This is a genomic window from Pseudacidovorax sp. NFM-22, from assembly GCF_021401245.1.
GTDB lineage: Bacteria > Pseudomonadota > Gammaproteobacteria > Burkholderiales > Burkholderiaceae_C > Xenophilus.
In genome coordinates this window covers 1-207792 of the sequence record NZ_JACBFY010000009.1, presented here as the reverse complement: position 1 = coordinate 207792, position 207792 = coordinate 1, and the positions used below count along the sequence as shown (strand labels likewise).

General features: G+C 70.2%; 192 protein-coding genes and 1 pseudogene. 109 read left to right on the top strand and 84 right to left on the bottom strand.

The annotated features are described in order from the left end of the window. Positions 1-160 precede the first annotated feature (160 nt). Entirely contained in the window at positions 161-2302 is a 2142-nt protein-coding gene (gene glgX / locus L0984_RS26665; RefSeq protein WP_234197404.1) for a glycogen debranching protein GlgX, read from the bottom strand. 204 nt (positions 2303-2506) lie between these two features. On the opposite strand from glgX, the gene L0984_RS26660 reads away from it, so the two are divergent. Continuing rightward, on the top strand, positions 2507-3406 hold the full coding sequence (locus tag L0984_RS26660) for an NUDIX hydrolase (protein WP_234197403.1): 900 nt from the start codon (positions 2507-2509) through the stop codon (positions 3404-3406). A 155-nt stretch (positions 3407-3561) separates the two neighbouring features. Here L0984_RS26660 and ssb read toward each other — a convergent pair whose 3' ends face one another. Continuing rightward, complete coding sequence (gene ssb, locus L0984_RS26655; RefSeq protein ID WP_234197402.1) at positions 3562-4131, bottom strand: single-stranded DNA-binding protein; 570 nt, start codon at positions 4129-4131, stop codon at positions 3562-3564. A gap of 181 nt (positions 4132-4312) precedes the next feature. Between ssb and L0984_RS26650 the strand changes: the two genes are divergently transcribed. Further along, a complete protein-coding gene (locus tag L0984_RS26650) occupies positions 4313-5749 on the top strand; it encodes a chloride channel protein (protein WP_234197401.1) in 1437 nt (478 codons plus the stop codon). A 51-nt stretch (positions 5750-5800) separates the two neighbouring features. Beyond that, on the top strand, positions 5801-8863 hold the full coding sequence (gene uvrA / locus L0984_RS26645; RefSeq protein WP_234197400.1) for an excinuclease ABC subunit UvrA: 3063 nt from the start codon (positions 5801-5803) through the stop codon (positions 8861-8863). Positions 8864-8985: 122 nt separating this feature from the next. Here the strand turns inward: uvrA and L0984_RS26640 are convergent, their stop codons facing one another. Continuing rightward, positions 8986-9276, bottom strand: coding sequence for a nucleotidyltransferase family protein (locus L0984_RS26640; RefSeq protein ID WP_234197398.1), 291 nt, complete (start codon positions 9274-9276; stop codon positions 8986-8988). Between the two features lie 396 nt (positions 9277-9672). Here L0984_RS26640 and L0984_RS26630 point away from each other — a divergent pair, with 396 nt between their 5' ends. Further along, positions 9673-9879 carry a type II toxin-antitoxin system VapB family antitoxin gene (locus L0984_RS26630; RefSeq protein ID WP_234197412.1) on the top strand — a complete coding sequence of 69 codons (207 nt, stop codon included), beginning with the start codon at positions 9673-9675 and terminating at the stop codon, positions 9877-9879. Positions 9880-9943: 64 nt separating this feature from the next. On the opposite strand, the gene L0984_RS26625 is transcribed toward L0984_RS26630, so the two are convergent. The 7 genes from L0984_RS26625 to pdxR form a co-directional block, all read right to left on the bottom strand. Continuing rightward, positions 9944-10855, bottom strand: a complete 912-nt coding sequence (locus tag L0984_RS26625) for an ABC transporter permease subunit (protein ID WP_234197396.1) — start codon at positions 10853-10855, stop codon at positions 9944-9946. 169 nt (positions 10856-11024) lie between these two features. Then, a complete protein-coding gene (locus tag L0984_RS26620; RefSeq protein WP_234197394.1) occupies positions 11025-11810 on the bottom strand; it encodes a taurine ABC transporter ATP-binding protein in 786 nt (261 codons plus the stop codon). Positions 11811-11838: 28 nt separating this feature from the next. Beyond that, the gene (gene tauA, locus L0984_RS26615; protein ID WP_234197392.1) at positions 11839-12861 is read right to left on the bottom strand and encodes a taurine ABC transporter substrate-binding protein; all 1023 of its coding nucleotides are present in this window, start codon (positions 12859-12861) and stop codon (positions 11839-11841) included. A 250-nt stretch (positions 12862-13111) separates the two neighbouring features. Next, positions 13112-14089: a tripartite tricarboxylate transporter substrate binding protein gene (locus L0984_RS26610; protein ID WP_234197391.1), complete on the bottom strand. Its 978-nt coding sequence runs from the start codon at positions 14087-14089 to the stop codon at positions 13112-13114. Positions 14090-14171: 82 nt separating this feature from the next. Continuing rightward, positions 14172-15794, bottom strand: coding sequence for a hydantoinase B/oxoprolinase family protein (locus tag L0984_RS26605; RefSeq protein ID WP_234197390.1), 1623 nt, complete (start codon positions 15792-15794; stop codon positions 14172-14174). Beyond that, positions 15791-17899, bottom strand: coding sequence for a hydantoinase/oxoprolinase family protein (locus L0984_RS26600; RefSeq protein WP_234197389.1), 2109 nt, complete (start codon positions 17897-17899; stop codon positions 15791-15793). The genes L0984_RS26605 and L0984_RS26600 overlap by 4 nt, the downstream gene beginning before the upstream one ends. A gap of 413 nt (positions 17900-18312) precedes the next feature. Continuing rightward, entirely contained in the window at positions 18313-19863 is a 1551-nt protein-coding gene (gene pdxR / locus L0984_RS26595; protein WP_234197388.1) for a MocR-like pyridoxine biosynthesis transcription factor PdxR, read from the bottom strand. A gap of 178 nt (positions 19864-20041) precedes the next feature. On the opposite strand from pdxR, the gene L0984_RS26590 reads away from it, so the two are divergent. The 11 genes from L0984_RS26590 (at position 20042) to L0984_RS26540 (ending at position 32355) form a co-directional block, all read left to right on the top strand. Further along, on the top strand, positions 20042-20443 hold the full coding sequence (locus tag L0984_RS26590) for a nuclear transport factor 2 family protein (RefSeq protein WP_234197387.1): 402 nt from the start codon (positions 20042-20044) through the stop codon (positions 20441-20443). A gap of 22 nt (positions 20444-20465) precedes the next feature. Beyond that, positions 20466-21866, top strand: a complete 1401-nt coding sequence (locus L0984_RS26585) for an NAD(P)/FAD-dependent oxidoreductase (RefSeq protein ID WP_234197386.1) — start codon at positions 20466-20468, stop codon at positions 21864-21866. A gap of 45 nt (positions 21867-21911) precedes the next feature. Further along, positions 21912-23510: an ABC transporter substrate-binding protein gene (locus tag L0984_RS26580; protein ID WP_234197384.1), complete on the top strand. Its 1599-nt coding sequence runs from the start codon at positions 21912-21914 to the stop codon at positions 23508-23510. Between the two features lie 7 nt (positions 23511-23517). Beyond that, complete coding sequence (locus L0984_RS26575) at positions 23518-24492, top strand: ABC transporter permease (protein ID WP_234197382.1); 975 nt, start codon at positions 23518-23520, stop codon at positions 24490-24492. 3 nt (positions 24493-24495) lie between these two features. After that, the gene (locus L0984_RS26570) at positions 24496-25398 is read left to right on the top strand and encodes an ABC transporter permease (RefSeq protein ID WP_234197381.1); all 903 of its coding nucleotides are present in this window, start codon (positions 24496-24498) and stop codon (positions 25396-25398) included. Between the two features lies 1 nt (position 25399). Then, on the top strand, positions 25400-26443 hold the full coding sequence (locus L0984_RS26565) for an ABC transporter ATP-binding protein (RefSeq protein WP_234197380.1): 1044 nt from the start codon (positions 25400-25402) through the stop codon (positions 26441-26443). 20 nt (positions 26444-26463) lie between these two features. Beyond that, entirely contained in the window at positions 26464-27513 is a 1050-nt protein-coding gene (locus L0984_RS26560; RefSeq protein WP_234197379.1) for an ABC transporter ATP-binding protein, read from the top strand. Positions 27514-27594: 81 nt separating this feature from the next. After that, a complete protein-coding gene (locus L0984_RS26555; protein WP_234197378.1) occupies positions 27595-29244 on the top strand; it encodes an amidohydrolase in 1650 nt (549 codons plus the stop codon). A gap of 40 nt (positions 29245-29284) precedes the next feature. Further along, a complete protein-coding gene (locus tag L0984_RS26550; RefSeq protein WP_234197377.1) occupies positions 29285-30328 on the top strand; it encodes a CobW family GTP-binding protein in 1044 nt (347 codons plus the stop codon). Then, entirely contained in the window at positions 30325-31248 is a 924-nt protein-coding gene (locus L0984_RS26545; protein WP_234197376.1) for an EamA family transporter, read from the top strand. The genes L0984_RS26550 and L0984_RS26545 overlap by 4 nt, the downstream gene beginning before the upstream one ends. Before the next feature lie 222 nt (positions 31249-31470). Beyond that, a complete protein-coding gene (locus L0984_RS26540) occupies positions 31471-32355 on the top strand; it encodes a DMT family transporter (RefSeq protein WP_234197375.1) in 885 nt (294 codons plus the stop codon). Between the two features lie 31 nt (positions 32356-32386). On the opposite strand, the gene andR is transcribed toward L0984_RS26540, so the two are convergent. After that, positions 32387-33415 carry an anthranilate 1,2-dioxygenase regulatory protein AndR gene (gene andR, locus L0984_RS26535; protein WP_234197373.1) on the bottom strand — a complete coding sequence of 343 codons (1029 nt, stop codon included), beginning with the start codon at positions 33413-33415 and terminating at the stop codon, positions 32387-32389. Positions 33416-33625: 210 nt separating this feature from the next. Here andR and andAc point away from each other — a divergent pair, with 210 nt between their 5' ends. From andAc to L0984_RS26500, 7 genes are all read left to right on the top strand, one after another. After that, positions 33626-34912: an anthranilate 1,2-dioxygenase large subunit AndAc gene (gene andAc / locus L0984_RS26530; RefSeq protein ID WP_234197372.1), complete on the top strand. Its 1287-nt coding sequence runs from the start codon at positions 33626-33628 to the stop codon at positions 34910-34912. 13 nt (positions 34913-34925) lie between these two features. Further along, positions 34926-35438, top strand: coding sequence for an anthranilate 1,2-dioxygenase small subunit AndAd (gene andAd, locus L0984_RS26525; protein WP_234197371.1), 513 nt, complete (start codon positions 34926-34928; stop codon positions 35436-35438). Between the two features lie 96 nt (positions 35439-35534). Beyond that, the gene (locus tag L0984_RS26520) at positions 35535-36713 is read left to right on the top strand and encodes an ABC transporter substrate-binding protein (RefSeq protein WP_234197370.1); all 1179 of its coding nucleotides are present in this window, start codon (positions 35535-35537) and stop codon (positions 36711-36713) included. Positions 36714-36726: 13 nt separating this feature from the next. After that, entirely contained in the window at positions 36727-37647 is a 921-nt protein-coding gene (locus L0984_RS26515; protein WP_234197369.1) for a branched-chain amino acid ABC transporter permease, read from the top strand. A gap of 5 nt (positions 37648-37652) precedes the next feature. Beyond that, positions 37653-38630: a branched-chain amino acid ABC transporter permease gene (locus L0984_RS26510; RefSeq protein ID WP_234197368.1), complete on the top strand. Its 978-nt coding sequence runs from the start codon at positions 37653-37655 to the stop codon at positions 38628-38630. Continuing rightward, on the top strand, positions 38627-39418 hold the full coding sequence (locus L0984_RS26505; RefSeq protein WP_234197367.1) for an ABC transporter ATP-binding protein: 792 nt from the start codon (positions 38627-38629) through the stop codon (positions 39416-39418). Before L0984_RS26510 ends, L0984_RS26505 begins: the two co-directional genes overlap by 4 nt. Continuing rightward, entirely contained in the window at positions 39415-40137 is a 723-nt protein-coding gene (locus tag L0984_RS26500; RefSeq protein WP_234197366.1) for an ABC transporter ATP-binding protein, read from the top strand. The genes L0984_RS26505 and L0984_RS26500 overlap by 4 nt, the downstream gene beginning before the upstream one ends. 6 nt (positions 40138-40143) lie before the next feature. On the opposite strand, the gene L0984_RS26495 is transcribed toward L0984_RS26500, so the two are convergent. Then, positions 40144-41028: an acyl-CoA thioesterase gene (locus L0984_RS26495; protein WP_234197365.1), complete on the bottom strand. Its 885-nt coding sequence runs from the start codon at positions 41026-41028 to the stop codon at positions 40144-40146. A gap of 194 nt (positions 41029-41222) precedes the next feature. On the opposite strand from L0984_RS26495, the gene L0984_RS26490 reads away from it, so the two are divergent. Continuing rightward, positions 41223-41723, top strand: a complete 501-nt coding sequence (locus L0984_RS26490; RefSeq protein ID WP_234197363.1) for a GNAT family N-acetyltransferase — start codon at positions 41223-41225, stop codon at positions 41721-41723. Here the strand turns inward: L0984_RS26490 and L0984_RS26485 are convergent. Beyond that, on the bottom strand, positions 41666-42100 hold the full coding sequence (locus tag L0984_RS26485) for a VOC family protein (RefSeq protein ID WP_234197361.1): 435 nt from the start codon (positions 42098-42100) through the stop codon (positions 41666-41668). The genes L0984_RS26490 and L0984_RS26485 overlap by 58 nt on opposite strands. Before the next feature lie 126 nt (positions 42101-42226). On the opposite strand from L0984_RS26485, the gene L0984_RS26480 reads away from it, so the two are divergent. After that, a complete protein-coding gene (locus L0984_RS26480) occupies positions 42227-43213 on the top strand; it encodes a hypothetical protein (RefSeq protein WP_234197359.1) in 987 nt (328 codons plus the stop codon). A 331-nt stretch (positions 43214-43544) separates the two neighbouring features. Here the strand turns inward: L0984_RS26480 and L0984_RS26475 are convergent, their stop codons facing one another. The 14 genes and pseudogenes from L0984_RS26475 to L0984_RS26420 form a co-directional block, all read right to left on the bottom strand. Then, positions 43545-44897, bottom strand: a complete 1353-nt coding sequence (locus tag L0984_RS26475; protein ID WP_234197357.1) for an FAD-dependent oxidoreductase — start codon at positions 44895-44897, stop codon at positions 43545-43547. 91 nt (positions 44898-44988) lie between these two features. Continuing rightward, the gene (locus L0984_RS29855; protein WP_255697631.1) at positions 44989-45114 is read right to left on the bottom strand and encodes a hypothetical protein; all 126 of its coding nucleotides are present in this window, start codon (positions 45112-45114) and stop codon (positions 44989-44991) included. Beyond that, positions 45111-45356 carry a ribbon-helix-helix domain-containing protein gene (locus L0984_RS26470; RefSeq protein WP_370646202.1) on the bottom strand — a complete coding sequence of 82 codons (246 nt, stop codon included), beginning with the start codon at positions 45354-45356 and terminating at the stop codon, positions 45111-45113. The genes L0984_RS29855 and L0984_RS26470 overlap by 4 nt, the downstream gene beginning before the upstream one ends. A gap of 72 nt (positions 45357-45428) precedes the next feature. Then, on the bottom strand, positions 45429-45878 hold the full coding sequence (locus L0984_RS26465; protein WP_234197354.1) for a DNA-binding protein: 450 nt from the start codon (positions 45876-45878) through the stop codon (positions 45429-45431). Further along, entirely contained in the window at positions 45826-46452 is a 627-nt protein-coding gene (locus L0984_RS26460; protein ID WP_234197353.1) for a nucleotidyltransferase domain-containing protein, read from the bottom strand. Before L0984_RS26460 ends, L0984_RS26465 begins: the two co-directional genes overlap by 53 nt. Positions 46453-46568: 116 nt before the next feature. Further along, positions 46569-46934 (bottom strand): DUF4411 family protein, encoded by a 366-nt coding sequence (locus L0984_RS26455; protein ID WP_255697630.1) that lies wholly within the window; start codon positions 46932-46934, stop codon positions 46569-46571. 13 nt (positions 46935-46947) lie between these two features. Further along, positions 46948-47073, bottom strand: a pseudogene (locus tag L0984_RS29850) (DUF4411 family protein); the annotation flags it as partial. Continuing rightward, positions 47073-48221, bottom strand: a complete 1149-nt coding sequence (locus L0984_RS26450) for an ImmA/IrrE family metallo-endopeptidase (RefSeq protein WP_234197351.1) — start codon at positions 48219-48221, stop codon at positions 47073-47075. The gene L0984_RS26450 and the pseudogene L0984_RS29850, both read right to left, overlap by 1 nt. 48 nt (positions 48222-48269) lie before the next feature. Further along, positions 48270-49376: a DUF4268 domain-containing protein gene (locus L0984_RS26445; protein WP_234197350.1), complete on the bottom strand. Its 1107-nt coding sequence runs from the start codon at positions 49374-49376 to the stop codon at positions 48270-48272. A gap of 75 nt (positions 49377-49451) precedes the next feature. Next, complete coding sequence (locus L0984_RS26440) at positions 49452-50423, bottom strand: Bug family tripartite tricarboxylate transporter substrate binding protein (RefSeq protein WP_234197349.1); 972 nt, start codon at positions 50421-50423, stop codon at positions 49452-49454. Between the two features lie 73 nt (positions 50424-50496). Further along, the gene (locus L0984_RS26435) at positions 50497-51468 is read right to left on the bottom strand and encodes a Bug family tripartite tricarboxylate transporter substrate binding protein (RefSeq protein ID WP_234197347.1); all 972 of its coding nucleotides are present in this window, start codon (positions 51466-51468) and stop codon (positions 50497-50499) included. Positions 51469-51693: 225 nt separating this feature from the next. Then, complete coding sequence (locus L0984_RS26430; RefSeq protein ID WP_234197346.1) at positions 51694-52824, bottom strand: cupin domain-containing protein; 1131 nt, start codon at positions 52822-52824, stop codon at positions 51694-51696. Between the two features lie 151 nt (positions 52825-52975). Further along, complete coding sequence (locus tag L0984_RS26425) at positions 52976-53677, bottom strand: fumarylacetoacetate hydrolase family protein (protein WP_234197345.1); 702 nt, start codon at positions 53675-53677, stop codon at positions 52976-52978. Positions 53678-53899: 222 nt separating this feature from the next. Continuing rightward, entirely contained in the window at positions 53900-55126 is a 1227-nt protein-coding gene (locus tag L0984_RS26420) for a 3-hydroxybenzoate 6-monooxygenase (protein ID WP_234197344.1), read from the bottom strand. Between the two features lie 123 nt (positions 55127-55249). Here L0984_RS26420 and L0984_RS26415 point away from each other — a divergent pair, with 123 nt between their 5' ends. From L0984_RS26415 to L0984_RS26395, 5 genes are all read left to right on the top strand, one after another. Further along, positions 55250-56158, top strand: a complete 909-nt coding sequence (locus L0984_RS26415) for a LysR family transcriptional regulator (RefSeq protein WP_234197343.1) — start codon at positions 55250-55252, stop codon at positions 56156-56158. A gap of 41 nt (positions 56159-56199) precedes the next feature. After that, positions 56200-56676, top strand: a complete 477-nt coding sequence (locus L0984_RS26410; RefSeq protein WP_234197342.1) for an acyl-CoA thioesterase — start codon at positions 56200-56202, stop codon at positions 56674-56676. A gap of 477 nt (positions 56677-57153) precedes the next feature. Then, complete coding sequence (locus L0984_RS26405) at positions 57154-58491, top strand: dicarboxylate/amino acid:cation symporter (RefSeq protein ID WP_234197341.1); 1338 nt, start codon at positions 57154-57156, stop codon at positions 58489-58491. 191 nt (positions 58492-58682) lie between these two features. After that, positions 58683-60653, top strand: coding sequence for a sensor histidine kinase (locus tag L0984_RS30060; protein WP_234197340.1), 1971 nt, complete (start codon positions 58683-58685; stop codon positions 60651-60653). Continuing rightward, a complete protein-coding gene (locus tag L0984_RS26395; RefSeq protein WP_234197339.1) occupies positions 60650-62011 on the top strand; it encodes a sigma-54-dependent transcriptional regulator in 1362 nt (453 codons plus the stop codon). Before L0984_RS30060 ends, L0984_RS26395 begins: the two co-directional genes overlap by 4 nt. Before the next feature lie 167 nt (positions 62012-62178). On the opposite strand, the gene paoC is transcribed toward L0984_RS26395, so the two are convergent. From paoC to paoA, 3 genes are read right to left on the bottom strand one after another with little or no spacing between them, the layout of a single operon-like run. After that, entirely contained in the window at positions 62179-64392 is a 2214-nt protein-coding gene (paoC, locus tag L0984_RS26390) for an aldehyde oxidoreductase molybdenum-binding subunit PaoC (RefSeq protein ID WP_234197338.1), read from the bottom strand. Continuing rightward, a complete protein-coding gene (locus tag L0984_RS26385; protein WP_234197337.1) occupies positions 64389-65348 on the bottom strand; it encodes an FAD binding domain-containing protein in 960 nt (319 codons plus the stop codon). The genes paoC and L0984_RS26385 overlap by 4 nt, the downstream gene beginning before the upstream one ends. Then, positions 65345-65938: an aldehyde dehydrogenase iron-sulfur subunit PaoA gene (paoA, locus tag L0984_RS26380; protein ID WP_234197336.1), complete on the bottom strand. Its 594-nt coding sequence runs from the start codon at positions 65936-65938 to the stop codon at positions 65345-65347. Before paoA ends, L0984_RS26385 begins: the two co-directional genes overlap by 4 nt. Positions 65939-66252: 314 nt before the next feature. On the opposite strand from paoA, the gene L0984_RS26375 reads away from it, so the two are divergent. From L0984_RS26375 to L0984_RS26330, 10 genes are all read left to right on the top strand, one after another. Continuing rightward, the gene (locus L0984_RS26375; RefSeq protein ID WP_234197335.1) at positions 66253-67224 is read left to right on the top strand and encodes an amidohydrolase family protein; all 972 of its coding nucleotides are present in this window, start codon (positions 66253-66255) and stop codon (positions 67222-67224) included. Continuing rightward, positions 67221-68207 (top strand): Bug family tripartite tricarboxylate transporter substrate binding protein, encoded by a 987-nt coding sequence (locus L0984_RS26370; protein WP_234197334.1) that lies wholly within the window; start codon positions 67221-67223, stop codon positions 68205-68207. Before L0984_RS26375 ends, L0984_RS26370 begins: the two co-directional genes overlap by 4 nt. 47 nt (positions 68208-68254) lie before the next feature. After that, complete coding sequence (locus tag L0984_RS26365; protein ID WP_234197333.1) at positions 68255-68941, top strand: RraA family protein; 687 nt, start codon at positions 68255-68257, stop codon at positions 68939-68941. Further along, positions 68938-69852, top strand: a complete 915-nt coding sequence (locus L0984_RS26360; protein ID WP_234197331.1) for a hydroxyacid dehydrogenase — start codon at positions 68938-68940, stop codon at positions 69850-69852. Before L0984_RS26365 ends, L0984_RS26360 begins: the two co-directional genes overlap by 4 nt. Positions 69853-69976: 124 nt before the next feature. Then, positions 69977-70993 carry an MBL fold metallo-hydrolase gene (locus L0984_RS26355; protein WP_234197330.1) on the top strand — a complete coding sequence of 339 codons (1017 nt, stop codon included), beginning with the start codon at positions 69977-69979 and terminating at the stop codon, positions 70991-70993. A 4-nt stretch (positions 70994-70997) separates the two neighbouring features. Next, positions 70998-71990: a tripartite tricarboxylate transporter substrate binding protein gene (locus L0984_RS26350; protein ID WP_234197329.1), complete on the top strand. Its 993-nt coding sequence runs from the start codon at positions 70998-71000 to the stop codon at positions 71988-71990. 170 nt (positions 71991-72160) lie between these two features. Continuing rightward, positions 72161-73111, top strand: coding sequence for a tripartite tricarboxylate transporter substrate binding protein (locus L0984_RS26345; RefSeq protein WP_234197411.1), 951 nt, complete (start codon positions 72161-72163; stop codon positions 73109-73111). A 195-nt stretch (positions 73112-73306) separates the two neighbouring features. Continuing rightward, a complete protein-coding gene (locus L0984_RS26340; RefSeq protein WP_234197328.1) occupies positions 73307-74209 on the top strand; it encodes an amidohydrolase family protein in 903 nt (300 codons plus the stop codon). 14 nt (positions 74210-74223) lie between these two features. After that, entirely contained in the window at positions 74224-75141 is a 918-nt protein-coding gene (locus L0984_RS26335) for an SMP-30/gluconolactonase/LRE family protein (RefSeq protein ID WP_234197327.1), read from the top strand. A 55-nt stretch (positions 75142-75196) separates the two neighbouring features. Continuing rightward, complete coding sequence (locus L0984_RS26330) at positions 75197-76174, top strand: Bug family tripartite tricarboxylate transporter substrate binding protein (protein ID WP_234197326.1); 978 nt, start codon at positions 75197-75199, stop codon at positions 76172-76174. Positions 76175-76196: 22 nt separating this feature from the next. On the opposite strand, the gene L0984_RS26325 is transcribed toward L0984_RS26330, so the two are convergent. Further along, positions 76197-76970: an IclR family transcriptional regulator gene (locus L0984_RS26325; RefSeq protein WP_234197325.1), complete on the bottom strand. Its 774-nt coding sequence runs from the start codon at positions 76968-76970 to the stop codon at positions 76197-76199. Between the two features lie 110 nt (positions 76971-77080). On the opposite strand from L0984_RS26325, the gene L0984_RS26320 reads away from it, so the two are divergent. Continuing rightward, a complete protein-coding gene (locus L0984_RS26320) occupies positions 77081-78055 on the top strand; it encodes a Bug family tripartite tricarboxylate transporter substrate binding protein (RefSeq protein ID WP_234197324.1) in 975 nt (324 codons plus the stop codon). Positions 78056-78143: 88 nt separating this feature from the next. On the opposite strand, the gene fahA is transcribed toward L0984_RS26320, so the two are convergent. Genes fahA through hmgA form a run of 3 tightly spaced genes read right to left on the bottom strand, consistent with a single transcriptional unit; the run spans position 78144 to position 81739 of the window. Beyond that, positions 78144-79415, bottom strand: coding sequence for a fumarylacetoacetase (gene fahA / locus L0984_RS26315; RefSeq protein WP_234197322.1), 1272 nt, complete (start codon positions 79413-79415; stop codon positions 78144-78146). Positions 79416-79439: 24 nt separating this feature from the next. Next, positions 79440-80417, bottom strand: a complete 978-nt coding sequence (locus tag L0984_RS26310; protein WP_234197321.1) for a Bug family tripartite tricarboxylate transporter substrate binding protein — start codon at positions 80415-80417, stop codon at positions 79440-79442. Continuing rightward, complete coding sequence (hmgA, locus tag L0984_RS26305; RefSeq protein WP_234197320.1) at positions 80414-81739, bottom strand: homogentisate 1,2-dioxygenase; 1326 nt, start codon at positions 81737-81739, stop codon at positions 80414-80416. The genes L0984_RS26310 and hmgA overlap by 4 nt, the downstream gene beginning before the upstream one ends. 166 nt (positions 81740-81905) lie before the next feature. Here hmgA and L0984_RS26300 point away from each other — a divergent pair, with 166 nt between their 5' ends. Together L0984_RS26300 and L0984_RS26295 are read left to right on the top strand one after the other, a co-directional pair. Next, positions 81906-82718 (top strand): IclR family transcriptional regulator, encoded by an 813-nt coding sequence (locus L0984_RS26300; protein ID WP_255697629.1) that lies wholly within the window; start codon positions 81906-81908, stop codon positions 82716-82718. Positions 82719-82865: 147 nt separating this feature from the next. After that, a complete protein-coding gene (locus L0984_RS26295) occupies positions 82866-84398 on the top strand; it encodes an EAL domain-containing protein (protein WP_234197317.1) in 1533 nt (510 codons plus the stop codon). A gap of 108 nt (positions 84399-84506) precedes the next feature. On the opposite strand, the gene pyrF is transcribed toward L0984_RS26295, so the two are convergent. The 5 genes from pyrF to L0984_RS26270 form a co-directional block, all read right to left on the bottom strand. Next, on the bottom strand, positions 84507-85334 hold the full coding sequence (gene pyrF / locus L0984_RS26290) for an orotidine-5'-phosphate decarboxylase (protein ID WP_234197316.1): 828 nt from the start codon (positions 85332-85334) through the stop codon (positions 84507-84509). 11 nt (positions 85335-85345) lie between these two features. Next, positions 85346-86332, bottom strand: a complete 987-nt coding sequence (locus tag L0984_RS26285) for a uracil-DNA glycosylase family protein (RefSeq protein WP_234197315.1) — start codon at positions 86330-86332, stop codon at positions 85346-85348. Between the two features lie 70 nt (positions 86333-86402). Next, positions 86403-86942 carry a ribosomal protein S18-alanine N-acetyltransferase gene (rimI, locus tag L0984_RS26280; RefSeq protein ID WP_234197314.1) on the bottom strand — a complete coding sequence of 180 codons (540 nt, stop codon included), beginning with the start codon at positions 86940-86942 and terminating at the stop codon, positions 86403-86405. After that, the gene (tsaB, locus tag L0984_RS26275) at positions 86939-87637 is read right to left on the bottom strand and encodes a tRNA (adenosine(37)-N6)-threonylcarbamoyltransferase complex dimerization subunit type 1 TsaB (protein ID WP_234197313.1); all 699 of its coding nucleotides are present in this window, start codon (positions 87635-87637) and stop codon (positions 86939-86941) included. The genes rimI and tsaB overlap by 4 nt, the downstream gene beginning before the upstream one ends. After that, positions 87630-88670: a DMT family transporter gene (locus L0984_RS26270; protein ID WP_234197312.1), complete on the bottom strand. Its 1041-nt coding sequence runs from the start codon at positions 88668-88670 to the stop codon at positions 87630-87632. Before L0984_RS26270 ends, tsaB begins: the two co-directional genes overlap by 8 nt. A 57-nt stretch (positions 88671-88727) precedes the next feature. On the opposite strand from L0984_RS26270, the gene dacB reads away from it, so the two are divergent. Both dacB and L0984_RS26260 read left to right on the top strand, forming a co-directional pair. Beyond that, positions 88728-90218 (top strand): D-alanyl-D-alanine carboxypeptidase/D-alanyl-D-alanine endopeptidase, encoded by a 1491-nt coding sequence (gene dacB / locus L0984_RS26265; RefSeq protein ID WP_234197311.1) that lies wholly within the window; start codon positions 88728-88730, stop codon positions 90216-90218. Positions 90219-90264: 46 nt separating this feature from the next. Then, positions 90265-91044: a toll/interleukin-1 receptor domain-containing protein gene (locus L0984_RS26260; RefSeq protein WP_234197309.1), complete on the top strand. Its 780-nt coding sequence runs from the start codon at positions 90265-90267 to the stop codon at positions 91042-91044. Between the two features lie 31 nt (positions 91045-91075). On the opposite strand, the gene L0984_RS26255 is transcribed toward L0984_RS26260, so the two are convergent. From L0984_RS26255 to purE, 3 genes are all read right to left on the bottom strand, one after another. Continuing rightward, entirely contained in the window at positions 91076-92074 is a 999-nt protein-coding gene (locus tag L0984_RS26255; RefSeq protein WP_234197308.1) for an L-threonylcarbamoyladenylate synthase, read from the bottom strand. A gap of 7 nt (positions 92075-92081) precedes the next feature. Beyond that, on the bottom strand, positions 92082-93227 hold the full coding sequence (locus tag L0984_RS26250) for a 5-(carboxyamino)imidazole ribonucleotide synthase (RefSeq protein WP_234197409.1): 1146 nt from the start codon (positions 93225-93227) through the stop codon (positions 92082-92084). A 65-nt stretch (positions 93228-93292) separates the two neighbouring features. Then, positions 93293-93853 (bottom strand): 5-(carboxyamino)imidazole ribonucleotide mutase, encoded by a 561-nt coding sequence (purE, locus tag L0984_RS26245; RefSeq protein WP_234197307.1) that lies wholly within the window; start codon positions 93851-93853, stop codon positions 93293-93295. 87 nt (positions 93854-93940) lie between these two features. Between purE and L0984_RS26240 the strand changes: the two genes are divergently transcribed. Further along, the gene (locus L0984_RS26240) at positions 93941-94846 is read left to right on the top strand and encodes a tetratricopeptide repeat protein (protein ID WP_234197306.1); all 906 of its coding nucleotides are present in this window, start codon (positions 93941-93943) and stop codon (positions 94844-94846) included. 84 nt (positions 94847-94930) lie between these two features. Here the strand turns inward: L0984_RS26240 and L0984_RS26235 are convergent, their stop codons facing one another. The 8 genes from L0984_RS26235 to L0984_RS26200 all read right to left on the bottom strand — a co-directional run bounded on the left by L0984_RS26235 (position 94931) and on the right by L0984_RS26200 (position 102058). Continuing rightward, entirely contained in the window at positions 94931-95950 is a 1020-nt protein-coding gene (locus L0984_RS26235) for an alpha/beta hydrolase (RefSeq protein WP_234197305.1), read from the bottom strand. Positions 95951-96230: 280 nt separating this feature from the next. Next, positions 96231-96869, bottom strand: a complete 639-nt coding sequence (locus tag L0984_RS26230; protein WP_234197304.1) for an MBL fold metallo-hydrolase — start codon at positions 96867-96869, stop codon at positions 96231-96233. An 82-nt stretch (positions 96870-96951) separates the two neighbouring features. Continuing rightward, complete coding sequence (locus L0984_RS26225) at positions 96952-97350, bottom strand: PaaI family thioesterase (protein ID WP_234197303.1); 399 nt, start codon at positions 97348-97350, stop codon at positions 96952-96954. An 11-nt stretch (positions 97351-97361) separates the two neighbouring features. Further along, complete coding sequence (locus L0984_RS26220) at positions 97362-98333, bottom strand: tripartite tricarboxylate transporter substrate binding protein (RefSeq protein ID WP_234197302.1); 972 nt, start codon at positions 98331-98333, stop codon at positions 97362-97364. A gap of 13 nt (positions 98334-98346) precedes the next feature. Then, on the bottom strand, positions 98347-99195 hold the full coding sequence (locus tag L0984_RS26215) for a fumarylacetoacetate hydrolase family protein (RefSeq protein WP_234197301.1): 849 nt from the start codon (positions 99193-99195) through the stop codon (positions 98347-98349). A 33-nt stretch (positions 99196-99228) separates the two neighbouring features. Next, complete coding sequence (locus L0984_RS26210) at positions 99229-99984, bottom strand: IclR family transcriptional regulator (RefSeq protein ID WP_234197299.1); 756 nt, start codon at positions 99982-99984, stop codon at positions 99229-99231. Positions 99985-100008: 24 nt separating this feature from the next. Further along, the gene (gene mhpA / locus L0984_RS26205; protein ID WP_234197298.1) at positions 100009-101508 is read right to left on the bottom strand and encodes a bifunctional 3-(3-hydroxy-phenyl)propionate/3-hydroxycinnamic acid hydroxylase MhpA; all 1500 of its coding nucleotides are present in this window, start codon (positions 101506-101508) and stop codon (positions 100009-100011) included. Further along, entirely contained in the window at positions 101501-102058 is a 558-nt protein-coding gene (locus L0984_RS26200) for a VOC family protein (RefSeq protein ID WP_234197296.1), read from the bottom strand. The genes mhpA and L0984_RS26200 overlap by 8 nt, the downstream gene beginning before the upstream one ends. A 144-nt stretch (positions 102059-102202) precedes the next feature. On the opposite strand from L0984_RS26200, the gene L0984_RS26195 reads away from it, so the two are divergent. From L0984_RS26195 to L0984_RS26180, 4 genes are read left to right on the top strand one after another with little or no spacing between them, the layout of a single operon-like run. Then, on the top strand, positions 102203-103192 hold the full coding sequence (locus L0984_RS26195) for a Bug family tripartite tricarboxylate transporter substrate binding protein (protein WP_234197295.1): 990 nt from the start codon (positions 102203-102205) through the stop codon (positions 103190-103192). An 11-nt stretch (positions 103193-103203) separates the two neighbouring features. Further along, complete coding sequence (locus tag L0984_RS26190; protein ID WP_234197294.1) at positions 103204-104217, top strand: Bug family tripartite tricarboxylate transporter substrate binding protein; 1014 nt, start codon at positions 103204-103206, stop codon at positions 104215-104217. A gap of 5 nt (positions 104218-104222) precedes the next feature. Then, a complete protein-coding gene (locus tag L0984_RS26185) occupies positions 104223-105788 on the top strand; it encodes a sulfatase-like hydrolase/transferase (protein ID WP_234197293.1) in 1566 nt (521 codons plus the stop codon). 2 nt (positions 105789-105790) lie between these two features. Further along, positions 105791-106816: an NAD(P)H-quinone oxidoreductase gene (locus L0984_RS26180; protein WP_234197292.1), complete on the top strand. Its 1026-nt coding sequence runs from the start codon at positions 105791-105793 to the stop codon at positions 106814-106816. A gap of 49 nt (positions 106817-106865) precedes the next feature. Here the strand turns inward: L0984_RS26180 and L0984_RS26175 are convergent, their stop codons facing one another. Both L0984_RS26175 and L0984_RS26170 read right to left on the bottom strand, forming a co-directional pair. Beyond that, complete coding sequence (locus L0984_RS26175) at positions 106866-107762, bottom strand: NAD(P)/FAD-dependent oxidoreductase (RefSeq protein ID WP_234197291.1); 897 nt, start codon at positions 107760-107762, stop codon at positions 106866-106868. A 2-nt stretch (positions 107763-107764) separates the two neighbouring features. Beyond that, entirely contained in the window at positions 107765-108208 is a 444-nt protein-coding gene (locus tag L0984_RS26170) for an Rrf2 family transcriptional regulator (RefSeq protein ID WP_234197290.1), read from the bottom strand. Between the two features lie 194 nt (positions 108209-108402). Between L0984_RS26170 and atzF the strand changes: the two genes are divergently transcribed. The 14 genes from atzF (at position 108403) to L0984_RS26100 (ending at position 122699) form a co-directional block, all read left to right on the top strand. Further along, the gene (gene atzF / locus L0984_RS26165) at positions 108403-110160 is read left to right on the top strand and encodes an allophanate hydrolase (protein WP_234197288.1); all 1758 of its coding nucleotides are present in this window, start codon (positions 108403-108405) and stop codon (positions 110158-110160) included. 69 nt (positions 110161-110229) lie between these two features. Further along, positions 110230-111228, top strand: a complete 999-nt coding sequence (locus L0984_RS26160) for an ABC transporter substrate-binding protein (protein ID WP_234197287.1) — start codon at positions 110230-110232, stop codon at positions 111226-111228. A 5-nt stretch (positions 111229-111233) separates the two neighbouring features. Continuing rightward, complete coding sequence (locus tag L0984_RS26155) at positions 111234-112073, top strand: ABC transporter permease (protein WP_234197286.1); 840 nt, start codon at positions 111234-111236, stop codon at positions 112071-112073. Continuing rightward, positions 112070-112891 carry an ABC transporter ATP-binding protein gene (locus L0984_RS26150; RefSeq protein ID WP_234197285.1) on the top strand — a complete coding sequence of 274 codons (822 nt, stop codon included), beginning with the start codon at positions 112070-112072 and terminating at the stop codon, positions 112889-112891. The genes L0984_RS26155 and L0984_RS26150 overlap by 4 nt, the downstream gene beginning before the upstream one ends. Positions 112892-112912: 21 nt before the next feature. Continuing rightward, positions 112913-113116 carry an AtzG-like protein gene (locus tag L0984_RS26145; protein ID WP_234197284.1) on the top strand — a complete coding sequence of 68 codons (204 nt, stop codon included), beginning with the start codon at positions 112913-112915 and terminating at the stop codon, positions 113114-113116. After that, positions 113113-114531 (top strand): AtzE family amidohydrolase, encoded by a 1419-nt coding sequence (locus tag L0984_RS26140; RefSeq protein ID WP_234197283.1) that lies wholly within the window; start codon positions 113113-113115, stop codon positions 114529-114531. Before L0984_RS26145 ends, L0984_RS26140 begins: the two co-directional genes overlap by 4 nt. Before the next feature lie 48 nt (positions 114532-114579). Continuing rightward, on the top strand, positions 114580-115680 hold the full coding sequence (locus tag L0984_RS26135; RefSeq protein WP_234197282.1) for a BMP family ABC transporter substrate-binding protein: 1101 nt from the start codon (positions 114580-114582) through the stop codon (positions 115678-115680). Between the two features lie 31 nt (positions 115681-115711). Further along, the gene (locus L0984_RS26130; RefSeq protein WP_234197281.1) at positions 115712-116794 is read left to right on the top strand and encodes an ABC transporter permease; all 1083 of its coding nucleotides are present in this window, start codon (positions 115712-115714) and stop codon (positions 116792-116794) included. Then, entirely contained in the window at positions 116791-117708 is a 918-nt protein-coding gene (locus tag L0984_RS26125; protein ID WP_234197279.1) for an ABC transporter permease, read from the top strand. Before L0984_RS26130 ends, L0984_RS26125 begins: the two co-directional genes overlap by 4 nt. Positions 117709-117736: 28 nt before the next feature. Continuing rightward, on the top strand, positions 117737-118801 hold the full coding sequence (locus tag L0984_RS26120; protein WP_234197277.1) for a formamidase: 1065 nt from the start codon (positions 117737-117739) through the stop codon (positions 118799-118801). A 4-nt stretch (positions 118802-118805) separates the two neighbouring features. Beyond that, the gene (biuH, locus tag L0984_RS26115) at positions 118806-119528 is read left to right on the top strand and encodes a biuret amidohydrolase (RefSeq protein WP_234197275.1); all 723 of its coding nucleotides are present in this window, start codon (positions 118806-118808) and stop codon (positions 119526-119528) included. Then, positions 119525-121093 carry an ABC transporter ATP-binding protein gene (locus L0984_RS26110; RefSeq protein WP_234197274.1) on the top strand — a complete coding sequence of 523 codons (1569 nt, stop codon included), beginning with the start codon at positions 119525-119527 and terminating at the stop codon, positions 121091-121093. The genes biuH and L0984_RS26110 overlap by 4 nt, the downstream gene beginning before the upstream one ends. A 16-nt stretch (positions 121094-121109) precedes the next feature. Then, positions 121110-121784 carry a cysteine hydrolase family protein gene (locus L0984_RS26105; protein ID WP_234197273.1) on the top strand — a complete coding sequence of 225 codons (675 nt, stop codon included), beginning with the start codon at positions 121110-121112 and terminating at the stop codon, positions 121782-121784. 180 nt (positions 121785-121964) lie between these two features. Further along, complete coding sequence (locus L0984_RS26100; protein WP_234197272.1) at positions 121965-122699, top strand: GntR family transcriptional regulator; 735 nt, start codon at positions 121965-121967, stop codon at positions 122697-122699. Between the two features lie 63 nt (positions 122700-122762). Here the strand turns inward: L0984_RS26100 and L0984_RS26095 are convergent, their stop codons facing one another. The 3 genes from L0984_RS26095 to L0984_RS26085 are packed head-to-tail and all read right to left on the bottom strand — an operon-like array spanning position 122763 to position 125765. Beyond that, positions 122763-123896, bottom strand: coding sequence for a thiolase family protein (locus tag L0984_RS26095; RefSeq protein WP_234197271.1), 1134 nt, complete (start codon positions 123894-123896; stop codon positions 122763-122765). Positions 123897-123939: 43 nt separating this feature from the next. Further along, a complete protein-coding gene (locus tag L0984_RS26090; protein ID WP_234197407.1) occupies positions 123940-124944 on the bottom strand; it encodes an aldo/keto reductase in 1005 nt (334 codons plus the stop codon). A 20-nt stretch (positions 124945-124964) separates the two neighbouring features. After that, positions 124965-125765 carry an SDR family NAD(P)-dependent oxidoreductase gene (locus tag L0984_RS26085; RefSeq protein WP_234197270.1) on the bottom strand — a complete coding sequence of 267 codons (801 nt, stop codon included), beginning with the start codon at positions 125763-125765 and terminating at the stop codon, positions 124965-124967. 119 nt (positions 125766-125884) lie between these two features. Between L0984_RS26085 and L0984_RS26080 the strand changes: the two genes are divergently transcribed. The 4 genes from L0984_RS26080 (at position 125885) to L0984_RS26065 (ending at position 129335) form a co-directional block, all read left to right on the top strand. Then, positions 125885-126832 (top strand): GlxA family transcriptional regulator, encoded by a 948-nt coding sequence (locus L0984_RS26080; protein ID WP_234197269.1) that lies wholly within the window; start codon positions 125885-125887, stop codon positions 126830-126832. Between the two features lie 144 nt (positions 126833-126976). Then, positions 126977-128131, top strand: a complete 1155-nt coding sequence (locus L0984_RS26075) for a zinc-dependent alcohol dehydrogenase (protein ID WP_076505579.1) — start codon at positions 126977-126979, stop codon at positions 128129-128131. Between the two features lie 23 nt (positions 128132-128154). Then, a complete protein-coding gene (locus L0984_RS26070) occupies positions 128155-128691 on the top strand; it encodes a hypothetical protein (RefSeq protein ID WP_234197268.1) in 537 nt (178 codons plus the stop codon). 62 nt (positions 128692-128753) lie between these two features. Beyond that, the gene (locus L0984_RS26065; protein WP_370646197.1) at positions 128754-129335 is read left to right on the top strand and encodes a hemerythrin domain-containing protein; all 582 of its coding nucleotides are present in this window, start codon (positions 128754-128756) and stop codon (positions 129333-129335) included. Between the two features lie 58 nt (positions 129336-129393). Here L0984_RS26065 and L0984_RS26060 read toward each other — a convergent pair whose 3' ends face one another. Then, entirely contained in the window at positions 129394-130302 is a 909-nt protein-coding gene (locus L0984_RS26060) for a LysR family transcriptional regulator (RefSeq protein ID WP_234197267.1), read from the bottom strand. Positions 130303-130445: 143 nt separating this feature from the next. Here L0984_RS26060 and L0984_RS26055 point away from each other — a divergent pair, with 143 nt between their 5' ends. From L0984_RS26055 to L0984_RS26010, 10 genes are all read left to right on the top strand, one after another. Continuing rightward, on the top strand, positions 130446-131288 hold the full coding sequence (locus L0984_RS26055; RefSeq protein ID WP_234197266.1) for a cysteine hydrolase family protein: 843 nt from the start codon (positions 130446-130448) through the stop codon (positions 131286-131288). Positions 131289-131300: 12 nt separating this feature from the next. After that, positions 131301-132350 carry an ABC transporter substrate-binding protein gene (locus L0984_RS26050; protein ID WP_234197265.1) on the top strand — a complete coding sequence of 350 codons (1050 nt, stop codon included), beginning with the start codon at positions 131301-131303 and terminating at the stop codon, positions 132348-132350. A 38-nt stretch (positions 132351-132388) separates the two neighbouring features. Next, positions 132389-133180 (top strand): SDR family NAD(P)-dependent oxidoreductase, encoded by a 792-nt coding sequence (locus L0984_RS26045; protein WP_017759292.1) that lies wholly within the window; start codon positions 132389-132391, stop codon positions 133178-133180. A 17-nt stretch (positions 133181-133197) separates the two neighbouring features. Then, positions 133198-134670, top strand: coding sequence for a dihydroorotase (locus L0984_RS26040; RefSeq protein WP_234197264.1), 1473 nt, complete (start codon positions 133198-133200; stop codon positions 134668-134670). Then, positions 134667-135794, top strand: a complete 1128-nt coding sequence (locus L0984_RS26035) for a ring-opening amidohydrolase (RefSeq protein ID WP_234197263.1) — start codon at positions 134667-134669, stop codon at positions 135792-135794. The genes L0984_RS26040 and L0984_RS26035 overlap by 4 nt, the downstream gene beginning before the upstream one ends. Positions 135795-135816: 22 nt before the next feature. Beyond that, entirely contained in the window at positions 135817-136692 is an 876-nt protein-coding gene (locus L0984_RS26030) for an ABC transporter ATP-binding protein (RefSeq protein ID WP_234197262.1), read from the top strand. Continuing rightward, on the top strand, positions 136689-137606 hold the full coding sequence (locus L0984_RS26025) for an ABC transporter permease (protein ID WP_234197261.1): 918 nt from the start codon (positions 136689-136691) through the stop codon (positions 137604-137606). The genes L0984_RS26030 and L0984_RS26025 overlap by 4 nt, the downstream gene beginning before the upstream one ends. A 155-nt stretch (positions 137607-137761) precedes the next feature. Next, entirely contained in the window at positions 137762-138823 is a 1062-nt protein-coding gene (locus L0984_RS26020) for an ABC transporter substrate-binding protein (RefSeq protein ID WP_234197260.1), read from the top strand. After that, the gene (locus tag L0984_RS26015) at positions 138820-140277 is read left to right on the top strand and encodes an amidohydrolase family protein (protein ID WP_234197258.1); all 1458 of its coding nucleotides are present in this window, start codon (positions 138820-138822) and stop codon (positions 140275-140277) included. Before L0984_RS26020 ends, L0984_RS26015 begins: the two co-directional genes overlap by 4 nt. Positions 140278-140305: 28 nt before the next feature. Then, positions 140306-140731, top strand: a complete 426-nt coding sequence (locus L0984_RS26010) for a DUF3830 family protein (protein WP_234197256.1) — start codon at positions 140306-140308, stop codon at positions 140729-140731. A gap of 26 nt (positions 140732-140757) precedes the next feature. Here the strand turns inward: L0984_RS26010 and L0984_RS30055 are convergent, their stop codons facing one another. Then, on the bottom strand, positions 140758-142335 hold the full coding sequence (locus L0984_RS30055; protein WP_234197255.1) for a Fic family protein: 1578 nt from the start codon (positions 142333-142335) through the stop codon (positions 140758-140760). Positions 142336-142457: 122 nt separating this feature from the next. Beyond that, positions 142458-143261 (bottom strand): exodeoxyribonuclease III, encoded by an 804-nt coding sequence (locus L0984_RS26000; protein WP_234197253.1) that lies wholly within the window; start codon positions 143259-143261, stop codon positions 142458-142460. Positions 143262-143277: 16 nt separating this feature from the next. Between L0984_RS26000 and pyrE the strand changes: the two genes are divergently transcribed. Both pyrE and L0984_RS25990 read left to right on the top strand, forming a co-directional pair. Next, positions 143278-143967, top strand: coding sequence for an orotate phosphoribosyltransferase (pyrE, locus tag L0984_RS25995; RefSeq protein ID WP_234197252.1), 690 nt, complete (start codon positions 143278-143280; stop codon positions 143965-143967). Then, positions 143960-144664, top strand: coding sequence for a DUF4124 domain-containing protein (locus L0984_RS25990; RefSeq protein WP_234197251.1), 705 nt, complete (start codon positions 143960-143962; stop codon positions 144662-144664). The genes pyrE and L0984_RS25990 overlap by 8 nt, the downstream gene beginning before the upstream one ends. Here the strand turns inward: L0984_RS25990 and gatB are convergent. From gatB to gatC, 3 genes are read right to left on the bottom strand one after another with little or no spacing between them, the layout of a single operon-like run. Continuing rightward, positions 144630-146123, bottom strand: a complete 1494-nt coding sequence (gene gatB, locus L0984_RS25985; RefSeq protein ID WP_234197250.1) for an Asp-tRNA(Asn)/Glu-tRNA(Gln) amidotransferase subunit GatB — start codon at positions 146121-146123, stop codon at positions 144630-144632. The two genes, L0984_RS25990 and gatB, sit on opposite strands and share 35 nt — an antisense overlap. A gap of 1 nt (position 146124) precedes the next feature. Further along, a complete protein-coding gene (gatA, locus tag L0984_RS25980; RefSeq protein WP_234197249.1) occupies positions 146125-147615 on the bottom strand; it encodes an Asp-tRNA(Asn)/Glu-tRNA(Gln) amidotransferase subunit GatA in 1491 nt (496 codons plus the stop codon). Beyond that, positions 147612-147911: an Asp-tRNA(Asn)/Glu-tRNA(Gln) amidotransferase subunit GatC gene (gene gatC / locus L0984_RS25975; RefSeq protein ID WP_234197248.1), complete on the bottom strand. Its 300-nt coding sequence runs from the start codon at positions 147909-147911 to the stop codon at positions 147612-147614. Before gatC ends, gatA begins: the two co-directional genes overlap by 4 nt. 231 nt (positions 147912-148142) lie before the next feature. Here gatC and L0984_RS25970 point away from each other — a divergent pair, with 231 nt between their 5' ends. From L0984_RS25970 to mrdA, 4 genes are all read left to right on the top strand, one after another. Then, on the top strand, positions 148143-149186 hold the full coding sequence (locus L0984_RS25970; RefSeq protein ID WP_017757081.1) for a rod shape-determining protein: 1044 nt from the start codon (positions 148143-148145) through the stop codon (positions 149184-149186). A gap of 88 nt (positions 149187-149274) precedes the next feature. Then, the gene (mreC, locus tag L0984_RS25965; RefSeq protein ID WP_370646194.1) at positions 149275-150390 is read left to right on the top strand and encodes a rod shape-determining protein MreC; all 1116 of its coding nucleotides are present in this window, start codon (positions 149275-149277) and stop codon (positions 150388-150390) included. After that, entirely contained in the window at positions 150387-150908 is a 522-nt protein-coding gene (gene mreD, locus L0984_RS25960; RefSeq protein WP_234197247.1) for a rod shape-determining protein MreD, read from the top strand. Before mreC ends, mreD begins: the two co-directional genes overlap by 4 nt. A gap of 70 nt (positions 150909-150978) precedes the next feature. Then, positions 150979-152949 carry a penicillin-binding protein 2 gene (mrdA, locus tag L0984_RS25955; protein ID WP_234197245.1) on the top strand — a complete coding sequence of 657 codons (1971 nt, stop codon included), beginning with the start codon at positions 150979-150981 and terminating at the stop codon, positions 152947-152949. A gap of 120 nt (positions 152950-153069) precedes the next feature. On the opposite strand, the gene L0984_RS25950 is transcribed toward mrdA, so the two are convergent. The 9 genes from L0984_RS25950 to L0984_RS25910 all read right to left on the bottom strand — a co-directional run bounded on the left by L0984_RS25950 (position 153070) and on the right by L0984_RS25910 (position 166392). After that, positions 153070-153828 (bottom strand): TSUP family transporter, encoded by a 759-nt coding sequence (locus tag L0984_RS25950; protein ID WP_234197244.1) that lies wholly within the window; start codon positions 153826-153828, stop codon positions 153070-153072. 383 nt (positions 153829-154211) lie between these two features. Further along, positions 154212-156080, bottom strand: a complete 1869-nt coding sequence (locus L0984_RS25945; protein ID WP_234197243.1) for a potassium transporter Kup — start codon at positions 156078-156080, stop codon at positions 154212-154214. A 164-nt stretch (positions 156081-156244) separates the two neighbouring features. Continuing rightward, entirely contained in the window at positions 156245-157546 is a 1302-nt protein-coding gene (gene gshA / locus L0984_RS25940; RefSeq protein ID WP_234197242.1) for a glutamate--cysteine ligase, read from the bottom strand. A 110-nt stretch (positions 157547-157656) separates the two neighbouring features. Then, on the bottom strand, positions 157657-158940 hold the full coding sequence (locus tag L0984_RS25935; RefSeq protein WP_370646205.1) for a glutamate-5-semialdehyde dehydrogenase: 1284 nt from the start codon (positions 158938-158940) through the stop codon (positions 157657-157659). Positions 158941-159112: 172 nt separating this feature from the next. Then, complete coding sequence (locus L0984_RS25930; protein ID WP_234197240.1) at positions 159113-161461, bottom strand: xanthine dehydrogenase family protein molybdopterin-binding subunit; 2349 nt, start codon at positions 161459-161461, stop codon at positions 159113-159115. Positions 161462-161608: 147 nt separating this feature from the next. After that, positions 161609-163288 carry a long-chain-fatty-acid--CoA ligase gene (locus L0984_RS25925; RefSeq protein ID WP_234197239.1) on the bottom strand — a complete coding sequence of 560 codons (1680 nt, stop codon included), beginning with the start codon at positions 163286-163288 and terminating at the stop codon, positions 161609-161611. A gap of 120 nt (positions 163289-163408) precedes the next feature. Then, positions 163409-164893, bottom strand: a complete 1485-nt coding sequence (locus L0984_RS25920) for an NAD(P)(+) transhydrogenase (Re/Si-specific) subunit beta (RefSeq protein ID WP_234197237.1) — start codon at positions 164891-164893, stop codon at positions 163409-163411. 4 nt (positions 164894-164897) lie between these two features. Then, positions 164898-165227 carry an NAD(P) transhydrogenase subunit alpha gene (locus L0984_RS25915; protein ID WP_234197236.1) on the bottom strand — a complete coding sequence of 110 codons (330 nt, stop codon included), beginning with the start codon at positions 165225-165227 and terminating at the stop codon, positions 164898-164900. 19 nt (positions 165228-165246) lie between these two features. Next, positions 165247-166392, bottom strand: a complete 1146-nt coding sequence (locus tag L0984_RS25910; RefSeq protein WP_234197235.1) for a Re/Si-specific NAD(P)(+) transhydrogenase subunit alpha — start codon at positions 166390-166392, stop codon at positions 165247-165249. 183 nt (positions 166393-166575) lie between these two features. Between L0984_RS25910 and L0984_RS25905 the strand changes: the two genes are divergently transcribed. Both L0984_RS25905 and L0984_RS25900 read left to right on the top strand, forming a co-directional pair. Beyond that, on the top strand, positions 166576-167364 hold the full coding sequence (locus L0984_RS25905) for a response regulator transcription factor (protein ID WP_370646193.1): 789 nt from the start codon (positions 166576-166578) through the stop codon (positions 167362-167364). 212 nt (positions 167365-167576) lie between these two features. Continuing rightward, the gene (locus L0984_RS25900; protein ID WP_234197234.1) at positions 167577-168071 is read left to right on the top strand and encodes an NUDIX hydrolase; all 495 of its coding nucleotides are present in this window, start codon (positions 167577-167579) and stop codon (positions 168069-168071) included. Positions 168072-168125: 54 nt separating this feature from the next. Here L0984_RS25900 and L0984_RS25895 read toward each other — a convergent pair whose 3' ends face one another. Beyond that, the gene (locus L0984_RS25895) at positions 168126-169208 is read right to left on the bottom strand and encodes an aminoglycoside phosphotransferase family protein (protein ID WP_234197233.1); all 1083 of its coding nucleotides are present in this window, start codon (positions 169206-169208) and stop codon (positions 168126-168128) included. A gap of 99 nt (positions 169209-169307) precedes the next feature. Between L0984_RS25895 and L0984_RS25890 the strand changes: the two genes are divergently transcribed. The 3 genes from L0984_RS25890 (at position 169308) to rsmA (ending at position 174069) form a co-directional block, all read left to right on the top strand. Then, positions 169308-171707, top strand: a complete 2400-nt coding sequence (locus tag L0984_RS25890) for an LPS-assembly protein LptD (RefSeq protein ID WP_234197232.1) — start codon at positions 169308-169310, stop codon at positions 171705-171707. Positions 171708-171797: 90 nt separating this feature from the next. After that, the gene (locus L0984_RS25885; RefSeq protein ID WP_234197231.1) at positions 171798-173267 is read left to right on the top strand and encodes a peptidylprolyl isomerase; all 1470 of its coding nucleotides are present in this window, start codon (positions 171798-171800) and stop codon (positions 173265-173267) included. Between the two features lie 31 nt (positions 173268-173298). Beyond that, on the top strand, positions 173299-174069 hold the full coding sequence (rsmA, locus tag L0984_RS25880) for a 16S rRNA (adenine(1518)-N(6)/adenine(1519)-N(6))-dimethyltransferase RsmA (RefSeq protein WP_234197230.1): 771 nt from the start codon (positions 173299-173301) through the stop codon (positions 174067-174069). A 113-nt stretch (positions 174070-174182) separates the two neighbouring features. On the opposite strand, the gene L0984_RS25875 is transcribed toward rsmA, so the two are convergent. The 4 genes from L0984_RS25875 to L0984_RS25860 all read right to left on the bottom strand — a co-directional run bounded on the left by L0984_RS25875 (position 174183) and on the right by L0984_RS25860 (position 177791). Continuing rightward, positions 174183-174323, bottom strand: a complete 141-nt coding sequence (locus L0984_RS25875) for a hypothetical protein (protein WP_017759369.1) — start codon at positions 174321-174323, stop codon at positions 174183-174185. 47 nt (positions 174324-174370) lie between these two features. Continuing rightward, entirely contained in the window at positions 174371-174793 is a 423-nt protein-coding gene (locus L0984_RS25870; protein WP_043112550.1) for a barstar family protein, read from the bottom strand. Positions 174794-174846: 53 nt separating this feature from the next. Continuing rightward, positions 174847-175173 carry a ribonuclease domain-containing protein gene (locus L0984_RS25865; RefSeq protein WP_017759371.1) on the bottom strand — a complete coding sequence of 109 codons (327 nt, stop codon included), beginning with the start codon at positions 175171-175173 and terminating at the stop codon, positions 174847-174849. Between the two features lie 308 nt (positions 175174-175481). Then, positions 175482-177791: an NADP-dependent malic enzyme gene (locus tag L0984_RS25860; RefSeq protein ID WP_017759372.1), complete on the bottom strand. Its 2310-nt coding sequence runs from the start codon at positions 177789-177791 to the stop codon at positions 175482-175484. A 202-nt stretch (positions 177792-177993) separates the two neighbouring features. Between L0984_RS25860 and L0984_RS25855 the strand changes: the two genes are divergently transcribed. Genes L0984_RS25855 through L0984_RS25835 form a run of 5 tightly spaced genes read left to right on the top strand, consistent with a single transcriptional unit; the run spans position 177994 to position 184027 of the window. After that, positions 177994-179034, top strand: a complete 1041-nt coding sequence (locus L0984_RS25855; RefSeq protein ID WP_234197229.1) for an SPFH domain-containing protein — start codon at positions 177994-177996, stop codon at positions 179032-179034. A gap of 21 nt (positions 179035-179055) precedes the next feature. After that, the gene (locus L0984_RS25850) at positions 179056-180549 is read left to right on the top strand and encodes a DUF4178 domain-containing protein (RefSeq protein WP_234197228.1); all 1494 of its coding nucleotides are present in this window, start codon (positions 179056-179058) and stop codon (positions 180547-180549) included. 40 nt (positions 180550-180589) lie between these two features. Beyond that, the gene (locus L0984_RS25845; protein WP_017757264.1) at positions 180590-180811 is read left to right on the top strand and encodes a DUF350 domain-containing protein; all 222 of its coding nucleotides are present in this window, start codon (positions 180590-180592) and stop codon (positions 180809-180811) included. Between the two features lie 43 nt (positions 180812-180854). Further along, positions 180855-182402 (top strand): polyamine aminopropyltransferase, encoded by a 1548-nt coding sequence (locus tag L0984_RS25840; protein WP_234197227.1) that lies wholly within the window; start codon positions 180855-180857, stop codon positions 182400-182402. Beyond that, positions 182378-184027: an FAD-dependent oxidoreductase gene (locus L0984_RS25835; RefSeq protein ID WP_234197226.1), complete on the top strand. Its 1650-nt coding sequence runs from the start codon at positions 182378-182380 to the stop codon at positions 184025-184027. Before L0984_RS25840 ends, L0984_RS25835 begins: the two co-directional genes overlap by 25 nt. A gap of 14 nt (positions 184028-184041) precedes the next feature. Here the strand turns inward: L0984_RS25835 and L0984_RS25830 are convergent, their stop codons facing one another. The 4 genes from L0984_RS25830 to L0984_RS25815 form a co-directional block, all read right to left on the bottom strand. Next, positions 184042-185721, bottom strand: coding sequence for a GMC family oxidoreductase (locus tag L0984_RS25830; protein WP_234197224.1), 1680 nt, complete (start codon positions 185719-185721; stop codon positions 184042-184044). A gap of 62 nt (positions 185722-185783) precedes the next feature. Further along, complete coding sequence (locus tag L0984_RS25825; protein ID WP_234197223.1) at positions 185784-186086, bottom strand: type II toxin-antitoxin system RelE/ParE family toxin; 303 nt, start codon at positions 186084-186086, stop codon at positions 185784-185786. Further along, on the bottom strand, positions 186083-186415 hold the full coding sequence (locus L0984_RS25820) for a hypothetical protein (protein ID WP_234197222.1): 333 nt from the start codon (positions 186413-186415) through the stop codon (positions 186083-186085). The genes L0984_RS25825 and L0984_RS25820 overlap by 4 nt, the downstream gene beginning before the upstream one ends. 59 nt (positions 186416-186474) lie before the next feature. Further along, positions 186475-187992 carry a CoA-acylating methylmalonate-semialdehyde dehydrogenase gene (locus tag L0984_RS25815; protein WP_234197221.1) on the bottom strand — a complete coding sequence of 506 codons (1518 nt, stop codon included), beginning with the start codon at positions 187990-187992 and terminating at the stop codon, positions 186475-186477. A gap of 111 nt (positions 187993-188103) precedes the next feature. Here L0984_RS25815 and L0984_RS25810 point away from each other — a divergent pair, with 111 nt between their 5' ends. The 5 genes from L0984_RS25810 (at position 188104) to L0984_RS25790 (ending at position 192931) form a co-directional block, all read left to right on the top strand. Further along, entirely contained in the window at positions 188104-189066 is a 963-nt protein-coding gene (locus tag L0984_RS25810; RefSeq protein WP_234197219.1) for a LysR family transcriptional regulator, read from the top strand. A gap of 178 nt (positions 189067-189244) precedes the next feature. Then, a complete protein-coding gene (locus tag L0984_RS25805; protein ID WP_234197218.1) occupies positions 189245-190396 on the top strand; it encodes an MlaE family ABC transporter permease in 1152 nt (383 codons plus the stop codon). Continuing rightward, positions 190393-191184 carry an ABC transporter ATP-binding protein gene (locus L0984_RS25800; protein ID WP_234197217.1) on the top strand — a complete coding sequence of 264 codons (792 nt, stop codon included), beginning with the start codon at positions 190393-190395 and terminating at the stop codon, positions 191182-191184. The genes L0984_RS25805 and L0984_RS25800 overlap by 4 nt, the downstream gene beginning before the upstream one ends. 17 nt (positions 191185-191201) lie before the next feature. Next, positions 191202-192167 carry an MlaD family protein gene (locus L0984_RS25795; protein WP_234197216.1) on the top strand — a complete coding sequence of 322 codons (966 nt, stop codon included), beginning with the start codon at positions 191202-191204 and terminating at the stop codon, positions 192165-192167. Between the two features lie 167 nt (positions 192168-192334). Next, complete coding sequence (locus L0984_RS25790) at positions 192335-192931, top strand: ABC-type transport auxiliary lipoprotein family protein (RefSeq protein WP_234197215.1); 597 nt, start codon at positions 192335-192337, stop codon at positions 192929-192931. Here L0984_RS25790 and L0984_RS25785 read toward each other — a convergent pair whose 3' ends face one another. Next, a complete protein-coding gene (locus tag L0984_RS25785) occupies positions 192932-193588 on the bottom strand; it encodes a MarC family protein (RefSeq protein WP_370646204.1) in 657 nt (218 codons plus the stop codon). It lies immediately after the preceding gene. Positions 193589-193600: 12 nt separating this feature from the next. Further along, positions 193601-194350: an SDR family oxidoreductase gene (locus L0984_RS25780; protein ID WP_234197213.1), complete on the bottom strand. Its 750-nt coding sequence runs from the start codon at positions 194348-194350 to the stop codon at positions 193601-193603. Between the two features lie 155 nt (positions 194351-194505). On the opposite strand from L0984_RS25780, the gene L0984_RS25775 reads away from it, so the two are divergent. Further along, positions 194506-195189, top strand: coding sequence for a dienelactone hydrolase family protein (locus L0984_RS25775; protein ID WP_234197212.1), 684 nt, complete (start codon positions 194506-194508; stop codon positions 195187-195189). 69 nt (positions 195190-195258) lie between these two features. Here L0984_RS25775 and L0984_RS25770 read toward each other — a convergent pair whose 3' ends face one another. Beyond that, positions 195259-196254, bottom strand: a complete 996-nt coding sequence (locus L0984_RS25770) for a LysR family transcriptional regulator (RefSeq protein WP_234197211.1) — start codon at positions 196252-196254, stop codon at positions 195259-195261. Between the two features lie 222 nt (positions 196255-196476). Here L0984_RS25770 and L0984_RS25765 point away from each other — a divergent pair, with 222 nt between their 5' ends. Further along, positions 196477-196836, top strand: a complete 360-nt coding sequence (locus tag L0984_RS25765; RefSeq protein ID WP_234197210.1) for a DUF4148 domain-containing protein — start codon at positions 196477-196479, stop codon at positions 196834-196836. A gap of 107 nt (positions 196837-196943) precedes the next feature. On the opposite strand, the gene L0984_RS25760 is transcribed toward L0984_RS25765, so the two are convergent. Beyond that, a complete protein-coding gene (locus tag L0984_RS25760; RefSeq protein ID WP_234197209.1) occupies positions 196944-198062 on the bottom strand; it encodes a magnesium transporter CorA family protein in 1119 nt (372 codons plus the stop codon). Positions 198063-198084: 22 nt separating this feature from the next. Then, positions 198085-199086, bottom strand: coding sequence for a porphobilinogen synthase (hemB, locus tag L0984_RS25755; RefSeq protein WP_234197208.1), 1002 nt, complete (start codon positions 199084-199086; stop codon positions 198085-198087). Between the two features lie 290 nt (positions 199087-199376). Here hemB and L0984_RS25750 point away from each other — a divergent pair, with 290 nt between their 5' ends. From L0984_RS25750 to L0984_RS25710, 9 genes are all read left to right on the top strand, one after another. Then, positions 199377-199793: a CopD family protein gene (locus L0984_RS25750; RefSeq protein ID WP_017759699.1), complete on the top strand. Its 417-nt coding sequence runs from the start codon at positions 199377-199379 to the stop codon at positions 199791-199793. A gap of 12 nt (positions 199794-199805) precedes the next feature. Further along, the gene (locus tag L0984_RS25745; protein ID WP_234197207.1) at positions 199806-200918 is read left to right on the top strand and encodes a VanZ family protein; all 1113 of its coding nucleotides are present in this window, start codon (positions 199806-199808) and stop codon (positions 200916-200918) included. A gap of 12 nt (positions 200919-200930) precedes the next feature. Beyond that, a complete protein-coding gene (locus L0984_RS25740) occupies positions 200931-201260 on the top strand; it encodes a (2Fe-2S) ferredoxin domain-containing protein (RefSeq protein ID WP_234197206.1) in 330 nt (109 codons plus the stop codon). A gap of 74 nt (positions 201261-201334) precedes the next feature. Continuing rightward, positions 201335-201970 (top strand): alpha/beta hydrolase, encoded by a 636-nt coding sequence (locus tag L0984_RS25735; protein WP_234197204.1) that lies wholly within the window; start codon positions 201335-201337, stop codon positions 201968-201970. Positions 201971-202150: 180 nt separating this feature from the next. Beyond that, positions 202151-203311, top strand: coding sequence for a D-alanyl-D-alanine carboxypeptidase family protein (locus L0984_RS25730; RefSeq protein ID WP_234197203.1), 1161 nt, complete (start codon positions 202151-202153; stop codon positions 203309-203311). Between the two features lie 302 nt (positions 203312-203613). Next, the gene (gene rpsL, locus L0984_RS25725) at positions 203614-203991 is read left to right on the top strand and encodes a 30S ribosomal protein S12 (RefSeq protein ID WP_017759704.1); all 378 of its coding nucleotides are present in this window, start codon (positions 203614-203616) and stop codon (positions 203989-203991) included. Between the two features lie 167 nt (positions 203992-204158). Then, a complete protein-coding gene (gene rpsG, locus L0984_RS25720) occupies positions 204159-204629 on the top strand; it encodes a 30S ribosomal protein S7 (RefSeq protein WP_017759705.1) in 471 nt (156 codons plus the stop codon). 83 nt (positions 204630-204712) lie between these two features. Next, positions 204713-206815: an elongation factor G gene (gene fusA, locus L0984_RS25715; protein WP_234197202.1), complete on the top strand. Its 2103-nt coding sequence runs from the start codon at positions 204713-204715 to the stop codon at positions 206813-206815. Positions 206816-207080: 265 nt separating this feature from the next. After that, on the top strand, positions 207081-207792 hold a 712-nt coding region (locus L0984_RS25710; protein ID WP_234197201.1), incomplete at its 3' end, for an elongation factor Tu.

Genomic DNA, 207792 nt, shown 5'->3' with positions numbered 1-207792 from the left:
ACTCGCGGCGTTTGTCTGAGCGCAGCGCGAAGCGCGTAGCGAGTTATGCCGCGTGCCCGTCCATCCGAGCACCGCAGCGGAGTCGGCCCGCAGGGCCGACCGACCCCGTATGAGCCCGCGCACCCTGGGCCCGGCACCGGCGCGCGCCCCAGACCTGAAATCAGGCCGCCACCATCACGATCATCGACCGCGCCGTCACCGTGTACGTCTGCCCCGCCTCGAACGCAGCGCCGGCCTGATCCACCGGCGCCTGCGGATCGACGTCATGCGCCGTGTCGATGGCCAGCGTCCACTGCGTGCCCTCGCCATGCTCGGGCAGCTTGAAGTCCAGTGCATCCTCCCACGCGTTGAAGACCAGCAGCACGCTGCGGTCCAGGCTGCGGCGCGCGATGGCGGTGGCGCGGGCATGGCCTTCCAACAGCATGCCGAAGCAGCGCGTGCGCGAATCGTCCCAGTGGCTGGAATCCATCTCGGAGCCGTCGCAGGACAGCCAGGTCACGTCCTTGACCTGCAGCTCCTCGTCGAAGGCGCCCGTCAGGAAGCGGTTGCGCCGCAGCACCGGCAGCGTCTGGCGCAGGTGCGTGAGCCGCTTGAAGAAGGCGATGAGCGAACGGCCCCGGTCGTCGATGCCCTCCCAGTCGAACCAGGAGATCTCGTTGTCCTGGCAGTAGGCGTTGTTGTTGCCCTGCTGCGTGCGGCCGAACTCGTCGCCGGCCAGCACCATCGGCGTGCCCTGCGACAGCAGCAGCGTGGCCAGCATGTTGCGCTGTTGCCTGGCCCGCAGCGTCAACACGGCCTCGTCGTCGGTCGACCCTTCGGCACCGCAGTTCCAGCTGCGGTTGTCCGAATGGCCGTCGCGGTTGCCCTCGCCGTTGGCGTCGTTGTGCTTGTCGTTGTAGCTGACCAGGTCGGCCAGCGTGAAGCCATCGTGGGCCGTCAGGAAGTTGACGCTCGCCCAGGGCCGGCGCCCACGCCGGTTGAAGCGGTCGGCGCTGGCCGTGATGCAGCCGGCCAGGTCGGCCACCATGCCCTCGTCGCCCTTCCAGAAGGCACGCACGGTGTCGCGGAAGCGGTCGTTCCACTCGGCCCAGCCGGGCGGGAAGCCGCCCACCTGGTAGCCGCCCGGGCCGCAGTCCCAGGGCTCGGCGATCAGCTTCACGCTGCTGAGCACCGGGTCCTGCCGGCAGCTGTCCAGAAAGCCGTGGCCCTCGTCGAAGCCATACGGCTCGCGTGCCAGGATGGTCGCCAGGTCGAAGCGGAAGCCGTCGACATGCATCTCCGTCACCCAGTAGCGCAGGCTGTCCGTCACCATCTGCAGCACGCGCGGATGACTGAGGTTGAGCGTGTTGCCGGTGCCGGTATCGTTGATGTAGTAGCGGGCACCCGGCCCGTCGTCGCCGCCGGGCATCAGTCGGTAGTAGCTCGCGTTGTCGATGCCCTTGAAGCTCAGCGTCGGGCCCAGCTCGTTGCCTTCGGGCGTGTGGTTGTAGACCACGTCCATGATCACTTCCAGGCCCTGGCCGTGCAGCAGGTCGACCATGCCCTTGAACTCGTCGATGGAGGGCTCGCTCAGGTAGCGCGGCTCCAGCGCGAAGAAGCCGATGGTGTCGTAGCCCCAGTAGTTGCGCAGGTCCTTCTCCTCGAGGAAGGACTGGGTGATGAAGCGCTGCACCGGCAGCAGCTCCACGCTGGTCACGCCCAGCTCGCGCATGTGGCGCATCACCTCGTCGTTGGCCAGGCCGGCGAAGGTGCCGCGCAGGTGCTCGGGCACCGCGGGGTGGCGCATGGTGTGGCCACGCACATGGGTCTCGTAGACGATGGTGCGTTCCCACGGCACGCGCGGTGCACGCGGCTGCTTCCATTCGAAGCGCGAGTCCACCACCACGCACTTGGGCACGAAGGGCGCGCTGTCGCGCTCGTCGAAGCTCAGGTCGCCGTCCTCGTGGCCGACGGTGTAGCCGAAGATCTCGGGCGCCCACTTGAGCTCGCCCATGTGCGCCTTGGCATAGGGGTCGAGCAGCAGCTTGTTGGGGTTGAAGCGGTGGCCGTTCTCGGGCTCGTAGGGGCCGTGCACGCGCAGGCCGTAGCGGGCGCCGGGCAGCAGGCCGGGCACGAAGCCATGCCAGACTTCGTCGGTGTATTCGGGCAGGGTGACGCGGCCGGTCTCGTTCTGGCCGGCCTCGTCGTAGATGCACACCTCCACGCGCGTGGCGTGGGCGGAGAAGACGGCGAAGTTGACGCCGTCGCCGGTGAATGTGGCGCCCAGGGGATGGGGCAGGCCTTCCCGGACTTCGAGAGACATGGTGGGGGCTCCTTGGAGGATGGCAGCATGCCCGGGCGTGTGCCCCCACGGGGGAAGGCTGGCGACCGCCAGCCGGTGCGCTCCTGGGCGAGGCGGTCAGCCTAGCTGCGGTGCAGCATGTCGCCTGTAGGACGCCACAGGCAGGCCCGGCCGGCACAATGGCTGCTGCCGCTCCGCCGACGGGGCGGGTTCAGGAACCCTCCGATGACGCCGCCCTCCACGCCGCCTGTCCTGCCCATCGAAGCCGCTTCCAGCGTGCTGCTGCTGCGGGACGGCCCGGGCGGGCTGGAAGTGTTCATGGTGCGGCGGCACGACCGCTCCTCGGTGCTGGGCGGCGCCTGGGTTTTTCCGGGCGGCAAGGTGGACCTGGCCGACGCCCATCCCGAGATCGCTCCCGACGCCGACCCGCAGGCGCTGCCTTTCCGCCTGGCCGAGCCGGACCTGCCGGCCTCGGTCGCGCTGGCGCTGCACATGGCGGCGCTGCGCGAGGTGTTCGAGGAATGCGGCGTGCTCTTCGCGCATGGTGCCAGCGGCGCCACGCCGGCGGCCTGGGTGGCGCGGGTGCATGCACTGTGCGACGACGGCCTGCGCCTGGACGCCGCCATGGCCGAGGCCGGGCTGCAGCCGCAGTTGCTGTCGCTGCATCCCTTCTCGCGCTGGATCACGCCGGAGCGCTCGGTCTCCTTCCAGGGCCGGCGCTTCGACACCCGTTTCTTCATCGCCGCGCTGCCCCTGGGCCAGACCGCCGAGCACGACGACCACGAGGCCGTCGCCAGCGCCTGGCTGTCGCCGCGCGAAGCGCTGCAGCAGTACTGGGACGGACGCATGGCCCTGGCGCCGCCGCAGATCATGAGCCTGGTGCACCTGGCGCATGCGAATGCCCAAGGCGACCTGGCGAACCTGATGGAAGCCACGCGCGAGCGCGGCCCCTACTGCGTGCGGCCGCATGTGATGGACATGCCCGGCGGCGGCAAGGCCATGGCCTATCCCGGGGACCCGGCGCACGACGTGCCCGAGCGCGCCATGCCCGGGCCGCTGCGGCTGTTCGTCAAGGGGCCGGGGCGCTTCGAGCCCGAGGGCGGCCTTGATGGCTTCTGGCCCTGAGCGGCACGCCCCGCCGCCGCGATGGCGGCTCGGCATCCGGCTCTCCGGGCGCCCTGAAATGCGACAAGGCCCGCGTCTCCAATGAAGGAGCCGCGGGCCTTGTCTTAGGTGGGCTTCGATGCGCCAGCCTGCCGGCCGGCGTCGTCCCTGGGCGATCAGAAGGGGATGTCGTCGTCCATGTCGTCGAAGCCCGTGGGCGCGCGCGAGGGCGCGGGCGCCGGGGCCGGACGGGGTGCGGGGGCGCGGGGTGCTGCGGCCGCGCGCGGGGCATAGCCGCCACCGCCACCACCCCCATTGCCGCCGCCGTAGCCACCACCACCGCCGCCGCCGCCACCGCCCATGCCGTACTCGTCGTCGCCACCGCCGCCGCCACCGGGGCCGCCCATGCCCTGGCGGCTGCCCAGCATCTGCATCTGGTCGACGCGGATGTCGGTGGCGTACTTCTCGACGCCGTCCTTGTCGGTGTACTTGCGGGTGCGGATGGCGCCTTCGACGTAGATCTGCGAGCCCTTGCGCAGGTACTGCGCGGCGATCTCGGCCAGGCGGCCGTTGAACACCAGGCGGTGCCACTCGGTGGCTTCGCGCATCTCACCGGATTGCTTGTCCTTCCAGCGGTCGGTGGTGGCCAGCGTCACGTTGCAGACCTGGTCGCCACTGGGGAAGGTGCGGGTTTCGGGATCGCGGCCGAGGTTGCCGACGAGGATGACTTTGTTGACCGATGCCATGGTGTGTTCGCTGCCCCTGCTGAGTGGAAAAAGAGGAAGGTTGCGGAAAAAAACGAGCCGGCCATTGTGCCCGATGTGCCTTGTCCGGACGCCGCTGCGGACAGGCCGCATGCCCGCGGCCCGTGAACTTCTGCGCCGAATCGGCCGGCCCGGGCCAAGGGCGGAGAATCGGCCGCTTCCTATGAACCGCGAACCCGACTTCCTCCAGAACCTGCGCACCGAGTTCTCCAGCATCCGCATGTGGCTGGATCGCGCCATCGTCCTGGGCTATGCGGTGCTGGCCGGCCTCTTCGTGGTGGGCTTCACGCTGGCGGCCGAATGGGCCTTCGGCCTGTTCGAGCGGCTCTACCACGCGCAGCCCTGGGCGGTGCTGGTCTGGACGCCACTCGCCACGGCCGGCATCGTGGCCGCCACACGGCGCTGGTTCCCGGCGGCCTCGGGCTCGGGCATTCCGCAGGTCAAGGCCGCGCTCGACGACGAACTGCCGTCGCCCGAGCGCAGCCGCTTCGTCTCGCTGCGGCTCACGCTGGGCAAGATCATGCTGGGCACGGCCAGCTTCGCGGCCGGGCTGTCGGTCGGGCGCGAGGGCCCGTCGGTGCAGGTGGCGGCCGGCGTCATGCAGCACGCCCGGCGCTGGCTGTCGCCGCGCACCACCATCGACGCGCGGGCGCTGCTGGTGGCCGGTGGCGCGGCCGGCATCGCGGGCGCCTTCAACGCGCCGCTGGCGGGTGTGGTCTTCGCCATCGAGGAACTGGTCGGCCGGCTGGAGGCACGCGCCAGCGGCGTGGTGATCGCCGCCATCGTGCTGGCCGGCCTGGTGGCCGTGTCGGCCTTCGGCAACTTCAGCTACTTCGGCCGCATCCAGGTGCCGCGGCTCGGGTGGGACATCGCCGGCCCCGGCCTGGGCGTGGCCCTGGCCTGCGGCGTGGCGGGCGGCGTGTTCTCGCGGCTGATGATCGCGTCGCTGACCAACGCGCCCCAGCGGCTCACGCGGCTGCGGGCGCGGGCCCCGGTGCGCTTTGCCGCGGTCTGCGGCCTGCTGGTGGCGGCGATGGGCCTGGCCTCGGGCGGTGCCACCTTCGGCGCCGGTTCCGAGGCGGTCAAGCAGATGCTGGCGGGCCATGACGAGCTGACGCCGGTCTACACCCTGCTCAAGTTCATCGCCACCTGGGTCACGGCCTGGAGCGGCGTGCCGGGCGGCATCTTCGCGCCGTCGCTGTCCATCGGCGCCGGCATCGGCGATGCGGTGGCTGCGGCCTCCACGCCAGGGCTGGGGCCGGCGCTCATCGCCATGGGCATGGCCGGCTTCCTGGCCGCCGTGACGCAGGCGCCGCTCACGGCCTTCATCATCGTGATGGAGATGGTCGACGGCCATGCCATGGTGCTGAGCCTGATGGCCAGCGCCATGCTGGCCAGCCTGGTGTCGCGCATGATCAGCCGGCCGCTGTACGAAGCCCTGGCGGAGCACATGGTGGCGGCGGTGGTGCGGCCCGAGCCGGTGCCGCCCCCGGTCGCCGCCGTCGCCACCGAGCCACCCGCCGCTGCTGGCGAATCGGCGCCAGCGCCAAGCCCGGAGCCCCCGCCGCCAGCCGGGCCGCATTCCGCGCCGGAGCGCTGAAGCCCCCGCGCGGTCTATCATGCCCGGTTGCCCTGCACGAACCGCCCGCCTGTGACCGCCCCCCACGACGACGCCTTCGACGACTCCGCCCCGGCTGCGGCCGACAGCGCCTACCTGGGCCGCCTGCTGGCCCAGCAGCGCATCAGCATCCGCGGCGCGCGCACCCACAACCTCAAGAACGTCGACCTCGACATCCCGCGCAACCAGCTGGTGGTGATCACCGGGCTGTCGGGCTCGGGCAAGTCCAGCCTGGCCTTCGACACGCTCTACGCCGAGGGCCAGCGCCGCTATGTGGAAAGCCTGTCGGCCTATGCGCGGCAGTTCCTGCAGCTCATGGACAAGCCCGACGTCGACCTGATCGAGGGCCTGTCGCCCGCCATCAGCATCGAGCAGAAGGCCACCAGCCACAACCCGCGCTCCACCGTGGGCACGGTGACCGAGATCCACGACTACCTGCGCCTGCTGTTCGCCCGAGCCGGCACGCCCTACTGCCCCGAGCACCACCTGCCGCTGCAGGCGCAGACGGTGTCGCAGATGGTGGATGCGGTGCTCGCCATTCCCGACGAACCGCGCCTGATGATCCTGGCGCCGGTCGCGCGCGAGAAGAAGGGCGAGTTCCTGGAGCTCTTCGCCGAGATGCAGGCCCAGGGCTACGTGCGCTTCCGCGTCGACGGCCAGGTCTACGAATACAGCGAGCTGCCCGCGCTCAAGAAGACCGAGAAGCACGACATCGACGTGGTGATCGACCGCCTGCGCGCGCGGCCCGACATGCAGCAGCGCCTGGCCGAGAGCTTCGAGGCCGCGCTGCGCCTGGCCGAGGGCCGGGCCATCGCGCTGGAGCTGGGCGGCGAGGGCAAGGAAGAGAAGGAACACCTCTTCAACGCCAAGTTCGCCTGTCCCCTCTGCCACTACTCGATCACCGAGCTGGAGCCGCGCCTCTTCTCCTTCAACTCGCCGGTGGGCGCCTGCCCGAGCTGCGACGGCCTGGGCCACCGCGAGTTCTTCGATCCGGCGCGGGTGGTGGCCTTTCCGTCGCTCAGCCTGGCCAGCGGCGCCATCAAGGGCTGGGACCGCCGCAACGGCTACTACTTCAGCATGCTGGAGAGCGCGGCCAAGCATTACAAGTTCGACCTGGACACGGCCTTCGAGTCGCTGCCGGCCTCGGTCCAGCAGGTGCTGCTCCACGGCTCGGCCGGCGAGGAGATCAAGTTCAGCTACACCATGGAGTCGGGCAACTTCGCGGGCAAGAAGGTCACGAAGAAGCATCCCTTCGAAGGGATCATCCCGAACATGGCGCGGCGCTACCGCGAAACCGATTCGGCCATGGTGCGCGACGACCTGGCGCGCTTTCGCAGCCTGCAGCCCTGCCCCGACTGCGGCGGCTCGCGCCTGCGGGTGGAGGCGCGCAACGTCTTCCTGGTGGACCAATCGGCCGAGCCGCCCACCGAGCGCTCCATCCATGCGCTGAGCCACCTCACGCTGCGCGACAGCCTGGCCTACTTCGAGCAGCTCAAACTGCAGGGCAGCAAGGCCGACATCGCCGACAAGGTCGTGCGCGAAATCGGCCTGCGGCTCAAATTCCTCAACGACGTGGGCCTCAACTACCTGAGCCTGGACCGCAGCGCCGAGACGCTCTCGGGCGGCGAGGCCCAGCGCATCCGCCTGGCCAGCCAGATCGGCTCGGGCCTGACGGGCGTGATGTACGTGCTGGACGAGCCCAGCATCGGCCTGCACCAGCGCGACAACGACCGCCTGATCGGCACGCTGCAGCACCTGCGCGACATCGGCAACAGCGTGATCGTGGTCGAGCACGACGAGGACATGATCCGTGCCGCCGACCACGTGATCGACATGGGCCCCGGCGCCGGCATCCATGGCGGCGAGGTCATGGCGCAGGGCACGCACCAGCAGGTCGCGGACAACCCGAAGTCGCTCACCGGCCAGTACCTGAGCGGCGTGCGTCGCATCGAGGTGCCGGCCCGCCGCACACCGCGCCTGCCCGTGGTGGCCGCCGCGCCCGCGCCGGCCGAGACCAAGAAGAAGCCCTCGCGCTTCCCCATGAGCCCGGCCGCCGAACGCCGCGCCGAGCGCGAGGCGCAGCACCTGCTCACGCAGGGCGCGCTGCAGGAGATCCGCGTGCTGAACGCGACCGGCAACAGCCTCAAGAACGTGAGCGCGGCCTTCCCGGTGGGCCTGCTCACCTGCGTGACGGGCGTGTCGGGCTCGGGCAAGTCCACGCTGGTCAACGACACGCTCTATGCGGCCGTGGCGCGCACGCTGTACCGCTCGCACGACGAGCCGGCGCCGCACGAGGCCATCGAGGGCATCGAGTACTTCGACAAGGTCATCAACGTCGACCAGTCGCCCATCGGCCGCACGCCGCGCAGCAACCCGGCCACCTACACGGGCCTGTTCACGCCCATCCGCGAGCTGATGGCCGAGACCAACACCGCCAAGGAGCGCGGCTACGGCCCGGGCCGCTTCAGCTTCAACGTGGCGGGTGGCCGCTGCGAGGCCTGCCAGGGCGACGGCGTCGTCAAGGTGGAGATGCACTTCCTGCCCGACGTGTACGTGCCCTGCGAGGTCTGCCACGGCCAGCGCTACAACCGCGAGACGCTGGAGGTGCAGTACAAGGGCCGCAACATCGCGCAGATCCTCGAGATGACGGTGGAGGACGCGCACGCGTTCCTCCAGGCCGTGCCCACCATCGAGCGCAAGCTGCGCACGCTGCTGGACGTGGGCCTCTCCTACATCAAGCTGGGCCAGAGCGCGACCACGCTCTCGGGCGGCGAGGCCCAGCGCGTCAAGCTGGCGCTGGAGCTGTCCAAGCGCGACACCGGCCGCACGCTCTACATCCTGGACGAGCCCACCACCGGCCTGCACTTCGCCGACATCGAGCTGCTGCTCAAGGTGCTGCACCAGCTGCGCGACGCGGGCAACACCATCGTCGTCATCGAGCACAACCTCGACGTCATCAAGACCGCCGACTGGGTCATCGACATGGGCCCCGAAGGCGGCGCAGGCGGCGGCCAGGTGGTCGTGGCCGGCACGCCGGAGGAGGTGGCGGCCTGCGAGGCGAGCCACACGGGGCGGTATTTGAAGCGGTTGTTGTAAGGCGGGGCTTCCGGCACCAAGCAAGTTCGCGCTGGCTGGCGGGCCATGGCGCGATGGCTTCCGTGCTCAGCAGCTGCGCCAAATGGCGCGCGGACGGATGTCTCTGAACCGCTGTGCTTGCCTCATACCGGCTGCGCCTCGGCCAGCACAGCGGCGCGAAATTTGTCCGGGAGGGCGTCCGGCGTAAGCACATCGACCTTGATTCCGAGCAGTTCTTCGAGATCGCCCCTCAGTCCGCCTATATCGAACATGGTGGTGTCCGGAAGCGGATCGACCAGCAGGTCGAGATCGCTGCCCTCTTGATCATCCCCATGCAGCACGGAGCCGAACACGCGAGGATTGGCGACGCGGTGCCTGCCCATCACGGCGCGGATGGCTGATCGCTTCTGTTGAAACAGCGTCGAGGGTTTCATGGCGGGTGGGGCGGGGCGCTCAACCTGGTCGCGAATTGTGCCCCGGTGACGAGGGCGCTTCGATGCTGCTCTTTGACAAACGGAGGTGACTGGACATATGCCGGCGGGTCCAGAATCTTTTTTGTCCCAACCAGCCGCGGCTCCATGGATGACATCAGCCCCTCCGACGTCAAGGCGATCCTGCACTCCAAGCAGGCCAACCTGTATTACCTGGAGCATTGCCGGGTGCTGGTGAACGGGGGGCGCATCGAGTATGGGGCGGAGGAGTGCAAGCGCCAGCTCTATTGGAACATCCCCATCGCCAACACCGCGACGCTGCTGCTCGGGACGGGCACGTCGGTCACGGCAACTCACGACCTTTTCGCTGCTTGCAGCTTTTGCACATGGGGGAGCGTCATGCGCGCTACGGTCACCATCGACGACGAGCTCTACGAACAGGCGCTGGAGATGGCAGAGCCCGGCATGGATAAGTCCGAGCTGTTCCGCGTAGCGGTCGAGACTTTCGTTCGGGTGCAAGCAGCGAAGCGTCTGGCTGCCTTGGGTACCGCGCAGCCCGACATGCAGGAGGTGCCCCGACAGCGGTCGCGGCCCGTGGGCAAATGAACACCAGCCCGCCCTGCAGGACGTAGATATGTCGCCCGGGTCGCCGCCGCCGGCCCTTGCTCGCCTACATCCGCCCCTTCCACGGCACCGCCCACCCCTCGATCCGCCGCATCAGCAGGTCGAACAGCAGCGCCACGACGCCGATCACCAGGATGCCCATCACCACCACGTCGGTGCGCAGAAAGTTGGACGCGTTGAGCACCAGTTGCCCCAGGCCGGCGGTGGCGGCCACCATCTCGGCGGCGACCAGGGTGGTCCAGCCGAAGCCGATGGCGATGCGCATGCCGGTCAGGATGTCGGGCAGGGCCGCGGGCAGCACAACATGGCGGATCACCTGCCAGCGGTTGGCGCCCAGCGAGAGGATGGCGTCGATCTGTTCGCTGCCCACCGAGCGCACGCCGGCCCGCGCGGCCACGGCCAGCGGAGCAAAGCAGGCCAGGTAGATCAGCACCACCTTCGAGGTCTCCTCGATGCCGAACCAGATGATCACCAGCGGCAGGTAGGCCAGCGGCGGCAGCGGGCGGTAGAACTCGATGATGGGGTCGAAGATGCCGCGCAGCGTGCGCGACACGCCCATCAGGATGCCAACGGGCACGGCCGTGATGCACGCCAGCGCGAAGGCGCCGAACACGCGGCCCAGGCTCCACAGGAAGTGCTCCAGCAGCGGCTTTCCGCCCTGGCCCTGGCCTTTGACGGCGGCGACGAAGGCGTCCCATACCGAGGCGGGGGAGGGCAGCACCAGCGGGGGCAGCCAGGCGAGCGCGGCGGCGGCCCACCAGAGCAGGAAGAGCACGGCCACGGTGGCGATGCTGATGGCCGTGGTGCGGCCTTCGCCGGGGCGGCGGTGGCCCTGGGTGGGGCGGCTGCGGGCGGTGGTGGGTGCAGGGCGCGCAGTGGCGGGCGGGGCGGTATCGGAAGCGGGGCGCACAGGAGACGGTGTGGCGGCCATCTTCATCGGTGGGGCGGTGGGCGTCATCGTGGGGTCCTCAAGGAAAGGCCGGGGGCGGCGCTTCGACAGGCTCAGCGCGAACGGAGGGGGCTCAGCGCGAACGGGAACGGGTTGGCGCGACGTGAACGGAGAGCGCCTGGTGCGAACGCGGCGGGCATGGTGCGAACGGGGAGGGCTCGGCACGAACCGGTGCGGCTCAGTGCACCGCCACGCCCGCATGGATCGCGTCGATCACCTCTTCGCGCAGGCGGATGAACTCCGGCTGCGACTTGATGGCGCGGGCGCTGCCGCCGGCGATGTACTGGCGGCCGAAGTCCAGTTGGTAGCGGCGCGACACGCGGCCGGGCGAGGGCGTCATCACGATCAGCTCGGTGGCCAGGAACAGCGCCTCTTCCACGTCGTGCGTGATGAAGAAGCACAGCTTGCCCTCGCGTGCCCAGATCTGCAGCACCAGCTCCTGCACCTGCTCGCGCGTGAGCGAATCGAGCGCGCCGAAGGGCTCGTCCATCAGCAGCATGGCCGGGTTGGCGGCCAGCGCCCGGGCGATGCCCACGCGCTGCTGCTGCCCGCCGGAGAGCTGGTAGACCGGGTGCGTGGCGTAGCGCTCCAGCCCCACCGCGCGGATCTGCTTCAGCGCCGCCTCGTGCCGCTCGGCGCGGCCCAGGCCGCGCAGGCGCAGTCCCAGCGCCACGTTGTCGATCACGTTGAGCCAGGGCATCAGCGCATGCTTCTGGAACACCACGCCGCGGTCCGCGCCGGGGCCTTCCACATGGCGGCCGTTGACGAAGATGTGGCCTTCGCTGGGCGCCATGAAGCCGGCGATGCACGACAGCAGCGTGGTCTTGCCGCAGCCCGAGGCGCCGACGGCCACCACGAATTCGCCGGGCGCGAAGCCCAGGTCCACCTGCGACAGGGCCGTGACCTCGGTGCCGCCGCGGCCGGCGTAGGTCACGCCCACGTTCTCGATGCGCAATCCGTCCATGGTGTGCGTCTCCGGTGCGGGGCGACGCTCAGGGCTTGGCCTTGGCCGCGTAGCTGGCGTTCACGCCCACGCTGTAGTCGGGCAGCACCTGGGCGATGGTGCCCTGTGCCTTCAGGAAGGCCGCGGTGGCCGCCAGCGACTGGGCCGCGCCGCCCTTGGCCCCGCCGCCCAGCCAGGTGGCCGAGGCCTGCTCGGCCGGCGGCACGAAGCGGTACAGCGCCATGGCCGCGGGCACGTCGGCCTCGGTGGCGCCGGTGACCTGGGCCACGGCCTTCACCTGCGGCGAGCCGGCCACCCACTGCGCCTTGTTGGCCGCGTAGGCCGCATCGGCCTTGGCGATGGCCGACAGGAACTTGACCATGAAGTCGGCATTGGCCGCCGCCCACGGCTTGTTGGCGATGATGCCGTCGAAGGTGGCCTTGCCGGTCTGCTTGGAGATCTGGCCGCTGCTGGTGATCTGCTTGCCGCTGGCCTTGACCTTGGAGAGCACCGGGTCCCACACGAAGGTGGCGTCGATGTCACCGCGCTCCCAGGCGGCGGCGATCTCGGGCGGGCGCATGTTGAGGATCTTGACCTGCGACGGATCGACCTTGGCCGCCTCCAGCGCCACCAGCGTGTGGAAGTGCGTGGTGGAGGTGAAAGGCACGCCGATCTTCTTGCCCTTGAGGTCGGCCACGCTGTTCACGCCCGAGCCGTTGCGCGCCACCAGGGCCTCGGCATCGGCGATGTCGTCGAGGATCCACACCAGCTCCACCGGCAGGCCCTGCGACAGCGCCGAGGCCACGGGCGCCGAGCCCGCCTCGCCGATCTGCACCTGGCCCGAGGCCATGGCGCGGATCACGTCGCCCCCGCCCGCGAACTTGCGGAAGTTGATCTTGTAGCCGGTGGCCTTCTCGATCTCGCCCGTGACCTGCGCATAGCGCCAGGGCACCACCATGTCCTGGTGGGCGATGGTGACTTCCTTGGCGGCCTGGGCCTGCGCGCCGGCGGCGAGCGTCGACAGGGCGAGCAGCGCCAGGCTGCGGCGGGTGAAGCGGATCGGGGTGGTCATGGAGGTCCTCCGGCGGGGTGGGTGTGGGAACGAACTGTGGGGCCCCACGCCGTGCCGCCCAAGTGCCAGAGACCGGCGACCGAAAGAGCCAGACCGCCTGAGCGGGCACCCGGCTGGTGCCTGGTGCCGTGGACACTGCACTGCTTCGGCGCAGAGCCAGCGATTCTGGGAAGCGGGCGGACCGTTCGGCAACGAAGAAAAGCGCGCAAGCTCATGCGCCCGGCGCGCAAGTCGCCCCCGCAGGTGCCCGTCAGCGCGCGAGGATGCGTTTGTCGTTGCGCACCACCGTCTGCCAGCGTTCCACGTCCTTGGCGATGAAGCCCTGGAACTCGCTGGCGCTGCCCGGCCGCAGCACGATGCCGCTGCGCGTGGTCAGCGCATCCACCAGCGAGGGCATGGCGAGGACTTCGTTCACCGTCTTGTTCAGCTTGGCGACGATGTCGTCGGGCAGGCCGGACGGTCCCATCAGGCCGTAGTACACGTTCATGTCGTAGCTCGGGTAGCCCAGCTCGGCGAAGGTGGGCACATCGGGCGCCTGTGGCGAGCGGGCGCTGCCGCTCACGGCCAGCGACTTGACCTTGTCCGAGCTGACGTCGCCCAGCAGCGGATTGATGAGCACGTCGATCTCGCCCGCCATGAGCGCTGTCAGCGCGTCCGAGCCGCCCTTGTAGGGGATGTGGGTCATCCGGATGCCGGCGACCTGATCGAACAGTTCCGCGGCCATGTGCGGCGTGCCGCCGACGCCGGACGATCCGAAATTGAGCTTGCCCGGATGCGCCTTGGCCTCGCGCACGAGGGCTGGCAGCGAGTCGATGCCCTTGCCGGCGTTGACCTTCAGGATCACCGGCCCGGCGCCGATGTAGGCGATGCCCCGCAGATCCTTCTTGACGTCGAACTTGAGGTCGTCGTAGATCGCCGGGCCGATGGCGATGCTGTTGGCCACCACCAGCAGGCGGTAGCCGTCCGGCGTGGCCTGCGCCACCTGCTGGGCGGCCACGTTGCCGCCCGCGCCCGCGCGGTTTTCCACCACCACGGCCTGCCCGAGCTTCTCGCCCAGCCGCTGGGCGACGGCGCGCGCCACCATGTCGATGCTGCTGCCGGCGGAGAAGCCGACGACCAGCGTGATGGGCCGGCTGGGATACACGGTGTCGGCCCGGCTGCTGCCGATGCCCGCCCCCGCGAGCGCGGCGGCGAACAAGGCAGCGTGGAAATGTCTTCTGGAAGGCATGGCGTTGAGTCCTTTTCGATGGCGAAATGCGTGAACCTGCGGATGCAAGCGAGGTGCCCGGTGCGGCCGTTCGGGCCGGTGCCTACAGGTAGCCCAGGCGCCGGTCGCGCTCGATGGCCTCCGGCACTCTTTCGGCTGCGGGCCCGTAGCCGCCGCCGCCGGGCGTGCGCAGGGTGACCTCGTCGCCAGGCTGGAGCACCTGGGGGACACGCGAATCGACCGGCCGCCCGTTGATGAGCACTGCCCCGAGTTGCCCGCTTGCGCCGCCATGCAGCCCGGGCGCTGGCACGTGGATGCGCTCGGTGAGGAACACCGCGGTCAGCGGCGTCGGGTTCTGGTTGACGAAGCTGACCTCTTCGCCCAGGCCGCCGCGGTGCTGCCCGGCGCCGCCCGAGCCGGCCACGAAGGTCTTGCGCTTGAAGTGCAGCGGCGAATCCCGCTCGGCCACCTCGATCGGCGTCGGCGAGATGTTGCTGGGCCAGGACATGACCGACGCGCCGTCCTTGATCTGCGTGCCGCCCATGCCCCCGTTGAAGAAGAGCACGGTGGCGAAGGGCTTGCCATTGGCGCGGCGCCCGCTCAGGTTGGTGATCCACACCGGCGAGCCCACGCCCGCCATGACCCGTCCGGGCAGGATGTCCGCGAGCGCGCCGAAGACCAGCATGGGCACGTAGTGGCCGGTGCAGGAGCGCCCGCCGACGGGCGCCGGGGACACCGGGTTGAGCAACGACCGCTGCGGTGCCAACGTGGTGATGGGCAGCAGCAGTCCGTGGTTGTTCGGCAGGTCCGGCACGAGCATGCATTTGATGGCGTAGGCCGTCATCGCATGGGTGTACGGGAGCACGCAATTGACCGCCCGGGGCTGCTCGCCGGAGGTGCCCGCGTAGTCGCAGACGATGTCGCCGTCGCCCACCACGACCTTGACCTGGAACTCGAAACGCTGGTCGAAGCCATCCGTCTCCATGCGGTAGGCGTATTCGCCGGCCGGCAGCTGGCGGATGGCCTGGCGCATGGCCTGCTCGCTGCGCTCGAAGAGCGCGGCGGCCAGGCTGTCCACTTCGGTGAGCCCGTACTCGGCCAGCAGATCACCCACGCGCTGGGCGATCAGCTCCGTCGCCCCGGCATGGCACCAGATGTCGCCCACCGTCTGCTCCGGGGTGCGGACATTGCTGCGCAGCAGGCCCAGCAGCGTGGCGTCGGGCTCCCCCTGCCGCAGGAAGTGCATCGGTGGAATGTGGAAGCCTTCCTCGAACAGCTCGCGTGCGTCCACCGAGCGGATCTTCCCGCCGATGTCGGGCACATGCCCCGCCGTGGCGGCGAAGCCGATCAGGCGCTGCGCATGGAACAGCGGCTTGACCAGGCACACGTCGTTGAGGTGGCCCGTCCCGATCCAGGGGTTGTTCGTGATGTAGATGTCGTCCGGGCGCATGCTGGCGGCACCGATCGCTTCCAGCATCGCCCGGACCGTGTTGCCCAGCGTGCCGATGAAGGAGGGAATGGCGCCCGCGTTCTCCGCGATCGTGCGGCCCTGCGAGTCGGTCATGACGACGGCGAAGTCGTTGGCCTCCGACGAGAGGGTCGAGAACGACGTGCGCACGATGAGCTTGGCCGCCTCGCTGACCGCCGAGCGCAGCCGGGTCCAGAAGATCTCCAGGAAGATGGGGTCCACGTCCTGGGCGGGCGAAGAGGGAGTCTGCGTCGTCATGCCTGGCGCTCCTGAATGTCGATCACGAGATTGGCGTTGCTGCTCACGCGCAGGGTGCCCAAGGGCCCCACCACCGTGGTGGTGCCCGCCTCTTCCACCAGCACCGGCCCCGCGATGCGCTGGCCCGGGCGAAGGTCTTCCCGGGCATACACCGGCGTGTCCACGAAGCCCTGGCGCTCATGGAAATAGACCGGCCGTGTGGCCTTGGGCCGCGCGGGCTCGCCCGGCGGCAGCGGCCTGGGCTCGAAGCGCTGCCTCGGCGGCGCGCTGCCGGCCACGCGCAGGTTGACCAGTTCCACCGGCACGTCCGGCGGCACCCGCCCGAACTTCTGCCGGTACTCGGCCCGGAAGGCCTGATCCAGGCCATCGCGCCAGCGCTGCTCGCCCGGCGCGTCGTCGAAGGCGTAGGGACCATCGGGCAGCGCCACGGTCAGGTTGAAGCCCTGGCCGACGAAGCGCCCATCGGCCCGGCGCTGCAGATGCCGGGGGCCGAAATCCGCCTCCAGCGCGGCCAGGGGCTGCGCGACCTCGGCCTCCAGTTCGGCGAAGGCCTGTTCCAGCTGCCGCAGGTCGTCGCTGACGGGCTTGAAGCTCACCGTGCGGGACCGGTCGGCCCTGGCCGCCGACACCAGCAGGCCGAAGGCCGAGGCGACGCCTGCTTCCGGCGGGCAGACGATGGTCGAGATGCCGATCTTGCGGGCCACGTAGTAGGCGTGCAGCGGCCCGCCACCGCCCGTGGCCACCAGGATGTACCGGCGCGGGTCCTGGCCCTTCTCCGCCACGTGGACGCGCGCTGCCGCCGCCATGTTCTCGGCCACGATGTTGTGCACGCCCCAGGCTGCCGCCGTGGCGTCGTGGCCCAGCGCCTGCCCCAGCGCCGAGAAGGCCGCGCGGGCCGGTGCGGCCGCGATGGCGATCGATCCGCCAGCGAAGAAGTCGGCATTCAGATAGCCCAGCAGCAGGTTGGCGTCCGTCACGGTGGGCTCCTGGCCGCCGCGGCCGTAGCACACCGGTCCGGGCTCGGAGCCGGCGCTTCGGGGCCCCACCTTGAGCAGGCCCAGCGGGTCGCGCTGCGCGATGCTGCCGCCGCCGGCGCCGATCTCGATCAGGTCCACCGTGGTGATGTTGATCGGCATGCCGCTGCCCTCGGCGAAGCGCTTGCGCCGGGCCGCCTCGAAGCCGAAGGCGATCGATGGCGTGCCCTCGTTGACCAGGCAGAGCTTGGCCGTCGTTCCGCCCATGTCGAAGGCCAGCAGGTTCGCCATCTGCTCGCGCAGGCTGTGGTACGTGGCCGAGATGGCGCCCGCCGCGGGTCCCGATTCGAGCAGGGCGATGGGGTGCTCGCGCGCATATTCGATGCGCGCCAGGCCGCCGTTGGACAGCATCATCAGGATGTCTTCGGGCAGGCCGATGCGGCCCAGCTGCTGCGCGAGGACGTCCAGGTAACGCCGGGCCATGGGCTTGATGTAGGCGCAGGCCAGCGTCGTGCTCATGCGTTCGTATTCGCGGATCACCGGCGCCGTCGCGCTGGACAGCGTCAGCGTGAGCTGCGGAAACGCCTGCGCGATGGCCTGCGCGAGCTGGCGCTCGTGCAGATCCGAGCGATAGGCGTGCAGCAGGCAGATGGCCAGCGATTCCACGCCTGCGTCCACCAGGCGGGCCACCTCGGCCAGCGCCTGCTCGATGGCCAGGGCCTCGATCTCCTGCCCCTGCGCGTCCATCCGCCCCGCCACCTCGGCGCGCAGATGGCGAGGTGCCAGCGGCGGCGCGCGGTCGATGTGCAGGTCGTACAGGTCGTACTTGCGCTCGTTGCCCATTTCGACGATGTCGCCGAAGCCGCGGGTCGCGAGCATGCCCGTGCAGGCCCCGCGCCGCTCGATCAGCGCGTTGGTGAACAGCGTGGTGGCGTGCACGACCTGCCGCACGTCCGCGGCCGCGATGCCGTTGCGCGCCAGCAGGTGGGCAATGCCCTCGGCCACCGCCAGCGTGGGGTCGGCGTAGGTCGTCAGGACCTTCAGACTGCGCTGTTCCCCGCTCGCGTGGTTCAACGCGACCAGGTCGGTGAACGTGCCACCGATGTCGATGCCAATGGCCCAATGAGGCAAAGCAATACTCCTATGGATCTGGTGTGTGGCCTTGGCGGCCGGGGTTCACGCGGTGCCTGCGCGGGCATGCCGCTGCATGGCGTCGCGCTGCGGAGGGGCCATGGGCAGCACCAGGCGCTCGAGACCGCCCAACGACAACCCGATGCCGAAGAGCTGCAGCGCCGAAAAAGACGGACGGCGATTGTTGCGCGACGGGCTGCCACTCGACGGCGACCAGCCCGGATGCCCCCGTGAAGTCACGGCGCCACAAGGCATGCCCCGCGTCGCCAGGCAAGGCGGGCTGCATGACGCGGCGCATGGCTTGCCCCGCCCAGGTTCAAGGTGGATGTCGCCGTCTTCTCGGGTCGGCGTGGCCAGCACGACGGCGCGTGGATGCGCAAGCGCTGCGAGAGGGTCGCCACCATTCCCCGCCCTCAATGCACCGGCGCCGCCCGCCGCACCCCCCGCGCCGCCGCCAGCTCGTGCACCGCCAGCGCCAGCGCCCGCACGCCCGCATCGATCTGCGCCCCCGAGATGGACGACAGCCGCAGCCGGAACTGCGGGCACGGGTACGGCGGCTGGTCGTAGAACACGCGCCCCGCTTCGATCAGCACCCCATGGCCGCGGGCCACGTCGGCCAGCTCGGCCGAGTCCAGCCACTCCGGCCCTTCCACCCACACCGAGGCGCCGCCCTGCGGCGGCGTGAAGCGGAAGTCCGGCAGGTACTGCCGCAACGCCTGCGCCACCCGCGCCAGGCGCTCCTGCATGATCTGGTTGACCCGCCGCGCATGCGACTCGTGGTGCCCGAGCGAGAGGAAGAGCGCATAGGCATGCTGCAGGAAGGCGCTGGGGTGGCGCACCATGGCATGGCGCAGCACCCGCAGCTCGGCGATCAGCTCGCGCGAGGCCACGATGTAGCCCAGCCGCAGCGCCGGCGACAGGCTCTTGGAGAGCGAGCCGATGTAGATCACCCGCCCGCCCGTGTCCAGGCTCTTGAGCGCGGGCATGGGCATGCCCGCGTACAGGTTCTCGGCCTCGTAGTCGTCCTCGACGATGACGAAGTCCTGCAGCTCGGCCTTGCGCAGCAGCCACTGGCGCCGCTCCAGGCTCAGCGTGCGGGTGGTGGGGCTCTGGTGGCTGGGCGTGACGAAGACGTAGTCCACCTGCGGCATCGCGTCCACCACCAGGCCGTCGTCGTCCACCGCGATGTTGACGAACTGCGGGTCGCGCACGCGGAAGGAGTTGCGGGCATGCGGATGGCCCGGCTCCTCGCAGCCCACGCGCGTGCGGGCATCGAACAGCGCCTCGGCCAGCAGGTAGAAGGCATGCTGCGAGCCCACGGTGATGAGGATCTCGTCGGCCAGCGCATACACGCCGCGCTTGGGCAGCAGGCGCTGGCGGATCTGCGTGACCAGGTCGTCCACGTCCACCTGCTCGAAGTCGGGCGTCCAGTGCGGCAGCTGCACGCGCGCCAGGCTGCGCAGGCAGCATTCGCGGAAGTCGTCGGTGGGAAAGAGCTCCGGGTCGTAGGTGCCGTAGACGAACTGGTAGGGGTAGTCGTGCCAGCGCTCGGGCTTGGCCAGCGTGGGCCGGTCGCGCTGCGAGCGCAGCACGCGGGCGCGCCAGTCGGGCGGGCGCGGCGTGCTGCCGGCCGCCGCCTCGGGCGCGAAAGGATTGGCCTCGGCCGGCGCCGCCTGCAGCGGCGAGGCATCGGCCGCCACGAACACGCCGCGCCGCGGGCGCGCCTCCAGAAAGCCTTCCTCCACCAGCTGCTCGTACGCGGCCGTGACCGTGTTGCGGCTGAGCGAGAGGGCCTGGGCCAAGTCGCGCGAGGAGGGCAGGGGCGTGCCCGGGCCCAGGCGTCCATCGAGGATGGCCTGCACGATCACCGCGCGCAGCCGCACCTGGATCGGCAGGCCGGGCTGCTCCGGCAGGCGGAAGAGGCGGGCCCACAAGGGGCGGTTCGGGTCGTCGGTGGCGGGCATGGCGGAGGGGTCCAGGGATTCGTGCGCATGCACACAAGCGGGGCGCGATCACGCTGTTGGTGCGTCGCTGGCGCCCCGTGGCTTGGCCGATGGGCCGGCACTGGCTCTATGGCGTTGCGTGCGTGCTTCCTAGACTGGATTGCATCTTTCGCGCCACGCCTTGCCCGCTGCCCCTGCCATGACTTCTGCCTCTTCTTCCCCCGTCACCGTGGAGATGCTCGCCGCCTTCTCCGATGCCTGGAACCGCCATGACCTGCCCGCACTGATGGGCTTCATGCATGCCGACTGCGTCTTCGAGACGGCCGCCGGCCCCGAGGCTTGCGGCGCGCGCCACAGCGGCACCGAGGCCGTGGCCGCGGCTTTCGAGGCGGCGTGGAAGAACTTTCCCGATGCGCAGTGGCGCAACGGCCGGCACTTCGTGGCCGGCGAACGCGGCGTCTCGGAATGGACCTTCACCGGCACCGCCGCCGACGGCTCGCGCGTCGAGGCGGATGGGGTGGACGTGTTCACCTTCCAGGACGGAAAGATCCTGGTGAAGAACGCCTTCCGCAAGATGCGCCCCGCGCTGCCCAAGGCCTGACTTCCGCGAAGGCGAACCCACCATGGCCATCACCACCCCGCGCGAAGTCTTCGCGCCCTACGACCCGGCCTACGACCCGCTGGTCTCGGCCGGCCCCGGCCACAACCGCGACTACGCGCCCACCTACTGGGCCGCCACGGCAGGCACGCCGCCGGACGACGACGGTCCCATCACCGCCGACGTGGATGCGGACGTGGTCATCATCGGCTCGGGCTTCACCGGCCTGGCCGCGGCGCTGTTCCTGGCCAAGGAGCACGGCATCAAGGCCACGGTGCTCGAAGCCAACCGGGTGGCCTGGGGCTGCACCAGCCGCAATGGCGGCCAGGGGCAGAACGCCAGCGGCCGGCTCTACCGCTCGCAGTGGATCGAGCGCTGGGGCCTGGACGTGGCGAAGAAGCTCGACGCCGAGATCCGCTTCGGATTCCAGACCTTCGCCGACCTGGTGGCGCAGATCGACTGCGACGCGCAGCCGGGCGGTCACCTCTTCGTGGCGCACCGCGACAAGAAGATGGACTTCCTGCGCCGCGAGACCGAGGTGATGCGCCAGCACTTCGGATACGACGCCCGCATGCTGTCGGCCGAGGAAGTGCGCCGCGACTGGTGCGGCGACCAGGACGCCAAGGGCGCGCAGTACGAGTCCGAAGGCATCTCGGTGCATCCGCTCAAGCTGGCGCACGGCTACCTGAAGATGGCGCGCGAGCTGGGCGCCCGCGTGCACCCGGCCAGCCCCGTCATCGGCTGGGAGACGAAGAACGGCGTGCACCACCTGCGCACGCCCGGCGGTACGGTGCGTGCACGCGCGGTGGGCATCGCCACGGGCGCGTACACGGCGCCGGGGCTCTACCCGGGGCTGAAGAACCGCTACTTCCCGGTGCTGTCCAACTCCATCGTCACGCGCCCGCTCACGCCGGCCGAGCTGGAGGCCACGGGCTTCAAGACGCGCATCGCCATCACCGACACGCGCACGCTGCGCTTCTATTACCGCCTGCTGCCCGACAACCGCGTGCAGATCGGCAGCCGCAGCGCCATCACCGGCGCCGACGCACACCGCGACGCGCACTACCGCCTGCTCACCGAGGGCCTGGCGCGCAAGTTCCCGGCGCTCAAGGACATCGAGATCGCCCACTCCTGGTGGGGCTGGGTGGACGTGAGCCACGACATGATGCCCCGCGTGGTGCAGCCCGATGCCGCGCAGCAGGTCTTCTATGCGCTGGGCTACGGCGGCAACGGCGTCTCCTTCTCGGCCCATGCGGGCCGCCGCATGGCGCAACGCATCGCCGGCCAGGCCGACGCCGCCTTCGGCCTGCCCATCTACCAGGGTGCGCTGCCCTTCCCGGCGCAGGGCGAATGGGCGGCGCCCTTCCGCCGCCTGGGCCAGAGCTTGCTCTACCGCTGGTACTGGCTGCGCGACGAAGTGATCTGAGCCGCGGCGTCCCCTCTCTTTCCATTCGATCCAGGAGTGCATTCCATGACCACCCCGTTCCTCACCCGCCGCGCCCTGTCGCTGGCCGCGGCCGCGCTGCTGGCCGGCAGCAGCCTGCTCGGCACCGCTGCCCAGGCCCAGGAAATCAAGAAGGGCGGCACGCTGGTGATCGGCACCACGCAGGCGCCGCGGCACCTCAATGGTGCCGTGCAGTCGGGCATCGCCACGGCCGTGCCCTCCACCCAGCTCTTCGCCAGCCCGCTGCGCTTCGACGACAAGTGGAACCCGCAGCCCTACCTCGCCGAGAGCTGGAAGCTGTCGGAGGACGGCAAGTCGCTCACGCTCAACCTGCGCAAGGACGCCGTCTTCCACGACGGCAAGCCCATCACCTCGGAGGACGTGGCCTTCTCCATCATGGCCATCAAGGCCAACCATCCGTTCTCGACCATGCTCGCGCCGGTGGAGAAGGTGGAGACGCCCAACCCCACCACCGCCATCATCCGCATGAGCACGCCGCACCCGGCCATCGTGCTGGCGATGTCGCCGGCGCTGTGCCCGATCATGCCCAAGCACATCTACGGCGACGGCACCGACCTCAAGAACAACCCGCGCAACAGCCAGAACCTGGTGGGCTCCGGGCCCTTCAAGCTGGTGGAGTTCAAGGCCGGCCAGCGCGTGGTGATGGAGAAGTTCGACAAGTTCTTCCTGCCCGGCAAGCCCTACCTCGACAAGATCATCCTGAACATCGTGCCCGACGGTCAGAGCCTGGTGCTGGGCATGGAGCGCGGCGACCTGCAGATGCTGCCCTACGCCGCCAGCGCGGTGGACCTCAAGCGCCTGAAGGCCAACCCCAACCTGGTGATGACCGACAAGGGCTTCGAGGGCATCGGCCCCATCAACTGGCTGGCCTTCAACACCGCCAAGAAGCCGCTGAACGACGTCAACGTGCGCAAGGCCATCGCCTACGCCATCGACAAGAACTTCATCACCAAGGCGCTGATGGGCGGCTTCGCCACCGTGGACGACGGCCCCATCGTGCCGGGCAGCCCCTTCGCCGTGCCCGACCTGGTGAAGTACCCGCTGGACCTGAAGAAGTCGGCCGAGCTGCTGGACGCGGCGGGCCTCAAGCCGGGCGCGGGCGGCGAGCGCTTCAAGCTCACCATCGACTACATCCCCGGCAACGACGAGCAGCAGAAGAACGTGGCCGAGTACCTGCGCTCGCAGCTCAAGAAGGTGGGCATCGCCGTGGAGGTGCGCGCCTCGGCCGACTTCCCGGCCTGGGCCAAGCGCGTCGCCAGCCGCGACTTCGACATGACCATGGACACCGTCTTCAACTGGGGCGACCCGGTCATCGGCGTGCACCGCACCTACCTGTCGACCAACATCAAGCCCATCGTCTGGACCAACACGCAGGACTATGCCAACCCCAAGGTGGACGAGCTGCTGAATGCGGCCGGCGGCATCATGGACCCGGTCAAGCGCAAGGCCTACTACGCCACCTTCCAGAAGATCGTGACGGACGAGGTGCCCATCGTCTACATCAACCTGGCGCCCTACCACACGGTGGCCAGCAAGCGTGTGGGCAACCTGCCGACCACCATCTGGGGTCCCGCGTCGCCCATGGATGACGTCTTCCTGAAGTGAGCCGGCGATGAAGCTGCTCAAGCCCCTGGCCTCACGTCTGCTGCAGGCCCTGGGCCTGGTGCTGGCCGTGGTGGTGCTCAACTTCGCGCTGGTGCATGCCGCGCCCGGCGATCCGGTGGAGACCATCGCCGGCATGAGCGGTGGCATGTCCGAGGAGCTGAAGGCCGAGCTGCGCCAGAGCTACGGCCTGGACAGGCCGCTGCCGGTGCAGCTGGGCATCTACCTCGGGCGCGTGGCCCGGCTGGACCTGGGCCAGTCCTACATCTTCAACCTGCCGGTGGTCGACCTGATCGCCGAACGCATTCCGGCCACGCTGCTGCTGGTGCTGAGTTCGGTGGTGTGCGCCTTCCTGCTCGGCACCGCGCTGGGCGTGCTGGCCGCGCGCAAGCCCAACGGCTGGTTGTCGCAGGCCATCACCGTCTTCTCGCTGGTGGGCTTCGCGGCGCCGGTGTTCTGGAGCGGGATGATGCTGATGATCCTGTTCGCCTCGGTGTGGCCGATCCTGCCGGTATCGGATATGCGCTCGATCGACAGCGACGGCCGCGGCCTGGCCGGCGTGGTGGACGTGCTGTGGCACCTGGTGCTGCCGATGTTCACGCTGTCGATGGTGTACCTGGCCCAGTACAGCCGGCTGGCGCGCGCGAGCATGCTGGAGGTGCTGGGCGCCGACTTCATCCGCACGGCGCGGGCCAAGGGCCTGGCCGAGGGCGTGGTGCTCTACAAGCATGCGCTGCGCAATGCGGTGCTGCCGGTGGTGACGGTGCTGGGCCTGCAGTTCGGCAACGTGCTGGCGGGCGCCATCCTGGTCGAGACGGTCTTCAACTGGCCGGGCCTGGGCCGCCTGGCCTACGAGTCGGTGCTGCGCCGCGACTACCCGACCATCCTGGGCGTGCTGCTGCTGTCGGCGGTGGTCGTGCTGGTGATGAACCTGCTCACCGATCTTTGCTACCGCCTGATCGATCCTCGAATCAAGAGCAAGTAAGCGATGTCCGCCCTTCCCATCTCCCCTGGCGAGCCCGCACCGGCCGCCATGCCGCTGCCGGCCGCGCCCTCGCCCGCGCGCGAGGCGCTGACCATGTTCATGCGCAACCCGGCGGCGGTGGCCGGGCTGGTGCTGCTCGCGCTCATCGTGCTGGTCGCGGTGGTCGGGCCTTGGCTGGTGCAGGCCGATCCCTTCGAGATCCGCGGCGCGCCGCTCAGCCCGCCGGGCACCGAGGATGTGTGGCTGGGCACCGACCAGCTCGGCCGCGACGTCGGCATCGCGCTGCTCTACGGCGGCCGGGCCACGCTGCTGGTGGGCGCGGTGGCGGCGCTGCTGTCGGTCACCATCGGCGTCACGCTGGGCGCGCTGGCCGGCTTCTACGGCGGCCGGGTCGATGCGCTGCTGATGCGCGTCACCGAGTTCTTCCAGGTGCTGCCGGCGCTGCTCTTCGCCATGGTGGTGGTCACGCTGTTCTCGCCCAGCCTGGTGACGGTGGTGCTGTCCATCGGCCTGGTGAGCTGGCCCGGCACGGCGCGGCTGGCGCGGGCCGAGTTCATGAAGGTGCGCGACCTGGAGTTCGTGCGGGCCGAGCGCGCCATCGGCGCGGGCAATGCACGGCTGATCTGGAAGGTGATCCTGCCCAACGCCATCGCGCCGCTGGTGGTCTCGGCCACGCTGGCCGTGGGCTCGGCCATCCTGTTCGAGGCGGGCCTGTCCTTCCTGGGCCTGGGCGACCCCAACCTGATGAGCTGGGGAATGATGATCGGCAGCAGCCGCCAGTACGTGCTCTCGGCCTGGTGGGCGGTGGCGATCCCGGGCGCGGCCATCTTCCTGACCGTGCTGGCCGTGAGCCTGATCGGCGACGGGCTCAACGATGCCCTCAACCCCAAACTTCGCGAGCGTTGAGATGACCGAAGCCCTTCTCCAGGTCGACGACCTGCGTGTCGAGTTCGCCACCCGCCGCGGCAAGGCGCTGGTGCTCAACGGCGTGAGCTTCGAGGTGCACGCGGGCGAGACGCTGTGCGTGGTCGGCGAATCGGGCTGCGGCAAGAGCATGACGGCGCTGGCCATCCTGGGTCTGGTGCCGCAGCCGCCGGGCCGCGTGGCGGGCGGCGCGGTGCGCTTCCAGGGCGAGGACCTGGTGCACGCCACGCCCGAGCGGCTGCGCGCGGTGCGGGGCAACCGCATCTCCATGATTTTCCAGGAGCCGATGACCTCGCTCAACCCGGTCTACACCGTGGGCGAGCAGATCGCCGAATCGCTGCGCCTGCATGCGCGGCTGGACCGCAAGGCCGCCCATGCCCGCGCCGTCGAGATGCTGCGCCAGGTGGGCATTCCCGCGCCCGAGCGGCGCGTGGACGAGTACCCGCACCAGCTCTCCGGCGGCATGCGCCAGCGCGTGATGATCGCCATGGCGCTGGCCTGCCGGCCCGACATCCTGATCGCCGACGAGCCCACCACCGCGCTGGACGTGACGGTGCAGGCGCAGATCTTCGACCTGCTGCGCGATCTGCAGCGCGAGCGCGGCACCGCCATCGTGCTCATCACGCACGACATGGGCGCGGTGGCCGAGATGGCCGACCGCGTGATGGTGATGTACGCCGGCCGCGTGATCGAGCAGGGCCGCGCGGACGACGTGCTGGGCGCGCCGCAGCATCCGTACACGCAGGGCCTGATCGCCTGCCTGCCCGAGCTGGGCAGCAGCCAGGCCGGCGAGCGCGCCGAGCTGGCGGAGATCCCGGGCGTGGTGCCCTCGCTGTGGGAGCTGGGCCATGGCTGCGCCTTCCGCGAGCGTTGCCCCCAGGCCCATGCGCGCTGCGCGGCCGAGGTGCCACCCATGTTCGCGGCCGAGGGCGCGCCCGGCCATGGCGCGGCCTGCTGGCTGCTGGCGGAGACCGCGGCATCGACGCCGGCCACCGCATCGCCCGCCGCCGAAGCGGTGCGCGCCTGAACCCCAGCGCCGTCGCCGCCATGAGCCAACTCATTCCCTTCCCCAACATGCCCGCTCCCGTCACGCCACCGCCGCCGGTGCTGCTCTCCGTCACCGACCTCAAGGTGCACTTCCCCAGCGCCGGTGGGCGCGTGGTGCGGGCGGTGGATGGCGTGAGCTTCGAGCTGCGCCGCGGCACCACGCTGGCCGTGGTGGGCGAATCGGGCTCGGGCAAGACCACCACCGCCCTGGCCGTGATGCGGCTCGCGCCCATCACCGAGGGCGGCATCCGCCTGGGCACCACCGAGCTGAGCCTGGTCAACGGCGAGAACCTGCGCCGCGCGCGCAGCCGGCTGCAGATGGTCTTCCAGGACCCGTATTCCTCGCTCAACCCGCGCCAGCGTGTGGGCGAGGCGGTGCGTGCGCCGCTGGACCTGATGAAGATCGGCACGCCCGACGAGCGCGCCGCGCGGGTGGACGAGCTCTTCCATGCCGTCGGCCTGCGGCCCGAGCAGCAGCACCTGTTCCCGCACCAGTTCTCGGGCGGGCAGCGCCAGCGCATCAACATCGCGCGCGCCCTGGCCACCAACCCGGAGCTGGTGGTCTGCGATGAGCCGGTGTCGGCGCTGGACATCGCCATCCGCGCGCAGATCCTCAACCTGCTCGCGCGGCTGCAGCGCGAGCTGGGGCTGACCTACCTGTTCATCTCGCACGACATGGCGGTGGTGGAGCACATCTGCGACGAGATCGCCGTCATGTACCTGGGCCAGATCGTGGAGCGCGCACCGCGCCGCACCTTCTTCTCCCGGCCGCTGCATCCCTACAGCGTGGCGCTGATGTCGGCCGTGCCCACGGTGCGCGGTGGCCGTGCGCGGGCGGCGCAGCGCATCCGGCTGGTGGGCGATCCGCCCAGCCCGCTCGATCCGCCCCCGGGCTGCCGCTTCGCCGGCCGCTGCCCGGTCGCCGAGCCGGCCTGCAGCCAGCCGCAGCAGCTGCGCGAGGTGCAGCCGGGCCACTGGGTGGCCTGCCACAAGGTCACGCTGCAGGCGGGCCGGCCCGTGCCGCCGCTGGCGTTGCCCGACGCGGCGTGATGCGGCCTGACCTGGCCTGAACATCTGCCATCGGCACGGCCGCCGCAACCAGGCCGTGCGCCTTCAACCAATCCCCACACCATGTCCCCCATCACCGTCTTCCAGGCCCGCCAGATCCTCACCATGAACCCGCGCCAGCCGCAGGCCACCCACGTGGCCGTGCGCGAGGGCCGCATCCTGGGCGTGGGCGACCTGGCGCGCATGCAGGCCTTCGGCGACTTCACGCTCGACACCCGCTATGCCGACCAGGTGCTGATGCCCGGCCTGGTCGAAGGCCATTCGCACCTCATGGCCGGCGGGCTGTGGAAGTTCAGCTTCGTCGGCTTCCATGCGCGCACCTCGCCCGACGGCCGCGTGTGGGAGGGCTGCCGCAACTTCGACGAGGTGATCGCCCGCCTGCGCGCCGCCGACGCCGCGCTCACCGACCCCAAGGCACCGCTGCTGGCCTGGGGCTTCGATCCGCTCTTCTTCGGCACCGAGCGCATGACGGTGGAGCACCTGGACCAGGTCTCCACCACGCGGCCGGTGGTCATCCTGCATGCCAGCCAGCACCTGATGAACGTCAACCGCGCCGCGCTGGCCGCGGCCGGCATCGACCGCGACACCGACATCGAGGGCATCGCCCGCTTCGCCGATGGCGAGCCCAGCGGCGAGCTGCAGGAGTTCGCGGCCATGTTCCCCATCACGCGGCTGGTGGGCAACATCTTCCGCATCACCGGCTCCTCGCCCGAGAGCCTGCGCCTGTTCGGCCAGATGGCGCGGCTGGCGGGCGTGACCACCGCCACCGACCTGGTCAACGACCTGGCCGAGTCCAACCATGTGGCCATGATGCAGGTCACCGGCGAGCCCGGCTTCCCGGTGCGGCTGGTGCCGGCCTACCTGTGCCTGGACGGCAGCCTCAACCGCGCGCAGGGCGCGGCGCGCATCCGCGAGCGGCAGGCGCAGGCCGAGGGCAACGCCAAGCTGCACTACGGGCTGGTCAAGATCGTGGCCGACGGCTCCATCCAGGGCTTCACGGCCCGTGTGCGCTGGCCGGGGTACCACAACGGCGCGCCCAACGGCATCTGGATCCTGCCGCCGGCGGAGCTCAAGGCCGCCATCCGCGACTTCCATGCGCAGGGCTTCCAGCTGCACATCCACACCAACGGCGACGAGGCCACCGAGCTGGCGCTGGACGGCATCGAAGAGGCGCTGGCCGCGCACCCGCGCGCCGACCACCGCCATACGCTGCAGCACTGCCAGATGGCCGATGCGGCGCAGTTCCGCCGCATGGCCACGCTGGGCGTGTGCGCCAACCTGTTCGCCAACCACATCTACTACTGGGGCGAGGCGCACCTGTCGCAGACCATGGGCCCCGACCGCGCCTTCCGCATGGACGCCTGCGCCACCGCGCTCGCGCACGGCGTGCCGCTGGCCATCCATTCCGATGCGCCCATCACGCCGCTGGCGCCGCTGTTCACCGCCTGGTGCGCCGTCAACCGGCTCACGTCCAGTGGCCGCGTGCTGGGCGAGGCCGAGCGCATCGGCGTGCCCGAGGCGCTGTGGGCCATCACCCAGGGCGCCGCCTATACCCTGGGCCTGGACGACCGCATCGGCTCCATCGAGGTGGGCAAGTGGGCCGACTTCTGCGTGCTGGACGAAAGCCCGCTGGCCGTCGCGCCCGAAGCGCTGAAGGACCTGCGCGTGGCCGGCACGGTGATCGGCGGCGTGCCGACCGAGGCGGCGGCGTGAGGGGCGCGATGCGCTTCGCACGCGCAGGCGGGCTGCCGGCATGAGGCCGCGCATCCCCCTCACCGTCATCGGCGGCTTCCTGGGCGCGGGCAAGACCACGCTGCTCAACCACCTGCTCGCGCAGTCGGGCGACCGGCGCATCGCCGTGCTGGTCAACGACTTCGGCGCCATCAACATCGACCGCGCGCTCATCGCCAGCGAAGAAGCCGGCGCCATCGAACTGACCAACGGCTGCGTCTGCTGCGCCATCGGCGACGACCTGACGACGGCGCTCATCGGCCTGATCGAGCGCGATCGACCGCCCGAGGCCATCGTGATCGAGGCCAGCGGCGTCTCCGACCCCTGGCGCATCGCGCAGGTGGGGCTGGCCGACCCCGCCCTGGCGCTGGACGCCGTGCTGGTGCTGGCCGACGCCACCATGCTGCGCGAACAGGCGGCCGACCCGCTGCTGGCCGACAGCGTGCGGCGGCAGCTGGACGCGGCCGACCTGCTGGTGCTGAACAAGACCGACCTGGTCGACGACGCCACGCTGTCCGGCCTGCGTGCATGGCTCGATGCCGACTGGCCCGCCACGCCGCGCATCGAGACCGTGCAGGCCCGCGTGCCGGCGGCGCTGCTGCAGGCACCGCGCCTGCCGCGGGCGGACGACGGCCCTACGCGTTGCGCAGCCTGCGGGGGCGAGCACGGCCACATGCATGCGGACCACCACCGGCCCGCGCACGACGCGCGGCACGCCGACGCGCTGCACGCTCACCACGACCACGGCGACGTGGACCATGCCCAGCTCTTCGAGACCTGGGCCCTGCGCGATGCGCCGGTCTTCCACGCGCCCGCCCTGCGTGCGCTGCTCAAGGCCATGCCGCCCGGCGTGCTGCGCCTCAAGGGCCTGGTGCGCACCGACGCGCATCCGGGCCTGGTCGAGCTGCAGTTCGCCGGCCGCCACGGCGCGCTGCGTGCGGCACCGACCGCCGCCATGCCGGAAGCCGCCGACACCCTGGTCGCCATCGGCCTGCGCGGCCGCCTGCCGGCGCACGAACTGGCGCAGCGCCTGCAGGCCGCCGCCGCCGTCAAGGAGGCCGCATGACCCGCCCTGCCCACAGCTTCGCTGGCCTGGACCTGCTCGCCGCCCTCGGCGTGGTGGTCATCTGGGGCCTCAACTTCGTCGCGATGAAGTACTCGCTGCGCGACTTCACGCCCTTCCAGCTGGGCTTCTTCCGCTATGTGTTCGCGGTGCTGCCGCTGATCTTCTTCGTGCGCAAGCCGCGCCTGTCCTGGCGCTGGCTGGTGCCCGCGGGCCTGGCACAGCTGGGGCAGTTCGGCCTGCTCTTCGTCGCGCTGAAGGTGGGCATGACGGCGGCCCTGGCCTCGGTGCTGATGCAGACGCAGGTCTTCTTCACCACGCTGCTGGGCGTGGCCCTGCTGGGCGAGCGCCTGTCCGGGCCGCTGCGCGCGGGCCTGGCGCTGGCCGCGGTGGGCCTGCTGTGCTTCGGCCTCAACTTCGCGGGCGGCTCGGCCACGGCCGGCATCACCGTGCTGGGCCTGGTGCTGAACCTGGGCGGTGCCTTCATGTGGGCCGCCTCCAACATCGTGGCGCGCCGGGCGCAGGCCGCGCAGCCGGGCTACGACCCGCTGCAGTTCGTGGTGTGGATGTCGCTGGTGCCCATCCTGCCCTTCGGCGCGATGGCGCTGTTCTTCGAGCCCGCGGCGACGCACGACCAGTGGCGCCACGCCAGCCTGGGCGGCTGGCTGGGCGTGGCCTACCTGGGCTGGTTTGCGACCATCGCCGCCTATGCGATGTGGACCGGCCTGCTCAAGCGCCATCCCGCCAACCGCGTGGCGCCCTTCAGTCTGGGCGTGCCGGTGATCGGCCTGGCCGCCGGCATGCTCACGCTGGGCGAGCGTGTGACGGCCTGGCAGTGGGCCGGCAGCGCCTGCGTGGTGGCGGCGCTGGGGGTGGTGATGTTCGGGGGCCGGTGGATGACGCGGAAGCAGGCGATGGCCTGAGAAGAGTCCTTTCCGACCGGCGCTGTCTGAGCCCCTCTCCCCTCGCGGGAGAGGGGTTGGGGAGAGGGGGCATCCTCGCCCCGGACGGTTGGCCTTGCCACCGCCGCCCCCTCTCCCCAGCCCTCTCCCGCGAGGGGAGAGGGAGCAAGGGCTCGCCTCTGGCGTGCCGACCTTTGTCCCGCTGCCGGCAAGCCGCGCCCTGCCTGCGCACAATCCCCCGCCATGGAGACCCTCACCCGCCGCCAATGGGCGCTGCTCATTCCGCTGACCATCGCCTGGGGCATCAACTGGCCGATCATGAAGGTGGGAGTGAGCGACCTGCCGCCGCTGGCCTTCCGCGCCATGTCGCTGTGGCTGGGGGTGCCCGTGCTGGCGGTGGTGCTGCTGACGATGCGCCTGCCCTTCCGCGTGCCGCGCCGCCACTGGCCCGAGCTGCTGTGGCTGTCGGCCACCAACATGTTCGTCTGGCATGTGTGCATCATCATCGCGCTGCGCCACCTGTCGGGCGGGCGCGCGGCCATCCTGGGCTACACCATGCCGGTGTTCTCGGCCATCCTGGGCGCGTGGCTCTTCAACACCCGGCTGTCGGCCCGGGCCTGGATGGGCGTGGCAGCGGCTGCGCTGGGGGTGGCCTTCCTGCTGTGGCACGAGTTCACCGGCCTGGCCGGCAGCCCGGGCTTCGTGGCCCTGGCGCTGGTGGCGGCCGCCACCTGGGCGCTGGGCACACAGCTGCTGCGGCGCACCCAGCTGCCGGTGCCCACGCTCACGCTGTCTTTCTGGATGACCACGCTCACCGCCCTCGTGATGGGCGCGCTCTCGGCCCTGGCCGAACGCAGCGAATGGCACATGCCGGGCCCGGCGGCCTGGGGCGCCATCGTCTACAACGCGGTGGTGATCTTCGGCTTCGCCCACGTCGCCTGGTTCGTGCTGGCGCGCGGGTTGCCGCCGGTGGCCTCGACCATCAGCGTGATGATGATCCCGGTGCTGGGCGTGCTCAGCAGTGCGTTGTGGCTGGGCGAAGCCGTCTACTGGCAGGACTGGCTGGCCATGACCCTATTGATGGTGGCCATCGCCGCGGTGCTGCTGCCGACGCGCGCCAGGGCCTGAGGGCGCCCCGCCGCCTTTCCGCGTCGCGTGTTCAGCCTGCGGCGCGCAGCGTGTCCGAGGGCGACTCGCCGAAGCGCGCGCGGTAGGCCTGCGCAAAGCGGCCCAGGTGCGCGAAGCCGCAGTCCAGCGCCGCGATGGCGACGGTGATGCCGTCCTCGCCGGCGCGCAGGCGCTGGCGGGCGCGCTCCAGCCGCAGCTCGCGCAGGGTCTGCATGGGGCTTTCGTCGCGCACGCGGCGGAAGGCGTCGAGCAGCGTGCGCACCGACACGCCCGCGGCCGCGGCGATGTCGGCCAGGCGCAGGGGCTCGTCGGCATGCGATTCCATGTGGGCCATCGCGCGCCGCACGCAGGCCGCCTGGCTCGCCCCTGCGCCCGTACCGGCGGGCCGGGTGGCGATGCGCAGCGGCACGTCGTCGGTCCAGGGCTGGCCGGCCAGCAGCAGGTGCACCAGCAGCCGCTCCATCTCGGCCGCGACGATCGGGCTGGCCTGCACGGCCTGCATCAGCGCCTCGGAACTCAGCAGCAGGTGCAACTGTGCGCGCCAGGCCTGCAGGGCCGGGCGCCGCAGGTCCAGCGCGGCGTCGAAGCGCAGCGGCCGGCCGGTGTGCGACTCCAGCATGCGGCGGTCCAGCCGCAGCACGAACTGCTCGCAGTCGGGCGACAGGTCGGCCAGGAAGCGGCTGCCGGGTGCGCACACCATGCCGTGGCGCCCATCGGCCTGCAGCGGCCGGTCGTCGGCCAGCACCTCGGCATGGCCCTGCAGGCAGAACATGAGCAGGTGGTAGTCCTCCACCGGCGACACGTCCACGCGCGTGGTTTCGCCGAAGCGGATGGTGCCCACGCCGATGCCGCCCACACGCACGAAGTCCATGTGCGAGCGCCCGCCGCGCGGACGCTCCAGCGCCTGCAGCCGGTGCGGCTGCATGACGCGCGAGATGCGCTCGCGCGCGTCGTCCAGGTCCGAGGATTCGAACAGGCGGTGCGCGCGCAGCAGCCCCGGCACGAAGGCGGAACCGGAGCCGTGCGGGTCGGCGAAAGAGGAGGCGGCGGCTGGACGCATGGTCTGGCGGGGCTTCCGAACAGGGCCTGACGCAGCGCAAGAAGCGCGCCAGCCTTTTGTGGCATCGGCGGACCTGCAAGTCCTGCGCGATCCGGACAGCCGCGCCACCGAATCCGCGCGATTCGGATAGCCGCCGCGCGCCGCGCCTTCGACCATGCGGCCCATGACGCCCGGCCCTTGCCGGGCCCGCACAAGGAAGGAGTTCTTGCCATGAATCAACCGGTCGATCCTGGTGCACTGCAGGCGGCTGCCGCCGAGCGCGAGCAGCGCGTGGTGCACTTTCCGCAGGCCGACGGCTCGCGCGTGCCCTATGCCGTGTTCAGCTCGCAGGAGGTCTTCGAGCGCGAGCAGGAGCGCATCTACCGCGGCCCCACGTGGAGCTTCGTCGCGCTGGAGGCGGAGATCCCCAACCCCGGCGACTACAAGAGCACCTTCGTCGGCGACACGCCGGTGGTGGTCACCCGCGCGCCCGACGGCGAGCTGGCCTGCTGGGTCAACCGCTGCGCGCACCGCGGCGCCATGGTCTGCCGCAATGCCCGCGGCAATGCCAAGGTGCACACCTGCGTCTACCACCAGTGGGGCTTCAGCGCCAAGGGCGACCTGCAGGGCATTCCCTTCAAGCGCGGCCGCGACGGCGCGCCCGGCATGCCGCCGGACTTCGACAACAAGGCGCACGGCCTGCGCAAGCTGCGCGTGGACAGCTACAAGGGCCTGGTCTTCGCCAGCTTCAGCGACGAGGCGCCCACGCTCTCTGACTACATCGGCGAGCAGATGCGGCCCTGGGTGGACCGCGTGATGCACAAGAAGGTGGTGTACCTGGGCTGCACCCGCCAGTACGCGCGCAGCAACTGGAAGCTCTACTACGAGAACGTGAAGGACCCGTACCACGCGAGCCTGCTGCACCTCTTCCACACCACCTTCAACATCTTCCGCGTGGGCATGAAGGCGCGCTCGCTGGCCGACAAGACGCACGGCCTGCACAGCATCATCACCGCCACCAACATCGAGGAAGAGGGCGACACCGCCACCGCCTACAAGCAGCAGGCGATCCGCTCGATGGACGACGGCTTCCACCTGGAGGACGCGTCGGTGCTGGGCTTCATCTCGGAGTACGAGGAGGACTGCACCAACCACATCCAGACCATCTTTCCGCAGCTGGTGCTGCAGCAGATCCACAACACGCTGGTGGCGCGCCAGGTGCTGCCCAAGGCGCCGGGCGAGTTCGAGCTGGTCTTCCACTTCTTCGGCTACGAGGACGACACGCCCGAGCTGCGCGCGCTGCGCATCAAGCAGGCCAACCTGGTAGGGCCGGCGGGCTACATCTCGATGGAGGACACCGAGGCCACCGAGCTGGTGCAGCGCGGCACCGCCCGCGATGCGGACGCCACCTCGGTGCTGGACCTGGGCCGCACCGACCCGAACCGCGAGGACACCATGATCACGGAGAACCTGATCCGGAAGTTCTGGACCGGTTATCAGAAGCTGATGGGATATTGAGATGAGCACCGTGATGGAAGCCCCCCAGGCCGCCGCAGCAAGCGCTGCGCCCGACGTCGACATCGCCCTCTGGTTCCAGATCCACCAGCTGAACGAGCGCTACTGCGCCCTGCTGGACAACGACCGGCTGGAGGACTGGACGGCCCTGTTCACCGAAGACTGCCTGTACGAGATCGTGCCCAAGGAGAACGCCGACATGGGCCTGCCCATCGGCCTCGTGCACTGCACCAACGCGGGCATGCTGCGCGACCGCGTGGTGGCGCTGCGGCACGCCAACATCTACGAGTCGCACAGCTACCGCCACATGACCAGCGGCCTCACGATCACGCCGGTCGATGCGCAGACATTGACGGCCGAGTCCTCGTACGTGGTGGTGCAGACGCGCACGAACGGCGAGTCCTTCATCTTCCAGGCCGGGCGCTACCTGGACCGACTCGTGCGCACGCCCGCGGGCTGGCGCTTTGCGCAGCGGCGCGTGGTGTACGACACCTCGCGCGTGCTCACGCTGCTGGCCACGCCCATCTGAGAAGCCATTGCCGCATGCCATGGGGCACAAGCCCGATGGCATGCCGATTGCTGACTGCCGTCCATCCCATTCACGCATTCCCCGGAGAGGAAGCCCATGACCCCCGTTCGCACCCGGCCGCTGCTCGCTGCCGCCCTGGCCCTGGCCTTCGCCGCGCCCGTCTTCGCCGCCGACCCCATCAAGGTGGGCCTGGCGCTGGACATCTCCGGCCCCTTCGCGGCCGGCGGTGCCGAGACGCGCGATGCCATCAACCTGGCGATCAGGCTGCTCGACAACAAGCTGGGCGGCTACCCGGCCGAGTTCATCCAGGCCGACACCGCGGGCAGCCCCGACCAGGCCAAGCAGATCGTCGACCGCTTCGTGCAGCAGAACAAGATCGACTTCTTCACCGGCCCCACGCCCTCCAACGTGGCGCTGGCCGTGGGCCCGGCCCTGTTCGCGGCCAAGGTGCCCTTCATCACCAGCAACCCCGGCCCCAGCCAGTACGCCGGTGCCCAGTGCAACCCCTATTTCTTCGGCCAGAGCTACCAGAACGACACCTGGGACGAGGCCGCCGGCCAATGGGCCAGCGACCAGGGCCTGAAGAGCGCCTTCATCCTCGCGCCCAACTACCCGGCGGGCCGCGACCACCTCACCGGCTTCAAGCGCCTGTACAAGGGCCAGGTGGTGGCCGAGGTCTACGGCAAGGTCGGCCAGCTCGACTACGCGGCCGAGCTGGCGCAGATCCGCGCGGCCAAGCCCGAGGCGGTGTTCTTCTTCCTGCCCGGCGCCATGGGCATCAACTTCATCAAGCAGTTCGTGGCCTCGGGCCTGTCGAAGGACGTGCGGCTGGTGACCAACCCGGCCTCGGCCGACGAGGACACCATCGCCGCCGTGGGCGAGCCCATGCTGGGCCTGTTCTCCACCTCGCAGTGGTCGCACGACCTGCCCAATGCCGCCAACCAGAAGTTCGTGAGCGAGTTCCGCAAGGCCTACAAGCGCTACCCCACCTTCTATGCCGCGCAGGCCTACGACGCCATCCTAGCCATGGACGCCGCGGCCCGCGACGTGAAGGGCGACGTGAAGAACAAGGAGGCCGTGCTCAAGGCCCTGAAGGCCGCCAACTTCCAGTCCATCCGCGGGCCCTTCAAGTACGGCAACAACAACTTCCCGATCCAGGACTACTACCTGCGCGTGATCGGCAAGGACGCCGAGGGCAAGATCACCAACAAGACGCTGTCGACGCCGCTCAAGGGCTACCGCGACGCCTATCACCAACTCTGCAAATTGAAGTGACGGCGCGCCCGCGATGACGCCCATCCTTTTCATCGAGCAGATGCTCAACGGCCTGGGCTACGGGCTGATGCTCTTCCTGCTGGCCGCGGGGCTCACGCTGGTGTTCGGCATCATGGACGTGATGAACCTGGCCCATGGCTCGCTCTTCATGGGCGGCGCCTACGTGGCGGCCACGGTGCACACGGCCAGCGGCTCCTTCGTGATGGCGGTGGCGTCGGCGGTGCTGCTGGTCGTGGTGCTGGCGGTGCTACTCGAATGGCTGCTGGTGCGGCACCTGTACGGGCGCGACCACCTGTCGCAGGTGCTGGCCACCTTCGGCGTGATCCTGGTGGCCGACGACGTGGCCAAGATGATCTGGGGCCCGGCGCCGGTCATGGCCTCGGCGCCGCAGGCGCTGTCGGGCGCCGTCGAGCTGATGCCGGGCCTGCCCTACCCGGCCTACCGCCTCGTCATCCTGGCGGCGGGTGTGCTGGTGGCGCTGGGCCTGTATGCGCTGGTCAACCACACGCGCATGGGCATGCTGGTGCGCGCCGGTGCCTCCAACCGCGCCATGGCCGAGTTCATGGGCGTGCGGGTGGACCGGGTGTTCTCGCTGGTCTTCCTCCTTGGCGCCGCGCTCGCGGCCCTGGCCGGCGCGCTGATGGGCCCGCTCACCGCGGTGCAGGTGGGCATGGGCGAGGAGATCCTCATCCCCTCGCTGGTGGTGCTGGTCATCGGCGGCATCGGCTCGGTGCGCGGCGCCTTCGTGGCGGCCATGCTGGTGGGCCTGGTGGACACCATCGGCCGCGCCTTCGTGCCCATGGCGCTGCGCGGCCTGCTGCCGCCCACGCTGGTGTCGGACCTGGGGCCGCTGATCGCGGGCCTGGCCACCTATGCGCTGATGGCGGTGGTGCTGGCCGTCAAGCCGGCCGGGCTGTTCCCGGCCCGGGGGTGAGCGGCATGGCACGCGCATTCCCCTGGATCGCCCTGGCGCTGCTGGCGGCCTTTCCGCTGCTGGCGCCCATCGTGGGGCTGGACTACTACGTGAGCTTCGTGCGCCGGGTGCTGATCTTCGCGCTGGCCGCGGCCAGCCTGAACTTCATCCTGGGCTTCGGCGGCCTGGTGGCGCTGGGCCACATGGGCTTCGTGGGCGTGGGGGCCTACACGATGGTGGCGCTGGCCGATGCGGGCCAGGTCTCGGCCTGGTTGCTGTGGCCGGCCGCGGCGGTGGTGGCGGGCGGGGTCGCTGCGCTGGTGGGGCTGGTGGCGCTGCGCACGCGGGGCGTCTACTTCATCATGATCACGCTGGCCTTCGCGCAGATGCTGTACTTCGCGGCCGTGTCGCTGCGCGCCTATGGCGGCGACGACGGCTACAACCTCATGCAGCGGCCCGAACTCGGCCTGGGGCTGGACCTGGCGGACGAGCCCACCTTCTACTGGGTGGTTCTGGCGCTGTTCGCGGCGGTGATGACGCTGCTCACCCGGGCCACGCGCGCGCGCTTCGGCCAGGCGCTGATGGGCATCCGCGACAACGAGGTGCGCATGCAGGCCATGGGCTATCCGGTGGTGCGCCTCAAGCTGGTGGCCTTCGCGCTGGCGGGGGCGGTGGCGGGCCTGGCGGGCGCGCTGCTGGTCACGCACAACAACTTCGTCAGCCCCTCGGTCATGCACTGGACGCAATCGGCCACGCTGATCGTGATGGTAGTGATCGGCGGCGTCGGCCACCGCTGGGGCGGCCCGGTGGGCGCGGCGGTGTGGATCGGGCTCGAAGAAGTGGTGCGCCGCTTCACCGAATACTGGCACCTGCCGCTGGGGCTGCTGCTGATCGCCATCGTCTTCCTGGCGCCGCGCGGGCTGGCGGGACTGCGCTGGCCGGCGCGGCAACCTTCTTCATCGCCGGCTGCGGCGGGCGCGGTGGCCGAAGGGAGGGCGTCATGAACGCGCCGATCACGGCCGATGCCGCGGGTGCGCCAACTCACCTGTTCCAGGTCGAAGGCCTGCGCAAGAACTTCGGCGCCCTGCGCGCCACCGACGACGTGTCGCTGGCCGTCGATGCCGGCGAGGTCCATGCGCTGATCGGCCCCAATGGCGCCGGCAAGTCCACGTTGGTCAACCTGATCTCGGGACTGATCGCACCCGATGCCGGCCGCGTGCGGCTGGCGGGCGTGGACCTGACGCCGCTGCCCACGCATGCGCGGGTGCGGGCGGGCCTGTCGCGCTGCTTCCAGATCACCAGCATCTTTCGCCAGTCCACGGTGATGGAGAACCTGCTGCTGGCCGCCCAGGCCCATGCCGGCAGCAGCCTGCGCTTCCTGGGCGAGCGCAACCGCGAGGCCGCCCTGCGCGCCACCGCCGACGAACTGGCGGCGCGCGTGGGCCTGTCGCACGCGCTGGACCGCATCGCCGGCACGCTGCCGCATGGCGCACAGCGCCAGCTCGACGTGGCGCTGGCCCTGGCCGCGCGCCCGAAGCTGCTGCTGCTGGACGAGCCCATGGCCGGCATGGGCCCGGAGGACTCGCAGCAGATGACCGCCCTCATCCACGAACTCAAGCGCGACATGGCGATCCTGCTGATCGAGCACGACATGAAGGCCGTCTTCGAGCTGGCCGACCGCATCTCGGTGCTGGTCTACGGCCGCGTGCTGGTGGCCGGCAGCGTCGACGAGGTCCGCGGCAATCCGCAGGTGCAGGCCGTGTACCTGGGCACCGAGGAGGTGGCGGCATGAGCGGACCTTCGACCCTGCTGCTCGAAGCCCGCGGCCTGGAGGCCGGCTACGGCGCCAGCCAGGTGCTGTTCGGCATCGACCTCGACATCCGTCACGGCCAGGTGCTCACGCTGCTGGGCCGCAACGGCATGGGCAAGAGCACCACGCTCAAGACGCTGATCGGCGCGCTGGCGCTGCGCCGCGGCAGCATCCGCTTCGGGGGCGAGCCGGTGCATGGCCGCCGGCCCGACGCCATCGCGCGCATGGGCGTGGCCATCGTGCCCGAGGGCCGCCAGTGCTTTCCCAACCTGACGGTGCGCGAGCACCTGGTGGCCTTCGCCGACCAGCGCAACGGCCTGCGCGACGGCTGGACGCTCGACAAGCTCTATGCGCTCTTCCCGCGCCTGGCCGAGCGCGCGGACAACCTGGGCCACCAGCTCTCGGGCGGCGAGCAGCAGATGCTGGCCATCGCCCGTGCGCTGTCGACCAACCCGCGCCTGCTGATCCTGGACGAGGCCACCGAGGGCCTGGCGCCGGTGATCCGCGAGGAGATCTGGCGCTGCCTGCGCCGCCTCAAGGAGGCCGGGCAGACCACGCTGGTGGTCGACAAGTACATCGACCGCCTGCTCGGCCTGGCCGACCGGCATGTGGTGCTGGAGCGCGGTCGCGTGGTGTGGCAGGGCGACTCGGCGGCGCTGGATGCCGACCGCAGCGTCTGGTCGCGCTACCTGGGGGTGTAGCGCGCCTCAGCCGCGCGGCTCGCGCACCCGCAGCATGCCTTCCTGCGCGGTGGAGGCCACCAGCCGCCCGTCGCGCGCGAACACGCTGCCGCGGCACAGCCCGCGCGCGCCGCCTGCGCTGGGCGAGTCGATGACGTACAGCAGCCAGTCGTCGAAGCGGAAGTCGCGGTGGAACCACATGGCATGGTCCAGGCTGGCGGCGCGCACCTGGCCGGTGAGAAAGCTCAGGCCGTGCGGAATCATGGCGGCGCGCAGCAGGCCGTGGTCCGAGGCATAGGCCAGCAGGGCGCGGTGGATGTGGGGATCGTCGGGCAGCGGGGCCACGGCGCGCATCCAGACGGCGCTGCCGCCTTCGCGCGGCAGGGGCGCGAGCAGGTCGTCCTGCTCGACGGTGCGGAACTCGATGCCGTGCGGCGCGGTGCCCTTCACGCGGAAGGGCTCGGGCAATTGATCGCCCAGCGCGCGGCGGCGTTCGCGGTCGCTGGGCAGCGTGTCGGGCGATGCCACCTCGGGCATGGCCAGCTGGTGCTCGACGCCGCGGTCGCGTGTCTGGAACGAGGCCGCCATCTCGAAGATGATGCGGCCCGACTGCCGCGCCAGCACGTGGCGTGTGGTGAAGCTGCGGCCGTCGCGCACCCGGTCCACGCTGTAGTCGATGGGCGCATGCTCGCCCGGCAGCAGGAAGTAGGCATGCATGGAATGCACCGGCCGGTCAGGCTCGACCGTCAGGCAGGCCGCCATCAGCGATTGGCCCAGCACTTGGCCGCCGAAGACGGCAGGCGTGCCGATGTCCTCGCTCTGCGCGCGGAAGCGGTCGTCGCCCAGCGGCTCCATGCGCATGAGGGCGACGAGGTCCTCGACGAGGCAGGCGGTGGTGGGGGCATCGGTCATGGCGTGGGGGCGGAAGCAGAGCAGCCCCTCACGTTAGCAAAGCCCGGGCCGGGAGGCAGCCACGGGGGCGACGCCGCTCGGATCGGTGCCCCGGCTTCGACAGGCTCAACCCGAACGGTCTTCGGTCGACTGCCTGTGTCGCCCGCATCGCCCGCCACACGCATGCATGGATGCGGGCCGCCCACAATGCCGTCATGCGCCGACCTGCCACACCCGCCGACCTTGCCGCCGTCCATGAGATCTACATGCATCCCGAGGTGGTGCCCTTCCTCACGCACGAGCCGATGCCGCTGGAGGACTTCCGCCCGGTGTTCGACGAACTGCTCGCCTCGGGCTGCTTCTTCGTGTGGGAGGTGACGGGCCAGGTGGCCGGCTTCTACCGCGCCATGCGCTACCCCGGGCGGGCCCGCCATGTGGCGCTGCTCGGCACGCTGGCGGTGGACCCGCGCCATCATGGCCGCGGCGTGGGCCGGGCCATGATCGAGGACGCCCTGGCCCGTCTGCGCGGCGAGGGCGCGCTGCGCGTCGAGCTCTTCGCCGAAAGCGACAACCGGCGCGCGCTGCGCTTCTACCAGTCGCTGGGCTTCGTGCACGAGGGCACGTTGCGTGGCTTCTACAAGCGCGCCGCGCAGGATCACTATGTGGACGAGTGGGTGCTGGGGCTCTGGATGGGGCCGCCCTCTTCGGGCGCGTGACACGCCAGGCCCAGCTTGTTGCCGTCCAGATCGCGGAAGTAGGCGCCGTAGTAGTTCGCGTGGTAGTGCGGCCGCAGGCCGGGCGGGCCTTCGCAGCGGCCGCCCAGCTGCAGGGCGAGGGCATGCACCTCGTCCACCTGGCGGCGGCTGTCCGCCAGCAGGGCCAGCATGGCGCCGTTGCCCGCGCTGGCCGCCTGGCCGTCGTAGGGACGGCCCAGCAGCAGCAGGGGCCGCGCCACGCCGGGCTGCTGCCAGCCCGCCCAGGGATGGTCGCGGTCGATGAAGCGCTGCTGCAGGCCCAGCGCGGCCAGCAGCGGCTGGTAGAAGGCCAGCGCGCGCTCGAAGTCGCGGGTGCCCAGGAAGACGTGCGAGATCATGCGCCAGCATAGGCGTCGCGCGCGTGCGCCGTCCAGCCATGGGCGGTTGGCACAATGCCTCGCATCTCGGCACCCACTGCGCATGTGGCGGGTGACCTCCCATCACCACCAGAGAGGGAACTCTTGATGACTTCGACACTTCGCCTGTCCCTGATCGCGGCGGCTGCGGCCTCTGCGCTGCTGGCGGGCTGCGCTTCGAGCGGCAACAGCGCCGGTGGCACCGGCACCGTGGGTGGCGCTGCCACGGGTGCTGCGGCGCCCGCACCTGCCGCTGCCGCACCCGTTGCGGCACCAGCGCCCGTGGCGCCACCCAGGCTGCCCGGCCTGGACTACGCCGCCATCCGCGATGCCGCGGACGACACCAGCGCCGTCAAGATCCGCAAGGCCCTGGTCGGCGAGACCGTGTCGGTGGAACTCGCCCGTGCCAGCGGCCGTGGCGTGCCGGCCGGTGCCTATGCCGTCGATGCGGAGGACGGCATCTTCTTCCGCTGCGCCACGTCCGAGCGCGGCTTCAAGGGCGGCACCGTGACAGCCAAGGTGCGGGCCGTGCGTGTCACGGCCAAGCCCAAGCACCGCGTGTTGGAACTGGACCGCTGCGCCGAGGTCGCCGTCGCCGCACCCGTGTCGGCACCGCCCCCTGCCCGGACTGCGGCGCCGGCGGCCGCCCCCGTCACCGCGGCGCCCGCGCCGGCGGCCAGCTCGTCCGCCAAGGGCTCGGGCACGCGCGGGGCCGGCAAGCCGGGCATGGATGCCAACGGCAACGTGGTCGACTCCACCAAGGTCGAATCGGGCAGCGGCATCACCGTCAAGGGCATCAACGACTACGAAGGCGAGATCACCGGCAACCCGGCTGCCAACAGCAAGTTCACCAAGCTGCAGATCGGCATGCCGGTGCGCCAGGTCACCGACCTGATCGGCCCGCCCACCGACCAGGGCGCCTACATGACCGGCAAGGCCTGGATCCCCTTCTACTTCGGCGGCGACCGCCACCGCTTCGAGATGACCTACAAGGGCCAGGGCCGCCTGATCTTCGCGGGTGGCGGCATGGGCGACTTCACCAGTGGCTACCTGATCTGGATCATTCACAACGCCAGCGAGCCTGGATACCGGTAAGCACCCCCCAGGCCGCTGACGCGGCCTGAGGTGCCGCCCCAAGGCGACGCGCAACATGCGTGCCGGACCCCTGAGACGTCCGAGGCTCGCCCAAGGGCGGCCTTGAGCCCCTCTCCCCTCGCGGGAGAGGGGTTGGGGAGAGGGGGCGCGCGTCTCGAAGCCGCCGTGGGCCTTGCGATCGCTGCTGCCCCTCTCCCCCGCCCTCTCCCGCGAGGGGAGAGGGAGCGACGTCTTTCTCTGAGGCTGCAGCAACGCGCTTGCAGCCGGTGCTGGCCAGGGGGCATGGGCCGCGCACCGCGCGGCGGAACCGCCGAAAGAAGTCGAGCCGGCCTCAGCCGCGCGGCGCGTCCAGGTCCGCCCCGTCCGCCCGCAGCCTCTGCTGCAGCGCGGGCACATCGACCTCCGCGAAGCGGCCCGCGCCCAGGTGCGCGGCGGCGGTGCCGGCGGCCTGGCCCATCGCGAAGCAGCCGCCGCTGGCGCGGGCGGCCGACTGTCCCTCATGGGTCATGCTGGCGCAGCGGCCGGCCACCAGCAGGTTGTCCACGCCCTGCGGCACCAGCATGCGCCAGGGCAGGTGGTGGTAGGCGTTGTCGGCGTCGCGTGGAAAGCCCCATTCGATGCGGCCGTCGGCATGCAGCTCCATGGGCCAGGCGCTGAGGCCGATCACGTCGTCGAACTGGGCCGAGCCCAGGATGTCTTCCGCCGCCAGTGCATAGAGGCCGCGGATGCGCCGGGTCTCGCGGATGCCCACCTGGGGTGCGATCTCCACGATGGCCGACTGCGCGAAGCCCGGGATCTCGGCCTTGAGGAAGCGGTGGAACTCGGCGATCTGCCGCCGGCCCTCCAGCTCGCCCGCGCTCAGCTCGCGCGCATCCACGCCGTTCATCGCCCGGCCTTCGGCATTGCGGATCTGCGTGACGTTGACCCGCCATTCGCGCGGATCGATGTTGGGCCGCAGGATCGCGCCTTCGCGCGCGAAGCGGTACTCGCCCGGCTTGGCGGCCTTGACGCGCTCGATCCAGTCGTTGATGGCCTTGAACTCGCCCACCGCCGCCAGCGCCGGCCCGGCATCGACCTGGCCGACGCGGAACATGGTGGTGGGAAAGAGCCCGCTGCCATGGCCGTCACCCACCTCGAAGGGCACGCCGGCGAAGGCCGCCACGTCGGCATCGCCGCTGGCATCGACGAAGGCCGCGGCGCGGATCGCCTGCCGGCCCGACTTGGTCTCGACCACCAGCGCAGCGATGCGGGCACCGTCCATCACCACGGCCGCGGCCCAGGCATGGAAGAGCAGGTCCACGCCCACATCGGCCAGCAGCTGGTCGGCGGCGCACTTGTACGCCGAGGTGTCGTAGGAGCGCACACGGATGCGGCCTTGCATGCCGTCCTGCGGCTGGTTGAGGCCGCCCAGTGCGTCGATGCGCGCCAGCAGCTCGTCGGCCACGCCGCGCACCAGCCGCTGCATCTCGCCGCTGCGCCGGCCGTAGAGGCCCGCGAAGTTGGTCACGCCGCCGGCCGTGCCCATGCCGCCGAGGAAGCCGTAGCGTTCCACCAGCAGCGTGCGGGCGCCATGGCGCGCCGCGCTCACCGCCGCCGCGATGCCCGCCGGTCCGCCGCCGACGACCACGACGTCCCATTCGCCGAAGAGGGGGAGGGTGCGGGCGGGTTCCTGAAGAGTTGTCATGTGTTCCATGTGTTTGGGCACGCGGCCTGGAGGAGAAGGCCGAATGCACTTCCGCGGTTCAGCCGGTGGTGGGGCCGGCGTCTCCGCGCCATCAGGTGGGAAGAGCACGTTTGCTGGCCGGCATCCGCCATTCGTCGATGCGGTTGGCCTGCTCCATGTAGAAGACCGGATAGGGAAAGCGCTTGGCCTTGCACGGAACGACGGGTTCTGCCTTCATCGGGCGGTGCGGGCCGCCTTGCCCTTGGCGCCGACCTTCGCGCGTAGCTTGTCGAAGTAGTTGGGCGTGACCGCCTCACCCGAGAGCGAGGCCGCGCCCGCCAGCAGCATGGCGCGTAAGCGCACGCGATCCTGGTCGCGCTGGATCAGTTCGCGCACGTACTCGCTGCTGATGCCGAAGCCGTGCTCTCCCAACGGGGTATCCACGAAGGCCTTGAGGCTGTCGGTCAGGGAGATGTTCATCGTGCTCATGGGACTACTTTGACGGCTTTGGCAAAAGTGGCGAAGAGGGCCGGTGGCCACCTCGCTGCAGGTTCATGGCGGGCTCAGCAGATCGGGCCGATGGGTACGCAGCCAGCGCTGCGCGTGCGCGAGCAGGCGTGTGGCCTGTTCGACGCAGGCCTGCAGCGTGGGGGCGGAGACGGGGTCGCCCTCGTAGTCGCTGACGTTGCGCTGCCGTCGCAAGGCGTCGAGGACGATGATGTCCGGCTGGGGCACGGCCATCGTGAGCCCCAGGCTCTGGATCGCGGTCTGGTGGTGGCCAGGCTTGCTGGTCACGGTGCGGTAGCCATTGGCCCACAGGGCCAGCATGGCGCACTGCATGATGCACTTGTAGGCGGCATCGAAGCGGTTGTCCGTGCTCACCTGGCTGACGCCAGCGTCGTCCAGATTGCGGCGTGCCGCCTGCAGCAGCTTGGCGATGCTTCCCGCATCAGGCTGGTGGGCTTGCAGCTGCCCGATCGCCTGCAAGTTCTGCAAGCTCATGCGCGCCTCCCTTCACGAACAATTTGGGCTTGGCCATGATGTCCCGCGCGAACGCGTCCCCGGCGTTCAGCCTGGCCGCGAACTCATCGGGCCGGTACAGCACCGTGTTGACCTCCCGCCCCAGCGTCGCATGCAGGGGAAAGACGGCCTGGGCCAGCTCCATGAAGCCGACCGTGCCCAGCACCAGCACGTCCACGTCGCTGCCCGCTGACGCCGTACCGCTGGCCATTGAGCCGAACACCAGCGCCAGCAGGATCTGCTCGTCCAGCGGCGCCAATGCCTCCTGCAGGGCGGGCACCACACCATGGGTCTTGCGGAACATGGCCGCCAGGTCGCCGAAGAGGGGATGGTCCGTGTTGGCTTGGTAGCGCACCTGGTTGCCCTGCTCGCTGCGCACCAGCAGACCTGTCTGGCCCAGCTTGTCCAGCTCGCGCGCCAGCGTGCCGGCATGGCTGTCCGTCAGCCGCGCCAGTTCACGCAGATGGAAGCCTGCCTGTGGCTGCAGCAGCAGCGTGGCCAGCACCCGCTGCCGGGCGCTTGGGAAAAGCACGTCCATCAAGGGGGTGTTGCTCATTGGGCGACGATTGTTGCCAAAAAGGCGACAGGGGGCAAGCCACGGCGGACGCCGGCGTACGGGAGCCGATCCGGACGCACAGCCCTTCGACGCTCACGCATGACCAGCATGTCTCCTCAGCTGCCGAGGACGAAGCGCGCCTGCTCCCGGCGCAGCATCTGGTAAGGGTTCACAAAGTCGATGCCCAAGCCGACGCACACATTGGGAATCTTGATTCGCTTGAGCGTCGGCGACGGAACTTCGTGCGTCACCACGGTGTGATGGCCGGCCAAGGCCGCAGCGATGAGCCAGAAATCTGCGACCTGCAGGAAGGTGCTGATGGCCGCCGGCTCGAACCCCTGTTGCACGACCCAGGCACTGACGGCTGGCGCCGCAGCCAGCACGGAGGCATCGGTCGGAACAAAGAATGCAGCGCCCCGAGAATGCATCGCCCCGCCCATCGGCCCATTCAGCCAGTTCGTCGGCCCCGGCCAGCAGCTCATCGCCTACTTGCCGGATGCTATGCAAGGTGCCGGTTGCATGCGAACGTGTCAGCCAGTCCCAGAACGCCGGGCAGAAGTCGAACCCGTACTGCAGGTTCTTGGCCTGGATGAACACGTTGGCGTCCAGCAGGTAGGCCATCAGGTCGGGAACCCCAGGGTCCGCCCCAGTTCGTTGAAGGTGCCGGGCTTGACGATGCCCAGCATGCGGAAGGCGTCCCGGTAGAGCGTCCGGCCTTCCAGCGTGCTGGCCACCAGGGTCTGCGCGAACCGTCGGCCCACACGGGCAACAGTGGTGCGATAGAAGTCGCCGCCGCCCGTACTGCGGATGGCCAACGCCTGGAGCCGCGCCTCTTCGGCCCGGTAGGCGGCCCAGAAAGTGGCGCGGTCCAGCCATCCCACGTCGTGCATACGGCGCAGCAACACCAGGGTGCTGACCTTGAAGTGCTTGGCCAACCGTTTCATTGCGGTCTCCAACGCCTCCCCGGGCAGCAGGGCTGCCTGGAAGTCCTCGTCCGGCACCAGCAGTTGGGCGGCCACCTGGTTGCACCACCTCTCCACGGCATGCGGTGGCGTCTCGGCCAGCGGTGCGTCCGACACGGCCGTCTGTCCCAGCCAGAGATGCGCCAGTTCGTGCGCCAACGTGAACATCTGGGCCGACTTGCTGTCTGTGCCATTGATGAACACCAGTGGCGCAATCGCGTCGGCCAGTGCAAAGCCGCGGAACTCCTGTGGGTCGAGCGGACGGTTGTTGTTGTTCATCACCACGCCGCTGACCATCACCATCACGCCGGCTTGCTCGGCCTGGGCAATGAACAGGCGCAAGGCTTCGGTCCAGGTGGGGCACTCGCGGCGCGCCTGAATGCTGAAGCCCAGTTGGTGACGGATGGCACTGGCGGCCTCTGCGGGCTGGGTGGCGATGGTCAGGCTGCCCACGAAAGGCAGCGGCGCTTCGCCGTTGACCATGGCTTCGTCGCGGTACCAGGTCTGCCGGGCCTGGCAGGCGTAGATCACATCCAGCAGGTCGGCGCTGAGGCGCGGTGCGCCAGTGCCCAACGTCCGGAAGTCCGGAATGGGCAGGGTCTCTTGCGGGGGCACCGGAAGAAAGAAGAAGCCGAGCGGCGCATGGGTGGCCTGCGCGTACTGCTCCAGCTGGCGCAAGGTGGGCTGCAGCTGGCCCGCTTCCCAGCGGGCCAGCTGAGGAAAGCGCGCGTCCAACGTTGCCGCATCCAACCGGGCGCGCTGGCGCGCCCAGGCAAAGAGTGGGGGTTGGACGGGGACGCGGAGCATGGATTAAAGCTTAGCGTGGTATCTCAGCTGAGCAGCTGCGATGGGGGCTCAAAGTGGCAGAGACCGAATCGGCCCACTCAAAGCTTTTTCGAGCCGGTCCGCTGTTTGTGCCAGCCACCGCTGGATGTCCGGCCACTCTGACTCCGGCGAGCGCCAGCCGCCCCCGTCAGGCATGTCCACGTGGATGCGGCTGCTGATTTTCTCGGGCAACTCGTCCCACACCAGCGCATTTCCGAAGGCCGCTTCGATCGCTGCCTTTTGCTGCAGCAGCGCGTGGAACGCCATCTTGTTGGCCTGCGCGTTGTCCCTCCCAAGTCGAATCCCGCATTCGACGCGTGCACGGTCTTCCGTGAGGGAGACCGTGAGCGCGAACCCAGAGCGGCCAACGCCTCCCGAAAGCCAATGGTCGGTCGTAGCAGTGCGCTGCGCGAACAACTGAGTGTGCGCTGTCGATGTCTGAATGAACTGAGTCCAGAAGCGCTTGATCAGCTCCTGTCGCTTTGTCTTGACCTTTCGGGTCTCCTCGGCCTGCTCGCGAATCTTGATCTCGTAGTCCGCCGCTTCTGGAAGCGGAATGATCTGAGCGGCATCCACCAGCAACTGCTCCCCGAGCTTGTAAGGCCTCAGCCGGATGCAGCGGATGTCCAAGCCCTGACGGTTGAGCCATATGACGGATGTGGTGATCTCCTGCGAAAAGTCGGCCGCCGCCAGGATGATGCGAACCTCCCCCGTCAATTCGGCTTCGTCCACCGAGTCCAGTCCCAGGAACTCGAGCACACTCGTACGTGCTTCTTCGACAGTTTCTTCCGTCCCGAGCGTCTCGTGGCGAGCCGCGATGGCTTGGTCCAAGGTCATGCTGGAAACCATGGCCGCATACCGTATGGCTTGCAGATCCATGTGCCCGCCGTCTGACGTCCGCTTGAGTTCCACCACGACCAGGGTGCCGGTCTTGTCCAAGCACAGCAGATCAATGCGGCGCTGGCTGTCCTGCCATTGGCCGAACTCCTCGCGCAGCACCAGCAGATCCTCGCCCAGCGGGGAGGTGTCCCGATGCAGCATTGCTTGAAGGTGCTTGCGTTCCAGCATGCCCTCTTGCGCGAAGGTCGTAAGGGGAACGGCTTTGAGTTGTTGATCGTGAACGACGAAGAGAGTCATTGATGCGGCGCCCCAAATAGACATGGACGAACGCAGAGGCCGAGCACTCGCGGCCCCTGCGTCGCGGCTGGCTTCTTACTGCAGCTTGATCCCGCGCGCCTGAATGATCTTGGTCATGATCGCCGCCTCTTCCTGCACGCGCAGGCGCATGCCTTCGGGCGAGGTGCCGACCGGTTGCCAGCCCTTGTCGAAGAGCTGCTGGCGCACCTCGGGGTTCTTCATGATGACCGCGATCTCCTTCGTGATGCGGGCCTTGGCCTCGGGCGACAGGCCGGCGGGGCCGAGCAGGGCGGTCCACACCTCCAGGTTGAAGTCGCGCACCCCGATGTCGGCCAGGGGCGGGTACTCCGGCGCCAGGGTGCTGCGGCCACTGGTCAGGCCGATGGCCTTGAGCTTGCCGGCCTTGACCTGCGGAATGGCGATGGCCGGCGGCACCAGGGCCAGTTGCAGCTGGCCGCCGATCATGGCGGTCACCACCTGCGGGTTGCCGGCGTAGGGCACGTGCGTGGCGTCCATGCCGGGGATGCGGTTCTTGAGCAGCTCCATGCCTAGGTGGCCCACCGAGCCCACGCCCACCGAGCCGTAGTTCCACTGGGTGCCCGAGGCGCGCGCCGCGGCCAGGAAGTTCTTGCCGGTGGGGATGTCGTTGCTGGCCACCAGCACCAGCGGCGCGGTGGCGATCAGCGAGAGGTAGCTGAAGTCCTTGGCCGGGTCGTACGGCAGCTTGGAATACAGCATCTTCGACGACGTGAGGTTGCCGTTGATGACGATGCCCAGCGTGTGGTCGTCGGTGGCCTTGGCCACGGTGTCGGCCGCGATGTTGCCGGAGGCGCCGGGCTTGTTGTCCACCACCACCGGCTGGCCCAGGGCCTTGGCCAGCGGCTCGGCCAGCACGCGGGCAGCGATGTCGGGCGTGGAGCCGCCCGGAAAGCCCACCACCAGGCGGATCGGCTTGGTGGGCCAGGCGGCAGCGGTCTGGGCCTGCGCACCGCCAGCGGCCAGCAGGGCACAGGCGGTGGCGAGAAGGGTTCTGCGTGCAATCGACATGGGGATCGGTCAGGTGCCGGAAAGCTGAAGAGGCGCCGAGTCTAGGGGGCTTGGGGGGCGCCTGCTTGTCACCTCAATCCAGGCTGATGTTCCCGCGCCGCACCAGCTCGCCGTAGACCTTGGACTTGATCTCGGCCTGGCGCGCGATCTCTTCCGGCGACCAGTCCAGCGGCTCGAAGGCGAAGGTGTCGAAGCGGGCGCGGATCTCGGGGTCGGCAATCACCTTGGCCACGTCGGCATTGATCTTCTTCTTGACCGCGTCCGGCACACCCTTGGGTGCCAGCAGCGACACGAAGGAGTTGACCTCCAGCTCGGCCGGTCCGCCCGACTCGGCCATGGTGGGCACGTCGGGCATCTGCGGCACGCGCTTCTTGGCGGCCACGGCGAGGTACTTGAGCTTGCCGGCCTTGTAGATGCCCTGGCTCGACGGAATGCTGGCGAAGGCCCACGGCACCTCGCCCGTGCCCACGTTGGCGTACAGCTGCGACACCTCGCGGTAGGGCGCATGGTTCATCTGCGTGCCGGTGAGCGCATCGAGCTGCTGGCCGCCCAGGTGGCCCGGGCTGCCCACGCCCCAGGAGCCGTAGGTGATCTGGCCCGGCTTGGCCTTGGCTTCAGCGATCAGGTCGCTCATCGACTTCCACTTCGACTCGCTGCTCACCGCCACGAAGAAGGGCGTGCGAAAGAGGGCGGCCACGGGGTCGAAATGCTGCAGCGTCACGAAGTTGCGCGACTTGTACAGGTGCGGCAGGGCGGCCAGGTGCTCACTGTCGAACTGGATCAGCGTGTAGCCATCGGGCTGGGCGCGGCGTGCCGCGTCGATGGCGATGAAGCCGCCGCCGCCGGGCTTGTTGTCGATGGTCACGCGCTGGTTCCAGAGCTTGCCCAGCTTGTCGCTGACCAGGCGCAGCACGGCGTCGGGGCCGCTGCCGGCGGCGAAGGGCGTGACGATGGTCACCGGCTTCGTGGGGTAGTCGGTGGCGGCCTGGGCGAAGGCCAGGGGTGCGGCCAGCAGGGTGGCGAGGGCGGGAACAAGGTACTTCAAGGATGTCTCCGGGCTGTTGTTGTGGAGGAAGAAAAAGACGCGAGGGTGCCTAAATGGGTGACAGCAAAAATGGGACGGCATGCCCAATGCAGGTTGGTGAACCAGGGGCCGTTCGGGCTGAGCCTGTCGAAGCCAGGGCGTGCGCGGGGTAAAGCCCCTCGACCCTCGGGACAGGCCAAGCCCAGGACGCACGGGTCACGGACGGGCATTGGCGGCAGGCGCGCTTCAGTCCACCTGCATGCGGTACTGGTTCAGCGCCTCGAAGATCGGTGCATCGCCGAAGCGGAACAGGTCCAGCGAGGCCGCCTGCGCATCGCAGCTGGCCGAGAAGGGTTGCCAGGAGGGCACGACGAACAGGTCGCCGCGCTGCACGTGCCAGGTCCTGTCGCCCACCGTCACGCTGCCGGTGCCATCGAAGACCTGCCAGACCGAGCCGCCCACCTCGCGCCAGGTGCGGGTGCGGCCACCGGCGCGCACGCGGTGCATCTCGCAGCGCATGGTCGGCAGCACGTCGCGGCCCGTACCCGGGTGGGTGAAGCGCACGGCGGCATGGCCTGCGCTCAGCACGCCGGGGTGGCCTTCGTCCTCCAGCGCCAACTGGTCGGCCAGGGCGCGGTCGGTGTCGGCCCAGCGGTAGGCCAGGAGCGGCGTGGCGGGCGTGTCGGCCGGCTGCGAGAGCGGGCGCAGGCCCGGATGGCCCCACAGCCGCTCGGAGCGGGAGCGCTCGGGCGTGCCGCATTCGGCCTCGCTCAGCTGGTCGCGGCCATGCTCGAAGAACTGCGACTCGGTGTAGTACGCGAAGGGGATGTCCAGCCCGTCGATCCAGGCCATGGGCTCGGTGGCGGCGTTGTGGTGGGCATGGAAGTTCCACGCCGCCTGCGGCAGGAAGTCGCCGCGCGCCATGCGCACCGCATCGCCGTTGACCACGGTCCACACGCCTTCGCCTTCGACCACGAAGCGGAAGGCGTTCTGCGTGTGGCGGTGCTCGGGCGCATGTTCGCCGGGCATCAGGTACTGGATGGCGGCCCACAGCGTGGGCGTGGCGTAGGGCTGGCCGCCCAGCGCCGGGTTGGCCAGGGCGATGGCCCGGCGCTCGCCGCCGCGGCCCACCGGCACCAGCTGGCCGGCCTCGGCCGCCAGCTGCTTGAGCCGCTCCCAGCGCCACAGGTGCGGCGCGGCCTTGCTGCGCGGATGCGGCGGCATCAGGCTGCCGATCTGGGTCCACAGGGGCACCAGCAGCTCTTCCTCGAAGCCGCGGTAGAGCTGGCTCAGGGCGGGCGTGGGCTCGGGCTGGCCGGGGGCGGCCACGGCCTGCAGCCGCACGGGGGAGGGAAGGGTGTCGATCACGGCAGCCATGTGAGGGGTCTCCTGGGAGTTTCACCCTCTCCCGCTGGGAGAGGGCAGGGGTGAGGGCCGGCGGCGGTGGCACGGCTGCAGCGGGTAAGAGGCCCGGGGCCCCTCACCCAGCCTCTCCCCAGCGGGGAGAGGAGCAGGTCCGCGCCCTGCATCATGCCGCGGGGCCGATGGCCAGGGCGATCTCGCCCACGCCCTGTACGTGGCCGGTGATGCGGTCGCCGGTCTTGACCGGGCCCACGCCTTCGGGCGTGCCGGTGTAGATCAGGTCGCCGGGCTGCAGGTGGTAGTACTTCGACAGGTCCTCGATCAGCTCGGGGATGTTCCAGATCAGCTTGTCGAGGTCGGACTTCTGCTTGGTCTCGCCGTTGACCTGCAGCGCGATCTCGCCCTGCGACAGCACGGTGCCGGCCAGGGGCACGACCTCGGAGCAGACGGAGGACTGCTCCACGTCCTTGCCCAGGTCCCAGGGACGGCCTTTGTCGCGGGCCACCAGCTGCAGGTCGCGGCGGGTCATGTCCAGGCCGCAGGCATAGCCGTAGATCAGGCGGCCGGCGTCTTCGCGTGCCACGCGAAAGCCCGCGGCGCCGATGACCACCACCAGTTCCATCTCGAAGTGGAAGTTCTGCGTGCCGGGCGGGTAGGCGACGGTGGCGCCGGATCCGACCAGCGTCGAGGGCGCCTTGGTGAAGTAGAAGGGCTGCTCCACCGACTTGTCGACGGGGCGGCCCATCTCCACCGCATGGGCGTGGTAGTTGCGGCCGACGAAGAAGAGGCGGTTCACCGGCAGGCGGCGGCTGTCGCCGCGCACGGGCAGGGAGGCGACGGGTGGTGGGGTCCAGAGGTAGTCGGTCATGGGGTGACGAGGGGGAGGATGAACAGGTGGGGGCGGCGCTTCGACAGGCTCAGCGCGAACGGTGTTGGGTTGGTTCGGCGCGAACTGGCGGGTTGGCTCGGCGCGTGAGGTGTTTATTGGGCTCAGCGTGGACGTTTGGGGTCGGCTCCCTCTCCCGCGAGGGAAGAGGGGCTTGGGCACGGGCGTGACCGACGTTGATTCATGTCTTCGGGTCGACGTGCGTCATGCGTCGAGGCACGTGGATTCGGTCCACCCATACAGCCACTCCATCGCGTCATAGAAGCGCTCTGGCGTGCGGCCCTTCCACAGGTCGTTGCGCACCAGCCGCTCCACGCCCTTGGCGTGGAAGATGCGGCCCATCTCGCGCGCCGACAGCACCACGCGGGCGGTGCGAGCCACGCGCGAGCGCTGGTAGAGCGCAAAGGCCTTGTCCCACTGGTTGTCGTTCGCGCGCAGGGCTTCGCCCAGCGTCACGGCGTCTTCCATGGCCATGCAGGCGCCCTGCGCCAGGTACTGCAGCGTGGGATGGGCGGCGTCGCCCAGCAGCGCGGCCCGGCCGAAGACCCACTGCCCGATGGGCTCGCGGTCGGCCGTGGCCCAGCGCTTCCAGTCCTTCGGCAGGTCGATCAGCTGGCGGGCGCGGGCGCAGATGCCCTCGAAGTAGCTCTGCACCTCTTCGCGGCTGCCTTCGCGCACGCTCCACTCCTCCTGCTCGCGGCTGTGGAAGGTGACGACCACGTTGTACTGCTCGCCGCCGCGCAGCGGGTAGTGCACCAGATGGCAGTTGGGCCCCACCCAGATGCTGGCGGCGTTCCACTGCAGGTCGGGCGGAAAGTCGGCGCGGTCCACCACGGCGCGGTAGACCACATGGCCCGACACGCGGGCATCGTCGCCCACGTACTGCCGCCGCACCGCCGACTTGACGCCGTCCGCGCCGATCAGTGCGCAACCGCGGAAAGTGCGGCCGTCGCTGCTGACCACCGTCACGCCCTCGTCGTCCTGCGCGATGCGCTGCACCTGCGTGGCGGTGGCGATCTCCACCCGGCCGGTGGCATGGGCGCCTTCGAGCAGCGAGCCGTGCACGTCGGCGCGGTGGATGACGGCATAGGGGTTGCCGAAGCGCTGGCGGAAGGCCTCGCCCGTGGGGATGCGGCCCACCAGCGTCTCGTCCAGCGCGTCGTGCATCACCATCTCGTCGGTGTAGACGGCGCGGCCGCGGGCGATCTCGCCGATGCCCAGCGCGTCGAAGGCCGCGAAGGCATTGGGCCCGAGCTGAATGCCGGCGCCGATCTCGCCCAACTGGGCGGCCTGCTCCAGCACCATCACGTCGAAGCCGCGGCGCACCAGTGCCAGCGCGGCGGCGATGCCGCCGATGCCGCCGCCGGCCACCAGGACCGGCAGGGAAGAGGAAGAAGTGGATGCGCGTGGGGATGCTGCGAGGGATGCCATGCCTGTCTCCGGCTGTTCTGGATTGATGCCTGTCAATGCCGCGGATTGTTCGCAGACCCCACTATTGCCTCAAGCACTGTGGCCGATACTCGGCATCGCGTTTTTCGATAGTGGGGTGCGCGCATGTCCAAGCTGGACCTGGAATGGCTCAAGGTGTTCGACGAGGTCTGGCAGACCGCCAGCGTCTCCAAGGCGGCCGAGCGCCTGGGCATCGCACAGGCGGCGGCCAGCACGGCGCTCAACAAGCTGCGCGCGCATTTCGACGACCGCCTGTTCGAGCGCACGGCCCTGGGCATGCAGCCCACACCGCATGCGCAGAAGATCCAGCCCGCCCTGCGCGAGGCGCTGGCGCAGATCGAGCGCGCCCGCGCCAGCCGCGAGGTGTTCGACCCCGCCACGGCGAAGCGGCGCTTTCGCGTCTGCCTCACGGACATCAGCGAGGTGGTGCTGCTGCCCCGCCTGCTGGATCACCTGGGCCGCGAGGCGCCTGGCGTGCAGGTGGAGACCGAGATCGTCTCCGCCGCCAGCGCGCGCCGGCTGGAGGATGGCGAGGTGGACCTGGCCGTGGGCTTCATGCCGCAGCTGGAGGCCGGCTTCTACGGCCAGACCCTGTTCCGCCAGAACTTCGTCTGCCTGGTGGCCAAGCACCATCCACGCATCGGTGCCAAGCTCACCCGCAAGGCCTTCGCGGACGAGTCGCATGCGGTCATCGCTTCGTCGGGCACGGGCCATGCCATCGTGGACAAGACCATCGCCCGGGCGGGCATCGAGCGCAAGGTGGCGGTGCGGCTGTCCAGCTTCCTGGGCGTGGCGCGCATCGTGGCGCAGACCGAGCTGGTGGTGATCGTGCCGCGCGTGCTGGGCCAGATCCTGGCCACGCAGGAGCCGGTGCGCATCATCGAGCCGCCCTTCGCGCTGCCGGCCTATGCGGTCAAGCAGCACTGGCACGCGCGCTTCCACGCCGACGATGGCAACGCCTGGCTGCGGCGCACGCTGGCGCAGCTGTTCGGCGGCGGGGCGGCGCCCGGATAATCCGCGGCTCCACCCCACTGTCACCTGCGAGACTCGCCGTCATGTCCTCCATCGTCCTGCGCTTCCTGGCCGAACCCAGCACCGTCAACTTCGGCGGCAAGGTCCACGGCGGCACCGTCATGAAGTGGATCGACGAGGCGGGCTATGCCTGCGCCACGGGCTGGTCGCACAACTACTGCGTCACGGTGTTCATCGGCAGCATCCGCTTCCACCGGCCGATCATGATCGGCGACCTGGTCGAGGTGGAGGCCCGCATGGCCTACACCGGCACCACCAGCATGAACATCTCGGTCGAGGTGCGCAGCGGCGACCTGAAGGGCGGCAAGATGGTCCGCACCACCGAATGCCTGATCGTCTTCGTGGCGGTCGACTCGCACGGCCGGCCGCTGCCCATTGACGCCTACCAGCCCAACACCCCCGGCGAGATCGCCCTGGCCGAGCGCGCCCGCGCCCACCTCGACGCCGCCCGCAAGGTGGCCGACGCGCCGCCGCCCAGCCTGAGCGGATCGGTGGACTGAACCGCCTCCAGGGCCGCAGCGCTTCGACAAGCTCAGCGCGAACGGTGGAAAACCCGGCGAAGGGCCAATGCAAGTCAGTTAGCCCGTTCGCCCTGAGCTTGTCGAAGGGTCGAAGGGCTTGCGCCAGGCTTCGACAAGCTCAGCCCGAACGGACTTTGGTTGACTGAGTGGCATGGGGCGAAGGGCGAAGGGCGAAGAACCCGCTCACCCCCACCCGTTCGGGCTGAGCCTGTCGAAGCCGGGGCGCGCCCCTTGTCCCTAGGGTTTTCCCGGGAGATCGCGTCCGGCGCGCCGGACGCGCCCGCCGCCCCGAGTCCGGCAGCGACCCGGTCGTGCGCCGGGGAGTCCAGAAAAGATCTTTAAGAACAACGACTTGCATCGCCTCCGCCGCCCGTCCGGGCTGGCACCCTCCTTGCGCTAAGCAGCGGCCGCCATCGATGGCGCCCTTTCCGCCACGGAGACACCCCAGGAGCCCGCATGCAAGACCCCACACCCACCCGCCGCCAGCCGCTTTACCGGTCCCTCTATTTCCAGGTCATCGTCGCCATCGTCATCGGCGTGCTCCTGGGCCACTTCTATCCCGCCCTCGGCACCGACATGAAGCCGCTGGGCGACGGCTTCATCAAGCTCATCAAGATGATCATCGCGCCGATCATCTTCTGCACCGTGGTGGTCGGCATCGCGGGCATGGAGGACATGAAGAAGGTCGGCAAGACCGGCGGCTACGCCCTGCTGTACTTCGAGATCATGAGCACCGTGGCGCTGATCATCGGCCTGATCATCGTCAACGTGGTCAAGCCCGGCGCGGGCATGAACGTGGACCCGGCCTCGCTCGACACCAAGGCCATCGCGGCTTACACCGCCCCGGGCAAGATGCAGAGCACGACCGACTTCCTGCTCGCCATCATCCCCAACACGGTGGTGGACGCTTTTGCCAAAGGCGAGATGCTGCAGGTGCTGCTGGTGGCCGTGCTCTTCGGCTTCGCGCTGCACCGCTTCGGCGGCCGCGGCACGCTGGTGTTCGACATGATCGAGAAGTCCTCGCACGTGCTCTTCGTCATCGTCGGCTACATCATGAAGGTCGCCCCCATCGGTGCCTTCGGCGCCATGGCCTTCACCATCGGCAAGTACGGCGTGGGCTCGCTCAAGCAGCTGGCCTTCCTGATGGGCACCTTCTATGCCACCTGCTTCGTCTTCGTGTTCCTGGTGCTGGGCATCGTGGCGCGGGTGCACGGCTTCAGCATCTGGAAGCTGGTCAAGTACATCAAGGAAGAACTGCTGATCGTGCTGGGCACCAGCAGCTCCGAGGCCGCGCTGCCGCGCATCATGGCCAAGCTGGAGAACCTGGGCGTGCGCAAGTCCACCGTCGGCCTGGTGGTGCCCACGGGCTACTCCTTCAACCTGGACGGCACCTCGATCTACCTGACCATGGCCGCAGTCTTCATCGCCCAGGCCACCAACACCCAGCTGGACATCACGCACCAGATCACGCTGCTGCTGGTGCTGCTGCTCACCTCCAAGGGCGCTGCCGGCGTCACGGGCAGCGGCTTCATCGTGCTGGCGGCCACGCTGTCGGCCGTGGGCCACGTGCCGGTGGCCGGCCTGGCGCTGATCCTGGGCATCGACCGCTTCATGAGCGAGGCCCGCGCCCTGACCAACCTCGTGGGCAACACCGTCGCCTCGGTGGTGGTCGGCAAGTGGACCGGCGACCTCGACGAAAGCCGCATGCACGAGGTGCTGAACAACGAGAGCACGCTCGAAGCCGACGCACCCGAGCAGGTGCTCGACGCCACCACCGCGCGCTTTCCCACTTGATGGTCCACCCCCAGGCTGCGCGCTGCGCGCTCCGCCACCCCCCTTCGAGGGGGCACATCCAGCGGCCCGGCAAAGCCGGTTCCGCGGATGTTCCCGCATGGCCTGCTCCGCGGCCGGCCGATGGTTGCGGCGAACGCTGAAACCAAGCCCAGTCGGCGCCAGCCGCCGGCCGCCACGGCCATACTCGCGCCGTGGCATCCAACTCCCCAGGGGCGCGACGCGCCCCTTTTTCTTTTGCGCCGGCGGCGACCGCGCGCGCCCGCCTCGGTCCGGCGCTGGCCGTGCTCGCCCTGGTGGCGCTGGCCGCCTGGGGCGCCTACGCCCTGGCGCTGCGCATCGGCCTGGACCGTCTGGGCGAGGCGGCCGACCACCGGCTGGACATGGAGGTCGGTCGCATCGAGGCCGAGCTGGCCCGCTTCGACTACCTGCCCGCACTGCTGGAGACCTCGCCCCAGGTGCAGCAGCTGCTGGCCAGCCCCTTCGATCCCGCGCTGCGCGCGCAGGCCAGCCACTACCTGCATGCGCTCAACGCCATCGCCGGGGCCGAGACGCTGTACGTGCTGGAGCCCGGCGGCGTGGCGGCCGCCGCCAGCGACGATGGCCAGCTCGGCACGCCCGCCGGCCAGAACCTGTCGTACCGGCCCTACCTGCGTGAAGCCCTGGCCGGTGGGCGCGGGCGCTTCTACGGCATCGGCGTGACCAGCCGCGTGCCCGGCTACTACCTGGCCTATGCGCTGCCGCGGGGCGGCCCCGTGCGCGGCGTGGCCACGGTCAAGATCGACCTGCGTCCCGCGGCGCTGGCCTGGCGCCAGTTGCCCGGCGAGATGCTGCTGCTGGACGAGCACCAGGTCGCCATCCTGGCCTCGCGCGAGGACTGGAAGTACCGCCCCATCGTGCCGCTGCCCGAGGCCGAGCGGGCCGAGGCCGCCACCTCGCGCCGCTACGGCGATGCCCCGCTCACGCCCCTGTCGTGGCGCATGGCCGGCGACGGCCCGCTGGAGCCCGGCCCGGTGCGCGAGGTGCGCCTGGACGGCCGCAGCTACGCCGCCACGGTGCACCGCCTGGATGCCGGCCGCTGGCGCCTGGTGCTGCTGAGCGACCAGGGGCCCGTGCGGGCCGTCGCCGCGGCGGCGGCGGGCGGTGCCGCGCTGGCCGCCGCCGCCCTGCTGCTGGGTCTGCTCGTGCTGCGCCAGCGCCGCCGGCTGGTGCGCCAGCAGCTGGCCAGCCGCGCCGCGCTGCAGGCCGCCAACGATTCGCTGGAACGCCGCGTGCAGGAGCGCACCGCCGAGCTGCGGGCCACGCAGGCCGAGCTGGTCCACGCCGGCCAGCTCGCGGTGCTCGGGCAGATGTCGGCTGGCATGGTGCACGAGCTCAACCAGCCGCTGGCGGCGCTGCACACCCTGTCGGACAACGCGGTGCTGCTGCTGGAGCGCGGCCGCAGTGACGACGCCCGCGCCAACCTCACGCGCATCGCGCAGCTGGTGCACCGGCTCGGCCGCCTCACGGCGCAGCTCAAGGTCTTCGCCCACAAGCGCACCGAGCCGCCAGTGCCAGTGCTGCTGGAGCGTGCGCTGCGCGAGGCCGCGCTGCCGCATGCGCCCCGCCTGCGCGAGCTGGGCGTGGACCTGCGCACCGAAACCCTGCCCGCCGACCTCACGGTGATGGCCGAGGAGACGCGCCTGGTGCAGGTGCTGGCCAACCTGGTCGGCAATGCGGCCGACGCGCTGGCCGAGGTGCCCGCCGGCACGCGCTGGATCGCCGTGGCGGCGCAGTGTGAACCCGGGCCGGGGGCGGCCGTGGCTGCGCCCCCGGGCAACCCGGCGGCCGACGGCGTGCCTCGTCGCGATGGAGATGGGATGGACGTCCAGGACGTCGGCACGGCGCTCTGCCGCATCGTCGTGGCCAACAGCGGCCCGCCCATCCCGCCCGCCGCGCAGGCGCGGCTGTTCGAGCCCTTCTTCACCACCAAGCCGGCCGGCCGCGGGCTGGGCCTGGGGCTGATGATGTCGGCCCATATCATCCAGGCCTTCGGCGGCAGCCTGCGCCTGGCCCGGTCTGGCGAGATGCCCGAGGGCGCTGGCGCCGCCTTCGTCATCGAGCTGCCTACCCGCCCAGACGTGCCCGCCAGCGCCCTCGCCCCCGCCCTCCGCGAACCACCATGAACGCCCCCACCCATCCCATCCGCGTGCTGCTGGTCGAGGACGACGAGGACGTGCGCCTGGGCGCCGCCCAGGCGCTGGACCTGGCCGGCTTCGAGGTTCAGGCCTTCGGCGCCGTCGAGCCCGCCCGCGCCGCCATCACCGAGGGCGTGCCCGCCGTGGTGGTCTGCGATGTGCAACTGCCCGGCCAGAGCGGCCTGGGCTGGCAGGCCGAGCTGCGCCGCGCCGATCCGCAACTGCCCGTGATTCTGGTCACCGGCCACGGCGACATCGCCATGGCGGTGCAGGCCATGCGCGACGGCGCCTACGACTTCATCGAGAAGCCCTATGCCTCCGACCGGCTGGTGGCTGTGGTGCGCCGCGCCGCCGAACAGCGCCGGCTGGCGCTGGAGGTCGAATCGCTGCGCCGCGCGCTGGACGACTGGAGCGGCATCAAGGCCACGCTCATCGGCCGTTCCGCCGCCATGGAGCGCGTGCGCCAGACCGTGCGCACGCTCGCAGCCACGCCGGCCGACGTGGTCATCTACGGCGAGACCGGCACCGGCAAGGACCTGGTCGCGCGTTGCCTGCACGAGCGCAGCAGCCGGCGCGGCGGCCACTTCGTGCCGGTCAACTGCGGCGGCCTGCCCGAGAACCTGGTTGACAGCGAACTCTTCGGCCACGAGGCCGGCGCCTTCACCGGCGCCGTCAAGCGCCGCATCGGCAAGTTCGAGCATGCCCACGGCGGCACGCTGTTCCTCGACGAGATCGAGAGCATGCCGATGGCGGTGCAGGTCAAGCTGCTGCGCGCGCTGCAGGAGCGCACCATCGAGCGCGTGGGCTCCAACCAGCAGGTGGCGGTGGACTGCCGCGTCATCGCCGCCAGCAAGGTGGACCTGCGCGAGGCCAGCGAGCAGGGCCGCTTTCGCGCCGACCTGTACTACCGCCTGGGGGTGGCCTTCATCGAGCTGCCGCCGCTGCGCGAGCGGCGCGAGGACATCCCGCTGCTCTTCGAGCACTTCACGCTGCAGGCCGCCAAGCGCTACGGCCAGCCTGCGCCCGTGCCCGACACCCAGGCCCTGTCGGCGCTGCTCGGCCATGCCTGGCCGGGCAATGTGCGCGAGCTGCGCAATGTGGCCGACCGCTATGTGCTGGGCCTGCTGGGCGACAGCTTTTCCGACGCCCTGGGCGGCGGCCAGCGCGGCGTCTCGCTGCCCGAGCACATGGAGCAGATCGAGCGCACCCTGCTCAGCGAGGCCCTGCGGCGCCTGCAGGGTGACGTGCCCCAGGCCGCCAAGGAGCTGGGCATCGCCAAGGCTACCCTGTACGACAAGCTCAAGCGGCTGGGGATCGATGCGGCGGGGTATCGGCGGGAGGAATGAAAACGGCGCCCACGGATGCGACGCCATTCAGCGAGCCTGTTCGCCTTGAGCTCGGCGAAGGGGTGAGGGGCTTTTCGGCCCCGGCTTCGACAAGCTCAGCCCGAACGGTCTTCGGTTCACCGACTCGTATGCGCTGGTGATGGGCCGCTTCTAGCGGCTTGGCGGACTCAGGCCGCCGCCGGCCACTGCGCAATCAGCTTGTCCAGCGTGACCGGATAGTCCCGCACCCGCACGCCCGTGGCGTTGTAGACCGCATTGGCCACGGCCGCCGCCGCGCCGCACAGGCCCAGTTCCGCGATGCCCTTGGCGGCCAGGGGCGAGGCCATGCCGTCCGGCTCGTCGAGAAACACCACCTCCTGCTCAGGGATGTCGGCATGCACCGGCACCTCGTAGCCCGCCAGATCGTGGTTGACGAAGAGGCCCAGCCGGGTGTCCACCGCCAGTTCCTCCATCAGCGCGGCGCCGACACCCATGGTCATGGCGCCGATCACCTGGCTGCGGGCCGTCACGGGGTTCAGGATGCGGCCGGCGGCGCAGACGGCCAGCATGCGGCGCACGCGGATCTCGGCCGTGTCCACATGCACGGCCACTTCGACGAAATGCGCGCCGAAGGTGGAGTGCTGCCATTGCTTGGAGAGCGACTCGTCGTACTCGATGCCGTCCTCGGCGGTCAGCGGCTCGCCGTCCTTCACCGCGTCGGTCAGGGCGATGCGGCGACCGCCGCTGCGGACCTCGCCCTCCGCGAATTCGGCGCCTTGCGGCTCCAGCCCCAGCTTGCGGGCGATGGCGTCGCGCAGCTTCACGCAGGCGGCGTAGACGCCGCCTGTGGCGTTGGCCGCGCCGAACTGGCCGCCCGAGCCGGCCGACACGGGCCAGTCCGAATCGCCCAGCTTCACCTCCACGCGCTCCAGCGGCACCCCCAGCAGGTCGGCGGCGGTCTGGGCCAGGATGGTGTAGCTGCCGGTGCCGATGTCGGTCATGTCGGTCTCGACCGTCACGCCGCCATCGGGCGTGAGCCGCACGCGCGCGGCGGACTTCATCAGCATGTGGTTGCGGAAGGCTGCCGCCATGCCCACGCCGATGGCCCAGCGGCCTTCGCGCTTCATGCCGGGCTTGGCGGGGCGCTTGTCCCAGCCGAAGCGCTGGGCGCCGTCGCGCAGGCAGTGGGCCAGGCGGCGCTGGGTGAAACGGCGCTCGGGATGTTCGGGGTCGACGTCGGTGTCGTTGCGCAGGCGCAGTTCGACCGGGTCCAGCCCCAAGCGCTCGGCCAGCTCGTCCATGGCGATTTCCAGCGCGGCCATGCCGGGCGCTTCACCCGGCGCGCGCATGGAGTTGCCTTCGGGCAGGTCCATCTCGGCCAGGTACATGGCGGTGCGGCGGTTGGCGCCGGCATAGAGCAGCCGGGTCTGGTTGACGGCCGTCTCCGGCTGGCCCTCGGGCTGGTCGCCGGACCAGCTTTCGTGCGCGATGGCGGTCAGGAGCCCATCCTTTTCGGCGCCCAGACGGATGCGCTGGATCGTGGCCGGACGGTGCGTGGTGTTGTTGGCGATCAGCGGCCGGTGCAGCCCCACGCGCACGGGGCGCTTCACGGCGCGCGCCGCCAGCGCCGCCAGCAGCGCGTCTGAACGCAGGAAGAGCTTGCCGCCGAAGCCGCCGCCGATGAAGGGCGAGCGCACCTGCACCTTGGCCTTGTCCATCTTCAGCGTGGCGGCGAGGTCGGTGCGGCACCAGTCGACCATCTGCGTCGAGGTCCACACGGTGAGGCTGTCGCCCTCCCACGATGCGAGCGTGGCATGCGGCTCCATCATGGCGTGCGACTCGTCGGGCGTGGTGTAGGTGGCGTCCAGTTGCACGGGCGCGGCGCCGAAGGCCGTGTCGAAGTCGCCCACCTCGGTCTTGGCGTCGTCACCGGCGAGCTCGGCGTTGTCGCGCTCGGCTTCCAGGTCGAAGCGGCCGGGCGCGGCGTCGTAACGCACACGGATCAAGGCGGTGGCGGCGCGGGCCTGTTCCAGCGTCTCGGCGACGACCACGGCGATGGCCTGGTGGTAGTGGTCGATGGCCGGGCCACCGAGCAGCTTGGCCGTATTGCGTTGCGACTTGTCGAGTGCGCCCGCATCTTCGGCGGTGACGATGGCCAGCACGCCGGGGGCGGCACGGGCCGCCTCCAGGTCCATGCTGGCGATGCGGCCCTTGCCGATGCCGGCGCCAAGCACCCAGCCATAGGCGGCATCGCGCACATGGACGTCGAAGTCCGGATGCCATTCACCGGCATAGGGCGCGGTGCCGGTGGTCTTGCGCGGGCCGTCGACGCGGTGCGTGGGCTGGCCGACATGGCGCAACTGCTCGCCGGGCACTGAGGTGGTGGAGGGATCGAATTTCACGGCTGCATCTCCTTCGCGTCGGCCAGGGCGGCCGCCAGCGTGCGCTGCGCCAGGGGCAGCTTGAAGGCGTTGTCGGGGCGGGGATCGGCGTCGGCGAACAGCCGCTCGGTCACGGCATAGGGACCATTCGGCAGCTCGGCCTCGGCCGCTTCCATGCGCCAGGGCTTGGGTGCGACGCCGCCGAAGGCCACGTGGCCGGTGCCGTCGGGCTGCACGATGGCCGCCACCGACACCAGGGCGAAGGCATACGAAGCGCGGTCGCGCACCTTGCGGTACACGTGCGTGCCGCCGACCGGGGCCGGCAGCGTCACGGACGTGATGAGTTCGGCGGGCGCCAGCACGGTGTCGCGTTCGGGCGTGTTGCCGGGCAGGCGATGGAAGTCGGCGATGGGGATCGTGCGCCGGCCGCCGCCGGCCTGCACGGTCTCCACCGTGGCGTCCAGCACGCGCAGTGCGACCGACATGTCGCCCGGGTGGGTGGCGATGCAGTGTTCGCTGCCGCCCACCACCGCCAGCTGGCGGCTGTAGCCCTGCAGCGCGCCGCAGCCGCTGCCGGGCTCGCGCTTGTTGCAGGGCAGGGCGGTGTCGTAGAAGTAGGGGCAGCGCGTGCGCTGCAGCAGGTTGCCGGCGGTCGTCGCCTTGTTGCGCAGCTGGCCCGAGGCGCCCGCCAGCAGCGCGCGCGAAAGCACGCCGTAGTCGCGCCGCACGCGGGCGTCGGCCGCCAGGTCGGTGTTGCGCACCAGGGCGCCGATGCGCAGGCCGCCGCCCTCGGTGGGCTCGATGCGGTCCAGGCCCAGGCCGTTGATATCGATCAGGTGCGCGGGCGTTTCCACCTGCAGCTTCATCAGGTCCAGCAGGTTGGTGCCGCCGGCGATGAAGCGGGCGTCCGGCGTGCGGGCCCGGGCGGCCGCAGCCGCTTCGGGCGTGGCGGCGCGTTCGTAGCTGAAGGCTTTCATCGTGTGGCCTCCGCAGCTTCGGCGATGGCCTGCTGGATGTTGCTGTAGGCGCCGCAGCGGCAGATGTTGCCGCTCATGCGCTCGCGCATCTCGTCGGGCGAGAGCAGCGGCTTCGCCTGGATGTCCTCGCTCACATGGCTGGGCACGCCGTCGCGCAGTTCGCGCAGGGCGCCCACGGCCGAGCAGATCTGGCCCGGCGTGCAGTAGCCGCACTGAAAGCCGTCGTGCCGCACGAAGGCCTCCTGCATGGGATGCATGGCCTCGGGCGTGCCCAGGCCTTCGATGGTGGTGACCTCGCTGCCCTCGTGCATCACCGCCAGGCTCAGGCAGGTGTTGATGCGCCGGCCATCGACCAGCGCCGTGCAGGCGCCGCACTGGCCGTGGTCGCAGCCCTTCTTGGTGCCGCACAGGTGCAGGTGTTCGCGCAGCGCGTCGAGCAGTGTGGTGCGGTTGTCGAGGGTGAGGCTGCGCGCCTCGCCGTTGACCGTCAGCTGGACGGTGGAATGCAGCGAGTCGGTGGTGCTGCTGCCGCCGGATGGCGATTCCGGGGCGCGGTCGCGCAGCGGCGGGGACTTCGAGCTGGGGGCCATGGGGTACTCCGTAGGTTCCGTGGGGATTGGCCGCCTTTGGGTGATCGCGAGGCGTGGCAGGGCATGCGGCGGCAGTCGACCAACTGTGGGGGCAGGCCCCGGCATGGCGGGCTCGGTGCAGGGACCAGCCGGGCGACGGCGCAGCGCCTGAGCGCCTGTGGGACGTGCCGGACACGCGGCGCCTGGCGCGCACGCGCGGCGTTTCACCCACCACAACGCGTTTCGCTGAACGAACCCGCATTGTGAATAGCGCAACGCGCTCCTAGAGTCCGCTCCCATCGCGGTGCCAAGACGCCGCCTTCGGAGACGACCGGATGCCATCGACCTTGCCACCCCCGCCTGCAGAACGGCCGCCCCTCTCGGGCCCGGTCGACTGCGCCGGTGTGCAGCCGACGGTCGTTCCCTTCAGCGCGGGCACCGCGCCGCCGGCCACCGCGCTGCCGGCGGGCGCCTGCGACGGCCATATCCACGTCTACGACAGCCGCTTCCCGGCCGTGCCCGGCGCACGCCTGCTGCCGCCCGACGCCGCCGTCGAGGACTACCGCCGGTTGCAGCGCCGCACCGGCCTGCAGCGCGCCGTGCTCGTCACGCCTTCCACCTACGGCGCGGACAACCGCCCCATGCGCGCGGCGCTGCGCGCGCTGGGCGGGCACGCGCGCGGCGTCGCCGTCATCGATGGCAGCGAATCCGACGCGCATCTCGCGCAGCTCCATGCCGAGGGCGTGCGGGGCGTGCGGCTGAACCTGTCGCTGGGCGTGGGCCTGCACGCCGACATGCTGGCGCCCTTTGCACGGCGAATCGCGCCGCTGGGCTGGCATCTGCAACTGCTGATGCCGGCCGACCTGCTGGCGACGCTGGCCGACCGGCTGGCGGATCTGCCCGTGCCGCTGGTCTTCGACCATTTCGCGCGCCTGTCGCCCGCGGATGCCGGCCGACATCCCGCCCATGCCGGGGTGCTGAAGCTGCTGCGCGACGGCCGGGCCTGGATCAAGTTGTCGGGTGGCTATCTGGTCAGCCCCACCCATAGCACCGACGACCCGGCCCTCGACGCATTGGCCCGCAGCTTCATCGACGCCGCGCCCGGGCGCGTCGTCTGGGGCAGCGACTGGCCCCATGCCACGGCAACGGCCGGGCTGCAGCCGCTGCCCGACGACGCCCGCCAGCTCGACCGGCTGGCGCACTGGACCGGCGGCGGCGAGCGCCTCGCCCAGGTGCTGGTCCACAACCCGGCCGCGCTGTACGGCTTCGGCCCCCACCCTGAATCGCAAGGAGACACCGAGACATGAACCCCCCCTTCCTCACCCGCCGTTCCCTCATCGCCGGCGCCGCCGCCCTGCTGGCCGCCGGCAGCAGCTGGGCCCAGGGCGACTGGCCCACGGGCCGCGTCATCACCTGGGTCGTGCCCTATCCGCCCGGCGGCAGCACCGACGTGCTGGGCCGCGCCGTGGCGCAGAAGCTCGGCGGCACGCTGGGCACCAACGTCATCGTGGACAACCGTGCCGGCGCCACCGGCACCATCGGCGCGGCCTACGTCGCCAAGGCTGCGCCCGACGGCTACACGCTGCTGGGCACCTCGATCGGCCCGCAGGCCATCGCGCCGCACCTGATGGGCAAGCTGCCCTACGACCCCATCGGCGGCTTCGCGCCGGTGATCACCATCGGCACCATCCCGCACATCCTGGTGGTGGGCGCCAACCAGCCCTACCGCAGCGTGGCCGACCTGCTGGCCGCCGCCAAGGCGCAGCCGGGCAAGCTGGCCTTCGCCTCGGGTGGCACCGGCACCATCCTGCAGATGCAGGGCGAGCTGATGGCGCAGCAGACCGGCACCCGCTTCATCCACGTGCCCTACAAGGGCGACACGCCCGCGCTGCAGGACACGCTGGGCGAGCAGGTGAACTTCATGTTCGCCCCGGCCGCCGCCGCGCTGCCGCATGTGCAGTCGGGCCGGCTGCGCGCCCTGGCCGTCACCTCGGCCGTGCGCCTCAAGGCCCTGCCCGACGTGCCCACCATGGGGGAGGCCGGCCTCAAGGACTTCGTGGTCGAGCAATGGCAGGCCGTGTTCGCGCCGGCCGGCACGCCCGCGCCCATCGTGGACCGCCTCAACCGCGACATCAACGCTGCCCTCAAGACCGCCGATGTGGTCGCCCTGGCCGACAAGCTGGGCGTGACCCTGGTGGGCGGCACGCCCGAGCAGCTGGGCGCGCTGCAGAAGTCCGACTCCGCCAAGTGGGCCGAGGTCATCCGCAAGGGTGGCATCAAGGCCGACTGACTGCGCCCCCTTCCCTTTCCTTTCTTCTTCCGAACCGAGTACCCGTCATGAGCCAACTCCCCGAAATCGTCCGCGACATCGAGCGCGTCTCCCCCGAAGTGGTCGCCAAGGCCGGCACTTACCAGGCCGCCATCCTGGCCGACGTGGCCGGCCGCCGCGGCACCATGAGCGCGCGCGTCGCGCCCGTGCACCACAGCATGGCCGTGGCCGGCCCGGCCTTCACCGTCGAAGTGCGGCCCGGCGACAACCTGATGATCCATGCCGCCATCGCGCTGGCCCAGCCGGGCGACGTGCTGGTGATCGACGGCAAGGGCGACCAGACGGCCGCCCTCATGGGCACGCTGATGCTCAGCGCCTGCAAGAAGCGCGGCCTGGCCGGCGTGATCGTCGACGGCGCCATCCGCGACAAGCTGGAGCTGCTGGAGCTGGACTTCCCGGTCTTCAGCGCCGGCTTCAACCCGGCCGGCCCCACAAAGTACGTGCCCGGTCGCATCAATCATCCGATCTCGGCCGGCGGCGCCAGCGTCAACCCCGGCGACTTGGTGGTGGGCGATGCCGACGGCGTGGTGGTGATCGAGCGCGAGAAGGCGCCCGCCATGCTGGCCCTGGCCGACAAGAAGGTGGCCGACGAAGCCGCCCGCCTGGACGCCATCTCGCGCGGCGACACCGCCTCCAAGTGGCTGCCCGCGGCCCTGCGCGCGGCCGGCGTGCTGAAGGAAGGCGAAGAGCTGTGAGCACGGTTCTCGTCACGGGTGCGGACCTCGCACCGCAGGCCCTGGCCCTGCTGAAGAACATGGAGGTGGTCTACGCCGGCAAGACGCCGACCGAGGACGACCTGATCGCGCTGTGCCAGCGCCACGACCCCGTGGCCATCATCGTGCGCTACGGCAAGGTGGGCGCGAAGGTGATGGATGCGGCGCCGTCGCTCAAGGTCATCTCCAAGCACGGCAGCGGCACCGACACCATCGACAAGGTGGCCGCCAGTGCCCGCGGCATCGAGGTGGTGGCTGCCGCTGGCGCCAACGCCGCCGCCGTGGCCGAGCAGGCCCTGGCGCTGATGCTGGCCTGTGCCAAGTCGGTGGTGCCGCTCGACGCGCGCATGCACGCCGGCCACTGGGACAAGGCCACGCACAAGAGCCTGGAACTGGGCGGTCGCACCGTCGGCCTGGTGGGCCTGGGCGCCATCGGCCAGCGCTTCGCGCGCATGGCCCACGCCATGGACATGCGCGTCATCGGCTTCGACCCCTTCGCCAAGAACCTGCCCGACTACATCCAGCCGGTGGACCTGGCGACGATCTGGCGCGAGTCCGACGTCGTCTCGCTGCACTGCCCGCTGACCGACGAGAACCGCGGCATGCTGAATGCCGACACGCTGGCCCAGTGCAAGCGCGGCGTGATCGTGGTCAACACCGCGCGTGGCGGCCTGATCGACGAGGCCGCGTTGCTGCAGGCCGTGCGCTCGGGCCAGGTGGCCGGCGCCGGCCTGGACAGCTTCGCCGTCGAGCCGATGGCCGCCGGCCATCCCTTCCAGGGCCAGGAGCGCATCGTGCTGAGCCCGCACATCGGCGGCGTGACCAGCGATGCCTACGTCAACATGGGCGTGGCTGCGGCCAGGAACCTGCTGGCGGTGCTCGAGCGCGGCTGAGCCCGACTTGCCACGCTGCCGGGCCGCCCTTGGGCGCGGCGGCGTCGAGCCCCTCTCCCGCGAGGGGAGAGGGAGTCAGCCATCCGCAATGACGGACCGACCCATCAAGAAGGAGACAAAGACCATGACCCAACGCCTTCCGTGCGGCCTCTTCGCCGCCGCGCTCGCCACCGCCCTGTGGGGCTGTGCCAGCCCGCCGCCAGCGGCGCAGCGGCCTTCCGAGGCCAGCATCGCCGCCCACGTCGCCGCCGCCACGCAGGCGGCCGGCAGCGACCTCGGCGAGGTGCTCACGCTGTGCAAGCCCGTGCCCGCGTCCCGCCCAGTACAGGGCGAGGATTCCGACCGCGGCCTGCGCGCCCTCATCGACCGTCCGGCGCCGCCGCCCGGCCGTGCCTTCGACAACCTGTACTTCGTGGGCGGCGACTGGGCCAGCGCCTGGGCCGTCGACACGCCCGAGGGCATCATCCTGATCGATGCCCTCAACAACCAGGCCGAGGCCGCGGCACTGATCGAGGGCGGCATGCGCAAGCTGGGGCTGGACCCGGCGCGCATCCGCTACATCGTCGTCACGCACGGCCATGGCGACCACTACGGCGGCGCGCCCTACGTGGCCAGGAAGTACGGGGCCCGCGTGGTCATGAGCGACACGGACTGGACCATGATGGAGACGCGCCTGGAGTTCGCCACGCCCCTGTGGGGTGCGCCGCCCAAGCGCGACATCACGGTCAAGGACGGGGACAAGCTCACCCTCGGCGGCACCAGCCTCACGCTGTACATGACGCCCGGCCACACCTGGGGCACGCTGTCGCCGGTGTTCGACGTCAGCTGGCAGGGCCAAAAGCACCGCGTGCTGCTGTGGGGCGGCACGGGCTTCAACTTCGGCGCCGACATCCCGCGCATGGAGGCCTACGGCCGGTCCACGCAACGCATGGCCCAGGTGGTGCGGGCCGAAGGCATCGACGTGATGCTGTCCAACCATTCGCGCGTGGACGGTTCGCAGGGCAAGTTGGCCAGGCTGCGCCAGGCCGGCGGCACCGGCCCCAACCCGTTCGTGGTGGGCGAGCCCACGGTCGAGCGCACGCTGACGGTGATGAACGAATGCTCGCTGGCCCAGCGCGACCGCTTTGCCCTGCTGCCCTGACGCCATGACCACGACCTCGTTCAAGGCCGCGCGCCTTCTCGCCCCCACGCTGCTGGGCCTCGCGGCCATCGCAACCGCCGCCCATGCCCAGGCGCCCGCCTATCCCGCCAAGCCCGTGCGCCTGGTGGTCGGCTTCTCGGCCGGCGGGCCCACCGACGTGGTGGCGCGCGCCTTTGCCGACTACGCCGCCCGCACGCTGGGCCAGCCCTTCCTGGTGGACAACAAGCCCGGCGCCAACACCATCCTCGCGGCCGAGGCCGTGGCCGCCGCGCCGGCCGATGGCTACACGCTGCTGCTGGGCGCCACCAACCACACCATGATCCCGGCGCTCTACAGCAACCGGGTCAAGTTCGACGCCGTGCGCTCCTTCGCACCGGTGTGCAGCCTGGCCGTGAGCCCCACGGTGCTCGTGGTGGGGCCGGCCATGAAGGCGCCGAACCTGGCGTCCTTCCTGCAGCAGGTGAAGGCCGCGCCGGGCCAGCGCACCTATGCCACGCCGGGCGCCGGCAGCTCGGGGCATTTCGCCAGCGAGCAGTTCACGCGCCTGACCGGCACGCGCATGAACCACATCCCCTACAAGGGCGCCGCGCAGGCCGTGACCGACCTCGTGGGCGGGCAGGTGGACAGCTCCTTCGCCACGCTGGGCTCGGTGCTGCCGCAGGTGCAGGCCGGCAAGCTCACGGCGCTGGCCGTGGCCGCGCCGCAGCGCTCGCCGCTGCTGCCGCAGGTGCCCACCTTCGACGAGGCGGGCGTCAAGGGCTACCGGGCCGACGCCTGGTACGGCCTGCTGGCGCCGGCCAGCACCCCGCCCGCCGTGCTGGCGGTGCTGCAGAAGACCGCCCAGGACTTCGTGCGCCAGAGCGCCACGCAGGAGAAGCTGCGCGGCCTGGGCATGGAAAGCCAGCACGTGTGCGGCGCCGACTTCGGCGCGCAGCTGGAGCGCGAGGTCAAGGCCTACGGCCAGCTCGCGCGCGAGCTCGACCTCAAGCCCGAGTGAGCCTGCGGGCCCTGGCGTCGGCGCGACCGAGGCGCAGGTGCCAAGGGCACCGATCCGGCGGCCGCGCAGGCCGCCTCTGCTTCGATGAAGGCAGCCGTCCGTGCTGCCCCCTTTTTCTTCCATCCCAAGACTTCGGAGATATGCGTGTGGCCTCTTCCTCCCTCTTCTCACTGACCCGCCGCCTGCTCGTCGCCAGCCTGGCGACGGCCGCCTTCGCCGCGCACGCGGCCTACCCCGAGCGTCCGATCACCATCGTCGTGCCCTATGCGCCCGGCGGCGCGGCCGACGCCATGGCCCGCGTGATCGCGGCCAAGCTGGGCCCGAAGTTGGGCACCAGCGTGATCGTGGACAACCGCGCCGGCGCCAGCGGCACCATCGGTGCGGCCTATGCGGCCAAGGCCGCGCCCGACGGCTACACGGTGCTCTACGACGCCACGCCCTACGCCATCAACCCGCACCTGTTCCCACGCATGCCCTATGCGGCCGATGCGCTGCAGCCGCTGTCGCTGGTGCTGACGATGCCCAACATGCTCGTCACCAAGGCCGATTCGCCGTACAAGTCGGTGGCCGACCTGGTGGCCGCGGCCAAGGCCCAGCCCCACAAGATCAACTTCGCCTCCGGCGGCGCGGGCACCGTGCAGCGCCTGGCGGCCGAGCTGTTCCGCCAGAAGCTGGGGCTGGACATGGTGCACGTGCCCTACAAGAGCGGCGGCCCGGCCATCACCGACACGATGGCGGGCCAGGTGGACTTCATGTTCGCCACCGTGGCGGCCAGCTATCCGCTGGTGTCGTCCGGCAAGCTGCGCGCGCTGGCGGCCACCTCGCCGCAGCGCTCGCCCCGCCTGCCCGACGTGCCCACCGTCGCCGAGACCGTGGTGCCCGGCTACGAGGCCTCCGAATGGAACGGCATGCTGCTGCCCGCCAAGACGCCCAAGGCCATCGCGGACAAGCTGCAGCAGGCGCTGGCCGAGGTGCTGAAGGACGAGGAGGTGCAGCAGCGCATGAAGGACCTGGGCGCGCAGCCCATCGGCTCCACGCCGGCTGCCTTCGCCGACTTCCTGAAGAAGGAAGACGCCAAGTGGGGCGAGGTGGTGCGCAAGGGCGACATCAAGCTGGACTGATGAAGAAGCACCCCCCATGCCGCTTCGCGGCTCCCCCCTCTCTGGCGCCTTCGGCTTGGAGGGGGGCGCACCCGGTGGCCTGGCAAAGCCAGTTCCACGGGTGCCCTGGCGTGGCCTGCTCCGCGGCCGTTCGATCCTGGGCGGCACGCCGGCTCAAGGCGATGCGGGTGGCGTGCGGCGCCATGGAGCACTGACATGGCCGCCCCGCTGCCGCTGCTGCATTCGGTGCCCCATTCGGCCGGGCTCGCACGGCCGGGCTTCGCTTTGCCCGCGGGGGCCTGCGACAGCCACATGCACATCTTCGACCCGCGCTTCGCGCCGTCGAAGCATTGGACGCGCCAGCCGCCCGATGCGCCCGTGGCGGCTTATCGGCAGCTGCAGGCGCGCATCGGCACGCAGCGGGCGGTGGTGGTCACGCCTTCCACCTACGGCACCGACAACGCCTGCACGCTCGACGCGCTGGCGCAACTGGGCGAGGCCGCGCGTGGCGTGGCCGTGGTCGATGCCGACGTGGATGCCGCCGAACTGCAGCGCCTGCACGGCCTGGGCGTGCGCGGCCTGCGCGTCAACTTCGTGACGCCGCAGTCCTGGGGTACGACCACGCCGCAGATGCTCGCCACGCTGGCGGACAAGGTCGCGCCGCTGGGCTGGCACCTCCAGGTCTTCGTGCATTCCGAGCAGCTGCTGGCCATGGCGGAGCTGCTGCGCGGCCTGCCGGTGCCGGTGGTGGTGGACCACATGGCGCGGCTCGATCCCGTGCACGGCGCGGACGGCGAGGCCTTCGCGCTGCTGGGCGAGCTGCTGGATGCCGGCAACACCTGGGTCAAGCTCTCGGGCGCCTACATGCGCTCGGTGGTGGGCGGCCCCGGCTATGCCGACACGCTGGCGATGGGCCAGGCCCTGGTGCGCCGCGCGCCGAACCGGCTGGTGTGGGGCAGCGACTGGCCCCACACCACCGAAGTGCCCGGCAGCGTGGACGATGCGGGCCTGGTCGACCTGCTGGGCCGCTGGTGCGCGGGCGATGCCGCGCTGCTGGCGCGCATCCTGGTCGACAACCCGGCGCGGCTCTACGGCTTCGGCCCCGTGCCTTCTTCCTGAACGATCGCAGACCCATGTTCCTTCTCCAACCGCCCCAGGTGCGCGAACTGACCCTGTTCAGCGCCATGCCCGACGAGTTCCGCCGCCCGCGGCGCAGCGACTGGGCCGACGCCAACCGCGGCGGCACGCCCACCGATTCCTTCCTCGAAGGCCCGGTGCTGGGCGAGGACGGCCAGCTCTACGTCACCGACATCCCCTGGGGCCGCGTCTTCCGCATCGACATGCAGGGCCGCTGGTCGCTCGTGGCCGAGTACGACGGCGAGCCCAACGGCATGAAGTTCCTGGATGCCGGCACGTTGCTCATCACCGACTACAAGAACGGCCTGATGCAGCTGGACGTGGCCAGCGGCCGCGTCACGCCCTTCCTGGCGCGGCGCAACAGCGAGCGCTTCAAGGGCGTCAATGACCTGGTCTTCGACCGTGCCGGCAACCTCTACTTCACCGACCAGGGCCAGACCGGCCTGCACGACCCGACGGGCCGGCTCTACCGCCTCTCGCCCGAGGGCCGGCTGGACCTGCTGCTGGACAACATCCCCAGCCCCAACGGCGTGGCGCTGTCGCCCGACGAGAAGGTGCTGTACCTGGCCGTCACGCGCGGCAACTGCGTGTGGCGCGTGCCGCTGCTGCCGGACGGCAGCGTCTCGAAGGTGAGCCAGTTCTTCACCTCCTACGGCCCCAGCGGCCCGGACGGCCTGGCCGTCGACGCGCAGGGCCGCGTGCTGGTGGCCAACCCAGGCCTGGGCTACGTGTGGGTGCTCAACACGCGCGCCGAGCCCGTCGAGGTGCTGCGCGGACCGGCCGGCGCCTCCATCACCAACCTGGCCTTCGGCGGTCCGGAGCGCCGCACGCTCTACGTCACCGACTCCACCCACGGCCGCGTGATGACCGCCGAGATGGACGTGCCGGGCCTGCCGCTGGCGCGGCGCGGCTGAGGCGCCCTTCGCGGCGCCTGCGCCGAACACATTGCATCACCACCGGAGACAACACTTGCGAATTTCACGCCCCTGGCTGGCCGCCGCGCTGGCCGCCTTCACCGCCCTTGCCACGCCTCTTTCCTGGGCGCAAGGCGCCTATCCGACCAAGCCGATCCGCGTGATCGTGCCCTTCGCGGCAGGCGGCCCGGCCGATGTCGTGGCGCGCGAGCTGGCCCAGTCGCTGGCCCCTGCGCTGGGGCAGCCACTGGTCGTCGAGAACCAGGGCGGCGGCGCAGGCGTGCCGGCGCTGGGCACGGTGTCGCGTGCGCCGGCCGATGGCTACACGCTGCTCTTCGCCGCGTCCGGCAATGTGGTGATCCAGCCGCTGCTGACGAAGACCCGCGTCGACGTTCTCCAGCAGCTGTCGCCTGTGGCGATGGTCACGGCCAGCCCGCATGTGCTGGTCGTGTCCAGCAAGCTGCCGGTGCACACGGTGAAGGAGTTCGTCGCCTATGCCAAGGCCCACCCGGGCGAGGTCAACTTCGCATCGGCCGGCGTCGGTGGCCTGGCGCACCTGGGCACCGAGCTGTTCCAGCGCGCCGCGGGTATCGATGCGCGCCATGTGCCCTACAAGGGGACCTCGCAGGCGATGTCGGATCTGGCCGGTGGGCAGGTCCAGGCCATGTTCAGCAGCCTGCCTTCGATGAAGGGCCTGATCGACAAGGGCGCGATCCGCGTGATCGGCGTCACGGCCCCTTCTGCCTCGCCGGCCTACAAGGGCATTCCGGTCATCAAGGACGCCGGGGTCCCCAACTTCGAATACACGACGTGGTACGGCCTCTACGGTCCCGCCGGGCTGCCCGCGGCGGTGGTGGACCGGCTCGGCGTCGCGCTCGCCGGCCTTGCCGCCGACAAGGCCTTCGACGAGCGGCTGCTGGCCCAGGGCGTCGACCTGTCGATCAGTTCGGCCAAGGAATTGGGCGAGCGCACGCGCCGTGAAACCCCCACCTGGGACAAGGTGATCCGCGACGCGGGCATCCAGCTGAACTGAACCCGCGCGCCGGCCGCCCGCATCAAGGATGCCAGCGCGACACGACGGGCGGCGTGGCCGGCGAGCGACCACCCGCCAGCGCATACGACAGCTGGTTGGCCGCCGCCACCACGCTCTTGGCGTACTTTTCCAGCCGCTCGCGCGTGAGCCGCGAACTGGGGCCCGAGATGCACATCGAGCCCAGCAGGTGCCAGCCGCTGCGGAAGACCGGCGCCGCCACGCTGGAGACCTCGGCCTCGCGCTCGCCCATCGAGATCTGGTAGCCGCAGGTGCGGATCGCCTCGTAGGGCTCGCCCTTGGCGCCGCTGAAGGCCAGGATCACCCGGCCCGGCGCGCCGCGGTCCAGCGGCAGGCGCTCGCCGATGCGCACGTTGTGCCGCACCGACTGCGGCCCTTCCACCCGCGCCACGCAGGAGCGGATGTCGCCCTCTCGCACGTAGAACGATGCGCTCTCGCCCGTCAGCTTGACCAGCTCGTGCAGCGCCGGCTCGACCACGTTGTTGACGTCGAAGCCCGCTTGATAACGCGCGCCCAGCCAGCCGGCCGCCGGCCCCAGCCGCCACTGGCCGCTGTCGGTCTGCACCATGTAGTGGGACTGCGCCAGCGTGCGGGCCAGGCGCAGCACGGTGGTCTTGTGCATGCCGCAGCGGCGGCTCAGCTCGGCCAGGCTCAGGGCCGATTCACCCACCTCGAAGGCCTCCATCAGCGACAGCGCGCGCGTGACGGCGATCACGCCGCCTTCGCCGCGTTCGGCAGCAAGGCCATTGGGGCTTTCCTCAGGGGCTTCGTTGCGCATGTCGGACCTCGGTTCGCTGAACGAAACGACATTGTATGGATTGAAACCCCCACCTAGAGTGCGCCCCAGGACGCGACCGCGCGTTCGCCACAGTCGGAGACAGACAGACCATGAAGACTTCCCGCCGCGCCGCGTTGGCGCTCGCCGCCGCATCCCTGCTCGCCGTTGCCGGTACGGCCCAGGGCGAGACCTGGCCCGCCCGCCCCATCCGCCTCATCGTGCCCTTCCCGGCCGGCGGCGGCACCGACATCATTGCCCGCGAGCTGACCAACAAGCTCACCAGCTACGGCTACAACTTCGTGGTGGACAACAAGCCGGGCTCCGGCGGCAACCTGGGCGTGGACGCCGCTGCCAAGGCCGCGCCCGACGGCTATACCCTGGTGCTGGGCCAGACCAGCAACCTGGCGATCAATCCGACGCTCTACAGCAAGCTGCCCTATGACCCGGTGAAGGACCTGACGCCGATCAGCCTGGTGGCGACCTCGCCGCTGGTCATCGTGGCCGGCACCGCCACGCCCTTCAAGACGCTGGACGACCTGGTGAAGGCGTCGAAGGCCAAGCCCGAGAGCATCAACTTCGCCTCGTCGGGCAACGGCACGGTGTCGCACCTGGCCATGGAGTCCTTCCAGAAGGCCGCAGGCATCCAACTCACGCACATCCCGTACAAGGGCGCGGCCCAGGGCATCACCGACGTGATCAGCGGCCAGGTGCAGCTGTACGTGTCCTCCGTGCCCACGCTGCAGGCGCACATCAAGTCCGGCAAGATGCATCCGCTGGCGATCACCTCGCTGCAGCGCGCGCCGGAGCTGCCGCAGGTGCCCACGGTGGCCGAGTCGGGCTACAAGGGCTTCGAGTCGATCACCTGGTTCGGCATCGTGGGCCCGGCCGGGCTGTCCAAGGACATCGTGGCCAAGCTCAATGCCGACATCAACAAGGCGCTGCAGGACCCCACGCTCAAGCAGAAGCTGGCCGGCCAGGGCGCCGACGTGCAGGGCAGCAGCGCCGCGGACTTCGCCAGGCTGATCCGCGACGACATCCCGCGCTGGGGCAAGCTGGTGAAGGACTCGGGCGCGAAGGTGGACTGAGCGAGCACGCGCTGCACAAAGAAAAGACCCTGCCGGTGCGTTGGCCCGGCAGGGTCTTTTTCATGGGGGCGGCGGGCCGCGCCGGGGTTCAGGCCAGCACGGTGCCGCTGGCCTCGCCCAGGCCGATTCGCACCGCGCCCTCGCGCTCGCACCAGCCGCGCAGGATCAGCGTGTCGCCGTCCTGCAGGAAGGTGCGCTGCTCGCCGTTGGGCAAGGTGATGGGCTGCTTGCCGCCCACGCTCATTTCTGCCAGGGAGCCAGCGGTGTCGAGCGACGGGCCCGACAGCGTGCCCGAGCCCATCAGGTCACCGGGCTGCAGGTTGCAGCCGTTGACCGTGTGGTGGGCCACCAGCTGCGCAGGCGTCCAGTAGGCCGCTTCCTTGAGCTTGCCGAGGGACAGGCGCGTGGGCGCCTGGCCGTCGGCGCGCATCTTCGCGGTCTGGATGAGCACCTCCAGCTGCATGTCGATGTGGCCGTGCGCGCGGTTGGCGGCGCCGTCCAGGTAGGGCAGCGGCTGCGGATCACCTTCGGGCCGGGTGAAGGGCACGCGGAAGGGCGCCAGCGCCTCCATGGTCACGATCCACGGCGAGACGGTGGAGCCGAAGTTCTTCGACAGGAAGGGGCCCAGCGGCTGGTATTCCCAGGCCTGGATGTCGCGTGCGGACCAGTCGTTGAAGAGGGCCACGCCGAAGAGATGGTCCTCGGCCTGGTCGATGGCCACCGGCTCGCCCAGCGCATTGCCCTGGCCGATGAACCAGGCGAGTTCCAGCTCGTAGTCCAGCCGCTTGCAGGGGCCGAAGCTGGGTTCGGCGGCGTCGGGTGCCTTGGTCTGGCCGCGCGGACGCTTGAAGGCGGTGCCGCTCGGGATGATCGAGCTGGCGCGGCCGTGGTAGCCGATGGGCACCCACTTGTAGTTGGGCAGCAGCGGGTTGTCCGGGCGGAACTGGCGGCCGATGTTGGTGGCGTGGTGCACGCTCGTGTAGAAGTCGGTGTAGTCGCCCACCTTGCAGGGCACCGCGAGTTCGCAGGCCGACTGCGGCACCAGCGCGGCGGCCCAGGCCGCCTGCTGCGTGCTGCCCTGGGCCAGGCCGTCGGACAGGCGCTGGCGAAGCGCCACACGCTCGGCGGGCGCGGCGGCCATCAGCGCATTCATGTCGTCGTGGTCCACCAGGCCGGCGGCGCGCAGGTCCAGCACCTGGTCGCCGATGGCGACGCCGATACGCAGGCCCGCGTCGCTGCTGCCGGCACGGCGGAAGCGGCCGAAGGGCAGGTTCTGGATCGGGAAGTCGCAGCCCGCCACGTTGGCGGATTCCACCCAGCTGCGCAGGTGGGGGTTGTGGGTCTTGTCGAGAACGGTCATGGCGAAAGAAAGTTGTGCGAAGGGTCAGTCGGCGGTCATGCCCGCCTTGCGGGCCACCTCGCCGAGGCGCTGGTATTCGGACTGGCTGAGCGCGGCCAGTTCCTCGGCCGTGCTGGCACGCGGCGTGAAGCCGGCCTGCAGCAGCTTGTCGCGCACCGCGGGCTCGGCCAGGGCTTCGGCGAAGGCCTGGTTGAGCGTCTTGACGATGGCCGGCGGCAGATTGGCCGGGCCATAGACGCCGAACCAGGGCTCCAGCGCATAGCCCTTAAGGCCCGTCTCGGCGATGGTCGGCACGTCGGGCAGCGAGGGCGAGCGCGTCGGCCCGGCCACCGCCAGCGCGCGCAGCTTGCCGGCCTGGATGTGCGGCAGCGAGGCCGGCAGGTTGTCGAACATCACGCCGACCGTGCCGCCCAGCAGGTCGGTGATGGCCGGGCCGCTGCCCTTGTAGGCCACGTGCGTGAGCTGGGTGCCCGTCATCTGCGCGAACAGCACGCCGGCCAGGTTCATCGAGGTGCCGGCGCCGGCCGTGGCATAGGGCAGGCCGGGCGTCTTATTGGCGGCGGCGATCAGCTCGGGCACTGACTTGATGGGCGAGCTGGCCGGCACTTCGAGCACGATGGTCGAGGTGCCCAGCAGGCCGATGGCGGTGAAGTCCTTGCGCGGGTCGAAGGGCACCGACTTGTAGATGTGCGGATTCAGCGCATTGGTGGAGATGGCGCCGAAGCCGATGGTGTAGCCATCGGCCGGGGCCTTGGCCACCACGTCCATGCCGATGTTGCCGCCCGCGCCGCCGCGGTTGTCGACGACCACCGGCTGGCCCAGCTTCTCGGCCACGCGCTGGCCGACGGTGCGCGCCACCAGGTCGGTGGTGCCGCCGGCCGTGTAGGGCACGATGAAGCGGATCGGCTTGGCGGGGAAGTCGGCAGCGTGGGCCAGCAGCGGCAGGGCCAGGGCGGCCGTGGTGGCCAGCGCCGCACGGCGGGTGAGGAGGGGATGTCTCATGCTTTGAATTTGTCCTTGAGTCCCGCCCAGCAATCGGCGTAGTCGTGGTCCAGCGGCGCGGTCTCCATCGCGAAGGCGGTGGGAACGAAACGGTAGCGGCTCTCGAACATGAAGGCCAGCGTGTTGTCCAGCTTCTGCGGCTGCAGGGTGGCGCTGGAGGCCTTCTCGAAGGCCTCTTCGTCCGGGCCGTGCGGCACCATGGCGTTGTGCAGGCTGGCGCCGCCGGGCTTGAAGCCGCCCGGCTTGGCGTCGTACTCGCCGTACACCAGACCCATGAACTCGCTCATCAGGTTGCGGTGGTACCAGGGCGGGCGGAAGGTGTCTTCCATCACCAGCCAGCGCGGCGGGAAGATGACGAAGTCGCAGTTGGCGGTGCCCGGCGTGTCGCTGGGCGAGGTGAGCACCGTGAAGATGGACGGATCGGGATGGTCGAAGCTGATCGAGCCGATGGTCATGAAGTTGACCGTGTCGTACTTCACCGGCGCCAGGTTGCCGTGCCAGGCCACCACGTTGAACGGCGTGTTGCTGGCTGGCGCGCGCCAGAAGCGGCCGCCGAACTTCTTGATCAGCTCGTAGGGGCCGGCGACGTCTTCGTACGCGGCCACGGGCGCCAAGAAGTCGCGCGGATTGGCCAGGCCGTTGGAGCCGATGGGCCCCAGCTCCGGCAGGCGGAACTGCGCGCCGTAGTTCTCGCACACGTAGCCGCGCGACGGGCCGGCGCCGGCCTCGGTGTCGGGCAGCGCCACCTTGAAGGCCAGGCCGCGCGGCAGCAGGGCGATCTCGCCCGGCTTCACGTCGAGCACGCCCAGCTCGGTGGTGATGCGCAGGCGCCCCTGCTGCGGCACCACCAGCAGCTCTCCGTCGGCATTGACGAAGGCGCGGCGGTCCATCGACTTCGTGGCCAGGTAGACATGGGCGGCCACGCCGGTCTGCGCATCGGCATCGCCATTGGCGGCCAGGGTGCGCATGCCTTCCACGAAGTCGGCCTCCACGCCGGCCTCGAAGGGGATCGGGTGCCAGCGCAGCGGCTCGGGTGCCAGGGCAGCGCCACGGTCGCCGCCGGTGGTCCACAGCGGCTGGGCCCAGGCCTGGTAGCGGCCGGCCACCACGCTGGGCTGCCGGCGGTACATCCAGCTGCGGCGGTTCTGGTGGCGGGGCGCGGTGAAGGCGGTGCCGGACATCAGCTCGGGGTAGAGCTGCAGCGGCGCGCGCTGCGGGCTGTTGCGGCCCTGGGGCAGCGCACCGGGCACGGCCTCGGTGGCGTATTCGTTGCCGAAGCCGCTCTGGTAGCGCAGGGAGGAAGAGGGGTCGGAGGCAGTCATGGGAATCCTCGCAAGGTGGACGGACCGGGGCCGCAGGGCCATGCGATCCGGGTTGGCTCCAATTAGTTTTAATGAAACGAGTTCGACTATGCCGAACTGGCGGCGAGTGTAGGCCGCGCATCTGGTAATGTCTAACGATTTACAAATCAACGAATCTGGGCGGGTGATGGCGGAAGACGGCGAACGCGGCGCGCAGCGCGGCATCCAGAGCATCGAGGTGGGCGGCACCCTGCTGCAGGCCCTGGTGCACACCGGCCGGCCCATGCCGCTGAAGGCGCTGGCGCAGGAGGCCGGCATGACGCCGGCCAAGGCGCATCCCTATGTGGTGAGCTTCGGCCGGCTGGGCCTGATCGAGCAGGACGGCGCCACGGGCCATTACCAGCTCGGCCCGCTGGCGCTGCAGCTGGGGCTGATCGCCATGGCGCAGACCAACCCCGTGCAACTGGCCACGCCGGTGATCGAGGGGCTGGCCCGGCGCACCGGCCACACGTTGGCGCTGGCGGTGTGGGGCGAGCGCGGCGCCACCATCGTGCGCACGGCCGAGTCGCCTGCGGCGGTGCATGTGGCGATGCGCCATGGCACCGTGTTCTCGCTCGCCGGCACGGCCTCGGGCCGGCTGTTCGGCGCCTACCTGGACGAAGCGGTCGTGCGCGCCGCGCTGGAGGCCGAGCGGGCCCGCGCGCAGCCGGGCGAGGCCGGCATGCCCGCGCCTGCGCCGCTGCCCGACTGGAACGCCTTCGAGGGCCAGCTGCGCGAGGTGCGCGCGCGCGGCCTGTCGCGTTCAGAGGGCGAGGTGCTGCCCGGCATCAGCGCCATGGCCGCGCCGGTCTTCGACGCGGGCGGGCGCATCGTCATCGCGCTCACGGCCATCGGCGCCTCCGCCGTCTTCGACACGCGCTGGGACGGCCGCCTGGCGGCGGTGCTGCGCGAGGCGGCGGCCGACATCTCGGCGCGCCTGGGCGCCCGCCGGCCCGGCTGACGTCCTGCTGCGGCATTGCTGCGGCATTGCTGCAACGGCGCCCCCCATAAGGCGGGTGCCCGCCGCGCAGAGAGTCGCTGGCCGCGGCGATACTCGCGCTTTTCTCCAGACGACGGTCCTGCGGCCGTCCCCCTCTTGCCCGCGCCCATGTTCAGAAAGCCCCTGACGCGCCATGTTCTCTGCATGTCCGGAGGGGCGGTGCTGGCCGTGGTGCTGTGCCTGGCCTTCGGCGCCTGGTCCGTGCAGCGCGACCGGGCCGAGCAGGCCGGCGAACTGGCCGACAGCTACGTCAACCTGGCGCGCCGGATCACCGGCGAGGCGGTCGAGACCATCGACGCCATCCATGCCGAGCCGGCCGAGTGCGGCCCCCAGGAAGTCGCGCGCCTGCGGGCCCTGGTGCTCAACAGCCGCTTCCTCAAGGCCGCTGCCCGGCTGGAGAACGGGCAGGTGGTCTGCAGCTCGATCATCGGCCGCGTGGATCCGCCGGCGCAGCCCCCGCGGGTGGACCTGGCCGGCGACGGCGGCCGGCGCATCTCCTTCAACGTGCCCGAACTGGGTGCGCCCGGCAGCCGCTCGATGGTCATCCGCGAAGGCAATGCGATGGTCTCCATCCATGCGCGCACCTTCATCGACCTGGCCGACCCGCGGCTGGACTTCGCCCTGGTGGCCAAGGACGGCGACGTGGGGCGGCTGCTGTTCACCAACACGCCCGCGCTGCAGGGGCTGGAGCGCGTCTCCGGCACCGAACCCACGCTCACCTTCAACGGCCAGCGCTACCAGGTGCGCTGCCTGCAGGCCTACACCGGCTGCATCGTGGCCACGCTGCGGGTGCCGCAGGGCGTGTGGGGCTCGCCGGTGATGATCGAGATGGGGGCCTTCGGCCTCCTGCTGGGCCTGAGCGGCGGCTTTGCGTTCAGCGCCTTCCTGGGACGCTCACGCTCGCTCAGCCGCCAGCTGCTGCTGGCCATGCGCAGTGGCGAGCTGCGCGTGGTCTACCAGCCCATCGTGCGCCTGTCCGATCGCCGACGCGTGGGCGCCGAAGCCCTGCTGCGCTGGACCGATGCCACTGGCAAGCCGGTGAGCCCCGACGCCTTCATCAGCGAGGCCGAGCGCAACGGCATGATCGGGCAGGTCACGCGCTTCGTGATCAGCCGCGTGCTGGAGGACCTGGGCGACGGCCTGCGCCGGCGGCCGGACTTCCAGGTCACGGTCAACGTCTCGGCCGACGACCTGATGGACAGCGGCTTTCTGCCTTTCCTGTCGGCGCGGCTGCAGGCGGCGCGGCTGCAGGCCTGCAGCATCGGGCTGGAGCTGACGGAGCGCACCACCGCCAACAGCCGCGAACTCAGCCGCGCCATCGCCCGCGTGCGCGAGGCGGGGCACAAGGTCTACATCGACGACTTCGGCACCGACTATTCGAGCCTGTCGTACCTGTCTCGCCTGCGGGTGGACGCGATCAAGATCAACCGCACCTTCATGCAGGCGCTGCACGACCAGAGCGACCAGGACACCATCGCGCCGCAGATCGTGGTGATGGCCGAGGTGCTGGGCCTGACCATGGTGGTCGAAGGCATCGAGGAAGAGCAGCAGGCCGCCTACTTCCACACCCTGGCGCCCGACGCGCTGGCGCAGGGCTGGCTGTTCAGCAAGCCGGTGGAGGCGTCGCTGCTGTTCAGCTGACACCCCCCGCCGCTGACACCCCCCGCTTCGGGGAACGGCGGCGATGACTTCAAAGCCCCTCTCCCCTCGCGGGAGAGGGGTTGGGGAGAGGGGGGCACCCCCCCAACCTCAACCCTGCTTCGCCGCCTCCAGCACGTCCCGCGTGCGCTCGGCCTCGCGGCGGGCGGCGGCGGCGAAGTCGACGCCGCTGCTGGCGTAGCAGATGGCGCGGGAGGAGTTCACGATGATCGGTGCGTCCTCGCGCCAGCCGGCGCGCACGGTGGCCACCGCATCGCCACCCTGGGCGCCCACGCCGGGGATCAGCAGCGGCACCGTCGGCGCCAGCTCGCGCACGCGGCGGATCTCCTGCGGATAGGTCGCGCCCACCACCAGGCCGAGCTGGCCATTGAGGTTCCACGGCCCCTGCGCCAGCGAGGCCACATGCTCGTACAGCAGCGGCTGGCCCGGCACGTCGGCCAGGCGCTGGCTCTGAAGGTCGTCGCCGCCCGGGTTGCTGGTGCGGCACAGCAGGAAGGCGCCCTTGTCCGGGTAGCGCAGGTAGGGCGAGACGGAATCGAAGCCCATGAAGGGCGAGAGCGTCACGGCGTCGGCGCCGTAGCGCTCGAAGGCTTCGGCCGCGTACTGCTCGGCGGTGGAGCCGATGTCGCCGCGCTTGGCGTCGAGGATGACCGGCACCTGCGGCGCCACGGCCCGCATGTGGGCCATCAGCCGCTCCAGCTGGTCCTCGGCGCGGTGGGCGGCGAAGTAGGCGATCTGCGGCTTGAAGGCGATCACCAGGTCGGCCGTGGCCTCGACGATGGCGGCGCAGAAGTCGTAGATGCGGCGCGGGTCGCCCTTCATGCCCTCGGGGAAGCGGGAGGGTTCCGGGTCCAGCCCCACGCACAGCATGGAGCGGTTCTGGCGCTGCGCGGCCTGCAGCTGATCGAGGAAAGACATGGGGCGGGATTCTAGGAGCCGCCCTCCGACGCTCGGGGGGCGGCGGCGATCCGCTCGAACTCGGCGGCGGCCAGGCACAGGTCGGCCCAGGCGCGCGCCTTGTCGGCCGGCGTGCGCAGCAGGTAGGCCGGCGCATAGCTGGCGACCACGGCGGTACGGCCGTCGGCGCAGCGGCCGATCTGGGCGCGCAGCCGGCCCAGCGGCTGGGCGCCCAGCAGCTGCTGCGCCGCCAGCGGGCCCAGCGCCAGCACCATGCGTGGCGCCAGTTCGCGGCAGGCATGGCCGAAGCCGGCCTCGAAGGCTTCGTCGTCCTGGCCCTCGGGCACACCGGGGGCGGGGCGGTGCACGCGCTGCAGGTGCACCGGTGTGGGGCCGGCGTGCAGGCGCAGGGCGCGCAGCATCTGGTCGAGCAGGCGGCCGGCGTCGCCGGCGAAGGCAGCGCCATGGCGGCCATCGGGGCCGGGCGGCATGTCGACCAGCACCAGCCAGCCTCCCGGTGCGGGCGCGTCGCCGCCGGCGCCGGCCGGCAGGTACAGGCGCTGGGCCGGCTCGATGCGCACGGCGGGGGCGGTTCCGGCCCGTGCGGAGGATGCGCCGGTTCGTGGGGCCGGGGACGCCGTGGCGGAGGAGGGCGCCTCGGCCGCCGGACGGCGACCGGGCGTGGAGGAAGCCGGCGCCTCCTGGCGCACGGCTGGTGGCGCTGCCGCGGAAGGCGGCATGTCCTCCGGCGGCACGTCGTCGATCCATGCGGGCGGGCCGTCGTCCGAAGGCGGCGTGTGGGACGTGTCGGCGCCCGGCCGATCCATCGGCGGGCGGGCCGCGCGGGCGACCGCGGGCTCGCCAATGTGCTCGCCGGCAAGCGCAGTGGGCTCGGTGGCCTGGGCTGTCTCAGCCGCAGCGACCGGTGCCGCCACCTCCGCCGTCTGCACCGGCCACCAGACCTTGACGCCCATCTCCTCCAGCATGGCGCGCTGGCGCGCATCGAGCATCAGGCTCATCTCGGGCTTCCTGGGCGTGCGAACGCGCGTGCGTGCGGCGCGCCCTGTTGAATGGGGGCGGAGGACGGTGTCACGGGGCCGTGCCCTCCAGCCGCAGGCTCATGACGATCGCGTCCTCGCGACGGCCGGGCGCGGCCGGGTAGTAGCCCTTGCGCTGGCCCACGCGGCGAAAGCCATGGCGTTCGTAGACCTGCTGGGCGCGCGTGTTGCTCACCCGCACCTCCAGCCACAGCCAGCCGGCGCCCTGCGCGCGCGACCACACGCCGAGCGCCGTGAGCATCAGCGCCGCCCAGCCCTGGCGCTGGAAGGCCGGCGCCACGGTGATGTTGAGCAGATGCACCTCGTCCACGCCTTTCATGGCGACGAAGTAGCCGATCAGCGTATCGCCCTGCGGACGCGGCGCGGCGCCGTCGGCGCCGAAGCCGGGGGCCTCGGGCGGCGTGGGGCCGACCAGGCACATGCAGTGGTAGCCGGCATGCATCGAGTCGATGAAGTTGCCCCGCGTCCAAGGATGGGTGTAGGCCTGCTGCTCGATGGGCAGCAGCGCGTCGAGGTGGGTGACGCGCATGGGCTCCAGGCGCGCCTCGGGCAACTGGGGCAGGGCGCTCATGCGGGCGTCGCTCCGATGGTGGCCGCGGCGTTCCTGATCGCCTCGCGCTCGGCCGTGGTCTGGGCGACCTTGTCGCGCACGTACAGCGGCTGGGCCTCGGCGGCCGGCACGGCGCGGCCGGCGGCGAGCATGGCCGGGGCCAGGCGCAGCAGGGCGGTGGCAGTGGGCAGACAGGCATGGCGCGGTGCGTCGGCGGGCAGGCGCTCGCCATAGGCCGCGAAGGCGTTGCCGGCCAGCAGGAAGCCGGGCGGCACCTGCACCTGCTCCGGCGCCATGAGGCGCGGCGCCTCGCAGTGGCCGGCGGCGGTGTCGCAGGCAGCGGCATAGACCTCGTCCATGCGCGCATCGAGCACCGCCATCACCTGCGCCGCGCCGGTGGCATGGCGGGCCTCCTCGGCCACGGCGTGCAGCGTGTCGATGGGCAGCACGGGAATGTCCGCCCCGTAGCCCAGGCCCTGCGCCACCGCACAGGCGGTGCGCAGGCCGGTGAAGGCGCCGGGGCCGCGGCCGAAGACGAGGGCCTGCAGCCCGTGGAGCGTCAGGCCGGCCTCGGCCAGCAGTTCGTGGATCAGCGGGATCAGCGCGGCCGAGGCCTGGGCGCCGCCGGCCTGCGTGCGGGCGACCACGCGATCACCGTGCTGCACGGCCACCGACAGCGTGTCGGTGCTGCAATCGAAAGCGAGGAGTTCAGGCATTGCAACCCTTGGCCGTGGCACGGGCCGGCACCGCGGCGGACGCGGCCGGCGCCTTGCGCTGCACGCCCAGCAGGATGCCGAGGGTCACCAGCGCCAGCCCGGCCAGCAGGCCCGGATGCAGCGGCTCGTCGAGGAAGAACACCGCCGACAGTGCCGACAGGCCCGGCACCAGCGCCGTGATCATGGTGGTGCGCACCGGGCCGAAGTAACCGATCATCTTCGTGAAGGTGATGCCCGAGATCACCACCGAGCCGATGCCCTGGAAGGCCATCTGGAAGGCGATGTCGCCCCAGGGCGCCGTGGTCAGCCGGCTGGGGATCACGCCCGTCCACGCCAGAAGCAGGTAGAGCGGCACATAGGTGAGCAGCGCGAACATGGTGATGGCGATGGTGGCGCGCACCGCGTCCAGCGCATGGCGACGCACGATGACGCCGTAGCAGGCCCAGCAGAAGGCGGCGGACATGAAGAGCAGGTCGCCCTTCCACAGGTGGTTGCCGGCGCCGCCCGCCTCGGCATCGCCGAAGGCCTGCAGCAGGCTGCGCCCACCCACCATCAGGTCGCCCGCGACGATCAGGCCCAGCCCCGCGGCCCGCAGCGGCGTGATGCGGTCGCGCAGCACCACGGCCGCCAGCAGCGCCGTCCACAGCGGCAGGCTGCCGGGCATCAGCACGGCGGCATGGCCGGCCGGCGCGAAGAAGAAGCCCGAATACGCGAGGCCCGCATAGAGCACCGCGCCGAAGATGCCGGCCAGCGCGCTCAGCCGCAGCGAGAGCGGCGACAGGCCGAACAGCGACCCGGCATTCGCGTCGCCCGCCCGCCGGGCCTGCGCCACCAGCCAGGCGCCCCAGGGCGCAAGCACCACGCTGGCGCCCACGATGCGCGCCAGGCCGATGTCCAGCGGCGCCAGGGCGCGGCCCGCGGTGGCGCGGGAGATGACGATGAAGCCCGTCCACACCAGCACGGTGATGACGGCCGAGCCGACACCCACCGCCCGGGGAGACAGGCGCAGGAGCGGTCGGTCGGCAGCAGGCATCGGGCGATTATCGAGGGGCGGCCTTGCGGACGCAGTCGCTCCCGATAATCCCGCCGCATGCCTGAGTGCTGCCTTTCCCGCCTTTCCCTTCTTCGCCCTTCCTCCCGCCTGCAGGCCGCCCTGCTGGCCGTTTGCGCGCTGGTCGCCGTGCCGGCCGCCATCGCGCAGCCTGCCGCCAGCGCCGCGACGGCCGCCCCCCTGCCCTCGACCGCCCTCCCACCCTCGGTCGAAGCCGCCCTGGCCCGCGCCAAGGTGCCGCGCGATGCCGTCACCTTCTTTGTGGCCGACGCCGAGGGTCGGCAGCCGCCGCGCCTTGCCTGGCGGGCGCAGGAACTGGTCAACCCGGCCTCGGTGATGAAGCTGGTCACCACCTACGCCGCGCTCGACCTGCTGGGCCCCGCCTACACCTGGAGCACGCCGGTCTACGCCGACGGCGCCGTGGTCGACGGCACGCTGCAGGGCAACCTGTACCTGCGCGGCCAGGGTGACCCCACGATGGTGGTCGAGCGGCTGTGGCTGCTGCTGCGCCGCGTGCAGGCCCTGGGCATCCGCCGCATCGCCGGCGACGTGGTGGTCGACCGCAGCGCCTTCGATGCCGGCGTCGAAAGCGACCCGGCCGCCTTCGACGGCGAGCCGCTGCGCCCCTACAACGCCTCGCCCGACGCCTTCCTCGTCAACTTCCGCTCGGTCACGCTGGACTTCACGCCCGAGGCCGGCGGCCGCTTCGCCGTCGTCAGCGCCGAACCGCCGCTGGCCGGCGTGAGCTTTCCGGCGCGCGTGCCGCTGAGCACCGGCGAATGCGGCGACTGGCGCACCGCGCTGCAGGCCGACTTTGCCGACCCGGCCCAGCCGCGCTTCGCCGGCGCCCTGCCGGCCGCCTGCGGCGCGCGCAGCTGGCCGGTCGCCTGGCCCGACCCGCAGCGCTTCGGTCTGCGCGCCATCGGCGGCCTGTGGCAGCAGATGGGCGGCCAGATCGACGGCCAGCTGCGCTTGGGTGCCGTGCCGACGACCGCGCGCCTGCTGTTCGAGGCCGCCTCGCCGCCGCTGGGGCAGGTGGTGCGCGACATCAACAAGTACAGCAACAACGTGATGACCCAGCAGCTCTTCCTGACGCTGGGCCTCACGCAACGCCAGCGCGGCAGTTTCGACGCCGCGCGTGCGGCCGTGCGGCAATGGTGGACCTCGCGCGTGGGCGGTGCCGAGCCGGCCCCGGTGATGGTCAATGGCGCCGGGCTGTCACGCGAGGACCGGCTCACCGCCGCCGGCCTGGCGCGCATGCTGCAGGTGGCTTGGCGCTCGCCGGTCATGCCCGAACTGATGGCGTCCTTGCCCGTGATGGGCGTGGACGGCACGCTGCGCAACCGGCCGGCGACCACGTCGGCGCACCTCAAGACAGGGAGCCTGCGCGACGTGGCGGCGATTGCTGGCTATGTGGATGGCGCTGGCGGGCGCCGATGGGTGGTCGTCGGCATTGCCAACGATCCGGTGGCGGGTGCCGCGCGGCCGGCGTTCGATGCGTTGGTGGAGTGGGTGGCTCGGCAGAACTAAGTCAGTGACTCCGCCCTTTTTAGCGCAAGGCAGGCATAGGATTCGTATGAAATTCAACTCAGAGAATTTCGAGTATGGTCCGGTTGTTGTTATTAAAGGGGCTCATCAAGGCCGAATCGGAATGCTCGACGATGAGACCTTCGAAAAAGGTCGATTGCATGGGATTGTGTATTTTGGCGGTTTTGGTTTGACATTAAGTTATCGGCGTATCCCAATAACATATTTGCGCAGACCAACCAGTATGGATTTGCTCAGCCGCCACGAAATAGTGTGGAGAAGATTAACATCTTATTCCCCATCTCCTGCCCTGGGGGAGGAGCGAATAGGCCTTCTGGAAGAATACTCTTACATTGCCAGCTTACTAAATCAAAAAATGTTTGAGGCACAATTCATGCATAAACACGACGGCGCTTCGATATTTCTGTCACATTCTTCCGCCGATAAGAATTTTGTAAAAAGCCTTGCTGTCGATCTTGCAGAGATGGGGCATCGACCTTGGGTAGACGAGTGGCAAATATTGGGAGGTGAATCGATACCGACCAAGATCGCCGAGGGTTTGGCTAGCGCTGATTACGTTCTTTTGGTGCTTTCCAAAAAATCTGTGGCATCGAAGTGGGTCGAAAATGAATGGCAGGCTAAACATTGGGACGAGATTAGTTCCCGCCAAATCTATGTAATCCCTATTTTGATAGAGGATTGCGAGATTCCAACTCTTCTTAAAATGAAAAAGTACATAGACTTTAGAGAAGACTATGACTTTGCCCTCGAGCAGCTTGGCCTGAGTTTGAGAGGCCACACAGCGAAGCGGCGCCCAAATAAAGGCTAGGGGTTGCCTGACTCGGGTTTTACGTGTTGATTTAAGCCGCCGCGCGCATCAGCCGATCCCGCACACCTTCCCACTCCGGCGTCTCCGGCGGCGTCTCGATCCAGATCAGCTTGGCGCCTTCGTCGTCGAACTGCCGCAGCAGCGCAAAGAGCTGCCGCGCCGCCTCGGTGGCGTCGTCGGGCATGCGGCGCAGGATCAGGCGCTGCGAGCGGCTCTTGAGCGGCGTGCGCGACCACACGGCGATGTGGGCGGCCTGCGCGCCCAGCACGTCCAGCGCGGACTGCAGCATGCGGCCGTCCATCAGCCGCACCTTGGCCGCGGGCGCGTAGTGCGACTCCAGCGTGCCGGAGGCGCGCGGGTCGGGCTGGGCCAGCTCGGCCTGGCTGCGCAGGCGCTCGCCGGCCACGCGCTCGATCTGCGCGCGGGTGATGACGCCCGGGCGCAGCAGCACCGGCGCGCCGCGGCTGCAGTCGACGATGGTCGATTCGATGCCGACGGTGCAGGGGCCGCCGTCGACGATCAGCAGGTCGTCGCCGAACTCGCCGGCCACATGGGCGGCGGTGGTCGGGCTCACGCGGCCGAAGCGGTTGGCGCTGGGGCCGGCCAGGCCGGGCACGCCGTGGCGGGCGCAGGCATGCAGCAGCGCCTGCGCCACCGGGTGGTCGGGGCAGCGCAGCCCGATGGTGTCCTGCCCGCCCGCGGCGGCCGCGCCCACGCCGGGCTGGCGGGTGGCGATCAGCGTCAGCGGGCCGGGCCAGAAGGCGTCGGCCAGCGCGCGCCCGAAGGCCGGCAGCGGCTGCGCGAAGCGCGACAGTGACTCGGCCTGCCGCAGCCCGTCGGGCAGGTGCACGATCAGCGGATGGTCCGAGGGCCGGCCCTTGGCGCGGAAGATGCCGCGCGTGGCGTCGTCGTTGGCGGCGTCGGCGCCCAGGCCATAGACCGTCTCGGTGGGAAAGGCCACCAGCTCGCCCGCCCGCAGCGCGAGCGCGGCGCGTTCGATGGCGTGGCTGTCCTGGCCGTCGAGGATCATGGCGGGCTCAGCAGGCGGAGCTGTCGGGCAGGCCGAGCAGCGCCGCGGCCTGTGCAGCGGCGGCGCGCACGCCGGCAATGTCGGCGCCGGTGATGTTCAGGTGCCCCATCTTGCGGCCACGGCGCGCCTCGGTCTTGCCGTAGAGGTGCAGATGCGTGCCCGGCAGGGCCAGCACCTGGGCCCAGGCCGGGTCGCGCTGCTGGTCGCTGCCGTCGGCGAACCACAGGTCGCCCAGCAGGTTGAGCATGATGGCCGGGCTGTGCTGGCGCGGTGCCACCAGCGGCAGGCCGGCCAGGGTGCGCACCTGCAGGTCGAACTGCGAGACGTCGCAGGCGTCCATGGTGTAGTGGCCGCTGTTGTGCGGGCGCGGCGCCATCTCGTTGGCGACCAGGCTGCCGTCCTCCAGCATGAAGAACTCCACGCACAGCACGCCCACGTAGCCGATGCCGTCGGCGATGGCGCGCGCGGCCTCGACGGCGCGCTCGGCCACGGCGGGCGGCAGGGCCTGGTCATGCACCTCGGTCACGGCCAGGATGCCGCCGCGGTGCAGGTTGCGCTGGGGCGGAAAGTGCACCGCCTGCCCGTCGTGGCCGCGGGCCACGATGACCGAGCATTCCAGCGCCAGGGGCAGGCGCTTTTCGAGCACGCAGGACACGCGGCCGGTGGCTTCCCACGCGGCGGCGAGTTCGGCCAGGGTCTGCACGCCCTGCTGGCCCTTGCCGTCGTAGCCCATGCGCGCGGTCTTGAGGATGCCGGGCAGCAGCTCGGCCGAGACGGCCGCCAGGTGGTCGGCGTTCTCGATCACCGCGTAGGGCGCGCAGCCGATGCCGCTGGCGGCGCTGCAGCGCACGAAATGCGCCTTCTCGCGGATGCGGTCCTGCGCGATGGCCACGGCATCGGCCGCGGGCGCCACCGGCACGTCGCCGGCCAGCGTGGCCAGGGCCTGGGCCGGCACGTTCTCGAATTCGGTGGTGACGGCATCGGCCAGGCGCGAGAGGCGGCCGAGGGCGTCGCTGTCCAGGTAGTCCGCATGCAGGTGGTGGTGGCTGATGCGGCCGGCGGGGCTGTCCGGATCAGGATCGAGCACCGCGGTGAAGTAGCCCGTGGCCTGGGCCGCGTGCACGAACATGCGGCCCAGCTGGCCGCCGCCCATCACGCCCAGCGTGCTGCCGGGCAGCAGCGGCAGGGTCTTGCGGCCCGGGGCCAGGACCTTGGGGCTCACAGCGCGCCTCCGCCCTGGGGCGAGAACACGGGCGCCGCCGCAGCGGCGGCCGGTGCGCCTTCGGCCGGTGGGGGCAGCGTCATGGCCTCGGCCACGCGGGTCTGGGCGGTGCGGAAGTCGTCCAGCTTCTGGCGCAGGGCCGGGTCGTTCACCGCCAGCATGGCCACCGCGAACAGCGCCGCATTGGCCGCACCCGCGGTGCCGATGGCGAAGGTGCCGACCGGAATGCCCTTGGGCATCTGCACGATGCTGTAGAGCGAATCGACGCCCTGCAGGTGGCGGCTGGCCACCGGCACGCCCAGCACGGGCACCGTGGTCTTGGCGGCCAGCATGCCCGGCAGATGGGCGGCGCCGCCGGCCCCCGCGATGATGGCGGTCAGCCCGCGCGGGGCGGCGCTTTCGGCATAGGCGAACAGGGCGTCCGGCATGCGGTGCGCCGAGACGACGCGTGTTTCGTGGGCAATGCCGAATTGCTGGAGAATCTCGGCCGCATGGCGCATCGTCTCCCAGTCGGAGTTCGAGCCCATGACCACGCCGACCTGGATGGTTTCACTCATCTTTCAATTTTACGTTTCGGTCCCACCTGGAACGGGAATCTGAATCGGCCGGGCGCCCGGCCATCCCCCAACGACGCAGCCTCACCCATGATCGACATCACCCTCGACAACTTCCAGACCGAACTGGTCGAAGCCTCGCTTGCCACGCCGGTGCTGCTGGACATCTGGGCCGAATGGTGCGGCCCCTGCAAGCAGCTGGGCCCGGTGCTGGAGAAGCTGGAGGTCGAATACGGCGGCCGCTTCATCCTGGCCAAGCTCGACGCCGACAAGGTGCCGCAGATCTCCAGCCAGCTGTCGCAGATGTTCGGCGTGCGCAGCATTCCCTTCTGCGTGATGTTCTCCGGCGGCCAGCCGGTGGACGGCTTCGTCGGCGCGCTGCCGGCCGACAAGATCCGCGAGTTCCTGGACAAGCACGTGCCCGGCGCCGATGAGCTGGCCGCGCAGCAGGAGGAAGAGGCCGCGCAGGAGGCCCTGGCCGAAGGCGACACCGACAGCGCGCTCGAGAAGCTGCAGCATGCCGTGGCCACCGACCCGTCCAACGACGATGCCCGCTTCGACTACGTCAAGCTGCTGCTGCAGATGGGCCGCACGGACGACGCCAAGGTGGCCTTCGCGCCGGTGATCGACCGTCGCTCGCTGGTGCGCCGCTTCGACTCGCTGCAGCGCTGGATGGACGCGCTCGACGCCGCCGAGGGCGCCGACATCGCCGCGCTGGACGCACGCATCGCCGCCAACCGCCGCGACTTCGACGCCCGCTACGCCCGCGCCCAGGCGCTGGTGGCGCAGCAGCAATGGACCGAGGCCATGGACGAGCTGCTCGAGATCCTCATGCGCGACAAGGGCTGGAACGAGGAACTGGCCCGCAAGACCTACATCGCCATCCTCGACGTGATCGAGCCGCCCAAGCCCAAGGTGGCCGAAGGCCAGATCCCGCCGGACGATCCGGTGGTGGCGACGTACCGCCGCCGGCTGTCGAGCGTGGTCCTGAGCTGATCGCGCGGTTCGCCCGCCCATGAAAAAAGCGCCTCGATGCCGAGGCGCTTTTTCTTTGCCCGCGCGCAGGCGGGTGGGGGCGAGTCAGCCCAGGGCGGTGCGCAAGCGGTCGCCCGCGTAGGCCATCGCATCGCGCGCCTTCTGCAGCACGGCCGCGCCGCCGAAGAACTCGTGCGCCACGCCTTCGTACTCGCGGCGCTCGACCGGCACACCGGCATCGCGCAGGGCCTCTTCCAGTTTGGCACCGTCGCTGCGCAGCGGGTCCAGGCGCGCATTGATGATCGTCACCGGCGGCAGGCCGGCCAGATCGGCGTCGATGAGCGACAAGCGCGTGTCCTTGAGGTCTTCTTCCGAGTTGACGAGGTGGTCCACGAACCACTTCACCATCGCGCGGTTCAGCGGCTTGGCGATGGCGTTCTCGAGGTACGACTCGGTATTGAGGCTGGTCTGCGCGACGGGGTAGACCGACAGCACATGGCGCGGTGCTGGCAGGCCCGCATCGCGCACGGCGATGGCCGTGGCCACCGCCAGGTTGCCGCCCGCGCTTTCGCCGGCCAGAGCCAGACGCACCGGGTCGCCGCCCAGCGAGGCGGCGTTCTGGCCGAGCCAGCGGTAGGCGGCCAGCGCGTCGTCCCAGGCGGCGGGAAAGCGGTGCTCCGGCGCCTGTCGGTAGTCGACGGACACGACGATGGCGTTTGCTGCCTTCGCCAGGCCGCGGGCGCCGGCGTCATAGACCTCCTTGTCGGCGATCACCCAGCCGCCCCCGTGAAAGTACAGGATCACCGGGAAAGGGCCCACACCGGCGGGTGTGTAGACGTTGGCGGGCAGGGCACCCACCGCGCCATCGACGGTGATCCGCTTGAGCGTCACGCCGGGTACGAGCACTTCGGGGTCGGCCGATTCGCCGCGCTTTTGCAGCAGCGTGACCACGGCGTCCTTGGCGGTCGGTTGCTGCCGGGCTTCGGTGACGTCCAGCTTCTCGATGGCCTTGGGATTCAGCGACTCGTGCGCCTTGGCCAACTCCAGCTGGTCGTCATCGGCGCGCAGGGCGGCAATGGCATTCGAGGCGGCATTGAGGATGGGATTCGGCTCGCCGTTGCTCATGGGCGGTGTTCCTTGTGGTGTAAGCGGCAGGGCCGCAGCCCTGAGGGGTCTGCGGGACTGGCATGCACCTTCAGCGAGTCCGGTTGGCGGTCGCGTGCGCGGTCAGGACCGCGCGACGTAGGCGGGGGCTCGCGCCGCCGGTGGGCATGGCGCCCTGCGCCCGTGACGGACAAGCCGCGCAGCCCGTCTTTGCGGGTGTGCCGCCTGCACCCTAGCCCGCCATCACATCGCTGGTCGGCGTTCGCGCCCCCTGGAAATGGAAAAGGCCGCCGGCTGCGCCTCAGGTGCCCTGCACATAGGGATTGCTCTGGCGCTCGCGACCGAAGCTGCTTTCCGGCCCATGGCCGGGGATGAACACCGTCTCGTCGCCCATGGGCCACAGCCGCTGCACGATGCTGTCGATCAGCTGCGGATGGCTGCCGCCCGGAAAGTCGGTGCGGCCGATGCTGCCGGCGAAGAGCACGTCGCCCACGAAGGCCCGCTGCGCGCTGGCCGAATGGAAGACCACATGGCCCGGCGTGTGCCCGGGGCAGTGGCGCACCGTGAGCGTCTCCTCGCCCAGCGTCACCGTGTCGCCGTCGGCCAGCCAGCGCGTGGGCCTGAAGGCCCGGGCGGGCGGAAAGCCGAACATTGCGCTCTGCTGCGGCAGGCCGTCGATCCAGAACTGGTCACCCGGGTGCGGTCCCACGATGGGCAGGCCCAGGCGCTCGGCCAACTCGCCGGTGCCGCCGGCATGGTCGATGTGCGCATGCGTGAGCCACAGCTGCTCCAGTGCCAGGCCGCGCGATTCGGCAGCGGCGACCAGTCGGTCGATCTCGCCGCCCGGGTCGATCAGCGCGGCCTTGTTCGTCGCGTCGCACCAGACGAGCGAGCAGTTCTGCTGGAAGGGTGTGACGGGGAGGATTTGGTAGCGCAGCATGGCGAAGGCGGTCGTGGGTCGGAGCCGGCGATTGTCGCGACGGCCATGCCCGACATGGGCGGCCGCAACGCCCGACCGCCTCTCAGCCCGCGCGTGCGCCGACGACGCGGCAGCAGGCCGTGGCCCGCGCCACCTCGGTGCCGGCCTGCGCAAGCACCGCCTCCACGTAACAGATGCTGCGTCCGCCGCCCACGATGGCCGAGCGGCCCTGCAGGCGGCCGGGTCGGGCCGGCGCGAGGAAGCTCAGGTTCAGCGTCAGCGTGACCACGCCGCCGCCTTCGCCCGCGCGGGCGTCGACGACGGCAGCGCACAGGTCGTCCAGCATGGCGGCGAGCATGCCGCCCTGCACCGTGCCCGCCGGGTTGAGGAAGGCGGCGGTGGCCTCGTACTCGGCGGCCAGCGTGCCGGCCGTGGTGTCCAGGGCGAGCAGGCGGCCACCGAGCAGGGTGGCGATGGGCGGTTCGGGGCGTCCGGGCAGCATGCGTTTCTCCTTCAGGGGGCGGCGAGCCCCAGCCGACGCAGTGTCGCGGCCTTGAGGCGGCTGTCCTCGCGCAGGTGGCGCTCGAAGTCGGCGGCGGGGCGGAAGTCCACCACCTGGTTCGCGCGGCGGGCCCAGTCCTGGTAGCGCGGCGAGGCCACAGCCTGCCGGCACGCGCCCTCCAGCCGCTGCACCACCGCGTCGGGCGTGCGGGCCGGCACCAGCACGCCGCCGAAGCTGGCCTGCACCACGTCCACGCCCGCTTGCTGGAGCGTCGGCACCTCGGCGAAGGCGGGATGGCGCCGGTCGGCATAGACGGCCAGCAGGCGCAGGGCGCCGCTGCCCAGCTGCCCGGTGATGGAACTCACCAGCACCGCGCCGAAGCCCAGGCGCCCGGCCATCAGGTCCTGCAGCATCGGCGCGTCGCCCTTGTAGGGCACGTGCGTCAGGCTGACGTGCGCCACCGCCTCGATGTCCGCCGTGCCCAGGTGCGGGATGGAGCCCGTGCCCGAGGTGCCGTAGCTGATGGCGCCCGGCTCACGCCGGGCCGCCGCCAGCAGGTCGGCCACGCTGCGCCAGGGCGAGGCCGCCGGCACCGCGATGGCGAAGATGTTGTCGAACACCTGGCACACGGGCCGGAAGCTGTCGAGCCCGTAGTTCAGCCGGAGCCGGTGCGGTTCGCTCGACAGCGGCACCGCCGGCGTGAAGGCCAGCGTGTAGCCGTCGGGCCGGGCCGCCGCCACTGCGTTCAGGCCGATGGTGCCGGCCGCGCCTTCGCGGTTGCTCACCACCACCGGCTGGCCCAGGGGCTCGGCCAGGGCCTCGGCGAGGTTGCGGGCGTTGAGGTCCAGCCCGCCGCCTGCAGCGAAGGGCACCACCATCTGCAGGGGCCGCTGGGGAAACTCCTGCGCCGGGGCGCCGAGCGAAAGGGCGGCCAGCAGCAGGCCGAGCGCGGCCCGCGCGCCGCGATGCAGCACGTCGTTCATGGGCGCGCCGCCCTCACTCGTCGCGGATGCCGTTGCGCAGCACGCCGATGGCGTCGACCTCGATCTCGCACACGTCGCCCGGCTTCATGAACACGGGCGGGGTGCGCTTGTTGCCGACGCCGCCGGGCGTGCCGGTGACGATCACGTCGCCCGGCTCCAGCGGGATGAAGGTGGAGATGTAGGCGATCTGGCGCGGGATGCTGTGCACCATCATGTCGGTGGTGGCGCGCTGCATCTCCTGGCCATTGAGGCGGGTGACCAGCGTCATCTTCTGGTCGGGCGCGATCTCGTCGGCCGTGACCATCCAGGGGCCGAAGGCGCCGGTCTTCCAGAAGTTCTTGCCGGGCGCCCACTGCGAGGTGTGCAGCTGCCAGTCGCGCACGCTGCCGTCGTTGTAGCAGCTGTAGCCGGCGATGTGCGACCACGAATCCGCCTCGCTGATGTGGCGGCCGCCCCGGCCGATGACGATGGCGATCTCGCCTTCGTAGTCGAGGCGCTCTGAGGCCCTGGGCCGCACGATGTCCTCGCCATGGGCCAGCTGCGAGTCGGCCACGCGCAGGAAGATCACCGGCTTCTCGGTCTCGGTTTTGCCTGTCTCGCGGATGTGCTCGCCGTAGTTCAGGCCGATGCAGAAGATCTTGCCGGGGTTGGGGATCACCGGCAGCAGCGTCACCTCGGACAGCGGCAGCGTGGCGCGGGCGGCCTCGACATGCGCGGCGGCCTGCGATGCCAGGCCGGCGGCGATGAAGGCCTTGAGGTCCGGCGCCTGCGCGCCGAACACTGCGCGCAGGTCGACCACGCGGTCGCCGACGATGGCGCCATAGCCGTCCTGGCCGTTGTACTGGTAGCTGATGAGTCTCATGGGGATTCCTTGGGAAGGGGAGGGAGGGTGGTGCTAGGCCAGCCGACCTCCGATCCGCGTCGCGGCCTCGGTGATCAGACGGACCATCTTTTCAAGGTCGACGATCGCCAGGCGCGAGGTATCGAACACGAGGGAGATGGCGGCCCAGGCGCCGCCATCCGACTTGAGAACGGGCGCGGCCACGGCCGCCAGCTGGGGCTCCAGCTCGCCCTTGGAGACATAGTGGCCCGCCTTGCGGATGGCCGCGAAGTGGCGCCGGAACTCGGCCCAGTCGCCGGGCAGGCCGCAGCGCAGGGCCTCGTCGCGGCGCGCGTCGAACAGCTTCCTGAGCGGCGCCGTGCCCAGCGTGGCGAGCAGCACCTTGGGCGCCGCGCCCTGGAACAGCGGCCGCGGCCGGCCGCGCGTGTAGGCCAGCGTGGCGGGCGCGCCGCCCATCTCGCGGTGCGTGTCCAGCACCTGCTGGCCGAAGGCCTCGGTCACCACGCAGTCGAAGCCGGTGGCATCGACCAGCTCGCGCAGCACCGGCAGGCCCACCTTGAGCACCGGGTCGGCGCGGCGGATGTAGTGGTCCAGCAGGATGATGCGCGGACCCAGCGCGTAGTGCGAGTCCTCCACGCGCTGCAGCAGCCCCACCTGCAGCAGCTGGCGCACGTAGCGGTAGCTGGTGGGCAGCGAGACCTCCAGCGCCTTCGCGATGTCCTCCGCGGTGCGGGTGATGTGGTGGTCGTCGAAGAGGTCGAGCACGCCCAGCATGCGTTCCAGGCTGGACGAGGGCGAAGGTTCGGACAAGGTGGGGCCCCGGGATGTGGGTCGTCATGGCGCCACCGGGAGGTACTGGGAGATGCGGTCCAGCTCGGAGCCCGTGCGCGCCACGCCGACGATGTAGCGGTCGGGCCGTAGTATCACGGCGCCCGCCTGGTGGCGGCGCAGCCAGTCCGCCAGCGGCGGGTCGGGCTCGTCGATGACCAGGGCCTGGCTGCGGGCCCAGCGTTCGGCGGTGCCTGGGGCCGCGGCGGCCAGCAGATCGCGCCGGCCGATCACCGCGCTGCGGCGGCCCAGCAGCTCGTCCAGCAGCCGGCCGTCGGCCAGCCGCGGCTGGGGAAAGGGCCGGCCCGCCAGGTCCTGCTGCAGGATGTCGAAGGCGCCTGCGCCCAGCAGCTGCGGCGGCAGCTCGAAGACCTCCGGCGCGCCGGTCGCGAAGCGCGCGTCGCGCTCGGCCGCCGCAGCCGGGTCGGTGGTCTGGATGATGTCGCCCAGGCGCACGGCCAGCTCGATCAGGGCGCGCACATGCGGTTTGCGCTCGGATTCGTAGGTGTCCAGCAGCGCCTCGGGTGCGCGGCCGGCCAGCACCGCGTCCAGCTTCCAGGCCAGGTTGGACGCATCGCGGATGCCCGCGCACATGCCCTGGCCGAGGAAGGGCGGCGTCTGGTGGCAGGCATCGCCCGCCAGCAGCAGCCGGCCCTGGCGCCAGCCGTCGGCGATCACCGAATGGAAGGTGTAGATGGCGGCCCGCTCCAGCCGGGCCTGATCCGGCCCTACCCACGGCGCGACCAGCTTCCACAGGTTGTCGGGTTGCACCATGGCCTCGCGGTCGTCGCCGGGCAGCACCATGATCTCCCAGCGACGGCGGTTGCCCACCACGTTGCAGTAGGTCATGGGCCGGCGCGGGTCGCAGTGCTGCACGGTGTGCGGCGGCAGGTCCACCGGCTCGGTCAGCACCACGTCGAACACCAGCCAGGGCTGGCGCAGGCCCAGGTCCACCATCGGGCTGCCCATGTGCTGGCGCACCGGCGAGCGGGCGCCGTCGCAGCCCACCACCCAGCGGGCGCGGGCCTCGAAGCTGCCGCCGTCCTGGCCCTGGCGGCCGTGCAGCGTGGCGCCTTCGCCGTCCATGTCGATGGCGGTGAGGATGGTCTCCAGCCGCACATGCACGTTGGGAAAGCGCGCCAGGCCTTCGCGCAGCACGGCCTCCAGCTCGGGCTGGTGGAAGTAGTAGTTGTTGGCGCCGCCGTGCGGCCCCAGCGCCGCGGTGCCGCCGCGGATCAGCAGCGTCTGGCCCGCCGCATTGACGAAGTGCATGCCCTGCGTGCCCGGCCGCGAGATGGCCAGCACCTGTTCGCGCAGGCCGGCCGCCTGGAAGATGCGCAGCACCTCGCCGTCGTAGTGGATGGCGCGCGGCAGGGGAAAGATGTCGCGTTCCTTCTCGACCACCAGCACCGAGCGCCCGGCCGCGCCCAGCAGGTTGGCCAGCGTGGCGCCCGTGGGGCCCAGCCCCACGATGGCCACGTCGTAGACGGGCACCGGCTCAGCCATGCTGGTCTTCCTGCATGCGGCGGGCGACATCGGCCTGCCATTGCGCCCGGCTCATGAATCGGGGGAAGCGCTTCGCGATGGCCTCGGCCTGCGCCAGGATGGCCTCGTCGCTCTGGGCGAGGTCGATGGGCTCGCGCAGCGGCTGCTCGCAGTACCAGGGCGTGTCCATGAACAGCTCCAGCCGGTTGCCCTCCGGATCGCGGCAGTAGACCGAGACGGCATTGCCGTGCGTCACCGGCAGCATCTCGCTCGCGCCCTCGGCCAGCAGCCGGTCATGGAAGGCGCGCAGCGTCGCCACGTCGGGCACGCGGAAGGACAGCTGGTTGACCACGTTGAAGGCCATGTCCGCCGGCCGGCCGGTGGCCAGCACCAGCTGGTGGTGCTCGCTGGGATCGCGGCTCAGGAAGATCAGCTGCACCGGGCCCAGGTCGCCCGCGTCGGTCTGGGTGAAGCGCAGGGCGCGCTTGTAGAAGCCGGCCATGCGGGCCAGGTCGGTGACGTACAGGCCGATGTGGCTGAACTGCAGCTGTAGGGGTGTTTGAGGGGTCAACTTTGTCTCCGGGCGAGAACGGAAGGCCTGGCAGGCCATTCGACTGGATGAATCGTATTGTGATTATCGTATTTTGACAATAAACAATGTATTCGTATGATCCGACCCCGTGCAATCGGCACGCGTTCGCAAACGGAGACATTCATGACCTTTCTCAAGAGGCTCGCCGCCAGCGCGGCCGCTCTGCCGCTCGTGGCGGCCTTCGCCCTGGCGCCCACCGGGGCCGCCGCCCAGCCTGACTACCCCACCAAGCCGGTGCGCATCATTGCCCCCTTCCCGGCGGGCAGCGGCCCCGACGCCAACGCCCGCGAACTGGCCGCGGAGCTCACCAAGATCCTGGGCCAGTCCTTCTATGTGGAGAACCGGCCGGGCGCCTCCAACATCATTGGCACCGAGGTGGCGGCCAAGGCCGCCAACGACGGCTACTCGCTCTACATCGGCACCACCAGCTCGCTGTCGGTCGTGCCGCACCTCTACGGCAAGCTGCCCTTCAATGCCGAGCGCGACTTCGCGCCCATCAGCCTGCTGGGCGTGCTCAACACGGGGCTGATCGCCACGCCCTCGGTGCCGGCCAAGGACGCGCGCGAGCTGGTCGCCCAGCTCAAGGCCAAGCCCGATTCGGTGACGGTGGCCACGCAGGGCATCGGCAGCTATTCGCACCTGTCGGCCGTGTGGTTCAACAGCGTGGCGGGCGTGAAATCGAACCTGGTGCCCTACAACAGCAACAGCCCCTACGCCGACCTGCTGGCCGGGCAGATCCAGCTGATGTTCGACGGCCTGCCCGCGGCGGCCACCAACGTGCAGGCGGGCAAGCTCAAGCTGCTGGCCATCACCGGCCGCGAGCGGCATCCGAGCTTTCCCAACGTGCCCACCTTCGCCGAGCAGGGCCTGCCCGACTACACGCCCATCGCCTGGCAGGGCCTGCTGGCGCCGGCCGGCACCGCGCCGGCCATCCTGGAAAAGCTCAGCGCCGCCATGGCCAAGGTCTGCCAGTCGCCCGAGCTGGCCAAGAAGTGGCGCGACTACGGCGGCGAACTGCGCTGCAACACGCCCGCCGAGTTCACCGCCTTCATCCAGGCCGACCGTGCGATGTGGGGCAAGGTCGTGCGCGCCGCGGGCGTGAAGCTGGACTGAGGGGCGGCCGCATGCTCGTTTCTGCCTGTTCGAACATTGCCCTACCCGCCCGCGCCCGACGCCGCGACGTGCTGCGCTGGACGTGCGCGGGCGCGGCCGCCGTGGTCGGTGCTGCGCGCGCGCAGGCCCCGGCCTGGCCCAGCCGCCCGGTCCGGTTGATCATTCCTTCCATCGCCGGCAGCCCTTGGGACCCCGTGGCCCGGCACCTGGCCGACCGGCTGGCGCAGAAGTTCGGCCAGCCCTTCGTCGTCGACAACCGCGGGGGCGCCACCGGGCTGATCGGCATGGACCTGGTGGCCAAGGCCACCGACGGTCACACCCTGGGTGTCATGTTCATGCCGCACGCGCTGCTGCCTGCGCTGCATGCGCGCATGCCCTACGACACCCTGGCCGACCTGGTTCCCGTGGCCCAGACCCAGTGGACCTACAACGTGCTCGTGACCCGTCCCTCGCTGGGCGTGGACAGCGTGCGCGCGCTGGTCGACAAGGTGCGCGCCAATCCCGGCAAGTTCAGCTACAGCTCGGGCGGCAACGGGTCTCCGGCGCACGTGATGGGCGAGTCCTTCAAGCAGCTCACCGGCACCTACATCCTGCACGTCCCCTACCGCGGGCCGGTGGCGGCGCTGCAGGATCTGGTGGGTGGCCAGTCCGACCTGATGTTCGCCTCGGTGGCCGCTGCCGTGCCGCACGTGCAGAGCGGCCGGCTCAAGGCGCTGGCCGTGACGTCGCGCGAGCCGCTGGAGGCCCTGCCCGGCGTGCCCACCTTTGCGAGCCAGGGCTTTGCCAACTTCGACGTGCGGGACTGGGCCGGCATCGTCGCCTGCCGGTCCGTCCCGGCCGATCGCATCGGCCCGCTCAACGAGGCCATCGTGCAGGCGCTGGCCGAGCCGGGCGTGGTAGAGCGATTCGCGCGCATGGGCACCTATCTGCACACGGGCAGCGCCGAGCAGTTCCAGGCGCTGATCCGGGCGGAGCTGCCCAAGTGGGCCGAGGTGGTGCGCCGGGCCGGCATCCGGCTGGAGTGACCGGCATGCAGCCTGTTCGCAACCTGCTGTTCATCATGGTCGACCAGCTGCGCTGGGACCATGTGAGCGCCTATGGCGTCTCTCCCGTGCCCACGCCCAACATCGATGCCCTGGCCCGGCGGGGTGCGCTGATGCGCCATGCCTTCGTGCAAGGGCCGGTGTGCGGTCCCTCGCGCATGTCCTACTACACCGGCCGCTACGTGCTCAGCCACGGCGCCCGCTGGAACCGCGTGCCGCTGTCCAGCGCCGAGAAGACGCTGGGCGACTACCTGCGGCCTCTGGGCGTGCGGGCCACGCTGGCGGGCAAGTCGCATGTGCTGCCCGACACCGAGGCCCTGGACCGCGCGGGCATCGAGATCGAATCCGAGCGCGGCGCCCTGCTGCGCGAAGGCGGCTTCACGCCCATCGAACGCTTCGACGGCCACAGCCGCCCCGACCGGCGCAGCGGCTATGCCGACTTTCTGCGTACGGCCGGCTATGCGGGCGACGACCCATGGCGCACACACGTCATCTCGGTGCAGGCGCCGGACGGCACGGTTCACTCCGGCTGGTCGATGCGCCATGCCCACCTGCCCGCGCGCGTGAGGGCCGAGCATTCGGAGACCGCCTATCTCAGTGATCGCGCCATCGACTTCATCCGGGCGCAGGGCGGGACGCGCTGGTGTCTCCACCTGTCGTACGTCAAGCCGCACTGGCCCTATGTGGCGCCCGCGCCTTACCACGCGATGTTCCGCAACGCGCCGCAGCGGCCTGTGGTCAAGGCGCCGCACGAGCGCGCCCAGGCGCATCCCGTGGTGCGGGCCTTCCAGCAGCACGAGGAGAGCCTCAACTTCGCGCAGGACGCCATCGCCGCGCACGTCAAGCCCACCTACATGGGGCTGGTGGCGCAGCTGGATGACGAGATTGGCCGCGTGATGGCCGCGCTGGAAGCCAGCGGCCAGGCATCGCACACGATGGTGGTGCTGTGTGCCGACCATGGCGACATGCTGGGCGACCACTGGCTGGGCGAGAAGGAGCTGTTCTACGAAGCGGCGGTGCGTGTGCCCATGATCGTGGTCGATCCGCGGCCCGAGGCGGATGTCACCCGCGGGCAGGTGCTCGAACCGCTGGTGGAGGCCATCGACGTGCTGCCCACGCTGCTGGAGGCCTTGGGCGCCGACCCCGATGGCTGGCAGCACTGTGTGGAAGGCCGCTCGCTGCTGCCGCTGTTGCAGGGGCAGGCGGTGCCCTGGCGCGATGCCGTGTTCTCCGAGGCCGACTATGCCTACCGCGCCGCGCGGTGGACCCTGGGCCGCGCACCCGGCGAATGCCGCGGCACCATGGTGCGCACGCAACGCTGGAAGTACGTGGACTGGGAAGGCTTCCGCCCACAGCTCTTCGACCTGCACGACGACCCCGACGAATTGCACGACCTCGGCGCCGATCCGCCGGCCGCCGTCGAGCGCGAGATGCGCGAGCGCCTGCTGCAATGGAGTCTGCGCCGCAAGAACCGCACGACGGTGCCCGACAGCGACGTTGCGCAGCGCACCGAAGCCGTCAAGCGCCACGGCATTCACATCGGCGTGTGGTGAGCATGGACGCAACGAATCTGCCCGATCTGCGCGCCGATGGCCTCGTCATCCGCGCGCCGGGTGGCCCCGAAGTGCTGCGCTGGACACCCGGCCTGGACCTGCCCGTGCCGGCGCCCGACGAGGTGCTGATCGACGTGGCCTGGGCCGGCGTCAACCGGCACGACTGCAACCAGCGCCGCCGCGGCCCCACGCCCGCGCACAGCGACGTGCCGGGCCTGGAGGTGAGCGGCACCGTGCGCCGGGCCGGCGCCCGGGCGGGTCACCTGCGCGTGGGCGATGCGGTGTGTGCCCTGGTCGATGGGGGCGGCTATGCCACGCGGGTGGTGGCGCCCGCCGCGCTCACCTTCGCCGTGCCGCCGGGCTTGGCTTTGCGCGAGGCGGCGGCGCTGCCCGAGGCGCTGTTCACCGTCTGGCACAACTTCTTCGGCGTCGCGGCGCTGGGGCCGGGCGAGACCGTGCTGATCCATGGCGGCACCAGCGGCGTCGGCAGCCTGGCCCTCCAGCTGCTGGGCGCGCTGGGCCACCGCGTGGCCGTCACCTGCGGCAACGCGGCCAAGGTGGCCGAGGCGCGAACCCTGGGCGCCGCGGCGGCATTCGACTACCGCACGCAGGACTGGGTGCAGGCCGCGCTGGACTGGACCGACGGGCGGGGCGTGGACGTGGTGCTGGACATGGCCGGCGCCGCCCACGCCGCCCGCAACGTGCAGGTGCTGGCGCGACGCGGCCGGCTGGTGCACCTGTCGCCCGGCGATGGCGCCGACTTCGTGGCGCCGCTGCGGCCGATCCTGGCCAAGGAACTGCGCATCACCGGCTCGCTGCTGCGCCCGCTGCCGCTGGCCGAGAAGGCGCTGATCGCCGAGCGCCTGCGCGCCGTGGCCCTGCCGCTGGTGGCAGCCGGCCGCGTGCGGCCCTGGGTGAGCGAGGTCTTCCCGCTCGCCGAGGCCGCGCAGGCCCATGCCCGCCTCGAATCGGGGCAGGCCATGGGCAAGCTGGTTCTGGAGGTGCGGGGCATCGCCCCGCGCGCCTGATCGGCGGGCTGCGATGGGCTTCGCCACCCGTTGCTGCCACTGACAGGCCCTAGGCCACGGCCTCGGGCCAGACCAGCGAACGGTGGACCTGGGCGCCGGCCATGGCGCCGTTCCCCACGGCCAGGGACACCGAATGCGGTGCCCTTGCCACATCGCCGCAGGCGAACACGCCCGCCACCGAGGTCTTGTTCTCGGCATCGGTGCGTACCTGCAGGCCCATGGGCGTTTCTTCCAGCGCACAACCCATGGCCTGCGCCAAAGGACTGGAGGGCGAGGTCCGCGGCGCGGTGAACAGGCCGGCAAAGCGAAGCAGGCGTCCGTCGGCCATCGCCACATCGGCATGGCCTTCGATGCGGTCGATGGCGGCCTCCTCGATCGTCACACCGCGGCGCTGCAAGGCCGTGCGTGCGTCCGCACTCATTGCCATTGCACTGTTGACGAGCAGGGTGACCTGGCCCCACTCGGTGAGCAGTTCGGCCTGGTGGATCGACAGGGGGCTCGCACCGACGATGCCGATGCGGCCCTGGTCGAGTTCGTAGCCATGGCAATAGGGACAGTGGAAGACCGACGTGCCCCAGCGCTCGGCGAGGCCTTCGACATCGGGAAGCCGATCGGACACGCCGGTGGCCAGCAGGATGCGGCGCGCGCGGTGCCGGGCACCGTCGGATACCGTCACCGTGAAGGCGTCCATGCATCCCGTGACGGCGTCGGCTCGCCCGTCGAGCCACGTCAGCGTGGGGTAGGCGCCGAGCTGGCGGCGCGCCTCGGCGGCGATCGCCGCCGGGGGCGCGCCATCCTGACCGAGGAACCCGTGCGAGTGGCTGGCGAAGCGGTTTCGCCGCTCGCCCGCGTCGATCACCAGCACGGTCTTGCGCGCGCGCACCAACTGCAGGGTGGCCGCCATTCCCGCATAGCTGCCGCCGATGACGATGACGTCGTATTCCATGATCAATGTCTTTCCAGTCGGGCCGCTGCATGACGGCGCGCGAAGTCGGCCGCCAGATCGGCGAGGGTGATTTCCGAAAAGCGCTGCAGCAGCAGCGCTTCGGCCTGGGCGAAGGTGTCTTCCAGTGCGGCATTCACCGCTTGTTCGACCAGGCAGGCCGGCGCTTCGTTGCGGTGTCCGATGGCGAAGGTCGCGGGCTCGCCCAGGGCTTCGTGCAACTGGCGCAGGGTGACGGTGCGGAGGTCGGCCTGGATGCGCCACCCGCCGGCGTGGCCGCGGTCCGAACTCACGATGCCGGCCTCCCGCAGGTAGGCCATGGTGCGTCGCACGACGACCGGGTTGGTGCCCAGGCACTGCGCCAGCGTTTCGGAGGTGACGGGGCCGTCGTACTCGGCCATGTGCAGCAGCGCATGCAGGACGGAAGAGAGGCGGCTGTCGCGTTTCATGTAACTAATGATGTTTCGTGATGGCGTGCCTGTCAAGGCTGGCATGCGCCATCTGCGGTCCAGTGCCGCGCGATGCACCGGTGTCACAGCCTCGTCGATCTCACCATTGCCGGTGCCCGAATGCTCGTCCGGCGGGCAAACCGGGTGGCACGCTGCTTGCATCACATCATGTATCCAAGAATGGATGCCTGAACATGGTGCACGAAGCCTCTTCCCCCGACGCCCTGACCCGCCCCTTCGCGGCCGCGGGTTCCGCCCAGGTGCCCGCGCCGCAGCCGGCGCCCGATGGCCGGCCCGAGGCGGCCTGGATCAGCCGCCCGGCCACGCCCATCGCCGGTGCGGCCACCGGCCCGCTCGCCGGCCTGCGCTTCGCGGTCAAGGACAACATTGACGTCGCCGGCCTGCCCACCACCGCTGCCTGCCCGGCCTTCGCCTATGCGCCCGAAGCGCACGCCACGGTGGTGCAGCGCCTGCTCGCGGCCGGTGCGTCGGTGGCGGGCAAGACCAACCTCGACCAGTTCGCCTGCGGGCTCAACGGCAGCCGCTCGCCCTACGGCGCGGTGCCCAACAGCTTCGATGCGCGCTACGTGTCGGGCGGCTCCAGCTCGGGCTCGGCCTATGCGGTGGCCACGGGGCAGGTGGACTTCTCGCTCGGCACCGACACCGCAGGCTCCGGCCGCGTGCCGGCGGGGCTCAACAACATCGTCGGCCTCAAGCCCAGCAAGGGCCTCATCAGCGCGAAGGGCGTGGTGCCGGCGGCGCAGAGCGTGGACTGCGTCTCCATCTTCGCGCCCACCGTGGCGCTGGCCGCGCGGGTGCTGGCCTGCGCCATGGGGCCGGACGCGGGCGATCCGTACTCGCGCCGGCTCGACCTGGTGCGCACGCCGCTGCCCGCGCGCTTTCGCTTCGGCGTGCCGCAGCCGCTGGAATTCCACGGCGACGCGCTGGCCGCCGCCGCCTTCGAGCGCGCCATCGCGCAGCTGCGTGAGCTGGGTGGCGAGCCGGTATCGGTCGACTACGCCCCGCTCGCCCGGGCCGCCGGCCTGCTCTACGACAGCGCGCTGGTGGCCGAGCGCTATGCCGCCGTGCGGCCCTTCTTCGATGCGCACGAAGCCGAGGTGATCGAGCCCGTGCGCGGCATCCTCGCGCGCGGCCGCAGCTTCGATGCGGCCGACCTGGTCGATGCGCAGACGCAGCTGCAGGCGCTCGGGCAGCAGGCCGCCGCCATGTGGGCCGGCATCGACGTGCTGCTGGTGCCCACCGCGCCCACGCACTGCACGCTGGATGCCATGCGCGCCGAGCCGGTGCGCCGCAACAGCGAGCTGGGCCACTACACCAACTTCGTCAACCTGCTGGACTATGCGGCCCTGTCGGTGCCCGCCAGCCTGCGGCCCGACGGCCTGCCCTTCGGCGTGACCTTCATCGGGCCCTGCGGCAGCGACTTCCGCCTGGCCGAACTGGGCCAGCGCTTCCACCATGCCACCGGCCTGCCGATGGGCGCCACCGGCGGCCCGCTGCCGGCGCCCGAGCCGCCGGTCTGGCCGCCGCTGGCCGAGGGCGAGGCCATGCCCATCGCCGTGGTCGGCGCGCACCTCACGGGCATGCCGCTCAACCACCAGCTCATCGCACGCGGGGCCGTGCGGGTCGAGGCCACCACCACCGCGCCGCACTACCGCCTGTATGCCCTGCCGGGCACCACGCCGCCCAAGCCCGGCCTGCAGCGCGAGCCCGGCAACGGTGTGCCCATCGCGCTGGAGGTGTGGAACGTGCCGCGCGCCGAGGTCGGCGCCTTCCTGGCGCAGATCCCGCCGCCGCTGGGCCTGGGCAGCGTCGAGCTGGCCGACGGCCGCTGGGTGCACAGCTTCATCTGCGAGGCCCATGCGCTGCAGGGCGCCGAGGACGTCAGCGCGCATGGCGGCTGGCGGGCCTACATCGCTTCGCGCAGCGCCTGAGCGCACTGCACGCCGCACACCGTCTTTCTCATTCCGTCCTTCCTTTCGTCCGTCCGCAGGAGTCTTCGCATGAGCCCATCGTCGTCCTTCCGTCCCTCCCGCCGCCATGTGCTGCAGGCCGGCGGTGCCGCCCTCGGCGCGCTGGCCGCGCCCGCCATCGTGCGTGCGCAGGGCGGCCCCAAGCTGCGCATCGGCTACTGGCCGGTGGCCGCGGGCCTGCCCTTCTTCGCCGCGGTCGAGAAGGGCTACTTCAAGGAAGCGGGCCTGGACGTGGAGCCGCTTAAGTTCGCAGGCGCCCAGCAGGTGATGGAGGCCATGCTCTCCGGCCGCTCCGACGGCAGCGCCAACGGCACCGGCAGCGCCAACCTGGCCATCGGCGAGATCGCGCAGCCGGGCCTCTTCAAGATCTTCTGCACCAACCCCAGCAACGCCAAGTACGTGCTGGAGGAATTCCTGGTGCCCAAGGACAGCCCCGTCAAGAGCGTGGCCGAGCTCAAGGGCAAGCGCGTGGCCTCGGGCCCCGGCATCCAGAACGTGACCCTGGCCAAGACCATGCTGGAGCGCGCCGGCGCCGGCCCCATGAACGTGGTGGAGCTGCCCATCGGCCAGCACGTCGCGGCCCTGGCCGCCGGCCAGATCGACGCGGTCTACACGCTGGAACCCACCGGCACCGTGGGCCGGCTCAACGGCACCACGCGCGTGCTGGAAGCCGGCGTGGTGGCGCACTACGTCCTGGGCGATCCGATGGCGCCCTGGCATGGCGGCTCGGCCAGCCTGACCACCGACTTCATCAAGAAGAACCCCGAGGTCGCCAAGAAGTACATCGCCGCCTACAAGCGCGGCATCGAGCTGGTGCGCAACAACCCGGCCGACGCGCGGCAGTACATGAAGGGCTACACCGCCATCGAGGGTGCGCTCACCAACGAAGTGCCGCTCGCGTCGTACATGCTGCACGACGAGTTCAAGCCGGCCGACATCGCCTACTTCCAGAAGTTCTTCGACCTGTTCACCGAGAAGGGCATCTTCGAGAAGAAGGTGGCCGTGGACGGGCTGCTCTACCGGGGCTGATGGCCATGACCGCGCCGTCCTCCACCGCGGGCGCCGCCACCGGCGCCTGGAAGCCGCCCGCCGCCGATGCCGCCCCCGCGCTGCCCCGGCCGCCGGTGTGGAACAAACTGCTGCCGGCCATCGGGCCCATCGCGCTGTTCGTGCTGTGGGACCTGGTGGTGCGGCTGGGCTTCATCAAGCCCATCCTGCTGCCGCCGCCGCTGGCCACCTTCCAGACGCTGATCACGGGCCTGGCGGGCGGGCCGCTGCTCAACGACTTCCTGGTCACGGTGTGGCGCACGCTGGAGGCCTTCCTGATCGCCGCGGCCGTCGGCATGCCGCTGGGCGTGCTGCTGGGCAGCAACGAGAAGGCCTACCGCAGCGTGGAGTTCCTGATCGACTTCTTCCGCTCCACGCCGTCGTCGGCGCTGATCCCGCTGTTCCTGATGATCTTCGGCACCTCGGACATCAACAAGGTCGCCATCGCCGCCTTCGGCGCCATGCTGATCGTGGTGTTCAACAGTGCCTACGGCGTCATCAACGCCCGCAAGCAGCGGGTGATGGCGGCCAAGGTGATGGGCGCCACGCGCTGGCAGATCTTCAAGGACGTGCTGGTGTGGGAAAGCCTGCAGCCCAGCTTCGTGGGCCTGCGCTCGGCGGTGTCGATGGCGCTGGTCATCGTCATCGTGGCCGAGATGTTCATCGGCGCCGACAGCGGCCTCGGCAACCGGATCATCAATTCGCAGCAGGTACTGAACGTGAAGAGCATGTACGCCAGCATCCTGGCGGCGGGTGCGCTGGGCTACGCGCTCAATGTGCTCTTCCTGGTCATCGAACGCCGCATCGTGCACTGGAGCGGAAGATGAACGCCGTCCTCAACGCCCCCGTCTTCGCCGATGTGCCGACGCCCCGATTCCGCCCCGGGCCGGCGGGCACGCACATCACCATCCGCGGCCTGACCAAGTACTTCGCCGGCTGGCCGCTGTACGAGGATTTCGACCTCGACATCCCCAAGCACAAGATCGTCTCGGTCTTCGGGCCCAACGGCTGTGGCAAGAGCACGCTGATCAACATGATCGCGGGGCTGATCCCCATCGACCGCGGCGAGATCCTGTTCGACGGCAAGTCGCTCAAGGACACCAAGATCGGCTACGTGTTCCAGAACTATCGCGAGGCGATGTTCCCGTGGATGCGCACCATCGACAACATCGCCTATCCGCTCAAGCTGGAAGGCCGCAGCAAGGCCGAGGTGGACCGGCGCATGGAAGAGCTGGTGGCCAGCTTCGACGTCAAGTTCGACCTCAACCGCTTTCCCTACGAGCTCTCCGGCGGCCAGCAGCAGACGGCCTCGATCATGCGGGCGCTGGCCCCCGGGCCCGAGGTGCTGTTCCTGGACGAGCCCTTCTCGGCGCTGGACTTCGAGATGACCCTGTTCATCCGCGAGAAGCTGCAGGAGGTGTTCATGCAGACGGGCACCACCATGCTGCTGGTCTCGCACGACCTGGAAGAGGCGGTGTACCTGGCCGACGAGGTGCTGCTCTTGACCAAGCGCCCGACGCGGGTGGCCGAGATCCTGCGTTACGACGACCCGCGGCCACGCACCGTCGAGACGCTGAGCCAGCCGAGCTTCGTGGCCATGAAGAAGCAGAGCCTCGAGATCTTCCAGCGCGAAGTCCGACGCTGATCCACCGCCAACGAGCCGCCCATGACGCCTCAACAGATCGAGACCTACGTGGACGCCGCCGCCGCGGCGCTGGACCTGCCGCTTGCGCCCGAGCACCGGTCGGGCGTGCTGCGCTACTTCGCGCTCGCTGCCGACATGGCGGCGCTGACCGAGGCGGTGGACCTGGCGCCGCACGACGAGTCGGCGCTGCGCTTCGAGCCGGTGGTGCCGGGAGCGCAGGCATGAGCGCCACGCCGCCCTGGTTCCAGGCCGACGCCGCCCGCATCGCCGCCGCGGTGCAGTCCGGCGAGGCCAGCGCTACCGCCGTGGTGCAGTCCGCGCTGGACCGCATTGCCGCCACCGACGCCCGCGTCAACGCCTTCACCGCCGTGACGGGCGAGCGGGCCCTGCAGCGGGCCGCCGCGCTCGATGCCCTGCCGGCCGAGGCCCGCGCCGCGCTGCCGCTGGCCGGCGTGCCGGTGGCGGTGAAGAACCTGTTCGACGTCGCCGGCCTGCCCACGCTGGCGGGCTCGAAGATCGAGCGCGAGACGCCGCCGGCCACCGACGACGCCCTGCTGCTGCGCCGCCTCGAAGCCGCCGGTGCCGTGCTGGTGGGCGCGCTCAACATGGACGAGTACGCCTACGGCTTCACCACCGAGAACTCGCACGAAGGCCCGACGCGCAATCCGCACGACCTGTCGCGCATCGCTGGCGGCTCCTCCGGCGGCAGCGGCGCGGCGGTGGCGGCGGGGCAGGTGCCGATCACGCTGGGCTCCGACACCAACGGCTCCATCCGCGTGCCGGCCTCGCTGTGCGGCGTGTACGGCCTCAAGCCCACCTTCGGCCGGCTGCCGCGCACCGGCAGCTATCCCTTCGTCAGCAGCCTGGACCACCTGGGCCCCTTCGCCCGCTCGGTGCGCGACCTGGCCCTGGCCTACGACGCGATGCAGGGGCCCGAGGACGGCGCCCCCGGCGATCCGGGCTGTGCCCAGCGTGCGACCGAGCCGGTGACGGCGTTGCTGCCGCAGGGCGCGGCCGGCCTGCGCGTCGGCGTGCTTGGCGGCTGGTTCGCCCGCAACGCCCTGCCCGAAGCCCAGGCTGCCGTGGCCCGCGTGGCCGAGGCGCTGGGCGCCACGCGCACCGTCGAGCTGCCGCTGGTGGAGGCCGGCCGCGCCGCCGCCTTCCTGATCAGCAATGCCGAGGGCGCGGCCCTGCACCTGCCGGACCTGCGCCGCCGCGCCCACGACTTCGAGCCGCTGTCGCGCGACCGCTTCCTGGCCGGTGCGCTGCTGCCCGCCGCCTGGGTCACGCGCGCCCAGCGCGTGCGTCGCCGCTATGCCGAGGCCGTGGCCGCCGTCATGCAGGACTTCGACCTGCTGCTCGCGCCGGCCACGCCCTGTTCGGCCACGCCCATCGGCACCGAATGGCTGGAACTGGATGGCCGCCGCCAGCCGCTGCGGCCCAGCTTCGGCGCGCTCACGCAGCCCATCTCGTGCATCGGCCTGCCCGTGTGCGCCGTGCCGGTGTGGGGCGCGCAGACGCCGATGCCGGTGGGCGTGCAGCTGATCGCCGCGCCCTGGCGCGAAGACATCGCCCTGCGCGCCGCCGCCGCCCTGGAGGCCGCGGGCGTCACGCAGGCGCCCGTCGCCCCGCTCGCCTGACCGACCTTTCATTTCTCTCCCCCTCAACCTTCCGCTGGAGCTTTTCGCATGACCGCCTTGAACCGCCGCGATTCCCTCAAGACCCTTGCCGCCCTGGGCGCCGCCGGCAGCCTGGGCCCCCTGGCCTGGGCCCAGAAGCCGCTGACCGTGGGCGTGATCTACGTCGGCCCGCGCGACGACTACGGCTACAACCAGGCCCATGCCCAGGCCGCCGCCGAGCTCAAGAAGCTGCCCGGCGTGAAGGTGGTCGAAGAAGAGAACGTGCCCGAGACCGCCGCCGTGCAGAAGACCATGACCGGCATGATCCAGCAGGACGGCGCCTCGCTGCTCTTTCCCACCTCCTTCGGCTACTTCGACCCGCACATCCTGGCGCTGGCGCCCAAGTACCCCGACGTGCGCTTCTCGCACTGCGGCGGCCTGTGGACCGAGAAGAACCCCAAGAACGTGGGCAGCTTCTTCGGCTACATCGACGAATGCCAGTTCCTCAACGGCGTGATCGCCGGCCACATGAGCAAGAGCGGCAAGATCGCCTTCGTGGCCGCCAAGCCCATTCCGCAGGTGCTGCGCAACATCAACGCCTTCACGCTGGGGGCGCGTTCGGTCAAGCCGAACATCACCTGCCATGTGATCTTCACCGGCGACTGGTCCATGGCCGTGAAGGAGGCCGAGGCCACCAACAGCCTGGCCGACCAGGGCTGCGACGTGTTCACCATGCACGTGGACGGCCCCAAGGTGGTGGTGGAGACGGCCGCCAAGCGCGGCAAGATGGTCTGCGGCTACCACGCCAGCCAGGCCAAGCTGGCGCCCAATGCCTACCTCACGGGTGCCGAGTGGAACTGGCTCACCGCCTACAAGACCATCCTCGAAGCCGCCCAGGCCGGCAAGCCGCATCCCAACTTCCTGCGCGGCGGCCTGAAGGAAGGCTACGTCAAGACCTCGGCCTACGGTCCCATGGTGACCGACGCCGCCAAGAAGCAGGCCGACGACGTCAAGGCCAAGATGGTCGCGGGCAGCTTCGACATCTTCAAGGGCCCGCTCAAGGACAACAAGGGCAAGGAAGTCATCGCCGCCGGCCAGGTGCAGAAGCAGACGGACCTCAAGCTCGAGCAGATGAACTACCTGGTCGACGGCGTGGTCGGCTCGGTCTGAGGTCGGCGCTCCGTTGCAAGGAAGACCTGCCATGCGATCCATGGGCCAGGACTTGGCGCTGCCGGTGCTCAGCATCGCGGCCGCGGTGGCGCTGTTCGGCGTCTTCGCGGCCGTGGCAGCCGGCAGCTCGCCGCCCGAGGTGTGGACGGTGCTCTACCAGGGCGCCTTCGGCAGCTGGTTCTCGTGGCAGAACACGCTGCAGCGCGCGGCGCCGCTGATGCTCACTGCGCTGTGCGTGGCGCTGCCGGCGCGCGCCGGCCTGGTCATCATCGGCGGCGAAGGCGCGCTGGTGCTGGGTGGCCTGGCCGCGGCGGCACTGCCCTATGCGGTGGCGCTGCCCGAGAACATCGCCGGCACGGTGGCCGTGTGCCTGGCCGGCATGGCGGCCGGTGCGCTGTGGATCATGCTGGCCGGCGCGCTGCGGCAGTACCGTGGCATCAACGAGACCATCAGCAGCCTGCTGCTGGCCTATGTGGCCATCGGGCTGTTCAAACATCTGGTCGAAGGACCGCTGCGCGACCCGGCCAGCCTGAACAAGCCATCGACGAACACGCTGGCCGAGGGCCTGCGCATCGGCGGCATCGCGGGCAGCGACGTGCACTGGGGCCTGGTCCTGGGCGTGGTCGCCTGCGTGCTGCTGGCGCTGTGGCTGCGCTGGACGCCCACCGGCTTCTCGGTGCGCGTGGTGGGCGGCAATCCGCGGGCGGCGCAGCTGGTCGGCCTGCCCGCCACGCCGCTGGTGCTCCTGGCCTGCGCGCTGGGCGGCGCCTGCGCGGGCCTGGCCGGCGCGGTGGAGGTGGCGGCGGTGCACACCAATGCCAATGCCTCGCTGATCGCGGGCTATGGCTATGCGGGCATCCTGGTGGCCTTCATCGCGCGGCAGCAGCCGCTGGCGGTGATCCCGGTGGCCATCCTCTTCGGCGGCTTCGGGGCGGCGGGCAGCCTGCTGCAGCGCCGGCTGGGCCTGCCCGATGCCTCGGTGCTGGTGCTGCAGGGCATCGCCTTCGTGCTCATCCTGGCCAGCGAGGCGCTGCGCGGGCGCGACTGGCTCACGCCGCTGCGCCGCCTGCGCGGCAGTGCCGGTGCCCCGGCCTTGAAGGAAGCGAAGCCATGACCGCCGACATGATGACCGCCTTCGTCGCCGCCATCGTGGGCGGGGCGCTGCGCGTGGGCACGCCCTTCCTCTTCGTGAGCCTGGGCGAGTGCCTGACCGAGAAGTCGGGCCGCGTCAACCTGGGCCTGGAAGGCGTGCTGGTGCTGTCGGCCATGGCGGCCTTCGGCGGCGCCTACCTCACCGGCTCGGCCTGGCTGGGCGTGGGGGCGGGTGCCATCGCCGGTGCGCTGTTGGCGCTGCTGCACGGCCTGCTGTGCTCACTGCGCGGCGTCAACGACGTCGCCACCGGCATCGCGCTGATGCTGCTGGGCACGGGCCTGGCCTTCTACCTGGGCAAGCCGCTGATCCAGCCGCAGGCGCCGCAGATCCCGGCGCTGCCGCTGGGCGACTGGAGCAGCAATTCGGCGGTGCGTGCGGCCCTGCAGGTCAATGCGCTGGTGCCGCTGGGCCTGGTGCTCGCCGGGCTGCTGTGGTGGGGCTTTGCGCGCACCCGCGCGGGCCTGCTGGTGCGGCTGGCCGGCGACTCGGCCGATGCGGCGCGGGCGCTGGGCTATTCGGTCTCGGCGCTGCGCATCGCGGCCACCACGGCGGGCGGCGCCATCGCCGGGCTGGGCGGCGCCTCGCTCACGCTGTTCTACCCGGGCAGCTGGAACGAGGGCATCTCCAGCGGCCAGGGCCTGATCGCCGTGGCGCTGGTGATCTTCGCGCGCTGGAGCCCGCTGCGCTGCGTGGGCGCGGCGCTGCTCTTCGGCGGTGCCGGGGCCGTGGGGCCGGCGCTGCAGTCCATCGGCATCGGCTGGGGCTACCACCTCTTCAACACCGTGCCCTATGTGCTCACGCTCCTCATCCTGGTGGCCTCGTGCCGGCCGGGGCAGGTGGCGGCGGGCAGTCCGGGCGAGCTGTCGGCCAAGTGACGGGCGGCGCAAACACAAGGAGTCTTCGATGAGCGGATTGGGCGGCCTGAACAAATCGGCCAACGGCGTGGTGGTGGGCCTGGTGCAGCTGCAGCTGCCGGTGGTCGCCACGCGCGAGCAACTGGCGGCGCAGACGCAGCGCATCTGCGATCTGGTGGGCAAGGCCCGCCGCAACCAGCAGACCATGGACCTGGTGGTGTTCCCGGAATATGCGCTGCACGGCCTGTCGATGGACACCAACCCCGAGATCATGTGCAGCCTGGACGGCCCCGAGGTGGCGGCCTTCCGCGCCGCCTGCATCGAGCACCGCATCTGGGGCTGCTTCTCCATCATGGAAGCCAACGCCGATGGCAACCCCTACAACAGCGGGCTGATCATCGACGACCAGGGCGCCATCCGCCTGTACTACCGCAAGCTGCATCCGTGGGTGCCGGTCGAGCCGTGGGAGCCGGGCAACCTGGGCGTGCCGGTGTGCGACGGGCCCAACGGCAGCAAGCTCGCGCTCATCATCTGCCACGACGGTATGTTCCCGGAGATGGCGCGCGAGGCGGCGTACAAGGGCGCGGAGATCATCCTGCGCACGGCCGGCTACACCGCGCCGATCCGCCATGCCTGGAAGATCACCAACCAGGCCAACGCCTTCTGCAACCTGGCCTACACCGCCAGCGTGTGCATGTGCGGCAGCGACGGCACCTTCGACTCGATGGGCGAGGGCATGTTCTGCAGCTTCGACGGCACCGTGATGGTGGAAGGCGGCGGCCGGCCCGACGAGATCATCACTGCCGAGCTGCGGCCCGACCTGGTGCGCGAGGCGCGCACCGGCTGGGGCGTGGAGAACAACATCTACCAGCTCTACCACCGCGGCTACGTGGCGGTGAAGGGCGGCGCGCAGGACTGCCCCTACACCTACATGCACGACATGGCGGCCGGCCGCTACCAGCTGCCCTGGAGCGACAAGGTGCAGGTCACCGACGGCAGCGGCTTCGGTTTCGCGCCGCCGGTGCGCCTGTACGGCGGTGCGGGCAGCCATCCGCTGGTGCCGGCGCCGACGCCGCCGGTGCCCGACAAGGAACGGCTCAAGACGCTGGACTGACACCATGGACGCCACGACTTCCCCCGCTGCCACGGCGCCGCGCTTCGCGGTTGCCGAACCCTACCGCTGGCCCTACGACGGCGACCTGCGCCCCGACAACACGGCGCTCATCGTCATCGACATGCAGACCGACTTCTGCGGCAAGGGCGGCTATGTGGACGTGATGGGCTACGACATCTCGCTCACGCAGGCGCCCATCGCGCCCATCCGCCGCCTGCTGGAGGTGATGCGCCCGCTGGGCTACACCATCATCCACACGCGCGAAGGCCACCGGCCCGACCTGTCGGACCTGCCGGCCAACAAGCGCTGGCGCTCGCGCCAGATCGGCGAGGGCGGCGTGGGCATCGGCGACGACGGGCCGTGCGGCCGCATCCTGATCCGCGGCGAGCCGGGCTGGGAGATCATTCCCGAGCTGGCGCCGCTACCCGGCGAGGTGGTGATCGACAAGCCCGGCAAGGGCTCCTTCTATGCCACCGACCTGGAGATGATCCTGCGCACCCGCGGCATCCGAAACCTGGTGCTGGCCGGCATCACCACCGACGTCTGCGTGCACACGACGATGCGCGACGCCAACGACCGCGGCTTCGAATGCCTGCTGCTGTCGGACTGCACGGCCGCCACCGATCCCGGCAACCACGCGGCGGCGCTCAAGATGATCACCATGCAGGGCGGCGTGTTCGGCGCGCATGCGGTGTCGACCGCGCTGATCGAGGCGCTGGCGTCATGATCGCGCCCGTCACGCCCCATCCGCGCGCCCAGGGCGCGCTCGCGCTGGACACGCTGGACCTCACCAAGCGCTTCGGCGACTTCACCGCCATGGACCACGTGAGCATGCAGGTCGCCCCCGGCAGCGTGCATGCGCTGCTGGGCGAGAACGGCGCCGGCAAGAGCACGCTGGTCAAGTGCGTGGCCGGCTTCCAGCGGCCGGAGGAGGGCAGCATCCTCATCGACGGCCGCGAGCAGGTCATCGCCAACCCGGTGGTGGCGCGGCAGCTGGGCATCGGCATGGTCTACCAGCACTTCACGCTGGCCCCCGGCATGACGGTGGCCGAGAACCTGCTGCTGGCCGGCGGCCAGGTGCCCACGCTGATCGACTGGAAGGCCAAGCGCGCCGAGTTGCAGGACTTTCTGGCGACCACGCCCTTCCGCCTGGACCTGGACGCGCGGCCCTCGCAGCTGGCCGCGGGCGAAAAGCAGAAGCTGGAGCTGCTCAAGCAGCTGTACCTCAAGCCGCGCCTGCTGATCCTGGACGAGCCCACCTCGGTGCTCACGCCGCAGGAGGCCGACGAGGTGCTGGGCCATGTGCGCGCCTTCGCGCAGGGCGGTCATTGCACCGTGCTCATCATCACGCACAAGTTCCGCGAGGTGATGGCCTATGCCGACGCCGTGACGGTGCTGCGCCGCGGCCGCGCGGTGCACCATGCCGCGGTGCGCGACACCGACCCCACCCGTCTGGCCCAGGCCATGATGGGTGCGGGCGCCACGCCCGACGAGGCGAGCGAGGGCGCCAGCGCCGCCACGCCGCGCACGCCGGTCGCGGCCGCTGCGGCGCCGGCGCTGGAGGTGGAATCGCTCTCCGCCCCCGGCGACCGCGGCACGCCCGCCGTGCAGTCGCTCAGCCTGCAGGTGCGGCCGGGCGAGATCCTGGGCGTGGCCGGCGTCTCGGGCAACGGCCAGCGCGAGCTGGTCGAGGCCCTGGTGGGCCAGCGCGCCCGCAGCGCCGGCCGCGTGCGCGTGGGCGGCCAGCCCTACCGCGCCAGCCGCGGCGACAACCGCCGCCTGCGCGTGCGCAGCCTGCCCGAGGAGCCGCTGCGCAACGCCTGCGTCGCAGGTCTGAGCGTGGCCGAGAACATGGCCCTGCGCGACTTCGACCAGCCGCCGCTGGCGGCCGGCGGCCTGCTGCGCTTTGCGCGCTGGCGGGCGCGGGCACGGCAGTGGATCGCCGAGTACGGCATCAAGACCCGTGGCGAGCGCGCGCCCATCGGCAGCCTCTCGGGCGGCAACGTGCAGCGCGCGGTGCTGGCCCGCGAGCTGGCGGGCGACATCCAGGTGCTGATCGCGGCCAACCCGGTCTTCGGCCTGGACTTCGCCGCCGTCGCCGAGATCCATGCCCGCATCGTGCAGGTGCGCGAACGCGGCGGCGCCGTGCTGCTGGTCAGCGAGGACCTGGACGAACTGCTGGCCCTGTCGGATCGCATTGTGGTGATGAGCGAAGGCCGCATCGTGTACGAAACACCAGCCGCTTCGGCCGACAGACATGTGCTTGGCGCCCACATGGGCGGCGGGCATTGAGCAAGGAGAGAACCCCATGCGCCTGAACGACGCCCGCCCCTTCGCCTACGACTTCGAGCTGGCCCGCACGGCCCTGGTGCTGATCGACATGCAGCGCGACTTCATCGAGCCCGGCGGCTTCGGCGAGACGCTGGGCAACGACGTGTCGCTGCTGGCGGCCATCGTGCCTGCCACGCAGGCCGTGCTGGCCGCGTGGCGCCAGGCCGGCGGCCTGGTGGTGCACACGCGCGAGGCGCACCGGCCCGACCTGTCGGACTGCCCGCCCGCCAAGCGCCTGCGCGGCAACCCTTCGCTGCGCATCGGCGACGAAGGCCCCATGGGCCGCATCCTGGTGGCCGGCGAGCCGGGCAACCAGATCATCGACGCGCTCGCGCCCATCGAGGGCGAATGGGTCATCGACAAGCCCGGCAAGGGCGCCTTCCATGCCACCGGCCTGCACGAGCGGCTGCAGGCCCGCGGCATCACGCACCTGGTCTTCGGCGGCGTGACCACCGAGGTCTGCGTGCAGACCAGCATGCGCGAGGCCAACGACCGCGGCTACGACTGCCTGCTGCTGGAGGACTGCACCGAGAGCTACTTCCCGCAGTTCAAGGCCGCGGCGGTGGAGATGATCCGCGCGCAGGGTGCCATCGTGGGCTGGACGGCCACCGGGCCGCAGCTCATGGCGGCCATCGCCGGGCCGCGGGGTTGAGAGGCTGAGAGTCTTTTGTCCATGCCCGCCTTGCCCGCCCAAACACCCCGGCTCATCGTTGCAAATGCTCGCCATAGCCCGAGCTATGGCTGTGCTTTGCGCCTCGATCCGGGGCGTTTGGACGCGCCTTTCGGGCACGGCCAAAAAACTCTCAGCCTCTGAGCCGCCCGCTACGATCCGATGGTGCCTGCCGCCGCTCCCGCCCGTTCCAAGAAAGCCGCCCCTGCCGAGGCGGAGCTTCCCTTCCGCTCGCGCGCCGACGAGGTCTACGACCAGCTCAAGCGCGACATCGCCGACTTCCGCCTGGTGCCCGGCGACCGCTTCACCGAGAACGAGATCTGCGATCGGCTGGGCGTCTCGCGCACGCCGGTGCGTCAGGCGCTGATCCGGCTGCAGCAGGAAGGCTATGTCGAGGTGCTGTTCCGCGCCGGCTGGCGCGTGCTGCCCTTCGACTTCCAGCAGTTCGAGCAACTCTACGACCTGCGCATGGTGCTGGAGACCACCGCCGTGCACCGCCTGTGCGAATCGGGCCGCGCGGTGGACCGCGCCCAGCTCGATGCGCTGGCCGCCATCTGGCTGGTGCCCACCGAGCAGCGCAGCAGCGATGCGGCGCAGGTCGCCCGCTGGGACGAGGACTTCCATTGCCATCTGGTGGCCGCCGCCGGCAATGCCGAGATGGCGCGCGTGCACCGCGAGGTGACCGACCGCATCCGCATCATCCGGCGGCTGGACTTCACGCAGCAGCCGCGCATCGACGCCACCTACGACGAGCACGCCAAGATCCTCAAGGCCGTGCGCGCCAACCGCGGCGACCAGGCCGCCATGATGCTGCGCGCCCACATCGAGACCAGCCAGTCCGAGGTGCGCAAGATCACGCTGCACCAGGTCTACCTGGCGCGGCAGCAGGGCGGCTGAGCGCCGCTGCCGCTGTGCCTCGCCCGTTGTCGCGGGCGCACCTCGAAAGCCCGAAGCCTTCCCTCAGACGCGTTCCAGCACGGTCGCGATGCCCTGCCCGCCGCCGATGCACTGCGTCGCCAGCGCATAGCGGCCGCCCTCGCGCGCCAGCAGCGCCGCCGCCTTGCCGGTGATGCGCGCGCCCGTCGCGCCCAGCGGATGGCCGATGGCCAGGCCGCCGCCGTCCAGGTTGACCGTGGCCATGTCCAGCCCCAGTTCGCGGATGCAGGCCAGCGCCTGCGAGGAGAAGGCCTCGTTGATCTCCACCACGTCCAGGTCGGCCGCCTGCAGACCGGCGCGGGCCAGGGCCTTGCGCGTGGCGGGGATCGGGCCGATGCCCATCACGGCCGGGTCCACGCCCACGGTGGCGAAGCTGCGGATGCGCGCGAGCGCGGCCATGCCGTGGCGTTCGGCGAAGTCGTCGCGCGTGACCAGTACCGCCGCCGCGCCATCGGTCAGCGGCGAGGAGGTGCCCGCCGTCACCACGCCATCGGGCCGGAAGGCCGGCTTGAGCGCCGCCAGCGCCTCGGCCGAGGTGGCCGGGCGGATGCAGCCGTCGCTGTCGACGATGCTGCCGTCGGGCAACGCGACGGGCACGATTTCCTGGGCCAGCCGGCCGGCCTCGCGCGCGGCGGCGGCCTTGCGGTGCGACTGCACGGCCAGCGCCTCCTGGTCGGCGCGGCTCACGGCCCAGCGCTCGGCCACGTTCTCGGCCGTCTCGCCCATGGAGAGGTAGGCGTCGGTGTCGGCCAGCAGGCCCGGGTGGGGCGAGAAGTTGAAGCCGCCCTGCGGCACCATGGTCATCGACTCCACGCCCACGCAGAGGTAGGCGTCGCCGATGCCGGCCTCGATCTGCGCGGCGGCGATGTGCACCGCCTGCATCGACGAGCCGCAGAAGCGGTTGACCGTCATGCCGCCGACCTCGTGCGGCAGCCCGGCCAGCAGGCCGACGATGCGCGCGAGGTTGTTGCCTTGCGCGGCCTCGGGATAGGCGCAGCCGAGGATCACGTCCTCCAGCAGCGCCGGGTCCAGCCCGGTGCGCTGCAGCAGGCCCTGCACGACGCCGGCGGCCAGCGTGTCCGGCCGCACCTCGGCCAGGCGACCCTTGCGGGCGAAGTGGAAGGGCGAGCGCGCATAGGCGGCGATGACGGCTTTCATGGGATCTCCTTGCTTTGCTTCTGGTTTGCGGGTGTGTCGGCGTTCAGGCCACGGGTGTGGCGGGCGCCGTGAAGGCCGCTGCCGCCGCGGGGGCGGAGGCGGCGGTGCGCGGCGCGCTGGCCGCGTCGAGCCGGCGGCGCTGCTCCGCCGAAAGGGTGACCTGCAGCGCGCCCAGGTTGGACCGCAGCTGGGCCAGGGTGCGTGGCCCCAGCAGCGGCTGCACGTCACGGCCCATCAGCCAGGCGATGGCGACCTGGTCGGGCGTGGCGTGCAGCTCGGCGGCCACGGCCAGCACGGCATCGAGCACGGCGGTGCGCTCGGCGGAGTTCTCCGCCTGGAACACCTTGCCGCCCAGTGCCTCGGCCCGTCCGCGTTCGCCCTGGCGGTACTTGCCGGTGAGCATGCCGCCGCCCAGCGGCGACCAGGTGACGGCGGCCAGGCCCAGCGCCTGGGCGGCGGGCAGCAGGTCGGCCTCGGGCGCGCGGTGCACCAGGCTGTATTCGAACTGCAGCGCGGCGATGGGCACGGCACCGGTCAGCTCGGCCAGCGTCACGGCGCGCCCCACGCGCCAGGCGGGAAAGTTGGACAGGCCCGCGTAGACGATCTTGCCGGCGCGCGCCAGGTCGTCCAGGCCGCGCACGATCTCTTCCGACGGCGTGACGCCGTCGGGGTGGTGCACCCAGTACAGGTCGATGCGATCGGTCTTCAGCCGTCGCAGGCTGGCCTCCACCGAGGCCACCATGGCGCGCCGGCTGTTGCCGGTGACCAGCGGGCCGGCCTTGGGCGAGGCGCCGTTGCTGAACTTGGTGGCCAGGAAGAAGTCGTCGCGCCGCCCGGCCAGCAGGCTGCCCAGGATCTCCTCGGACTGCCCGAACTGGTAGACGTCCGCCGTGTCGATGACGTTGCCGCCGGCCGCGGCATAGGCGTCCAGCAGGGCGGCGCTTTCGGCGGCGTCGGCGCCGTGGCCCCAGCGCTGGCCGAAGTTGGCGGTGCCCAGGGCCATCTGCGACAGCCGCAGGCCGGTGCGGCCGAAGGAGGTTTGCTGCATCTGCATCGCGCGTCTCCGGTTCAGTGGGCGGCGAGGTAGCGCGGTGCCGGCGTGTTGCGCGACAGCTGCGGGCCCAGGGCGCGGCGGGCGGCTTCGAAGGCCTCCCAGGCCTCCACTGCATGCAGCGAGGGCAGGGTGACCGTCTCGCCGTGGTCCAGGCCGACCAGGGCGGCATCGACCATGTCCTCGGCGCGCATCACGATGCGGGCGTCCAGGTTCTCCACCGGCAGTCCGCCGGCGGCCCAGAAGTCGGTGGCCGTGGCGCCGGGCAGCACCGCCTGCACCCGCACGCCCTTGTCGGCCAGCTCGTGCTGCAGCGACTGGCTGAAGGCCAGCACGAAGGCCTTGGTGCCGCCGTACACACCGTTGAGGATCTCGGGCGCCACCGCCGCGATGGAGGCGATGTTGATCACCGTGCCGGCGCCGCGGGCCACGAAGGCGGGCACGGCCGCATAGGCCAGCCGCATCGGCGCGGTGACGTTCAGTGCCACCATGCGCGTCATGGCGGCCACGCCGCTGGCCAGCAGCGGCGTGTGGGTGCCGATGCCCGCGTTGTTGACCAGCAGGCCGATGCTGGCGTCCTCGCGCAGCTTGGCCTCCACGGTGGCCAGCGAGGCCGCATCGGTCAGGTCGGCCGGCAGCACCTCGACGTTGCGGCCGGTGCGGCTGCTGATGTCGCGCGCCAGCGCATTGAGCCGCTCGCGGTCGCGGGCGACCAGGATCAGGTCGTGGCCGCGGCGGGCCAAGCGGTCGGCATACAGCGCCCCGATGCCGGAGGAGGCGCCCGTGACGAGGGCGGTGCCGGAAGCGATGGAGGTCATGGTGAGGGTCCTTGGAGTCCGCCTCGGTGGGCGGCATGGGACGGATGATGCGGCGGGCAGTGGCTGTCTCAAATGACGTATAACGACAGGATTCCAGACATCGCCTCCGAGGCCCTTCCATGCACCGCATCGGCTACCTGCTGCCCGACCGCTTCCAGGTCATGGCCCTGGCCACCCAGGCCGTGTTCGAGTTCGCCAACCTGGCGGCGCGCGAGCGCGTCTATGGCGTCGAGAACTACTCGCTGGCCGGCGGCGAGGTGGCCTCGTCGGTGGGCACGCGCGTGCCCACGCGGGCGCTGACTTCGCGCACGGCGGTGGACACCTGGCTGGTGGCCGGAACGCTGGCGCCGCTGCGCATGGCGGCCGATGCGCCGCTGGTGCAGGCCCTGGGCCGTGCCGCGCCTCGGGCCAGGCGCGTGGCGGGCCTGTGCACCGGCGCCTTCCTGCTGGCCGATGCCGGCCTGCTCGACCATCGCCGCGCCACCACGCACTGGAACTGGGCCGAGGCCATGCAGCAGCGCCATCCGGCCATCCAGGTGGAGCCCGACCGCATCTTCATCACCGACGGCCCCTTCTGGACGTCGGCAGGCATGACGGCCGAGCTCGACTTGGCGCTGGGCCTGGTCGAGAAGGACCTGGGCGCCGACGCCACCCGCGCCGTGGCCCGCGGCCTGGTGATGCCGCAGCGGCGCTCCGGCGGGCAGTCGCAGCATTCGGAGCTGCTGCAGATGGCGCCGCGCTCCGACCGCATCCAGCAGGTGCTGGAATACGCCCGCGCCCACCTGGCGGCGCCGCTGCCCGTGGAGCAACTGGCGGAGGTGGCGCACCTGAGCCCGCGCCAGTTCAGCCGCGTGTTCGCGGCCGAGACGGGCCAGTCGCCCGCCAAGGCGGTGGAGCGGTTGCGGCTGGAGGCCGCGCGGCTGATGGTGGAGCGCAGCCGCCATCCGCTGGAGGTGGTGGCGCGCGAGACGGGCTTTCGCGATGCGCGGCACCTGCGCGAGGTCTTCCTGCGCGGCTTCGGCGTGCCGCCGCAGGTGGTGCGCCGGGCCGCGCGCGGCACGGACTGAACGGCGACGCGCCAGCGGGCGCATGCCCCGCGCGCGCCGCGTGGGCTCGCCTACCCGCGCCTCGCCCGCTTCCTACAAGGGCCGCGCCGTGCGCGGCAACGATGGGTGTCGATCTTCCTTCCTCCACGCAAGGACCCCGACCCCATGCTTGCCATGAACTACCGCGGCCCCTACCGGGTACGCATCGACGAACGCGCCGAGCCCGAGATCGAGCACCCGGGCGACGCCATCGTGCGCGTCACCCGCAGCTGCATCTGCGGCTCGGACCTGCACCTCTACCACGGCCTCGTGCCCGACACCCGGGTGGGCACCACCTTCGGCCACGAGTTCACCGGCGTGGTCGAGCGCGTGGGGCCCGATGTACAGCGCCTGAAGCCTGGCGACCGGGTGCTGGTGCCCTTCAACATCTTCTGCGGCACCTGCTTCTTCTGCAGCCGCGAGCTGTTCAGCAACTGCCACAACGTCAACCCCGAAGCCACCGCCGTGGGCGGCATCTTCGGCTACTCGCACACCACCGGCGGCTACGCCGGTGGGCAGGCTGAATACGTGCGCGTGCCCATGGCCGACATCGGCCCCACGGTGCTGCCGGAGGGCCTGGACGAGGACGACGCGGTGCTGCTGACCGATGTCTTTCCCACCGGCTACCAGGCCGCCGAGATGGGCAGCATCCGCGAGGGCGACACGGTGGTGGTGTTCGGCGCCGGGCCGGTGGGCCTGTTCGCCGCCCGCTCGGCCTGGTTCATGGGCGCGGGCCGGGTGATCGTGGTGGACCATGTCGAATACCGCCTGGCCTTTGCACGCGAGTTCGCCCATTGCGAGACGGTCGACTTCAAGTCGGTGCGCGACATGGCCATCCACATCAAGAAGATGACGGACGGCCTGGGCGCCGACGTCTGCATCGACTGCGTGGGCGCCGAGGCCGCCGGCAGCTTCGCGCAGACGCTGACGGGCGTGAAGCTCAAGCTGCAAGGGGGCGCCGCCACGGTGCTGCACTGGGCCATCAACTCGGTGCGCAAGGGCGGGCATGTGTCCATCGTGGGCGTGTACGGCCCCACCTTCAACGCGCTGCCCATCGGCAATGCGGTCAACAAGGGCCTGACGCTGCGCATGAACCAGGCCTCGGTCAAGCGCCACCTGCCCAAGCTGATCGAGCACATCCAGGCCGGCCGCATCCGGCCCAGCGACATCATCACCCACCGCTTGCCGCTGGAGGAGGTGGCCGAGGGCTACCACCTGTTCAGCAGCAAGCTGGACGACTGCATCAAGGTCGTGCTGCTGCCGCCCTCGGCGCGCGCCTGACGAACGGACACGGAGGCACTCCCATGGCAGACACCACGACGAACGACTCGGCATCCTCTTCCGCGGCCACGCCTGCGCGCCATGCCCACATCCCTGGATGGGGCGTGGACCGCGAGCGCAGCAGCCGCCCCGCCGTGCCGATGGAGCGCACGCCGCCCCGGCTGGAGGGCGTGCACTGGACGCAGCCCGCGCAGCAGCCGCAGACGGTGGAGGTGCTGTGCTCCACCGAGCGCGACAGCACGATCACGCCCCTCTTCGGCAGCACGCTGCCGCCGCAGGGCGCCAGCGGCGGGCTTCGGCGCGCGGCCTTCCGCTTCAGCGAAAACGACCTGCGCCACTGGCTGATCCTGCTGCTGGCCGACCGCACCGACATGGTCGAAGGCGTGATCGACGACCTGCGTCGTGGTCATGTCCCCAACGTGGTGGCCGAGATGGGCCTGGGCGCCGCCTGGAAGCACGACCGGCCGAGGCTGGTGCGCAAGCTGGCCTGGACCGCCGGCAGCGCCGTGCTGCTGTGCTGGTTGATGGGCCGCAAGCGCGGCAGCCGGCGCATGCGCTGAGTAGCCGCGCGGGACCTCGCCGCGCTCCCCACGAAGACGATCCTTCAAGAACGAAAGCCCCCATGATGCGAACCGCCACCGAATACCTGGCGCCCCACGCCACCAACATGATCCGGCTCGACCACACCCACGTGGTCACCGCCTTCCACCAGTACCGCACCACCGACAGCCCGCGCGTCAAGCGCGGACTGGTCGACCAGGTCTGCCTGGCGCTGGAGGTGCATGCACAGCTGGAGGAAGAGATCTTCTATCCCGCGCTGCGCGCCGTCGCCGGCGACGAGGAGGCGATGCAGAAGAGCGTGCCCGAGCACGACGAGATGAAGCGCCTGATCGGTCGCCTGCGCGGCATGGAAGCCGACGATGCGGCCTTCGACGACACCTTCATGGAGCTGCTGCGCGACGTGCTGCACCATGTGGCGGACGAAGAGACCATCCTGTTGCCGCTGGCCGAGCGGCGGCTGCACGATCGTCTGGGCGAACTCGGCTTGGCCATGACCAAGCGGCGCATGGAACTGCTGGTGCCCCGCACCGGCGAACTGGCCTCGGCCATGGCGCGGTCGATGTCGCTGGGCACGCTGGCCGCCACGGCGGCCGTCACGGCGGCGCTGACGGCCTTGTGCCTGCGGCGGCACGCGCCGCGGTGAGCAGCCAGACGCGGAGGCCTTCCGAGGGGGGCCAAGGCCGCGCAGTGCGCGCCGGCCCTCAGTCGTTGCCGTCGGCGCCGAGCGCGGCCAGCCGCTCGCGCAGGAACTCGGCGAAGGCGTAGGCGATCACCGGCAACTGCCGCCCCCGGAGGCAGCCCAGCACCAGTTCGCCCTGGGGAAAGGCCCGGTCCTCGATGGCGCGGGCCACCAGGTCGGGCGTCGCCAGGTCGGTGCCGATGGCCATCTGGAAGGTGATGGACTGCCGGTCGGCCAGGCAGCCGAGCAGGAACTCGAAGCTGTTGCTTTCCACCATGGGCTGGAAGCGGATGGAGCTGCGCGACAGAAAGCGCTCCAGCAGCTGACGCCCGCCGATGTCGCGGTTGGGCAGCACCAGGGGATAGTCCGCGCAATCGCGCAGGCGCAGCGCGCTGCGGCCCGCCAGTGGATGCTCGGCATGCATCATGGCCATCAGTCGCTGACCGGCCACGTCGAGGCGCTGGATGTCCGATTCGGCCGGCAGGTTGAACACCAGGGCAAGGTCGGTGTCCAGGCTGCGCAGGGCCTCGGCCGCCTGCACGTGGTCGCCGATGCGGGCGTCGAAGGCTACCAGCGGATGCGTCTCGCGGAAGGCCGCGATGGCCGCGGGCAGGAAGCGCGGCGCCAGTGCCTGGCTGGCCACCAGCCGCACCCGGCCGCGGCGCAGACCCTGCAACTCCTCGATCTCGGAGCGCACGCGCTCCAGCTCGGCGCCCCGGTCGCGGACGTAGCGCACGAACAGCTCGCCCGCGGCCGTGAGCCGCATGCCCCGCGGCAGCCGCTCGAACAGCGGCGTGCCCAGCTCCTCCTCGATGTCCTGGATGCGGCGGTTGACCGCCGAGGGCGCCACATGCAGCCGCTCGGCCGCCTGGCGGATGGATCCGATGCGTGCCACTTCGTCGACGTAGCGCAGCAGGCGCAGGTGGTTCATGGCAGGCGGGGTGAAGGGCAATGGCGCATGCCTGTGCCGTGCAAGCCGCATGCCCGGACCGTTGCCAGTCCGGCAACGGCGCTACCGCGATAAAGCGCCGGAAAGTGAGCGCCCGTGGCACGGGCGATGCGTGCCCCTGACGCATGCACAGCGATGAACGCACTCCCGGCACCAAGTTGGACACGGCCCCAGGCGACACCCCCGGCTTCGGCCCCGCGGCCGCCAACCGCTGGCAGCTGCAGGATGGGCACCTGAGCCTCGTCCGCACGGCGCCTGGCCCGCGGCCGCTGGCGCTGCCGGCGCAGCCCGAATCGCTGGTGATCGACCTGGCCCGCACCGCCCTGGTGGTGGTCGACATGCAGAACGACTTCTGCCACCCCGAAGGCTGGTTCGGCCAGAAGGGCCAGGACGTGCAGGCCGCGCGGCGGCCCATCCCGGTGCTGCAGGCGCTGCTGCCCGCGTGGCGCCGCGCGGGCAGCCCGCTCGTCTGGTGCAACTGGGGCATCCGTGCCGACCGGCGCAACCTCGGCCCCACGGTGCAGTTCAAGGGCAAGCGCACGGCCGAGGGCGTGGGCTATGGCGAGCGCTCGCCCATCGACCACGGCCCGTCGCTGGTGCAGGGCAGCTGGGGCGCGGCGCTGATCGACGAACTCGCGGCCGAGCCCGGCGACATCCTGGTGCACAAGCACCGGCTCTCCGGCTTCTGGGACAGCGAGTTCGACAGCGTGTTGCGCAACGCCGGCATCACCACGCTGCTGTTCGCCGGCATCAACACCGACCGCTGCGTGTTCTCGACGCTGCAGGACGCGGCCTTCCTGGGCTACGACTGCGTGCTGCTGGAGGACGCCTGCAGCACCTCGTCGCCCGGCTACGTGACCGACGGCGTGCTCTACCTCGTGCGCCTGCTGCACGGCTTCACCGCGCGCGCCGCCGACCTGGGCGCGGCGCTCGCCGATTTCTTCGACCTTCCTTCCCAACCCGACTGAGGAGCCTTTGCCATGACCTCGACCCTCTCCCTGTTCGCCCGCCGACTGCGGCCGCTGCTCGGGGCCGCCGCCCTGGCGCTGGCCGCGCTGCCCGCCGCTGCGCAGACGCCCATCAAGCTGGTGCTCAACTGGAAGTACGAAGGCCCGCAGGCCTGGTTCTTCCTGGCGCAGGACCGTGGCTATTTCAAGCAGGAAGGCCTGGACGTCACCATCGACCAGGGCGAGGGCTCGGCCGCCTCGATCCCCAAGGTCGCGGCGGGCACCTACCAGGCCGGCTTCGGCGACATGAACGCGCTGATCGACCTGGCCTCCAAGCGGCCGGCCGATGCGCCGGTGGGCGTGTACATGCTCTACAACACGCCGCCCTTCGCCGTGGTGGTGCGCAGCGACAGCCCCATCAAGACGCCGAAGGATCTGGAGGGCAAGACCATCGGCGGCCCCGCCAACGACGGCGCGCTCAAGCTCTTCCCGGCCTTCGCCAAGCTCGCCAAGATCGACCCCGCCAAGGTCACGATCTCGAACATGGCGCCCAACCTGCGCGAGCAGATGCTGGTGCGCGGCCAGATCGACGGCGCCTTCGGCTATGTCACCACCGTGAGCTTCAGCGCCCGCGGCATGGGGCTGGATCCGGCCAAGGACCTGCGCTTCATCCGCTACGGCGACCACGGCATGGACCTCTATGCCAACACCGTCTTCTTCTCGCGCAGCTTCGTGCAGGACAAGCCCGAGGCCGTGGCCGGCTTCGTGAAGGCCCTCAACCGCGCCATCAAGGACGTGCTGGCCAACCCCGACGCCGGCATCGACGCGGTGATGAAGCGCGAGCCGCTGCTCAAGCGCGACGTCGAGAAGGAGAAGCTGCTGGCCACGCTCAAGAACGACATGAGCCACCCCGAGATCGCCCGCATCGGCCTGGGCGACGTGGACGACGCGCGCCTGAAGAAGTCCATCGGCATCGTGGCCGAGGCCAACCAGCTGCCGCGCCAGCCCGAGGTGGGCGAGGTCTTCGACCGCCGCTTCCTGCCGGCGCGCGCCGAGCGCCCGTCCAGCACCGTCGCGCCCTGAACACCCCGACAAGCCCCCTGAAGAAAGAAGAGACCGCCATGGATCTGCAACTGCGCGACAAGGTCGCCATCATCACCGGCCCGGCCAAGGGCATGGGCGCCGCCATCACCCTGGCCTTCGCCCGCGAAGGCGCGAAGCTGGTGCTGGCCGGCCGCGACACCGCCGCCATCGAACCCGTGGCCGCCGAGGCCCGCGCCCTGGGCGTGGCGGCCCAGGTGGTGGCCTGCGACCTCACCGTCTCCAGCCAGACCGAGGCGCTGGCCACGGCGGCGCTCGCCGCCTTCGGCCGCATCGACATCCTGGTCAACGTGGCCGGCGGCTCCGGCCCCATCGGCAAGACCGGCTGGGAGACGACGACGGAGGAGTTCGACGAGATCGTGCGCCTGAACATGACCGGCTGCTTCAACACCATCCGCGCCGTCATGCCCGCGATGGTGGAACAGCGCAGCGGCAAGATCGTCAACGTGGGCGGCACCTTCGGCCTGCGTGGGCGCGCCGGGCGCATGGCGTACTCGGCCTCCAAGTGGGGCCTGCGCGGCATCACCAAGAGCTTCGCGCTGGAGGCCGGACCGCACAACATCAACGTCAACAACGTCGCACCGGGCATGGTCGACGGGCCGCGCTTCCGCGAGAAGGTGTGCGCCAACATGGCCCAGCGCCTGGGCATCACGCTGGAAGAAGCGATGCAGCGCCATGCGGCCGACTACGCGCTGCGCCGCGTCTCCACCGACACCGACATCGCCAACGCCTGCCTGTTCATGGCCAGCGAGGTGTCGCGGCAGATCACCGGCGCCGACCTGCCGGTGGACGGCGGCTGGGCCGCGCTGTGAGCCGGGGAGTGAGCAACATGCGACCCGACGTCGACCTCGTCATCCGCGGCGCGAGCGTGGTCTCGCCCGACGCCATCGTGCCCGCCAGCGTGGCCATCGCCGGCGAGCAGATCGTGGCCGTGGGCCACGACGACACCATGCCGCCCGCACGCGAGGAACTGCGCGCCGACGGCCTGTTCCTGCTGCCGGGCGCCATCGACAGCCATGTGCACTTCCGCGACCCCGGCTATCCGCACAAGGAGACCTGGCGTACCGGGTCGGCCGCCGCGGCGCTGGGCGGCGTGACCACCGTCTTCGACATGCCCAACACCTCGCCGGCCACGGGCACGGTGGAGGCGCTGCGCCTCAAGCAGAAGGCGGCTGAGGCTTCGTACTGCGACTTCGGCATCCACGGCCTGCTGGGCGACGACACCATCGAGCGGCTGGAGGAGCTGCTGGAGGCCGGCGTCACCAGCTTCAAGGCCTTCGTCGGCAACACCTTCGGCAACCTGCCCGCGCCCACCGACGGTGCGTTGCTGGAAGGCTTCGAGACGCTGGCGCCGCTGGGCATCCGCACCGTGGTGCATGCCGAGAACTCGTCCATCCTCTTCCGCCGCCAGAAGAAGATGCAGGAGGCCGGCCGCATCGACGCGCTGGCCCACCTGGCGGCGCGGCCGGCCGTGGCCGAGATCGAGGCCATCGGCCGCGTGCTCACGCTGGCCGAATGGACCGGCGCGCGGGTGCACATCGCGCACCACAGCGCGGCGGATTCGCTCTTCCTGCTGCGCGAGGCCAAGCGCCGCGGCGTGGACGTGACGGCCGAGACCTGCCCGCAGTACCTGCTGCTCAACACCGAGCACATGCGCACGCTGGGCGGCGTGATGCGGCTGAACCCGCCCATCCGCGAGCCGCGCCACAACCAGCCGCTGTGGGACGCGCTGATGGACGGCACGCTGGACATGATCGCCACCGACCATGCGCCGCACGCGCCCGAGGAAAAGACGCGCGAGAGCATCTGGGATTGCGACTGCGGCTTCCCCGGCGTGGAGACGCAGATGCCGCTGATGCTCACCGAGGTCAACCGCGGCCGCGCCACGCTGATGGACTACGTGCGCTGGAGCGCCGTGGCGCCGGCCAGGGCCTGGGGCCTGTACGGCACCAAGGGCGTGATCGCGCCCGGCGCCCATGCGGACATCGCCATCGTCGACATGGCGCGCCAGGGCGTGCTGTCGCAGAACAGGCTGCAGAGCATCAGCCGCATCTCGCCCTGGAACGGTCGGCCGGTGCAGGGCTATCCGCTGCACACGCTGCTGCGTGGGCGCTTCGTCATGCGCGAAGGCCGGCTGGTGGAAGACGCCGTGGGCTGGGGCCGTTCGGTCAAGGCGGTGCAGAAGATGCCCACGCCCCGGCCGCGCAACACCGAGCACTACAGCCGCGCCATCCTCGAGACGCCAGCCGGCGTGCCGCCCACCGCGGTGCCGGTGGGCGAGGTGGACTGGAGCGCCGAATGAGCGCCCGCGTTCCCCAGCATGTGGATGCCCATGTGGTGCCCTGCCGCGGCCCCGGCGACCTGAGCGGCGTGCAGGCGCTGGTCGAGGCCGGCGTGCTCGAACCGCGCGACATCGTCGCGGTGATGGGCAAGACCGAGGGCAACGGCTGCGTCAACGACCACGCGCGCGACTTCGCCGCCATGGCCTGGTGCCATTACCTGGCGCCCCACCGCGGCTGCACGCCGCAGGCGGTGCATGCGCAGGTGGCACTGGTGATGTCCGGCGGCACCGAGGGTGTGCTGTCGCCGCATTTCACCGTCTTCACCCGCCGCGCCGCTGGCGCTCACGAAGTGGTCGAAGGCGAGAAGCGGCTGGTGGTCGGCATCGCCCACACGCGCGACTTTGCGCCGGAGGAAATGGGCCGCCAGGCGCAGATCGCCGCCACGGCCGAGGCGGTGCAGGCCGCCATGCGCGACGCCGGTATCGACAGCGCGGCCGACGTGCACTTCGTGCAGGTCAAGTGCCCGCTGCTCACCTCGGCCAAGGTGGACGACGCGCTCGGCCGCGGGCGGGACACGGTGACGCGCGACACCTACGAGTCGATGGGCTACTCGCGCGCCGCCTCGGCGCTGGGCGTGGGCGTGGCGCTGGGCGAGATCGACCCGGCCCGCGCCACCGACGCCGCCGTGCTGCACGACATGTCGCTGCATTCGGCGCGCGCCTCGGTGTCGGCCGGCATCGAGCTGGAGGGCAACGTGGTCATCGTGCTGGGCGAGGCCACGGGCAGCGCCTCGCCGCTGCGCATCGGCCATGCGCTGATGCGCGATGCCGTCGACACCGCCGGCCTGCGCACGCTGCTGCGCGAGCACTTCGGGCTGGACCCGGAGGCCGATGCGGCGCTGATCGCGGAGCAGCTGGTCAACCTGCTCGCCAAGGCCGAGGCCAGCCCCGACGGCCGCGTGCGTGGCCTGCGCCACACCATGCTGAACGACTCCGACATCCATTCCACCCGCCATGCGCGCGCGGCCGTCGGTGCGGTGCTGGCCTCGATGGCCGGCCGCACGGCGCTGTACGTCTCGGGCGGCGCCGAGCACCAGGGGCCGCCCGGCGGCGGCCCGGTGGCCGCGCTGGTGCGCGTCGGCTGACACCTCTTTCGCGGGAACCTCCATGAGCCAGAGCTTCATCCAACTCTCCGACGTGATGCTGCGCTACGGCGGCGGCACCATCGCCCTGGACCACACCACGCTGGGCATCGACCGCGGCGACTTCGTCGCGCTGGTCGGCCCCAGCGGCTGCGGCAAGTCCACCATCCTCAAGCTGCTGGCCGGCCTGCTGCGGCCCACCACCGGCGCGGTCATCGCCGGCGGGCGCGAAGTGGGGACGGCGGGTGCCCGGCCCGTGGCGACCGGCCGGCCGGCGCTGCGCATCGGCCTGGCCTTCCAGAACCCGACCATGCTGCCCTGGCTCACGATCCGCGAGAACGTGATGATCCCGCTGAAGATCGTCGAGCCCTTCCGCCAGGACTATGCCCGCAAGAAGCGCGGGGAGTACGCCGAACGCGCCGATGCGCTGCTGGCCCAGGTGGGTCTGCGCGGCTTCGGCGACAAGCGGCCCTGGCAGCTGTCGGGCGGCATGCTGCAGCGCGCCTCGCTGTGCCGCGCGCTGGTGCACCAGCCCGAGCTGCTGCTGCTGGACGAGCCCTTCGGCGCCCTCGACCAGTTCACCCGCGAGGAGCTGTGGGACATCATGCAGACGCTGTGGATGACCCAGCGGCCCACCGTGCTGCTGGTGACGCACGACCTGCGCGAGTCGGCCTACCTGGCCAACCGCATCTGTGTGATGAGCGCGCGGCCCGGCCGCATCCTGGAGACGCGTGACGTGGACTTCGCCCGGCCGCGCACGCTGCAGTCCAGCTACGACCCGGCCTTCGGCGCGCTGGTGCAGCAACTGCGCATGCGCATCGCCGAGGCGCGCTGCGAGGGCGACGCGACGCCCGCGCCCGTGGCCGTGGCCGTGCCGGTGCTGCAGGAGGTGGTGGCATGAACGCGCGCGTGAACATCGCGGACGCGGCCGAACCCGTGTCCGCATCCGCATCCGCATCCGCATCCGCATCCGCATCCGCATCTGCATCTGCATCTGCATCCGCAGGCGAAGCCGCCCGCCCCGCCACGCCGCGCCTGTCCCCGCTGGCGCGCCAGCGCCTGCTCTCCGGCCTGGCGCTGGTCGGCTTCTTCGTGGCCTGGGAGCTGGTCTGCCTGGCCACCGGCATCTCGGACCTGGTGCTGCCGCGGCCCAGCCAGATCGCCCGCGTGCTGATCGAGCGCATGCCACTGCTGTGGCCGCACACGGTGCAGACGCTCTACACCACGCTGCTGGGCTTCGCGCTCGGCGTGGCGGCGGGCATCGTCATCGGCGTGGGCATCGGCTCGTCGCGGCTGGCCTACGACGTCACCTATCCGCTGCTGGTGGGCTTCTCCAGCATCCCGAAGGTGGCGGTGGTGCCGCTGTTCGTCGTGTGGTTCGGCGCCGGCACCGTGCCGGCGGTGCTGACCTCGATGGTCATCAGCATCTTCCCGGTGGTGGTCAACGTGGCCACGGGCCTGGCCAGCACCGAGCCCGAGCTGGAGGACGTGCTGCGCGTGCTGGGCGCGCGCAAGCGCGACATCCTCTGGAACGTGGGCCTGCCGCGCGCCATGCCCTACCTGTTCGCCTCGCTCAAGATCGCCATCACGCTGTCCTTCGTGGGCACGGTGCTGTCGGAGACCGTGGCCTCCAACCGCGGCATCGGCACCGTGATGATGATCGCCAGCGGCAACTTCGACGTGCCGATGGTGTTCGCCGGCCTCTTCCTGCTGGCGGCCATGGGCGTGGTGCTCTATGCGCTGTCGGCGCTGGTGGAGCGGCGCGTGACCGGCTGGTCGCAGCGCAAGACCGACCTGGCGGCTACCGGCGCTTGAGGCGCGGGTCGGTGAACCCAAGCCCGTTCGGGCTGAGCCTGTCGAAGCCGGGGCGCGCGAGTGTCCAAGCCCTTCGACAGGCTCAGGGCGAACGGCCAATGAATGCGGACCGGCGCACGGCTGCCGTTCTGCCTTCCCTTCTTTAAGGAGCTTCCATGTCCCGCTTCCTCCCCCGTCGCGCCGCCCGCCTGGCGCTGTCGGCCCTGTCCCTGCTGATGGCCCTGGGCGCCGCGCTGGCGTCCGCGCCGGCCGCCGCGCAGGCCGAGACCCCGATCAAGTTCGTGCTCGACTGGAAGCTGCAGGGCGTGCATGCCTGGTACTACCTCGCGCAGGACCGGGGCTACTTCGCCCGCGAGAAGCTGGCCGTGACCATCGACCAGGGCGAAGGCTCGGCCGCCACCGTCACCAAGATCATGGCCGGCGCCTACCAGGCCGGCTTCGGCGACGTGAACGCCATCGTGCAGAACGCCGCGGCCAAGCCGGGCCAGGCGCCGGTGATGGTCTACATGCTCTACAACCGCGCGCCCTTCGCGCTGATCGCCAAGGCCGACGGGCCGATCCGCACGCCCAAGGACCTGCAGGGCCGCACCGTCGGCACGCCCGCGGGCGGCGCCGCGGCCCGCATGTTCCCCGTGATCGCGGCGCGCACCGGCATCGACGCCGCCAAGGTCGCCTGGACCAACGTCGCACCCAACCTGCAGGAGCAGCTGCTGCTCAAGGGCCATGTGGACGCCGCGGCCGTGTTCTCGGTCACCAGCTACATGAACCTGGTGGCGCAGGGCATCGACCCCGACAAGGACATCCGCTGGTTCCACTACGGCGACTACGGCGTGGAGCTCTACGGCAACGGCGTGATGGTGTCGCAGCAGCTGCTGCGCGAGCGGCCCGAGGCCGTGGCCGGCCTGGTGCGGGCGATCAACCACGCGGTGCGCGACACCATCGCCGATCCCGACGCCGCCATCGCCGCGCTGGTCAAGCGCGAGCCGCTGCTCAACAAGGAGCTGGAGAAGCGCCGGCTTCTCTACACGCTCAAGACCGTCATGCTCACGCCCGAGGTGGCCACGCAGGGCCTGGGCGACGTGAGCGATGCCCGCTTCGCCCGCGGCTTCCTGCAGCTCAAGGAGGCCTTCGACCTGCCGCGCGTGCCCACGGCCGCCGAGGTCTTCGACCGCCGCTTCCTGCCGCCGCTGGCCGAGCGCACGGTGGCGAAGCGATGAGCGACACCGCCGCCGCCCTCGACTGCGCCTGGCTGCTGGCCGCGCCCGGTGCGGCGCCCGCGCAGCGCGACATGCGCATCCGGCTCGATGGCGGTGTCGTGTCCGCCATCGAGGCCCTGCCTGCGCCGGTGCCCGGCCGTCGACGCCTCGCCCTGCCGGCGTTGGCCAATGCCCACGACCATGCGCGCACGGTGCGCAGCGCCACGCTGGGCGCCTTCGGCCAGCCGCTCGAAGGCTGGCTGCCCTTCCTGGGCGTGGTGCCGGGCATGGACCCGTACCTCTGCGCCGCGACCTCCTTCGCCCGCTCGCTGCGCAACGGCGTGGTGGAGCTGATGGTGCACTACACCCGTGTGCAGGGCGGCCTGCCCTATGTCGACGAGGCAGCGGCCGTGGGCCGGGCCGCGCGCGACGTGGGCGTGCGCATCGGCTTCGCCGTCGCCATGCGCGACCGCCACGGGCTGGGCTACGCGGATGACGGGGCGGTGCTGGCCGCGCTGCGCCCGGCCATCCGCGACGACATCGCCCGCCGACTGTCGGCGCCCTCGGTGCCGCCCGCGCAGCAGCTCGCGCTGGTGGAGGAGGTGGCGCAGCGCTTCGCCGACGAAGGGCTCGGCGCCCACGCAGACCTGCAGTACGGCCCCACCGGCGTGCAGTGGTGCAGCACGCCGCTGCTCGAAGCCATCGCGCGGGCCTCGGCCGACACCGGCCGCCGCGTGCACATGCACCTGCTGGAGACGCAGTACCAGCGCGCCTGGGCCGATGCCGCGCACCCGTGCGGCATCGTTCGCTTCCTGGACGACATCGGCCTGCTCGGCCCGCGGCTCACGCTGGCGCACTGCACCTGGGCGCGGCCGGAGGAGCTGGCCCTGATCGCCGAGCGTGGCGCGACCATCGCGGTCAACACCAGCTCCAACCTGGGCCTCCAATCAGGCATCGCCCCGCTGGCGCAGATGCTGGCGAGCGGCTGCCGCGTGGCCATGGGCCTGGACGGCATGGCCTTCGACGAGGACGACGACGCCCTGCGCGAGGCCCGCCTGGCCTATGCGCTGCACCGCGGCTGGGGCTACGACACCACCATGACGCCGGCCCAGCTCTGGCGCTTCGCCTCGCGCGGGCGCCTCGCACCGGGCGAGCGGGCGGACCTCGTGCTGCTCGACTGGGACGCGCTGGACGACGACGCCCTGTTCGACGACGTCGATCCGCTGCACCTGCTGCTCGCCCGCGGCAGCGGCCGGCACGTGCACACCGTCATCGCCGGTGGCCGCACCGTGGTCGAGGCCGGCCGCGTGCTGGGCGTGGACGAGATCGCCCTGCAGGTCGAGCTGCGCGCCCGCATGCGGGCGGCCCTGGCGGCGGATACTGCCCATGCCGGCTGGCGCCGCACCGTCCAGGCCTTCGCCGAGGACATGGCCCCCTTCTGCCGCGACGGCCGCTTCCTGGGCGGCTGCTGCTGACCCTTCTCTTTTTCCAGAATCCTTCTTCATGACCCGCATCCGCATCCAGGCCGCCGGCTTCGACTTCGTCGCCGAGACCCATCCCGACGCGCCGCAGACCGTGGCCGCCTTCCTGCAGCTGCTGCCCTATCGGCAGAAGCTCATCCATGTGCGCTGGAGCGGCGAAGGCTGCTGGGTGCCGCTGGGCGAGTTCCGCCTGACGAACGAGGGCGCGCCGGTGGGCTTCGAGAACCACACCAGCCATCCCTCGCGCGGCGACGTGCTGTTCTACCCCGGCGGCTACAGCGAGACCGAGATCATCCTGGCCTACGGCGCCTGCAGCTTCGCCAGCCGCATGGGTACGCTGGCCGGCAACCACTTCCTCACCATCGTCGAAGGCCGCGAGCACCTGCCCGAACTGGGCCGCCGCGTGCTGTGGGAAGGGGCGCAGGACGTGGTGTTCAGCCTGGGCTGAGCGGCGGCTCGGCGGTTCGCGCTTTCTCAGGCCTTGTCGCTTTTGCTCTCGCGAGTCGGTGCCCATTCCTCCATTTCCTGGGCGATGAACTCGGCCAGCGGTCCGATCCGTCCTTGGACGCTCGCGGCTTCGAGGGCCTGCATGTACGCATCCCGCCGGCTCATCCGGATGACTGTCCACGGGTAACCACCGGATGCCAGCAGCGTGTTCATCAGGAATCGGCCGAGGCGGCCGTTGCCGTCGTAGTAGGGGTGGATGAACACGAACAGATGGTGCCCGAGCACCGCCCGGACGCAGGCTTCGGATTCCGCTTCGATCAGTTCCCACAGTGCTTCCAGCGCATCCAGAAGGGCGTCGCTCGGCAAGGGCGTGTGCATGGAGTTGCGGATGAAGATCGGACCCCGCCGGTAGCCCGCGAGCTGGCTGGCTTCGACGATGCCGGCCGTCGCGGACGGGCCGAACAGCTCGGCATGCCAATCGTGGTGATCGCGCCTGGCCACCGCGCCGGCGTTGTCCTTCGCCAGCACCTTGGCGATGCTTTCCTTGACGGCCTGGAAGGCCTGGTAGTAGCCCCGGGCGGCCAGCGCGTCCCGGGTCTTGTCGTGCGCTGGATCGCCGTCCGGGTTCCAGTCACCGCGTGCCACGCGTTCGATCAGCGCGTCGGTGACGCGGTAGCCTTCGATGGACAGCGAGTTGTAGGCATCGGCGACGTAGCGTTCATCGACTTGCGCGAGGTAGTCGGCGGTCCGGTTCTGCAGGCCGGGTGCGGGCGGGAACACGTCGATGACGTCCTGGCGCCATCCGGCCCACATCGAGCGCAGACGCAGCACATAGGGCGAGCGTTCCTTGCTGGGCGAAATCGTGGGCTCGGCCAGTTCGAAGGGGTTCACCAGCTTGAGCTTGATCCGGAACTTGGCGAAAGCCTTCTGGATGTGCGCGGACTCGTCGGGGCGTTGGACGAATTCGAAGGCGGCAGCCAGTCGCCCGGCGGCCGTGACCATCTTGTCGCCGGCCAGCAGCGTCGGCAGCAGTTCGGATGCATGGCGGATGGTCGCCAGTGCAATCTCGGCCTCCCGCGGGTTGTTCACGAAGAACGAGGGGCCGGCCAGGCACAGGGCCTCGGCGACGGGCCAGACCTGCAGGCCACGCACTTCCACGCGTGCAGCGGGCACCCGCTTGCCGTCCGGATACACGAGCAGCGAGGTGTCGAAGGGCAGGTCGACCTTGGATGTGCCGCCGTCGACCGTGACGCAGGTGACCTGTCGAGGGACGGTGGTGTTGCCCGTGTGGAGCATCAGCGATGCCTCCGGGTTCAGGCAGTACCGCTTGCCGAAACGCTTGCCCAGGTAGCCCGAAACGAAGGCCCAGAAGGAGGCGTACCAGGCCGTGCTGTCCCCGTCGCCTTCGCTCGGGCTGCTGCAGATGTACCACCCCTTCATCACCGGCTTCAGGAAGCCCGTGTCGATAAGCAGAGCACGCTGACCGTCGTTCCTGAGGTCCGACGCCTCCACTACGCCGTGGTGCTTTTCCTGAAGCCGTTTGAGCGTCTTCAGGGCCGCTGCGAGCGTTGGGTTGCCTTTCGGGCGGTTGGGTGCGGGGTCCACGAATCCACTTTGGTATTCGTGCAAATTTTACTTTGCTATAGCTGCGAAATTTACTCTTCTATTGCTCTGGAATCTGCTTTGCCGTTCCAGCACGAAAGGGCCCGGCACCGCCGGGCCGACCATCACAGCGTGAAGTCGTAATCGATCGTGATCGGCGCGTGGTCGCTGAACTTGATCGTTTTGAAGATGTGCTCGTTGCGCGCGAGGTGCGCCATGGCCGGTGTGGCCAGGTGGTAGTCCAGCCGCCAGCCCACGTTCTTGGCATAGGCCTGGCCGCGGTTGCTCCACCATGTGTAGCAGGCGTCGGTGGTGTCGGGCTGCAGGTGGCGGTAGACGTCCACCAGGCCCGCGCCCTCGGCGCCGGCGTCGAGCAGGCGCGTCATCCAGGCGCGCTCCTCGGGCAGGAAGCCGCTGTTCTTGAGGTTGCCCTTCCAGTTCTTCAGGTCGGCCTCCTTGTGGGCGATGTTGATGTCGCCGCACAGGATGAATTCGCGCGTGCGCTTCAATTCCACCAGGTAGGGCATGAAGCCTTCGAGGAAGCGGAACTTGGCGGCCTGCCGCTCCTCGCCCGAGCTGCCGCTCGGGAAGTAGCAGCTGATGATCGACAGCTTGCGCGTCGGCGTGTCGAAGCGCAGTTCCAGGTAGCGGCCTTCGGCGTCGAACTCGGTGTTGCCCCAGCCGATCACGATGTCGGTGGGCTCATGCTTCGTGTAGATGGCGGTGCCGGCGTAGCCCTTCTTCTCGGCGAAGTGGAAGTGGCCGTTCAGGCCGGCCATTTTTTCGAAGCGGCCCTGCACGTCGCTGGCCTGGACGCGGATCTCCTGCATACAAATACAATCCGGCGCCGCTTCGGCGACCCAGTCGGCGACCCCTTTTGTCGAGGCGGAACGCAGGCCGTTGAGGTTGAGGCTGGTGAGTTTGAACACGTTTCGAGGAATCCGGATGGCAGTGGACGAGAGGCAGCAGCATCAGAACGAGCGCCTGGCGCAGGACTTCGTGGCGTTCGCGATCGAGGCTGGCGTGCTGCGCTTCGGCGAGTTCAAGACCAAGGCCGGGCGCCTCAGTCCCTACTTCTTCAATGCGGGCCTGTTCAACGACGGCGCCCGCATCGCGCGGCTCGCGGAATTCTATGCAGCGCGACTGATGGACTCCGGCCTGGAGTTCGACATGATCTTCGGCCCCGCCTACAAAGGCATCCCCCTGGGCGCGACGGTGGCGGCCGAACTGGCGCGCCGCGGCCGCAACGTGCCCTTTGCCTACAACCGCAAGGAAGCCAAGGACCACGGCGAAGGCGGCTCGCTGGTGGGCGCACCGCTGGCCGGCCGCGTGCTGATCGTGGACGACGTCATGTCCGCCGGCACCGCGGTGCGCGAGTCCATCGCCACCATCCGCGCCGCCGGCGCCACGCCGCATGCCGTGGCCATCGCGCTGGACCGCCAGGAACAGGCGACCGAGAACGGACAGGACGTGCCCCACAGCGCGGTGCAGTACGTGCGCGATCAGCTGGGCATGACGGTGGTGGCCATCGCCACGCTCGACGACCTGCTGGCCTACCTGGACCAGCGGGCCGGTGCCGACCTGCGCGCCCACCGCGCCAGCGTGCAGGCCTACCGCGAGCGCTACGGTGCCTGATCCGCGCAGCCCCGCCGTCGCGCGGGCGCTGCGCACGCTGGCGGGCCTCGCAACGCTTGCCGTCGGCGGGCTTCCTCCGGCCCAGGTCCAGGCCCAGGCCGCCGCGGGCGGCGCGCCGGGCAGCATCTACAGCTGCACCGATGCGAGCGGCCGGCGCCTGACCTCCGATCGATTCATCCCCGAATGTGCCGACCGGCTGCAGCTGGAGCTCTCGCCCAGCGGCAGCGTGCGGCGGCGCATCGAACCCGCGCTGTCGCCGCAGCAGCAGGCGGAGCGCGACCAGCGCCGCAAGGACGAGGAACGGGCCGCGGCCCAGCGCAGGGACGAACGCCGGCGCGACCTGGCGCTGCTGGCGCGCTACCCCGATGCGGCGGCGCACGACCGCCGGCGCGCCGAGGCGCTGGCCCAGGCCGAAGCGGAAATCGACGCAGCGCGCAAGCGGCTGGCCGAGCTGGCGCAGGCGCGCCGCAAGCTGGACGAGGAGCTGGAGTTCTACAGCAAGGACCCGTCCCAGGTCCCTGCGGCGCTGAAGGCACGCCTCGCCGACAACGCCGCGGCCGTCACGCTGCAGGAGCGGCTGCTCAACGAGCAGCAGGGCGAGAAGCAGCGCATCGACGCCCGCTTCGACGAGGAGCGTCAGCGCCTGGACCGGCTCTGGGGCCTCAGCCCCCCAGCCGCGCCTTCAGCAACGCGTTGACCTGGGCCGGGTTAGCCTTGCCCTTGCTCTCCTTCATCACCTGGCCGACCAGGGCGTTGAAGGCCTTCTCCTTGCCGGCGCGGTATTCGGCGATGTTCTTCTCGTTCTTCGCGAGCACGTCGTCGACGATCTTCTCCAGCGCGCCGGTGTCGTTCATCTGCTTGAGGCCCTTGGCCTCGATGACCGCATCGACCGACTCGCCCTCGCCGCTCCAGAGCGCGTCGAAGACCTGGCGGGCGGCGTTGTTGGAGATGGTGCCGTCGCCGATGCGGCCGATCAGCTGCGCCAGCTGCGCGGGCTTGACCGGCGCGGCGTCGATGCCGACCTCCTGCGTGTTCAGGCGCTTGGCGATCTCGCCCGACAGCCAGTTGCTGGCCAGTTTGGGCGTGGCGCCCGCGGCCACGGCGGCATCGAAGTAGGCCGCATGCGCCGGGCTCTGCGTGAGCTGCGTCGCGTCGTAGTCGGTCAGGCCGAAGTCGCGCACATAGCGCTCGGCCATCGCACGCGGCAGCTCGGGCATCTGCGCCTTCACGGCATCGACCCAGTCGCGGCCGATCACCAGGGGCGGCAGGTCCGGGTCGGGAAAGTAGCGGTAGTCGGCCGCGTCTTCCTTGGTGCGCATGGCGCGCGTCTCGCCCGTGTCGGGGTCGAACAGCACCGTGGCCTGCTGGATGGCGTGGCCGTCCTCGATCTGCTCGATCTGCCAGCGGATCTCGAAGTCGATCGCCTGCTGCATGAAGCGGAAGCTGTTGAGGTTCTTGATCTCGCGGCGCGTGCCCAGCGGCTGGCCCGGCCGGCGCACCGACACGTTGGCGTCGCAGCGGAAGGAGCCTTCCTGCATGTTGCCGTCGCAGATGCCGATCCAGGTGACGATCTTGTGCAGCTCGCGCGCATAGGCCACGGCCTCGGCGCTGGAGCGGATGTCCGGCTCGGTCACGATCTCCAGCAGCGGCGTGCCGGCGCGGTTCAGGTCGATGCCCGACTGGCCGACGAAGTCCTCGTGCAGCGACTTGCCGGCGTCTTCTTCCAGATGGGCGCGCACCAGCCGCACCGTCTTGAGCTCGCCGTCCAGGTAGAAGCTGACCGAGCCGCCCTGCACGACGGGAATCTCGTACTGGCTGATCTGGTAGCCCTTGGGCAGGTCGGGGTAGAAGTAGTTCTTGCGCGCGAAGATGCTGCGCGGCGCGATGGTGCTGCCCAGGGCCAGGCCCAGGCGGATGGCGCGCTCGACGGCGCCGCGGTTCATCACCGGCAGCGTGCCGGGCAGGGCCAGGTCCACCGCGCAGGCCTGCGTGTTGGGCTCGGCGCCGAAGGCCGTGGGCGCGCGGCTGAAGATCTTGCTCTGCGTGGAGAGCTGGGCATGCGTCTCGAAGCCGATGACGACTTCATAGCCCTGCACCAGCGGGCCGGTGGGACGGCCCTCCTGGGCGGCGGCGAAGGTGTTGGTCTCGGTGCTCATCTCAGAAGCCGGTGGGCGTGCGTTGGTGCCAGTCGGTGGCCTGCTGGAAGCGGTGGGCGGCATTCAGCAGCCGGCCTTCGGCGAAGTAGTTGCCGATCAGTTGCAGGCCCACGGGCATGCCGCCGTCGAAGCCGCAGGGCAGCGAGAGGCCGGGCAGGCCGGCCAGCGAGCCGGGCAGCGTGAAGACGTCGGCCAGGTAGTCGGCCACGGGGTCGTCGCTGTGCGCGCCGATGGCCCAGGCCACGGTGGGCGCGGCGGGGCCGGCGATCACGTCGCAGTCGCGGAAGGCGGCCTGGAAGTCGTCCGCGATCATGCGGCGCACCTTCTGCGCCTGCAGGTAGTAGGCGTCGTAGTAGCCGTGCGAGAGCACGTAGGTGCCGATCATGATGCGGCGCTTGACCTCGTCGCCGAAGCCTTCGGCGCGGGTCTTCATGTACATCTCGGCCAGGTCCTTGTACTGGCTGGCGCGGTGGCCGAACTTCACGCCGTCGAAGCGGCTGAGGTTGGAGCTGGCCTCGGCCGCGGCAATGATGTAGTACACGGGGATCGCCAGCTCGGTGCGCGGCAGGCTCATTTCGACGCGCTTTGCACCGAGCTTTTCGTACTCGGCCAGCGCAGCGTCGATGGCGGCGCGCACGCCGGGGGCCACGCCGTCGCCCAGGAATTCCTTCGGCACGCCGATGCGCAGGCCGTCGAGCGAGCCGGCCAGGCCTTGGGAGAAGTCCTCGGCCGGGCGGTCCAGCGAGGTGGAATCGCGGTCGGGGTCGGGCCCGCACATGGCCGACAGCAGCAGGGCGCAGTCCTCGGCTGAGCGGGCCATGGGGCCGGCCTGGTCCAGGCTGGAGGCGAAGGCGATCATGCCGTAGCGGCTGGCACGGCCGTAGGTGGGCTTGATGCCGGTGATGCCGCAGAAGCTGGCCGGCTGGCGGATCGAGCCGCCGGTGTCGGTGCCGGTGGCGGCGGGCGCGAGGCCCGCGGCCACGGCCACGGCGCTGCCGCCGGAGGAGCCGCCGGGCACGCGCGTCGTGTCCCAGGGGTTGCGCACGGGCACGGGCTGCTCGGCGCCGACCGCGGGCACAGCCACGTTCTGGTTGGACGAACCCATGGCGAATTCGTCGCAGCTGAGCTTGCCCAACGTGACCATGCCGGCCTCGCCCAGCTTGCGCACCACGGTGGCGTCGAAGGGCGACTGGTAGCCGGCCAGCATGCGCGAGCCGGCGGTGCTGGGCCAGCCGGTGGTCACGAAGATGTCCTTGTGGGCGATGGGCACGCCGGCCAGCGGGCCGGCGCTGCCGGCCGCGATGGCGGCGTCGGCGGCGCGGGCCTGGGCCAGGGTGGCGTCGGCGTCGACGGCGACGAAGGCGCCGAGGTCCTGGCGGGCGGCCATGCGGCCCAGGAAATGCTGGGCGGTCTCCACGGCCGAGACTTCGCGGGCGGCCAGGGCGCGGGCCAGGTCGGCCACGCCGCGCTGGTGCAGGTCGGGCGCGCTCATTCGATCACCTTCGGCACGAGGAACAGGCCGTTCTCGACGGCGGGGGCGCTCTTCTGGTTGGCCTCGCGCTGGTTGGGCTCGGTGGCCGCGTCCTCGCGCAGGCGAAGGACGATGTCCTCGATGGCGGAGACGGGATGCGACAGCGGCTCGACCCCGGTGGTGTCCACGGCGCGCATGCGCTCGACGAGGTCGAAGAAACCATTGATCTGGCCGCGCAGGCGTTCGCTTTCTTCGGGCGCCAGCGCCAGCCGCGCCAGCGACGCGATGCGCGCGGTATTGGTGGTGGAGAGAGACATCGGAAAAACCCAGAGAGCAGGCGCCCCGTTTGCGTGCAGAAGGGCCTGCAAGTAGGGAAAGCGCCAGGGGGAATCGGGTATTATCCCGCCTTTGCCGCAACTGCCGCCAATGTGCCGGCACGGCCGCCACGGCGAGCGGCAAAGCCACCCAACTTCTCCCTTTTCTCTCTTCACCTCAGGGGCGACGCCGGTCCGAAGCGCCCGCCGTGCCCCCCCGCAAGGACATCGCCCATGTTTGGAGCATTCCGTCGGTATTTCTCGACCGACCTCGCGATCGACCTCGGCACCGCCAACACCCTGATCTTCGCCCGCAACAAGGGCATCGTGCTGGACGAGCCGTCGGTGGTCGCCATCCGCCACGAGGGCGGTCCGCACGGCAAGAAGGTCATCCAGGCCGTGGGCGCCGAGGCCAAGGCCATGCTGGGCAAGGTGCCCGGCAACATCGAGGCCATCCGCCCGATGAAGGACGGCGTGATCGCCGACTTCGTCATCACCGAGCAGATGATCAAGCAGTTCATCAAGATGGTGCACCCGCGCACGCTGCTCACGCCCAGCCCGCGCATCATCATCTGCGTGCCCTGCGGCTCGACCCAGGTCGAGCGCCGCGCCATCAAGGACGCGGCCGAGGCCGCCGGCGCCACCTCGGTCTACCTGATCGAGGAACCCATGGCCGCCGCCATCGGCGCCGGCCTGCCGGTGTCCGAGGCCTCCGGCTCCATGGTGGTGGACATCGGTGGCGGCACCACCGAGGTGGGCGTGATCTCGCTGGGCGGCATGGTCTACAAGGGCTCCGTGCGCGTGGGCGGCGACCGCTTCGACGACGCCATCATCAACTACATCCGCCGCAACTACGGCATGCTGATCGGCGAGCCCACGGCCGAGACCATCAAGAAGAACATCGGCTCTGCCTTCCCGGGCTCCGAGGTCAAGGAGATGGAGGTCAAGGGCCGCAACCTCTCCGAAGGCGTGCCGCGCAGCTTCACCATCAGCTCCAACGAGGTGCTGGAGGCGCTGACCGATCCGCTCAACAACATCGTCTCGGCCGTCAAGAACGCGCTGGAGCAGACGCCGCCCGAACTGGGCGCCGACATCGCCGAGCGCGGCATGATGCTCACCGGCGGCGGCGCGCTGCTGCGCGACCTCGACCGCCTGCTGGCCGAGGAAACCGGCCTGCCCGTGCTGGTGGCCGAAGACCCGCTGACCTGCGTGGTGCGCGGCTGCGGCATCGCCCTGGAGCGCATGGACCGCCTGGGCAGCATCTTCACCAGCGAGTAAGCCAGGACTGCATCCACAGGCCGGCCCGGTTGTACGGGCCGGCCTTTTTGCCATATAGACGCCCAGCCATTCCGCAAGGTCCGACCCCATGCCGCTCGGCACGCTCGACCGCTCCGCGCCGCCCCTGTTCAACCAGGGGCCGTCCGCGCTGTCGCGCTTCGTCTTCTGCAGCGCGCTGGCCGTCTTCCTGATGGTGGCCGATGCCCGCTTCGACGTGGTGGCGCCGGTGCGCACGGCCCTCGGCACGCTGCTGTATCCACTGCAATGGGCGGTGCTCAAGCCGGTGCAGTGGGTGTCGACCGCCAACCGCCAGTTCGAGGATCTGGCCACCGCCCAGCGCAACGAGGCCGAGGCCCGGCGCCGGCTGGTGCTGCAGTCCGAGCGGGCCAGCCAGGCCGACGCCCTGGCGCGCGAGAACGCACGCCTTCGCACGCTGCTGGAGCTGCGGCAGAACGCGCCCACGCCCGGCCGCGCCGCCGAAGTGCTGTACGACGCAGCCGACCCGTACACCCGCAAGGTGGTCATCGACCAGGGTCAGGTGCATGGCATTGCCGCGGGCTCGCCGGTGATCGACGAGCAGGGCGTGCTGGGTCAGGTGACGCGGGTGATGGCGTTTTCCAGCGAGGTCACCCTGGTGATCGACCGTGACCTGTCCATCCCCGTGCAGAACACGCGCACGGGTGCGCGCAGCGTGGCCTTCGGCGATGCCGGTCCGCACAGCGCGGGCATGGAGCTGCGCTTCACCGCCGCCAACGCCGACGTGCGCGAGGGCGACATGCTCTCCACCAGCGGTGTGGACGGTGTCTACCCGGCCGGCCTGCCCGTCGCCCGGGTCGACCGCATCGACCGCCGGGCCGACACCGCCTTCGCGCGCATCCACTGCGTGCCGCTGGCCCGCGTCGGCGCGGCGCGCTACGTGATGGTGCTCACGCCCGTGGGCGAGGCGCCGCCCGTGGTCCGGCCCAGCCCTGCGGCCACGACGGGCGACGCGCGCAAGCCCGACCGGCCGGGCCGCAGGAACGACACGCCGGCCTCCGCCCTGCCCGCTCCGGCCAGTCGGCCCGGCGCGCCGGCAGCGTCCCCCGCGCCGACGGCGCCGACCGCCTCTGCGGCGCCCCGGGCCGCCGCGCCGGCACCGGCCCCCGCCCAGAAGCCGCGCGCTTCGACGATCCGCCCACCGGCGGCAGGAGGGGCCGCGCCATGATCATGCGCCCTGGCCAGGAGCAGTTGCTGCTGCCCGTGCGGCCGCTCTTCATCTGGGGCAGCCTGTTCGTCGCGCTGCTGCTGAACATGCTGCCCCTGGGTCGCCTGCCCTGGATGCCGGACCTGCTGGCCGTGGTGCTGGTGTTCTGGGGCGTGCATCAGCCCGCCCGCATCGGGCTGGGCGCGGCCTTCTTCTTCGGCCTGGCCATGGACGTGCACGAGTCCTCGCTGCTGGGCCAGCACGCGCTGTCCTATGCCACGCTGAGCTTCTTCGCCATCACCATCCACCGGCGGCTGCTGTGGTATCGGCTCTCGGCGCAGGCGCTGCAGCTGGTGCCGCTCTTCGCGCTGTCGCGGCTGATCGAGCTGGGCGTGCGGCTGATCGGCGGGGGCATCTTCCCGGGCTGGATCACGCTGCTGGGCGCGGCCCTCGAGGCGATGCTGTGGCCGGTGGTCACCTGGCTGCTGCTGATCCCGCAGCGCCGGCCGCCCGAGCAGGACGAGAACCGCCCTCTGTGAGTGCGGGTCTTGCTATGCATGCCCTCGCTGGCGCCCTAAGCTTCGCGCGCCCATCCGCCCTGCGCCTGCCATGACCGAGATCCGCAACGTCGCCGCCGACCTCGCGCGCTTCAAGCGCCGCGTGCTGGTGATCGGCCTGGTGGTGCTGACGGCCTTCGTCCTGCTGGGCCTGCGCCTGTTCCACCTGCAGGTCACGCGCCACGAGGAACTGGCCGAGCGCGCCGAGAGCAACCGCACGGCCGTGGTGCCGGTGGTGCCCAACCGCGGCTTGATCCTCGACCGCAACGGTGTAGTTCTGGCCTCCAACTACTCGGCCTACACGCTGGAGATCACGCCCTCCAAGGCGGGCGACCTGGAGCAGACCATCGACGAACTGGCCAAGATCGTCGAGATCCAGCCGCGCGACCGCCGCCGCTTCAAGCGGCTGCGCGAGGACTCGCGCAGCTTCGACTCCATTCCCATCCGCACCCGCCTGAGCGACGAGGAGGTCGCCCGCTTCGCGGCGCAGCGCTACCGCTTCCAGGGTGTGGAGATCAAGGCGCGGCTCTTCCGCAGTTATCCGATGGGCGAGCTGGCCAGCCATGTGCTGGGCTACATCGGCCGCATCAACCAGCGCGAGAAGGCGGCCATGGAGGACTGGCCCGAAGAGGACCAGGCCAACTACAAAGGCACCGACTACATCGGCAAGCTGGGCATCGAGCAGAGCTACGAGAAGGTGCTGCACGGGCAGACGGGCGTCGAGCAGATGGAGACCTCGGCCGGCGGGCGAGCGGTGCGGCGGCTGGCCAGCCATCCCGCCACGCCGGGCAACACCGTCATGCTGTCGCTGGACATCAAGCTGCAGAAGCTGGTGGAAGACATGTTCGGCGACCGGCGCGGCGCGCTGGTGGCGCTCGATCCGCGCAACGGCGAGGTGCTGGCCTTCGTCAGCAAGCCGACCTTCAACCCGAATCTCTTCGTCGAGGGCATCGACAGCGAGAGCTGGGCCGCGCTCAACGAGTCCATCGACAAGCCGCTGCTCAACCGCGCCCTGCGCGGCACCTACCCGCCCGGCTCCACCTACAAGCCCTTCATGGCGCTGGGCGCGCTGGAGCTGGGCAAGCGCTCGCCCACGCTGGTGATCAACGACCCCGGCTACTACACCTATGGTGGCCACACCTTCCGCAGCCACGAGGGCGGGCTGGGCGGCGTGGACATGGTGCGGGCCCTCCAGTTCTCCAGCAACACCTACTTCTATTCGCTGGCGGTGGACATGGGCGTGGACACCATCCACGACTTCATGAAGCCGCTGGGCTTCGGCCAGATCACGGGCATCGACCTGCCCGGCGAGGTGCGCGGCGTGCTGCCCAGCACCGAGTGGAAGCGCAGCGTCAACAAGCGGCCGGAGGCCCGGCGCTGGTACTCGGGCGAGACGGTGTCGCTGGGCATCGGCCAGGGCTACAACAACTTCACCATGCTGCAGCTGGCCTCGGCCGAGGCGACGCTCGCCAACGGCGGAACCAAGTTCCGGCCGCATGTGGTCAAGGCCATCAAGAACACCGTGACCGGGCAGGTGCAGGAAGAGATCCAGCCGCCGGGCGAGAACCTCGGCTTCAAGGCGAAGAACATCGACATCGTGCGGGCGGGACTGGTGGCGGTGAACAAGGCCGGCACGGGCACGCGCATCTTCGCGGGGGCGCCCTACACCTCGGCCGGCAAGACCGGCACCGCCCAGGCGGTGAGCCTGGGCCAGAACGTCAAGTACAACGCCAAGGCGCTGGAGGAGCACCAGCGCGACCACTCGCTGTTCGCCGCCTTCGCGCCGGCCGAGAACCCGCGCATCGCCCTGGCGGTGATCGTGGAGAACGCCGGCTTCGGCGCCGCCGCAGCCGCGCCCATCGTGCGACGGGTGTTCGACTACTGGCTGCTGGGCCAGTATCCCAACGAGCAGGACATGGCCGCGGTGCGCGCGGGCAAGGCGGCCGCACCCATCGGGCAGCCGCTGCCGGCGACAGAGGTGGCACTGCCGTCCTCGACCGCGTCGGCCGCCACGGCGCCCTGAGCGCGGCGCCTTCGACGCAGCAGGGCGTTCCTGACGCGCGCCCGCGGTGCCATGCCGGCGTCTTCAGCCGTGGTGGGCGTCGACGCGCGGGCGCGACCGCCCACCCCTGTCAACCCACGCTCACCGCAGGAAGGCGTCGTAGGCCGTCTTGCAGATCAGCGCGCTCACCACGACGATGAAGGCGCCGCGCACGAAGCCGGCCCCATGCCGCAGCGCGAGCCGCGTGCCGATCAGGCTGCCGCTGATGTTGGCTACGGCCATCGCCAGCCCGAGCGTCCAGATCACATGGCCCTTGAGCCCGAAGAGCAGCAGCGCACCGAGGTTGGTCATGATGTTGATGACCTTGGCGCTGGCCGACGCATGCAGGAAGTCGTGGCCCAGCCAGCGCACGAACAGGAAGATCAGGAAGCTGCCTGTGCCCGGCCCGAAGATGCCGTCGTAGAAGCCCAGCAGCAGGCCGACGGCACCGGTGGCGGCCAGTTCGGCCTTGCCCGTGAAGCGCGGCTGGTGGGTGAGGCCCAGGTCCTTGCGGGCCAGGGTGTAGAGCAGCAGCGCCCCCAGCACCACCGGCAGCGCCTTGCGCAGCGCATCCGTCGGCACCCAGGTGACCACCCAGGCGCCCGCGAGCGAACCGCCGAAGGCCAGCACCGCCGCCACCGACAGCGAGCGCCAGGGCAGGCGCACGCGCCGCAGGTACTGCGCCGCCGAGGCGGCCGTGCCCCAGACCGAGGCGCTCTTGTTGGTGCCCAGCAGCGTGGCACCGGCGGTGTCGGGAAAGGCGGCGAACAGCGCTGGCACCAGCACCAGCCCGCCGCCGCCGACGATCGCGTCCATGAATCCCGCCGTCAGCGAGGCCAATGCCATCCATGCCCATTCCATAGGGGCGCGATTGTCGCAGCGGAATTGCTCCTGTTTTGGGAGCGGAAGAGCGAGCGATGCGGGGCGCTCTCGTCAGGAAGCAGGCAGGCATCACCCAAATGCGAGGCAAAAAAAAGCGCCGACTGAGCGGCGCTTTGAAAGTTGTCTGGCTTCTCGTCGGACGGAGGCCTTTGGGAATCTCATGAATTTTGATTTTTCTGGATTTGTCTCCTCAGACCCTCGCGCATCAGCAGGGCGGTGCCTGCTGCGAGTGGCAGGACTTTAGGTCCTGCACCGCGGTAGTGCATTGGGACTAACCCGTGGCCCGGATTCGGGCAGCGTGTGGGCTCGGGGATGCCGCCCAGGCGTCCGCATTCCGTCGGCGCGCATGGGCGGATGCGCGGCTAGATTTCGATCTTGGAGCCCAGCTCCACCACCGCGTTGTTCGGCAGGCTCATGAAGTCGGCCACGCCGCTGGCGTTGTGGTGCATCTGCGCGAACAGCTTCTCGCGCCAGGGTGCCATGCCGCTGCCGAGCGTCGGGATCACGGTGTCGCGCGAGATGAAGTAGCTGGTCGTCATCGGCTCCAGCTGGCAGCCGCGCAGCTTGGCCTGCTCCAGCGCGCGGGGCAGGTCGATGTCGTTCTTGAAGCCGTAGTGGATGGTGATCTGCCAGCAGTGGTGGCCCAGCGGCTCCATCTCGACCCGGCGCTCCATGGGCACCCAGGGCACTTCGTGGTTGCGCACCGTGACGAACAGGTTCTGCTCGTGCAGCACCTTGTTGTGCTTGAGGTTGTGCAGCAGCGCCGTGGGCACCACGCCGGCCTCTGACGTGAGGAAGACGGCCGTGCCCTCGACGCGCGCTGGCGGGCTGACGAACACCGCCTCCAGGAAGCTGCGCAGGTCGATGGCGTCGGCGCGTTGGGCATCGCCCATGAGGCTGCGCCCGCGCTTCCAGGTGATCATCAACGTGAACACGCCCATGCCGATCATGACCGTGAACCAGCCGCCCTGCGGCAGCTTGAGCAGGTTGGAGGCGAAGAAGGCGAAGTCGATGACGAAGAAGATGGACGTCGCGCCGATGCACAGCAGCAACGGCAGCTTCCACGCATAGCGGATCACGAAGAAGGTGAGCATCGTCGTGATCAGCATGTCGGTGGTCACGGCGATGCCGTAGGCCGCGGCCAGGTTGCTGGAGCTGCGGAACATCACCACTGCCAGCACGATGGCCACAAACAGCGACCAGTTGATGAAGGGTATGTAGATCTGCCCGGCCGAGCGCGCGCTGGTGTGCTCAATGCGCAGCCGCGGCAGGTAGCCCAGCTGGATCACCTGCCGCGTGACGCTGAAGGCGCCCGTGAGCATGGCCTGCGAGGCGATCACCGTGGCGGCGGTGGCCAGCAGCACGACGGGCACCACCGCCCATTCGGGCGCCATCAGGAAGAAGGGGTTCTTCACCGCCGCCGGATTGCCCAGCAGCAAGGCGCCCTGGCCGAAGTAGTTCAGCACCAGGGCCGGCATCACCACCGAGAACCACGCGATGCGGATCGGCCCCTTGCCGAAGTGCCCCATGTCTGCATACAGCGCTTCGGCGCCCGTCACGCACAGCACCGTCGCGCCCAGGATGATGAAGCTGGTGCCCGGGTTGTCCCAGATGAAGCGCAGCATGTAGTGCGGGCTGACGGCCTTGAGGATCTCGGGGTGCGTCAGAATCTGCGCCACGCCCAGCAGGGCCAGCACGCCGAACCAGGTGAGCGTGATCGGTCCGAAGAAACGGCCGATGCCGGCCGTTCCGCGCTTTTGCACCACGAACAGGCAGAACAGCACCACCAGCGTGATCGGAATGACGTAGCCGGTGAAGTGCGGTGACACCACTTCCAGGCCTTCGACCGCGGAGAGCACCGAGATGGCCGGCGTGATCACGCCGTCGCCATAGAAGAGGGCGGTGCCGAAGATGCCCAGTGCCAGCATGCCGTTGCGCAGGCGCGGCTTGTCGGCCACGGCGCGCGAGGCCAGCGCCAGCATGGCCACCAGGCCGCCTTCGCCCTCGTTGTCGGCCCGCAGCACCAGCACCACGTACTTCAGCGAGACGATGATGGTCATCGTCCAGAAGATCATCGAGAGCATGCCGTACACGTTCTCGATGGTGAACGGCACGTGGCCGTGGCCGAAGATTTCCTTGATGGCGTACAGCACGCTCGTGCCGATGTCGCCATAGACGATGCCGATGGCGCCGAGCACGAGCGCCGGCATGGAAGACTTGGAGGCAGACACGAAGTGGCGAGGAAAGGGCTGGGCCGCGCCTTACCCCGCCGGCGGCCTGGCGGCGCCGGGGAGCCAAGCTCCGCCCTCGTTTTTCCGTTGCTGTGGAAGTGTGGATTGTGCGCGCCGCCCATGTCGCCGCAAGCCCGCGCGGGCGTCGGCCGGGCGGCGCCGGATCACTCGTAGACCTCGGCCTCGGGGTTGGTGGCCTCGAGTTCGTAGGAGGCGGCGACCATGGCCAGCCGACCGATCACGCCGTACATGTAGAAGCGGTTGGGCGCGCTGGCGCCCGGCTTGGCGCCCGGCTGGGGCAGATGGCCGCTCTGCGAGAAGGCCAGCGGCACGAAGCTCGCGCCCGGCAGGGCCAGGCTCTCGTCCGGGCCGCGGTCGGGGTGGACGCGGTAGAAACCGCCCACCACGTAGCGGTCCATCATGTAGACCACCGGCTCGGCCATGCCGTCGTGCACGCGCTCGCGCGTGAGCACGCCTTCCTGCACGACCACGTCGGTCGGGCCGGCGTCGTCGGTGGTGGCGCCGGCCATGGCCTTCTGGCGCGGTTTCTTGGTCAGGGCCTCGAGTTCCTTGACATCGCGGATGGTCGAGATCGGCAGCGTGCTGGCGCCGTTCTCGCTCTTGACGATGACGAAGGGCTTCTCGTTGATGCCGTATTCCTTGTACTTGCGGCGCACCTTGGTCAGCACCTGGTCGACCGCCGCCGTCAGGCCCTCGACGCCCTTGCCGCGGGCCAGGTCCACGCCCTCGGCCCTGCCATAGATCGACTGGATCAGCCAGGGGTCGATGCCCAGCAGCTTGCCGAAGCGCTTGGAGACTTCCTCGTAGCTGTGGAAGTGGTTGCTCTTGCGCCGCACCGACCAACCGGCATGCAGCGGCGGCAGCAGGTACTGCTCGTGCAGGTCTTCCAGGATGCCGGGCGTGCCGGCGGCCAGGTCGGTGTTGAGCAGGATGGTGCAGGGGTCGAAGTTCTTCAGCCCCAGGCGGCGCTTGCTGCGCACCACCGGCTCCAGGCAGACGGTGCTGCCGTCGGGCAACTCCACCTTCTTGGGCGACTTGATGGCCGGGTCGATGGAGCCCACGCGCACGTTCAGTCCGGCCATCTGGAAGATGCGCACCAGCTGGGCCACGTTGGCCATGTACGAGGTGTTGCGGCCGCGGTTCTCGGGAATGACCAGCAGGTTGCGCGCCTCGGGGCAGATCTTCTCGATCGCGGCCTGGGCCGCCTGCACCGCCAGCGGCAGCATCTCGGTGGTCAGGTAGTTCCAGCCGCCAGGGAAGAAATTGGCGTCCACCGGCGCCAGCTTGAAGCCGGCGTTGCGCACGTCGACCGCGGTGTAGAAGGGCGGGGTGTGCTCCATCCACTCGAGCCGGAACCAGCGCTCGATGGCGGGCATGCTGTCGAGGATGCGCTGCTCGAGTTCGTTGATCGGGCCGGTCAGGGCGGTGACGAGATGCGGAACCATGCGGCTGCCTTGTTATGCGGGTTTGCGGCCAGAGTCGGACCGGCGATTGTAGGCAGCCGGCCTGGCCGCCCCATGACAGCGCAGCGGCCTCTTGCTGGTACGCAGCCGGGTTACTGGCGGATCTCGCCCTGGCCCAGAACGATGTACTTCAGCGAGGTCAGTCCCTCGATGCCGACCGGGCCGCGGGCGTGGAACTTGTCGGTGCTGATGCCGATTTCGGCGCCCAGCCCGTACTCGAAGCCATCCGCGAAGCGCGTGCTCGCATTCACCATCACGCTGGCCGAGTCGACCTCGCGCAGGAAGCGCTGGGCATGGCTGTGGTCGTTGGTGACGATGGCGTCGGTGTGGTGGCTGGAATAGCGGTTGATGTGGTCGATGGCCTCGTCCACGCCGTCGACCAGCTTGATGCTGATGATCGGCGCCAGGTATTCCTCGGACCAGTCCTGCTCGGTGGCGGCCACCACGCGGGGCTGGCCGGCCAGCAGGGCCGCGGCCTCGGCGTCGCAGCGCATCTCCACGCCCTTGGCGGCGAACACGGCGCCGATGCGCGGCAGGAAGGCCGGCGCGATGGCGCGGGCCACCAGCAGGCCCTCGGTCGCGTTGCAGGGGCTGTACTTCTGCGTCTTGGCGTTGTCGACCAGGGTGACGGCCATGTCCAGATCGGCACTGGCATCGACGAAGGTGTGGCAGTTGCCGTCCAGGTGCTTGATGACGGGCACCTTCGCCTCGCGGCTGATGCGCTCGATCAGGCCCTTGCCGCCGCGCGGGATGATCACGTCCACGTATTCGGGCATGGCCACCAGGCGGCCGACGGCGTCGCGGTCGGTGGTGGGCACCAGCTGCACGGCGTCCTCGGGCAGGCAGGCGTCCAGCAGGGCGGCGCGCACCAGGGCGGCCAGGGCCTTGTTGGAGTCGATGGCCTCGGAGCCGCCGCGCAGGATGGCGGCATTGCCGCTCTTGATCGCCAGGCTGGCGGCCTCGATGGTCACGTTGGGCCGGCTCTCGTAGATCATGCCGAACACCCCGATGGGGACCCTCATCTGGCCCACGCGGATGCCGCTGGGCTGCTGCTTCATGCCGATGATCTCGCCGATGGCGTCGGGCATGGCCGCCAGCTGCTCGCAGCCTTCGGCGCAGGTGGCGATGACCTTGGGCGTGAGCTTGAGGCGGTCCACCATCGGCTCGGCCAGGCCCGCGGCGCGGGCGCGCTCCAGGTCGCGGGCGTTGTGTTCGGCCAATGGCCCCACGCTCGCCCGCAGCCGCTCGGCCAGGCTGCGCAGCGCACGCGCCTTGGCCGCGGCGCTGGCCTTGGCCATCTGCGCCGACGCCGCGCGCGCCTGGGCGCCCAGCGTGTTCATCAGTTCGAGGGTGGAGATCGCGTTCATGGACGCGATTTTCTCATCGGGTCCGTGCCCGGGGCAGGGCGAGGGGATCGCTGCCGCTTCGGCTGAAGTTTGTGGAGCCCAGCCGCCCTGCAACCGTTCAGGCTGAGCCCCAGGAACCCAAGCACACCCCCAACCCGTTCAGGCTGAGCTTGTCGAAGCCCGCCCCGAGCACCAGCCGCGCTCAATCCGCCTGCTGCAGCAGCGACCACACCCGAACCGGCGTCAGCGGCATCTGCAACCGGGCGGCCAGCGCACCGCGCCCATTGCGCGCCAGGGCGTCCGCCACCGCATTGACCACCGCCGGCGTGGCGCCGATGGTGCCCAGCTCGCCCACGCCCTTCACGCCCAGCGGGTTGTTCTTGCAGGGCACGGACTCGTCCATCTCGGTGCGGAAGTCCGGCGCCGTGCCCGCCACCGGCAGGGCATAGTCCATCAGGCTGCCGGTGACCAGCTGGCCGGTCGCGTCGTCGTAAACCACCTGCTCCAGCAGCGCTTGGCCGATGCCCTGCACGGCGCCACCATCGAGTTGGCCGCGCACGATCATCGGGTTGACCACGCGGCCGACGTCGTTGACCGAGGCATAGGCGACCACCGCCACGTCGCCGGTCTGCGGATCGACCTCGACCTCGCAGACATGGCAGCCGTTGGGCCAGGTGGGGCCGTCCACCTTGCTGGTTGAGTCCACGAAGATGCGGCCCTCGGCCTGCCGGCCGGCCAGTTCGAACAGGCCGATGCCGAGGTCGGTGCCCCGCACGGTGAAGCGGCCCTGGCCGTAGTCGATGTCGGCGGCGGCCGCCTCCAGCGCCTCGGCCGCCAGCTCGCGACCGCGGGCCAAGGTGCGGTCGGCGCCGGTGCGCATGGCCGAACCGCCGGTGAACAGCGAGCGCGAACCGGCGCTGCCGAAGCCATTGCCGCGGTCGGTGTCGCCCAGCACCACGCGCACCTGCTCGATGGGCACACCGAATGCATCCACCACCAGCTGCGCCAGCGTGGTGGCGATGCCCTGGCCCATGGCGTTGACGGCCGAATAGACCTCGATCACGCCGTCGGCCTGCACGTCCACCGTCACGCGTTCCTCGAAGACGTTGCCACCCGTCCATTCGAGGAAGGTGGCGAGCCCCAGGCCGCGCCACAGCCCGCGCGCGGCCGACTCCGCGGCGCGCGCGTCGAAGCCGTCCCAGTCGGCGAAGGCCAGGCCGCGGTCCATCATGTGCTCGAAGGCGCCGGTGTCGTAGGTCTGGCGCATCGGGTTGGTGTAGGGCATCTGCTCCGGCCGGATGAAGTTGCGCCGGCGCAGCACCACGCGGTCGATGCCCGTCTGCCGCGCGGCCTCGTCCATCAGCCGCTCAATGAGGAAGATGGCCTCCGGGCGGCCGGCACCGCGGTAGGCGCCGGTGGGCGACTGGTTGGTCATCACCGCGCGGAAGTGGAAGTCGATGACCGGGATGTCGTACACGCTCGTCTGCACCCAGGGCCCGATCAGCAGCTGGATGGCCACGCCCGTGCCCGTCGGGTAGGCGCCCACGTTGGCGTCGCTGTGCACGCGCAGGGCGAGCACGCGGCCGTTGGCGTCCAGGGCCATGGCGGCGCGGGCGCGCACGTCGCGGCCGTGGGTGGTGGTGAGGAATTCCTCGGAGCGCTCGCCGGTCCACTTGACGCCGCGGCCCAGGGCCTTGGCAGCGAAGGCCACCACCGCGTCCTCGGGGTAGAGGCCGGTCTTCATGCCGAAGCCGCCGCCCACGTCGCTCACGCGCACGCGGATCTGCTCGGCCGGCAGGCCGAGCACCGTCGCCAGCGTGCCGCGCACGCCGGTGGGCATCTGGGTGCTCATCTGCAGGCTGAGGCGGCCGTCCTGGGCATCGACCTCGGCCAGCACGGCGCGCGGCTCCAGCGTGACGGCGGCGACGCGCTGGTTGTCGACGGTGAGTTCGACGACGTGCGCAGCCTGGGCGAAGGCGCGGGCCGTGGCCTCGGCATCGCCGTGGCGCATCTCGGCGCTGATGTTGTCGGGGGCCGCGTCGCACAGGGCCGGCGCGCCTTCGGCCAGCGCGGCATCGAGCGTGGGGATGGCAGGCAGGTCTTCGTAGTCCACCCACACCGCCTCGGCGGCGTCCTTGGCGGCCTGCAGCGAAGTGGCGACCACGGCCACCACCGGCTCGCCGACGAAGCGCACCACCTCGTGCGCCAGCGGCAGCCGCGCCGCGGTCACGCCGGGCGAGCCGTCGGCACGCACGAAGCCAGCCACGCCGGGAATGGGCTGAACACCCTGGGCCACCAGGTCGGCGCCGGTGTAGACGGCCAGCACGCCCGGCATTGCCCGCGCGGCGTCGGCGTCGATGCTGCGGATGCGGGCGTGCGGATGGGGTGAGCGCTGGAAGGCCAGCGCGGCGCAGTCCGGCGTCCGGATGTCGTCGGTGTAGCGGCCGCGGCCGGCGAGCAGGGCTTCATCTTCCAGCCGGCGCACGGCCTGGCCGCTGCCGAAGCGGCCAGCAGAGGGGGTCGAAGCGGCGGAATGCACTTTGTCCAGCATGGGGATCTCCGTGGAGGAAATGGTCTTGCACGTACCGCCGCCCTTGTACCCGTTTGGCAGCGAGCCTGCTCGCAGCACCGTCCAACGGGCGGCCGGGCAGCACGGACGCCAGGCCGGCGCCGCGCCGCCCTTTTCAGGGGTCTCGGCCTACTTGCGCGCGTCGCGCAGTTCGCGCCGCAGGATCTTGCCCACGGGCGTCTTGGGCAGGTCGGTGCGGAACTCGATGATCTTGGGCCGCTTGTAGCCGGTCAGGTTGTCGTGGCAGAAGCTGCGCACCTGCTCCTCGGTGAGCGCCGGGTCCTTCTTGACGATCACCAGCTTGACGGCCTCGCCGGTCTTGTCGTCGAGCACGCCGACCACCGCGCACTCGAGCACGCCGGGGAGGGTGGCCACCACGTCCTCGACCTCGTTGGGGTACACGTTGAAGCCGCTGACCAGCACCATGTCCTTCTTGCGGTCCACGATCTTGGTGTAGCCGCGCTCGTCCATCACGCCCAGGTCGCCGGTCTTGAACCAGCCGTCCGCGGTCATGACCTTGGCCGTCTCGTCGGGGCGCTGCCAGTAGCCCGCCATCACCTGCGGGCCGCGAAGCGCGATCTCGCCCACCTGGCCGAGCGGCACCGGCTGGCCGGCGTCGTCCAGCAGTGTGATCTCGGTGCTGGGCAGCGGCACACCGATGGTGCCGCTGTATTCCTGGCTGGTGGTCGGGTTGCAGGTGGCCGAGGGCGAGGTCTCGGACAGGCCGTAGCCCTCGCAGATCGGACAGCCGGTCTTGTCGAGCCATAGCTTGGCGACGGCACTTTGCACCGCCATGCCGCCGCCCACCGAGATCTTGAGATGGCTCCAGTCGACGGTGTTGAAGTCCGGGTGGTTGGCCAGGCCGTTGAAGAGCGTGTTGACGGCCGGGAAGCTGTGGATGCGGTGTTTGGAAAGATCCTTGAGCGTGGCTGCCAGGTCGCGCGGATTGGGGATGAGGATCAGCAACCCGCCTGTGCGCATCGACAGCATCATGCCGACCGTGAAGGCGAAGATGTGATACAGCGGCAGCGCGCACACGGTGGTGGGCTGCTCGCCCTGGGGCACGCGCTGCATCACCGGGCTGTTCCAGGCCTCGGACTGCAGCACGTTGGCGATCACGTTGCGGTGCAGGAGCACCGCGCCCTTGCTCACGCCGGTCGTGCCGCCGGTGTACTGCAGCACCGCCACGTCGTCGCCACCGATGGCCGGCGCCTGCAGGCCGCGGCGGCGGCCCTGCGACAGCGCGTCATTGAAGCGCACGGCGCCCGGCAGGCTGAAGGCCGGCACCAGCTTCTTCACGTTGCGCACCACGTAGTTGACGATGGCGCCCTTGAGCAGGCCCAGCCGGTCGCCCATGGAAGCCAGCACCACATGCTTGACCATCGAATTCGCGATGCACTTCTGCAGCGTATTCGCGAAGTTCTCCATGATGACGATGGCCTTGGCGCCGCTGTCCTTGAGCTGGTGCTCCAGTTCGCGCGCCGTGTACAGCGGATTCACGTTCACCAGGATCAGGCCCGCGCGCAGGATGGCCGCCACGGCGATGGGGTACTGCGGGCAGTTGGGCATCATCACCGCCACGCGGTCGCCCTTGGCCAGGCCCAGTCCCTGCAGGTAGCCGGCGAAGGCCTGGCTGGCGCGGTCCACCTCGCCATAGCTCACCAGCTTGCCCATGAAGCTGTAGGCCGGGCGGTCCGCATAGCGGCTGAAGCTCTCGTCCATCAGCGCCACCAGCGAGGCGTACTGCGCGGGGTCGATGTCGGCAGGCACGCCCGGCGGATAGCTGCTGAGCCAGGGGCGGTCGGTCATGTGCGAAGTCTCCAGTGTCCGGAATGAAAAGCGGCCGCTGCTGCGGTGGCGGCCGAGGCTCTTGAAATCGTAGCAAAGCGGCGGTGGCGGTGAGGCCGCCGCTCGGGGCGAGGCAGGGCCTTATTCCACCGCCTTCATCATGTCCTCGACCACCTTCTTGGCGTCGCCGAAGACCATCATGGTCTTGTCCATGTAGAAGAGCTCGTTGTCCAGGCCCGCATAGCCGGCTGCCATCGAGCGCTTGTTCACGATCACCGTCTTGGCCTTGTAGGCCTCCAGGATCGGCATGCCGTAGATCGGGCTGCCCTTGGTGTGCGCGGCCGGGTTCACCACGTCGTTGGCACCCAGGATGATGGCCACGTCGGCCTGGCCGAACTCGCTGTTGATGTCTTCCATCTCGAAGACCTGGTCGTACGGCACCTCGGCCTCGGCCAGCAGCACGTTCATGTGGCCGGGCATGCGGCCGGCCACCGGGTGGATGGCGTACTTGACGGTGACGCCCTTGTCGGTGAGCTTCTGCGCCAGTTCCTTGACGGCATGCTGGGCGCGCGCCACGGCCAGGCCGTAGCCGGGCACGATGATCACCGTCTCGGCATTGCCCAGCACGAAGGCGGCGTCGTCGGCGCTGCCGCTCTTGACCGGGCGCTGCACCGCGCTGCCGGCCGTGGCCGCGGTGGCCTCGCCGCCGAAGCCGCCCAGGATCACGCTGAAGAAGGACCGGTTCATCGCCTTGCACATGATGTAGCTCAGGATCGCGCCCGAACTGCCCACCAGCGAGCCGGCAATGATCAGCATGCTGTTGTTGAGCGAGAAGCCGATGCCCGCCGCCGCCCAGCCCGAGTAGCTGTTGAGCATCGACACCACCACCGGCATGTCGGCGCCGCCGATGGGGATGATGATCAGCACGCCCATCACGAAGGCCAGGGCCAGCATGAGCAGGAAGGCGCTCCAGCTTTCGGTGGCCATGTACACCAGGCCCAGGCCGATGGTCGCCAGGCCGAGCACCAGGTTCACCGCATGCTGGCCCTTGAACTGCACCGGCGCGCCCTGGAACAGGCGGAACTTGTACTTGCCCGACAGCTTGCCGAAGGCGATCACCGAGCCGCTGAAGGTGATGGCGCCGATGGCCGCGCCGAGGAAGAGCTCCAGCCGGTTGCCGTAGGGAATCGGCTGGCGCGCAACACCCTGGGTGATCACGATGCCGGCCTGGGTGGTGTAGGTGACCGTGCCCGTGGCCGGCGGCGGCACGATGCCGAAGGCCCAGGGCTCCACCACCGCCGCCACGGCGATGAACACCGCGGCCAGGCCGATCATGCTGTGCATGAAGGCGACCAGTTCGGGCATCTTGGTCATCTCCACCCGCTGGGCCATGAAGGCGCCGGCGCCGCCGCCGATCACCAGGCCCACCAGCACCCAGCCCAGCCCCAGCGGCGAGCCGGCCAGGCGCACGATCAGTGCCGCCGTGGTCAGTACGGCGATGGTCATGCCCACCATGCCGAAGACGTTGCCGCGGATCGAGGTGGTCGGGTGCGACAGGCCCTTGAGCGCCTGGATGAAGCAGACGCTGGCCACCAGGTAGAGCAGCGTGACGAGGTTCATCGACATGGTGTCATTTCCCCTCGGTGCCGGTGGAGGAAGCGGGCGCCTTGCGCTCCTTCTTCTTGAACATCTCCAGCATCCGGCGCGTGACCAGGAAGCCGCCGAAGACGTTGACCGCGGCCAGCGCCACGGCTGCCACGCCCATCACCTTGCCCAGCGGCGTGGTGGTGAGGGCCGCCGCCAGCATGGCGCCGACGATGACGATGGCCGAGATGGCGTTGGTCACGGCCATCAGCGGCGTGTGCAGCGCGGGCGTGACGGTCCACACCACGTGGTAGCCGACATAGATGGCCAGCACGAAGATGGTGAGGTTGATGAGGGTCGGGTTGACGATGTCCATGGTGCGCGTTCCTTCTCAATCAAGCCTTGCGGGTGACCTGGCCGTCCTGCGCGACGCGGCAGGCGGCGACGATGTCGTCCTCGAGGTCGATCTTGAGACCGCCCTCCTTGGGCAGGATCAGCTTGAGGAAGTCCAGCACGTTGCGGGCGTAGAGCGCCGAGGCATCGGCGGCCACCAGCGCGGGCAGGTTGGTCTCGCCGATGAGCGTCACGCCATGGCGCACGACGGTGCGGTCGGCCTCGGTCAGAGGGCAGTTGCCGCCGGTCATGCCGCCGTGCACGTCCGGACCGCGGCCGGCGGCGATGTCGACGATCACCGCGCCGGGCTTCATGGCCTGCACCATGGCCTCGGTGATCAGCGTGGGCGCGGGCCGGCCGGGGATCAGCGCGGTGGAGATCACCACGTCGGCCTGGGCCACCCGCTTGGCCACCTCGGCCTGCTGGCGGGTGAGCCAACTCGCGGGCATCGGCCTGGCGTAGCCGCCCACGCCTTCGGCGGCTTCGCGCTCCTCCTGCGTCTGGTAGGGCACGTCGATGAACTTGGCGCCCAGCGACTCGACCTGCTCCTTGACGCTGGGGCGCACGTCGCTGGCCTCGATGACGGCGCCCAGGCGCTTGGCGGTGGCGATGGCCTGCAGCCCTGCGACGCCCACGCCCAGCACGACCACGCGGGCTGCCTTCACAGTGCCCGCAGCCGTCATCAGCATGGGGAAGAAGCGCTGGTAGGCGTTGGCCGCCATCATCACCGCCTTGTAGCCGGCGATGTTGGCCTGACTGGAGAGCACGTCCATGCTCTGGGCGCGCGTGGTGCGCGGCGCGGCTTCCAGCGCGAAGGCGGTCAGCCCGGCCGAAGCCAGCCGCTGCAGGCCGGGCGCGTCATGGGGATTGAGCATGCCGACCACGACCGTGCCGGGCTTCATGGCGGTGCATTCGGTGTCGGTGGGTGCGCGGACCTTGAGCACCAGTTCGGCCCCCAGCGCCCCCGCGGCATCCGTGGTCTGCGCCCCGGCGGCCTCATAGGCGGCGTCGGGGGCGCTGGCGGCAAGGCCGGCCCCGGACTGGATGAGCACCTGGTGGCCTTGGGCCACCAGCTTCTTGGCGGTCTCGGGCGTGACGGCCACGCGCGATTCACCGGCCACGCACTCGGCGGGCACTCCGATCAGCATCTTGGAATCTCCTCGTCACCACAGCGGCTCGGCCGCCCCAACTGCGCCAAAGCTTACAGTAACTTGACGGGCTCCGGCGCGCCTGGGCGACAAGCCGTCGCCGTGCCACCGACCGCCATGCCGAGGGCGGGAGACGATTTCCGTGCGGAACTTCCTTCACGCGGGGTGCCCCGGATGGGTAGCATGCCGCGCCGCCTGGGCGAAGACATGATGCTCGACAGACCCGAGGCGAATGGGAGAGAGGGAATGCGCATTGCGGTGCTGGACGACGAACTGGATCAACAGGCGCTGATCAGCGCGGCGCTGACCGAAGCAGGCCACGAGTGCCACTGCTTCGACCGCAGTGCCGATCTGCAGCCCGGCCTGCGTGCCAAGGAGTTCGATCTGCTCGTCCTCGACTGGGATCTGCCCAACCTCGACATCGGCGCCCTCCTGCGGCTCGTGCGGGAAAGCTTCGGCACCTCGGTGCCGGTGATCCTGCTCACGCACCGGTGCGACGAGGCGGACCTGGTCGAGGCGCTGGGGGCCGGCGCCGACGGCTTCATCAGCAAGCCCCTGCGCGTCGCCGAACTCCAGGCCCGTGCCGAAGCGCTGATGCGGCGGGCACGTTTCTCGGTCGGCGGCGACCAGCCTCAGGACTATGGACGCTACCGCTTCCTGCCCGCCGCCCGCCAACTGCTGATGGACGGCCAGCCCGTCGAGCTCAAGAACCGCGAGTACGAACTCGCCCTGCTGTTGTTTCAGAACCTGGGACGGCTGTTGAGCCGGGACTACCTGCGTGCCACCATCTGGGGCAGTGCCCGCGAGGACGGTTCCCGCTCGCTGGACACCCACATCTCCCGCGTCCGCAGCAAGCTCGCGCTGCGCCCCGAACATGGATTCATGCTGACCGCCACCTACGGCATGGGTTACCGCCTCGAATCCGTGGACCCTTCGGAGCTGCCCCCGTCCTCGCTCCGCGCGTTCGGCTGACGGGCTGGCTTCCCTGCCTTGCGAGGTCGGCCGCCCGTTGTCCGGCGCGAACCTCCTGCCGCGGCAGACGCGCATGCGATGGCAGGCGCGCTAAAGTGCGCGGCTTTTCCCCGCCGTGCTGCCCTTCCTGCGGGCGTCCGCGGCACTGCCCGGCGGGGCGAGCGACGCAACACCTCGCCCGTCGGGCATGCAACCTGTCCGGAGATCCTTTCATGCGCTGGAGACCCAATGTGACCGTGGCGGCGGTCATCGAGAAGGAAGGCCGCTTCCTGCTGGTGGAAGAGCACACGGACCGGGGCCTGCGCCTGAACACCCCGGCCGGCCACCTCGAAGCCGGCGAGACGCCCGCCGAAGGCTGCGCCCGCGAGGCCCTGGAGGAAACGGCCCATGTCTTCACGCCCACGTCCATCGTGGGCATCTACATGGCCCGCTTCGAGCGCCGCTCGCCCGGTGATGAGGGCGACACCGACATCACCTATCTGCGCTTCGCCTTTGCCGGGGAAGTGGGCGCGCTCGATCCGGGGCGGGCGCTGGACGAGGGCATCGTGCGCACGCTCTGGATGACGCCGGAGGAGATCCGTGCCAGTGTCGAGCGCCACCGCAGCCCGCTGCTGCTGCAGTGCGTGGAGGACTACCTGGCAGGCCAGCGGCATCCGCTGGACCTGATCCACACCGACCGCTCGGTGCACATGCCGGGGCCGGCCTGAGGACCCTGGTTGTCCGGGGCGCGGCCGCTCACGCCGCGGCAAGGCTTGCCGGTCTCAGGGCCGCCCGTACATGAAGCCCGTCGGCGCTTCCGTTCCCTCGATCCGGTCGATGAGCCGCAGCAGCGGCGTCAGCTCGCGATAGCGGCCGGCGGTGGTCCGGATGTAGCCGATGAAGCGGGGCGCATCGGCCAGGTACTTGGGCTTGCCGTCGCGCAGGGTGAGGCGGGCGAAGATGCCTGCGACCTTCAGGTGGCGCTGCAGGCCCATCCATTCGACGGCACGGTAGAACTCGCCGAAATCGTCGCCCACCGGCAACCCGGCCTTGCGCGCGGCCTGCCAGTAGCGCACCGTCACGTCGATCACGAATTCCTCGTCCCAGCTCAGGAAGGCGTCGCGCATCAGGCTGGCGATGTCGTAGGTGATGGGGCCATGCACCGCGTCCTGGAAGTCGAGCACGCCCAGCACGCCGGGATCGTCGCCGACCATCAGGTTGCGGGGCATGAAGTCCCGGTGCACATACACCGCAGGCGAGGCCAGGTTGGTGCGCACGATCAGGTCATAGGCCTGCTGCAGCGTGGCCGTCTGCGCCGCGTCGAGCGTCACGCCCCGGTGGCGCCCCAGATACCAGTCGGGGAAGAGGGCGAGCTCGCGGCGCAGCAGCGCTTCGTCATAGGCAGGCAGCACGCCGGGGCGGGAGGCCTGCTGCCAGCGCACCAGCGCGTCCACCGCCTGCTGGTAGCGGGGCAGGTTGGCCGCTGGCTGCTCGCGGTCGATCACGTCCAGCAGGGTGTGCGTGCCCAGGTCGTCCAGCAGCAGGAAGCCGTTGGGCTCGTCCCAGTCCAGGATCTGCGGCACCCGCACGCCGGCCTCGCGCATCAGCGCGGCGACCCGCACGAAGGGGCGGGCATCCTCCTGGGCGGGGGGCGCATCCATCACGATGCGGGAGAGGCCGGGGGCCGCGCCGTCGATGCGGAAATAGCGGCGGAAGCTGGCGTCGGCGGAAGCAGGGCGCAGGGTGGCGGGTTGCAGGGCGTGGGCCGGCGCGATGCGGGCCAGCCAGGCCTCGAACACCCGGCCCCGGGACGCATCGGCCCAGGCGATGGAAGCCGGGCCGGAAGGGGGCGCTGAAGCGGTCATGGATAATCAACATTCTACAAATCCGCCCTCTCCCAGATGGGCGCGTGCCGGGCGCAGGACCGGCCGCCTCCAGCGCCGAGACGCTTGCCACACGCATCCATGCCAGACCAGAGCCGCGCCCCCGGGCACCGACGCCTGCCGCCGCTGCCCCTTGCGCTGCTGACGCTGGCGCTCGCGGCCGTCCAGGGCGCCTGGGCGCAGTCCGCGCCCGCCTTGCCCGACGAGCCGCCGCTGGTGCTGCGCCGCAGCCCCCAGCTCACCGAGAACATCCTTCCGACGGAGCGCAGCCAGCGTCCCAGCATCGTCCAGGGCGATCGCATCTCCGGCCGTCCCGACCTGGAGACCACCGTGGAGGGCAACGCCTCCCTGCGCCGCGGTGACACGGTCATCCGCGCCGACCGTCTCAACTACGACCAGCCGCAGGATCTGGCCACCGCCGAGGGGGAGGTGCGCGTCAACCAGGCCGGCAACATCTACGAGGGGCCGCGGCTGCAGCTCAAGCTGGAGACCTTCGAGGGCTTCTTCGACAGCGTTCGCTACCAGCTGCTGACCAATGGCGCCCATGGCACGGCGGACCGCGTCGATTTCGTCGATTCCGACCGCACGATCGCGCGCCGGGCCACCTACACCACCTGCCGCCGCGAGGACGACCAGCCGGGCTGGAAGCCGGCCTGGTTCCTCAGCGCCGAGAACCTCCGCACCGACAGCGCCGAGGGCGTCGGCGTCGCCGAGAACGTGCAACTGCACTTCATGGGCATGAGTTCGCCGGCCCTGCCCAGTGTGAGCTTCCCGCTGGACGACCAGCGCAAGAGCGGCATCCTGCCGCCGGTCATCGGCATGGACAGCGTCAACGGCCTGGAGTTGACGCTGCCCTACTACTGGAACATTGCGCCCAACCGCGACGCCACCTTCACGCCCTCGGTGATGAGCAAGCGGGGCATCAACATCGCCAACGAATTCCGTTACCTCGAGAAGGACTACAGCGGCGAGGTGCGCTTCGACCTCATGCCCGACGACCAGTTGCGCAACCGCGACCGCTGGGGCCTGTGGCTGCGCCACCGGCAGAACTTCGATGCCGGCACCCTCGGCATGGACACGCTCAGTGCCAATCTGTCGGTGGACCGGGTCAGCGACGACGACTACTGGCGCGACTTCACCCGCACGCCCACGCTGACCTCGCGTCAGCTGTCGGCCGACGGCACGGTCAACTGGAGCAAGGGCGACTGGAGCGGCCGCCTGTTCGCCCAGAAGTGGCAGACGCTCACCTACACCGAGGCGCCGATCACGCCGGCCTACGACCGCCTGCCCCAGCTCACGGCCAATTACGCGCTGTACGACTGGAACGGCTTCGACTTCAGCTTCAACAACGAGCTGACGCGCTTCAGCGCCAACTCGACCCAGCAGGGCCAGCCGAACGCCGACCGGCTGTTCTCGCAGGTGCAGCTGTCGCGGCCCTTCGTGCGGCCGGGCTACTACGTCACGCCCAAGCTCACGCTGTCGGGCACGAGCTACAGCTTCGACGGCCCGTTGTCCAACGGCGCGACCTCGGCCAACCGCACGGTGCCGACCTTCAGCCTCGACACGGGCATGACCTTCGAGCGCGAGACCAGCCTCTTCGGCAAGGCCTACACGCAGACGCTGGAGCCGCGCGCCTTCTTCGTCAACACGCCCTATCGGGACCAGAGCACGCTGCCGGTCTACGACACCGCCAAGAGCGACCTGAGCCTGGCGTCGCTCTTCACCGAGAACGAATTCACCGGCAATGACCGCATCTCGGCCACCAAGGCGGTCACCCTGGGCGTGACGTCCCGGCTGATCGACCCCGACACCGGCTTCGAACGGGCCCGTTTCGGCATCGCGCAGCGGCGGCGGCTGTCCGACCAGCTGGTGACGCTGCCGGGCGGCACCGCCTCCACCGACCGGGCATCCGACGTGGTGACGGGCGCGCAGATCAACATCAATCCACAGTGGAGTGTCGAAGGCGCGGTCCAGTACAACCCGCAGATCGACAAGTCGGAGCGCCGCGCCATCACCGCGCGCTACACGCCCGGCCCGTACCGCTCGCTCAGTGCCTCGTACCGCTACCAGGACGACCGCATCTCCGTCAACAACTCGGGCTACGAATCCATCGACCTGGGCTGGCAATGGCCGCTGAACGACCTGTGGGGCGACAAGGGCTCGCCCAAGGCCGGCGGTGGGCTGGGCGGCGGGCGCTGGTATGCCGTCGGCCGCGTCAACTACAGCCTGCGCGACAAGGTGGTCACGGATGCGGTGATGGGCGTCGAGTACGACGGCTGCTGCTACATCGGCCGCGTCGTGCTGGAGAAGGTCAGCACCGGGGTGGCCACGGCTACCAAGCGCATCATGTTCCAGATCGAGTTCATGGGCTTCACCAGCCTCGGAACCAGCCCGATGCGCACGCTTCAAACCAACGTGCCGCGCTACCGTTCGCTGCGCGAGCCCACGCTGGCGCCGAGCCGTTTCACCAACTATGAGTGAGCAAGACCCCGCCCGCCTCGCTGGCGACGGGGGCTTTCTCCAGCCCGCCCGCCTGTCCGGGCGTGGCGCTTGATCCAGGAGGCCAACGCCATGAGATTCCAGCTTTCCGTCTTCGCCCTGTCGTGCGCGGCCCTGCTGGCCGCCACGCCGGCCGCGCAGGCCCAGCAGGGTGGCGCCGCCACACGCCAGGGTGCCTCGGCCCAGCAGGGCCGCAGTGCCCAGGCGGCCACACCCCGTCGGGGCATCACCGACATCATGCGTGAAGGTCCTGCCACCTCCACGCTGCCGCCGCCCGTCTCTGCGGCGGCACAGCCGCAGGGCCAGCGGGCCGCGGAATACATCGTGGCGCTGGTCAATTCCGAGCCGATCACCAACACCCAGGTCCAGAAGCGGGTGGAGCGCATCCTGCGCGAGGCCGGGCCGGAGGCGCAGCGGATCCCGCGCGACCAGATCAACCGCCAGGTGCTCGAGCAGATCATCGCCGAGCGTGCGCAGCTGCAGCTGGCCAAGGAACTGGGCGTGCGTGTGGATGCCATGGCCATCGACCAGGCGGAGGAAGTGGTGGCGCGGCAGAACCAGGTCAGCCTGCCCGAGCTGCGTCGCCGGGTGAGCGAGGCGGGGATCTCGCGCGACGAGTTCCGCAATAACCTGCGCGACCAGTTGCTGCTCACCCGTCTGCGCGAGCGCGAGCTGGAAGGCCGCGTGAAGGTCAGCGACGACGAGATCGACCAGTTCCTGCGCGAGCAGCGCGCGGCCGCGAGCAGCGCGGCGCCCGACATCAATCTCGCCCAAGTGCTGGTCACGGTGCCCGAAAAGGCGACGGCGGCGCAGATCGCCGAGGCGCAGAAGCGGGCCGAGGACATCGCCCGTCGCGCCCGCGCCGGCGAGGACTTCTCCCAGCTGGCGACCCAGCTGTCCGACGCGCCCGATGCCAAGGGCACCGGCGGCGTGCTGGGGCTGCGTGCGGCCGACCGCTATCCGCCACTGTTCGTCGAGGCGACACAGTCCACGCCCGTGGGCGGCATCGTCGGACCGGTGCGCTCGGGCGCGGGCTTCCATGTGCTGAAGGTGCTGGCAAAGCAGAATGCCGCGTCGCCGGATTCCGTGGTCACGCAGACGCAGGTGCGCCATATCCTGATGCGCCCCGACACGCGCCGCACGCCGGAGCAGATCGTTTCGCTCATGACCGACTTCAAGCGGCGCATCCAGGCCGGCACGGCCGACTTCGCCGCGCTGGCCCGCGAGAACTCGCAGGACACCGTCAGCGCCCGCGAGGGCGGCGAGCTGGGCTGGTCTACGCCGGGCCAGTTCGTGCCGGAGTTCGAAGAGGCCATGAGCCGCCTGCAGCCCGGCCAGATCAGCGACCCCATCGTCACCCGGTTCGGCATCCACCTGATCCAGGTCGAGGGCCGGCGCGAAGCCAAGCTCAATCCCGCCGAACTGCGCGAAGCGGCGCGCAATGTGCTGCGGGACCGCAAGATGGAAGATGCCTACGAGGCCTGGGCCCAGGAAGTGCGCCAGCGTGCCTACGTGGAAATGCGCGAGGCGCCGGCCTCCTGAGCGTGATCGCCGCCGCGCCACCCCCGCCCGCATGAAACCCCACGCCCCGCGCAAGCGCTTCGGACAGCATTTCCTGACCGACGATGCCATCATCGACGGCATCGTCCGCGAGATCGCGCCGCGTCCCGGCGACGCCATGGTCGAGATCGGACCGGGCCTGGCCGCGCTCACGCAGCCCTTGGTCGAGCGGCTCGGACGCCTGACGGTGGTCGAGCTGGACCGCGACCTGGCCGCACGGCTGCGCAGCCATCCACAGCTGACCGTCGTCGAGGCGGATGTTCTGACGGTGGATTTCGGTGTCTTGGCCGATACGGCGGGCCAGCGGCTGCGGGTGGCAGGCAACCTGCCCTACAACATCTCCACGCCCATCCTCTTCCACCTGCTGCGCTTTGCCGATCGGATCGCCGACCAGCATTTCATGCTGCAGAAGGAAGTGATCGACCGCATGGTGGCCAAGCCTGCGACCTCCGACTACGGCCGTCTGTCGGTGATGCTCCAGTGGCGCTACGCCATGGAGAACGTGCTCTTCGTGCCACCGGAAAGCTTCGACCCGCCGCCTCGCGTGGACAGCGCGGTGGTGCGGATGGTCCCGCGCGAAGCGCCGGCGGCACTGGACCCTGCTCTGCTCGAGCGCATCGTGCAACTGGCCTTCAGTCAACGCCGCAAGCTGGTGCGCCACACCCTGGGCCGCTGGCTGGACGAGCAACACTTCGCCGGCCAGTTCGACGTGCAGCGCCGCGCCGAGGAAGTGCCGGTGGAGGAGTACGTGGCGCTCGCGCAGGCACTTGCTTCGGTGTCCTGAAAGAAGGCCGGCGCCTCGGTGCGCCGTGGCGCAGTCGTCCTCGAGGCTTGCGTCGCGCCCAAGAAAAAGCCCGCCTTTCGGCGGGCTTCGTTCGTCAGCGCCCGGCCGGAGGCTCAGGCGGCAGACAGCCAGTAGCTGCTGTTGAAAGGGCTGCTCATGCGCAGCGCCTGCGGGGAGACGTCCACCAGCTTGTCGGTGGGCATCTTCTCTTCGCCGCTCAGGTCGATGCCATCGACGGGGGCGGTGGTGGTCACCGGGGCCTCGCTGGCCCGTTCTGCTTGGCCGGCTTGTGCAGAACGGGCTACAGAAAAGAATAGAAGCACCGGAAGGGCACTTTCCGGTCGCCCCAGTAGTCGGCGGCGTCCCGGAAAATGTCGAGCAGTTGCTCGCGCGCTTCCTTGTCGAATTTGGCATGCGCCGGGATCTGCTCCAGCACCACGACGAAGCCGGGCTGCGGGCCCGACTTGTACAGCGGGTCGGTCATGCAGTCGTAGAGGGCATCGAAGTTCTTGCCGAAGTGCGCCGGGAAGGTGAACTGCTGCGCGATCAGGTCGAGCACGTCCTGCTTGCTCTGGGCAACGGCCAGGTTGGCATAGAGGAAGTGGTGGCCCGCTTCTTGCGCCGCCTGCTGCAGATCGGCCACGCGAAAGGCGCGAATCGACTGCACGATGTTCGGCCGCACGCCCTTGAGAGGCTGCTCATTCATCTCCGCTGTTCTTTCCATGATGGTCAAGACTTGTTCCGGACGCGTTGGTGCGTCAACCCATGACGTGCGCATCAGGGCACGATCTTTCTGAAACTGGCGTAGTGGTCGGCCGTGTACCAGCAACCATCGGGTCGGCTGGGCTGCTGGCCCCCGCACACGATCCGGCGCGCGCCGCGGTTGCTCGCGCCCGGCGTCCTGACTGTGTACTCGCGGTAGTAGCCGCGTGGTTCACGAGGCAGGAGTCGCTCGCGGTTGCCGAAGACCGTGCCGTCCTTCTCGTGAGGGAAGGGGCCGCCTTGCAGGATGGTTCGGTAGGTTTGCTGGCCCTGGGGAGGCAGTTCCGCCAGTGCAATCGAAGTGCCCCGGTCCGTCGTCTCCCGGGCGGATGCGGCGGGCATCCCCGCCAATCCTCCCCACAAGGCTGCCGCAAGAACGCCAACGCGCGTGAACTTGGAAACCGGGGAAGAAATCGAGGCGAAAACCGCCATGAGGCACCGGAAGGCTAAAGAACGGGACTGCGATTTACGGGTTAACCCGTAAATTCAAGCCCGCCAGTGTGCCCCAGTGCTGCCTAAATAGCAAGCGAATGCCCAAGGATTGGGCAATGGGAATGCCCTGCGAAGTGCCAAAAAGTTGACGCTCCGCAGAGTCGGCACCAGCATGGTGCGGGGCAGACAGGCGCGTTGCGCGCCTGTCTGCCAAGCGATCAGCGATCGGCGTTGGCGTCGGCCACCGTCAGGGCCGTCATGTTGACGATGCGGCGCACCGTGGCGCTGGCGGTGAGGATGTGCACCGGCTTGGCCGCGCCCAGCAGCACCGGGCCGATGGCGATGTTGCCGCCGGCGGCCGTCTTGAGCAGGTTGTAGGAGATGTTGGCGGCGTCGATGTTCGGGAACACGAGCAGGTTCGCGTCGCCAGCGAGCGCGCTGTGCGGCATCACGCTCATGCGCTGGCGGCCGTCGAGGGCCACGTCACCGTGCATCTCGCCGTCGACTTCGAGCCAGGGCGCCTGCTCGCGCAGCAGGGCCAGGGTCTGGCGCATCTTGAGCGCGCTGGGATGGGCGCTGGTGCCGAAGTTGGAGTGCGACAGCAGGGCGGCCTTGGGCTTGAGGCCGAAGCGCATCATTTCCTCGGCGGCCATGATGGTGATCTCGGCCAGTTCCTCGGCGCTGGGGTCGTAGTTGACGTGCGTGTCGACCAGGAACACCTGCCGCTCGGGCAGCAGCAGCGCGTTCATGCAGGCATAGATCGAGGCGCCGCTGCGCTTGCCGATCACGTTGTCGATGTAGGGCAGGTGGGCGTGCGTGGTGCCCCAGGTGCCGCAGATCATGCCGTCCACATGGCCCTTGTGCAGCAGCATGGCGCCGATGAGCGCCAGGCGGCGGCGCATCTCGATCTTGGCGACCTGCACCGTCACGCCCTTGCGCTCGGTCATGCGGTGGTAGGTCTGCCAGAAGTCGCGGTAGCGCTCGTCCCACTCGACGTTGACGACGTCGTAGTCCTGGCCTTCCTTCAGGCGAAGACCGAACTTCTCGATGCGCTGGGCGATGATGGCCGGGCGGCCGATGAGCGTGGGGCGTGCGATGCCTTCGTCCACCACGATCTGGGCGGCGCGCAGCACGCGCTCTTCTTCCCCTTCGGCATAGGCCACGCGCTTCTTGGCCGCGCGCTTGGCGGCGTCGAAGATCGGCTTCATCGTCGTGCCCGAGGCATAGACGAAGCTCTGCAGCTTGTCGCGGTAGGCGTCCAGGTCCTTGATGGGACGGGCGGCCACGCCGCTTTCTTCCGCCGCCTTGGCCACGGCCGGCGCGATCTTCATCATCAGGCGCGGGTCGAAGGGCTTGGGGATCAGGTATTCGGGGCCGAAGCTCAGCTTCTCGCCCACATAGGCGGCGGCCACGCGCTCGCTCTGCTCGGCCTGCGCCAGATCGGCGATGGCGCGCACCGCGGCGATCTCCATCTCGTCGGTGATGGTGGTCGCGCCGCAGTCCAGGGCTCCGCGGAAGATGTACGGGAAGCACAGGACGTTGTTGACCTGGTTCGGGTAATCGGTACGGCCCGTGGCCATGATGATGTCGCCGCGCACCGAGTGGGCCAGCTCCGGCAGGATCTCTGGGTTGGGGTTGGCCAGCGCGAAGATCACCGGCCGGGCCGCCATCTTGGCGACCATCTCGGGCTTGAGCACGTTGCCGGCCGACAGGCCCAGGAAGACGTCGGCGCCTTCCATCACCTCGCCCAGCGTGCGGGCCTCGGTCTTCTGCGCGAACCGGGCCTTGTCCTCGTCCATCAGTTCGGTGCGGCCTTCGTAGACCACGCCGGCCAGGTCGGTGACGAACACGTTCTCGCGCTTGAGGCCCACCTTGAGCAGCAGGTTCAGGCAGGCCAGGGCGGCGGCGCCGGCGCCCGAGGCCACCAGCTTGACCTGGCCGATGTCCTTGCCGGCCACCTTCAGGCCGTTGAGCATGGCGGCGGCGACGGTAATGGCGGTGCCGTGCTGGTCGTCGTGGAAGACCGGGATCTTCATGCGCTTGCGCAGCTCGCGCTCGACGTAGAAGCAGTCGGGGGCCTTGATGTCCTCGAGGTTGATGGCGCCGAAGGTGGGCTCCAGCGCGGCGATCACCTCGACCAGCTTGGCCGGGTCCTTCTCGTCGATCTCGATGTCGAAGACGTCCACGCCCGCGAACTTCTTGAACAGGACGGCCTTGCCTTCCATCACGGGCTTGGAGGCCAGCGGGCCGATGTCGCCGAGGCCCAGCACGGCGGTGCCGTTGGAGATCACGGCCACCAGGTTGCCGCGCGAGGTGTAGCGGAAGGCGGCGGCCGGGTCCTTGACGATCTCCTCGCAGGGTGCCGCCACGCCGGGCGAATAGGCCAGCGACAGGTCGCGCTGGTTCGTCATCTGCTTGGTGGCGCTGATCGCCAGCTTGCCCGGCACCGGAAACTCGTGGTATTCGAGTGCGGCGCGGCGAAGTTCCGCGCGTTTGTCTTCGGCGCTCAGGGGTTTGGACTCGGACATGGGGACGCTGCTCCTCGACGCAAACGGCGGGCTGTCGAGGCGCCGCCGCTGCCTGGCTCACTGGAAAAGGGCGCCGATTGTAGGCCTGCCCCTGTCGCTGTCCCGGCCGCCATAGGCTGCATGGCCAGGGCGGCCACGGCCGGCGTCCGCGCGGGCTGTGGCAACATTTGCGGCTCCTCACTTTGCGAGCACGGAGCAACGCATGGCCCTGATGGATTTCATCAAGAAGCAGTTCATCGACGTCATCCAATGGACGGAGGAGGGCGACGGCACGCTTGCCTGGCGCTTCCCGATGGCGGGCATGGAGATCCAGAACGGCGCCTCGCTCACCGTGCGCGAGTCGCAGATGGCCGTCTTCGTCAACGAGGGCACGGTGGCCGACGTCTTCGGCCCCGGCATGTACAAGCTGACGACGCAGACGCTGCCGGTGCTGACCTACCTGCGCAACTGGGACAAGCTCTTCGAGTCGCCCTTCAAGAGCGACGTGTACTTCTTCAGCACCCGCCAGCAGGTGGACCAGAAGTGGGGCACGCCCCAGCCCATCACCATCCGCGACAAGGATTTCGGCGCCGTGCGGCTGCGGGCCTTCGGCAACTACAGCTACCGGGTGGCCGATCCCAAGCTCTTCCACACCGAGATCTCCGGCACGCGCGAGCGCTACACGGTGGCCGACCTCGACGGTCAGCTGCGTGGGCTGGTGCTGCAGAACATCAGCAACGCCATCGCGGCCAGCGGCGTGCCCTTCCTCGACCTGGCGGCCAACCAGAACCAGTTCGCGCAGGCGCTGGCCGCGCAGCTCGCCCCCGAGTTCGCCAAGATCGGCCTGCGCCTGGACGTGATGACGCTGCAGAACCTGTCGCTGCCCGAGGAGCTGCAGAAGGTCCTCGACCAGAAGATCGGCATGGGCATGGTCGGCAACGACATGGGCAAGTTCATGCAGTACCAGGCGGGTCAGGCCATCCCAGTCTTCGCCGAAAACAGCGGCCATGGCGGCGGCGTGGCCGGCGATGCCATGGGGCTGGGCGCCGGCGTCGCGCTGGGGCAGGTGATGGCCAACACGCTGGCGCAGGGCCTGCAGCAGCCGGCCCAGGCGCCTGCTGCCGCGCCGGCCGCGGCGCCGACCGTCAGCCCGGCCGAGGTGATGTCCACCCTCGAGAAGCTGGCCGAACTCAAGACCAAGGGCATCCTGACCCAGGAAGAGTTCGACGCCAAGAAGACCGAACTGCTGAAAAAGCTGACGTGATCCGCGCCGCACGCTCCCGCCATGGCTGAGGCCGGCGGCACCCAGCGCCACTACCGCGCACCCTGTCCGGGCTGTGGCGCGCCGGTCGAGTTCCGGTCGGCGCAGTCGGTCTATGCCGTCTGCCCCTACTGCCAGAGCACAGTCGTCCGCCGGGGCGAGCAGCTGGCGCGCGTGGGCAAGATGGCCGAGCTGTTCGAGGACTTCAGTCCGCTGCAGCTCTTTGCCGCCGGCCGCCTGCAGGACCAGCCCTTCACCCTGGTCGGCCGGCTGCAGTACGCCTATGCCGGCGGCCGCTGGACCGAATGGATCGCCGAGCTCGACGGCGAGCGCCAGGGCACGCTGAGCGAGGACAACGGCAGCTACGTCTTCTCTTTGCCCTATGCGTTGACGCAGGAGGCGCCGCCCGCCGACGCCCTGCGCGTGGGCATGACGACGGCCATCAACGGCCAGTCGTACACCGTGGCCTCCAACGAAGAGGCGGCGCTGCTCTCGGCCCAGGGCGAACTGCCGCGGTTGCCCGAGTTGGGCCAGCCCTTCCGCGTGGTCGAGTTGCGCAACGACAAGGGCCTTGTGCTCAGCCTGGAGTACGGCAGCCAGCCGCCCACGGCCTGGCTGGGCCGGCAGGTGGCACTGGCCGACCTGCAGCTCACCGGCCTGCGCAGCGAATCCGGCAAGGAAGAGCAAGGCCGCGCCTTCAACTGCCCGAACTGCGGCGCGCCGGTGACGGTGCAGCTGGAAGGCAGCAAGAGCATCACCTGCGGCAGCTGCAAGAGCCTGATCGACCTGAGCGCCGGCGTCGGCGCCGAGCTGAAGTACGCGCTGCAGGACGAGCCGGTGAAACCGCTGATCGCGCTGGGCAGCACGGGCCGGCTGGAGGGCAGCGACTGGCAGGTGGTGGGCTTCCAGCACCGCATGGGCCGTTCGCCGGGCGAGGACGAGCAGTTCGGCTGGAGCGAATACCTGCTCTACAACCGGCAGAAGGGCTTCTGCTTTCTGGTGGACGCCGAGGACGGCTGGAGCCTGGTGCGGCCGACCACCGGCGCGCCGGTGGTGTCGGGCGGCGGCGCCAGCGCGCGCTACCTGGGCACCTCCTACCGCCAGCAGTACAGCTACGACGCCGAGACCACCTACGTGGCCGGCGAGTTCTACTGGCGCGTCGAGCGCGGCCAGCGCACCAGCAACCGCGACTATGCCGGCCCCAAGGGCACGGTGCTGTCGCTGGAGCGGGCCGACAAGGAGCTGACCTGGTCGCTCGGCAACCGGCTGGACGGCGCTGCCGTGGCCCAGGCCTTCAAGCTCGATGCCCGCAAGGACCAGTTCAAGCGGGCCGATGCGGCCCCGCTGAGCGCGGCCTCGGGCCTCGGCTGCGGCACCATCATCCTGATCGTGGTGGTGGTGATCATCCTGCTCTTGATCCTGTCGACCTGCAGCGGCGGCTCGGGCTCGTCGGGCAGCAGCTGGCGCAGCACGGGCGGCTCCTACGGCGGCTATTCCAGCGGCGGCGGCCACAAGTAGGTGGCGCCTTTCCCTTCTTCATCCCTTCGCGGAGAGACACATGGCGAAATTCGAATGGCTCCATCCCGTGTCCATCGCGGGCACCCTGCTGTATGCGCTGATCGGCATCATCGTGTTCTGGGTGGCCTTCATCATCATCGACAAGATCACGCCCTACGACCTGTGGGCGGAGATCGTCGAGAAGCAGAACCGGGCGCTGGCGCTGGTGGTCGCGGCGATGTGCCTGGGTATCTCGATCATCGTGGCGGCAGCGATTCATTGAGTTCCATCGCGCAGCGATCACGCTGGCGTGGCGGAGGCCACGCATGACTGCCGACGTGCGCGCGCCGTCGCCCGTGGCGGTGTCGCTGCTGGCCAGCGTCTTCGTGGTTGCGGCCTGCGGGCTGGTGTACGAACTCAGCGCGGCGGCGCTCAGCTCCTATGTGCTGGGCGACTCGGTGCTGCAGTTCTCCACCGTGATCGGCGCCTATCTGTTCGCCATGGGCGTGGGCTCCTGGCTGTCACGCTACTTCGAGCGGCAGCTGCCCGCCCACTTCCTGCGCATCGAGCTGCTGGTGGCGCTGGTCGGCGGCTGCCTGCCGGCGATGCTCTTCCTGGCCAATGCCTATGTGCCCGGCGCCTTCCGCCTGCTGCTGTACGGCGGCGTGCTGGTGGTGGGCACGCTGGTGGGGCTGGAGATCCCGCTGGTCATGCGCATCCTGCGGCGCGACATCCAGCTGAAGGACCTGGTCTCGCAGGTGCTCACCTTCGACTACCTCGGCGCGCTGGCCGTGTCGGTGGCCTTTCCGCTGGTGCTGGTGCCGCAGCTGGGCATGGTGCGCACAGGGCTGCTGTTCGGGCTGATGAACGCGGCCGTGGGGCTGTGGGCGCTGTGGCTGTTCCGGCACGAGCTGCGGCGCTTCGGCGCGCATGCGATGGCCTGCGTGCTGACATTGGCCGCACTGGCGGGCGCCTTCGTGGGGGCCGAGCGCATCAGCAGCCTGGCGGAAGACAAGCTCTACCAGGAGCGCATCGTCTTCGCCGCCAGCTCGCCCTACCAGCGCATCGTGGTCACGCGGGGCAATGCGGGCCACCGGCTCTTCCTCAACGGCAACCTGCAGTTCGCCGAGCGTGACGAATACCGCTACCACGAGGCACTGGTGCATCCGGCCATGGCCGCCCAGGGCGTGCCGCGCCGGGTGGCCGTGCTGGGCGGTGGCGACGGCATGGCGGTGCGCGAGATCCTCAAGTACCCCTCGGTCGAGCAGGTCACGCTGGTCGAACTGGACCCGAACATGACGGCGCTGTTCCGCGGCCATGCGCAGTTGGCGGCACTCAATGGCCATTCGCTGCGTTCACCCAAGCTGCGCATCGTCAACACCGACGCCTTCCAGTGGCTGCAGCAAGCGCCTGCAGCGGGCGACGACGGCTTCTACGACGTGATCGTGGTGGACTTCCCCGACCCCACCAACTTCGCCATCGGCAAGCTCTACACGCAGAGCTTCTATGCATTGCTGGGCCAGCGCCTGTCGGCCAGCGGCTATGCGGTGGTGCAGACCACCTCGCCGCTGGTGGCGCGGCGCAGCTTCTGGACGGTGGTGCAGACCATCGAGGCCGCCGGCCTCACGGCCACGCCGTACCACGCGCACGTGCCCAGCTTCGGCGAATGGGGCTATGTGATTGCCAGCCGGCGCCCCTGGCGCATGCCGACGGCGCTGCCCGAGGGCCTGCGCTTCCTGTCGCCTGCGACGCTGCCGCTGCTGTTCGACTTTCCGCGCGACATGGCGCGTGTGCCGGCCGAGGTCAACCGGCTGTCGAACCAGGTGCTGGTGCATACCTACGAGCAGGAATGGGGCAAGGTCTCGGGCCATTGAACGGCGGGCGCCGGCGCTTCGTCGGTGTCGTCGCGGCGGGTGCGACGACGGTCGGGCTGCCGGCGTGGCTGGCCGGCTGCGGCCGCGTGTCGCCTGCGCTGGAAGGCGGCTTCGCCGGCATCGACATGGCGCGAGGCCATGCGCTGCGTGATGGCCGTTGGGCGTCGCAGCCCGTGGCAAAGGAGCGGCGCACCCGCGTGCTGATCGCGGGCGGCGGCGTCGCCGGGCTGGCTGCCGCGCGTGCGCTTCGGCAGGCCGGCATCGATGACTTTGCCCTGCTCGAGCTGGAGGACGAAGCCGGCGGCAATGCCCGCGGCGGCCAGGTCGGCGGCCTGGCCTGCCCGCTTGGCGCGCACTACCTGCCGGTGCCCGGCGACGATGCGCGCGAGGTGCAGGACCTGCTGGAAGAACTGGGTCTGCGCCGCCGCGAGGTCGGCCGCTGGGTCTACGAAGAGCGGCACCTGTGCCACAGCCCGCAGGAGCGGCTCTTCTTCCGCGGCGAGTGGCAGGACGGCCTGCTGCCGTTGAACGGGGTGGGCGCGGGCACGCTGGCGCAGTACCGCCGCTTCGCGCAGAAGGTCGAGGCGCTGCGACGCGCGGCGCATTTCGCCATCCCCACGCTGCGGGCCGCGCCATCGGCGCTGCTGGCCGATCTGGACCGGTTGAGCTTCGCCGCCTGGCTCGAAGCCGAGGGCTTGGATGACCCGCAACTGCGCTGGTACCTCGGCTACTGCTGCCGCGACGACTACGGCGCCGGCCTGGCGCAGGTTTCGGCCTGGGCGGGGCTGCACTACTTCGCCAGCCGACACGGTTTCCATGCGCCGGGCGATGGCCTCGATGCCGAGCGCGAGGCCGTGCTGACCTGGCCCGAGGGCAATGCCTGGCTCACCGGCCGCCTGGCCGCGCCGCTGGCAGGGCGCCTGCAGACCGGCCAGGTGGTGCTGCGCATCGAGCAGACGCGCAGCGGCGTGGCGGTCGATGCCTGGGACGCGGCGGCGCAGCAGCGCGTGCGCTGGCAGGCCGCGCAGTGCGTCGTTGCGCTGCCGGTCTTCGTCGCGGCGCGCGTGGTGGCGTCACCGCCGGCCTTCCTGCCGGAGCTCGCGGCCGGCCTGAGGTATTCGCCCTGGCTGGTGGCCAACGTGCACCTGTCCTCGCCGCTGCGCGACCGGCCGGGCGCGGCGCCCAGCTGGGACAACGTCGTCTATGGCACGCGCGGGCTGGGCTATGTGGACGCGGGTCACCAGCGGCTGGACCCGACGCCCGCGCCCACGGTGCTGAGCTGGTACCGCCCGCTGGGCCCCAGCGAGTTCGACGGCGGCGATGGCCGCCGCCTGCTGGCCGAGCGCCCCTGGGCGGCCTGGCGCGACGAAATGCTCGCTGAGCTGTCGGTGCCGCATCCCGACCTGGCCGAGCGTGCGACGCGGTTGGCCATCACGCGCTACGGGCATGCCATGGCGGTGCCCGCGCCGGGCCTGCGGGCGCGCCTGGCGCGGACTGCGCCCGGCGGCGAAGTGCAAGCCGGCCGGCTGCACTTCGCGCATGCGGATTGGTCCGGCTACTCGATCTTCGAGGAGGCCTTCACCCGCGGGCATCTGGCGGGCGAGGCGGCCGCGCGGGCTGCCTGAGTCGGGTGCCGCCTTCAGCCCTTCGCCGCTTCCCGCACCCAGCCCGCGGCCTTCTCGGCAATCATCAGCGTCGGGCTGTTGGTGTTGCCACTGGTGATGGTGGGCATCGCGCTCGCGTCGACCACGCGCAGGCCCGCAATGAGGCCGCCCCGGCCATCCCGCACGCGCAGCCGCGAATCCAGCACCGCGTGTGCATCCCCGTCCGTACCCATGCGCGCCGTGCCCACCGGGTGGAAGATGGTCGTCGCGATGTCGCCCGCCAGACGGGCCAGGTCCTCGTCGCTCTCGTACTGCGGGCCCGGCTTCCATTCCTGCGGCTGGTAGCGGGCCAGCGCCGGCTGTGCCGCGATGCGGCGCGTCACGCGCAGCGAGTCGGCCGCCACCTGGCGGTCCTCGTCGGTGGAGAGGTAATTGGGCGCGATGGCCGGCGCATCCTCGAAGCGCGGCGTCTTCAGCCGCACCGTGCCGCGGCTGGTCGGGTTGAGGTTGCACACGCTGGCCGTGAAGGCCGGAAAGCTGTGCAGCGGATCGCCGAAGGCGTCCAGCGACAGCGGCTGCACGTGGTACTGGATGTTGGGCCAGGGCCGGTCGGGCGTGCTGCGGGTGAAGGCGCCCAGCTGCGAGGGCGCCATGCTCATGGGGCCGCTTCGACGCAGCACATATTCGAGGCCGATGCGCGCCTTGCCGACCAGGCTGGAAGCGAGCACGTTCAGCGTCGGCGCGCCGTTGATCTTGAACACGGCGCGGATCTGCAGGTGGTCCTGCAGGTTGGCGCCGACGCCGGGCAGGTCGGCCTGCACCTCGATGCCCTGCGCGCGCAGCAGCTCGGCCGGGCCGATGCCCGACAGCTGCAGGATCTGCGGCGAGCCGATGGCGCCGGCGCACAGGATCACCTCGCGCGTGGCGTGCACCTCCACCATCTCGCGGCCATTCCACACCCGCGCGCCCGTGCAGCGCCGGCCGCCTTCGGGCGTGGGCTCGATCAGCAGGCGGGCCACCTGGGCGCCGGTCCACAGCTCGAAGTTGGGCCGCCCGAAGCAGGTGGGCCGCAGGAAGGCCTTGGCCGTGTTCCAGCGCCAGCCGGCCTTCTGGTTGACCTGGAAGTAGCCCACGCCTTCGTTGCTGCCGCGGTTGAAGTCGGTGGAGTGCGGGATGCCAGCCTCCTGCGCGGCTTGCGCGAAGGCGTCGAGGATGTCCCAGCGCAGGCGCTGCTTCTCCACCCGCCATTCGCCGCCGTGGCCGTGGAAGCGGGCGAATTCGGGGTCATCCGCGCCGGGCTGGCCGGCGTCGCCGAGGTAGTGGTCCTCGTGGCGCTTGAAGGCGGGCAGGACGCTGTCCCAGCGCCAGGCGTCGTCGCCGGTGAGCTGCGCCCAGCCGTCGTAGTCGCGCGCCTGGCCGCGCATGTAGATCATGCCGTTGATGCTGGAGCAGCCGCCCAGCGTCTTGCCGCGCGGATAGCGCAGCACGCGGCCGTTCAGGCCCGCATCGGGCTCGGTCTGGTAGAGCCAGTCGGTGCGGGGGTTGCCGATGCAGTAGAGGTAGCCCACCGGGATGTGGATCCAGTGGTAGTCGTCCTTGCGGCCGGCCTCCAGCAGCAGCACGCGCTTGCCGCGGTCGGCGCTCAGGCGGTTGGCCATCAATGCGCCGGCGGTGCCGGCGCCGATGACGATGTAGTCGAAGGTGGTGTCGCTCACGGGTTGTCTCCTTGGCCTCTGGCGGGCCTTGTGCGGGTGGCAAAAAGGGGGTGAGTGGGGCGCTACAGATCGCCCGGGTGGTAGCCGGATTCGCGTTGATGGCGGATGGCCAGCACCTCGGCCCAGGCCTCGTCGGCGCTGATACGGTAAAGCGCCACATAGCCCGAGCGTCCACGATGAATCACCAATTCGCGACAGCGGTGCGGTGCCGGGCGGCCGATTCGTGGCTGGTGCTCAAGCACAAGCAGCGCGTCGACGATCACATCCACTGTGTCGTCGGCGGCTTCGATGTCGGTGGGGGACAGAAATTCGGTGAGGCGATCCAGGTCGCGTCTGGCGCGCGGCGAGAACGTCAGGCGGGTCATGCGGCCGACTTGGCCTTCGACACCGCAGGCTTTGCGCCGCGGCCGCGCACGGGAACCGGCTCAGGCACTGCCTCGCCCGTCGAGCGGGCGCGGATGCGCGCCTTGAGCCAAGCGCGGACATCCTCGGCGTCATACACCGGCCCGCCGGCATCGATCTCCGCCGCGGCCGCCATGGCATCGGCCAGGAACTCCGCGCGCTGCTGGCGCCGGCGCACTTCATCCTGCAAGGTCCGCAGCATGAAGGCGTGCGCCGAAACCTGGTCCTGCTCGGCGAAGTGCTGGATCGTCTGCTTGAGGTCCTCAGGCAGCTTCAAGGAGGTGGTGCCCATCGCGTTCTCCAATCGATCTCAATCGGGTAACACCATGGTAGCACCGCCTCCCGCGGGCCTTACTTGGCCGTGGGCATCACGAACTCGGCGCCCTTGCCGATGCTCTCGGGCCAGCGCTGCATGATCGACTTCTGCTTGGTGTAGAAGCGCACGCCTTCCTCGCCATAGGCATGCATGTCGCCGAAGAGCGAGCGCTTCCAGCCGCCGAAGCCCTGCCAGGCCATGGGCACCGGGATCGGCACGTTGATGCCGACCATGCCCACCTGGATGCGGCGGCCGAATTCGCGCGCCACGTTGCCGTCGCGGGTGAAGCAGGCCACGCCGTTGCCGAATTCGTGGGCGTTGATCAGGTCGACGGCCTCGGCCAGGTCCTTCACGCGCACGCAGCCCAGCACCGGGCCGAAGATCTCTTCCTTGTAGATGCGCATCTCGGGCGTGACATGGTCGAACAGCGTGCCGCCCAGCCAGAAGCCGCCTTCGCAGCCTTCTCCGGCCTGCTTGCCGTCGAAGCCGCGGCCGTCCACCAGCAGCTTGGCACCTTCCTGCTCGCCCAGGTCGATGTAGCCGCGGATGCGCTCGTGCGCCGCCTTGGTGACGATGGGGCCCATTTCGGCGTCGAGGTTCTCACCGTCCAGCACCTTGAGCGTCTTCGTGCGCTCGACCAGCTTGGGGATCAGCTTGTCGGCCACGTCGCCCACCAGCACCGCCACGCTGATGGCCATGCAGCGTTCGCCAGCCGAGCCGTAGCCGGCGCCGATCAGCGCGTCCACGGCCTGGTCGATGTCGGCGTCGGGCATCACCACCATATGGTTCTTGGCGCCGCCCAGGGCCTGCACGCGCTTGCCGTGGCGGGCGCCGGTCTCGTAGATGTAGTTGGCGATGGGCGTGGAGCCCACGAAGCTCACGGCCTTGACGTCGGGGTGCGTCAGCAGCGCGTCCACGGCCACCTTGTCGCCCTGCACCACGTTGAACACGCCGTCGGGCAGGCCTGCTTCCTTCAGCAGCTCGGCGATGCGCAGCGAGGGGCTCGGGTCGGTCGGGCTGGGCTTGAGCACGAAGGTGTTGCCCGCGGCGATGGCCACCGGGAACATCCACATCGGCACCATCACCGGGAAGTTGAAGGGCGTGATGCCCGCCACCACGCCCAGGGGCTGGCGGATGGTCCAGTTGTCGATGCCGGTGGAGACCTGCTCGGTGAAGTCGCCCTTGAGCAGCTGCGGAATGCCGCAGGCGAATTCCACGATGTCGATGCCGCGCGTGACCTCGCCCTGCGCGTCGGTGAACACCTTGCCGTGCTCGGCGGTGATCAGGTGGGCCAGTTCGTCGCGGTGCTGGTTCAGCAGCTCCAGGAACTTGAACATCACCCGCGCGCGGCGGATCGGCGGCGTATCGGCCCACTTGGGAAAGGCGGCCTGCGCGGCGGCCACGGCGGCGCTCACCTGGTCCACGTCGGCCAGGCCGGTGCGGCCGGTCAGGGCGCCCGTGGCGGGGTTGAACACGTCCTGCGTACGGCCGGAGGTGTTGGCCACGACGTGGCCGTGGATGTAGTGGTCGATGGCGGCAATGCTGTTCTTCATCGGGAATCTCGTCGGTGGAGGGCTGGAATGGCGGGCAGTCTAGGACCGCCCCCCTCGGCCGCCTAGCCGCCACGGTTGAACTGATTGTTCAATCTGGCGAACAATGGCGCGATGGATCATTCCAAGATCGAAGGCCTCTGGGCCCATGTGCACTGGCTCACCGTGCTCGCCGAGCAGGGCAGCTACACCGCCGCGGCCCGCCGCCTGGGCGTGAGCAAGGCCGGCATGAGCCAGCGCATCGCCGAGCTGGAGCGCGAGGCCGGCGTGCCCCTGGTGCAGCGCACCACCCGCAGCGTGCGTCTGACCGAGGCCGGCCAGCGGCTGGTGGAAGAAACGCGCACCGCCTTCGACGCCATCGCCCAGAGCTTTGCCGGCGTGCGCGACCTGGCCGGCGTGCCGCGAGGCCGCCTGCGGGTGACGGCGCCCGTGGCGCTGGCGCGGCAGCAGCTGGTGCCGCGGCTGGCGGATTTCCTGCGCATGCACCCCGAGGTGCGCATCGAACTGGAACTGTCCGACCGCCTCAGCGCCCTGGCCATGGAGGGCTTCGACCTCGCCATCCGCCACAGCGCCGCGCCGCCCGACACGCACGTGGCCTGGCCCCTGTGCCCCACCCGAAGCCTGCTGGTGGCCAGCCGCGCCTACCTGCGCCGGCGCGGCGAACCCGTCGCGCCCGCTGACCTGGCCGGCCATGACTGCCTCTACTACCCGCGCCAGGACCAGCCGGCCTGGCATTTCCTGCCCCGGCCGGCGGCGGCCGGCACCGAGCGCATCACGGTGCCGGTGGCCGGCCCGTTCGCGGCCAACAACAGCGAGGCTCTGCGCGACGCGGCCGCCGCGGGCCTGGGCATCGCGCTCCTGCCCGACTTCAGCGCCCAGGAGGGCCTGCGCAGCGGCCGGCTCGTGGAAGTGCTGCCCGCCTGGCAGCCGGTGGGCGCCTTCGCGGAGCAGCTGTTCGCCATCCGCCCCTACGCGCCGCACGTACCGCGTGCGGTCGCGGCCTTCGTCGCCTGGCTGCGGGAAGCCTTCGCGGATGGCTTTTCGGTGCCGCTCGCGCCGCCGAGTCCCGCCGGCTGAACGGCCGGAGCGGGGCGTACGTCGCCAGCGCGCCTGGGCATCGTGCTTGCTGGGCTTGTGGGAGTCGCCTCACCGCCGATCGGGCCCGGCGCGGTCATGCGTCAGTGGCGGGTCAGCGGGTAGCATTCGCCGATTGCCCGCCGACCGTCCATCCATGGCCCGGGCAAACCGCCACCGAATGCCTTCCTCCTCTATCCAGCCTCCGAGCGACGATGCCTGGCCACGCGTGGACCGCGCCCAGGCCGAGGAGCATGGTCCGTGGGCGCCCACGGGGCGGTGGACGGTGCTGGCCTTCTCCTCGCGCGAGCAGTGGCTGGCGCTGGAGCGCTGCCTGGACGATGCGGCCGGCTCCGGGGGCGGCTGGGACCTGCGCGGCATCGAGCAACTCGACCATGTGGGCGCGCAGATCCTGTGGAACCACTGGGGCCGCCAGTGGCCGGCGCAGCTCCAGCTCAGCGATTCGCAGAAAGCCGTGCTCGACCAGGTGGCGCAGTACACCGTGCCGCTGCCCCCGCCCGCCGCGCAGGGCTGGGCCACCTGGCCGGCCCGTGTGCTGGCGCAGGGGCCGGCGTTGCTGCGCCTGGGCCGTCAGACCCTGCTGTTGGTCGGACAGCTGGCGCTGGACCTGCTTCGGCTGGTGCGCGCCCCCCAGCGCGGACCCTGGCGCGACTTCTCGGGGCACCTCTACCGCATCGGCGCCACGGCGCTGCCGATCACGGCGCTGGTCGGCCTGCTGATCGGCGTGGTGCTGGCCTATCTGATGTCGAACCAGTTGCGCAACTACGGCGCGGAGTCCTTCGTGGTCAACATCCTGGGGCTGTCGATCCTGCGGGAACTGGGCCCGGTGCTGGCCGCGGTGCTGGTGGCGGGCCGTTCCGGCTCGGCCATCACGGCGCAGATCGGCGTCATGCGCGTGACCGAGGAGCTGGACGCCATGCGCGTCATGGGCATCCCGCCGGGCTACCGCCTGGTCATGCCGCGGGTGCTGGCCCTGGCCGTGGTGATGCCGCTGGTGGCGCTGTGGACCTCGCTCTCGGCGCTGGCGGGTGGCATGTTCGCGGCCTGGTCCGCACTGGACATCGCGCCCGTGTTCTTCATGCAGCAGCTGCCGCGGGCGGTGCCCTTCGTCAACCTGTACATCGCGCTGGCCAAGTCGGCCGTGTTCGGCGTGATGATCGCGCTCATCGCCTGCCACCACGGCCTGCGGGTTGAGCCCAACACCGAGAGCCTGGGCCGGCGCACCACCGCCTCGGTGGTGGCGGCGATCACCATGGTCATCCTGGTCGACGCGCTCTTCGCGCTGCTGTTCCGCGGGGTGGGCTTCCGATGATCGACCGCCTGCATGAGCGCGACAGCGTGGTCGAGATCCGCGGCCTGTGGACCGAATTCCCACGCGGGCGCGGCCAGGTGCAGGTGGTGCACCGCGACCTGGACCTGGACATCCGGCGCGGCGAGATCCTCTCGCTGGTGGGCGGCTCGGGTACCGGCAAGACGGTGCTGCTGCGCCAGATCCTGGGCCTGCAGGCGCCCACGCGTGGCACGGTGCGGGTATTGGGCGCGCCGCCCGCGGAGCTGAGTGCGCGCGGCGCCGCGGCCGTGGGCATGCTGTTCCAGCACGGCGCGCTGTTCTCGGCCTTCAGCGTGCTCGAGAACATCGCCTTTCCGCTGCGCGAACTCAAGCTGCTGCCCGACGAGCTGATCCGCGACGCCGCCCTGGTCAAGCTGCAGATGGTGGGTCTGGGCCCCGAGCATGCGCACAAGATGCCGGCCAACCTGTCGGGCGGCATGATCAAGCGCGTAGCGCTGGCGCGGGCGCTCATCATGGACCCGCCGCTGCTCCTGCTCGACGAGCCCACCGCCGGGCTGGACCCCGCCGCGTCCGACAGCTTCTGCGAACTGCTGCGCGGCCTGCACCGCGAGCTGGGCCTGACGGTGGTGATGGTTACCCACGACCTGGACACGCTGTTCGACCTGTCCACCCGCATCGCCGTGCTGGCCGACCATCGCGTGATCGCCCTGGGCAGCGCGCGCGAGGTGATGGCGGTGGACCATCCCTTCATCCGCGAGTACTTCCTGGGCGGACGCGGCCATCGCGCCGCGCTCGCCCTGCCATCCTGAACGGGAAGAGGAACACCATGGAAAACAAGTCCCATGCCCTGGCCGCCGGTGCCTTCGTCTTCGGCATGCTGGCCCTGCTGGTGGCGCTGGTGCTCTGGTTCACCCGTGACAGCACGGTGCGCAACACCTACGAGCTGAGCACGCGCGATGCGGTCAGCGGCCTGCAGCCGCAGGCGGCGGTGCGCTACCGCGGCATCATGGTCGGCAAGGTGGCCAGCATCGACTTCGACCCCGAGAAGCGCGGCAACGTGCGGGTGCGCCTGGCCATCGACGAGCGGGTGCCGCTCACCAAGTCCACCTTCGCCAGCCTGAGCTACCAGGGCGTGACGGGGCTGGCGTTCGTGGCGCTGGACGACAAGGGCGAATCGCAGGAGCCGCTGCTGCCCAACAACGACGACCCGCCGCAGATCCCGCTGCGCCCGTCCATGTTTTCGCAGCTGCAGGGCCGCGGCGAAGCGATCCTGAACCAGGTGGAAGAGGCCACGCGCCGCGCCAACGCGCTGCTCAGCGACCAGAACCAGCAGCGCATCGCGCAGGCGCTGGAGAACATCGCGCAGGTCACGGCCCATGCCAACGACCTCACCCGCACGCTCGACCAGACCTTGCGCACACGGGTCGATCCGGCGCTGGCCGCCATCCCGCCGCTGGCGCAGACGGTGCGCGGCACCGCGCAGAACTTCGGCCAGGCGGCGCAGTCGCTCAACGCCACGCTGCAGCGCCTGAATGCCGAGGACGGCGCGCTGGCCCGACTGGGCAGCGGCACGGCCGCCTTGCAGCAGACGCTGGAGTCGGTCAATGCCACCACGTTGCCGCGCCTGAATCGCGCGGCCGACGACACCTCGCTGGCGGCTCGCCGCCTCGGCCGCGTGGCCGACACCATTGCCGACAGCCCGCAGTCGCTGATCTATGGCACGGGCGTGCCGGCGCCCGGTCCGGGCGAGCCCGGCTTCGTGGCGCCGGTGCCTGCGGCGGCCGGCCGCTGATGCGAAGGAGCGTTTCCATGTCCCGCCTGATCCACCGTCGTTCCCTGTGCGAGGTGCCTGTCGCGCCACGCCGCAGTTCCGCTTCCGAACCACAAGGCCCTGGCGCCGGGATCGCACGTCGCGCGAGCGTCGCTTGCGGCGCACTGCTCGCTGCCGCGGCGCTGGCCTTGACCGCCTGCAGCGCGCTGCCCGACAAGCCCCACCGCAGCGTCAGCTATGACTTCGGCCCCGGCCCGTTGGCTCCCGCTGCCACGGCATCTGCAGCCACGGCCGCGCTGCCACCGATCACCCTGGCCGACCTGGACACGTCCGCTTCGCGCCTGGAAGGCACGGCCCTCAACTACCGGATGGGCTACGAGGACGCGCAGGCGCTGCGGCCCTACGCCACGGCGCGCTGGACGCAGCCGCCGCTGCAGCTCTTCCGCCAACGGCTGCGTGATGCCCTCGCCGAGCAGCGCACCGTGCTCGGCACGCTCGAAGCCGGCAACCTGGCGCGCGAAGGCCGCAGCAGCGAGGTGCTGCGCATCTCGCTCGACGAGTTCAGCCATTACTTCGCCTCGCCCACGTCGAGCAGCGGGCTGGTGCGGGTGCGCGCCACGCTGCTGTCGCTGTCGCCCACCGGCGAGCGGGTGCTGGGCCAGCGCGTCTTCGTGGTTCAGCGTCCGGCCGCCACGGCCGATGCGGCCGGCGGCGCCAAGGCCCTGGCTTCGGGCAGCGACGAGGTGATCGCGGACATGGTCCGCTGGGTCAACAGCCGCCGCTGATCAGGGCACGGCGCGGGCCAGCACCGGGAACAGCTTGCCCAACCCGTCGGCCATCACCTCCACGGCCAGCGCCGCCAGGATCAGGCCCATCAGCCGCGTCATCACGTTGATGCCCGTCTTGCCGAGCACGCGGGCGATGGGCTCGGCCATCAGCAGCGCCAGCAGCGTGGCCAGGGCGATGACGGCGCCGTAGCCCACCAACACCAGCATCTGCCACCAGTGCTGCACTTTCTCGGCATAGATCACCATGGTCGACATGGTGGCCGGGCCGGTCAGCAGCGGAATGGTCAGCGGCACCACGGCGATGGAGGCGCCCAGCGACGCCTTCACCTCGGTCGCGCGGATCTCCTCCTGGCTGGTCTTGGCCTCGGCCGGCTGCGCGTTGAGCATGTTCAGCGCGCTCATCAGCAGCAGCATGCCGCCACCCACCTGGAAGCTGGCGATGGAGATGCCGAAGAAGGACAGCAGCTGCAGCCCGATCAGCGCGCTCACCGCGATCACCACGAAGGCGCTGAAGGCCGCCACGCGGGCGGTGCGCTCGCGCATGCGGTCGCTGTAGCCCTGCGTGTAGTGGATGAAGAAGGGCACGATCGCCAGCGGATTCACGATCGCCATCAGCGTGATCAGCGGCTTGATCAGGTCCATCGAGTGGCCCATGCCGGTCATCGCTCAGCGCCCGCCCGTCACGTCCAGCAGCGCGCCGGTGGTGTAGCTGGCCTCGGGAGAGAGCAGCCACAGCACCGCGGCGGCGATCTCGTCGGCCGTGCCCACGCGCTGCATCGGCACGGTGCCGGCGAGCTGGAAGGCCCGGTCGGGCAGGCCGCCCGAGGCGTGGATGTCGGTGTCGATCAGCCCGGGCCGCACCGCATTGACCCGGATGCCTTCGGCCGCCACCTCGCGCGCCAGGCCCAGCGTCATCGTGTCGATGGCGGCCTTGCTCGCGGCGTAGTCCACGTACAGACCAGGTGAGCCCAGGCGGGCCGCGGCGCTGCTCAGGTTGACGATGGCGCCGCCGCTGCCGCCATGACGGGTGCTCATTCGCCGCACCGCCTCGCGCGCGCACAGGAAGCTGCCGGTCACGTTGATGCGGAACATGCGTTCCAGCCGCGCGCCCTGCATCTCGTCGACGCGGGCCTGAACGTCCACCACGCCGGCGTTGTTGACCAGGCCCGTCAAGCGGCCGAACTTGGCGTCGACCTGGCGGAACATGGCGTCGATCTGGGCCTCGTCGCCCACATCGGCCCGCACGGCCATGGCGCGGCCGCCCGCCTCGCGGATGCGGCGCACCACCTCGTCGGCCGCCAGCGACTGGCTCGCATAGTTGACCGCCACCGCCCAGCCGCGGCGGCCCGCTTCGAGCGCGACGGCGGCACCGATGCCGCGGCTCGCGCCGGTAACCAAGAGCACTCCGGTTTCCAAGGTCGACTCCTTCTCTGACGACGTGGTTCGAGGATTCGGGTGAAACTCGCGCCCGGCCGCTGGTGGCGGTGCGCCGCCAGCACCTGCCGGCGGCCTGACGCCTGACCGGCCGCACGTGTCCAACCCCCCGTTTGTACCCAAAGGAGCTGACCCCCATGGGCCAATTCATCGACCTGACCGCCAAGGATGGCTTCACCTTCCCCGCCTACGTGGCCGAACCCGCTGGCGCGCCCAAGGGCGCCGTCGTGGTGGTGCAGGAAATCTTCGGCGTGAACTCGCACATCCGCTCGGTGGCCGACGGCTACGCGGCCGAGGGCTACCTGGCCGTGGCGCCGGCCACTTTCCACCGCGTCAAGCAGGGCGTGGAGCTGGGCTATACCGATGAGGACATGAAGGCCGGCTTCGAGCTCAAGACGGCCGTCGAAGCGCTGCCCGCGCCCGGCGTGCTGCAGGACATCCAGGCCGCCATCGAATACGCCGGCCGGGCCGGCAAGGTCGGCCTGGTGGGCTACTGCTGGGGCGGCCTGCTGACCTGGCGCGGCGCCAGCGAGCTGGCCGGCCTGTCGGCCGCCGTGCCCTACTACGGCGGCGGCATGACCACGCCCGAGGAATCGGCCCGCCAGCCCAAGGTGCCCGTCATGGCCCACTTCGGCAAGCAGGACCACTGGATTCCGCTGGAGACCGTGGAAGCCTTCAAGAAGGCGCATCCTGAGGTGGAAGTGCACATCTACGAGGCCAACCACGGCTTCAACTGCGACCAGCGCGGCTCCTACGACGCGCCCTCGGCCAAGCTGGCGCGCGAACGCACGCTGGCCTTCTTCGCCAAGCACGTCGGCTGACGCGCGCGGAAGCGGCCCATCCGAGGCCGCTTCCGCCGACGGTGCACAGCTGCCTGGGGGCGGACGCTGTCAGGCGGCCGCAGAGGCGACGGGGGCGGCCGGGCTGGCGGTCTTGTCGGTGGTCTTGCCCTCGGCCTCTTTCTGCAGGGCTTGGCACTGCGCCTGCCGTTTGGCGTAATTGCTCTTGGGGCCGATGCGCGATTCGAGGAAGTCGAGCAGCGCCCGCAGCGCCGCGCTGTTGTGGCGCCGCTGCAGGTAGGCCGCGGACAGCCACATGTCCTTGCGGCTGAACTCCCCCAGCACGGGCACCAGCTCGCCGTGGTCCAGATGCGGCTGCACCACCAGGGCCGGCACGTAGATCACCCCCAGCCCTCGCATGGCCACATTGATGAGTGGCCCCGCCTCGGACGCCTCCATCCGGCTCTTGACCGGCACGTCGATCTTGCGGCCCCGTTCCTCGAATCGCCAGGTCGGGTCGATGCCTTGCCGCACCAGTGTCAGCGCGGTGTGCTCAGCCAGCTCTTCGGGCCGCTTCGGCATGCCATGCTTGCGCCAGTACACGGGCGAGGCGCACACCACCATCTGCATGCACAGCAGGCGGCGCACGATCAGGTTCTCGTCCTCAATGGGCCCGAAGCGCAGCCCCACGTCGATGCCCTCCTCGGCCAGGTCGACCTGGTTGGTCAACTGCAGCGAGATGTTGACGTCGGGGTAGTAGCCCAGGAACTCGGCCAGCAGGTTCGGCAGGTCGCCACTGGCCATGCCAACCGGGGCGGCGATGCGCAGCCGCCCGCGCGGCTGGTTGGCCCGTTCCTGCAACTCGACCTGGGTGAGTTCCACCATCTCCATCACCGGCTGGCTGCGCTCCAGCAGCAGCGAGCCGGCATCCGTCAGGCTGACCGAGCGGGTGGAGCGGTTGAGCAGGCGGACGCCGAAGCGCGTTTCCAGCTCCGCCACGTACTTGCTGGCGGTGGCCTTGGACAGGCCCAGGCGCTTAGCCGCCTTGGAGAAGCTGCCCTGCATCGCGACTTCGCGGAAGGTGCGGAGGAGATCGAGGCTGTCCATGGCGCGTGCGGAGTGGGTACGAAGAAGCGGCCATCATTGTTTCAAATACGCGAACAGCGTGGTTCTCGACAGGCCGGGTTTCTACGGAGTCGTAACGACACAATTCGTTCCACGGGCTCAGCGATTTGCGGGTCCGGCGGACGAAAGCAAGGCGCCACAAAGCGTGAGTGCTTCCAAAACAGGAGCTTCGTTCGCGTTCCGTCAAATGTCAGGAGTTGAACCATGAACGCATCGAAGATCCTCGCCGCCGCCGCACTGTCCTTCGCCGCCATCGCCGGCGCCCAGGCCGAAACCTACGAAGGCGTGCAAGCCCCGGTGTCGGCCCTGAGCCGCACCGACGTCCAGGCCCAGGCCGTCGCGACGGCCCAGGCCGCCAACCAGAACGTGGTGCGCGGCTCGCGCGGCGCCGAAACCGTGGCCGTGTCGCAACCCCGTGCCACCGTGCAGGCCGAAGCTGTGCGCGCCGCCTACGCGCCCGACCAGAACGTGAGCAGCGGTTCGCGTTTCAACAGCAAGGTCGTCTCGACGCTGGCCAACCCGGTCGATGCCGCTGCCCGCAGCACCGGCGCCAGCAAGTTCTAAGACCTCCCAAGACAGGCTTGCCGCCCCCGCGGCAGGCTGCTTCCACCGAAGGGCCGGATGCGCGATGAGCGTGTCCGGCCCTTCGGCGTTGGGGTGCGCTGCCTTGTTCAGTGCGTGGTGCGCGCCAGGTAGCGCTTGCGCCAGAACACGACCACCAGCGCTGCGGCAATCAGCACCATCGCCACCAGCGCCACCCAGAAGCCGTCGGCCGCATGCACCAGCGGGATGAACTCGAAGTTCATGCCGAAGATGCCGGCGATGAGGTTCAGCGGCAGGAAGACGGCGGTCAGCACGGTGAGCACCCGCATGATGTCGTTGGTGCGGTGGCTCTGGACGTTGAAGTGCAGCTGCACCGCCAGTTCGGCGTTCTGCTCCAGCCGGCGCACATGGCGCACGACGCGCTCGATGTGTTCCAGCACGTCGCGGCTGCGCACCAGCAGCAGTTCGTGGTCGCGGCGTGCGCCGGCCTCGTCGGGCACCGGGAGCGCCTCCAGCGTGTCGATCCAGTCCTGCACGGCCGTCTGCTGGTCTTCGCAGATCTCGTCCAGGTGATGCAGGCCCTGGCGCGCCTGCATCAGAGCGCCCCAGTTGGTGAAGCGCGTCTTGGGATCGATCAGCTCGGCCTGCCAATGGTCCAGCTGGCGCGTGAGTTCGCGGCGCAGGGCCAGGTAGCCGTCCACGATCTGGTTGGCGACGCGCAGCATCAGGTCGGCGGGGCTGGCGGGCAGGCGGCTGGAGACCGCGCGCACGTCCAGCGGCTGGGCGTCGGCCGTCATCAGGCGTTCGGCCACGGCATCGCGCACGCTGCCGTCCTCGGGATGCACGGTCAGCAACAGGCGCTCGAAGACGACGAAGCCGACGGGCCGCGTGTCGATGTGGCGCAGCACCGGTGGGCCGCTGCGCAGGGCCGGCGCCGCCGTCTCGGGCGTGGCTTCGCCCGGCGGGGCACTGGCCAGCCGGCGCAGGACCAGCACGTCGTAGGCCGACGTCGCGTCGTAGTGCGAAGGCAGGTGCTCGTTGAGCAGGTCGCTCACATGCAGGTCGACCAGCCGCACGCCAGTCAGGGCTTGCAGCCAGGTCTGCAAGGGGGGCAGGCCCTCGTGCAGCTCGGCCCGAGTGACCGAGAGCCAGTAGAAGTGCCCGGGCGCCGGCGGCTCGGGCAGCGTGTGCGCGGAACAGGGCGGCAGTTCGCGCGCCTGCACGCTGTTGATGTCGAGGACCCGCATTGCAGCGCTGCCGCCGACGCCCTCAGGCCGCGCGCAGCAGCCGCGCGGCGTCGAGGGCGAAATAGGTCAGCACGCCGTCGGCGCCCGCGCGCCTGAAGGCCAGCAGGCTTTCCATCATCACCGCGTCGTGGTCCAGCCAGCCGTTCTGGGCAGCGGCCTTGAGCATGGCGTACTCGCCGCTGACCTGGTAGGCGAAGGTCGGCACGCGGAAGGTCTCCTTGACCCGGCGCACGACGTCCAGATAGGGCATGCCGGGCTTGACCATCACCATGTCGGCGCCCTCGGCGATGTCCATGGCCACCTCGCGCAGGGCCTCGTCGGTGTTGGCCGGGTCCATCTGGTAGGTGTACTTGTTGCCCTTGCCCAGGTTGCCGGCGCTGCCGACGGCACTGCGGAAGGGGCCGTAGAAGGCGCTGGCGTACTTGGCGCTGTAGGCCATGATGCGCGTGTGGATGAAGCCGTTGGCCTCCAGCGCCGAGCGGATGGCACCGATGCGGCCGTCCATCATGTCGCTGGGCGAGAGGATGTCCACGCCCGCCGCTGCGTGCGCGAGCGACTGCTTGATCAGGGCCTCGATGGTCTCGTCGTTGAGGATGTAGCCGCTGTCGTCGATCAGCCCGTCCTGGCCGTGGGTGGTGTAGGGGTCCAGCGCCTGATCCGTCATCACGCCCAGTTCGGGGAAGCGCGCCTTCAGCGCGCGGATGGCGCGCGGGATGATGCCGTTCTCGTCCCAGGCGATGGCGCCGTCGGCGGTCTTGGCCGTGGGATCGGGCACGCCGAACAGGTCCAGCACCGGCACCCCCAGTTCGAGGGCCTCCTCGCCGACGCGCAACAGCTCGTCGATCGAGACGCGCTCCACGCCCGGCATCGAAGGCACCGGCGCGCGTCCGGTCTGCTCGTGCACGAACACGGGGTAGATGAAGTCGTGCGCCGTGAGCACGTTCTCACGCACCAGGTTGCGGGAAAAGCCGTCGCGGCGCAGACGGCGCGGGCGTCCGGCGGGGTAGGGGGCGTGGAGGGTCATCCGAAAATTGTGCCCCAGGCCTGCGCCGTCCTGGTGGGGCGGGCAGGGAGCTTCAGAATGAGGCTCTTTTTCTTACTGCTCAACCAGATGGTAAAAAAACTTGATCAAATGTTGAAGAAGGCCGGCAATCTTGTTAGATTCCCTGTTGAGCGGCTTGCCGCTCCCCGCTTTTCCTCCCTGAGCGGGTGCCTTGATGTGTGACAGCAAAAGGGCTTCCCAGCCCGGCGTAAAGACGCCGGGCTTTTTTTTGTCCGCGGCCCCGTCAAGCCGGGGCTCCGTACACTGCGCCGATGCTCTGGGTGAAGTCCTTTCACATCGTCTTCGTGGCCAGTTGGTTTGCGGGCCTGTTCTACCTGCCGCGTATCTTCGTCAACCTGGCGATGGTGCCCGCCTCCTCGGTGGCCGAACGGGCGCGCCTGCTGCTGATGGCGCGCAAGCTGCTGCGCTTCACCACCTTGCTGGCAGTGCCGGCGCTGGGTTTCGGGGCCTGGCTTTGGCTGGGCTATGGCATCGGCGGCGGTTGGCTGCATGCCAAGCTGGCGCTGGTGCTGGTGGTCATCGGCTACCACCATGTGTGCGCGCGCCTGCTGCGCCGCTTCGAGGCCGACACCAACCGCCTGGGTCACCGCTGGTTCCGCTGGTTCAACGAACTGCCGGTGCTGCTGCTGCTGGCCATCGTGGTGCTGGCCGTGGTCAAGCCCTTCTGAGCGGCCGGCCCGGTGACGGCCGCAGCGCGCAAGACGACGGCACTTCCGCTGGCGTTGGCCTATGCGGCGCTGATCGTCTATGCGAGCCTCTATCCCTTCGACCAGTGGCGTGACCAGGGCATCGCGCCCTGGGCCTTCCTGAGCGCGCCCTGGCCGAAGTACTGGACCGGCTTCGACCTCGGCATCAACGTCGCGGGTTACGTGCCCTTCGGCTTTCTCGTGGCCACGGCTGTGCTGCGCGGTGGCGTGGCCACCGGCGGCTGGACGGCCACCGGCCGCGCCTTCGTGGCCGGACTGCTGCTGTCGCTGGTCATGGAGACGCTGCAGAGCTACCTGCCTTCGCGCATTCCCTCGAACGTGGACCTGAGCTTGAACGCCGTGGGCGCGCTGCTGGGCGCGCTGATCGCTGCGGCGCTGGTCAGGCTCGGCCTGCTGGAGCGGTGGAGCCGGCTGCGCGAAGCCTGGTTCATCGACGAGGCCCGGGGGGCGCTGGTGCTGCTGGCGCTGTGGCCCGCCGCCCTGCTCTTTCCGGCCGCCGTGCCCTTCGGGCTAGGGCAGGTGTTCGAGCGGCTGGAGGCGGCCGTGGCCGACTGGCTGGTGGACACGCCCTTCCTCGACTGGCTGCCCATGCGCGAATTCGAGCTCGAACCGCTGGTGCCTGCGGCGGAGATGCTCTGCGCCATGCTGGGGCTGCTCGTGCCCTGCCTGTTGGCGTTTTCCATCACGCGTTCGCGTCCGGCCCGGTTGCTGATGCTCGCCATCGTCGCGGTGGCCGGCGTGGGGGCCAGCGCGCTCTCCGCTGCGCTGAGCTATGGGCCGGAGCATGCCTGGGCCTGGCTGAGTCCACCTGTCCAGGTGGGCATCGGCCTCGCCCTTCTGCTGGCCGGGGGGCTGGTCGCCGCGCGCCGGCGCCTGACCATGGGGCTGATGCTGCTCGCGCTGGGCCTGCACCTGAGCCTGCTCAACCAGGCACCGGAAAGCGCCTACTTCGCCCAGACTCTCGCCACCTGGGAGCAGGGCCGATTCATCCGCTTCCATGGCCTGGCCCAGTGGCTGGGCTGGCTCTGGCCTTTCGCCGCCATGGGCTATTCGCTCCACGCCCTGAGCCGGCGAGGCCACTCCTAGAATCGCCCGACCATGCCGCAGTACTACGCCCGCCACATCTTTTTCTGTCTGAACGAGCGCAAGGCTGGCGAAGACTCTTGCGCCCCGCACGACGCGCAGTCGGCCTTCGAGCACTGCAAATCGCGGGTCAAGAAAGAGGGCCTGTCCGGGCCGGGCAAGGTCCGCGTCAACAAGGCCGGTTGCCTCGACCGTTGTGCGGGCGGCCCGGTGGCGGTGGTCTATCCCGAGGGCACCTGGTACAGCTTCGTCGACAAGGCCGACATCGACGAGATCGTCGAATCCCACCTCAAGCGCGGCGAGGTGGTGGAGCGCCTGGTGCTGCCGCCCGACGTGGGGCGCTGAATCGCCTTAGGCTCGGCCGCCCGATCTCTTTCCGGCTCGTGCGAGCCACTCTCCGGCTGGACACGATTGCTCTCATGAACGCACAGACTGAACGACTGAGTCTTGCCGGCGTCGCCGGCGCCATCGAGGTGCTGCGCGACCGCGGTGCCGATGGCGTCCCGGACGCCGGTGTCGCCGTGATCGCCCACCCCCATCCGCTCTTCGGCGGGACGATGGACAACAAGGTGGTCCAGACCCTGGCCCGGGCCTTCGTGGCCTGCGGCTACACGGCCATCCGCTTCAACTTCCGTGGCGTGGGCGCCAGTGCCGGCGTGCACGACGAGGGGCGGGGCGAAACCGACGACTTCCTGCAGGTCGTGCGGGAACTGGCGCCGCAAGGGCGGCTCGCGATCGCTGGCTTCTCCTTCGGGGCCTTCGTGGCCAGCCAGGCCACGGCCCGGCTCGACGGCGAGCGCGACATCCGCCGACTGGTCCTTGTCGGCACCGCCGCGTCGCGCTTCGAGGTCGCGACCCTGCCGGTGGCGCTGCACGAGCGCACGCTGGTCGTGCACGGCGAGCAGGACGACACCGTGCCGCTCGCTGCGGTCATGGACTGGGCGCGCCCGCAGGCGCTGCCGATCACCGTGGTGCCCGGAGGCGGGCATTTCTTTCACGGACAATTGCCGCTGCTGAAGTCGCTGGTGGTGCGGCATCTGTCGTCTGCAGACTGAGATGTGAACCAATCGGCCTGCACCGTGTCATGAAGACGGGCGGGCCGTTTCCATGCCGAGGGCCGTCGTCGGCGACGGCCGTGATGCGCCCTGGTGCGGCGACATTGCCTGCCGGACCGACCGCCCACACCTTCGCGCCCTTCGTTTCCTTCGTCTTCGGACGCTTCCCATTTCCAACGCATGATCCGTTTTCTTCGATCGCTGGTTCTCGTCGTGGCCGCCACGGTGAGCACGCTGGCCGGTGCCCAGGCTCCCATCCCGCCCGAAATCGCTGCCAAAAGCTATCTGCTGCTGGACGTGACGGCCAACCAGATCCTGGCCGAGAAGGACATCGATTCGCCGGTCGAGCCGGCCTCGCTCACCAAACTGATGACGGCCTACCTGGTCTTCGACGCCCTCAAGGCCAAGAAGATCAGCCTGACCCAGACGCTGCCGGTGAGCACGCGCGCCTGGAAGATGCCCGGCTCGCGCATGTTCATCGATCCCAAGATGCAGGTGCCGGTGGACGACCTGATCAAGGGCATGATCGTCCAGTCGGGCAACGATGCCACCATGGCGCTCGCCGAGGGCGTGGGCGGCTCGGCCGAGAACTTCGTGCGCCTCATGAACGAGCAGGCCAAGGCCCTGGGCATGAAGAACACGGGCTATCGCAACCCCGAAGGCCTGACGGCGCCCGGCCACACCACCACCGCGCGCGACCTGAGCATCCTGGCGACGCGGTTGATGAAGGACTTCCCGGAGTACCTGCACTACTACTCGATCAAGAAGTACCGTTACCCGGGCACGCCGGCCTCCAATGACACCAACCGAAATCTGCTGCTGTTCCGCGACCCGTCGGTGGATGGCCTGAAGACCGGCCATACCGAAGCCGCCGGCTATTGCATGATCGTCACGGCCAAGCGTGACTTCCCCAACCTGGCGGGCGGCCGGCGGCTGCTGTCCATCGTGCTGGGCACGAACAGCGAGAACGCCCGTGCCAACGAGTCGCAGAAGCTGGTGAACTGGGGCTACACGGCCTATGACGCCGTCAAGTTGTTCGATGGCGGCCAGCCCGTCGCCACGCCGGCGGTCTGGAAGGGCAAGGAAAACACGCTCAAGCTCGGCCGTCCTGAGCCGATCGTCGTGGCCGTGCCGTCTGGCTCGGCGAACAAGGTCAAGACCGAGGTGGTGCGTCCGGATCCGCTGGTCGCGCCCTTCACGAAGAACCAGGTGGTGGGCCGGCTGAAGATCTCCCTGGCGGACCAGCCGGTGACCGAGGTGCCGCTGCTGGCGCTGGAGCCCGTCGAGCAGGCGGGTGTCCTGGGCCGGGCCTGGGATGCGATCCGCCTCTGGATCAAGTAACCCGCCTCGCACGCAGCGCCGGCCGCCGGAGTTCCGGCGTCCCGGCGCGCCGGGGGGCCGGGGTGCCGGGGTGCCGGGGTGCCGGGGTGCCGGGGCGCCCAGGTGCCTGTTAATGTGGGTTTGAACGTCCGGCTCGGGTAGGATGACCGCGGCCGCAGGTTGCCAGCCTTCGCGGGCCGCGCTAGAATCGAGGGCTTTTCGGAATTTTCCGAAGGGTTTCACGTTTTTGTCGTTTCCCCACCCGCTCGCCGAGCCGGGTTGCCTGTCACGGGGCTTCAGGGGATTTTTGGGACCATTTATCCATGCCAACCATCAACCAACTGGTGCGCCAGGGTCGCGAGGTCGAGAAGACCAAGTCGAAGAGCCCGGCCATGCAGAACTCGCCGCAACGTCGCGGTGTCTGCACCCGCGTCTACACCACGACGCCCAAGAAGCCGAACTCCGCACTGCGTAAGGTCGCCAAGGTGCGCCTGACCAACGGTTTCGAAGTCATTTCCTACATCGGCGGCGAAGGCCACAACCTGCAGGAGCACTCGGTGGTGCTCGTGCGCGGCGGCCGTGTGAAGGATCTGCCCGGTGTGCGTTATCACATCGTGCGCGGCTCGCTTGACCTGCAAGGCGTCAAGGACCGCAAGCAATCCCGCTCCAAGTACGGCGCGAAGCGTCCCAAGAAGGCCTGACCGCCTTCCCGATCTCCGGATCATTCGGTGTTCGGCAGCCTTGGCGGGCCGTCCGGACGTAGTGACCCCAAGCGCAGAGGTCTGTGCGGGTCGAGTAAGTGAGAGTCCTGCTGGCTCTCGCGGCAGTGCCGGAAGGCGGTGCCAACTGAAGCAAAGAGGTTTGAAACATGCCACGTCGTCGCGAAGTCCCCAAACGTGAAATCCTGCCGGATCCCAAGTTCGGCAATGTCGAGCTGTCGAAGTTCATGAACGTGATCATGGAAGGCGGCAAGAAGGCGGTGGCCGAGCGCATCATCTACGGTGCCCTCGACACCATCGAGAAGAAGAGCGGCAAGGATCCGCTCGAAATCTTCACCACGGCCATCAACAACGTGAAGCCGATGGTCGAAGTGAAGTCCCGCCGCGTCGGTGGCGCGAACTACCAGGTGCCCGTCGAAGTGCGTCCCGTGCGTCGCCTGGCCCTGTCGATGCGCTGGCTCAAGGAAGCCGCCCGCAAGCGCGGCGAGAAGTCGATGGCCATGCGCCTGGCCAACGAGCTGCTCGAGGCCACCGAAGGCCGTGGCGGTGCGATGAAGAAGCGCGACGAAGTGCACCGCATGGCCGAGGCCAACAAGGCCTTCAGCCACTTCCGCTTCTGATTTTCGTCCCCATATCTCAGAGGCTTGGAGCCCGACCCGCCGCAACCGGCGGGCGGGCTCTATGCCGTTAAAGGAGTTTTCTCATGGCACGCAAGACCCCCATCGAGCGCTACCGCAACATCGGTATCTCGGCCCACATCGACGCCGGCAAGACCACCACGACCGAGCGCATCCTGTTCTACACCGGCGTGAACCACAAGATCGGCGAAGTGCACGATGGCGCGGCGACCATGGACTGGATGGAACAGGAGCAGGAGCGCGGCATCACGATCACGTCGGCCGCCACCACCTGTTTCTGGAAGGGCATGGACATGTCCTATCCGGAACACCGCTTCAACATCATCGACACCCCCGGCCACGTGGACTTCACCATCGAGGTGGAGCGTTCCATGCGCGTGCTGGACGGCGCATGCATGGTGTACTGCGCCGTGGGCGGGGTGCAGCCCCAATCGGAAACCGTCTGGCGCCAGGCCAACAAGTACAAGGTGCCCCGTCTCGCGTTCGTCAACAAGATGGACCGTACCGGCGCCAACTTCTTCAAGGTCTACGACCAGATGAAGCTGCGCCTGAAGGCGAACCCCGTGCCCGTCGTGATCCCGATCGGCGCCGAGGACAACTTCAAGGGCGTGGTCGACCTGCTCAAGATGAAGGCCATCCTCTGGGACGAAGCCTCCCAGGGCATGAAGTTCGAGTACCAGGACATCCCGGCCGACCTCGTCGCCTCCGCCAAGGAATGGCGCGAGAAGATGGTCGAGGCTGCGGCCGAGGCTAACGAAGAGCTGATGAACAAGTACCTGGAAGAGGGTGACCTCTCCGAGGACGAGATCAAGCTCGCCCTGCGCCAGCGCACCATCGCGACGGAAATCCAGCCGATGCTGTGCGGCACCGCGTTCAAGAACAAGGGTGTGCAGCGCATGCTGGACGCCGTGATCGACTACCTGCCGTCGCCCGTGGACATTCCCCCGGTCGCCGGCACGGACGATGACGAGCAGGAAACCACCCGCAAGGCCGACGACAGCGAGAAGTTCTCCGCCCTGGCGTTCAAGCTGATGACCGACCCCTTCGTCGGCCAGCTGACCTTCGTGCGTGTGTACTCGGGTGTGCTCTCCAAGGGTGACACCGTCTACAACCCCGTCAAGGGCAAGAAGGAGCGCATCGGCCGTATCGTGCAGATGCACGCCAACGAGCGCCTGGAAGTCGAAGAAATCCGCGCCGGTGACATCGCCGCCTGCGTGGGCCTGAAGGACGTGACCACGGGCGAAACCCTGTGCGACCCCGATTCCATCGTGACGCTGGAGCGCATGGTGTTCCCCGAGCCTGTGATCTCGCAGGCCGTGGAGCCCAAGACCAAGGCCGATCAGGAAAAGATGGGCCTGGCGCTGCAACGCCTGGCGTCGGAAGATCCGTCGTTCCGCGTGCGTACCGACGAAGAGTCCGGCCAGACGATCATTTCCGGCATGGGCGAGCTGCACCTCGAAATCATCGTGGACCGCATGAAGCGCGAGTTCGGCGTTGAAGCCAACGTGGGCAAGCCCCAGGTGGCCTACCGCGAAACCGTGCGCAAGTCGGTGTCCGACGTCGAAGGCAAGTTCGTTCGCCAGTCGGGCGGCAAGGGCCAGTACGGTCACGTGGTGTTCCGCCTGGAGCCCAACGAGGCCGGCAAGGGCTTCGAGTTCATGGACGAGATCAAGGGCGGCGTGGTGCCGCGCGAGTACATCCCGGCCGTGGAAAAGGGCGTGATCGAAGCGCTGAACACCGGCGTGCTCGCTGGCTTCCCGGTGGTGGACGTCAAGGTCGCGCTGACCTTCGGTTCGTACCACGACGTGGACTCGTCCGAGCAGGCGTTCAAGATGGCCGCCATCTTCGGCTTCAAGGAAGCAGCCCGTAAGGCCAGCCCCGTCATCCTCGAGCCGATGATGGCCGTGGAAGTCGAAACGCCCGAAGACTACGCCGGCAACGTGATGGGCGACCTGTCGTCCCGTCGCGGCATGGTGCAGGGCATGGACGACATGGTTGGCGGCGGCAAGGTCATCAAGGCCGAAGTCCCGCTGTCCGAAATGTTCGGCTACTCGACCACCCTGCGCTCGATGTCGCAAGGCCGCGCCACGTACACGATGGAGTTCAAGCACTACGCTGAAGCTCCGCGCAACGTGTCCGAAGCCATCGTCGCCGCTCGCGCGAAGTAAGTTCGCACCCAGCCTCTGCGGACCTCGTCCGCGCCGGCAACCCCCTTCCGGGGGGGGGCGCACTCTGCGGCCTGGCAAAGCCAGTTCCGCGAGTGCAGCCGGTATGGCCTGCTCCACGGCCCCTCGAGCAACCGAGACCATGGGCTGGCCAGGGCGCCTCATCTGTCTGCGACCGCATGCCCCTCGTTGCCCGTGGCGAAGGATCAAGCAATGCGGTGCAGACGTAAAACCACCACACGGGCATTGCTCTTTTTGGAGTTGAGAAATGGCAAAAGGTAAGTTCGAACGTACGAAGCCCCACGTCAACGTGGGCACCATCGGTCACGTGGACCATGGCAAGACGACCCTGACGGCGGCCATCGCCACGGTGCTGTCGGCCAAGTTTGGCGGCGAAGCCAAGAAGTACGACGAAATCGACGCGGCGCCCGAAGAAAAGGCCCGTGGCATCACGATCAACACCGCCCACGTCGAGTACGAGACGGCCAACCGCCACTACGCGCACGTTGACTGCCCCGGCCACGCCGACTACGTCAAGAACATGATCACCGGTGCCGCCCAGATGGACGGCGCCATCCTGGTGTGCTCGGCCGCCGACGGCCCGATGCCCCAGACCCGCGAGCACATCCTGCTGGCCCGCCAGGTGGGCGTGCCCTACATCATCGTCTTCCTGAACAAGTGCGACATGGTCGACGACGCCGAGCTGCTCGAGCTCGTCGAGATGGAAGTGCGCGAACTGCTGGACAAGTACGACTTCCCCGGCGACGACACCCCCATCATCCACGGCAGCGCCAAGCTGGCCCTGGAAGGCGACAAGGGCAAGCTGGGCGAAGAGGCCATCATGAAGCTGGCCGACGCTCTGGACACCTACATCCCGACGCCCGAGCGCGCCGTGGACGGCACCTTCCTGATGCCCGTGGAAGACGTCTTCTCGATCTCGGGTCGCGGCACCGTGGTGACCGGCCGTGTCGAGCGTGGCG

What these genes read in the sequence shown, in the direction of transcription:
- pyrF (WP_234197316.1), bottom strand. Translation starts at nt 85,334, where the DNA reads ATGTCTTTCCTCGATCAGCTGCAGGCCGCGCAGCGCCAGAACCGCTCC.
- biuH (WP_234197275.1), top strand. Translation starts at nt 118,806, where the DNA reads ATGGACGCCACGACTTCCCCCGCTGCCACGGCGCCGCGCTTCGCGGTT.
- hmgA (WP_234197320.1), bottom strand. Translation starts at nt 81,739, where the DNA reads ATGACTGCCTCCGACCCCTCTTCCTCCCTGCGCTACCAGAGCGGCTTC.
- L0984_RS26545 (WP_234197376.1), top strand. Translation starts at nt 30,325, where the DNA reads ATGACCCGCCCTGCCCACAGCTTCGCTGGCCTGGACCTGCTCGCCGCC.
- L0984_RS26610 (WP_234197391.1), bottom strand. Translation starts at nt 14,089, where the DNA reads ATGCCTTCCAGAAGACATTTCCACGCTGCCTTGTTCGCCGCCGCGCTC.
- rpsL (WP_017759704.1), top strand. Translation starts at nt 203,614, where the DNA reads ATGCCAACCATCAACCAACTGGTGCGCCAGGGTCGCGAGGTCGAGAAG.
- gatB (WP_234197250.1), bottom strand. Translation starts at nt 146,123, where the DNA reads ATGAGCACCGAGACCAACACCTTCGCCGCCGCCCAGGAGGGCCGTCCC.
- L0984_RS26195 (WP_234197295.1), top strand. Translation starts at nt 102,203, where the DNA reads ATGACCTTTCTCAAGAGGCTCGCCGCCAGCGCGGCCGCTCTGCCGCTC.
- L0984_RS25770 (WP_234197211.1), bottom strand. Translation starts at nt 196,254, where the DNA reads ATGGACAGCCTCGATCTCCTCCGCACCTTCCGCGAAGTCGCGATGCAG.
- L0984_RS26100 (WP_234197272.1), top strand. Translation starts at nt 121,965, where the DNA reads ATGGTGCCTGCCGCCGCTCCCGCCCGTTCCAAGAAAGCCGCCCCTGCC.
- L0984_RS26325 (WP_234197325.1), bottom strand. Translation starts at nt 76,970, where the DNA reads ATGCGCAACGAAGCCCCTGAGGAAAGCCCCAATGGCCTTGCTGCCGAA.
- L0984_RS26235 (WP_234197305.1), bottom strand. Translation starts at nt 95,950, where the DNA reads ATGAGCAACGGCGAGCCGAATCCCATCCTCAATGCCGCCTCGAATGCC.
- mreD (WP_234197247.1), top strand. Translation starts at nt 150,387, where the DNA reads ATGATCATGCGCCCTGGCCAGGAGCAGTTGCTGCTGCCCGTGCGGCCG.
- L0984_RS26175 (WP_234197291.1), bottom strand. Translation starts at nt 107,762, where the DNA reads ATGGAATACGACGTCATCGTCATCGGCGGCAGCTATGCGGGAATGGCG.
- L0984_RS26450 (WP_234197351.1), bottom strand. Translation starts at nt 48,221, where the DNA reads ATGCTCCGCGTCCCCGTCCAACCCCCACTCTTTGCCTGGGCGCGCCAG.
- L0984_RS26430 (WP_234197346.1), bottom strand. Translation starts at nt 52,824, where the DNA reads ATGGCTGCCGTGATCGACACCCTTCCCTCCCCCGTGCGGCTGCAGGCC.
- L0984_RS26485 (WP_234197361.1), bottom strand. Translation starts at nt 42,100, where the DNA reads ATGATCTCGCACGTCTTCCTGGGCACCCGCGACTTCGAGCGCGCGCTG.
- L0984_RS25750 (WP_017759699.1), top strand. Translation starts at nt 199,377, where the DNA reads ATGCTCTGGGTGAAGTCCTTTCACATCGTCTTCGTGGCCAGTTGGTTT.
- L0984_RS26660 (WP_234197403.1), top strand. Translation starts at nt 2,507, where the DNA reads ATGACGCCGCCCTCCACGCCGCCTGTCCTGCCCATCGAAGCCGCTTCC.
- L0984_RS26445 (WP_234197350.1), bottom strand. Translation starts at nt 49,376, where the DNA reads ATGACTCTCTTCGTCGTTCACGATCAACAACTCAAAGCCGTTCCCCTT.
- L0984_RS25855 (WP_234197229.1), top strand. Translation starts at nt 177,994, where the DNA reads ATGGCCCTGATGGATTTCATCAAGAAGCAGTTCATCGACGTCATCCAA.
- gatA (WP_234197249.1), bottom strand. Translation starts at nt 147,615, where the DNA reads ATGAGCGCGCCCGACCTGCACCAGCGCGGCGTGGCCGACCTGGCCCGC.
- L0984_RS26125 (WP_234197279.1), top strand. Translation starts at nt 116,791, where the DNA reads ATGACCGCCGACATGATGACCGCCTTCGTCGCCGCCATCGTGGGCGGG.
- L0984_RS26405 (WP_234197341.1), top strand. Translation starts at nt 57,154, where the DNA reads ATGCAAGACCCCACACCCACCCGCCGCCAGCCGCTTTACCGGTCCCTC.
- L0984_RS26570 (WP_234197381.1), top strand. Translation starts at nt 24,496, where the DNA reads ATGTCCGCCCTTCCCATCTCCCCTGGCGAGCCCGCACCGGCCGCCATG.
- L0984_RS26185 (WP_234197293.1), top strand. Translation starts at nt 104,223, where the DNA reads ATGCAGCCTGTTCGCAACCTGCTGTTCATCATGGTCGACCAGCTGCGC.
- L0984_RS26020 (WP_234197260.1), top strand. Translation starts at nt 137,762, where the DNA reads ATGTCCCGCTTCCTCCCCCGTCGCGCCGCCCGCCTGGCGCTGTCGGCC.
- L0984_RS26465 (WP_234197354.1), bottom strand. Translation starts at nt 45,878, where the DNA reads ATGAGCTTGCAGAACTTGCAGGCGATCGGGCAGCTGCAAGCCCACCAG.
- L0984_RS26310 (WP_234197321.1), bottom strand. Translation starts at nt 80,417, where the DNA reads ATGAGACATCCCCTCCTCACCCGCCGTGCGGCGCTGGCCACCACGGCC.
- L0984_RS25895 (WP_234197233.1), bottom strand. Translation starts at nt 169,208, where the DNA reads ATGACCGCTTCAGCGCCCCCTTCCGGCCCGGCTTCCATCGCCTGGGCC.
- L0984_RS25835 (WP_234197226.1), top strand. Translation starts at nt 182,378, where the DNA reads ATGGGGCAAGGTCTCGGGCCATTGAACGGCGGGCGCCGGCGCTTCGTC.
- L0984_RS26255 (WP_234197308.1), bottom strand. Translation starts at nt 92,074, where the DNA reads ATGATCCTCGACGGCCAGGACAGCCACGCCATCGAACGCGCCGCGCTC.
- fahA (WP_234197322.1), bottom strand. Translation starts at nt 79,415, where the DNA reads ATGACCGTTCTCGACAAGACCCACAACCCCCACCTGCGCAGCTGGGTG.
- L0984_RS26420 (WP_234197344.1), bottom strand. Translation starts at nt 55,126, where the DNA reads ATGGCATCCCTCGCAGCATCCCCACGCGCATCCACTTCTTCCTCTTCC.
- L0984_RS26105 (WP_234197273.1), top strand. Translation starts at nt 121,110, where the DNA reads ATGCGCCTGAACGACGCCCGCCCCTTCGCCTACGACTTCGAGCTGGCC.
- L0984_RS26070 (WP_234197268.1), top strand. Translation starts at nt 128,155, where the DNA reads ATGGCAGACACCACGACGAACGACTCGGCATCCTCTTCCGCGGCCACG.
- L0984_RS25815 (WP_234197221.1), bottom strand. Translation starts at nt 187,992, where the DNA reads ATGAAGAACAGCATTGCCGCCATCGACCACTACATCCACGGCCACGTC.
- L0984_RS26590 (WP_234197387.1), top strand. Translation starts at nt 20,042, where the DNA reads ATGACTTCTGCCTCTTCTTCCCCCGTCACCGTGGAGATGCTCGCCGCC.
- L0984_RS26470 (WP_370646202.1), bottom strand. Translation starts at nt 45,356, where the DNA reads ATGAACATCTCCCTGACCGACAGCCTCAAGGCCTTCGTGGATACCCCG.
- L0984_RS26395 (WP_234197339.1), top strand. Translation starts at nt 60,650, where the DNA reads ATGAACGCCCCCACCCATCCCATCCGCGTGCTGCTGGTCGAGGACGAC.
- L0984_RS26120 (WP_234197277.1), top strand. Translation starts at nt 117,737, where the DNA reads ATGAGCGGATTGGGCGGCCTGAACAAATCGGCCAACGGCGTGGTGGTG.
- L0984_RS26550 (WP_234197377.1), top strand. Translation starts at nt 29,285, where the DNA reads ATGAGGCCGCGCATCCCCCTCACCGTCATCGGCGGCTTCCTGGGCGCG.
- L0984_RS26370 (WP_234197334.1), top strand. Translation starts at nt 67,221, where the DNA reads ATGAACCCCCCCTTCCTCACCCGCCGTTCCCTCATCGCCGGCGCCGCC.
- L0984_RS26580 (WP_234197384.1), top strand. Translation starts at nt 21,912, where the DNA reads ATGACCACCCCGTTCCTCACCCGCCGCGCCCTGTCGCTGGCCGCGGCC.
- hemB (WP_234197208.1), bottom strand. Translation starts at nt 199,086, where the DNA reads ATGACCCTCCACGCCCCCTACCCCGCCGGACGCCCGCGCCGTCTGCGC.
- L0984_RS25805 (WP_234197218.1), top strand. Translation starts at nt 189,245, where the DNA reads ATGCCTTCCTCCTCTATCCAGCCTCCGAGCGACGATGCCTGGCCACGC.
- tsaB (WP_234197313.1), bottom strand. Translation starts at nt 87,637, where the DNA reads ATGCCTGAACTCCTCGCTTTCGATTGCAGCACCGACACGCTGTCGGTG.
- L0984_RS26150 (WP_234197285.1), top strand. Translation starts at nt 112,070, where the DNA reads ATGAACGCCGTCCTCAACGCCCCCGTCTTCGCCGATGTGCCGACGCCC.
- L0984_RS26240 (WP_234197306.1), top strand. Translation starts at nt 93,941, where the DNA reads ATGATCGACATCACCCTCGACAACTTCCAGACCGAACTGGTCGAAGCC.
- L0984_RS26320 (WP_234197324.1), top strand. Translation starts at nt 77,081, where the DNA reads ATGAAGACTTCCCGCCGCGCCGCGTTGGCGCTCGCCGCCGCATCCCTG.
- L0984_RS26565 (WP_234197380.1), top strand. Translation starts at nt 25,400, where the DNA reads ATGACCGAAGCCCTTCTCCAGGTCGACGACCTGCGTGTCGAGTTCGCC.
- rpsG (WP_017759705.1), top strand. Translation starts at nt 204,159, where the DNA reads ATGCCACGTCGTCGCGAAGTCCCCAAACGTGAAATCCTGCCGGATCCC.
- pyrE (WP_234197252.1), top strand. Translation starts at nt 143,278, where the DNA reads ATGGCAGTGGACGAGAGGCAGCAGCATCAGAACGAGCGCCTGGCGCAG.
- L0984_RS26455 (WP_255697630.1), bottom strand. Translation starts at nt 46,934, where the DNA reads ATGAGCTGCTGGCCGGGGCCGACGAACTGGCTGAATGGGCCGATGGGC.
- L0984_RS26605 (WP_234197390.1), bottom strand. Translation starts at nt 15,794, where the DNA reads ATGACGACGCAGACTCCCTCTTCGCCCGCCCAGGACGTGGACCCCATC.
- L0984_RS26040 (WP_234197264.1), top strand. Translation starts at nt 133,198, where the DNA reads ATGCGACCCGACGTCGACCTCGTCATCCGCGGCGCGAGCGTGGTCTCG.
- L0984_RS26410 (WP_234197342.1), top strand. Translation starts at nt 56,200, where the DNA reads ATGTCCTCCATCGTCCTGCGCTTCCTGGCCGAACCCAGCACCGTCAAC.
- atzF (WP_234197288.1), top strand. Translation starts at nt 108,403, where the DNA reads ATGGTGCACGAAGCCTCTTCCCCCGACGCCCTGACCCGCCCCTTCGCG.
- L0984_RS25910 (WP_234197235.1), bottom strand. Translation starts at nt 166,392, where the DNA reads ATGCTGATCGGAGTGCCCGCCGAGTGCGTGGCCGGTGAATCGCGCGTG.
- L0984_RS26335 (WP_234197327.1), top strand. Translation starts at nt 74,224, where the DNA reads ATGTTCCTTCTCCAACCGCCCCAGGTGCGCGAACTGACCCTGTTCAGC.
- L0984_RS26520 (WP_234197370.1), top strand. Translation starts at nt 35,535, where the DNA reads ATGACCCCCGTTCGCACCCGGCCGCTGCTCGCTGCCGCCCTGGCCCTG.
- L0984_RS25810 (WP_234197219.1), top strand. Translation starts at nt 188,104, where the DNA reads ATGGATCATTCCAAGATCGAAGGCCTCTGGGCCCATGTGCACTGGCTC.
- L0984_RS26180 (WP_234197292.1), top strand. Translation starts at nt 105,791, where the DNA reads ATGGACGCAACGAATCTGCCCGATCTGCGCGCCGATGGCCTCGTCATC.
- L0984_RS25890 (WP_234197232.1), top strand. Translation starts at nt 169,308, where the DNA reads ATGCCAGACCAGAGCCGCGCCCCCGGGCACCGACGCCTGCCGCCGCTG.
- L0984_RS25730 (WP_234197203.1), top strand. Translation starts at nt 202,151, where the DNA reads ATGATCCGTTTTCTTCGATCGCTGGTTCTCGTCGTGGCCGCCACGGTG.
- L0984_RS26085 (WP_234197270.1), bottom strand. Translation starts at nt 125,765, where the DNA reads ATGACCTCCATCGCTTCCGGCACCGCCCTCGTCACGGGCGCCTCCTCC.
- L0984_RS26415 (WP_234197343.1), top strand. Translation starts at nt 55,250, where the DNA reads ATGTCCAAGCTGGACCTGGAATGGCTCAAGGTGTTCGACGAGGTCTGG.
- rsmA (WP_234197230.1), top strand. Translation starts at nt 173,299, where the DNA reads ATGAAACCCCACGCCCCGCGCAAGCGCTTCGGACAGCATTTCCTGACC.
- L0984_RS26475 (WP_234197357.1), bottom strand. Translation starts at nt 44,897, where the DNA reads ATGACAACTCTTCAGGAACCCGCCCGCACCCTCCCCCTCTTCGGCGAA.
- L0984_RS25925 (WP_234197239.1), bottom strand. Translation starts at nt 163,288, where the DNA reads ATGACCGACCGCCCCTGGCTCAGCAGCTATCCGCCGGGCGTGCCTGCC.
- L0984_RS26295 (WP_234197317.1), top strand. Translation starts at nt 82,866, where the DNA reads ATGTTCAGAAAGCCCCTGACGCGCCATGTTCTCTGCATGTCCGGAGGG.
- L0984_RS26630 (WP_234197412.1), top strand. Translation starts at nt 9,673, where the DNA reads ATGCGCGCTACGGTCACCATCGACGACGAGCTCTACGAACAGGCGCTG.
- L0984_RS26365 (WP_234197333.1), top strand. Translation starts at nt 68,255, where the DNA reads ATGAGCCAACTCCCCGAAATCGTCCGCGACATCGAGCGCGTCTCCCCC.
- L0984_RS26340 (WP_234197328.1), top strand. Translation starts at nt 73,307, where the DNA reads ATGGCCGCCCCGCTGCCGCTGCTGCATTCGGTGCCCCATTCGGCCGGG.
- L0984_RS26620 (WP_234197394.1), bottom strand. Translation starts at nt 11,810, where the DNA reads ATGGACGGATTGCGCATCGAGAACGTGGGCGTGACCTACGCCGGCCGC.
- L0984_RS26130 (WP_234197281.1), top strand. Translation starts at nt 115,712, where the DNA reads ATGCGATCCATGGGCCAGGACTTGGCGCTGCCGGTGCTCAGCATCGCG.
- L0984_RS26050 (WP_234197265.1), top strand. Translation starts at nt 131,301, where the DNA reads ATGACCTCGACCCTCTCCCTGTTCGCCCGCCGACTGCGGCCGCTGCTC.
- L0984_RS26145 (WP_234197284.1), top strand. Translation starts at nt 112,913, where the DNA reads ATGACGCCTCAACAGATCGAGACCTACGTGGACGCCGCCGCCGCGGCG.
- L0984_RS25885 (WP_234197231.1), top strand. Translation starts at nt 171,798, where the DNA reads ATGAGATTCCAGCTTTCCGTCTTCGCCCTGTCGTGCGCGGCCCTGCTG.
- L0984_RS26350 (WP_234197329.1), top strand. Translation starts at nt 70,998, where the DNA reads ATGACCACGACCTCGTTCAAGGCCGCGCGCCTTCTCGCCCCCACGCTG.
- L0984_RS26250 (WP_234197409.1), bottom strand. Translation starts at nt 93,227, where the DNA reads ATGGGCGGCGGCCAGCTGGGCCGCATGTTCGTGCACGCGGCCCAGGCC.
- L0984_RS25840 (WP_234197227.1), top strand. Translation starts at nt 180,855, where the DNA reads ATGACTGCCGACGTGCGCGCGCCGTCGCCCGTGGCGGTGTCGCTGCTG.
- L0984_RS26640 (WP_234197398.1), bottom strand. Translation starts at nt 9,276, where the DNA reads ATGAAACCCTCGACGCTGTTTCAACAGAAGCGATCAGCCATCCGCGCC.
- L0984_RS25785 (WP_370646204.1), bottom strand. Translation starts at nt 193,588, where the DNA reads ATGGGCCACTCGATGGACCTGATCAAGCCGCTGATCACGCTGATGGCG.
- L0984_RS26160 (WP_234197287.1), top strand. Translation starts at nt 110,230, where the DNA reads ATGAGCCCATCGTCGTCCTTCCGTCCCTCCCGCCGCCATGTGCTGCAG.
- L0984_RS25760 (WP_234197209.1), bottom strand. Translation starts at nt 198,062, where the DNA reads ATGCGGGTCCTCGACATCAACAGCGTGCAGGCGCGCGAACTGCCGCCC.
- L0984_RS26440 (WP_234197349.1), bottom strand. Translation starts at nt 50,423, where the DNA reads ATGTCGATTGCACGCAGAACCCTTCTCGCCACCGCCTGTGCCCTGCTG.
- L0984_RS29855 (WP_255697631.1), bottom strand. Translation starts at nt 45,114, where the DNA reads ATGAAGGCAGAACCCGTCGTTCCGTGCAAGGCCAAGCGCTTTCCCTAT.
- L0984_RS25865 (WP_017759371.1), bottom strand. Translation starts at nt 175,173, where the DNA reads ATGCCCGCCGCATCCGCCCGGGAGACGACGGACCGGGGCACTTCGATT.
- L0984_RS25845 (WP_017757264.1), top strand. Translation starts at nt 180,590, where the DNA reads ATGGCGAAATTCGAATGGCTCCATCCCGTGTCCATCGCGGGCACCCTG.
- L0984_RS26225 (WP_234197303.1), bottom strand. Translation starts at nt 97,350, where the DNA reads ATGCTGCCCGGACGCCCCGAACCGCCCATCGCCACCCTGCTCGGTGGC.
- andR (WP_234197373.1), bottom strand. Translation starts at nt 33,415, where the DNA reads ATGCGTCCAGCCGCCGCCTCCTCTTTCGCCGACCCGCACGGCTCCGGT.
- L0984_RS26495 (WP_234197365.1), bottom strand. Translation starts at nt 41,028, where the DNA reads ATGACCGATGCCCCCACCACCGCCTGCCTCGTCGAGGACCTCGTCGCC.
- L0984_RS26260 (WP_234197309.1), top strand. Translation starts at nt 90,265, where the DNA reads ATGAAATTCAACTCAGAGAATTTCGAGTATGGTCCGGTTGTTGTTATT.
- L0984_RS26575 (WP_234197382.1), top strand. Translation starts at nt 23,518, where the DNA reads ATGAAGCTGCTCAAGCCCCTGGCCTCACGTCTGCTGCAGGCCCTGGGC.
- ssb (WP_234197402.1), bottom strand. Translation starts at nt 4,131, where the DNA reads ATGGCATCGGTCAACAAAGTCATCCTCGTCGGCAACCTCGGCCGCGAT.
- L0984_RS25775 (WP_234197212.1), top strand. Translation starts at nt 194,506, where the DNA reads ATGGGCCAATTCATCGACCTGACCGCCAAGGATGGCTTCACCTTCCCC.
- L0984_RS25825 (WP_234197223.1), bottom strand. Translation starts at nt 186,086, where the DNA reads ATGACCCGCCTGACGTTCTCGCCGCGCGCCAGACGCGACCTGGATCGC.
- L0984_RS26650 (WP_234197401.1), top strand. Translation starts at nt 4,313, where the DNA reads ATGAACCGCGAACCCGACTTCCTCCAGAACCTGCGCACCGAGTTCTCC.
- L0984_RS26140 (WP_234197283.1), top strand. Translation starts at nt 113,113, where the DNA reads ATGAGCGCCACGCCGCCCTGGTTCCAGGCCGACGCCGCCCGCATCGCC.
- L0984_RS25765 (WP_234197210.1), top strand. Translation starts at nt 196,477, where the DNA reads ATGAACGCATCGAAGATCCTCGCCGCCGCCGCACTGTCCTTCGCCGCC.
- gatC (WP_234197248.1), bottom strand. Translation starts at nt 147,911, where the DNA reads ATGTCTCTCTCCACCACCAATACCGCGCGCATCGCGTCGCTGGCGCGG.
- mreC (WP_370646194.1), top strand. Translation starts at nt 149,275, where the DNA reads ATGCCGCTCGGCACGCTCGACCGCTCCGCGCCGCCCCTGTTCAACCAG.
- L0984_RS25800 (WP_234197217.1), top strand. Translation starts at nt 190,393, where the DNA reads ATGATCGACCGCCTGCATGAGCGCGACAGCGTGGTCGAGATCCGCGGC.
- L0984_RS26510 (WP_234197368.1), top strand. Translation starts at nt 37,653, where the DNA reads ATGGCACGCGCATTCCCCTGGATCGCCCTGGCGCTGCTGGCGGCCTTT.
- L0984_RS26110 (WP_234197274.1), top strand. Translation starts at nt 119,525, where the DNA reads ATGATCGCGCCCGTCACGCCCCATCCGCGCGCCCAGGGCGCGCTCGCG.
- L0984_RS26385 (WP_234197337.1), bottom strand. Translation starts at nt 65,348, where the DNA reads ATGAAAGCCTTCAGCTACGAACGCGCCGCCACGCCCGAAGCGGCTGCG.
- mrdA (WP_234197245.1), top strand. Translation starts at nt 150,979, where the DNA reads ATGACCGAGATCCGCAACGTCGCCGCCGACCTCGCGCGCTTCAAGCGC.
- L0984_RS25850 (WP_234197228.1), top strand. Translation starts at nt 179,056, where the DNA reads ATGGCTGAGGCCGGCGGCACCCAGCGCCACTACCGCGCACCCTGTCCG.
- L0984_RS26090 (WP_234197407.1), bottom strand. Translation starts at nt 124,944, where the DNA reads ATGCAGCAAACCTCCTTCGGCCGCACCGGCCTGCGGCTGTCGCAGATG.
- L0984_RS25915 (WP_234197236.1), bottom strand. Translation starts at nt 165,227, where the DNA reads ATGGACATCGTCAACCCGACCCTCATCAACCTCACCATCTTCGTGCTG.
- L0984_RS26555 (WP_234197378.1), top strand. Translation starts at nt 27,595, where the DNA reads ATGTCCCCCATCACCGTCTTCCAGGCCCGCCAGATCCTCACCATGAAC.
- L0984_RS26480 (WP_234197359.1), top strand. Translation starts at nt 42,227, where the DNA reads ATGACTTCGACACTTCGCCTGTCCCTGATCGCGGCGGCTGCGGCCTCT.
- L0984_RS25920 (WP_234197237.1), bottom strand. Translation starts at nt 164,893, where the DNA reads ATGTCGATGAACCTCGTCACGCTGCTCTACCTGGTGGCCAGCGTCTGC.
- L0984_RS26025 (WP_234197261.1), top strand. Translation starts at nt 136,689, where the DNA reads ATGAACGCGCGCGTGAACATCGCGGACGCGGCCGAACCCGTGTCCGCA.
- L0984_RS26500 (WP_234197366.1), top strand. Translation starts at nt 39,415, where the DNA reads ATGAGCGGACCTTCGACCCTGCTGCTCGAAGCCCGCGGCCTGGAGGCC.
- L0984_RS26045 (WP_017759292.1), top strand. Translation starts at nt 132,389, where the DNA reads ATGGATCTGCAACTGCGCGACAAGGTCGCCATCATCACCGGCCCGGCC.
- L0984_RS25970 (WP_017757081.1), top strand. Translation starts at nt 148,143, where the DNA reads ATGTTTGGAGCATTCCGTCGGTATTTCTCGACCGACCTCGCGATCGAC.
- L0984_RS26425 (WP_234197345.1), bottom strand. Translation starts at nt 53,677, where the DNA reads ATGACCGACTACCTCTGGACCCCACCACCCGTCGCCTCCCTGCCCGTG.
- L0984_RS26540 (WP_234197375.1), top strand. Translation starts at nt 31,471, where the DNA reads ATGGAGACCCTCACCCGCCGCCAATGGGCGCTGCTCATTCCGCTGACC.
- L0984_RS26355 (WP_234197330.1), top strand. Translation starts at nt 69,977, where the DNA reads ATGACCCAACGCCTTCCGTGCGGCCTCTTCGCCGCCGCGCTCGCCACC.
- mhpA (WP_234197298.1), bottom strand. Translation starts at nt 101,508, where the DNA reads ATGGCTGAGCCGGTGCCCGTCTACGACGTGGCCATCGTGGGGCTGGGC.
- L0984_RS26035 (WP_234197263.1), top strand. Translation starts at nt 134,667, where the DNA reads ATGAGCGCCCGCGTTCCCCAGCATGTGGATGCCCATGTGGTGCCCTGC.
- L0984_RS25820 (WP_234197222.1), bottom strand. Translation starts at nt 186,415, where the DNA reads ATGGGCACCACCTCCTTGAAGCTGCCTGAGGACCTCAAGCAGACGATC.
- dacB (WP_234197311.1), top strand. Translation starts at nt 88,728, where the DNA reads ATGCCTGAGTGCTGCCTTTCCCGCCTTTCCCTTCTTCGCCCTTCCTCC.
- L0984_RS26010 (WP_234197256.1), top strand. Translation starts at nt 140,306, where the DNA reads ATGACCCGCATCCGCATCCAGGCCGCCGGCTTCGACTTCGTCGCCGAG.
- L0984_RS26055 (WP_234197266.1), top strand. Translation starts at nt 130,446, where the DNA reads ATGCACAGCGATGAACGCACTCCCGGCACCAAGTTGGACACGGCCCCA.
- L0984_RS25930 (WP_234197240.1), bottom strand. Translation starts at nt 161,461, where the DNA reads ATGCTGGACAAAGTGCATTCCGCCGCTTCGACCCCCTCTGCTGGCCGC.
- paoA (WP_234197336.1), bottom strand. Translation starts at nt 65,938, where the DNA reads ATGGCCCCCAGCTCGAAGTCCCCGCCGCTGCGCGACCGCGCCCCGGAA.
- L0984_RS26015 (WP_234197258.1), top strand. Translation starts at nt 138,820, where the DNA reads ATGAGCGACACCGCCGCCGCCCTCGACTGCGCCTGGCTGCTGGCCGCG.
- L0984_RS26300 (WP_255697629.1), top strand. Translation starts at nt 81,906, where the DNA reads ATGGCGGAAGACGGCGAACGCGGCGCGCAGCGCGGCATCCAGAGCATC.
- rimI (WP_234197314.1), bottom strand. Translation starts at nt 86,942, where the DNA reads ATGAGCGCCCTGCCCCAGTTGCCCGAGGCGCGCCTGGAGCCCATGCGC.
- L0984_RS25870 (WP_043112550.1), bottom strand. Translation starts at nt 174,793, where the DNA reads ATGGAAAGAACAGCGGAGATGAATGAGCAGCCTCTCAAGGGCGTGCGG.
- fusA (WP_234197202.1), top strand. Translation starts at nt 204,713, where the DNA reads ATGGCACGCAAGACCCCCATCGAGCGCTACCGCAACATCGGTATCTCG.
- L0984_RS25900 (WP_234197234.1), top strand. Translation starts at nt 167,577, where the DNA reads ATGCGCTGGAGACCCAATGTGACCGTGGCGGCGGTCATCGAGAAGGAA.
- L0984_RS26230 (WP_234197304.1), bottom strand. Translation starts at nt 96,869, where the DNA reads ATGCTGCGCTACCAAATCCTCCCCGTCACACCCTTCCAGCAGAACTGC.
- L0984_RS26155 (WP_234197286.1), top strand. Translation starts at nt 111,234, where the DNA reads ATGACCGCGCCGTCCTCCACCGCGGGCGCCGCCACCGGCGCCTGGAAG.
- L0984_RS26135 (WP_234197282.1), top strand. Translation starts at nt 114,580, where the DNA reads ATGACCGCCTTGAACCGCCGCGATTCCCTCAAGACCCTTGCCGCCCTG.
- tauA (WP_234197392.1), bottom strand. Translation starts at nt 12,861, where the DNA reads ATGACCACCCCGATCCGCTTCACCCGCCGCAGCCTGGCGCTGCTCGCC.
- L0984_RS26065 (WP_370646197.1), top strand. Translation starts at nt 128,754, where the DNA reads ATGATGCGAACCGCCACCGAATACCTGGCGCCCCACGCCACCAACATG.
- L0984_RS26270 (WP_234197312.1), bottom strand. Translation starts at nt 88,670, where the DNA reads ATGCCTGCTGCCGACCGACCGCTCCTGCGCCTGTCTCCCCGGGCGGTG.
- L0984_RS26215 (WP_234197301.1), bottom strand. Translation starts at nt 99,195, where the DNA reads ATGAGACTCATCAGCTACCAGTACAACGGCCAGGACGGCTATGGCGCC.
- andAc (WP_234197372.1), top strand. Translation starts at nt 33,626, where the DNA reads ATGAATCAACCGGTCGATCCTGGTGCACTGCAGGCGGCTGCCGCCGAG.
- L0984_RS26030 (WP_234197262.1), top strand. Translation starts at nt 135,817, where the DNA reads ATGAGCCAGAGCTTCATCCAACTCTCCGACGTGATGCTGCGCTACGGC.
- L0984_RS26220 (WP_234197302.1), bottom strand. Translation starts at nt 98,333, where the DNA reads ATGAACGACGTGCTGCATCGCGGCGCGCGGGCCGCGCTCGGCCTGCTG.
- L0984_RS25795 (WP_234197216.1), top strand. Translation starts at nt 191,202, where the DNA reads ATGGAAAACAAGTCCCATGCCCTGGCCGCCGGTGCCTTCGTCTTCGGC.
- pdxR (WP_234197388.1), bottom strand. Translation starts at nt 19,863, where the DNA reads ATGCCCGCCACCGACGACCCGAACCGCCCCTTGTGGGCCCGCCTCTTC.
- L0984_RS26190 (WP_234197294.1), top strand. Translation starts at nt 103,204, where the DNA reads ATGCTCGTTTCTGCCTGTTCGAACATTGCCCTACCCGCCCGCGCCCGA.
- L0984_RS26285 (WP_234197315.1), bottom strand. Translation starts at nt 86,332, where the DNA reads ATGAGCCTGATGCTCGATGCGCGCCAGCGCGCCATGCTGGAGGAGATG.
- L0984_RS26170 (WP_234197290.1), bottom strand. Translation starts at nt 108,208, where the DNA reads ATGAAACGCGACAGCCGCCTCTCTTCCGTCCTGCATGCGCTGCTGCAC.
- L0984_RS25950 (WP_234197244.1), bottom strand. Translation starts at nt 153,828, where the DNA reads ATGGAATGGGCATGGATGGCATTGGCCTCGCTGACGGCGGGATTCATG.
- L0984_RS26060 (WP_234197267.1), bottom strand. Translation starts at nt 130,302, where the DNA reads ATGAACCACCTGCGCCTGCTGCGCTACGTCGACGAAGTGGCACGCATC.
- L0984_RS26515 (WP_234197369.1), top strand. Translation starts at nt 36,727, where the DNA reads ATGACGCCCATCCTTTTCATCGAGCAGATGCTCAACGGCCTGGGCTAC.
- L0984_RS26505 (WP_234197367.1), top strand. Translation starts at nt 38,627, where the DNA reads ATGAACGCGCCGATCACGGCCGATGCCGCGGGTGCGCCAACTCACCTG.
- andAd (WP_234197371.1), top strand. Translation starts at nt 34,926, where the DNA reads ATGGAAGCCCCCCAGGCCGCCGCAGCAAGCGCTGCGCCCGACGTCGAC.
- glgX (WP_234197404.1), bottom strand. Translation starts at nt 2,302, where the DNA reads ATGTCTCTCGAAGTCCGGGAAGGCCTGCCCCATCCCCTGGGCGCCACA.
- L0984_RS25905 (WP_370646193.1), top strand. Translation starts at nt 166,576, where the DNA reads ATGCCGCGCCGCCTGGGCGAAGACATGATGCTCGACAGACCCGAGGCG.
- L0984_RS26460 (WP_234197353.1), bottom strand. Translation starts at nt 46,452, where the DNA reads ATGAGCAACACCCCCTTGATGGACGTGCTTTTCCCAAGCGCCCGGCAG.
- L0984_RS25735 (WP_234197204.1), top strand. Translation starts at nt 201,335, where the DNA reads ATGAACGCACAGACTGAACGACTGAGTCTTGCCGGCGTCGCCGGCGCC.
- L0984_RS25740 (WP_234197206.1), top strand. Translation starts at nt 200,931, where the DNA reads ATGCCGCAGTACTACGCCCGCCACATCTTTTTCTGTCTGAACGAGCGC.
- L0984_RS25860 (WP_017759372.1), bottom strand. Translation starts at nt 177,791, where the DNA reads ATGTCCGAGTCCAAACCCCTGAGCGCCGAAGACAAACGCGCGGAACTT.
- L0984_RS26080 (WP_234197269.1), top strand. Translation starts at nt 125,885, where the DNA reads ATGCACCGCATCGGCTACCTGCTGCCCGACCGCTTCCAGGTCATGGCC.
- gshA (WP_234197242.1), bottom strand. Translation starts at nt 157,546, where the DNA reads ATGGTTCCGCATCTCGTCACCGCCCTGACCGGCCCGATCAACGAACTC.
- L0984_RS26625 (WP_234197396.1), bottom strand. Translation starts at nt 10,855, where the DNA reads ATGACGCCCACCGCCCCACCGATGAAGATGGCCGCCACACCGTCTCCT.
- L0984_RS26490 (WP_234197363.1), top strand. Translation starts at nt 41,223, where the DNA reads ATGCGCCGACCTGCCACACCCGCCGACCTTGCCGCCGTCCATGAGATC.
- L0984_RS26375 (WP_234197335.1), top strand. Translation starts at nt 66,253, where the DNA reads ATGCCATCGACCTTGCCACCCCCGCCTGCAGAACGGCCGCCCCTCTCG.
- L0984_RS26560 (WP_234197379.1), top strand. Translation starts at nt 26,464, where the DNA reads ATGAGCCAACTCATTCCCTTCCCCAACATGCCCGCTCCCGTCACGCCA.
- purE (WP_234197307.1), bottom strand. Translation starts at nt 93,853, where the DNA reads ATGAGTGAAACCATCCAGGTCGGCGTGGTCATGGGCTCGAACTCCGAC.
- L0984_RS26095 (WP_234197271.1), bottom strand. Translation starts at nt 123,896, where the DNA reads ATGAAAGCCGTCATCGCCGCCTATGCGCGCTCGCCCTTCCACTTCGCC.
- L0984_RS26585 (WP_234197386.1), top strand. Translation starts at nt 20,466, where the DNA reads ATGGCCATCACCACCCCGCGCGAAGTCTTCGCGCCCTACGACCCGGCC.
- L0984_RS26075 (WP_076505579.1), top strand. Translation starts at nt 126,977, where the DNA reads ATGCTTGCCATGAACTACCGCGGCCCCTACCGGGTACGCATCGACGAA.